This window comes from Bacillus sp. BSL6, from assembly GCF_052928345.1.
In genome coordinates, this window is sequence record NZ_JAVGCW010000002.1 from 173,014 (window position 1) to 403,699 (window position 230,686).

Annotated in this window: 258 protein-coding genes, 1 other RNA gene, 4 pseudogenes, 6 riboswitches and 3 other annotated features (2 of these 272 running past the window's edge); of the genes and pseudogenes, 60 read left to right on the plus strand and 203 right to left on the minus strand. The window is 35.5% G+C overall.

The window, feature by feature from the left end; translation table 11 throughout:
• The 8 genes from RCJ96_RS07015 to RCJ96_RS07050 all read right to left on the minus strand — a co-directional run.
• A protein-coding gene (locus tag RCJ96_RS07015) for an ATP-dependent DNA helicase (RefSeq protein ID WP_074610168.1) crosses the window boundary here: on the minus strand, positions 1 to 976 show its 5' portion. It extends 962 nt beyond the left edge of the window; 976 of the gene's 1,938 nt are visible here — the first part of the coding sequence; its start codon is at positions 974 to 976; the stop codon falls past the left edge of the window.
• Positions 977 to 1,113: 137 nt separating this feature from the next.
• Positions 1,114 to 1,296 (minus strand): DUF3921 domain-containing protein, encoded by a 183-nt coding sequence (locus RCJ96_RS07020; protein WP_000376895.1) that lies wholly within the window; start codon positions 1,294 to 1,296, stop codon positions 1,114 to 1,116.
• A gap of 61 nt (positions 1,297 to 1,357) precedes the next feature.
• A complete protein-coding gene (locus tag RCJ96_RS07025; protein WP_000521234.1) occupies positions 1,358 to 2,497 on the minus strand; it encodes a THUMP domain-containing class I SAM-dependent RNA methyltransferase in 1,140 nt (379 codons plus the stop codon).
• A 180-nt stretch (positions 2,498 to 2,677) separates the two neighbouring features.
• Positions 2,678 to 3,068: RNase P RNA component class B (rnpB, locus tag RCJ96_RS07030), an RNA gene on the minus strand.
• A gap of 87 nt (positions 3,069 to 3,155) precedes the next feature.
• On the minus strand, positions 3,156 to 3,494 hold the full coding sequence (gpsB, locus tag RCJ96_RS07035) for a cell division regulator GpsB (RefSeq protein WP_000622430.1): 339 nt from the start codon (positions 3,492 to 3,494) through the stop codon (positions 3,156 to 3,158).
• Between the two features lie 97 nt (positions 3,495 to 3,591).
• Positions 3,592 to 4,146, minus strand: coding sequence for a DUF1273 domain-containing protein (locus tag RCJ96_RS07040; RefSeq protein WP_000862921.1), 555 nt, complete (start codon positions 4,144 to 4,146; stop codon positions 3,592 to 3,594).
• 56 nt (positions 4,147 to 4,202) lie between these two features.
• The gene (locus RCJ96_RS07045; protein WP_000546265.1) at positions 4,203 to 4,628 is read right to left on the minus strand and encodes a CotD family spore coat protein; all 426 of its coding nucleotides are present in this window, start codon (positions 4,626 to 4,628) and stop codon (positions 4,203 to 4,205) included.
• A gap of 155 nt (positions 4,629 to 4,783) precedes the next feature.
• A complete protein-coding gene (locus RCJ96_RS07050; protein ID WP_000487704.1) occupies positions 4,784 to 5,263 on the minus strand; it encodes a YppG family protein in 480 nt (159 codons plus the stop codon).
• Positions 5,264 to 5,440: 177 nt separating this feature from the next.
• Here RCJ96_RS07050 and RCJ96_RS07055 point away from each other — a divergent pair, with 177 nt between their 5' ends.
• Entirely contained in the window at positions 5,441 to 5,632 is a 192-nt protein-coding gene (locus RCJ96_RS07055) for a YppF family protein (RefSeq protein WP_000242664.1), read from the plus strand.
• 25 nt (positions 5,633 to 5,657) lie between these two features.
• Here the strand turns inward: RCJ96_RS07055 and RCJ96_RS07060 are convergent, their stop codons facing one another.
• A complete protein-coding gene (locus RCJ96_RS07060) occupies positions 5,658 to 6,002 on the minus strand; it encodes a YppE family protein (protein WP_000872959.1) in 345 nt (114 codons plus the stop codon).
• A gap of 15 nt (positions 6,003 to 6,017) precedes the next feature.
• A complete protein-coding gene (locus tag RCJ96_RS07065) occupies positions 6,018 to 6,260 on the minus strand; it encodes a hypothetical protein (protein ID WP_001252039.1) in 243 nt (80 codons plus the stop codon).
• A gap of 85 nt (positions 6,261 to 6,345) precedes the next feature.
• Here RCJ96_RS07065 and RCJ96_RS07070 point away from each other — a divergent pair, with 85 nt between their 5' ends.
• A complete protein-coding gene (locus RCJ96_RS07070; RefSeq protein ID WP_001982922.1) occupies positions 6,346 to 6,522 on the plus strand; it encodes a hypothetical protein in 177 nt (58 codons plus the stop codon).
• A gap of 123 nt (positions 6,523 to 6,645) precedes the next feature.
• On the opposite strand, the gene RCJ96_RS07075 is transcribed toward RCJ96_RS07070, so the two are convergent.
• Entirely contained in the window at positions 6,646 to 7,671 is a 1,026-nt protein-coding gene (locus RCJ96_RS07075; RefSeq protein ID WP_416504184.1) for a DUF2515 domain-containing protein, read from the minus strand.
• 103 nt (positions 7,672 to 7,774) lie between these two features.
• On the opposite strand from RCJ96_RS07075, the gene recU reads away from it, so the two are divergent.
• The gene (gene recU / locus RCJ96_RS07080; protein ID WP_000155592.1) at positions 7,775 to 8,377 is read left to right on the plus strand and encodes a Holliday junction resolvase RecU; all 603 of its coding nucleotides are present in this window, start codon (positions 7,775 to 7,777) and stop codon (positions 8,375 to 8,377) included.
• A gap of 65 nt (positions 8,378 to 8,442) precedes the next feature.
• Positions 8,443 to 11,148: a PBP1A family penicillin-binding protein gene (locus tag RCJ96_RS07085; RefSeq protein WP_416504185.1), complete on the plus strand. Its 2,706-nt coding sequence runs from the start codon at positions 8,443 to 8,445 to the stop codon at positions 11,146 to 11,148.
• Positions 11,149 to 11,171: 23 nt separating this feature from the next.
• Here the strand turns inward: RCJ96_RS07085 and RCJ96_RS07090 are convergent, their stop codons facing one another.
• The 10 genes from RCJ96_RS07090 to panB all read right to left on the minus strand — a co-directional run bounded on the left by RCJ96_RS07090 (position 11,172) and on the right by panB (position 20,338).
• Entirely contained in the window at positions 11,172 to 11,690 is a 519-nt protein-coding gene (locus RCJ96_RS07090; RefSeq protein ID WP_416504186.1) for a YpoC family protein, read from the minus strand.
• Positions 11,691 to 11,693: 3 nt separating this feature from the next.
• The gene (gene nth, locus RCJ96_RS07095; RefSeq protein WP_000933025.1) at positions 11,694 to 12,341 is read right to left on the minus strand and encodes an endonuclease III; all 648 of its coding nucleotides are present in this window, start codon (positions 12,339 to 12,341) and stop codon (positions 11,694 to 11,696) included.
• A gap of 15 nt (positions 12,342 to 12,356) precedes the next feature.
• The gene (dnaD, locus tag RCJ96_RS07100; protein WP_000728540.1) at positions 12,357 to 13,064 is read right to left on the minus strand and encodes a DNA replication protein DnaD; all 708 of its coding nucleotides are present in this window, start codon (positions 13,062 to 13,064) and stop codon (positions 12,357 to 12,359) included.
• A gap of 120 nt (positions 13,065 to 13,184) precedes the next feature.
• The gene (aspB, locus tag RCJ96_RS07105; RefSeq protein ID WP_000761548.1) at positions 13,185 to 14,372 is read right to left on the minus strand and encodes an aspartate transaminase AspB; all 1,188 of its coding nucleotides are present in this window, start codon (positions 14,370 to 14,372) and stop codon (positions 13,185 to 13,187) included.
• A gap of 18 nt (positions 14,373 to 14,390) precedes the next feature.
• Positions 14,391 to 14,894, minus strand: a complete 504-nt coding sequence (locus tag RCJ96_RS07110) for a cell wall elongation regulator TseB-like domain-containing protein (protein ID WP_000758749.1) — start codon at positions 14,892 to 14,894, stop codon at positions 14,391 to 14,393.
• 7 nt (positions 14,895 to 14,901) lie between these two features.
• The gene (locus RCJ96_RS07115) at positions 14,902 to 15,072 is read right to left on the minus strand and encodes a YpmA family protein (RefSeq protein ID WP_074610157.1); all 171 of its coding nucleotides are present in this window, start codon (positions 15,070 to 15,072) and stop codon (positions 14,902 to 14,904) included.
• Positions 15,073 to 15,323: 251 nt separating this feature from the next.
• Entirely contained in the window at positions 15,324 to 18,128 is a 2,805-nt protein-coding gene (dinG, locus tag RCJ96_RS07120; protein WP_000044928.1) for an ATP-dependent DNA helicase DinG, read from the minus strand.
• A gap of 129 nt (positions 18,129 to 18,257) precedes the next feature.
• The gene (gene panD / locus RCJ96_RS07125) at positions 18,258 to 18,641 is read right to left on the minus strand and encodes an aspartate 1-decarboxylase (RefSeq protein WP_000490176.1); all 384 of its coding nucleotides are present in this window, start codon (positions 18,639 to 18,641) and stop codon (positions 18,258 to 18,260) included.
• A 12-nt stretch (positions 18,642 to 18,653) separates the two neighbouring features.
• Complete coding sequence (gene panC / locus RCJ96_RS07130) at positions 18,654 to 19,502, minus strand: pantoate--beta-alanine ligase (protein ID WP_074610156.1); 849 nt, start codon at positions 19,500 to 19,502, stop codon at positions 18,654 to 18,656.
• Complete coding sequence (panB, locus tag RCJ96_RS07135) at positions 19,502 to 20,338, minus strand: 3-methyl-2-oxobutanoate hydroxymethyltransferase (RefSeq protein ID WP_416504187.1); 837 nt, start codon at positions 20,336 to 20,338, stop codon at positions 19,502 to 19,504. Before panB ends, panC begins: the two co-directional genes overlap by 1 nt.
• A gap of 406 nt (positions 20,339 to 20,744) precedes the next feature.
• Between panB and RCJ96_RS07140 the strand changes: the two genes are divergently transcribed.
• Positions 20,745 to 21,134: a cupredoxin domain-containing protein gene (locus RCJ96_RS07140; protein WP_000026410.1), complete on the plus strand. Its 390-nt coding sequence runs from the start codon at positions 20,745 to 20,747 to the stop codon at positions 21,132 to 21,134.
• A 100-nt stretch (positions 21,135 to 21,234) separates the two neighbouring features.
• Here RCJ96_RS07140 and RCJ96_RS07145 read toward each other — a convergent pair whose 3' ends face one another.
• From RCJ96_RS07145 to RCJ96_RS07175, 7 genes are read right to left on the minus strand one after another with little or no spacing between them, the layout of a single operon-like run.
• Positions 21,235 to 22,215, minus strand: coding sequence for a biotin--[acetyl-CoA-carboxylase] ligase (locus RCJ96_RS07145; protein WP_070805626.1), 981 nt, complete (start codon positions 22,213 to 22,215; stop codon positions 21,235 to 21,237).
• A complete protein-coding gene (locus tag RCJ96_RS07150; protein WP_070805625.1) occupies positions 22,200 to 23,393 on the minus strand; it encodes a CCA tRNA nucleotidyltransferase in 1,194 nt (397 codons plus the stop codon). Before RCJ96_RS07150 ends, RCJ96_RS07145 begins: the two co-directional genes overlap by 16 nt.
• Entirely contained in the window at positions 23,380 to 24,525 is a 1,146-nt protein-coding gene (gene bshA / locus RCJ96_RS07155) for an N-acetyl-alpha-D-glucosaminyl L-malate synthase BshA (protein WP_000768296.1), read from the minus strand. The genes RCJ96_RS07150 and bshA overlap by 14 nt, the downstream gene beginning before the upstream one ends.
• Positions 24,522 to 25,226 (minus strand): bacillithiol biosynthesis deacetylase BshB1, encoded by a 705-nt coding sequence (bshB1, locus tag RCJ96_RS07160; protein WP_000015664.1) that lies wholly within the window; start codon positions 25,224 to 25,226, stop codon positions 24,522 to 24,524. The genes bshA and bshB1 overlap by 4 nt, the downstream gene beginning before the upstream one ends.
• 11 nt (positions 25,227 to 25,237) lie before the next feature.
• Positions 25,238 to 25,633, minus strand: a complete 396-nt coding sequence (mgsA, locus tag RCJ96_RS07165) for a methylglyoxal synthase (RefSeq protein ID WP_000684765.1) — start codon at positions 25,631 to 25,633, stop codon at positions 25,238 to 25,240.
• A gap of 14 nt (positions 25,634 to 25,647) precedes the next feature.
• Complete coding sequence (gene dapB / locus RCJ96_RS07170; RefSeq protein WP_074610152.1) at positions 25,648 to 26,448, minus strand: dihydrodipicolinate reductase; 801 nt, start codon at positions 26,446 to 26,448, stop codon at positions 25,648 to 25,650.
• A gap of 8 nt (positions 26,449 to 26,456) precedes the next feature.
• Positions 26,457 to 26,798 (minus strand): nucleotide pyrophosphohydrolase, encoded by a 342-nt coding sequence (locus tag RCJ96_RS07175; protein ID WP_002108639.1) that lies wholly within the window; start codon positions 26,796 to 26,798, stop codon positions 26,457 to 26,459.
• A 269-nt stretch (positions 26,799 to 27,067) separates the two neighbouring features.
• Between RCJ96_RS07175 and RCJ96_RS07180 the strand changes: the two genes are divergently transcribed.
• A complete protein-coding gene (locus RCJ96_RS07180) occupies positions 27,068 to 27,949 on the plus strand; it encodes a YitT family protein (RefSeq protein WP_000203305.1) in 882 nt (293 codons plus the stop codon).
• A gap of 28 nt (positions 27,950 to 27,977) precedes the next feature.
• Here RCJ96_RS07180 and RCJ96_RS07185 read toward each other — a convergent pair whose 3' ends face one another.
• The 29 genes from RCJ96_RS07185 to RCJ96_RS07325 form a co-directional block, all read right to left on the minus strand.
• Entirely contained in the window at positions 27,978 to 28,619 is a 642-nt protein-coding gene (locus RCJ96_RS07185) for a uracil-DNA glycosylase (protein WP_074610150.1), read from the minus strand.
• A gap of 100 nt (positions 28,620 to 28,719) precedes the next feature.
• Positions 28,720 to 29,400 carry a zinc metallopeptidase gene (locus tag RCJ96_RS07190; RefSeq protein WP_000499536.1) on the minus strand — a complete coding sequence of 227 codons (681 nt, stop codon included), beginning with the start codon at positions 29,398 to 29,400 and terminating at the stop codon, positions 28,720 to 28,722.
• Between the two features lie 104 nt (positions 29,401 to 29,504).
• On the minus strand, positions 29,505 to 30,293 hold the full coding sequence (ypjB, locus tag RCJ96_RS07195; protein WP_446699749.1) for a sporulation protein YpjB: 789 nt from the start codon (positions 30,291 to 30,293) through the stop codon (positions 29,505 to 29,507).
• Positions 30,294 to 30,400: 107 nt separating this feature from the next.
• Positions 30,401 to 31,087 carry a lipoprotein intramolecular transacylase Lit gene (gene lit, locus RCJ96_RS07200; RefSeq protein WP_000742534.1) on the minus strand — a complete coding sequence of 229 codons (687 nt, stop codon included), beginning with the start codon at positions 31,085 to 31,087 and terminating at the stop codon, positions 30,401 to 30,403.
• A 24-nt stretch (positions 31,088 to 31,111) separates the two neighbouring features.
• Entirely contained in the window at positions 31,112 to 31,702 is a 591-nt protein-coding gene (locus tag RCJ96_RS07205; protein ID WP_416504188.1) for a DUF1405 domain-containing protein, read from the minus strand.
• 112 nt (positions 31,703 to 31,814) lie between these two features.
• On the minus strand, positions 31,815 to 32,582 hold the full coding sequence (gene qcrC, locus RCJ96_RS07210) for a menaquinol-cytochrome c reductase cytochrome b/c subunit (protein ID WP_000554606.1): 768 nt from the start codon (positions 32,580 to 32,582) through the stop codon (positions 31,815 to 31,817).
• Positions 32,583 to 32,625: 43 nt separating this feature from the next.
• Positions 32,626 to 33,300: a menaquinol-cytochrome c reductase cytochrome b subunit gene (gene qcrB, locus RCJ96_RS07215; RefSeq protein WP_000932700.1), complete on the minus strand. Its 675-nt coding sequence runs from the start codon at positions 33,298 to 33,300 to the stop codon at positions 32,626 to 32,628.
• Entirely contained in the window at positions 33,301 to 33,813 is a 513-nt protein-coding gene (qcrA, locus tag RCJ96_RS07220; RefSeq protein WP_001290418.1) for a menaquinol-cytochrome c reductase iron-sulfur subunit, read from the minus strand.
• Between the two features lie 140 nt (positions 33,814 to 33,953).
• Positions 33,954 to 34,412, minus strand: a complete 459-nt coding sequence (locus RCJ96_RS07225) for a YpiF family protein (protein ID WP_416504189.1) — start codon at positions 34,410 to 34,412, stop codon at positions 33,954 to 33,956.
• 153 nt (positions 34,413 to 34,565) lie between these two features.
• Positions 34,566 to 35,102 carry a ReoY family proteolytic degradation factor gene (locus RCJ96_RS07230; protein ID WP_001095923.1) on the minus strand — a complete coding sequence of 179 codons (537 nt, stop codon included), beginning with the start codon at positions 35,100 to 35,102 and terminating at the stop codon, positions 34,566 to 34,568.
• A gap of 73 nt (positions 35,103 to 35,175) precedes the next feature.
• Complete coding sequence (locus tag RCJ96_RS07235) at positions 35,176 to 36,438, minus strand: tetratricopeptide repeat protein (protein WP_001168676.1); 1,263 nt, start codon at positions 36,436 to 36,438, stop codon at positions 35,176 to 35,178.
• Positions 36,439 to 36,900: 462 nt separating this feature from the next.
• Positions 36,901 to 38,013 carry a histidinol-phosphate transaminase gene (hisC, locus tag RCJ96_RS07240; protein ID WP_416504190.1) on the minus strand — a complete coding sequence of 371 codons (1,113 nt, stop codon included), beginning with the start codon at positions 38,011 to 38,013 and terminating at the stop codon, positions 36,901 to 36,903.
• Between the two features lie 120 nt (positions 38,014 to 38,133).
• Positions 38,134 to 39,219, minus strand: a complete 1,086-nt coding sequence (aroB, locus tag RCJ96_RS07245) for a 3-dehydroquinate synthase (protein WP_076867515.1) — start codon at positions 39,217 to 39,219, stop codon at positions 38,134 to 38,136.
• On the minus strand, positions 39,219 to 40,391 hold the full coding sequence (gene aroC / locus RCJ96_RS07250) for a chorismate synthase (RefSeq protein WP_446699750.1): 1,173 nt from the start codon (positions 40,389 to 40,391) through the stop codon (positions 39,219 to 39,221). The genes aroB and aroC overlap by 1 nt, the downstream gene beginning before the upstream one ends.
• 270 nt (positions 40,392 to 40,661) lie before the next feature.
• Complete coding sequence (ndk, locus tag RCJ96_RS07255; protein WP_000415885.1) at positions 40,662 to 41,108, minus strand: nucleoside-diphosphate kinase; 447 nt, start codon at positions 41,106 to 41,108, stop codon at positions 40,662 to 40,664.
• Between the two features lie 124 nt (positions 41,109 to 41,232).
• Positions 41,233 to 42,195 carry a heptaprenyl diphosphate synthase component II gene (gene hepT, locus RCJ96_RS07260; protein ID WP_270794553.1) on the minus strand — a complete coding sequence of 321 codons (963 nt, stop codon included), beginning with the start codon at positions 42,193 to 42,195 and terminating at the stop codon, positions 41,233 to 41,235.
• 31 nt (positions 42,196 to 42,226) lie between these two features.
• A complete protein-coding gene (gene menG, locus RCJ96_RS07265) occupies positions 42,227 to 42,940 on the minus strand; it encodes a 2-heptaprenyl-1,4-naphthoquinone methyltransferase (RefSeq protein WP_001187667.1) in 714 nt (237 codons plus the stop codon).
• Positions 42,941 to 42,969: 29 nt separating this feature from the next.
• Positions 42,970 to 43,719: a heptaprenyl diphosphate synthase component 1 gene (locus tag RCJ96_RS07270; RefSeq protein ID WP_446699751.1), complete on the minus strand. Its 750-nt coding sequence runs from the start codon at positions 43,717 to 43,719 to the stop codon at positions 42,970 to 42,972.
• Between the two features lie 214 nt (positions 43,720 to 43,933).
• Positions 43,934 to 44,503: a GTP cyclohydrolase I FolE gene (folE, locus tag RCJ96_RS07275; protein WP_001151482.1), complete on the minus strand. Its 570-nt coding sequence runs from the start codon at positions 44,501 to 44,503 to the stop codon at positions 43,934 to 43,936.
• Between the two features lie 120 nt (positions 44,504 to 44,623).
• Positions 44,624 to 44,896: an HU family DNA-binding protein gene (locus RCJ96_RS07280; RefSeq protein ID WP_001043860.1), complete on the minus strand. Its 273-nt coding sequence runs from the start codon at positions 44,894 to 44,896 to the stop codon at positions 44,624 to 44,626.
• A 297-nt stretch (positions 44,897 to 45,193) separates the two neighbouring features.
• Entirely contained in the window at positions 45,194 to 46,672 is a 1,479-nt protein-coding gene (gene spoIVA, locus RCJ96_RS07285; protein ID WP_000416519.1) for a stage IV sporulation protein A, read from the minus strand.
• A gap of 242 nt (positions 46,673 to 46,914) precedes the next feature.
• Positions 46,915 to 47,628, minus strand: coding sequence for a hypothetical protein (locus RCJ96_RS07290; RefSeq protein WP_000755473.1), 714 nt, complete (start codon positions 47,626 to 47,628; stop codon positions 46,915 to 46,917).
• A 48-nt stretch (positions 47,629 to 47,676) separates the two neighbouring features.
• Positions 47,677 to 47,880: a DUF2768 domain-containing protein gene (locus RCJ96_RS07295; RefSeq protein ID WP_001288998.1), complete on the minus strand. Its 204-nt coding sequence runs from the start codon at positions 47,878 to 47,880 to the stop codon at positions 47,677 to 47,679.
• Positions 47,881 to 48,147: 267 nt separating this feature from the next.
• Positions 48,148 to 48,399, minus strand: coding sequence for a stage VI sporulation protein F (locus RCJ96_RS07300; protein WP_000369754.1), 252 nt, complete (start codon positions 48,397 to 48,399; stop codon positions 48,148 to 48,150).
• A gap of 115 nt (positions 48,400 to 48,514) precedes the next feature.
• Positions 48,515 to 49,537: an NAD(P)H-dependent glycerol-3-phosphate dehydrogenase gene (locus RCJ96_RS07305; RefSeq protein ID WP_000161776.1), complete on the minus strand. Its 1,023-nt coding sequence runs from the start codon at positions 49,535 to 49,537 to the stop codon at positions 48,515 to 48,517.
• Between the two features lie 18 nt (positions 49,538 to 49,555).
• Positions 49,556 to 50,866, minus strand: a complete 1,311-nt coding sequence (gene der / locus RCJ96_RS07310) for a ribosome biogenesis GTPase Der (protein ID WP_074609535.1) — start codon at positions 50,864 to 50,866, stop codon at positions 49,556 to 49,558.
• Between the two features lie 124 nt (positions 50,867 to 50,990).
• Entirely contained in the window at positions 50,991 to 51,176 is a 186-nt protein-coding gene (locus RCJ96_RS07315; RefSeq protein ID WP_000979054.1) for a capping complex subunit for YIEGIA, read from the minus strand.
• Entirely contained in the window at positions 51,173 to 52,066 is an 894-nt protein-coding gene (locus RCJ96_RS07320; protein WP_074609537.1) for a YIEGIA family protein, read from the minus strand. The genes RCJ96_RS07315 and RCJ96_RS07320 overlap by 4 nt, the downstream gene beginning before the upstream one ends.
• Complete coding sequence (locus tag RCJ96_RS07325) at positions 52,059 to 52,670, minus strand: YphA family membrane protein (RefSeq protein ID WP_074609539.1); 612 nt, start codon at positions 52,668 to 52,670, stop codon at positions 52,059 to 52,061. The genes RCJ96_RS07320 and RCJ96_RS07325 overlap by 8 nt, the downstream gene beginning before the upstream one ends.
• A 116-nt stretch (positions 52,671 to 52,786) precedes the next feature.
• Between RCJ96_RS07325 and RCJ96_RS07330 the strand changes: the two genes are divergently transcribed.
• Positions 52,787 to 52,921 (plus strand): YpzI family protein, encoded by a 135-nt coding sequence (locus RCJ96_RS07330; protein WP_000513900.1) that lies wholly within the window; start codon positions 52,787 to 52,789, stop codon positions 52,919 to 52,921.
• A 64-nt stretch (positions 52,922 to 52,985) separates the two neighbouring features.
• On the opposite strand, the gene RCJ96_RS07335 is transcribed toward RCJ96_RS07330, so the two are convergent.
• The 5 genes from RCJ96_RS07335 to RCJ96_RS07355 form a co-directional block, all read right to left on the minus strand.
• Positions 52,986 to 54,302 (minus strand): hypothetical protein, encoded by a 1,317-nt coding sequence (locus RCJ96_RS07335; RefSeq protein WP_416504191.1) that lies wholly within the window; start codon positions 54,300 to 54,302, stop codon positions 52,986 to 52,988.
• 178 nt (positions 54,303 to 54,480) lie between these two features.
• A complete protein-coding gene (locus tag RCJ96_RS07340; RefSeq protein ID WP_270794547.1) occupies positions 54,481 to 55,530 on the minus strand; it encodes a type 2 isopentenyl-diphosphate Delta-isomerase in 1,050 nt (349 codons plus the stop codon).
• Between the two features lie 12 nt (positions 55,531 to 55,542).
• A complete protein-coding gene (gene rpsA / locus RCJ96_RS07345; RefSeq protein ID WP_000229574.1) occupies positions 55,543 to 56,691 on the minus strand; it encodes a 30S ribosomal protein S1 in 1,149 nt (382 codons plus the stop codon).
• A gap of 333 nt (positions 56,692 to 57,024) precedes the next feature.
• Positions 57,025 to 57,702 carry a (d)CMP kinase gene (cmk, locus tag RCJ96_RS07350; RefSeq protein ID WP_000361264.1) on the minus strand — a complete coding sequence of 226 codons (678 nt, stop codon included), beginning with the start codon at positions 57,700 to 57,702 and terminating at the stop codon, positions 57,025 to 57,027.
• 128 nt (positions 57,703 to 57,830) lie between these two features.
• Positions 57,831 to 58,004, minus strand: a complete 174-nt coding sequence (locus RCJ96_RS07355) for a YpfB family protein (protein WP_000738053.1) — start codon at positions 58,002 to 58,004, stop codon at positions 57,831 to 57,833.
• Positions 58,005 to 58,183: 179 nt separating this feature from the next.
• Between RCJ96_RS07355 and ansA the strand changes: the two genes are divergently transcribed.
• Positions 58,184 to 59,158, plus strand: coding sequence for an asparaginase (ansA, locus tag RCJ96_RS07360; RefSeq protein ID WP_000822018.1), 975 nt, complete (start codon positions 58,184 to 58,186; stop codon positions 59,156 to 59,158).
• Positions 59,159 to 59,196: 38 nt separating this feature from the next.
• Here the strand turns inward: ansA and RCJ96_RS07365 are convergent, their stop codons facing one another.
• The 12 genes from RCJ96_RS07365 to RCJ96_RS07420 form a co-directional block, all read right to left on the minus strand.
• Positions 59,197 to 60,177 carry a YpdA family putative bacillithiol disulfide reductase gene (locus RCJ96_RS07365; protein ID WP_001168490.1) on the minus strand — a complete coding sequence of 327 codons (981 nt, stop codon included), beginning with the start codon at positions 60,175 to 60,177 and terminating at the stop codon, positions 59,197 to 59,199.
• Positions 60,178 to 60,286: 109 nt separating this feature from the next.
• Positions 60,287 to 60,817 (minus strand): peptidoglycan recognition protein family protein, encoded by a 531-nt coding sequence (locus RCJ96_RS07370; protein ID WP_001240643.1) that lies wholly within the window; start codon positions 60,815 to 60,817, stop codon positions 60,287 to 60,289.
• Positions 60,818 to 60,896: 79 nt separating this feature from the next.
• A complete protein-coding gene (locus RCJ96_RS07375; protein WP_001983018.1) occupies positions 60,897 to 61,133 on the minus strand; it encodes a DUF3961 domain-containing protein in 237 nt (78 codons plus the stop codon).
• Between the two features lie 92 nt (positions 61,134 to 61,225).
• A complete protein-coding gene (locus tag RCJ96_RS07380; RefSeq protein ID WP_000428478.1) occupies positions 61,226 to 61,435 on the minus strand; it encodes a hypothetical protein in 210 nt (69 codons plus the stop codon).
• A gap of 78 nt (positions 61,436 to 61,513) precedes the next feature.
• Positions 61,514 to 62,800, minus strand: coding sequence for an NAD-specific glutamate dehydrogenase (gene gudB, locus RCJ96_RS07385; protein WP_000225170.1), 1,287 nt, complete (start codon positions 62,798 to 62,800; stop codon positions 61,514 to 61,516).
• Positions 62,801 to 63,067: 267 nt separating this feature from the next.
• Positions 63,068 to 63,676 (minus strand): genetic competence negative regulator, encoded by a 609-nt coding sequence (locus RCJ96_RS07390; protein WP_001235392.1) that lies wholly within the window; start codon positions 63,674 to 63,676, stop codon positions 63,068 to 63,070.
• 77 nt (positions 63,677 to 63,753) lie between these two features.
• Positions 63,754 to 64,629: a MerR family transcriptional regulator gene (locus RCJ96_RS07395; RefSeq protein ID WP_139302866.1), complete on the minus strand. Its 876-nt coding sequence runs from the start codon at positions 64,627 to 64,629 to the stop codon at positions 63,754 to 63,756.
• The gene (locus RCJ96_RS07400; RefSeq protein ID WP_000637818.1) at positions 64,629 to 65,405 is read right to left on the minus strand and encodes a metallophosphoesterase; all 777 of its coding nucleotides are present in this window, start codon (positions 65,403 to 65,405) and stop codon (positions 64,629 to 64,631) included. Before RCJ96_RS07400 ends, RCJ96_RS07395 begins: the two co-directional genes overlap by 1 nt.
• Positions 65,406 to 65,462: 57 nt before the next feature.
• Entirely contained in the window at positions 65,463 to 65,942 is a 480-nt protein-coding gene (locus RCJ96_RS07405; RefSeq protein WP_074609545.1) for a LysM peptidoglycan-binding domain-containing protein, read from the minus strand.
• A gap of 22 nt (positions 65,943 to 65,964) precedes the next feature.
• Positions 65,965 to 66,528: a CPBP family intramembrane glutamic endopeptidase gene (locus RCJ96_RS07410; RefSeq protein WP_001025765.1), complete on the minus strand. Its 564-nt coding sequence runs from the start codon at positions 66,526 to 66,528 to the stop codon at positions 65,965 to 65,967.
• Positions 66,528 to 68,057: a RecQ family ATP-dependent DNA helicase gene (locus RCJ96_RS07415; protein ID WP_071730640.1), complete on the minus strand. Its 1,530-nt coding sequence runs from the start codon at positions 68,055 to 68,057 to the stop codon at positions 66,528 to 66,530. The genes RCJ96_RS07410 and RCJ96_RS07415 overlap by 1 nt, the downstream gene beginning before the upstream one ends.
• Positions 68,047 to 69,108 carry a helix-turn-helix domain-containing protein gene (locus RCJ96_RS07420; RefSeq protein WP_001176993.1) on the minus strand — a complete coding sequence of 354 codons (1,062 nt, stop codon included), beginning with the start codon at positions 69,106 to 69,108 and terminating at the stop codon, positions 68,047 to 68,049. The genes RCJ96_RS07415 and RCJ96_RS07420 overlap by 11 nt, the downstream gene beginning before the upstream one ends.
• 267 nt (positions 69,109 to 69,375) lie before the next feature.
• Here RCJ96_RS07420 and RCJ96_RS07425 point away from each other — a divergent pair, with 267 nt between their 5' ends.
• Positions 69,376 to 69,624 (plus strand): ferredoxin, encoded by a 249-nt coding sequence (locus tag RCJ96_RS07425; protein WP_001151996.1) that lies wholly within the window; start codon positions 69,376 to 69,378, stop codon positions 69,622 to 69,624.
• A 123-nt stretch (positions 69,625 to 69,747) separates the two neighbouring features.
• On the opposite strand, the gene RCJ96_RS07430 is transcribed toward RCJ96_RS07425, so the two are convergent.
• The gene (locus RCJ96_RS07430) at positions 69,748 to 70,326 is read right to left on the minus strand and encodes an ECF transporter S component (protein ID WP_000810850.1); all 579 of its coding nucleotides are present in this window, start codon (positions 70,324 to 70,326) and stop codon (positions 69,748 to 69,750) included.
• A 162-nt stretch (positions 70,327 to 70,488) separates the two neighbouring features.
• A riboswitch (FMN riboswitch) is annotated at positions 70,489 to 70,628 on the minus strand.
• A 245-nt stretch (positions 70,629 to 70,873) separates the two neighbouring features.
• On the opposite strand from RCJ96_RS07430, the gene RCJ96_RS07435 reads away from it, so the two are divergent.
• Positions 70,874 to 71,560, plus strand: a complete 687-nt coding sequence (locus tag RCJ96_RS07435; protein WP_074609547.1) for a hypothetical protein — start codon at positions 70,874 to 70,876, stop codon at positions 71,558 to 71,560.
• A gap of 26 nt (positions 71,561 to 71,586) precedes the next feature.
• On the opposite strand, the gene RCJ96_RS07440 is transcribed toward RCJ96_RS07435, so the two are convergent.
• From RCJ96_RS07440 to RCJ96_RS07505, 14 genes are all read right to left on the minus strand, one after another.
• Positions 71,587 to 72,201, minus strand: a complete 615-nt coding sequence (locus RCJ96_RS07440) for a peptidoglycan DD-metalloendopeptidase family protein (protein WP_000645701.1) — start codon at positions 72,199 to 72,201, stop codon at positions 71,587 to 71,589.
• 84 nt (positions 72,202 to 72,285) lie between these two features.
• Positions 72,286 to 72,867: a cob(I)yrinic acid a,c-diamide adenosyltransferase gene (locus RCJ96_RS07445; protein ID WP_074609549.1), complete on the minus strand. Its 582-nt coding sequence runs from the start codon at positions 72,865 to 72,867 to the stop codon at positions 72,286 to 72,288.
• 137 nt (positions 72,868 to 73,004) lie between these two features.
• Positions 73,005 to 74,780 carry a sensor histidine kinase ResE gene (gene resE / locus RCJ96_RS07450; protein ID WP_074609551.1) on the minus strand — a complete coding sequence of 592 codons (1,776 nt, stop codon included), beginning with the start codon at positions 74,778 to 74,780 and terminating at the stop codon, positions 73,005 to 73,007.
• Complete coding sequence (gene resD, locus RCJ96_RS07455) at positions 74,780 to 75,496, minus strand: DNA-binding response regulator ResD (RefSeq protein WP_000426862.1); 717 nt, start codon at positions 75,494 to 75,496, stop codon at positions 74,780 to 74,782. The genes resE and resD overlap by 1 nt, the downstream gene beginning before the upstream one ends.
• A gap of 302 nt (positions 75,497 to 75,798) precedes the next feature.
• On the minus strand, positions 75,799 to 76,956 hold the full coding sequence (gene resC / locus RCJ96_RS07460; protein ID WP_074609553.1) for a cytochrome c biogenesis protein ResC: 1,158 nt from the start codon (positions 76,954 to 76,956) through the stop codon (positions 75,799 to 75,801).
• A 14-nt stretch (positions 76,957 to 76,970) separates the two neighbouring features.
• Entirely contained in the window at positions 76,971 to 78,596 is a 1,626-nt protein-coding gene (gene resB / locus RCJ96_RS07465; protein WP_416504193.1) for a cytochrome c biogenesis protein ResB, read from the minus strand.
• A 121-nt stretch (positions 78,597 to 78,717) separates the two neighbouring features.
• Positions 78,718 to 79,239, minus strand: a complete 522-nt coding sequence (gene resA, locus RCJ96_RS07470; protein ID WP_000742206.1) for a thiol-disulfide oxidoreductase ResA — start codon at positions 79,237 to 79,239, stop codon at positions 78,718 to 78,720.
• A gap of 94 nt (positions 79,240 to 79,333) precedes the next feature.
• Positions 79,334 to 80,062, minus strand: a complete 729-nt coding sequence (rluB, locus tag RCJ96_RS07475) for a 23S rRNA pseudouridine(2605) synthase RluB (RefSeq protein WP_000440556.1) — start codon at positions 80,060 to 80,062, stop codon at positions 79,334 to 79,336.
• A 289-nt stretch (positions 80,063 to 80,351) separates the two neighbouring features.
• Complete coding sequence (gene spmB / locus RCJ96_RS07480; protein WP_000029511.1) at positions 80,352 to 80,882, minus strand: spore maturation protein SpmB; 531 nt, start codon at positions 80,880 to 80,882, stop codon at positions 80,352 to 80,354.
• Entirely contained in the window at positions 80,879 to 81,475 is a 597-nt protein-coding gene (gene spmA, locus RCJ96_RS07485; RefSeq protein ID WP_000247805.1) for a spore maturation protein SpmA, read from the minus strand. The genes spmB and spmA overlap by 4 nt, the downstream gene beginning before the upstream one ends.
• A complete protein-coding gene (dacB, locus tag RCJ96_RS07490; RefSeq protein ID WP_074609555.1) occupies positions 81,468 to 82,592 on the minus strand; it encodes a D-alanyl-D-alanine carboxypeptidase DacB in 1,125 nt (374 codons plus the stop codon). Before dacB ends, spmA begins: the two co-directional genes overlap by 8 nt.
• Before the next feature lie 111 nt (positions 82,593 to 82,703).
• Positions 82,704 to 83,618, minus strand: a complete 915-nt coding sequence (locus RCJ96_RS07495; RefSeq protein ID WP_000082669.1) for a superoxide dismutase — start codon at positions 83,616 to 83,618, stop codon at positions 82,704 to 82,706.
• 105 nt (positions 83,619 to 83,723) lie between these two features.
• A complete protein-coding gene (locus RCJ96_RS07500; protein ID WP_000067567.1) occupies positions 83,724 to 84,215 on the minus strand; it encodes a YpuI family protein in 492 nt (163 codons plus the stop codon).
• A gap of 21 nt (positions 84,216 to 84,236) precedes the next feature.
• On the minus strand, positions 84,237 to 84,626 hold the full coding sequence (locus RCJ96_RS07505) for a hypothetical protein (protein WP_000583785.1): 390 nt from the start codon (positions 84,624 to 84,626) through the stop codon (positions 84,237 to 84,239).
• 186 nt (positions 84,627 to 84,812) lie between these two features.
• Here RCJ96_RS07505 and mprF point away from each other — a divergent pair, with 186 nt between their 5' ends.
• Positions 84,813 to 87,398, plus strand: coding sequence for a bifunctional lysylphosphatidylglycerol flippase/synthetase MprF (gene mprF / locus RCJ96_RS07510; RefSeq protein WP_270794541.1), 2,586 nt, complete (start codon positions 84,813 to 84,815; stop codon positions 87,396 to 87,398).
• Between the two features lie 4 nt (positions 87,399 to 87,402).
• Here mprF and RCJ96_RS07515 read toward each other — a convergent pair whose 3' ends face one another.
• Positions 87,403 to 88,191 carry a hypothetical protein gene (locus RCJ96_RS07515; protein WP_074609559.1) on the minus strand — a complete coding sequence of 263 codons (789 nt, stop codon included), beginning with the start codon at positions 88,189 to 88,191 and terminating at the stop codon, positions 87,403 to 87,405.
• Positions 88,192 to 88,367: 176 nt separating this feature from the next.
• Between RCJ96_RS07515 and deoD the strand changes: the two genes are divergently transcribed.
• The 4 genes from deoD to RCJ96_RS07535 all read left to right on the plus strand — a co-directional run bounded on the left by deoD (position 88,368) and on the right by RCJ96_RS07535 (position 91,994).
• Complete coding sequence (deoD, locus tag RCJ96_RS07520) at positions 88,368 to 89,075, plus strand: purine-nucleoside phosphorylase (protein WP_000110707.1); 708 nt, start codon at positions 88,368 to 88,370, stop codon at positions 89,073 to 89,075.
• A 156-nt stretch (positions 89,076 to 89,231) separates the two neighbouring features.
• Entirely contained in the window at positions 89,232 to 91,043 is a 1,812-nt protein-coding gene (locus RCJ96_RS07525) for a sensor histidine kinase (protein WP_074609560.1), read from the plus strand.
• Between the two features lie 106 nt (positions 91,044 to 91,149).
• Positions 91,150 to 91,680, plus strand: coding sequence for a tyrosine-type recombinase/integrase (locus tag RCJ96_RS07530; protein WP_000806236.1), 531 nt, complete (start codon positions 91,150 to 91,152; stop codon positions 91,678 to 91,680).
• 119 nt (positions 91,681 to 91,799) lie between these two features.
• The gene (locus RCJ96_RS07535; RefSeq protein WP_001094859.1) at positions 91,800 to 91,994 is read left to right on the plus strand and encodes a DUF3924 family protein; all 195 of its coding nucleotides are present in this window, start codon (positions 91,800 to 91,802) and stop codon (positions 91,992 to 91,994) included.
• A 446-nt stretch (positions 91,995 to 92,440) separates the two neighbouring features.
• Here RCJ96_RS07535 and RCJ96_RS07540 read toward each other — a convergent pair whose 3' ends face one another.
• A complete protein-coding gene (locus RCJ96_RS07540) occupies positions 92,441 to 93,286 on the minus strand; it encodes a DUF72 domain-containing protein (RefSeq protein ID WP_000897342.1) in 846 nt (281 codons plus the stop codon).
• A 160-nt stretch (positions 93,287 to 93,446) separates the two neighbouring features.
• On the opposite strand from RCJ96_RS07540, the gene RCJ96_RS07545 reads away from it, so the two are divergent.
• The 3 genes from RCJ96_RS07545 (at position 93,447) to RCJ96_RS07555 (ending at position 97,787) form a co-directional block, all read left to right on the plus strand.
• Positions 93,447 to 94,718 (plus strand): ATP-binding protein, encoded by a 1,272-nt coding sequence (locus RCJ96_RS07545; protein ID WP_416504194.1) that lies wholly within the window; start codon positions 93,447 to 93,449, stop codon positions 94,716 to 94,718.
• 243 nt (positions 94,719 to 94,961) lie between these two features.
• Complete coding sequence (locus RCJ96_RS07550) at positions 94,962 to 97,163, plus strand: Gly-Xaa-Xaa repeat protein (RefSeq protein WP_446699752.1); 2,202 nt, start codon at positions 94,962 to 94,964, stop codon at positions 97,161 to 97,163.
• Positions 97,164 to 97,358: 195 nt separating this feature from the next.
• Positions 97,359 to 97,787 (plus strand): hypothetical protein, encoded by a 429-nt coding sequence (locus RCJ96_RS07555; protein ID WP_001265566.1) that lies wholly within the window; start codon positions 97,359 to 97,361, stop codon positions 97,785 to 97,787.
• A 95-nt stretch (positions 97,788 to 97,882) separates the two neighbouring features.
• Here the strand turns inward: RCJ96_RS07555 and RCJ96_RS07560 are convergent, their stop codons facing one another.
• On the minus strand, positions 97,883 to 99,925 hold the full coding sequence (locus tag RCJ96_RS07560; protein WP_000769281.1) for a transglycosylase domain-containing protein: 2,043 nt from the start codon (positions 99,923 to 99,925) through the stop codon (positions 97,883 to 97,885).
• Between the two features lie 312 nt (positions 99,926 to 100,237).
• Between RCJ96_RS07560 and RCJ96_RS07565 the strand changes: the two genes are divergently transcribed.
• The 3 genes from RCJ96_RS07565 (at position 100,238) to RCJ96_RS07575 (ending at position 102,786) form a co-directional block, all read left to right on the plus strand.
• The gene (locus RCJ96_RS07565; protein WP_000231448.1) at positions 100,238 to 100,858 is read left to right on the plus strand and encodes a DUF47 domain-containing protein; all 621 of its coding nucleotides are present in this window, start codon (positions 100,238 to 100,240) and stop codon (positions 100,856 to 100,858) included.
• Positions 100,859 to 100,869: 11 nt separating this feature from the next.
• Positions 100,870 to 101,868, plus strand: a complete 999-nt coding sequence (locus RCJ96_RS07570; protein ID WP_000380271.1) for an inorganic phosphate transporter — start codon at positions 100,870 to 100,872, stop codon at positions 101,866 to 101,868.
• 117 nt (positions 101,869 to 101,985) lie between these two features.
• On the plus strand, positions 101,986 to 102,786 hold the full coding sequence (locus RCJ96_RS07575; protein ID WP_000455758.1) for a sulfite exporter TauE/SafE family protein: 801 nt from the start codon (positions 101,986 to 101,988) through the stop codon (positions 102,784 to 102,786).
• Positions 102,787 to 103,080: 294 nt separating this feature from the next.
• On the opposite strand, the gene RCJ96_RS07580 is transcribed toward RCJ96_RS07575, so the two are convergent.
• Positions 103,081 to 103,308, minus strand: a complete 228-nt coding sequence (locus tag RCJ96_RS07580; protein WP_000882907.1) for a hypothetical protein — start codon at positions 103,306 to 103,308, stop codon at positions 103,081 to 103,083.
• Between the two features lie 169 nt (positions 103,309 to 103,477).
• Between RCJ96_RS07580 and RCJ96_RS07585 the strand changes: the two genes are divergently transcribed.
• Entirely contained in the window at positions 103,478 to 103,990 is a 513-nt protein-coding gene (locus RCJ96_RS07585) for a Crp/Fnr family transcriptional regulator (protein ID WP_000600590.1), read from the plus strand.
• 31 nt (positions 103,991 to 104,021) lie between these two features.
• On the opposite strand, the gene hmpA is transcribed toward RCJ96_RS07585, so the two are convergent.
• From hmpA to RCJ96_RS07600, 3 genes are all read right to left on the minus strand, one after another.
• Positions 104,022 to 105,230 carry an NO-inducible flavohemoprotein gene (hmpA, locus tag RCJ96_RS07590; protein ID WP_074609415.1) on the minus strand — a complete coding sequence of 403 codons (1,209 nt, stop codon included), beginning with the start codon at positions 105,228 to 105,230 and terminating at the stop codon, positions 104,022 to 104,024.
• A gap of 159 nt (positions 105,231 to 105,389) precedes the next feature.
• A complete protein-coding gene (locus RCJ96_RS07595) occupies positions 105,390 to 105,908 on the minus strand; it encodes a hypothetical protein (protein WP_080493755.1) in 519 nt (172 codons plus the stop codon).
• Between the two features lie 114 nt (positions 105,909 to 106,022).
• Complete coding sequence (locus tag RCJ96_RS07600; protein ID WP_071741634.1) at positions 106,023 to 107,120, minus strand: site-2 protease family protein; 1,098 nt, start codon at positions 107,118 to 107,120, stop codon at positions 106,023 to 106,025.
• A 151-nt stretch (positions 107,121 to 107,271) separates the two neighbouring features.
• Between RCJ96_RS07600 and RCJ96_RS07605 the strand changes: the two genes are divergently transcribed.
• Positions 107,272 to 107,469 carry a hypothetical protein gene (locus RCJ96_RS07605; RefSeq protein WP_001053353.1) on the plus strand — a complete coding sequence of 66 codons (198 nt, stop codon included), beginning with the start codon at positions 107,272 to 107,274 and terminating at the stop codon, positions 107,467 to 107,469.
• 104 nt (positions 107,470 to 107,573) lie between these two features.
• Here the strand turns inward: RCJ96_RS07605 and RCJ96_RS07610 are convergent, their stop codons facing one another.
• Positions 107,574 to 108,425, minus strand: coding sequence for a hypothetical protein (locus tag RCJ96_RS07610; RefSeq protein WP_139302858.1), 852 nt, complete (start codon positions 108,423 to 108,425; stop codon positions 107,574 to 107,576).
• A 108-nt stretch (positions 108,426 to 108,533) separates the two neighbouring features.
• Between RCJ96_RS07610 and RCJ96_RS07615 the strand changes: the two genes are divergently transcribed.
• Positions 108,534 to 109,310, plus strand: coding sequence for a class I SAM-dependent methyltransferase (locus RCJ96_RS07615; protein ID WP_074609411.1), 777 nt, complete (start codon positions 108,534 to 108,536; stop codon positions 109,308 to 109,310).
• A gap of 39 nt (positions 109,311 to 109,349) precedes the next feature.
• On the opposite strand, the gene RCJ96_RS07620 is transcribed toward RCJ96_RS07615, so the two are convergent.
• Entirely contained in the window at positions 109,350 to 109,559 is a 210-nt protein-coding gene (locus RCJ96_RS07620) for a hypothetical protein (RefSeq protein WP_000880630.1), read from the minus strand.
• A gap of 270 nt (positions 109,560 to 109,829) precedes the next feature.
• Positions 109,830 to 110,088, plus strand: a binding site (T-box leader).
• Positions 110,089 to 110,145: 57 nt separating this feature from the next.
• Between RCJ96_RS07620 and brnQ3 the strand changes: the two genes are divergently transcribed.
• Positions 110,146 to 111,501 carry a branched-chain amino acid transport system II carrier protein BrnQ3 gene (brnQ3, locus tag RCJ96_RS07625; RefSeq protein ID WP_416504403.1) on the plus strand — a complete coding sequence of 452 codons (1,356 nt, stop codon included), beginning with the start codon at positions 110,146 to 110,148 and terminating at the stop codon, positions 111,499 to 111,501.
• A gap of 23 nt (positions 111,502 to 111,524) precedes the next feature.
• Here the strand turns inward: brnQ3 and RCJ96_RS07630 are convergent, their stop codons facing one another.
• The 9 genes from RCJ96_RS07630 to gltP form a co-directional block, all read right to left on the minus strand.
• Complete coding sequence (locus RCJ96_RS07630) at positions 111,525 to 111,863, minus strand: DUF3922 domain-containing protein (RefSeq protein ID WP_139302860.1); 339 nt, start codon at positions 111,861 to 111,863, stop codon at positions 111,525 to 111,527.
• 57 nt (positions 111,864 to 111,920) lie between these two features.
• Complete coding sequence (locus RCJ96_RS07635) at positions 111,921 to 112,553, minus strand: response regulator (RefSeq protein ID WP_000598709.1); 633 nt, start codon at positions 112,551 to 112,553, stop codon at positions 111,921 to 111,923.
• A complete protein-coding gene (locus tag RCJ96_RS07640; RefSeq protein ID WP_074609405.1) occupies positions 112,550 to 113,605 on the minus strand; it encodes a sensor histidine kinase in 1,056 nt (351 codons plus the stop codon). The genes RCJ96_RS07635 and RCJ96_RS07640 overlap by 4 nt, the downstream gene beginning before the upstream one ends.
• The gene (liaF, locus tag RCJ96_RS07645; RefSeq protein WP_000716089.1) at positions 113,605 to 114,345 is read right to left on the minus strand and encodes a cell wall-active antibiotics response protein LiaF; all 741 of its coding nucleotides are present in this window, start codon (positions 114,343 to 114,345) and stop codon (positions 113,605 to 113,607) included. Before liaF ends, RCJ96_RS07640 begins: the two co-directional genes overlap by 1 nt.
• 106 nt (positions 114,346 to 114,451) lie before the next feature.
• On the minus strand, positions 114,452 to 115,114 hold the full coding sequence (locus RCJ96_RS07650; protein ID WP_000814145.1) for a PspA/IM30 family protein: 663 nt from the start codon (positions 115,112 to 115,114) through the stop codon (positions 114,452 to 114,454).
• 50 nt (positions 115,115 to 115,164) lie between these two features.
• Positions 115,165 to 115,521, minus strand: a complete 357-nt coding sequence (locus tag RCJ96_RS07655; protein ID WP_000808632.1) for a lmo0954 family membrane protein — start codon at positions 115,519 to 115,521, stop codon at positions 115,165 to 115,167.
• 228 nt (positions 115,522 to 115,749) lie between these two features.
• Positions 115,750 to 117,066, minus strand: coding sequence for a Na+/H+ antiporter NhaC family protein (locus RCJ96_RS07660; protein WP_416504404.1), 1,317 nt, complete (start codon positions 117,064 to 117,066; stop codon positions 115,750 to 115,752).
• Positions 117,067 to 117,161: 95 nt separating this feature from the next.
• Positions 117,162 to 117,267: riboswitch (SAM riboswitch) on the minus strand.
• 120 nt (positions 117,268 to 117,387) lie between these two features.
• On the minus strand, positions 117,388 to 117,906 hold the full coding sequence (locus tag RCJ96_RS07665) for a DUF402 domain-containing protein (RefSeq protein WP_074609400.1): 519 nt from the start codon (positions 117,904 to 117,906) through the stop codon (positions 117,388 to 117,390).
• A 67-nt stretch (positions 117,907 to 117,973) separates the two neighbouring features.
• Complete coding sequence (gltP, locus tag RCJ96_RS07670) at positions 117,974 to 119,245, minus strand: glutamate/aspartate:proton symporter GltP (protein ID WP_000821149.1); 1,272 nt, start codon at positions 119,243 to 119,245, stop codon at positions 117,974 to 117,976.
• A 494-nt stretch (positions 119,246 to 119,739) separates the two neighbouring features.
• Here gltP and RCJ96_RS07675 point away from each other — a divergent pair, with 494 nt between their 5' ends.
• Both RCJ96_RS07675 and RCJ96_RS07680 read left to right on the plus strand, forming a co-directional pair.
• Positions 119,740 to 121,011, plus strand: a complete 1,272-nt coding sequence (locus RCJ96_RS07675) for a murein hydrolase activator EnvC family protein (RefSeq protein ID WP_000726432.1) — start codon at positions 119,740 to 119,742, stop codon at positions 121,009 to 121,011.
• A 101-nt stretch (positions 121,012 to 121,112) separates the two neighbouring features.
• Positions 121,113 to 121,274: a hypothetical protein gene (locus RCJ96_RS07680; RefSeq protein WP_001095993.1), complete on the plus strand. Its 162-nt coding sequence runs from the start codon at positions 121,113 to 121,115 to the stop codon at positions 121,272 to 121,274.
• 30 nt (positions 121,275 to 121,304) lie between these two features.
• Here RCJ96_RS07680 and RCJ96_RS07685 read toward each other — a convergent pair whose 3' ends face one another.
• The 12 genes from RCJ96_RS07685 to RCJ96_RS07740 all read right to left on the minus strand — a co-directional run bounded on the left by RCJ96_RS07685 (position 121,305) and on the right by RCJ96_RS07740 (position 132,316).
• Positions 121,305 to 122,660, minus strand: coding sequence for a sodium-dependent transporter (locus RCJ96_RS07685; RefSeq protein ID WP_000665448.1), 1,356 nt, complete (start codon positions 122,658 to 122,660; stop codon positions 121,305 to 121,307).
• A 111-nt stretch (positions 122,661 to 122,771) separates the two neighbouring features.
• Positions 122,772 to 123,020: a binding site (T-box leader), on the minus strand.
• 61 nt (positions 123,021 to 123,081) lie between these two features.
• Entirely contained in the window at positions 123,082 to 123,699 is a 618-nt protein-coding gene (locus RCJ96_RS07690) for an NAD(P)-binding protein (RefSeq protein ID WP_000283344.1), read from the minus strand.
• Positions 123,674 to 124,429, minus strand: a complete 756-nt coding sequence (locus RCJ96_RS07695; protein ID WP_416504406.1) for a sirohydrochlorin chelatase — start codon at positions 124,427 to 124,429, stop codon at positions 123,674 to 123,676. Before RCJ96_RS07695 ends, RCJ96_RS07690 begins: the two co-directional genes overlap by 26 nt.
• Before the next feature lies 1 nt (position 124,430).
• A complete protein-coding gene (cobA, locus tag RCJ96_RS07700; protein ID WP_416504407.1) occupies positions 124,431 to 125,207 on the minus strand; it encodes a uroporphyrinogen-III C-methyltransferase in 777 nt (258 codons plus the stop codon).
• Positions 125,208 to 125,293: 86 nt separating this feature from the next.
• Complete coding sequence (locus tag RCJ96_RS07705) at positions 125,294 to 125,494, minus strand: DUF3906 family protein (protein WP_000366909.1); 201 nt, start codon at positions 125,492 to 125,494, stop codon at positions 125,294 to 125,296.
• A 10-nt stretch (positions 125,495 to 125,504) separates the two neighbouring features.
• A complete protein-coding gene (locus RCJ96_RS07710) occupies positions 125,505 to 127,127 on the minus strand; it encodes a nitrite/sulfite reductase (RefSeq protein ID WP_074609393.1) in 1,623 nt (540 codons plus the stop codon).
• An 11-nt stretch (positions 127,128 to 127,138) separates the two neighbouring features.
• Complete coding sequence (gene cysC, locus RCJ96_RS07715) at positions 127,139 to 127,732, minus strand: adenylyl-sulfate kinase (protein ID WP_074564891.1); 594 nt, start codon at positions 127,730 to 127,732, stop codon at positions 127,139 to 127,141.
• A 12-nt stretch (positions 127,733 to 127,744) separates the two neighbouring features.
• Positions 127,745 to 128,881: a sulfate adenylyltransferase gene (gene sat / locus RCJ96_RS07720; protein ID WP_000108788.1), complete on the minus strand. Its 1,137-nt coding sequence runs from the start codon at positions 128,879 to 128,881 to the stop codon at positions 127,745 to 127,747.
• 38 nt (positions 128,882 to 128,919) lie between these two features.
• Positions 128,920 to 129,624 (minus strand): phosphoadenylyl-sulfate reductase, encoded by a 705-nt coding sequence (gene cysH, locus RCJ96_RS07725; protein WP_000958980.1) that lies wholly within the window; start codon positions 129,622 to 129,624, stop codon positions 128,920 to 128,922.
• 86 nt (positions 129,625 to 129,710) lie between these two features.
• The gene (locus tag RCJ96_RS07730; RefSeq protein ID WP_000116161.1) at positions 129,711 to 129,854 is read right to left on the minus strand and encodes a YezD family protein; all 144 of its coding nucleotides are present in this window, start codon (positions 129,852 to 129,854) and stop codon (positions 129,711 to 129,713) included.
• A 72-nt stretch (positions 129,855 to 129,926) separates the two neighbouring features.
• A riboswitch (SAM riboswitch) is annotated at positions 129,927 to 130,035 on the minus strand.
• Between the two features lie 117 nt (positions 130,036 to 130,152).
• Positions 130,153 to 131,469, minus strand: a complete 1,317-nt coding sequence (gene lysA, locus RCJ96_RS07735) for a diaminopimelate decarboxylase (protein WP_000280639.1) — start codon at positions 131,467 to 131,469, stop codon at positions 130,153 to 130,155.
• A gap of 180 nt (positions 131,470 to 131,649) precedes the next feature.
• Positions 131,650 to 131,831, minus strand: a riboswitch (Lysine riboswitch).
• Between the two features lie 89 nt (positions 131,832 to 131,920).
• Positions 131,921 to 132,316, minus strand: a complete 396-nt coding sequence (locus tag RCJ96_RS07740; protein ID WP_001228829.1) for a DUF3888 domain-containing protein — start codon at positions 132,314 to 132,316, stop codon at positions 131,921 to 131,923.
• 254 nt (positions 132,317 to 132,570) lie between these two features.
• On the opposite strand from RCJ96_RS07740, the gene RCJ96_RS07745 reads away from it, so the two are divergent.
• Positions 132,571 to 134,457 carry an LTA synthase family protein gene (locus tag RCJ96_RS07745; RefSeq protein ID WP_416504408.1) on the plus strand — a complete coding sequence of 629 codons (1,887 nt, stop codon included), beginning with the start codon at positions 132,571 to 132,573 and terminating at the stop codon, positions 134,455 to 134,457.
• A gap of 294 nt (positions 134,458 to 134,751) precedes the next feature.
• Positions 134,752 to 135,453: a CDP-diacylglycerol--serine O-phosphatidyltransferase gene (gene pssA, locus RCJ96_RS07750; protein ID WP_000285422.1), complete on the plus strand. Its 702-nt coding sequence runs from the start codon at positions 134,752 to 134,754 to the stop codon at positions 135,451 to 135,453.
• 32 nt (positions 135,454 to 135,485) lie between these two features.
• Here the strand turns inward: pssA and RCJ96_RS07755 are convergent, their stop codons facing one another.
• From RCJ96_RS07755 to RCJ96_RS07855, 21 genes and pseudogenes are all read right to left on the minus strand, one after another.
• The gene (locus RCJ96_RS07755) at positions 135,486 to 136,457 is read right to left on the minus strand and encodes an NAD(P)-dependent oxidoreductase (protein ID WP_416504409.1); all 972 of its coding nucleotides are present in this window, start codon (positions 136,455 to 136,457) and stop codon (positions 135,486 to 135,488) included.
• Between the two features lie 147 nt (positions 136,458 to 136,604).
• Positions 136,605 to 136,772, minus strand: coding sequence for a YozQ family protein (locus RCJ96_RS07760; protein ID WP_000043572.1), 168 nt, complete (start codon positions 136,770 to 136,772; stop codon positions 136,605 to 136,607).
• A 67-nt stretch (positions 136,773 to 136,839) separates the two neighbouring features.
• On the minus strand, positions 136,840 to 137,856 hold the full coding sequence (locus RCJ96_RS07765) for a histidinol phosphate phosphatase domain-containing protein (protein ID WP_074609384.1): 1,017 nt from the start codon (positions 137,854 to 137,856) through the stop codon (positions 136,840 to 136,842).
• 11 nt (positions 137,857 to 137,867) lie between these two features.
• Positions 137,868 to 138,191 carry a phosphoribosyl-ATP diphosphatase gene (hisE, locus tag RCJ96_RS07770; protein ID WP_074609382.1) on the minus strand — a complete coding sequence of 108 codons (324 nt, stop codon included), beginning with the start codon at positions 138,189 to 138,191 and terminating at the stop codon, positions 137,868 to 137,870.
• Between the two features lie 10 nt (positions 138,192 to 138,201).
• Positions 138,202 to 138,507: a phosphoribosyl-AMP cyclohydrolase gene (gene hisI, locus RCJ96_RS07775; RefSeq protein WP_000803969.1), complete on the minus strand. Its 306-nt coding sequence runs from the start codon at positions 138,505 to 138,507 to the stop codon at positions 138,202 to 138,204.
• Positions 138,504 to 139,262, minus strand: coding sequence for an imidazoleglycerol phosphate synthase cyclase subunit (hisF, locus tag RCJ96_RS07780; protein ID WP_416504410.1), 759 nt, complete (start codon positions 139,260 to 139,262; stop codon positions 138,504 to 138,506). Before hisF ends, hisI begins: the two co-directional genes overlap by 4 nt.
• On the minus strand, positions 139,256 to 139,975 hold the full coding sequence (gene hisA / locus RCJ96_RS07785; RefSeq protein ID WP_416504411.1) for a 1-(5-phosphoribosyl)-5-[(5-phosphoribosylamino)methylideneamino]imidazole-4-carboxamide isomerase: 720 nt from the start codon (positions 139,973 to 139,975) through the stop codon (positions 139,256 to 139,258). The genes hisF and hisA overlap by 7 nt, the downstream gene beginning before the upstream one ends.
• Positions 139,948 to 140,577, minus strand: coding sequence for an imidazole glycerol phosphate synthase subunit HisH (hisH, locus tag RCJ96_RS07790; RefSeq protein ID WP_416504412.1), 630 nt, complete (start codon positions 140,575 to 140,577; stop codon positions 139,948 to 139,950). The genes hisA and hisH overlap by 28 nt, the downstream gene beginning before the upstream one ends.
• Positions 140,578 to 141,162 (minus strand): imidazoleglycerol-phosphate dehydratase HisB, encoded by a 585-nt coding sequence (gene hisB / locus RCJ96_RS07795; RefSeq protein ID WP_001209290.1) that lies wholly within the window; start codon positions 141,160 to 141,162, stop codon positions 140,578 to 140,580.
• Entirely contained in the window at positions 141,162 to 142,451 is a 1,290-nt protein-coding gene (gene hisD / locus RCJ96_RS07800; RefSeq protein WP_416504413.1) for a histidinol dehydrogenase, read from the minus strand. The genes hisB and hisD overlap by 1 nt, the downstream gene beginning before the upstream one ends.
• Before the next feature lie 11 nt (positions 142,452 to 142,462).
• Positions 142,463 to 143,098: an ATP phosphoribosyltransferase gene (gene hisG / locus RCJ96_RS07805; RefSeq protein WP_001244470.1), complete on the minus strand. Its 636-nt coding sequence runs from the start codon at positions 143,096 to 143,098 to the stop codon at positions 142,463 to 142,465.
• On the minus strand, positions 143,074 to 144,336 hold the full coding sequence (gene hisZ / locus RCJ96_RS07810) for an ATP phosphoribosyltransferase regulatory subunit (protein WP_000170316.1): 1,263 nt from the start codon (positions 144,334 to 144,336) through the stop codon (positions 143,074 to 143,076). Before hisZ ends, hisG begins: the two co-directional genes overlap by 25 nt.
• 310 nt (positions 144,337 to 144,646) lie before the next feature.
• On the minus strand, positions 144,647 to 145,228 hold the full coding sequence (gene leuD / locus RCJ96_RS07815) for a 3-isopropylmalate dehydratase small subunit (RefSeq protein ID WP_074609371.1): 582 nt from the start codon (positions 145,226 to 145,228) through the stop codon (positions 144,647 to 144,649).
• Positions 145,206 to 146,600, minus strand: a complete 1,395-nt coding sequence (gene leuC, locus RCJ96_RS07820) for a 3-isopropylmalate dehydratase large subunit (RefSeq protein WP_074609369.1) — start codon at positions 146,598 to 146,600, stop codon at positions 145,206 to 145,208. Before leuC ends, leuD begins: the two co-directional genes overlap by 23 nt.
• Positions 146,600 to 147,664 (minus strand): 3-isopropylmalate dehydrogenase, encoded by a 1,065-nt coding sequence (leuB, locus tag RCJ96_RS07825; RefSeq protein ID WP_074609368.1) that lies wholly within the window; start codon positions 147,662 to 147,664, stop codon positions 146,600 to 146,602. The genes leuC and leuB overlap by 1 nt, the downstream gene beginning before the upstream one ends.
• Before the next feature lie 77 nt (positions 147,665 to 147,741).
• Positions 147,742 to 149,262, minus strand: a complete 1,521-nt coding sequence (gene leuA, locus RCJ96_RS07830) for a 2-isopropylmalate synthase (protein WP_074609366.1) — start codon at positions 149,260 to 149,262, stop codon at positions 147,742 to 147,744.
• A gap of 1 nt (position 149,263) precedes the next feature.
• Entirely contained in the window at positions 149,264 to 150,274 is a 1,011-nt protein-coding gene (gene ilvC / locus RCJ96_RS07835; protein WP_074609364.1) for a ketol-acid reductoisomerase, read from the minus strand.
• Between the two features lie 26 nt (positions 150,275 to 150,300).
• On the minus strand, positions 150,301 to 150,810 hold the full coding sequence (gene ilvN, locus RCJ96_RS07840) for an acetolactate synthase small subunit (protein WP_000822948.1): 510 nt from the start codon (positions 150,808 to 150,810) through the stop codon (positions 150,301 to 150,303).
• Complete coding sequence (ilvB, locus tag RCJ96_RS07845) at positions 150,807 to 152,507, minus strand: acetolactate synthase large subunit (protein ID WP_074609362.1); 1,701 nt, start codon at positions 152,505 to 152,507, stop codon at positions 150,807 to 150,809. The genes ilvN and ilvB overlap by 4 nt, the downstream gene beginning before the upstream one ends.
• 72 nt (positions 152,508 to 152,579) lie before the next feature.
• Positions 152,580 to 152,807 (minus strand) — a binding site (T-box leader).
• Between the two features lie 16 nt (positions 152,808 to 152,823).
• On the minus strand, positions 152,824 to 153,720 hold the full coding sequence (ilvE, locus tag RCJ96_RS07850) for a branched-chain-amino-acid transaminase (protein ID WP_074609361.1): 897 nt from the start codon (positions 153,718 to 153,720) through the stop codon (positions 152,824 to 152,826).
• A gap of 141 nt (positions 153,721 to 153,861) precedes the next feature.
• Positions 153,862 to 154,076 (minus strand): annotated as a pseudogene (locus RCJ96_RS07855) (hypothetical protein).
• Positions 154,077 to 154,135: 59 nt separating this feature from the next.
• On the opposite strand from RCJ96_RS07855, the gene RCJ96_RS07860 reads away from it, so the two are divergent.
• Positions 154,136 to 154,375, plus strand: a complete 240-nt coding sequence (locus tag RCJ96_RS07860) for a DUF3911 family protein (protein ID WP_000752504.1) — start codon at positions 154,136 to 154,138, stop codon at positions 154,373 to 154,375.
• A 126-nt stretch (positions 154,376 to 154,501) separates the two neighbouring features.
• Positions 154,502 to 154,741 (plus strand): YkuS family protein, encoded by a 240-nt coding sequence (locus RCJ96_RS07865; RefSeq protein WP_001062581.1) that lies wholly within the window; start codon positions 154,502 to 154,504, stop codon positions 154,739 to 154,741.
• Between the two features lie 362 nt (positions 154,742 to 155,103).
• Here RCJ96_RS07865 and RCJ96_RS07870 read toward each other — a convergent pair whose 3' ends face one another.
• Together RCJ96_RS07870 and ytfJ are read right to left on the minus strand one after the other, a co-directional pair.
• Positions 155,104 to 155,193 (minus strand): hypothetical protein, encoded by a 90-nt coding sequence (locus RCJ96_RS07870; RefSeq protein WP_000608225.1) that lies wholly within the window; start codon positions 155,191 to 155,193, stop codon positions 155,104 to 155,106.
• 114 nt (positions 155,194 to 155,307) lie between these two features.
• Positions 155,308 to 155,769: a GerW family sporulation protein gene (gene ytfJ, locus RCJ96_RS07875; RefSeq protein ID WP_001997038.1), complete on the minus strand. Its 462-nt coding sequence runs from the start codon at positions 155,767 to 155,769 to the stop codon at positions 155,308 to 155,310.
• Between the two features lie 130 nt (positions 155,770 to 155,899).
• Here ytfJ and RCJ96_RS07880 point away from each other — a divergent pair, with 130 nt between their 5' ends.
• A complete protein-coding gene (locus tag RCJ96_RS07880; protein ID WP_416504415.1) occupies positions 155,900 to 156,268 on the plus strand; it encodes an imidazole glycerol phosphate synthase in 369 nt (122 codons plus the stop codon).
• A gap of 33 nt (positions 156,269 to 156,301) precedes the next feature.
• On the opposite strand, the gene RCJ96_RS07885 is transcribed toward RCJ96_RS07880, so the two are convergent.
• Positions 156,302 to 157,645, minus strand: a complete 1,344-nt coding sequence (locus tag RCJ96_RS07885; RefSeq protein WP_416504416.1) for a TrkH family potassium uptake protein — start codon at positions 157,643 to 157,645, stop codon at positions 156,302 to 156,304.
• A 1,329-nt stretch (positions 157,646 to 158,974) separates the two neighbouring features.
• On the opposite strand from RCJ96_RS07885, the gene RCJ96_RS07890 reads away from it, so the two are divergent.
• Positions 158,975 to 160,210 carry a dicarboxylate/amino acid:cation symporter gene (locus tag RCJ96_RS07890; RefSeq protein ID WP_000814817.1) on the plus strand — a complete coding sequence of 412 codons (1,236 nt, stop codon included), beginning with the start codon at positions 158,975 to 158,977 and terminating at the stop codon, positions 160,208 to 160,210.
• A 22-nt stretch (positions 160,211 to 160,232) separates the two neighbouring features.
• On the opposite strand, the gene RCJ96_RS07895 is transcribed toward RCJ96_RS07890, so the two are convergent.
• Both RCJ96_RS07895 and RCJ96_RS07900 read right to left on the minus strand, forming a co-directional pair.
• The gene (locus RCJ96_RS07895) at positions 160,233 to 160,388 is read right to left on the minus strand and encodes a hypothetical protein (protein WP_000184934.1); all 156 of its coding nucleotides are present in this window, start codon (positions 160,386 to 160,388) and stop codon (positions 160,233 to 160,235) included.
• Between the two features lie 137 nt (positions 160,389 to 160,525).
• On the minus strand, positions 160,526 to 160,945 hold the full coding sequence (locus RCJ96_RS07900) for a MarR family winged helix-turn-helix transcriptional regulator (protein ID WP_139302918.1): 420 nt from the start codon (positions 160,943 to 160,945) through the stop codon (positions 160,526 to 160,528).
• A 162-nt stretch (positions 160,946 to 161,107) separates the two neighbouring features.
• Between RCJ96_RS07900 and RCJ96_RS07905 the strand changes: the two genes are divergently transcribed.
• Positions 161,108 to 161,539 (plus strand): YrvL family regulatory protein, encoded by a 432-nt coding sequence (locus RCJ96_RS07905; RefSeq protein ID WP_416504417.1) that lies wholly within the window; start codon positions 161,108 to 161,110, stop codon positions 161,537 to 161,539.
• 33 nt (positions 161,540 to 161,572) lie between these two features.
• Positions 161,573 to 162,160, plus strand: coding sequence for a thioredoxin family protein (locus RCJ96_RS07910; RefSeq protein ID WP_125902873.1), 588 nt, complete (start codon positions 161,573 to 161,575; stop codon positions 162,158 to 162,160).
• Between the two features lie 29 nt (positions 162,161 to 162,189).
• Here the strand turns inward: RCJ96_RS07910 and uppP are convergent, their stop codons facing one another.
• Positions 162,190 to 162,981 carry a bacitracin resistance undecaprenyl-diphosphatase gene (gene uppP / locus RCJ96_RS07915; RefSeq protein ID WP_000796243.1) on the minus strand — a complete coding sequence of 264 codons (792 nt, stop codon included), beginning with the start codon at positions 162,979 to 162,981 and terminating at the stop codon, positions 162,190 to 162,192.
• Positions 162,982 to 163,161: 180 nt separating this feature from the next.
• On the opposite strand from uppP, the gene RCJ96_RS07920 reads away from it, so the two are divergent.
• The 3 genes from RCJ96_RS07920 to RCJ96_RS07930 all read left to right on the plus strand — a co-directional run bounded on the left by RCJ96_RS07920 (position 163,162) and on the right by RCJ96_RS07930 (position 164,937).
• A complete protein-coding gene (locus RCJ96_RS07920; RefSeq protein ID WP_270796291.1) occupies positions 163,162 to 164,526 on the plus strand; it encodes an MATE family efflux transporter in 1,365 nt (454 codons plus the stop codon).
• A gap of 69 nt (positions 164,527 to 164,595) precedes the next feature.
• A complete protein-coding gene (locus RCJ96_RS07925; RefSeq protein WP_000343560.1) occupies positions 164,596 to 164,769 on the plus strand; it encodes a hypothetical protein in 174 nt (57 codons plus the stop codon).
• An 18-nt stretch (positions 164,770 to 164,787) separates the two neighbouring features.
• The gene (locus tag RCJ96_RS07930; protein ID WP_000743739.1) at positions 164,788 to 164,937 is read left to right on the plus strand and encodes a hypothetical protein; all 150 of its coding nucleotides are present in this window, start codon (positions 164,788 to 164,790) and stop codon (positions 164,935 to 164,937) included.
• A 63-nt stretch (positions 164,938 to 165,000) separates the two neighbouring features.
• Here the strand turns inward: RCJ96_RS07930 and RCJ96_RS07935 are convergent, their stop codons facing one another.
• The gene (locus RCJ96_RS07935) at positions 165,001 to 165,519 is read right to left on the minus strand and encodes a biotin transporter BioY (RefSeq protein WP_270796289.1); all 519 of its coding nucleotides are present in this window, start codon (positions 165,517 to 165,519) and stop codon (positions 165,001 to 165,003) included.
• Positions 165,520 to 165,602: 83 nt separating this feature from the next.
• Between RCJ96_RS07935 and RCJ96_RS07940 the strand changes: the two genes are divergently transcribed.
• Positions 165,603 to 166,505: an aminoglycoside phosphotransferase family protein gene (locus RCJ96_RS07940; protein WP_270796287.1), complete on the plus strand. Its 903-nt coding sequence runs from the start codon at positions 165,603 to 165,605 to the stop codon at positions 166,503 to 166,505.
• Between the two features lie 2 nt (positions 166,506 to 166,507).
• Here the strand turns inward: RCJ96_RS07940 and RCJ96_RS07945 are convergent, their stop codons facing one another.
• The 5 genes from RCJ96_RS07945 to RCJ96_RS07965 all read right to left on the minus strand — a co-directional run bounded on the left by RCJ96_RS07945 (position 166,508) and on the right by RCJ96_RS07965 (position 169,626).
• Positions 166,508 to 166,669 carry a hypothetical protein gene (locus RCJ96_RS07945; protein WP_000651089.1) on the minus strand — a complete coding sequence of 54 codons (162 nt, stop codon included), beginning with the start codon at positions 166,667 to 166,669 and terminating at the stop codon, positions 166,508 to 166,510.
• A 98-nt stretch (positions 166,670 to 166,767) separates the two neighbouring features.
• On the minus strand, positions 166,768 to 167,541 hold the full coding sequence (locus tag RCJ96_RS07950; RefSeq protein WP_000544556.1) for a hypothetical protein: 774 nt from the start codon (positions 167,539 to 167,541) through the stop codon (positions 166,768 to 166,770).
• Between the two features lie 24 nt (positions 167,542 to 167,565).
• Entirely contained in the window at positions 167,566 to 168,012 is a 447-nt protein-coding gene (locus RCJ96_RS07955; RefSeq protein WP_000041150.1) for a flavodoxin, read from the minus strand.
• Positions 168,005 to 168,181: a hypothetical protein gene (locus RCJ96_RS07960; protein ID WP_000929012.1), complete on the minus strand. Its 177-nt coding sequence runs from the start codon at positions 168,179 to 168,181 to the stop codon at positions 168,005 to 168,007. The genes RCJ96_RS07955 and RCJ96_RS07960 overlap by 8 nt, the downstream gene beginning before the upstream one ends.
• Before the next feature lie 275 nt (positions 168,182 to 168,456).
• A complete protein-coding gene (locus RCJ96_RS07965) occupies positions 168,457 to 169,626 on the minus strand; it encodes an amidohydrolase (RefSeq protein ID WP_074610765.1) in 1,170 nt (389 codons plus the stop codon).
• Positions 169,627 to 169,962: 336 nt separating this feature from the next.
• Here RCJ96_RS07965 and RCJ96_RS07970 point away from each other — a divergent pair, with 336 nt between their 5' ends.
• From RCJ96_RS07970 to dltD, 5 genes are all read left to right on the plus strand, one after another.
• Positions 169,963 to 170,109 (plus strand): teichoic acid D-Ala incorporation-associated protein DltX, encoded by a 147-nt coding sequence (locus RCJ96_RS07970; protein ID WP_000440293.1) that lies wholly within the window; start codon positions 169,963 to 169,965, stop codon positions 170,107 to 170,109.
• A 12-nt stretch (positions 170,110 to 170,121) separates the two neighbouring features.
• Positions 170,122 to 171,636 carry a D-alanine--poly(phosphoribitol) ligase subunit DltA gene (dltA, locus tag RCJ96_RS07975; RefSeq protein ID WP_000770523.1) on the plus strand — a complete coding sequence of 505 codons (1,515 nt, stop codon included), beginning with the start codon at positions 170,122 to 170,124 and terminating at the stop codon, positions 171,634 to 171,636.
• Positions 171,633 to 172,799 carry a D-alanyl-lipoteichoic acid biosynthesis protein DltB gene (gene dltB / locus RCJ96_RS07980; RefSeq protein WP_270796285.1) on the plus strand — a complete coding sequence of 389 codons (1,167 nt, stop codon included), beginning with the start codon at positions 171,633 to 171,635 and terminating at the stop codon, positions 172,797 to 172,799. The genes dltA and dltB overlap by 4 nt, the downstream gene beginning before the upstream one ends.
• A gap of 68 nt (positions 172,800 to 172,867) precedes the next feature.
• The gene (gene dltC, locus RCJ96_RS07985; protein WP_270796282.1) at positions 172,868 to 173,107 is read left to right on the plus strand and encodes a D-alanine--poly(phosphoribitol) ligase subunit DltC; all 240 of its coding nucleotides are present in this window, start codon (positions 172,868 to 172,870) and stop codon (positions 173,105 to 173,107) included.
• Entirely contained in the window at positions 173,104 to 174,279 is a 1,176-nt protein-coding gene (gene dltD, locus RCJ96_RS07990; RefSeq protein WP_270796279.1) for a D-alanyl-lipoteichoic acid biosynthesis protein DltD, read from the plus strand. Before dltC ends, dltD begins: the two co-directional genes overlap by 4 nt.
• Before the next feature lie 17 nt (positions 174,280 to 174,296).
• On the opposite strand, the gene RCJ96_RS07995 is transcribed toward dltD, so the two are convergent.
• The gene (locus tag RCJ96_RS07995; RefSeq protein WP_416504420.1) at positions 174,297 to 175,391 is read right to left on the minus strand and encodes an NAD(P)H-dependent flavin oxidoreductase; all 1,095 of its coding nucleotides are present in this window, start codon (positions 175,389 to 175,391) and stop codon (positions 174,297 to 174,299) included.
• Positions 175,392 to 175,506: 115 nt separating this feature from the next.
• Between RCJ96_RS07995 and RCJ96_RS08000 the strand changes: the two genes are divergently transcribed.
• On the plus strand, positions 175,507 to 176,427 hold the full coding sequence (locus RCJ96_RS08000) for a S66 peptidase family protein (RefSeq protein ID WP_416504421.1): 921 nt from the start codon (positions 175,507 to 175,509) through the stop codon (positions 176,425 to 176,427).
• Between the two features lie 27 nt (positions 176,428 to 176,454).
• Here RCJ96_RS08000 and RCJ96_RS08005 read toward each other — a convergent pair whose 3' ends face one another.
• From RCJ96_RS08005 to RCJ96_RS08015, 3 genes are all read right to left on the minus strand, one after another.
• Positions 176,455 to 176,853, minus strand: coding sequence for an SseB family protein (locus tag RCJ96_RS08005; protein ID WP_000435209.1), 399 nt, complete (start codon positions 176,851 to 176,853; stop codon positions 176,455 to 176,457).
• Between the two features lie 86 nt (positions 176,854 to 176,939).
• Positions 176,940 to 177,494: a cysteine hydrolase family protein gene (locus RCJ96_RS08010; protein ID WP_270796271.1), complete on the minus strand. Its 555-nt coding sequence runs from the start codon at positions 177,492 to 177,494 to the stop codon at positions 176,940 to 176,942.
• Positions 177,487 to 177,978, minus strand: coding sequence for a carboxymuconolactone decarboxylase family protein (locus tag RCJ96_RS08015; RefSeq protein ID WP_139302917.1), 492 nt, complete (start codon positions 177,976 to 177,978; stop codon positions 177,487 to 177,489). The genes RCJ96_RS08010 and RCJ96_RS08015 overlap by 8 nt, the downstream gene beginning before the upstream one ends.
• A gap of 63 nt (positions 177,979 to 178,041) precedes the next feature.
• Here RCJ96_RS08015 and RCJ96_RS08020 point away from each other — a divergent pair, with 63 nt between their 5' ends.
• Both RCJ96_RS08020 and RCJ96_RS08025 read left to right on the plus strand, forming a co-directional pair.
• Complete coding sequence (locus RCJ96_RS08020) at positions 178,042 to 178,494, plus strand: Lrp/AsnC family transcriptional regulator (protein ID WP_001175495.1); 453 nt, start codon at positions 178,042 to 178,044, stop codon at positions 178,492 to 178,494.
• Positions 178,495 to 178,594: 100 nt separating this feature from the next.
• On the plus strand, positions 178,595 to 178,777 hold the full coding sequence (locus RCJ96_RS08025) for a DUF3913 family protein (RefSeq protein ID WP_074610755.1): 183 nt from the start codon (positions 178,595 to 178,597) through the stop codon (positions 178,775 to 178,777).
• 29 nt (positions 178,778 to 178,806) lie between these two features.
• Here the strand turns inward: RCJ96_RS08025 and RCJ96_RS08030 are convergent, their stop codons facing one another.
• The 14 genes and pseudogenes from RCJ96_RS08030 to RCJ96_RS08095 form a co-directional block, all read right to left on the minus strand.
• Positions 178,807 to 179,820: a CPBP family intramembrane glutamic endopeptidase gene (locus RCJ96_RS08030; RefSeq protein ID WP_270796270.1), complete on the minus strand. Its 1,014-nt coding sequence runs from the start codon at positions 179,818 to 179,820 to the stop codon at positions 178,807 to 178,809.
• A gap of 201 nt (positions 179,821 to 180,021) precedes the next feature.
• Entirely contained in the window at positions 180,022 to 180,798 is a 777-nt protein-coding gene (locus RCJ96_RS08035) for an ABC transporter permease (RefSeq protein WP_270796268.1), read from the minus strand.
• Positions 180,798 to 181,700, minus strand: coding sequence for an ABC transporter ATP-binding protein (locus tag RCJ96_RS08040; RefSeq protein ID WP_270796266.1), 903 nt, complete (start codon positions 181,698 to 181,700; stop codon positions 180,798 to 180,800). Before RCJ96_RS08040 ends, RCJ96_RS08035 begins: the two co-directional genes overlap by 1 nt.
• A gap of 14 nt (positions 181,701 to 181,714) precedes the next feature.
• Positions 181,715 to 182,497 (minus strand): hypothetical protein, encoded by a 783-nt coding sequence (locus RCJ96_RS08045; protein WP_046197215.1) that lies wholly within the window; start codon positions 182,495 to 182,497, stop codon positions 181,715 to 181,717.
• Complete coding sequence (locus RCJ96_RS08050) at positions 182,494 to 183,192, minus strand: ABC transporter ATP-binding protein (RefSeq protein WP_046197214.1); 699 nt, start codon at positions 183,190 to 183,192, stop codon at positions 182,494 to 182,496. The genes RCJ96_RS08045 and RCJ96_RS08050 overlap by 4 nt, the downstream gene beginning before the upstream one ends.
• Entirely contained in the window at positions 183,189 to 183,569 is a 381-nt protein-coding gene (locus tag RCJ96_RS08055; protein ID WP_000687513.1) for a GntR family transcriptional regulator, read from the minus strand. Before RCJ96_RS08055 ends, RCJ96_RS08050 begins: the two co-directional genes overlap by 4 nt.
• Positions 183,570 to 183,785: 216 nt before the next feature.
• A pseudogene (locus tag RCJ96_RS08060) lies at positions 183,786 to 184,181 on the minus strand (ribonucleotide-diphosphate reductase subunit beta); the annotation flags it as partial.
• A 135-nt stretch (positions 184,182 to 184,316) separates the two neighbouring features.
• On the minus strand, positions 184,317 to 185,084 hold the full coding sequence (locus tag RCJ96_RS08065) for a nuclease (RefSeq protein WP_001997017.1): 768 nt from the start codon (positions 185,082 to 185,084) through the stop codon (positions 184,317 to 184,319).
• A 189-nt stretch (positions 185,085 to 185,273) separates the two neighbouring features.
• Positions 185,274 to 185,852 (minus strand): annotated as a pseudogene (locus RCJ96_RS08070) (ribonucleotide-diphosphate reductase subunit beta); the annotation flags it as partial.
• 154 nt (positions 185,853 to 186,006) lie between these two features.
• Positions 186,007 to 186,957, minus strand: a complete 951-nt coding sequence (locus RCJ96_RS08075; RefSeq protein WP_074543497.1) for a ribonucleotide reductase — start codon at positions 186,955 to 186,957, stop codon at positions 186,007 to 186,009.
• Positions 186,958 to 187,339: 382 nt separating this feature from the next.
• Positions 187,340 to 188,467: pseudogene (locus RCJ96_RS08080) on the minus strand (ribonucleotide reductase N-terminal alpha domain-containing protein); the annotation flags it as partial.
• Entirely contained in the window at positions 188,454 to 188,813 is a 360-nt protein-coding gene (nrdI, locus tag RCJ96_RS08085) for a class Ib ribonucleoside-diphosphate reductase assembly flavoprotein NrdI (RefSeq protein WP_000959450.1), read from the minus strand. The gene nrdI and the pseudogene RCJ96_RS08080, both read right to left, overlap by 14 nt.
• Before the next feature lie 476 nt (positions 188,814 to 189,289).
• On the minus strand, positions 189,290 to 189,607 hold the full coding sequence (locus RCJ96_RS08090; protein WP_000502216.1) for a hypothetical protein: 318 nt from the start codon (positions 189,605 to 189,607) through the stop codon (positions 189,290 to 189,292).
• Positions 189,608 to 189,633: 26 nt separating this feature from the next.
• Positions 189,634 to 189,828, minus strand: a complete 195-nt coding sequence (locus RCJ96_RS08095; protein ID WP_000356683.1) for a hypothetical protein — start codon at positions 189,826 to 189,828, stop codon at positions 189,634 to 189,636.
• 245 nt (positions 189,829 to 190,073) lie between these two features.
• On the opposite strand from RCJ96_RS08095, the gene RCJ96_RS08100 reads away from it, so the two are divergent.
• On the plus strand, positions 190,074 to 190,652 hold the full coding sequence (locus RCJ96_RS08100) for a GNAT family N-acetyltransferase (RefSeq protein WP_000619531.1): 579 nt from the start codon (positions 190,074 to 190,076) through the stop codon (positions 190,650 to 190,652).
• A 33-nt stretch (positions 190,653 to 190,685) separates the two neighbouring features.
• Here RCJ96_RS08100 and RCJ96_RS08105 read toward each other — a convergent pair whose 3' ends face one another.
• A complete protein-coding gene (locus RCJ96_RS08105) occupies positions 190,686 to 191,288 on the minus strand; it encodes a histidine phosphatase family protein (protein WP_270796262.1) in 603 nt (200 codons plus the stop codon).
• An 88-nt stretch (positions 191,289 to 191,376) separates the two neighbouring features.
• Complete coding sequence (locus tag RCJ96_RS08110) at positions 191,377 to 191,532, minus strand: hypothetical protein (protein ID WP_070807279.1); 156 nt, start codon at positions 191,530 to 191,532, stop codon at positions 191,377 to 191,379.
• 261 nt (positions 191,533 to 191,793) lie between these two features.
• Here RCJ96_RS08110 and RCJ96_RS08115 point away from each other — a divergent pair, with 261 nt between their 5' ends.
• Positions 191,794 to 191,979 carry a YkvS family protein gene (locus RCJ96_RS08115; RefSeq protein ID WP_001165081.1) on the plus strand — a complete coding sequence of 62 codons (186 nt, stop codon included), beginning with the start codon at positions 191,794 to 191,796 and terminating at the stop codon, positions 191,977 to 191,979.
• Positions 191,980 to 192,034: 55 nt separating this feature from the next.
• Here the strand turns inward: RCJ96_RS08115 and queF are convergent, their stop codons facing one another.
• From queF to queC, 4 genes are read right to left on the minus strand one after another with little or no spacing between them, the layout of a single operon-like run.
• Positions 192,035 to 192,532, minus strand: coding sequence for a preQ(1) synthase (gene queF / locus RCJ96_RS08120; protein WP_000918895.1), 498 nt, complete (start codon positions 192,530 to 192,532; stop codon positions 192,035 to 192,037).
• Positions 192,533 to 192,550: 18 nt separating this feature from the next.
• Positions 192,551 to 193,267, minus strand: a complete 717-nt coding sequence (queE, locus tag RCJ96_RS08125; protein WP_098669891.1) for a 7-carboxy-7-deazaguanine synthase QueE — start codon at positions 193,265 to 193,267, stop codon at positions 192,551 to 192,553.
• Positions 193,260 to 193,751 (minus strand): 6-carboxytetrahydropterin synthase QueD, encoded by a 492-nt coding sequence (queD, locus tag RCJ96_RS08130; protein ID WP_000368412.1) that lies wholly within the window; start codon positions 193,749 to 193,751, stop codon positions 193,260 to 193,262. The genes queE and queD overlap by 8 nt, the downstream gene beginning before the upstream one ends.
• On the minus strand, positions 193,751 to 194,413 hold the full coding sequence (gene queC / locus RCJ96_RS08135; RefSeq protein WP_000711607.1) for a 7-cyano-7-deazaguanine synthase QueC: 663 nt from the start codon (positions 194,411 to 194,413) through the stop codon (positions 193,751 to 193,753). The genes queD and queC overlap by 1 nt, the downstream gene beginning before the upstream one ends.
• Positions 194,414 to 194,506: 93 nt before the next feature.
• Positions 194,507 to 194,550: riboswitch (PreQ1 riboswitch) on the minus strand.
• A gap of 207 nt (positions 194,551 to 194,757) precedes the next feature.
• Between queC and kinB the strand changes: the two genes are divergently transcribed.
• Entirely contained in the window at positions 194,758 to 195,966 is a 1,209-nt protein-coding gene (gene kinB, locus RCJ96_RS08140) for a sporulation sensor histidine kinase KinB (RefSeq protein ID WP_001993722.1), read from the plus strand.
• 11 nt (positions 195,967 to 195,977) lie between these two features.
• Here the strand turns inward: kinB and RCJ96_RS08145 are convergent, their stop codons facing one another.
• From RCJ96_RS08145 to RCJ96_RS08160, 4 genes are all read right to left on the minus strand, one after another.
• The gene (locus tag RCJ96_RS08145; RefSeq protein ID WP_000066280.1) at positions 195,978 to 196,094 is read right to left on the minus strand and encodes a DUF6254 family protein; all 117 of its coding nucleotides are present in this window, start codon (positions 196,092 to 196,094) and stop codon (positions 195,978 to 195,980) included.
• A gap of 99 nt (positions 196,095 to 196,193) precedes the next feature.
• Positions 196,194 to 196,727: a DinB family protein gene (locus RCJ96_RS08150; RefSeq protein ID WP_000941973.1), complete on the minus strand. Its 534-nt coding sequence runs from the start codon at positions 196,725 to 196,727 to the stop codon at positions 196,194 to 196,196.
• A 138-nt stretch (positions 196,728 to 196,865) separates the two neighbouring features.
• Positions 196,866 to 198,560, minus strand: a complete 1,695-nt coding sequence (locus RCJ96_RS08155; protein WP_000008563.1) for a M3 family oligoendopeptidase — start codon at positions 198,558 to 198,560, stop codon at positions 196,866 to 196,868.
• A gap of 161 nt (positions 198,561 to 198,721) precedes the next feature.
• Positions 198,722 to 199,168, minus strand: coding sequence for a MarR family winged helix-turn-helix transcriptional regulator (locus tag RCJ96_RS08160; protein WP_000203342.1), 447 nt, complete (start codon positions 199,166 to 199,168; stop codon positions 198,722 to 198,724).
• 190 nt (positions 199,169 to 199,358) lie between these two features.
• Between RCJ96_RS08160 and RCJ96_RS08165 the strand changes: the two genes are divergently transcribed.
• Positions 199,359 to 200,855, plus strand: coding sequence for a DUF3149 domain-containing protein (locus RCJ96_RS08165; RefSeq protein WP_416504424.1), 1,497 nt, complete (start codon positions 199,359 to 199,361; stop codon positions 200,853 to 200,855).
• A 29-nt stretch (positions 200,856 to 200,884) separates the two neighbouring features.
• On the opposite strand, the gene RCJ96_RS08170 is transcribed toward RCJ96_RS08165, so the two are convergent.
• The gene (locus RCJ96_RS08170; protein WP_000495540.1) at positions 200,885 to 201,166 is read right to left on the minus strand and encodes an aspartyl-phosphate phosphatase Spo0E family protein; all 282 of its coding nucleotides are present in this window, start codon (positions 201,164 to 201,166) and stop codon (positions 200,885 to 200,887) included.
• Between the two features lie 336 nt (positions 201,167 to 201,502).
• Between RCJ96_RS08170 and RCJ96_RS08175 the strand changes: the two genes are divergently transcribed.
• The gene (locus tag RCJ96_RS08175; RefSeq protein ID WP_000549803.1) at positions 201,503 to 202,273 is read left to right on the plus strand and encodes a divergent polysaccharide deacetylase family protein; all 771 of its coding nucleotides are present in this window, start codon (positions 201,503 to 201,505) and stop codon (positions 202,271 to 202,273) included.
• A 67-nt stretch (positions 202,274 to 202,340) separates the two neighbouring features.
• Here RCJ96_RS08175 and cbpA read toward each other — a convergent pair whose 3' ends face one another.
• The 11 genes from cbpA to RCJ96_RS08230 all read right to left on the minus strand — a co-directional run bounded on the left by cbpA (position 202,341) and on the right by RCJ96_RS08230 (position 214,852).
• A complete protein-coding gene (cbpA, locus tag RCJ96_RS08180) occupies positions 202,341 to 202,964 on the minus strand; it encodes a cyclic di-AMP binding protein CbpA (protein WP_001264219.1) in 624 nt (207 codons plus the stop codon).
• A 125-nt stretch (positions 202,965 to 203,089) separates the two neighbouring features.
• Positions 203,090 to 203,719 (minus strand): class II aldolase/adducin family protein, encoded by a 630-nt coding sequence (locus tag RCJ96_RS08185; RefSeq protein ID WP_000895995.1) that lies wholly within the window; start codon positions 203,717 to 203,719, stop codon positions 203,090 to 203,092.
• 248 nt (positions 203,720 to 203,967) lie between these two features.
• Entirely contained in the window at positions 203,968 to 206,268 is a 2,301-nt protein-coding gene (locus RCJ96_RS08190) for an NEAT domain-containing leucine-rich repeat protein (protein ID WP_416504427.1), read from the minus strand.
• Positions 206,269 to 206,681: 413 nt separating this feature from the next.
• Positions 206,682 to 207,464, minus strand: a complete 783-nt coding sequence (locus tag RCJ96_RS08195; protein WP_000117662.1) for a DeoR/GlpR family DNA-binding transcription regulator — start codon at positions 207,462 to 207,464, stop codon at positions 206,682 to 206,684.
• A gap of 40 nt (positions 207,465 to 207,504) precedes the next feature.
• Positions 207,505 to 208,689 carry a saccharopine dehydrogenase family protein gene (locus RCJ96_RS08200; protein ID WP_074607946.1) on the minus strand — a complete coding sequence of 395 codons (1,185 nt, stop codon included), beginning with the start codon at positions 208,687 to 208,689 and terminating at the stop codon, positions 207,505 to 207,507.
• On the minus strand, positions 208,686 to 209,783 hold the full coding sequence (gene phnW / locus RCJ96_RS08205; protein ID WP_270796250.1) for a 2-aminoethylphosphonate--pyruvate transaminase: 1,098 nt from the start codon (positions 209,781 to 209,783) through the stop codon (positions 208,686 to 208,688). The genes RCJ96_RS08200 and phnW overlap by 4 nt, the downstream gene beginning before the upstream one ends.
• A 15-nt stretch (positions 209,784 to 209,798) precedes the next feature.
• Complete coding sequence (gene phnX, locus RCJ96_RS08210) at positions 209,799 to 210,593, minus strand: phosphonoacetaldehyde hydrolase (RefSeq protein WP_416504431.1); 795 nt, start codon at positions 210,591 to 210,593, stop codon at positions 209,799 to 209,801.
• A gap of 21 nt (positions 210,594 to 210,614) precedes the next feature.
• A complete protein-coding gene (locus tag RCJ96_RS08215) occupies positions 210,615 to 212,372 on the minus strand; it encodes a putative 2-aminoethylphosphonate ABC transporter permease subunit (RefSeq protein ID WP_139302781.1) in 1,758 nt (585 codons plus the stop codon).
• Complete coding sequence (locus RCJ96_RS08220; protein ID WP_000006186.1) at positions 212,373 to 213,374, minus strand: putative 2-aminoethylphosphonate ABC transporter ATP-binding protein; 1,002 nt, start codon at positions 213,372 to 213,374, stop codon at positions 212,373 to 212,375. It abuts the gene before it with no gap.
• A gap of 20 nt (positions 213,375 to 213,394) precedes the next feature.
• The gene (locus RCJ96_RS08225; RefSeq protein WP_074607950.1) at positions 213,395 to 214,471 is read right to left on the minus strand and encodes a putative 2-aminoethylphosphonate ABC transporter substrate-binding protein; all 1,077 of its coding nucleotides are present in this window, start codon (positions 214,469 to 214,471) and stop codon (positions 213,395 to 213,397) included.
• Positions 214,472 to 214,699: 228 nt separating this feature from the next.
• Entirely contained in the window at positions 214,700 to 214,852 is a 153-nt protein-coding gene (locus tag RCJ96_RS08230; RefSeq protein WP_000240799.1) for a hypothetical protein, read from the minus strand.
• 148 nt (positions 214,853 to 215,000) lie between these two features.
• Here RCJ96_RS08230 and RCJ96_RS08235 point away from each other — a divergent pair, with 148 nt between their 5' ends.
• Complete coding sequence (locus tag RCJ96_RS08235; RefSeq protein ID WP_000725962.1) at positions 215,001 to 215,336, plus strand: DUF3905 domain-containing protein; 336 nt, start codon at positions 215,001 to 215,003, stop codon at positions 215,334 to 215,336.
• A gap of 38 nt (positions 215,337 to 215,374) precedes the next feature.
• Here the strand turns inward: RCJ96_RS08235 and RCJ96_RS08240 are convergent, their stop codons facing one another.
• The 5 genes from RCJ96_RS08240 to phaR all read right to left on the minus strand — a co-directional run bounded on the left by RCJ96_RS08240 (position 215,375) and on the right by phaR (position 220,581).
• Entirely contained in the window at positions 215,375 to 216,724 is a 1,350-nt protein-coding gene (locus RCJ96_RS08240) for a TrkH family potassium uptake protein (protein ID WP_074607952.1), read from the minus strand.
• 23 nt (positions 216,725 to 216,747) lie between these two features.
• Positions 216,748 to 217,941: an NAD(P)/FAD-dependent oxidoreductase gene (locus RCJ96_RS08245; protein WP_074607953.1), complete on the minus strand. Its 1,194-nt coding sequence runs from the start codon at positions 217,939 to 217,941 to the stop codon at positions 216,748 to 216,750.
• Between the two features lie 94 nt (positions 217,942 to 218,035).
• Complete coding sequence (phaC, locus tag RCJ96_RS08250; protein ID WP_000206334.1) at positions 218,036 to 219,121, minus strand: class III poly(R)-hydroxyalkanoic acid synthase subunit PhaC; 1,086 nt, start codon at positions 219,119 to 219,121, stop codon at positions 218,036 to 218,038.
• Between the two features lie 82 nt (positions 219,122 to 219,203).
• Positions 219,204 to 219,947, minus strand: a complete 744-nt coding sequence (locus RCJ96_RS08255) for an acetoacetyl-CoA reductase (RefSeq protein WP_000250412.1) — start codon at positions 219,945 to 219,947, stop codon at positions 219,204 to 219,206.
• A gap of 151 nt (positions 219,948 to 220,098) precedes the next feature.
• Positions 220,099 to 220,581, minus strand: a complete 483-nt coding sequence (gene phaR / locus RCJ96_RS08260; protein WP_000566940.1) for a polyhydroxyalkanoic acid synthase subunit PhaR — start codon at positions 220,579 to 220,581, stop codon at positions 220,099 to 220,101.
• A gap of 198 nt (positions 220,582 to 220,779) precedes the next feature.
• Here phaR and phaQ point away from each other — a divergent pair, with 198 nt between their 5' ends.
• The 7 genes from phaQ to RCJ96_RS08295 all read left to right on the plus strand — a co-directional run bounded on the left by phaQ (position 220,780) and on the right by RCJ96_RS08295 (position 226,256).
• Positions 220,780 to 221,232, plus strand: coding sequence for a poly-beta-hydroxybutyrate-responsive repressor (gene phaQ / locus RCJ96_RS08265; RefSeq protein WP_000903020.1), 453 nt, complete (start codon positions 220,780 to 220,782; stop codon positions 221,230 to 221,232).
• A gap of 42 nt (positions 221,233 to 221,274) precedes the next feature.
• Positions 221,275 to 221,799, plus strand: a complete 525-nt coding sequence (phaP, locus tag RCJ96_RS08270; protein ID WP_000448589.1) for a polyhydroxyalkanoic acid inclusion protein PhaP — start codon at positions 221,275 to 221,277, stop codon at positions 221,797 to 221,799.
• A gap of 101 nt (positions 221,800 to 221,900) precedes the next feature.
• The gene (locus RCJ96_RS08275) at positions 221,901 to 222,344 is read left to right on the plus strand and encodes a MaoC family dehydratase (RefSeq protein WP_001067916.1); all 444 of its coding nucleotides are present in this window, start codon (positions 221,901 to 221,903) and stop codon (positions 222,342 to 222,344) included.
• A gap of 148 nt (positions 222,345 to 222,492) precedes the next feature.
• Positions 222,493 to 222,678, plus strand: a complete 186-nt coding sequence (locus RCJ96_RS08280; RefSeq protein WP_001140707.1) for an alpha/beta-type small acid-soluble spore protein — start codon at positions 222,493 to 222,495, stop codon at positions 222,676 to 222,678.
• Positions 222,679 to 222,792: 114 nt separating this feature from the next.
• Positions 222,793 to 224,112, plus strand: a complete 1,320-nt coding sequence (locus RCJ96_RS08285) for a TrkH family potassium uptake protein (protein WP_270796240.1) — start codon at positions 222,793 to 222,795, stop codon at positions 224,110 to 224,112.
• Between the two features lie 38 nt (positions 224,113 to 224,150).
• A riboswitch (yybP-ykoY riboswitch) is annotated at positions 224,151 to 224,316 on the plus strand.
• A gap of 90 nt (positions 224,317 to 224,406) precedes the next feature.
• A complete protein-coding gene (locus RCJ96_RS08290) occupies positions 224,407 to 225,201 on the plus strand; it encodes a TerC family protein (RefSeq protein ID WP_416504437.1) in 795 nt (264 codons plus the stop codon).
• A 203-nt stretch (positions 225,202 to 225,404) separates the two neighbouring features.
• The gene (locus tag RCJ96_RS08295) at positions 225,405 to 226,256 is read left to right on the plus strand and encodes a formate/nitrite transporter family protein (protein WP_416504438.1); all 852 of its coding nucleotides are present in this window, start codon (positions 225,405 to 225,407) and stop codon (positions 226,254 to 226,256) included.
• A 27-nt stretch (positions 226,257 to 226,283) separates the two neighbouring features.
• Here RCJ96_RS08295 and RCJ96_RS08300 read toward each other — a convergent pair whose 3' ends face one another.
• From RCJ96_RS08300 to RCJ96_RS08325, 6 genes are all read right to left on the minus strand, one after another.
• Positions 226,284 to 226,595: a cyclic-phosphate processing receiver domain-containing protein gene (locus tag RCJ96_RS08300; protein WP_001103780.1), complete on the minus strand. Its 312-nt coding sequence runs from the start codon at positions 226,593 to 226,595 to the stop codon at positions 226,284 to 226,286.
• A gap of 14 nt (positions 226,596 to 226,609) precedes the next feature.
• On the minus strand, positions 226,610 to 227,332 hold the full coding sequence (locus tag RCJ96_RS08305) for a prepilin peptidase (protein ID WP_000495748.1): 723 nt from the start codon (positions 227,330 to 227,332) through the stop codon (positions 226,610 to 226,612).
• 112 nt (positions 227,333 to 227,444) lie between these two features.
• Entirely contained in the window at positions 227,445 to 228,155 is a 711-nt protein-coding gene (locus tag RCJ96_RS08310) for a LutC/YkgG family protein (RefSeq protein WP_044792797.1), read from the minus strand.
• Complete coding sequence (locus RCJ96_RS08315; RefSeq protein ID WP_000061914.1) at positions 228,155 to 229,576, minus strand: LutB/LldF family L-lactate oxidation iron-sulfur protein; 1,422 nt, start codon at positions 229,574 to 229,576, stop codon at positions 228,155 to 228,157. Before RCJ96_RS08315 ends, RCJ96_RS08310 begins: the two co-directional genes overlap by 1 nt.
• Positions 229,577 to 229,592: 16 nt before the next feature.
• Positions 229,593 to 230,312, minus strand: a complete 720-nt coding sequence (locus tag RCJ96_RS08320) for a (Fe-S)-binding protein (RefSeq protein WP_000869149.1) — start codon at positions 230,310 to 230,312, stop codon at positions 229,593 to 229,595.
• A 168-nt stretch (positions 230,313 to 230,480) separates the two neighbouring features.
• Positions 230,481 to 230,686, minus strand: the end of a protein-coding gene (locus RCJ96_RS08325) for a FadR/GntR family transcriptional regulator (RefSeq protein ID WP_255254326.1). It continues 484 nt past the right edge of the window; only the last 206 of its 690 coding nucleotides appear in the window; its start codon lies beyond the right edge, outside the window; its stop codon occupies positions 230,481 to 230,483.

Consider the following 230,686-nt stretch of genomic DNA (forward strand, 5'->3'; position numbering starts at 1 on the left):
GATCAGAACCAGCAATTTCTTTTTTATTCTCTTGTAACACATCAAAGAATCGCTCTGTTTGCCAAATTGTTTCTTCTACTAAATGCGCAAATTCCTCGCGAATATCATTTTGTAATAATCTCGTTAAAAGTTGCTCCATCATCGTTTGCTTTAAACGATATGTTAAAGCTTTTTGAGCTGCATATTCTACAAGATGTCCTTCATCAAATACAACACAACTACTTTCTGGTAATAATGGAATTTGTCCTTCACGCTTACGAGCATCGTACGTCCAAATATGATCCATATAGAAATCTTGAGAACAAATAATTAAATCTGCTGCTTTACGATAATGTTCACGTGATAGAGTTTGCCCGCAACGATGTCGAGAATCACAAGTGAAGCAATCTTGGAAGTAATCCCAATTTACTTTTGACCATTCCTCGTCATTTAAAAGCGGAAATTCTTTTCGGTCACCATAGTGAGTAAAGTTTTGCATCGTACCATGGTCAAATACAAACTGCGGTAATTCGTAGTACACATCTTCAATTACTTCTGGAGCTCGTCCACTCATAACATCTTCAAGTTTACGTAAACATAAATAATTATCCATTGATTTCGCAAGTCTTACATCTACCGCTAAGCCTAATGCCTCAGATAATTTAGCAATGTCCCCTTCTTCTTTCACAAGCTGCTCAATTAACGTTTCATCTGCACAAGCGATAATCGCTGGCTTTCCAGTATAACGTGCATAACAAATTGCATATAGAAGATATACAATTGTTTTCCCGGTTCCTACACCAGCTTCTGCGAACATAACTTTCTTTTCTTGAAAAGCACGCTCTAATTGAAACGCCATAAAAATTTGTTCATCACGCTCTTCAAAGCCTTTTTCCGGAAGGATGTCGTAAAACACATCTCCAATCCACTCATTCAACTTATCATAAAAATTGTCTTGTTTCCCTACTTCAAATGGTAATCTCTTCTCAGTAAACATCCTTAGCCTCCAACCAAAAAGTTTTTCTATAAAAGATATAGCAACTGCTACTCATATGTGTGCAGCCACTTTCCCCTGTTGCAATACATAGAAATACACGAAAAAAAATTTTCCTTTCGAAAAAGGAAAATTTTCTTCTATATTAATGACTTTAAATACCGTTTATCAATCGCTGTTTCATGTGAAAGAGCTGACAAATATTCTTCTTGTGCTTTTTGTATTTCATCTACAATCGCACCTTGGCTATCCACTTCTTTTCCGAGCTCATCATACGTACGGTGAATAGCTTTTTGAATCATTGATAATTGGAAACTATCCATATTAGTTCCTCCTTTACGCATTACATAATAGCCAGTATATGCGCGCTGGAGGAGTTTTATACTATGAATTACGAGGTGGACGTTTTCCAAAGTATTGGTAGTAATCTGTACGAATAAATCCGTTAAACAGTTTACGTTTCTTCGATGCATCTTTTCCGTAGCACTTCTCAAATGCTTCGTAACTTGTTAATACATATGCCGACCATGTGTCTAATGGACGGAATACTTGTCCCATTTCTTTATATAGTTGTTCAACAAGTGCTTTTTCACTTAAACGTTCTCCGTATGGAGGATTCGTTACAACATAGCCATAATCCTCTTTTGTTGTGAAATCTTTTACTTGCATTTGTTTAAATGTAATTAAATCGCCTAAACCGACTTCTTCTGCATTATCTTGAGCAACACGGATCATACGATGATCAATATCTGATCCAATGATTTGCAATGGTTGATCATAGTTCGCTAAATCTTCTGCTTCTTGACGAGCTTCACGCCAGTTTTGTTTACCAACCCAGCCCCACTCATCCGATGCAAAACCACGGTTAAAACCTGGTGCGATATTTTGTCCAATTAATGCTGCTTCAATCGGAATTGTACCTGATCCACAGAAAGGATCCACGAAAGGACGATCTGGCTTCCAGTTTGTTAATTTAATTAAAGACGCAGCTAATGTTTCTTTTAAAGGAGCTTCCCCTTGATCCACACGATATCCACGTTTATGAAGCCCAACACCGCTTGCATCAATTGTTAATGTTGCGATATCTTTTAACATTGCAATCTCAATACGGAATAACGGGCCATCTTCTTCAAACCAAGTTGTACGTTTATATGTTGTTTTTAATTTTTCAACAACAGCCTTTTTAACGATACGCTGGCAATCCGAAACACTGAATAACTCAGATTTTAAAGATTTACCGATAACAGGGAACTCACCGTTCTCTGGAATATAATCTCCCCAGTTTAATGCTTTCGTTTTCTCAAACAGCTCATCAAATGTTGTCGCTTTAAATTCGCCAACTTTAATTTTCACACGGTCCGCAGTACGTAACCATAAATTCGTGCGACAAATCGCCTTTTCATCTGCTTCAAATGTTACTTTGCTGTTTTCTACTTGGCATTCATAACCTAGATCACGAACTTCTCGGGCAACTAAAGCTTCAATACCCATTGCCGCTGTTGCGATTAAAGTAACTTTTCCCATTTGCATTCACCTCTTATGTATATTCAAACAATAATTAATAGCCATTTATCCTATTAATTATTACATTTTACGAAGAATTTTCTCATTAACCATTTTAACTCATAATTTATAACTTCATACAAATAAAAAGCCCTCCTCTAACAAAGGAGAGCTGAGTTATTTCATAGTTGGTTCATAACGTTCTGTAAGCCATGTTCTGTTCCTTTGTACTGCAAACGGCCCACGCCTCGTACTCCGGTGGCAATCATCTATCTACAGGTTATACAACCTGTCCTTTCCCATCGTTCATTTCCTTGGAAAAGATTCCCCTACCATTATTTGGGTTTCTCGCTCGTGGGGTTTACCTCGTTCCACTCCTATCATTTCTTCAAGGACTTCGTCACTGTGGCACTTTAAAGGTAGTCAAACCATATCCGAAAGGACTTAGGTTTTTTCCCTGCCGTTAAACCAGCCTTACAGCCAGAATACCCTAGCTTATGAATTGGCTAGGCACGAACACTACAGCCATCTCAGGCCGTGCGAGCATGGACTTTCCTCTACAACGTTGGCGTTGCAGCGATTACCCAAACGTTATGACATCCATTAGTATAGTGGAAACAAAAAGATTTTGCAATGTTTTTTTCTATGTAAAATGCTTTAACCTTTTTATCACCAGAAATTATTCGTATAACTTACTTCCAAATACAGCTTTTTCTAAATTCGATAGACGTTTTAAAATGTCCGTATTCGTGTTGTTATATACTGGTTGTGCAACTGGTGTTTGTACAACTGGTTGTTGTGGAACTTGCGTTGCTGCTAGCTTTTGTTCTTCTAGTTCACGCTTTAAACGAGCATTTTGTTGCTTTAATTGCTCAAATTCCTTGTGAAAAGCTTCGTAATCTTTAATGATCATATCAAGAAACTTGTCTACTTCTTCTTGTTGATAACCTCTCATACCTGTTTTAAATTCTTTTTCTAAAATATCTTTTGCCGTTAATTTAATTTTATCCGAAATCATTTTCTTCACCTCAAATTTTTGCCAAAACTTTCATTAACTAAATTTTTTCAGAAACAATGTTTTTTGTCAATCATATATACGAGTACTATATTACATATTACTCAGCATTATTCCACTGTTCCTCTTCTATTATATCTTGTAAATCGGAAAAAAGAATGAAATAACTGTGATAATTTTCTATTTCTCCTTTTTTCTTTGCCGCTTCTACAATATATTTAGGACTCCCTGGTTTTTCTTCATCATATACAGCTAAAAGTGCATCACTTTTTTCAATAAAAAATTGATTTTTTAATTTAAATTGCTCTGGGCTTTCGTACTTCCGTTTTGTGATACTATCAACATGGTCTGCTTGAGAGAGAATAAATTCGTAATATTCACGGTTATCTTCCTTCCAACCTTCTTCTTGTTCTAAAAATGGAGTAAATACCGCTAATTTTAAATCTGGATATTCTACTTGTATTTCAAAAACAACTTCAGCAGCCCATAATTCTACACCTAACTGGCCACTTATTATAACCCACTCTAAACCATCTTCTACAAAAGCAGTTAATTTACGACGCAGCGCCTTTTTTATACATTCTACTCCTGGATGATCATTTTTAAATATTCCAAGTTCAAATGGCTTATAGCCTGTTACTGCAATAACTTTCATATCAACACTCCAATTACAAAAAAAGAACTAGCATTTCGCTAGTTCTAACATATCATTTACTTTTTAAATATTCCACCAACGTTTGGTCCAATATTCGGACCTACTGGTGATACATTATTTGGTAAAAACGGTGATACATTTGGTCCTGGTCCAAACGGTGATACATTCGGTCCTGGTCCGAATGGAGATATTTGATGACCGTGGTGGTGATGATGATGACCATGGCCACATGGTCCACATCCGCCGAATCCTGGGTCGATTGGGTCCACAACATTTACATTTGAATTTGTTTGCGGGAAGAAGTTTTGGTTTTTAATTTGTTGATGATGTACATGTGTTGTATGTGTCGGGAAAATGTGTGGCACCACCGTTGTTGAAAAAGAGTGTGTTACGCATTGTTTCGTCGGATGAATGACAGGAGCAGTTGTACAAATAGGTCCTGTAGGCTTATGCCCTCCAAAGCAAGGATGACAATGATGCATAGTTTTTCTCTCCTCTCTCATAAAAAAAATCTGATTACACTTTACAGTATGAGAAAAGAGGGGAAGCCGCTTGTTATATATACCCATTTATTCTAAGGAAATTTGTCTAGTCCTTGATTTTCTATCCAATGCTTTTTATAGACAAACCTTCTACATTACTTACCAAAAAAGCCTCCCACTTGCTTTACAATACCTGTCACTTGATTCATCGCATTCATCATTTGTCCAGCTGTATTCATCATTTTATTTACATCATAGTTACCATCTGAATTTTTAAATTGGGAAACAAAACTAGAAAATTGACTTGGTTGCTGCTGTTGCTTTTGTTTATTTTGTGTCGGATACGGTTGTTTTGGTGGATAAAACATCGCTTGTTGATTGCCATAGGGAGATGGTGGTGGCATATAGTATTGTGAATTCATATAAGGTTGCGGTTGTTGATTCATATACGGTTGCTGTGGTTGTTGCGGTTGATTCATAAACGACACTTCAAATGGCTGGTAATAATTTTGATTTCCATAATGAGGTTCGAAAGGATACATATTATAACGTAAATATGTATCCGTATTATATTGGTACATATTTTGCTGTGCATATGGATTAGATTGCTGATATACGTTAGATTGTTGAAACATGCATTCTCTCCTCCTTCACATAAGTTTCTACATATATAATATGTACTTGTAAAATAATTTGTGTGACGGAGTATCTGTCTATTTTTGTCGGAAGTTTAAATTTTTAAAAAATTATAAAAGAAAACCCTTCCATGCTATGATAAAAAAGAAGAAGATTCTCATGGGGGAGGAATCAACATGGTATTAGGGGATTTAAAACAAGCGTTTTCTCAAAAAAAGGGGTATTACACAGAGAATGTAAATGAATTGTTAGACTTTGCGAGACATTGGTATCTCGAAGGGAAAATATGTATTTCAGATTACCGAACAGTAATAAAAGAACTAGAAATAAACGGGGCAACAAAACCTACAACAGTGACAGAAGCATAAAAAAACAAGAGGGTTTCCCCTCTTGTTACTTACATTGCTCAATTATATTTTGCAAAGTATACGAAATGGCTTGATGCGTTTCAAAGAATCGCTTACCTTTACCTTTATTTACAAAGCATTGCAACACATTTGTTTGTAAATTATCGTACACTTGATCAATTTGCTGTACATGTATATACTTCGGTTTTTCTTCCTTAATCCATTCATAAGCTAATTCTTTCCACACTTTTAATTCCTCATCTACCATATCTACAAACGGTTTCATATCCTTATAAAAATCGTATTCAATCATTTCTCTTTTTTTCACATTTGCTTCATTATTATGTTGCATAAGTTTTTCCGAAGACTGTATTAATGCTTCATACTTCATTTTATTCCCACCTTATTATGCACTCACTACGACGTTTTGAAATGCCTTCACCCAATTCCCTTTTTCTTCGTGATGCACTAATTTATTTTCCATATGCTCAATATGCATTTCTGTTATTTCTATCTTGTTGCATATTTTTTCACTCTTATCCTTTAATGCATGATTCATTCTAATCCCTATATTCATTTCCAGCAAATCGAGAGAACTTAACATTTGATCCATTGTTTTCATTACATCTTCCTTCTGAACCATCGCCATATACAAAACGCCTCCTTCTTTGCTTTTCCTTTGTCATGTAATTTCGCCGAATGATTCTTCACTCCTGCCCACATGACAAAACTAGTTGTTATTCGTCAAAGAAATCATTTTGTATGTCATTTATAGAAATGGTAACAATACAAAAAGGAGGTGCATGAAAATGGCAAAGAACAAAAACGAAAAAAAGAAAAAACAAAATAAACAAAATAAACCCGAAACTGGCAATCCAAAATTAGATGGTCCAAACTTCCCTGCTACATAAAGTGAAACTTCTTTAATCTCTTATATTCATTACGTTTTGAGATTAAATGTTTAACACGCATAGTAGGATTACTTCACATTAAGAAGTCCCGTCTTCATAAATGAAGACGGGACTTCTTTTTTATTATATCACGAACTCATCTATCCTTTTAACAAAACGATTTACGGTGGAAGCAATATAGATTTGCTCCCTCTTTCTTTTATACCATTCTGTTATATCAACTTCACCCTTATACTCTTCTCGTAAAAATAGCTCATTTATTTCCGTATCTCTACAAAACCAATCTCTCATACTTATTTCATCATGTGCAACAGCAGGATAAACTTCTCTAAGAGCTGGTGTACAAGATTTTCTAGCTTCACTTACATAACATTCATAATCTGCTCTTGATCCTGTGTGTATCGTTTGCGATGCAAATCTATGGAATAAACTTTTGTAATTCGGATGGAACAGTAACGCTGCTAACTTCTTTCCTAGTTCTATACGCTTCTGTAACGTTTCAAATTGATAAACTGAAAAACCATACACCTTCCCTTCAACGGTTGGGAATATAACGGCACTAATATGAAGCATTTCTTGTAATTTAAAAAGGGCTGTATGGAATACATGTTTTTTAAAGTATGCATTCTCAATAACTGGTTTTTGAATTTTATTTTGTTCATTTATAATAAGCGCTGTCATAAGTCTATTTATATCTTTTTTCTCCCAAAAATATATCCATTCTTTTTCCATAAAAATGGATACGTTAAAATATTGTAACAAATGGAATAGTGGGATCTGCCTCCTCTTACTTTCTTCGTATAACAACAGCTGAGGAAATGCATCTAAAAAAATAATCCAATTCGCTTCTTCATAAGTCAAAAACAAATGTTTTTTTACTGTTTGAGGTAAAACAGTAGCATAATACCTCCCTTGTAAATCAGTCATATTCCACCCCGCATTTCTCGAGACCATACTCGCTAAAAAAGCCCACCTAATTTCACTATTTCTTACATAATATTCTTGATAACACTGCGTTCGAGAAATGTTGTCCATATTAGCTATTTCTATTTCCCTCTTCATGTTGTAAACCATTGTTTTTTCTTTCTCTGTACAGACCGTATTTTTACGATGTTGTTTAATTTTTTCATAATCATTCCATGTAAACATGAATAAGTCATCATACCTTTCTTCAAAAAGGTCACATCTTTTTTCATTTTTTGTTATAATCACCTTTGTAAGTAATTCTTAGCAAGTTGGGAGTGGACACACTATGACCATTCGTTACCCAAATGGAAAACGGTACAATCAAGCTTCACAACCTCATAAAACACCAATTAAAAAACATACTTATAGTAACAGAGGTATGTCCCTTGAAGAGGAATTGAATGAAACGAATGAATATTACTTAACCCATAATATTGCATGCGTACATAAAAAACCTACACCTCTTCAAATTGTAAAAGTAGATTACCCCGCTCGAAGTGCTGCAGTGGTAAAAGAAGCGTATTTTAAACAACCTTCTACAACAGATTACAACGGTGTATATAAAGGGAAATACATCGATTTTGAAGCGAAAGAAACAAAAAATAAAACGAGTTTTCCACTTCAAAACTTCCACCTTCATCAAATTGAGCATATGAAGCAAGTAATCGCTCATAATGGAATTGCATTTGTTATTATTAAATTTACACTTTTTGATGAACTTTATTTATTAGATGCAAAACATATTATTGCATTTTGGAATCGTCAAAATACAGGTGGAAGAAAATCGATTACGAAAGAAGAAATAGAAGAGCATGGATCTTTATTATCATGCGGTTATCACCCTCGGATTGATTATATCCGTGTACTAGACACGGTTTATTTTTCGTGATAGAGTCATCACTAAGGCTCTTTTTTCGACTTTTGGGGAGAGAATGAAAGGTAGGAGAAAGTATAATGTCAGATAATTATCGTTCTCGTACAGAACGAAATCATGTAAAAAATCAAAAGCAAGAAACAAATACAGAGAAAAAACCAAAGAAAAAAGGCTCCTTTTTTAAAAAATTCCTTATAGGTTGTCTACTTCTTGGTATCGTTGGTCTTGTAGCTGGCGTTTCCGCTTTCTTTGTTATGGTGAAGGATGCTCCAAAATTAGACAAATCAAAACTCGTCAATCCTTTATCAACAAAGTTTCTTGATAAAGATGGGAACTTTTTCTATGAATACGGTGCTGAAAAACGAACCCACGTTACGTATGATCAAATTCCAAAAGTAGTTGAAAATGCATTCCTTGCAACTGAGGACTCACGTTTCTATGATCATAATGGTATTGATTTTAAACGAACTACAAAAGCAGTTATGGAAAATGTCACTGGAGGTTTCGGATCTCAAGGTGGTAGTACGATTACACAACAAGTAGTCAAAAACTATTTTCTAACGATGGACAAAACTGCAAAGAGAAAAGTACAAGAATGGTACCTATCTTACAAATTAGAGCAACAATACTCTAAACATGAGATTTTAGAAATGTACTTAAATAAGATTAATTTAGGTAACCGTTCATATGGTATTGCGACAGCAGCGCAAAAATATTATGGTAAAGATTTAAAAGACTTACAGTTACATGAAGCTGCTATGCTCGCTGGTTTACCCCAAGGTCCAAACATTTATGATCCAACCAAAAAGGAAAATGTTGAACGAGCAACAAATCGTCGTAATGTCGTATTGTCATTAATGAATCGACATGGTTATATAACAAAAGAAGAAATGAATAATGCAGTTAAGATTCCAGTAACAGAGGGTCTTCAACCGTCTTCAGAAATAACTGAGATGAAGTATCAAGCATTTTTAGATGCGGTTGTAAAAGAAGTTGAAAAAGAATATCCTGATGTAAATATTGGTTCAGATGGTTTAACGATTCATACAACACTTGATCAAGATGCTCAAGATTATGCTGATAAAATTATGGATGGCAATCTTATTAAGTATCCGAACGATCAATTCCAAGGATCATTCGTATTTATGGATACACAATCTGGAGAAGTTCGAGCAATTGGAGCTGGGCGTAAAGAAAGTAAGTCTACTTTCAAAGGTCATAATATGGCCACTGATTTAAAACGCCAAGTTGGTTCAACAATGAAACCAATTTTCGACTACGGTCCAGCAATTGAGAATTTACAATGGTCTACATACCATCAATTAAATGACTCAGAATATACGTATTCCGATGGTAAAAAAATACGAAATGCAACAAATAGTTACAAAGGTGACGTTTCACTACGTGAAGCTTTGAAAAAATCATTAAACATTCCCGCTTTAAAGACAGCTCAAGCGGTTGGTCTTCCTAAGTCACAAGCGTTTGCTGAAGGTTTAGGTATGACATTTAAAGACGGCAAAACATATGAATCAACAGCAATTGGTAGTAACGATAGTTCTCCATTACAATTAGCGGGGGCATATGCAGCCTTTGGTAACGGTGGGAACTACAATAAACCGCACTTCGTAAAAGAAGTTACCTTCCCAGATGGGAAAAAGAAAAGTTTTAAACCGAAAGAACAACGTGCGATGCAAGACTACACAGCTTACATGGTGACTGACGTTCTTCGTGACGTAGTAAAACCTGGTTCTGGTGGTACGGGTCCAACAGCATACGTTCCAGGTATAGATGTAGCAGGTAAAACAGGAACTCAAAACTTTGATGCAGACGTGATTAAAAAATATGGTATTCCAGCTGATGCAAACAGAGATAGCTGGTTCGCTGGATATTCACCGCAATATACAATGGCTGTTTGGACTGGTTACGAAAAAGATGGTCCAGAAAATTACATTGGCGATCGCTCTACTAGAATTGCGCAACAAATGTTCCAAGTAATGATGAGCAAATTCGCTACAAATAAATCACGCTTCGAACGTCCTTCTTCCGTACAAGAATTAAATGGTGAATTGTACGTAAAAGGTGCTAAGAAAGATGCGGTTAAACAAATTAAAGTAGATGCACCTAGTGGTCTTAATGTCACTTTCGATGGCGCTAGCACAGTTACACTAAACTGGTCTGGACCAGCAGAAGTTGATGCGTATGCCGCAAGCTATAAAGCGACTGACGGTTCAAGCGGTAGTTTATCAATAAAAGGTACGACAGCTACTCTTGGTGGTATTAAACCAGGTGTTACTTATAGCTTCTCTGTAGTAGCGAAAAAAGGTACTGGAACAAGCCCGGCCGTTGGTGCATCCTTCACTGCGCCTGGAGGAACTCCAGACGCGAAGAAAGCTGAAGATGAGGCTGCTAAGAAGAAGGCTGAAGAAGAAGCTAAGAAAAAAGCCGATGAGGAAGCTCAGAAAAAGGCTAATGAAGATAAACTAAAACAAGAAGAAGCTAAGAAAAAAGCTGAAGAAGAAACTAAGAAACAACAAGAGCAGCAGCTTAAACAGCAAGAAGAAGCTCAAAAGAAAGCTGAAGAGGAAGCTAGAAAAAAAGCTGAAGAAGAAGCTAAGAAACAACAAGAACAACAACGTAAACAGCAAGAAGAGGCTCAAAAGAAAGCTGAAGAGGAAGCTAGAAAAAAAGCTGAAGAAGAAGCTAAGAAACAACAAGAACAACAACAACAAAATACCGGCGAAGATACACCACACGCAGACGGAAATGTTGTTACAACAGAGTCTTAATACAAAAAAAGAAGTCCTTTCTCTTAACGAGAATAGGACTTCTTTTTTGTTATTATTTTCTTTACATATAGCTTTTCTATTTCAATGTACAACTGCGCTAACTGAATATAAGAATGATAATTATTCGGTTTCTTTATAATGAACGAATATCGCTCTATAAAATTAACTGGTTGTACTTCCAACTTACTCGTGTAATCTGCCATTTTGTTCAAACAATGAACAGGTTGCTCGTTTAGCCAATATACAATTGATAACAAATGCGCTGCAAAAAGAATCATTGGGCCTTCAGCTTCTTGTTTCTTTCTGTTTCGAAATAAAGTAGCAATGTCCTCATGCTTATTTTTCCATACATTCAACATTACCGGAATACTGTTTTCAATTTCATTCCACGGCTCATATTGTCTTTCCATATCATATATAAAATAAGTCTTTTGTATTGTTTCTTCAAATGACTGTTCTGTATAATACGCAATCGAATTTATACTTTCTTTAAAAAATGGTAAGCACCGAAATTCTCTCGGTATTTCTATCACTCGCTCCATCCTTTATTTCCCCTTCATTCGCTTCTTTCCTTCTCGGCATACTTCTAGTAAAGGGCACTCTTCACATTGTGGTCGCTGCGCTTTACAGTGATAACGTCCAAAGAAAATCATACGGTGATGTGTAACGCTCCATTCATCCATCGGAATTTTCTTCATTAATGTCTTTTCTACTTCTAACACCGAATCTTTCCATCTACAAATCGCTAACCGTTTACTCACTCTCTCTACATGCGTATCAACAGCAATTGCCGGAATACCAAACGCTACCGAAACAACTACGTTTGCTGTTTTCCGACCTACACCTGGTAACTTCGTAAGCTCATCTCGATCTTTCGGCACTTCCCCATTGTAATCATCTAATAACATTCTGCACAATTTTTGAATGTTTTTTGCTTTATTTCTATACAAACCAATAGAACGTATATCTTGTTGTAATTCTTCTAGCGAAACACTTAAATAATCTTCTGGTGTTTTATATTTTTGAAATAAATTTTTCGTCACTTTATTTACAAGTGCATCTGTACATTGTGCAGATAACGCTACCGCTATTACTAGTTCAAACGGATTATCATGAATTAATTCACAATGTGCTTCTGGATACATATCCGCCATTGTGTCTAAACAATAGCGAATTTGCGTTTTATTTAACATATACTTCCTCCTACATTACTGCTCCAACCAATTATAAAAAGGCACTTTTCCAGTAAATTTCGTCTCTTGTTTTGTCGTTTGCTGCGTTCGTTGTTGATTTGCTCTAAATTTCCGTCCTTGGTTTTGGGCTTGATCTACTGTTTTAATACCATTCTTTTTCCATTCAAATAAAATACGATCAATATATCGGAAATTAAGCTTACCACTCATTACAGCTTCCCTGAGGGCCGCTTGAATTAAATTCGGATGATGTTGATCTTGATCTTCCCACATTCCCAACGTTTCACATTCAAATGGAGAAAGTGGTCTTCCAAATTCTTTTTCAAATACTGTATATAAATTTACTTGCAATTGCTTTATTTCTTTTTGTTCTTCCTCTATCGATTCATTCATTAAGAAATGCAATATTTTTTCCCATAGCGGTTGTAAAGAATAACTTTCACACATCATCGCTTCTGATTTTTGTCCACCTTCTAGTGATAAAAAACCTTTTTGAATCAATGCCTGAATTACTTCCATACATTTCATTTCGGTAATCGTCATCCGTTCTGAAATCTCTGACGGAGTCGGAAACGAATTGCCCGATTCTAAAAATGTATGTACATGAAGTACAACCATAAATTCCGTTTCATTTAACCCTAATTTTTTATAATGCATCATAAGTAATTTTGGAATTGCAATGCTTCCCTGCTCAAACCACTGTAACATCATTTTCTTTTTCATCACCAAACACCTCGCTCTCTAGTATAACACACCTTTCGCTATTTCTTTTTGCCACAATTCGTCAAAAAAACCTCCCTATTATGTAGGAAGGTTTTTGTATTACATTAATAAAATATACAATTAAGCTTGCACTTTACTTTTCATAAACGTGTGAATACGTTCTAATGCTTTCTCCACTTGTTCAAGAGATGTCGCATATGATAAACGAACGTTATTTGGAGCACCAAATCCTGTACCTGGTACAAGAGCTACTTTTTCCTCTTCTAATAGAGCTTTTGCCCAATCATCAACAGTTTCGTATCCTGATAAAGCTACTGCTTCTTTTACATTAGGGAATAAGTAAAATGCACCTTGTGGTTTAATGCAAGTAAAACCAGGGATTTGAATTAATTTATCATAAATAATGTTTAATCTCTCTTCAAATGCTTGACGCATTGTTTCCACAGGTTCTTGTGAGCCTGCATATGCCGCGATTGCGCCGTATTGAGCGATTGAAGTAGGGTTTGACGTACTATGACTCGCTAAGTTCGTCATCGCTTTAATAAGCTGCTTATTTCCTGCTGCATATCCAATACGCCATCCTGTCATAGAATGAGATTTAGATACACCATTAATAATAAGTGTTTGTTCTTTTAATGCATTAGAAAGCTGGGCAACCGAAGTATATTCTGCTCCACCATAAATTAATTTCTCATAAATTTCATCTGAAACGATTAAAATATTGTGTTCTAAACATACTTCTCCAAGCTGTTGTAATTCTTCTTTGCTGTAAATCATTCCTGTTGGATTGCTCGGTGAATTAATAATAACTGCTTTCGTTTTCTCTGTAATTGCCTCACGCAGCTGCTTCGCTGTAATTTTGTATTCATTATCTTCAAGGCCTTCTACATAAACTGGCTTACCACCAGCAAGCTTTACTTGTTCCGGATAACTTACCCAGTATGGCGTAGGGATGATAACTTCATCACCTTCATCAAGTAGCACTTGGAATAATGTATATAATGCATGCTTTGCGCCGTTACATACAATAATTTCAGACGGATCATACGCAATTCCTTGATCGCGAGTAAACTTCTTCACAATTTCTTGTTTTAACGCTTGTAACCCACCTGTTGGTGTATACTTCGTATGTCCTTCTAACATCGCTTTATGTGCAGCATCCATAATATGTTCTGGCGTATTAAAGTCAGGTTCTCCTGCCCCTAATCCAATTACATCATGACCTTCTGCTTTTAATGCTTGTGCCTTTGCTGTAATTTCTAAAGTTGCAGATGGTGTTAAAGCAGCTACTCGCTTTGCTAATTTCATTTGTAGTTCCCCCTACATCTATTTTTCAATGCTGTATCGTCGTAAAAATTGCCCATCTTTAAATGCAAGATAGTAATAACTATAACGATTTTCATCATCAATATATGTAACTTCCCATAATGGTATATTGTTTTCAAAGCCTAATTTTATTTTTAAAATTTCTTTAGGCTTACTTTTGTGCTCTTTACTGTCATCTCCGACTTGTTCAATCGTTCTTTGTAAAGCCTCTTTTTCAGAAATACCTTCACTCTTTTTCCTTACTATAGTTTCCCCTTTTTTCTCAGGCACCCAAACGATAAGTTGTTCTCCTTTTTCATCTGTACCTTGTACGACAGTATATGAAGATTCTCCGTTATAATAATCCACAGATTTTACTTTTACAAGCTTTGCTTTTTCTTTTGCAATTTCTACAGATTTTGCCTCTTTAGGGATTTTCTTTTCCATTGCTTTATTATAAACATACGCCCCATATATTCCGCTAGCAACGATTACGATAACGATTGCAAAGATCCACTTTTTCATTGTATCACTACGTTCTGTAAATCGTAAATACAGCTGTTTCTTTATCTTTTTCGTCTAATGCTAATCCGAACATGAGGTCCTGCTCTTTTAACGTACGATTCAAACTATCAACGATTTTATACAAGTCAGACGAATATTGAATACGCGTCGTTGATAGGACTTCGATTTTCTTATCCATGAAAAAACTCCTCCGTTACACAAAAATTTCTAATTATAGAAGAACGCAATGCGGTTACAATAAGAGTACATTCTTTACAACCCCTGCTTCATCACCCATCTATTATAGCAGGACATGTACAGCAAAAAAAGGTTTCAAGTCGAAAACCAATACATTTTGTATACAAGAAGTAAGAAAAATAAAATTCCTCCTACCCACATTTTTTACGCCTGAAGTTTACATGCACTTCAGGCGTGTTTTTCCTTCCAATTTTATTCAATTGGCCGTTCCTTTAATTGTTCTAACAATTCTTCTAGAGGGCCTTCATAAAGCGGAACAGTTGGAATTGATTGTAAAAAACGTTTTCCATAGGAAGCGCTTGTCAAACGACGATCTAATACAAACACCGTTCCGGTATCTGTACTTGTTCTAATAAGACGACCAAATCCTTGTTTGAAACGCAGTATTGCTTGCGGGAGTGCTAACTTAGCGAATACGTCCTCTCCTTGATTTTTTAACCACTCTCCTTTTGCTTCCATCATCGGTTGATGAGGAGGCGTAAAGGGAAGGCGGACAATAACAAGACAACTAAGGGCATCTCCAGGTATATCTATCCCTTCCCAAAAACTACTTGTTCCTAATAAAATTGATTTATCGAACTCTTGAAACTTACGAATGAGACGACTTCTGCTCTTATTATTCACACTTTGCGTTAATAATAAATAGCCTTCTAATTCCTCATCATTTTTCAAATTCGTATACGCTTCTTTCAACATTTCATACGAAGTGAACAAAACAAGCATTCTACCTTCTGTAGCTTTCGCTATTTTTGCAATATGAGCCGACACAGATTCAATATATTCTTCATTACTCGCTTGCTTAATAAAGGGCACATCCGTTGAAACCATTAATTTCATCTGTTCTTCAAAATGGAATGGTGATGGGACCTGTAATGTATTTGGAGCAAAATCATGTAAGCCTAGCTCTTCTTTTATATAGTCAAATGAATCGTTTACTGTTAGCGTTGCTGATGTGAAAATAACACTCTTTTTCTCTGTTAAAAATTCATCAGCAAATCTTTCACCAATATGAACAGGTTGCCCATATAAAACAGTTGAATGAATGGTTCCCTTCGTTTCAGTTTCCATCCATGTCACATATGAATTTTTTTCTAAAATGAGTACTTGTAAAGATTGCGCCATCTTTCTCAACAACTCAATTAAATGCATAAATTCACCTGTAACAACATGCATTTCCCATTCTAATTTACTTTGCAATATATCAACTTGCTTCTCAAGTGTAGAGAGTAATTTTCTTACATCATATACAAAGCGATTTGTTAACTCGGTAATACTATCCCATAACTTACCTTTCTCTACTTCCGTGTTATATCGATAAATGAGTGGCATATTGCTAATCCCTTGTTCCTGCTTTGTTTGTTTAAAGATGAATGCACGTAACATTTGGAATAGCTCATCCGCATCAAATTTCAATTCCTTCAAACTATGACTTACCATGCGGAAAGTAGAACGGGAGGCTTGCTCTGATTTTTTCATCATCTTATATACTTTAGAAAGTACATCATCTGTTTCTAGCGTACCAAGACGAGATAAAACTAGCTGGAAATACATACAGGAGAACTGTTCACCTAGTGTTCTACTCGCTGCTTCCTCGATATGATGAGCCTCATCAAAAATAATATGTTCACATGAAGCAAACAGTGGTTCTTCACTTGAAAAATCTTGAAATAATAACGCATGATTTGTAATAACGATATCTGCAAATAATGCTCTATTCTTTGCTCGTTGATAAAAACAACGACTAAACCAGTTGCTTTGCATCCCACCCGGACTATGTACATCACTACAAATCCGGTTCCAAAGTAACTTTCCGCCCTCAGGAATATTTAATTCATCACGATCGCCCGTTTCCGTTTGCAATAACCACACTAAAATTTTTGCCTTCGTGAGCGCCATATCATAATTCTTCTCTTCTTCTTGCAAAGCATATTCAAATTTATGTAGACAAAGATAATGCTTTCTTCCTTTCAGAAGAGCTACTTCAAATGAAAATGGCATTATTTTCTGTAATAATGGAATTTCTTTTTCTAGTATTTGTTGCTGCAGTTGTACAGTTTGGGTACTTATGATGACAGGTTCTTCTTTTTTCTTTGCAAAATAAATACTTGGAAGCAAATATGCAAGAGTCTTTCCTGTTCCTGTTCCTGCTTCAATTAGTGAAAACCTAGAATCTCTTAGCGCTGTATATATTTCCTTCATCATACTCTGTTGGCTTTCTCTTTTTTCAAACTTTGGCATATTCGACTCAAGTTTATCAATTGTCTTATGCAAGAAAGCATCAAATTTAAATGCACATGTTTCACTTAAGTTTAAAGAATAATTCCGTTTTCGAAGTGCAATATTTCGATACACTTCATATCCCTCTGCTCCTTTTTTACCATGCATCATTTTCTTTAAAATATTTTCAGAAAGCACATCCGCTATATCACTTTGAAACACATCACTCAATTCATAAAGCGATTGCAAGGTGACAAGGGGTAACTTCTCAATTTCATTTAAAAATTGTAAAAACAATTCCGCTGTTGCAAGAGCATCACTATCCGCACGATGCGGTTGATCATGCTCTAATTCGTGTTGTTTAGCTAAATCACGTAATTTATAACTATCAGCCGTTGGCAAAAGAATTTGCGCCAACTCAACTGTATCAACTTTTGGACAATGTATTTCTGTATATCCAGCCTGCCTTAATTCTTCCGTTAAAAAATTCCAATCAAAGTGAACGTTATGTGCAACGAAAGCTGCACCTTGTAATAGCTCAACAACCATCGGGGCTACATCTTCAAATAACGGGGCTTGCTTAACCATACTCTCATCAATCCCTGTTAACTCTGTAATAAATGGCGGAATCTCTCTCTTCGGATTAATAAAAGATGAAAAAATCTCTAATATCTCTCCATCTTCCACTACAACAGCTGCAATTTGGGTAATTTTATCTTTCCCATCCTTCCAGGAGTTCCCTGTCGTCTCTAAATCCACAACGACATAACGCTTACTCATATATGTAACACCTCAATTTCTTACCTATCAAACAGAAAATTATATAATGTTACTATACCACGTTTTATCTCATCTTAATGAAAAGATGCACAAAAAAGGCTATCTCCATAATAGAGATAGCCTTCTTACTTATAATATCGTACCCGCTTTTTCAGCACCTAACATTTCAATAATTTGATTATCATCGTCTAATACTGCAATTTTCGGCTCTTGTTTATGAATATTTTCTTCTGCCACTAGACCGTAGCAAATAATAATAACTTTATCTCCTGGCTGTACAAGCCTTGCAGCTGCACCATTCAAACAAACAACACCGCTACCACGTTCTCCTTTAATAACATATGTCTCTAAGCGAGCACCATTATTATTATTTACAATTTGGACTTTTTCGTTTTCTACAATATTTACTGCATCCATTAAATCTTCATCAATTGTAATACTACCTACATAATTTAAATTTGCTTCTGTTACTGTTGCGCGATGTAACTTCGCTCTCATCATTGTGCGAAACATAGTTGCTCCCCCTTATTTAACCGTTACTGTTATATTATCAATTAATCGTACATTCTCAAATTTAACTGCAATTGCTAAAATGATTCGTCCTTCAATTTTATCCACTACTTGTAGTGAAGGATACGCATATAAATCAGCATAATCTACAGTGCCTTTCGTATACGTCTCAATATACTCTTTCACAAGAGTTGTAATGATTTCTGCATTACGTTCTCCTGTCTCAATTCTTTCTTTCGCTATACATAGACTGCGGTATAAATGAGGAGCCTCTTCACGCTCTTCTTGTGATAAATACACGTTACGAGAACTTTTGGCTAATCCATCTTCTTCCCTTACAATATCCACCGGTACGATTGTAACCGGAATATTAAAATCAGCGACAAATCCTTCAATGACAGCAACTTGCTGTGCATCTTTCATACCGAAATAAGCACGTGTTGGCAATGTAATATTAAATAGTTTCATTAGTACAATCGCAACACCAGCGAAATGACCAGGTCTTTGTTTTCCGCATAACACATCGGTACGCTTCACAACTTCTACTGTTGTCGTTTGTTCTGCTGGATACATTTCTTCTACGCTCGGATAAAATAAATAATCTACACCGTTTTCTTTTGCTACATTTTCATCTCTATCAATATCACGAGGGTATCGATCTAAATCTTCATTTGGTCCAAACTGTAGCGGATTAACAAACACGCTTAAAACTACAATTTCATTTTCTTCTCTTGCCTTACGCAATAAAGTCGCATGACCTTCATGTAAATAACCCATCGTTGGGACAAAACCAATACTTTTTCCACTTGTACGTAGTTCGTTTGTAATTTGCTGCATCTCTTGCACTGTATTTATGATTTTCATTATTGTTTTCCTCCGTATAACGCTAAACATTCTTCCTCTTTCATTATGAATGAATGTTTTTCTTCCGGAAATTGACCTGTCTTTACTTCAGTTACGTATTGTGAAATCCCTCGCACAATCTCCTCTTGAACAGACGTATATTGCTTCACAAATTTCGGAACACGATTTACGCCATATGAGATAAGATCATGATAAACGAGTACTTGCCCATCCACTTTTTGTCCTGCTCCAATTCCAATCGTTGGAATTGTTAGTTGCTTCGAAATAAATTCTGCTAGCTGCATTGGCACACATTCTAATACAAGTGCTATCGCACCAGCTTCCTCACATCTCTTCGCATCTTCTATTAATTTTTTTGCACTTTCAGCATCTTTTCCTTGTACTTTATAGCCACCTAACACTCCTACAGATTGAGGAGTTAATCCTAAGTGTGCCACGACAGGAATTCCCGCACTCGTCAAGTAATGAATAGTTGATATCACTTCTCCTGCACCTTCTACCTTCAGTGCATGAGCACCACTCTCTTGAACGATGCGGCGTGCATTCACCATCGTATCTTGAGGCGACACATGATACGACATAAATGGCATATCAGTTACAATAAACGTCTCTTTCGCTCCTCGGCGTACAGCTTTCGTATGATGAATCATATCCTCTACTGTTACAGGTACTGTTGAATCATAGCCGAGCACAACCATCCCAAGGGAATCTCCAACTAAAATCATATCAACTTCCGCTTCTTCTGCTAACTTAGCAGATGGATAATCATACGCCGTTAGCATTGTAATCGGCTCACCTTGCTCTTTCATTTTCAAAAAATCTGTTTTTGTTTTCAAAAACTACTCCTCCTTTATACAGGAGAGAGGAGATGGCCGAAATCATATAAAAAACCCCTCTGGCCATAAAAGGGCAGAAGGGTTGTGTGTTAGTCGGCATTATTCATCCCTCTGTCCCAGTCCGTTATTGGATCAAGGCAGAATCCAAGTTATTATTTTTTGTATTGCATCGAATCATGGTGCAGTTCGCTCTGATACTGCCCATATTCGAACTAATTATAGCAAACTCTAAAAAGGAATTACTACATTTTTTTGAAAAAATAATTTTTATTCTTATTACGGTATGTGAAATTTATAAGTAAACGATTCAATCATAGAAAGATAAACTTTTTAAATACATGGTATAACTCATAAAATAATGATGCAGGTTAATTGAGGAGATATACTTACAAAAGGAGAATTGCGAATGTCTATAAACAAATGGTTATTTCGATTCATCGGTTTTCTTGTGATGCTTGTGGTAATAACAACTTTAAATTCCCTCAATGTATTTGCCTCAGTTAACGACTTGGCACAACCTATTGCGTCAGCGAAAGTGATTGAAGTTGAGCTAAACGATGATTACTTTAATCCAAACGTCATCACGATTCCAATTAACGAATCAACAACATTACTGTTGAAAAATAAAGGTAAGAGTGAGCATACCTTTACAATCAAAAAACTCGGTATTGACGTCGTCGTCGAGTCAGGAAAAGAAAAAAACATTACCGTGAAACCTAACAGTGCCGGTACATATGAATTAATATGTCGATACCATCTCCTCAAAGGAATGGAAGGTAAAGTAATCGTCAAATAAGAAGCAAACTCAACTGGACGATCTTTTAAAATAAAACTTAAATATTAAAAGATTTTATTAATATTGAAATAAAAAAGAAGTTCCAAAAGAGGAACTTCTTTTACTTAATTTCGATATCCGCAGAATGAATGTGATGTACTTTTCCTTCATGGTCTTCTAGGAGCAATACACCATCCTCTGTAATTCCTTTTGCTACACCCGTAATCGTCTCTCTCATCGTTCGAGCGTTAATTTCTTTCCCGATACTCACAGCGTAACTTTCCCAAAGAATTTTAATGACAGAGAAACCATTTTGTAAATACTCTTCATATAATTTTTCTAGTTGTAAAAAGATTTGTTGCATAAGCTCCGCACGAACAATTGGCTTACCAGATTCAATCGCTAAAGAAGTAGCAATATGCTGAATTTCCTCATCAAAATGTTCTTGCTTTTGATTCGCATTAATACCAATACCCATAATGACAGCATTAATTTTATCAGGATCAGCTTGCATTTCTGTTAATATTCCTACAGCCTTTTTCCCTTGAATTAAAATATCATTCGGCCATTTTATTCCTACGTTTACACCTGTGCACTTTTCAATTGCTTGCGCAACGCTAACAGCGGCTAACAAAGTAAGTTGTGGTGCATGTTGAACCGGGATTGATGGACGTAAAATAATACTCATCCAAATTCCTGTTCCTTTTGGTGAATGCCATTTTCTGCTTAAACGACCTCTCCCCGCTGTTTGTTCTTCTGCCACAACAATTGTTCCTTCTTCTGCACCTTCATAAGCAAGCTTTGCTGCAATATGTTGCGTCGATTCAACGGACTCTTCAAAATACACTGTTCTACCAATATGTTTCGTTTGTAACCCTAACTGTATTTCATTCGCAGTCACTTTGTCTGGCTTACTTGCAATTCGATAACCTAATCGACGCACAGCTTCAAGTTCATATCCCTCATTCCGAAGGTCCTCCATATGTTTCCACACAGCAGTTCTTGAGCAACCAAGTTTATCACTAATCGTTTGACCAGATACAAACTCGCCATCCGCTTCCGAAAAAACTTGCAATAACTGCTTTCTTATAGTAGATTGCATTCTTGCAGCCACTCCCTTATACACTCTTTCTCATTTACTACGTTTCCTTGTACAATTGCTTCTTCAATTTTTTGAATCATTTCAGCAACCCACGGACCTGGCTTTTTACTTGCCCAGTTTAACAAATCATTCCCAGTCACATTCATCTCTTGTCGACTCTTAATTGGCAATGCTTGAAACAACGTTTGTACCCGGTTAACAGCTGTATGATCATAGCTTTCAATCATCGCTTCATATACTCTTTCTGCCATTTCAGCTATATGAATTCCCGTTTTATAAAGAAGAACTGTATCCCAATCCTTCTCCTTTCTCTTACGGATTGTTAATAAAACTGCGACGATATCTTTTATTTTTTTATTCGAAAACTTCCATTGACGTAAAAAGACAGCTGGATGTTCTTCCCCGATACAATATAAGAAAAACGCCCACGCCTCAATGTCTGCTTCAAAAGAATCCCATTTATACTGCGTAGCTTTTAACAATTTCTCTTCTGACATCTGTAAATATGGTAGATGAGAAAATAGTTTCGTTTCTACTAATTGTTTGAGAGCCTTCACACAATATGTGCCAGTTAAAAGTTTTTCAAACTCCACTGTAATTCTCTCAATTGCTATATGTTCCAGCAAATGTCCATATGTTTCAATTGCTTGCTTCGTTTTCGTCTCTAAAGAAAAACCTAACGTACTTACGAACCGAATACCACGCATCATTCGCAGGGCATCTTCTTGAAACCGATCCGCAGCATTTCCCACTGTCACAATTTCTCTCTTTTGAATCGCTTCCTGTCCAGCAAATAAATCGACCATTTTTCCTTCTTCTGTCATTGCAATTGCATTCATTGTGAAATCACGACGTTTTAAATCCTCTTCTAATGAACGAACAAATTGAACACTACTAGGTCTTCGAAAGTCTTCATATTCACTCTCTGTTCGAAAAGTGGTTACCTCATAAGGCTCACCATTTTCTACTACAATTACAGTTCCATGTTCAAGACCAACAGGAACATGTCTTGGAAATATAGCCATCACTTCTTCTGGTAAAGCAGATGTCGCAATATCAATATCTCCAATCGGCCTATCGATAATAAGGTCTCTTACGCTTCCACCGACAAAGTAAGCCTCATGCCCTTGTTGCTTTAAAGTCTCAATAATAGAACTAGCTTTTTTAAATCTTTCCATTTTTGTCATCCCTTAGTACATCATAGTAAATCGTTTCATATTGTGAGACGATTTTTTCAGAGCGAAACTGCTCGTAAACACTTTCTCTTGCTCGCTCTCCCATATTACGGTGAAGTTCTTCATCCTTTAATAGCTGAATGGCTTGATCTGCCACTCCTGTTGTATCGCCAACTTCACATAAATATCCTGTATCACCATGTTGAATGACTTCTGGAATACCTCCAACCCTTGTTCCGATACAAGGTACACCACACGCCATCGCTTCTAATAAAACAAGACCAAAACTCTCCTTCTCTGATAAAAGCAACATTAAATCACTCATCGCAAGTAGTTCTGCAACATTATCTTGCTTCCCTAAGAATAAGACGCGATCTTCAATATGTAAATTTTTCACCAACTGTAAAATCGTGCAAAATTCTGGTCCATCTCCAACAAGAAGCAACTTCGCATCTACTTCTGTAACAATTTTAGCAAATGCCTGCACAACATCTTGCACACGTTTCACTTTACGGAAGTTTGAAATGTGAATGAGTATCTTTTCACTCTCACTTATACCGTATTCTTTCTTTAATTGGGTCATATCACGTTTGAAATATACACGTTCGTCTATAAAGTTATATACCGTTTGAATGTCTTTATTTGGTTTTACAAGCTCATGCGTTTCGTTAATTAATGAATGCGAGACAGCCGTCACAACATCAGATTGCTCAATACCAAAACGAATTAAATTATTTAGCGAAGGGTCGGATCCTAACACAGTAATATCTGTTCCATGCAAGGTTGTAACAATTTTAATACGCTCTCCAATCATTTGTTTTGCTAAATAAGCACAAATGGCATGCGGTATTGCGTAATGCACATGTAAAATGTCTAGGTTTTCTCTTTGTGCAACCTCTGCCATTTTACTCGCTAACGCTAAATCGTATGGTGGATATTGAAATACAGAGTATTGATTTACTGTCACTTCATGAAAATAAATGTTTGGATACACTTTATTTAACCGGAATGGTAAACCCGATGTAATAAAATGAATTTCATGCCCGCGTTCCGCTAATTGCTTTCCTAATTCTGTTCCAACAACTCCAGAACCACCTACAGAAGGATAACATGTAATACCTATTTTTAATTTCATTTACATCCCCCTATTAAATCAGCATGTAATAAAACCGGTTTCTTACTCATAAACCCTTCGGCATATAAAACTCCAACTTCTTTTCCAAACATTTTCTCACGGGCGACTACAGTTTCAACGTAACCTTCTGTTAACGGCGTTTTCACACCATCACTCCCTGTTGAAAACTGACTTTCATACGCTTCTAATGCTTCCACTTTTTTCGATACGTATTCACTAATATCTATACAAAAATTCGGTTTATGAAAACCATTAATCATATAATGATAAAAAGACTCCACACGATGTGGTGGAACCTCTGGCATATATTTGCGAATTCCCGCTGAAAAAATAGCTTCTTCCACAAGTTTTGCACAATTTGCGTGATCTGGATGACGATCTTCATAATACGGCGCAAAAACTAGTTTTGGTTTATATGTACGAATTACCTTTACAATTTCACGTATATACTCTTCTTTCATATACAAACCACGGTCTGGCATCGCTAAATTTAGTCTCGTTTTTACTCCCATTATACGAGCTGCCGCCTTTGCTTCTTCTTTTCTTAACTCTATCGTTCCGTTAGAAGAAAGATCAGCTTCTGTTAAATCACAAATACCTACTTCATACCCTTGCTTCGTATATTTAGCAATGGTACCCGCCATGCCGATTTCAACATCATCGGCATGGGCACCAAACGCTAATATATGTAATCCACTCATAATTGTTCCCCTCATTTTCTTAACTTGCGGTAATCTAAATCTCCTCGCTCTAATGCGTGCATTAACATTTCAGCACTTGCCATATTCGTTGCAAGTGGAATTGCATATACATCACATAAACGAAGCAATGCATTCACATCCGGTTCATGCGGCTGTGCTGTTAATGGATCGCGGAAGAAAATTACCATGTCTAAATCATTTTTCGCAATCATTGCACCAATTTCTTGATCGCCACCAAGAGGACCAGATTGATATCTTGTTACAACTAAACCGGTCGCTTCCATAATACGAAGCCCTGTCGTTCCTGTTGCAAATAATTCATGTTGTTCAAAAATTGGTTTATATGCGTATGCAAACGAAACCATGTCATTTTTCTTTTTGTCATGTGCGATTAAGGCAATTTTCATCCGTTGTCTCCCCTTTAGTCGATAATATTTTCTAAACCGTACACAAGATGATCTAGATTCATTACTGTCTCAATTGATAGTTTTACACCAGACATAAATGATGCACGATTGAATGAATCATGACGAACTGTTAACATTTGTCCGTCTCCACCAAACATTACTTCTTGGTGTGCAATAAGTCCTGGTAAACGTACACTATGAATGTGAATGCCGTCTACGTTTGCACCACGAGCCCCTTCTAGTTGCTCTACTTCATTTGGATGACCTTGCTGCTTTGATTCACGATTTTGACGAATCAATTCTACTGTTTTTACCGCTGTACCAGATGGTGCATCTAGTTTTTGATCATGATGCAATTCAATTACTTCAACATCTTGGAAGTATTTCGCTGCCATTTGTGAGAATTTCATCATAAGAACCGCACCAATTGCAAAGTTTGGAGCGATAATTGTTCCTACTGCTTTTTCTTTCGCAGTCTCGGTTAATTGTTTTAGCTCTTCTTCTGTAAATCCAGTTGTACCAATAACAGAACGAAGTCCACGCTCAACTGCTAGTGTAACGTGTTGTTTCCCAACTTCTGGCGTTGTTAAATCTAACAACACATCTGCTTCTACTTCCTCTAAACAAGTATGTAAATCTGCGTAAATAGGTGTATCTAGCGCTGGCATTCCCGGTAAATCAGAGATTTTCTCTCCACCATGCTTATAATCCACTGCTGCTACTAAATTAAAATGTTCCGTTCTTTCCATAAGAAGAACTGCTTCATGTCCCATACGTCCTCTTGGTCCAGCGATAATTACTTTAATTTCTTTAATTTCTTTCATTATTCTTTCTCTCCCTCATCAATACGTGTCCAGCGATCTTTATCGCGAGTATTAAATTTATTCATTACAATGTTATGTGCTGTTTCTAAATCAATATTTAAACTATTTGCCATACAAATCATAACAAATAATACATCTCCAAGCTCTTCTTCAATACTACGTTCTTTTTCAGTTGTTTTCTTCGGTTTCTCACCATAATAATGATTCACCTCTCTTGCAAGCTCCCCCATTTCTTCCGTTAAACGAGCCATCATTGCAAGTGGACTGAAATAACCTTCTTTAAACTGACCAATATATGCATCAACTTCTTTCTGCATATCCTTCATCGTTTTCGCTTCCATACAATTCACCTCTAATCCTTCCTCTTTCATGTTAGCCAATTCATCGCGATTTGACAAATATTATTCCCCGCCAAACACCTATTTGCGACCCTTTTTGGGAAAGATTATAATAAAGTGAAACTTTCTTTTGCGTTTTTGGCAAAAAATCAACCAGAACCAATCGATTTTTATAGCCTTCACTATTTTCACTAGCAATTAGAAATTACTTATCATTATGTTTTACCGTTTCAGCGGAGCAATGCCATTTACATAATTAGGGGGATTTCTATATGACATCAAATTTGAAGATTCGAAATATCATTTTCATTTTAATCGGTTCCGCTATTTTTTCTTTCGGTATTGTGAATATCAATATTGAAAATCACCTTGCAGAAGGTGGATTTACTGGTATTACACTATTATTGTATTTTCTATTTAAGTTTGACCCTTCTTATTCAAACTTAATTTTAAATATCCCTATATTTTTTATTGGTTGGAAGTTACTTGGAAGAACGACATTTATATATACACTAATCGGCACATTTAGCGTATCTTTATTTCTATGGATTTTTCAGCGTTACGAAGTTCTCAACTTACATTTAAACTTACAAAATGATATGACACTCGCAGCTTTATTTGCTGGGGCATTTATTGGTATCGGTCTCGGGATCATATTTAAATACGGCGGAACTACTGGCGGTGTAGATATTATTGCGAGACTCGCTCATAAATATGTTGGCTGGAGTATGGGGAAAACGATGTTTATGTTTGATGCTATCGTCATTATCGTCTCTATCCTTACCTATTTATCATATCGCGAGGGTATGTATACGTTAGTTGCTGTTTTTATCGGGGCGAAAGTCATTGATTTTATGCAAGAAGGAGCCTATGCAGCAAAAGGAGCAACTATTATCTCCGATAAAAACGATGAAATTGCTGCTAAAATTTTATCTGAGATGGAGCGCGGAGCGACCTTTTTAAAAGCTGTTGGATCGTATACAAAAGTAGAACGGAACGTATTGTATTGCGTTGTGGCTAAAAATGAAATCGTGAAATTAAAAAATATTATTACTTCTGTAGATCCTCATGCATTTGTTGCAGTAAGTGACGTACATGATGTAGTTGGTGAAGGTTTTACGTTGGATGAAAATAAAAACCCATTACATACATAAACACAACTAGAAAAGCTAAAAAGCTTTTCTAGTTTTTTATTACGTATTGCTTAAGTTTCTCTAAATCCTCATAAATAAGCTCCAATAAGCCCCGATTATAAAAAATGGAAGCAGGATGGAAGGTCGGAAAAATATGATATTCTTTCTCTGACCATGTAAATTCTGCACTTTGCATATCCTTTAATTTTTGAATGGGCTGTTTTAATAATTGCCCGTGTACATCTGTGATTTTTTTACCTTTTCCTGTTAAACGCTGAAGACCGATATTGCCAAGCGTGACAATTAGCTTCGGATTTAGTTTCTCTAATTCATAATCTAACAAAGGTGCATGGGCAACTATTTCTCCTTGATTTGGCGTTCTATTATACTTTTTTTGTATAATAGAACCATTTCGTTCTTTTTTCTCTCGCCACTTATAAGGTCTACTCCGAACAGCACTCGTAATATATACTTCTTCCCTTGTAACGTGAATACGTTCTAAAAAACCCATTAATTGTTTTCCCGCTCTCCCGCTAAACGGAATCCCATTATGAATTTCTGTTTCACCAGGCGCTTCTCCTAACAACATAAATTTCGGATTTTCAGGGCCTTGTCCACTTAAAAAACCTTCTAATTGATAAGGAGCACTACGCTCTTTCACCTGTTTTACTAAATGGCCTGGATATTGCATTTCCCCCACCGCCTTTCCGCATTACTTCTATTATTTCTATTTGCAATACATTATATAATTCAATCCACAAAACAAAAAAGACTATCAAAATTGATAGTCTTTAGTCATCGCTACGCTGCATACCAGTATAAATTAATACGAGACGTAATAATTCAAATACCGCTACGGCTGCAGCTGCTACATATGTTAATGCTGCCGCATTTAATACTTTACGAGCTTGCCCATATTCATCTGTTGATACGATACCTAACGCTTCAATTTGTTGCATAGCACGCTTTGATGCATCAAACTCAACTGGTAATGTAACAAGTTGGAACACAACACCTGCTGCCATTAAAATGATACCTAAAAATATCATGTTGGCCATCGATGCAAAAATACCGATCATAATAAATATCCAAGAAATATTCGATCCAAAGTTCGCAACTGGCACTAACGAATGACGAATACGCATAAAGTTATAATCTTTTGCATCTTGAATTGCGTGTCCTACTTCGTGTGCTGCAACTGCTGTACCAGCAACTGAATGACCGTAATAGTTATCTGTTGATAATCGAACTGTTTTGGCAGTTGGATCATAATGGTCTGATAAATGACCTGGTGTTTCTTCTACAGCTACGTTGTATAATCCATTTTCATCTAAGATTTTCCGAGCCACTTCTGCTCCTGTCATACCTGATGTTGAATAAACTTGTGAATACTTGCTATAGGCACTACGTACTTTTGACTGTGCATACAACGGTATGATCAAAATGATCGCGAAGTAAATTAAATAAAACATCATGAACCTCCATTGAAGTTTTAATTATAGTACTTCTCATTCTATTTTCTTCTGCCACCATTGTCAATGAATAAACCTTACAATCCGAATCTTTATTTATTACATTATCTATTCTTAGAATGTACATTACTTTTTCTTTTTTCTCTCTCTCCTTTATACTTTCTCCACCCAACATAAGTTAATGTGAATAAAATAAGACCTCCAGTAATTGTCATAAACCAAATGAGAGAGGGTGCAATTTCATCTTTTTTTACTGTGTGAAATATTTTTTGCAAATCCCCTTTAATGATTCCTAATTGCATTTGCCCACCTTTTGTTTTTAACATAACGTTACGAAATTCATCCAAATAAGATAAATGGGCATTTACACGCTGCACTTCATTTTCTGGCAATGCAATCATTAAGCTTGGATAAATAATATTAAATTCATGTAAAAATGTGTTTAACGTTTGTTGAAACTGTCCCGTATCTTCTTTTTTCATCGCTTTTTCCATTTGAGAAAAGGCATACATTACTTTTCCTTCTCTTTCCATCCAAAGTGGTTGATATTTCGATACTTGCGCATCGACAGCGAGCTGCAGGGCTAACACATTATCAATTTTAACTTGTTTCCTTACATCTTCTTCCGCGAGAGATTGTTTCGCCTTGTCGTAAGCTAAAGAAATAACTCTAACTTGATCTGGCGTTACTTCCTGCTTCTTTTCATTCCCCTTTATTACAAACTGCTCCGAGAAATGTTGCAGTACTTGTACTGCTTTTTCATCTTCATTACGCTTCACTAATTGTAATGAGTCATCTAACAACCCTGTTAGTTCACTCCACTCCTCAGCATATATACGTAACGGAAACATGATAATTAGAAATGCAATCAGTCCAATTAATGTTCTCTTCATCACGGTCCCCCCTATAACTACTAGTACAAAATATGTTAATGTGGACAAGAATAGAACAGAACTGGACCGAAAAATATATTATCGTTTTACAAACAAAAAAATTCTCTTTAAACAGAGAATTTTTCTTTTGAAATCCTTTTCTTTTTTACGAAATATTTATACAAGCTATAACAAATTATGCTACCACATAAAATAAATAATAAAATAGCACACGCTGCATGCATAAAAAACTCTTCTGGTAACATTAATATAATCGGATCCGTTTCAATATCAAACATCCAATAATCATTACTGAATAAAAGCTTATGGAATAATACAAAACTCTTTTCAAAATTAATAGCAATTGGTAACACAAGCGCAATCGGAAAGATAATTGTTACAATCGATCCATGCAGTAAAAACTTTTCATTTTTCTTTTTTAATAAATACATGCCGCCTACTATTGCAATTATAATTGTCGCATACATTACATATTGTATCTTTACTAAAATATTTTTAACATCTACAAAATGAATACGGCCATTTGTAGACATATCTAATGTGGGCAACTGTAATGCACCGTCATAAAACGGAGATAAATATGTGATAAGCACATCATAATTTCTTTTAATATCATCCTTCGTCATATCTGCTAAATCTGGAATGTTTAAAAAATCAATTTCAAAATAATATAGCCATTTTCCATATACAACCGCCGTTGTTGCGAGTGCAAATATAGAAAATGCTATGCTATATGAAACAATTATCGTAATCAATCGATCCAATATTTTTGTACCACTCGTATTTTTCTTCATTTTCTCCCCCTAATGTTCTAACGATTATAAAGAAAACTGTTTTCGATTCTCACGTAAGCAATAATAATATGTCATACAAAGCACAGCAATGCTTAACCAGAACGTAAAATAACCAATTTCTCCTACAAACAAATGCATAATTCCGTATCTCGGCATTTGCCAGAACAAATAATCAATTGCATCATTATGTAATGTCCATATAGCGGCTACCGCAAAATGCCATTTTTTTATACGGTAAAACGGTGCATATAGCACTGCTTGTACTGCCATCGCAAAATGCGAAAGCATTAACATATACCCGATAAGGCCAATAGGACCTTTTACATAGATCATAACCCCATTTACAACAACAGCCCATATACCATATTTTATTAAAGTAACAATCGCTAGCGCCTCTATTAATCCCCAATTTCTCTTTATTAAAAAAGCGATTAAAACAAAGACAAAAAAGAGACTTGCCATAGGACTATCGGGTACAAACGGCCAAAATATAGGTAAAGTTTCTTTTAATTGATTTCCATACCATATAAATCCGTATATTGTACCTAATATGTTAACAACTAATAAAAATAATAATACAGAGCGTTGCCTTAACATTGCATGAAAGTAAACCAAGCTGTATGTCCAACACCTTTCATTCTTTCATCAAACTCTACTCTATTATATAGTAAACTTTCTTTCATCAAAATAAAAAGCTGACTACAATTTTTTTGTAGTCAGCTTTTTATTATTTTTTATTATACTTTGCAACGAATTCCGAAAGCTTCTTCAGTTCCTCATCTGTACCTTTAAATACACCTTTAGGCATGGAACCTTTTCCCTCTTTCGCAATTTTAGCAATTTCTTCTGGCTTCAAAGTTAAATTTTGCAGTGCTGGTGCTGCTGCGCCGCCCTGTAAATTGTCACCGTGACATGTTAAACAAGTATTTTTTTGCATTAATTTATAACCGTCATCATTTTTATCAACTGGTGCTGTTTTTACAATTGCTCCTTGTTTTTTTGCAGCTTCCCAGTCGTGGTGTGCTACAGATTCCCAAGTTAAAAAGATAATCGATGCAACTGCTAAAAGCATAAATCCCGTTGCTACAGGACGCTTCAATGGGCGTCTTTCTGGGCCTCGATCAAGAAATGGAGCTAACAGTAATGCGCCAAACGCAATCCCTGGCATAATGAACGCTCCAATTACAGTAAATGAGCCAGAAGCATAAGAATACTTTAATAACTGATACAAGAATAAGAAATACCAATCTGGAAGTGGTATATACCCAGCATCAGTTGGATCCGCCATTCTTTCAAGCGGTGACGGATGCGCCACTGTTAAACATAAATAACCGATTAAAAAAACTGCACCAACCATCCATTCTTTTAACAAGAAGTTCGGCCAAAATGCTTCTGTTTTCCCTGGGTATTCCGAATAGTCTTTTGGAATATTTGGTTTCCGAGCTACTGGTACCCGAGAATCTCCTACAAACTTCATCCCTTTGCCGCGATGCATAATCTCCCTCCTTTAGTTCTTTCCCCTTTAATTTAGCAATCTCTTATAGCGGACCGGAAATACCTTGTTTGCGAATCATGATGAAGTGGAAGGCCATTAAACCTAGAAGTGCTGCTGGTAAGAAGAAGACGTGAATAGCAAAGAAGCGAGTTAATGTTTGAGCGCCAACAATTTCGGAATGACCAGCGAGTAATGTTTTAATGTAAGGACCAATGAGCGGCGTTTGCTCTGCAATTTGAATCCCTACTTTCGTAGCAAATAACGCTTTCATATCCCACGGTAATAAATATCCGGTAAAACCAAGACCTAACATGACAAAGAAAATAAGAACACCAACAATCCAGTTTAGCTCACGAGGCTTTTTATACGCACCCTGGAAGAAAACTCTAAGTGTATGTAAAAACATCATTACAATTACGAGACTAGCACCCCAGTGGTGCATACCACGAACAATTTGCCCATATGCAACTTCATTTTGCAAATAATAAACCGATTCCCAAGCATTTTTAATATCAGGCACATAATACATCGTCAAAAACATTCCAGATAAAATTTGAATTACAGTAACGAAAAAAGTAAGTCCGCCAAAGCAATAAACGAATGCAGAAAAGTGATGTGCCGGGTTTACATGTTCAGGTACTTCATGATCAGCGATATCACGCCATATTGGTGTAATATCTAACCTTTCATCTACCCAATCATAAATTTTATTTAGCATCTACTTTGCACCCCCTCTTGGCTTCGCTTTTCCTAGGTACAGCGTTCCATCTTTCACTTTAGATTCGTATACATCAAGTGGAGCAAGGGGCGGCGTGCCTTTAATGTTTATCCCGTCTTTTGTGTAACGGCCCCCGTGACATGGACAAAAGAATTGATTCGGATGTGCTTTGTCCGAATTCCAGTTCACTGTACATCCTAAATGTTTACATACTGGAGAGAACGCAACAATGTCTCCGCTTTCATCTTTATGAACCCAAGCTGATTTTGGCTCTTCGGACTTGTACCAACCATCAACCTGCTTCACCTTAAAATCGAAACGTTTCGGCTCTGTTGTAATATCCTTTACTTGTGCAACAGCAACCATATCCGTTCCCGCTTCTTTTCTTAACACCGGATCAAGCGCAAATCGCGTCATCGGCATTAAAATACCCGCTGCCATAAAGCCTCCTACCCCTGTAAGAGTGTAATTTAAAAACTGTCTTCTTGACACACGATGTTCTTTCTCGCTCACGAAAATTTCCCCCCTCTATCAGAAATTGTCCCCTCGTGATAAATTATATAAAAAATAAAAACTAGGACACTATCATGATATAATACGCTCATGCACAGGTCAATATCATACTACTCATAATAATAAGAACTTTCTGTTTATTATTGTTTTCCCCATTTTTCTTCTAACATTACCATTATATTTTTTATATGTGCATGAATCACTTCTCTTTTCGCTTGATCACTAAATTGTTCTAACGCTAATGAAGGAAACCAAAATAAATCTCCCTGCAATTCTTGCATATCTTCTTTCCATGAAAAATCACTTGTAACATAAGTAATATGCTTAAAACCTTGCTTTTTCAAATGATTTGTCCATTCTTGCAAACGACCTTTTTCGTTTTTTTGACTTTCTACTAAATACGTAAATGCAGGTAGTAAAAGCACTCTTCCTTTATATTCTCTTTCTAGCTCCATACTCAACAATTCGATAAATTCCCCTTGTTCTACTACCGTTTTCATTTCTTTTGCTGCTGAAATTGATAAAAGTGGTATAACACCCGTATCTACATATTCTCTTGCTTGCTCAAACTGCTCCACATCTTTTACAATCCATTTCAAATGTCTTCCCTCCCCCACCTATAAATGACAGAACTTTCACTTTATATATATTAAACCATACTAAAAGAGGTAAAAAAAGAAAAACTACCTATATTAAGGTAGTTTTTCTTAAAAAGTCTGAAATTTGTAAAATTTTATGAATCCAAATGAATTCTATAACATCTTTAACTCCGCTGTTAACCTATGAAACGCTTCCTTATCTTGCTTATCCAGCGCTTCATCAATTTGCTTTAGAAGACGTTCTCTTCTAAAAGAAAATACACTTTCTTCTAAAAATCTTTCTGCAAGTAAACGATCTTTTTCATTTACTTCAATGTGCTTTGGTAAATACGGGTTTTCTTCTAATACAGCTACATAGTTGGCATTTTGAAACGATGATTTAAAATTGAGTTGAATATAAATATCCTCATCTCGATTTAAACGAATATCATGAAACGATTTTTCAGCATCTGTTGTCATAACATTTTGTTTAAAAAAGTGAAACGGTGTATCTTTTACACAATTCGCGGACATTACTAAGCCACGCGGACAATATTTTGCATGCTCTACGAAGTGGACTTTATGCATCAATTGGTCGTGACTCATTAAATAATTCAAAATCCATACACATTCACGCTGTTTCAGTTGGTAATTATTTAAAAACCATTTTACAAAATCCTTCTTCTCGTTTACAGAAACAGGGGTATTCATAGCAATTAAGTCCCTCCTCTGTCTTTCTCTTTTCTTTTTAGATTCAAGAAGCGGCATTCAGTTTCCTTCCAACTTATGAAAAATCCTCTAAATTATATAACAATTCTTCAATATGAATTTGTGTCGGGTCTAGTTGTATTAACTGAGTAAATACTTCTTTCGCCTCTTTTCGCATACCTTCTTCCAATAAGAAATAACCGTACTCTTCCAAGAAGTCTGGATGATTCTTAAAAGAAGTATATGCACTTTCATAGTGTTTTAATGCATCCGAATACATTTCTAATTGTTTTTTTGCAAATGCAAGATCCCAAAGTAGTTGTGTATCTGGTTCTCCGCTATCGATAGCACGCTCTACAACAGCAATTAGCTCTTCATACTTTTCTTGTTCCTTTAAGATATATGCATATTTTAATGTTGCACCTAAATGTCCTGGATCTAACTCAAGCGCTTTTTGAAGTACTTCCTCTGCTTCCGCAATTTTCCCTAATTTCGCCGCAATGTTCGCTAATTCTACATAAAATGGTACAGAAAGCTCATCTACTTTAATTCCTTCATGAAGTGTTTCATAGCTTTCTTGAAGCATCCCTTCTTTTTCATAGCTTTTCGCTAAATACATGTAAAGCGATGCATACTCAGGATCTAATTCTTTCAGTTCTTGCCAAGCACCAATTGCTCTTTGGTATTCTTCACCTTGGTATAACGTGAATGCATATCCAAATAATGAGTGAATATCTTTTTGTTCCTCTAAACCTGCTTCGTAGTAAGAAATCGCCTCTTCCCAATTTCCAATGGCACTTAACGTTTCTCCAAGGCGTAAGGCAATGACAACACCACCCATTACTTTATGCTCCGCTAATAGCGACTCATAATAAGTAATTGCCTTTTGTTCTTCACCTTTACTACTATATAACTCTGCTAATCCAAACGTAATAACAGGCTCGTCAGGCATCATTTCTTTCGCCTTTAATAGTTTTTGTTCTGCTACATCATCAAAACCTTGCATTTGGAATAAATCCGCAACTAGTAATAATGATTGAACATATAAATCATCATTTTCTGGAATATCATGAAGCACTTCAATCGCTTCATCTTCTTTGTCTAGATCAATATATAATTCTGCTAAAAATACAGTGAATTCACTTTCCTCTGGATACAATAAACGTAAGTCTTCTGTAATAGCTAACGCTTCATCCGTAAATCCAAGTGTATGATAATAGCGAGCGATATCATACTTCTCTTCATCATTCGCAATTTTTAATTGTTCTTTTAATAATTGTAATCCTTTTTCCGCTTCACCATTTTCAATATATGAAACAGCTTGTTCAAACTTTTGCATAAACGTCTCCTTTAATTCTAAAAAATATTCTTTTCTGTTCATTTACCCCGCTATTAACGGGCAGTAAGACCCCACCTCAAAATTCAGCTAGGGCAAAGAAGTTAGTTTTGGGGGCAACTGCCCGTAAAAGCCCGATTGGTTCAACTAATAATCAGCGGGGGATAAACATCCCCCCACTGATTAAAGTTTCACTTTATCATAAGCAACTCATTGTTAGAACGCAACCTTTAGAATGAGCATGCTTCTTCTTACAGAGTAGTTAATTGTTCAAAGGTTCGGATATGATACCGATACCTTCTTATCTTCTTCTATTGTACCGCTTTCTTTTATGACCGTGCAAATAACTTCTCCCACTAATTATCGAGCCATACAAATCGTGATTTACAGAACAACTTAATTACTAAACTTCAATTTTTTTAATGCGATAAAAAAGACTCCTCTAATAGGAGCCTTCACAATCTCTTAAGAATATGTTTCCTCTTTCTGTACTTGCTCATTTACAAGTTCTTTCAGTAACTCTATAATTTCATCATTTTCTTCTTTCAAACCGACAGTAATACGAATGCCATCATCGATACCAAATGCAGCACCAGAACGAACAATATATCCTTTTTTCATTAATCGTTCGAAAGCTTCATTACCAGTAATACCGAGTTTTAAGAAAATGAAATTTGTTTGAGATGGATAATAGAATACGTTATATTCCTTACAAAATGCGTAATATTGATGTAATCCTTCTTCATTCTTTTTCACACATTCTTGTAAAAATGCTTGATCTTCTAATGCAGCAAGTGCTACAGATTGCGCTACAGTCGATGTATTAAATGGTAACCTCGCTACTTCTAACTGCCCGATTAACTCCGTATTACTAACTGCATATCCGATACGGAAAGCAGCTAGACCATATGCTTTTGAAAACGTACGTAATACCATAAGATTTTCATACTTTTCAAGAAGTGGTAATGTTTGCGGATAGTCTTCTGCTCCCGCATATTCATAATATGCTTCGTCCATAATAACGAGCGCTGACTTAGGAACTGATTCTAAAAATGAAAGTAATTTTTGTTTTTCTACATATGTACCTGTCGGATTATTCGGATTACAAATCCATACGATCTTCGTTTTATCATCTACTTGCTCTAGCATCGCATCTAAATCATGAATGCCATCTTTAAGTGGTACTTCACGAACTTCTGCTCCTTCAATAACAGCATGGTGATGGTATTGCGAGAATGTCGGATTCGCCATTACAACATTTGTTCCTTCGTGTAGTAATGCACGGCTAATCATTTGAATGACTTCATCTAATCCACTACCAAATAGTAGTTGTTCTGCTTTTACACCTAAATGTTCCGCTACTTTTTTCCGAAGTTCAAAGGCATATCCATCTGGATAAAGGGCATATTGGCTCGCTAAAGAAGTTAATGCTTCTGTTACACGCGCTGAGCAACCGAATGGATTTTCGTTCGATGCTAATTTCACAATTTTTGATAATCCATATTCCCTTTTTACTTCTTCAATATTTTTCCCAGGCACATACGCTCTCAAAGTTAACAATTGTTCTTTTACTCTCATTTTTCTTCCCCCAGTCGTTTTATTCAATTCGATTACAATGAGGTTATAATCTCTCACTGCAATCGTTTATCTTAACCGTCACTATTACGAGGACACCTTGAAACAAGCACTCCTTAGCTCTTAAACCATATCCTTTTGAAATGCCTCTAACGCAATATGAACAGTCTCATCTGGAATAGATACGACATTCACTACCCCATATTCCTGCATAAGTACCATATGAATTGCTCCAGCATTCGCTTTCTTATCTTGTTTCATCAACCCGACGAGGCGTTCCACATTCAAATCACGTGGCATTTTTGGATAACCGTAATTTAAAAACCACTGCTTCATCTCTTCATAAGCAAGATTAACCTTGTACACTTGCTCACTTAAGAATATAGCAAATAACATTCCAACCGCCACTCCGTCACCGTGAGTAATATTTCCATATCCTAGTTCTTTTTCTAGAGCATGGCCTAACGTATGTCCAAAGTTTAAATGTGCACGTACGCCTTTTTCTGTTTCATCTTGCGCTACAATGTTTGCCTTTACAGGAATCGCCTTCGTTAATATGTGGATTAATTTCTCATCACGAAGATCTGCTAATGTTTGCACTTCTTCTTTTAGCCAATGATATAGCTTTACATCACCAATTAGAGCATGTTTTATCACTTCTGCATAACCTGAGCGCCACTCTTTTTCAGGAAGAGACTGTAAAAACGGCGTATGATATACAACTGCTTCTGGTTGATGGAATGCACCTATCATATTTTTACCTAACGGATGATTGATTGCTACTTTCCCACCTACTGCGCTATCGTGAGCTAATAAAGTCGTCGGAACTTGAACAAAGCGAATTCCACGCATAAATGACGCAGCAACAAAACCAGCTAAGTCTCCAATCATCCCGCCTCCAAGTGCGATAATTAAAGAATTTCTATCTAATTTATTTTCAAGAGCTGACGTATGAGCCGCATAGAAATTTTCAAAGGACTTCTCTTTTTCACCACTCGGTACAACGAATGAAAATACTTTTTGATCTATTTGCAACGCATCTACAACTGTCTGTAAATGTAAAGGTGCAACAGCCTCATCTGAAATAATCATAATGTTTGATACAGATGGCTGCATGTTTTGAACGATTGTTGTCAAATGTGACAACGATTCTTTTCCTACATGTACATCATATTCTTTTGATTTCGTTTGAATATGTATGTTTTCCATTAAAATCCCCTCGCATATTCATTATGTTTCTCAATATTTTCACGAATAAGGTCCATACGATCTAATCCGAATTGTTCTATTAAAGCTGTCGCTAATTCCCAAGCTACAACCGCTTCCGCAACGACACTAGCTGCTGGAACAGCACAACTATCTGAACGTTCAATACTTGCTGTAAAAGGCTCTTTCGTATCAATATCGACACTTTGAAGAGGTTTATATAGTGTAGGTATCGGTTTCATCACTCCGCGCACAACAATTGGCATTCCAGTCGTCATACCGCCTTCTAAACCACCCGCGTTATTTGTTCTTCTTGTATATCCATGCTCTTCATCCCACAAAATTTCATCATGAACTTCGCTACCCGGTCTATGTGCTGCTTCAAAACCAATTCCAATCTCGACCCCTTTAAAGGCATTAATGCTCATTATTGCGGATGCTAATTTTGCATCTAGTTTTCGATCAGAATGCACATAGCTGCCTACTCCAATTGGCATTCCTTCCACAATTACTTCCACGATGCCACCGATTGAATCACCATTTGATTTCGCATCATCAATTGCTTTTATCATTTGATTACCAGCTTCTTCATCTAAACAGCGTACAGGTGATGCTTCTGTAATACTTTTTAATTCTTCAATTGAACGATACGTAGTCTCTTTAGCCTGTACACCGCCAATTTCAATTACATGGCCTGCTACTGCAATACCAAGTTCCGCTAACACTTTTTTTGCAACCGCACCAGCAGCAACACGTACTGTCGTTTCGCGTGCCGAAGAGCGTTCCAGTACATTTCTCATATCTCTATGACCATATTTAATCGCACCATTTAAATCAGCATGTCCAGGTCTTGGTTTTGTTACTTTCCTTTTCATTTCTTTTTCTTCTTGTTCCGTTAACGGCTCTGCACCCATAATTTTTGTCCAATGTGCAAAATCACGGTTTTCAACAACAAGTGCAATTGGAGAACCTAATGTCTCTCCATGTCTAACACCACTTACAATTTGCACTTGATCTGTTTCAATTTGCATGCGTCTACCACGCCCATATCCCTTTTGCCTTCTAGCTAACTCTTCATTTATATCATCCGCTACTAATGGTAGTCCGGCTGGAACACCTTCTATAATCGTTGTAAGTTGTGGACCATGAGATTCACCAGCTGTAATATATCGCATACGTTATTCCTCTTTTCGTATATGTATTTATCTCGCTATATTAAGCAATAATTTTATCTTTCATTACTCTAAAAATATGAAAGAGTTATTCATACATCAGCCATTCGCTTATTCTCCGATAGGCCTTTACTTTACATATCAATATATCATAACAGCTCTAACTTCGTAACTAATAGAAATAAAAAAAGTGCAAGAAGAATACCCCTATTCTCCTTGCACTTTCTACTATTATCACAGTGATTAAAGCGTTTACAAATTATTTCAAAATAATTAGTAAATCCATTCATTCATTAATTTTGAGTAGTCAACTAATTCTTCTTCCTTAAAGAAAATAGCAATCTCGCGCTCTGCACTTTCTAACGAATCAGAACCATGGATAATATTTTTGGCAACAGTTACACCGAAATCTCCACGAATTGTTCCAGGAGCTGCTTCATGTGGTCTTGTTTTACCCATCATGTTACGAGCTGTATCTACTACACCTTCACCTTGCCATACCATTGCGAATACAGGACCAGATGTAATAAAGTCTACTAATTCACCAAAGAAAGGTTTTTCTGTGTGCTCAGCATAGTGTTGTCCAGCGATTTCTGGAGTGACTTGCATTAATTTTGCACCAACTAATTGAAAGCCCTTCTTCTCAAAACGAGCTACAATTTCCCCAATGAAGGCACGTTGTACACCGTCTGGTTTAACCATTAGAAATGTTTTTTCCATAAAAAATCTCTCCACTTCTGAATTATGTATGTAATTGTATATCCCCACACACATATTAACACCCTTATCACAATTGTGCAATAGTTTTGAAATAGAGAGATTATTTTATTTTTTAGAAAAAACACTAAAATTTTCGTTTTCCAATATACTTTGCTACATTTTGTAATGCATACTTTGCTTGTCCACGTGGGAGTGGTTTTATCATTTCTAATGCTTTATGTAAATAACGTTCACTAAACGCAAATGCTTTATCAATAGCAGCACTATTCTTTATAGCTTCAATAATTTCTTTCATTTCGTCCGCTGTTGTATTTTCATGTACAGATCTGATTTTCTTACAAAGGATTGGATCTTCCATAGCATATAAGGCAGGAAGCGTAATGTTTCCTTGCAATAAATCGCCCCCAGCAGGTTTTCCAAGTTTCTCTTCTGTAGAAACGAAGTCTAAAATGTCATCAATAATTTGATACGACATCCCTACGAAATAGCCATACCAAAACAGACGGCTTACCGTATCACGATTAGCGCCAGCAGCAATCGCTCCTAGTTGGCAACTTGCAGCAATTAATAAAGCGGTTTTTCGCTTTATTCTTCTTAAATATGTTCTTAAATTTTGGTCATAGTTATACTTATCTTTAATTTGTTCGATTTCACCTTTACAAACTTCTAAAATGGTATGCGATAGCGCCTGATGCGCCTCTGGAATTTCAATATTCGTTATACATTCAAGAGACTTAGCGAATAAATAGTCCCCTGTATACATTGCAATACGATCTCCCCATTTCGCATTCACAGTTGCACTACCACGTCGTAAAAACGCAGCATCAATAACATCATCGTGAACAAGAGAAGCCATATGAATAAGTTCTAACGCAACAGCTACATGCTTAATTGCATCTAACTTATAATCTCCAAATTTCCCCGCAAGCAACACAAATACAGGACGAATTCGCTTCCCACCAGCTTCAATAAGTTGTAATGCCGCCTCTTCTACTAATGGCTGTTCAGAAGCAACTGTCTTTTTTAATTCTTTTTCTATCACATTAATATCCGATCGTAAAAAAGAGTACATAAGTTGTAACTTCATATTGTTCACCTTAACCTAAAACTTCTTTTTTCTATTTTGATTCTGGTTTCATGCCTAAATGCATCGCTGCTACTCCAAAAGTAAATGGCTTCACTTGCACACGTTCAAGTCCAGCTTTTTCGAACATATTAGCCAATTCTTTCATACCTGGGAATGTACTAGCAGATTCTTGTAGCCATGAATATTCTTTATAACTTTTCGCAAATAACTTTCCAAATAACGGCATGATATATTTAAAGTATAAAATATAACCTTGTCGAAAACCAATCATTGTTGGTTGAGATGTTTCTAAACAAATTACTTTTCCACCTGGCTTTACTACACGCGTCATTTCTTTTAATACGTGCATATAATCCGGTACATTACGTAAACCAAATCCAATCGTTACATAATCAAACGTGTTATCTTCAAATGGAAGTTCCATTGCATTCCCGTGCAGAAGTTCTACTTGTTTTAATTGTAACGCCTCTACCTTTTGCTTACCAACAGATAACATATTTTCGCTGAAGTCTAAACCAACAACCTTGCCCTGTTCACCCACCGCTCCAGCTAGCGCAATTGTCCAGTCCGCTGTTCCGCAACATACATCAAGCGCTTTACTACCTGGTTTTACATCCATAATGCGCATCGTCTCTTTGCGCCACGCTTTATGTCTTTGAAAACTAATTACAGAATTCATCACATCGTATTTATCAGAGATTTTCTCAAATACATCATGTACTCTTTCTTCTTTTGATTGTTGCATGCTCGTACCTTCTTCCAATGTAAAATTGCTTATGTCTTCGATGTATCTCTTAACACAGAGTTTATTTCGCTTATATCTGTGTGATTTTCTAAAAATTGATTTTCTTTCTTCCTAAGTTTCATCATCCATCCATTCATAACTGTTTCTGCATCTGCTTTATCGTTCACAATCCCTTGAACAGCTTGAAAAACAGGTGAATGTTGTTTATTAACATGTAGTTCACATTCTTTTTGGAGACGATTTTTCCCTAGTACATATGTTATAAACGGCTTCCAATGCGCTAAATGAAAATGATCACATGTTTTTTGCAACAGTGCAGACTCAATCATTACTACACTCTCCATTATGTCATCCACCGTTTTATGCGCTTTTTGATATAACATTATTTTGTGTTCATTAATTTCTTTAATTCCTTCAGCAAGCGCACGAATTAAAACAATATCACGATTCATAGACAATAAGTAATAATATAACCCGCTATAGTAATCACCAGCAAGCACTGTTAACTGGCGACGCTTATGCGATTCATTCGCTTCTTCCCCTGCTTTATTTGATACTCTTTCATGTGTATCAAGCGCAATTTGCACAAGCATAATCGTCACTACATAATGCTCAATTTGTTCTATATGTAAATTTGCACCTTTTAAAGCACCATATAACAATGCGATTTTCTCTTCATCAATAAATGGTTCTTCAATATAGTTTATAAAATAAGGATGGCGTAATTTCACCATCAATTTCTCTCTTATACTCGCATACCCTCCGTAGATGTCACACACAAAAATCACCCTTGTTTTCTAATTCATAAAACTTATTATAACACATACACTCTATTTTCTATAACCAAAACTTGGCTACTCTTTCCAAACTTCTACCGAACTACATAACATCTTCTATTCTTTTAAGTAATCTTTCTATTCTCTCTCTGCCTCGCTAAAACTATATCATTTATTTACAAAAAAAAAAAAAAGAAAAGCAGTTTCCCACTTTTCTTTACTTCGTTTTAATAAAAGATAAAATTTCACTACGTGCTGCAGCATCATTTTCTAGCACACCACGTACTGCTGTTGTTACTGTTTTTGCACCTGGCTTTTTCACACCGCGCATCGTCATACACATATGTTCCGCTTCTACTACTACCATTACACCATGCGGCTCTAGTACTTCCATAATAGAGTTCGCTACTGTTGATGTAATACGTTCTTGCAGTTGTGGACGACGTGCAATTGTATCTACAGTACGAGCTAATTTACTTAACCCTGTCACTTTTCCGCCTTGCGGAATATATGCAACGTGAGCAACTCCATAGAATGGAACTAAATGATGCTCACACATCGAATAAAACGGTATATCTTTTACTAGTACAAGCTCCTCATGATCTTCTCCGAACACTTTGTGTAAATGTTCTTTCGGATCTTCATGCATACCTGAGAACACTTCTGCGTACATTTTTGCAACACGCTTTGGTGTATCAAGTACTCCCTCTCGATTAGGATCATCTCCAATTGCCTCTAAAATAAGGCGTACTGCATGTTCAATTTGTTCTAAATTAACTTTTGCCATCCGCTAGCCCTCCCGAAAACCTAAAAGTGATACGAACACATTCTAGCATATTTATGTTTTTAAAAGCAAAAAGAAGAGTTTCCAAAAAGGAAACTCTTCTTCCCTGTTAATATGTAAGGATTATTTAACCGCATCTTTTAACGCTTTACCAGGTTTGAATGCAGGTACTTTACTTGCAGCGATTTCAATCTCCTCACCTGTTTGTGGGTTACGACCTTTACGAGCCGCACGCTCACGAACTTCGAAGTTACCGAATCCGATCAGTTGTACTTTATCACCTTGTTTTAAAGCTTCTAAGATAGAATCAAAAACAGCGTCTACTGCTTTTGTTGCGTCCTTTTTAGAAAGGGAACTTGCTTCTGCAACAGCATTGATTAAATCTGTCTTGTTCATGCCATTCACCTCCTCCCAAAGATAAGACTGTATAATGATCATAAAATGAGTCTTACTTTCATTTGTAGGCAATTTTTGCAAATTCTATACTACAAAGATGTAGATAAATCATTATCAACGCCTATATTATACGATTCTCCTTTATAATTCAATATTTTTAAGGAAATTGTTACTCTTAAAATGTGAAAATCTGATGAAACTTGACAATTTACAACAATATATTAGATAATAGCTGTTTATTTTCCTATTCTATATGCGAAAATTAAAAAATCCCTCTACGATGAGAGGGATTTTTTCTTATAATATAATCGCAATTAATCCGCCAGATCCTTCATTAATAATTCTTTCTAGCGTTTCTTTTAATTTATATCTCGCATTTTCTGGCATTAAAGATAGTTTCGCTTGAATGCCTTCCCGAACAATAGAACTCAGTGAACGTCCAAATATATCAGAATTCCAAATTGATAATGGATCATCTTCAAAATCTTGCATTAAGTAACGAACTAGTTCTTCACTTTGTTTTTCCGTACCAATGATTGGCTCAAACGTAGACTCCACATCTACTTTAATCATATGAATAGATGGAGCTACAGCTTTTAATTTCACACCAAATCTTGAACCGTGACGAATAATTTCTGGTTCATCTAAGCTCATGTCAGCTAACGCAGGCGCCGCTACACCATATCCTGTTTGTTTGACCATACGCAGAGCATCCGCCACTTGATCGTATTCTATTTTCGCATGAGATAAATCGAGCATAAGCTTCAATAAATGATCTTTCCCTCGAATTTCTACTCCTACTACTTCTTTTAAAATTTGATCATATAATTCATCTGGTGCATATAAATCAATCTCTGCTACGCCTTGCCCCATATCAATGCCAGCTAGGCTCGCTCGATCAATAAATTCATACTGACTAAACTGCCATACGACACGGTCTACATCACGAAGACGTTTTATATCCTTGACAGTCTCTTGAACGGCTTCTTGATAACTTTGGCGTAACCAATGCCCTTCATTTAGCACCATTACCCAGCTCGGAAGGTTCACATTCACTTCTAAAACAGGGAACTCAAATAACGCCTCTCGAAGTACATTGTATACATCTGTTTCTCTTAAACTTTCAACACTCATCGCAATGACTGGGATATCATATTCTTCAGATAAGCTTTGGCGCAATTGCTCTGTATCTGGATGATACGGCTGTACAGTGTTAATGATCATAATGAAAGGTTTTCCGACTTCTTTTAGCTCATTTACGACGCGTTCTTCTGCCTCTATATAATCTCTTCTTGGAATTTCACCAATCGTTCCATCTGTTGTAATTACAACACCAATTGTTGAATGTTCTTGAATTACTTTGCGTGTTCCAATTTCTGCAGCTTCATGGAATGGAATAGGCTCTTCATACCAAGGAGTATTAATCATGCGTGGGCCATTCTCATCTTCATAGCCTTTTGCTCCTGGAACCGTATATCCGACGCAATCTACTAATCGAATATTCACTTCAAGACCTTCATCTACTTCAATAGAAACCGCTTGGTTTGGAACAAATTTCGGTTCCGTCGTCATAATTGTACGGCCAGCAGCACTTTGAGGTAGTTCATCCTGCGCCCTTTGACGGTCAGACTCATTTTCAATATTAGGAATAACTACAAGTTCCATAAATTTTTTAATGAATGTTGATTTCCCTGTTCGAACAGCTCCTACAACTCCAAAATAAATATCACCGCCTGTGCGTTCCGCAATATCTTTAAAAATATCTACCTTTTCCAAGTGATTCCCTCCCTCAATATTTTTGGGAATAATTCCACGTTTATAGTCAACTAATACCTTCTCTAACGTTGCCTATAATATCTGATATAATATAATGGTATTCTAGAAGTTCGGACAATATATCATATAATTTTGTCCAATTTCATATGACTATTAAAAAATACCTTTTGTTTGCATCGCAAGTTGTGTAACATAAAAAACCTTTCTTCTAGAACTTATTCACTAAAAGAAAGGTTCATGACTTATGATTTTAAAAAAATTGGTTCTCCATTCTTTACCGTATACGGTAAAGAATACGCAGGTACAAACGGAGAATCTTTCGAAAGTATATTTCGAATATCTTCCCCCTCCTTAAATTGCCCTTCATTTTTTTTCAACGCTTCATATAAGTCGATTCTATAATCAACATAAATTTCTCCCTTCTCATTAATTACAAAAGGAAGGCCTTTACCAGAATACGGACTTGTCACTTGCGGTACATCTTTATATCCAAGTTTTTTGAAATCTAATTCATACACACCATCTGAAATTACCTTTTTAAAAGGTGGATATTGATGTTCATCTCGATACATCCGAAGCTTTAATGATAATTCCTGAATTTGTTCAGCCATCCTAACATCAATTAACTTTACTGTTGGGTTTGTTTCAACGTCTATTAATACGTATTGATATACTCCTCCGCTTTCATAGGCATTCCCTGGTGCTTCTTGTATGTAACGCGGAGAAACCTTTTGAAAATCGATTGGATATTTTTGATAAATAGGCGTATTCATATCCCGCGTCTTAATTGGCAATATCCCATCATTTTGCTCCTTAAATGTCACAACAGCTTTTTGAACGACTTGTAGCTGATCTTCATAAGGAACAGCATTTTGTTTCATATTTTCTTTTGGATACAGACACCCTGTTAAAATGCTCATACAACAAAATATTAAAATAATATGGACTTTTTTCACTAGTAATCACCTTTTCATACTAATATAACTTACTCCGTACCATGCCCTTTACTGCTGTACAGGACCACTAAATACAACAAGAAAAATAACAATTCCTGACACAATCATGAGGGTGTACGCTACCAATGCTGTAATCCCTTTCAAAACTTTATTCTTTATTTTATATCTGCTTAGTAAAATAAAACTTACTGCAAAAAACATAAATCCAATTGCTCCTAAAGCAAACCACATTTTTATAAGCCCTTCCGACATATACACACCCCTTTTTATTAATCTATTTTTATACTATTTTAACAAATTAAAATCTTTAAACAAATACAAAAAAGAACATTTTACTACAAATCGAGAATATGTAGTTTTAATCAATAGGTTTTTCAGCATTTTCCACCAGTCTAGATAAAAATAAAACCGAAGCGAGCATATCTCTCGCTTCGGTTGACCAAATATGCCCAAAACAGCTCTATTCCCATACTTTCATGGCTATCATATGCACTCTACAAACTCTTTGTTTCTCATATTTTATTTTTTAAACATTTTGCTTAACGAGCCAAAATCTGTCGGCATATTATTGTTAATAATTGCTTTAACAATTTGATCCTCTTGTTCTTTCGGCACTTCACGTCCTGCCATAAGAGCCACTTGATGAATCAATTGACGAAGTACAGTCTCATCACGTAAATTCGCATTTTGTACCGATGATGCTAATTTAAAAATATCTTCTTTATTCACTTTCGCTTCTTTTTCAATGTTATTAAAAATGTTGTTATCCATTCTTTTCACCCTCTCCTCAAGTTACTCTTCATCCTATGCAAAAATAAAAAAATGGTGAAAAGACCCAAAAAAATAAAAAGCGACAGAAGTACAAATGTACTTCTGTCGCTTTTCTTTAAAGTAAGTCAGGTATAGCTTCCACTTCGTGTTTTCGAACACGCCCCATTAATGAGCCTACTGCATCTTTTACATTATTCCCATTGAATAGCACATCATATAAAGCAGCTGTAATCGGCATTTCTACTTCCATTTTTTCTGCCAATTCATGAGCAGCTTTCGTTGTTCTTACACCTTCGACAACCATACCCATACTTTCTAACACTTCTTCTAAAGAGTGTCCTTTTCCAAGCATATTTCCAGCACGCCAATTTCGGCTATGAACACTTGTACAAGTTACAATTAAGTCACCCATACCAGTTAGTCCAGCAAACGTTAACGGATTTCCGCCCATTTTTCTTCCTAAACGAGCAATCTCCGTTAAACCACGTGTCATTAATGCCGCTTTCGCATTATCACCTAATCCAAGGCCATCAGTTATCCCAGCAGCTAATGCGATAATATTTTTTAACGCACCACCAAGTTCAACTCCAACGATATCTGGATTTGTGTATACACGGAAGTAACTATTCATAAACAAATCTTGTACTTCCTCAGCCGCTTCCATACGCTTTGCTGCAGACGTAACAGTTGTCGCTTGACGCAACCCTACTTCTTCAGCATGACTCGGTCCAGACAGTACAACAACATCTTTAATCAAGTCCTCTGGAATTTCTTCCTCAATCACTTCCGAAATACGTTTTGACGTACCAGGTTCAATTCCTTTACTTGCATGAATCCAAGTAGTCGGACCTGCCACATATTTCTTCATATCTTGCAGTACTTCTCTATACGCTTTCGTTGGTACTACAAGAAGTACTACATTTACATCTACTAATGCTTCTTCTAAAGAAGAGTAGGCTACGATTGTGCTTGGCAATGTAATTCCTGGGAGATATCGACTATTCTCATGTTTTGTATTAATCTCATCCATAAGTTCAGAACGATTTCCCCAAATACGTACATCATGCCCATTGTCAGCTAATACCATCGCTAACGCTGTTCCCCAGCTACCTGCTCCAACTACTGTGATTTTTGTCATAAAATCACATCCTCTCCATTAGTCTCTTGCTCTAGCGATAATGTGAATCGGTGTTCCTACAAAGCCGAATGATTCACGTAAACGATTCTTTAAGAAGCGCTCATATGAGAAGTGCAATAGTTCTGGATCGTTTACAAACACAACAAATGTTGGTGGTTTTACCGCAACTTGTGTTGCATAGAAAATCTTCAGACGACTACCATTATGCGTTGGCGTTGGATTCATCGCTACCGCATCCATAATTACATCATTTAATACGTTCGTTTGAATACGGATACTATGGCTTTCATTTACCTGATCGATAACCGGTATTAGCGTTTGTGTACGTTTTCTCGTTTTTGCAGATAAGAATACAATCGGTGCGTACTCTAAAAATTGGAAATGAGCACGGATGTTTTCTTCAAATGCTTTCATTGTTTTCTCGTCTTTTTTCACTGCGTCCCATTTGTTTACAACGATCACGACAGCTCGCCCTGAATCATGAGCGTATCCAGCGATTTTTTTATCTTGTTCAATAATTCCTTCTTCACCGTCTAAAACGACTAAAACAACGTCAGAACGTTCAATCGCTCTTAGTGCACGAAGTACACTATACTTTTCTGTACTTTCATACACTTTCCCTTTTTTACGCATACCAGCTGTATCGATAATTACATAATCTTTCCCATCTTTACTATATGGTGTATCGACCGCATCACGAGTTGTTCCTGCTACATTACTAACAATTACACGCTCTTGACCAAGAAGAGCATTTACAAGTGATGATTTCCCTACGTTTGGACGTCCAATTAAAGAGAAACGAATTGTATCTTCATCATATCCGTCTTCTTCAATCTTTGGAAAATGCTGTGCAGCTTCGTCTAATAAGTCACCTAATCCTAATCCGTGTGTACCTGAAATTGGGAATGGCTCACCAAATCCTAATGCATAGAAATCATAAATGTCACTGCGCATTTCCGGATTGTCCACTTTATTTACTGCAAGTACAACTGGTTTATTTGAACGATATAATATTTTCGCAACTTCTTCATCAGCTGCTGTTACACCGTCACGACCATTTGTCATAAAAATGATAACATCCGCTTCATCAATCGCTACTTCAGCTTGTTGACGAATTTGTGTCAAAAATGGCTCGTCTCCAATATCAATTCCACCTGTATCAATAATGTTAAATTCATGATTTAACCATTCTCCAGCGCTGTAAATACGATCGCGCGTTACACCTGGAATATCTTCTACAATTGAAACTCTCTCTCCAACAATTCTATTGAAAATAGTAGATTTCCCTACGTTCGGGCGGCCTACTATTGCTATTACTGGTTTCGGCATATACTTTCATCCTTTCAACTTGCTTCTGTTTATTATGTAAAAAACCCTTCTTTGTGCAAGAAGGGATTTGCATTCCAGAATATTTCTCAGCGTATCAAAACACCTCACATTATAACACACGTTGCTAATGTTTCACAATAATATATACATTCTCTTGTAAGCGATGCGCAATGCCATCTAGAATTGCCTCTAAATTATTTGCAACAAATTCTAACTCCTCTGTCGATTCACAAGTAAACAGAGGGGCACCACCAGCAAATTTCTCCGGAGTCGTTGTAATAACTGCAAGAATTACACTTTCTAACATCATCTCTTATCTCCCCTTCCTTTCGGGGCTTCCGATGACATATGAACAGCACTTTCTAACGTCGGCACGTTCCCTATGACACCTATCGCTTTCTCCACATCTTGATCTTGTGGTAAGACAAAGATTCCAACCCTGCCATCCTCTAAATCACGCTTTGCTAGCGGCGCAAGTGCCGGCGTACCAGAATCTCTATAAATCCCTAAAGCAACAGAAACATCATGTAAAATAGCCTGGCGTTGCCCTAAGTTTGAGATTGTCACCATCGCATCAATTGATTTTGGCCTTAAAATAAAACCCATTCCATACTTCATAATTTCCTCTTGTCTTGCTGGCAATCCAATATTCATAATGTAAATATTATCAATATATAGCCCCGCTCCTTCAAAACGAAGTGGAACATGCTCGATATCAACAAGATCATGTAACCTCTTACCAGACATTAATGTTTTCGCGATAAAAAATGCGATTATGGCCATAATTACTCCGGCAATCCATGAACGAAATCCTATATACGCAAACGTCGTTGCAAACGACGTTAACATCGCCAAATAGTTGCGACTTTCAAAAACTAATGCAATTCCTTCAATATATGTATTCCCACGCGGTACAAGCTCATATCCATCTAATTGTTGAAGTGTATTCCTTTCCATGTTACGCACATCACGAAACTGTGTCGCTGCTAACGTAAGAAACGTAATGGCAGAAAAATCTTTTTTCAAAATGGATGGAATCGCGATTGCTCCTAAAGCCGCTGCAATTAATCCCATCGCAATGTGAATAATTTTCCCATGGAGCCTCGTCGGATATTGCCGCGTATCTGTCCGAAGCATGAGCACTCTCGTTACTGTCCCTGCTATTACGCCGCATAAAATGGCCGGTGTATATTCAATCATGTATTACCCTCGCCTTTCTTTTACGTGTTTTCCTCTTAAACTGTTCCATGTGTACGGAGACTTTCGCAATCCAAAATAAAATTGCCATGAATAATGTAGAAACAGCAACGATATCAAAAAACGCTAAACTACCGTAATCGTAAGGAAAATGCAGTTTCCGAAAAATAATTGTCACAAACAATTCTCCCTGTAACATTCCTATATAAAGAGAACATAGTCGTAATATGCGATCCTCATGTAATAAAACGGATGCATATACAAGAGCACTACTTAACAAAAACAACCTGTCCACCACAATCCAAATTGGATCATATACTTCTAACAAATGAAAACTTGTATATAACATTGCAATAATAAGTGCCGAAAGTAAGCTATATATTTTTTTCCAAATAGAATAGAGCGTGAGTCCTATAAAAGCTATACCAGAAAGTAAAAGTGCATTTACTGATACCGTGAATGAAGCAATCGTTACATGTAACGGAGAGCAAATAATAAAAATCAATATACAGGCGCTTATCTTCCACCGAATAGAGTCCTTTTTCATAAAGAAAGTTACAACAATCCACCCTATCCAAGCTACAAAATAAAAAGTACTCCCTTCCATGATTTCACCTCCTATGTTTTCCATTATGGGAACTTTTTATGAAAGTTAATCCACTTTCTTCACGCATAGTTTTTTCCGATAACAGCAACACTTTTAATAAGGAGGTGCTATTCATTATGGGTAAAGATCGTCAAGAACGAAAACTAAGAGAATCTCGCCGCGTTGAATCTGATCGTGACCAATCACTACAATATCCGGGTGCAACTGGACTTGATACACCTGAGCAAGCTCGAAAACAGAATCAGCACTAATGAATACAAAAAGACGGTTTCGATATTGTACGAAACCGTCTTTTACATAATTCTTTCATATTTTCTACTCATAATATAATTCTTTTGTTTTAGCATTATAGATCCGATCACTTGACGTGGCATCAATCGTAACTATACCTGTTGGTTTTTTAGAATATGTAATAACATAATACGTTTGAAGAGAAGAATCTTTACTATTTACTTCTACACGTACATAATTCGTCTCCCCTAATTCTTTTAACCTTCGCTCCACTTCCTTCTTCACATCAGCAATATTTTCTCGTTCCTTTTTAACTTTTCTGCTTCCTATGATGTTTCCTTGATCAGAAAGTAAGACTACTTCAGCTGTACTTAAATCCACATCATTTGGTATATCGAAATAATAATTTACATATGAATCTTCTGATGGATTATTCTTGTCTTGTCCTAATTCCCTTGGCAATATTAACGCTTCCATCCCACTTCCTGCATTTACTATCGGATTCCTATACAATTTATTCCCAATTGAGATTGCAATATTCTCCGTTTTAATTGTCAATTGTGCTGTCGTTGAACTAGAACCCCCATCTCGCACATTTGAAGTTAATGAAATTTCTACTTTTTGATTATATCCAGAAATCGCCGTATCTTCTCTTATATTCCGCGCATGGATATTAACATCATCACTATTATACGTAATACGTCCTATTGTATTTTTACTATCTGAAGATACATTTTCTCCTTTTTTATTAACATCCGTATTCCCTAAATTATCGTAAGTTTTTTCTTGCTTCTTTTGACTCTTAAATTGCAATCTATTATTTTGTTTGATCATCAACCACTTATATTGAAACGTTTGCACGCGTTCTGGTTTTCCATTCGTATAATTCGTTTTATATGTCATTGAATAAGTTAATTCATTTTGTTCATCGTTATCCTTTTTCATAGCATCTATCTTAACGTCTAGTGCTACTGATTTAAAATCTTTTCTCTCTTTACACAATTTTATATAAGCGATTACATCTTTATACGCTTCATCTTGATTCGCATCCACGAAGTACGTCTTTAATCCCTCAGCAACACTTTCCTTTTCATTTGCACCACTTTCAATAAGTTTAGCATACGTGATCAAATCTTCCTTTACCGTATTCTCCGAAATAGTAACCTTTTCATTTTTGATTTCTTCATTATTCGGTTTTACATTTCTTTTTTCAGCAGATGTAACCTTCTTATTAGAATAACTATTATAGTACCAATAACTACCTATGCTAATTGTCCCAATAGCAATGAGACTTATAATAGAGATTAATATTTTCTTACTTTTGCCATATTTCTCTCCACAAACATGGCAAAAACTAGCCTCTTCCAATAATTCAGTAGTACACTTTCTACATTTCCTCATTTTTATAACCCCTTCTTCAAAAGAAACTTCTACAAAAACATCTGTATATCGTTAAATTATAATATAAAACGTCTATTTTTTCCATTTTTAGGATTATACGTAACAATAGCTCCCTTCCCGCGCTATAATTTTAAAAAAAGAAAAGAATACAAAAAAAACCAACCAAACGGTTGATTTTTTATCTTCTACTATAATGCGTCGTATCAATGCCACGCTGCGTTAACCAATGATACGTTTCGCCCTTTATAACAAGAGGTACGGACTGTAACTCTTCTATCGTCTTTGCACCGAGAGCTGTCATAATAAATTTCAAGTCTGCATGTAATAGATCAATTTCATCCACTAACTTCTCGATACCATCTTGCATTAAAATGCGTAAAAAATAGCCAGCGAATGCAGTTGTATTCGCCCCTAATGCGATTGCTTTCGCTACGTCAAGCGCTGTTTGTATACCCCCAGATGCAATAAAAGAGAGGTTATTATTTGTAGAGGTTGCTTCAATAATCGAGGTAGCTGTTTGTATGCCCCAGTTATTAAAATAAGAAAGCATTCGCTGTCTTCTTTCATTTTCAACAGCAGCAAAATTCGTACCACCTTGTCCGCCAATATCAATTGCCGTTACACCTATGCTCGCTAACTGTTGCATTGTTTCCTTACTCATCCCAAATCCAACTTCTTTTACAATGACAGGAACTTTACTATTTAAAACAATTTTCTCAATACGCTGAAGTACACCAGTAAAGTCACGGTCTCCTTCTGGCATCGTTAACTCTTGTATGACATTTAAATGAATTTGCAATGCATTCGCTTCAACCATATCAACAGCACGCTCTGCCTGTTCAACAGTTGCCTCACTACCTAAATTAGCAAAGAAAATACCATTTGGATTTACCTTTCTAATAATCTTATAAGAAGCTGCCTCACTTTCATCTTTTAACGCCGCCATTTGCGAACCTACAGCCATAGCAAGGTTATGATGTTTCGCTACATATGCTAATTGCTCATTAATATGTAACGTTTTCTCTCCTCCACCACCAGTCATCGCATTGATAAAAATCGGCGAACTTAGTGAAAGTTCGCCGATTTTTGTTTCACATGTTATTGTGTCATAATTTGAATTTGGCAAGCTTTGATGCACAAAATCAATATCATGAAAGCCATGCGTACGAGACTGACCAGTAGAAAGAGCGTATTCAATATGATCTAATTTACGTTTTGCCCTTACCACTTGTACCCCTCTTTATTTTTTTAATTTTTTCAGTTGTTCACCAATAATGTCACTTAATTGGAAAGTAGCAGAATCAGCATTCGGTTCATACTGACTATAATCTTCAGTTACATTATTTTCCTCAAGCGCTTCTTTTATACTTAAAGAAATACGTTTCTCTGCTACATGCACTTCAAGCACTTTCACTTTTACTTCTTGTCCCATTTCCAATACTTCATTTGGATTCTTCACATGACGATTTGCAATTTGAGATACATGCACAAGACCTTCAACGCCCGGTAAAATTTCAACGAATGCACCGAATGTAACAAGACGCTTTACTACTCCTTCACGAATATCTCCAGCTTTTACTTCGCCACCAACATTTTCCCAAGGTCCCGGTTGAGCTGCTTTAATTGATAAAGAAATACGTTGTGTGTCAGCATCAACAGATAATACCTTTACTTTTACCTTTTGACCTTGCTCTAATACTTCAGAAGGTTGCTCTACACGTTCGTGCGAAATTTGTGAAATATGAACTAAACCGTCCACGCCCCCAACGTTAACGAAAGCGCCGAAGTCAGTTAGTCGTTGCACTGTTCCTTCAACAACGTCTCCTTCTTTTAATGAAGAAATCGCTTCTTTCTTCTTAGAATCTAGTTCTAATTCTACTACCGCTTTATGTGAAAGGATTACACGATTTTTTTCACGGTCTAATTCAACAATTTTCACGGCTAACGTTTTGCCTTTATAGTCAGTAAAATCTTCTACATAATGTACTTCTACAAGTGAAGCCGGGATAAAACCACGAACACCAAGGTCCACAACTAATCCACCATTCACGATATCTTTTACGGTAACATCAAATACATGACCAGAATTAAATTTCTCTTGTAATTCTACCCATGCTTTTTCTGCATCAACAGCACGTTTAGATAATACAAGATCATTCTCTTCTAATTTAATAACCTTTAATTCTAGTGTTTGATCTAATTCTACAACATCGCTTGCTTTTTCAATATGAACGTTAGCTAATTCACTAATTGGAATTACGCCATCTGTTTTGTATCCAACATTTACAAGCACTTGTTTCTCTTCAACTTTCGTTACAGAACCTGTAACAACGTCACCAACTTGTAATTCTTTTGAATCCATAACTTCTTCATTCATTTTCTCTACCATGGAAATACCTCCCTACAGAATTGACAAAGCATTTTTTATGTATATACGAAATGAAAACAATTGTTTTCATTTGCATGTTTAAGAATTTATCATCACATACGTAAGCTTCATACATTTCACTAGAAAATATATTAAACCTATATAAATAGTATACAGCAAAATCATGTTGAAGAAAGTATGTTTTGAAATATAATAGCGAATATATTCTGACAGTTTTATTCCTCTTTAACTAACTTCTTATAAATCCGGTCATTTGTCAAGGAAAGAGACTCACAATTCACGTATCCTTTACATTTTTATATAAACAAAAAAGAAAGAGGCTACCCCCTTTCTTTATTTCGCAAACACTCCCGAAACAATACCCATAATTTTTTGGACAACTTCTTCAATTGATAAAGAAGTTGTATCTAATTCCAATGCATCATCAGCTTTTTTTAGAGGAGAAACTTCGCGTTCTGAATCTAATTTATCACGCTGAGCAATTTCTTCTTTTAACTGCTCTAAATTAGAATCGAAACCTTTATTCATATTTTCTAAATGTCTTCTTTCTGCTCTTTCTTCAACAGAAGCAAGCATAAAGATCTTCACTTCAGCATCTGGTAACACATGTGTACCAATATCACGACCATCCATTACAACGCCGCCTTTTTCCGCTAACTCTTGTTGACGACGTACCATTTCTTCACGAACAAGGCGATGTTTTGCCACAATCGATACTCGATTCGTCACCTCAGGTGTACGAATGACTTCCGAAACATCTTGTCCATTTAAAAATACAAGTTGTGTATTTTCTCCTTGCTGAAACTCGATTTTCACATTCTTTACAACTTCCATTAGCTGCTCTTCATTTTCAATATCCACTTTTTGCTCAAGGGCTGCGTATGTAATCGTACGATACATTGCGCCTGTATCAATATAAACGTAAGAAAGCTTCTTCGCTACAACTTTCGCAACTGTACTTTTTCCAGCAGCTGCTGGACCATCTATAGCAATTGAAATTCTTTTATCCATCGTAACACCTCATTTTTTCGCTTATAAAACAAAACGAAAAGCAGGTATTCTCCTGCTTCTTCTCATTTGCTTCACGTCATTAAATCCTCAATTATTGTAGCATAATCCTTCATAGAAGAAAATGAAAACTACCTATTCACCTGTAAGATTTTCGTTTTGTTTTTTACCATAACACCTTCATAATAAACAATTTTAGATAAATATTTCACCGATGATTTATGTATAAATAATAATTGTACAACACAAAGACAAATAAATTGTATTATTAATATACGAATAAAAATTCTCTCCATCTTTTTCACCGTAATTGCTCCCTCTTATACTATATTTTTACATTTCATTTTGTTATTTTATACATCGTACATATAGCAGTTCATTTTATTGTCATTTTCGAGGCATACTTTTATACATTTCCATTGTCGAATTTACTCAAAACATGTTATGTTCTAAATGTATTTTTTACTTGAAAGGGGTATAAGCATTGAAAAGAATCCTAGTTTTACACACAGGTGGAACAATTGCAATGGAGGAAGATAAAGAAACTGGGGTCGTACAACCAGGTGAAAAAAATCCTCTTTTAAAATTCATTCCTGATTTAGAAGGCGATGTTGATTTAATCGTTGAAGATGTGTTCCATCTACCATCTCCTCATATGACACCAAGCGAAATGTTACAATTACAAGTCATCATTGATGAAAGAGTAAAACAAGACAACATTCATGGCGTAGTCATTACGCATGGTACGGATACATTAGAAGAAACAGCCTATTTCTTAGATTTAACAGTACAAGCAACTATTCCGATCGTTGTAACAGGTGCAATGCGATCTAGCAATGAATTAGGTGCTGATGGTCTATATAACTTCTTATCAGCTGTAAAAGTCGCTAGCAGTAGTGAAGCCGCAGAAAAAGGTGTTTTAGTCGTATTAAACGACGAAATTCATTGCGCTACAAACGTAACGAAAACACATACAAGCAATGTAGCAACATTCCAAAGTCCACAGTATGGACCAATTGGTATGGTAACAAAGCGCGGCGTTGTATTCCACCATGCTTTAGTACATCACGAAACATATTCAGTAAATAAAATTTCTAAAAATGTAGTCGTTCTAAAAGCGTACGCTGGTATGGACGATACATTGTTAGCAGCAATTGAAAATCTTCCAGTAGACGGGATTGTTATTGAAGCACTTGGACAAGGTAATTTACCTCCAAGAACACTTCCTAGTCTAGAACGATTAATAAACAAAGGAATTCCCGTCGTATTAGTTTCTCGCTGTTTCAACGGCATCGTTCAAGATGTATATTCATATGAAGGTGGCGGCAAGCAATTAAAAGATATGGGTATTGTATTCACATACGGTTTAAACGCTCAAAAAGCACGTATTAAATTATTAGTTGCATTAGAGAATACAACTTCTCATGAAACAATCCAAAACATGTTTATGCATGATTAAAAAAAGAAGCTGTCGAAGTTTATTTCGACAGCTTCTTTTTACATTTCTCTTGTTGCGATGGTTTGCGCAATTGCATCTCCATGAAATCGACCGTTCTCAATAAATATTTCATTTGCATTATTTCCAGCGGCAATTACACCTGCAATGAAAATATTTGCAGCGTTCGTTTCCATCGTATCCTCTGCATAAATTGGACGTCCTGTCGCTTCATCAATCCGAACACCCATCTTTGTTAAGAAGCTATGATCTGGATGATAACCAGTCATCGCAAATACAAAATCATTTTGGATTGTAGTTGTCTCGCCATCAACCGTATACGTTAATGTATGTTCAGTAATTTCTTTCACATGAGCCCCGAAATGCATGTGAATTGTACCATTTCGGACTAACGCCTCAAACTCTGGCAAAATCCACGGTTTTATGCTTGGTGAATACTCACTTCCGCGATATAATACCGTTACACGCGCACCAGCTTTAACAAGCTCTAACGCGGCATCTACACTCGAGTTTTTCCCACCTATAACTACTACATCTCGATCAAAATAAGGATGTCCTTCTTTAAAATAGTGAGCTACCTTCTTCAATTCTTCACCTGGAACGTTCATATAATTTGGATTGTCATAATATCCAGTTGCTACAACAATATATTTCGCTATATATATTTCTTTACTTCCATCACGCTTTGTCGTTTCAACCTGAAAAACTTCTCCATCTTTTTGAACTTTCTCCACTCGTTCAAAAGCATTTACACGTACAGATTTACGCTTTACTACTTCACGATAATACGCAAGCGCTTGATTTCGAACAGGCTTACGATTTTCTGTAATAAAAGCTACATCACCAATTTCTAATTTTTCACTAGAGGAGAAAAATGTTTGATGAGTTGGATAATTATAAATCGCATTTACAATGTTTCCTTTTTCAATTACTAACGGATTTATCCCTACCTTTTGCAACGAAATTGCTGCTGCTAATCCGCACGGACCGCCTCCAATTATAATAGCTGTTTCTTTCTGCATACTCGGTTCACTCCTAGTCTTCTACCAATACACTATTTATAAAAACAAGAAAAAACCTACTTACAGCAGTAGGCACCTATCTTTATTGTATTCATTTTTCATATATTTGTCATCTAAACGAAACGTACATCCGATAGACATCTGCTAAAAACTGCTGAAATTTAATACCTTGTTTCCCTAATACATTTTCAGGATCAATCTTTCTAGCTGGGTCAAGTGTTTTATGTGATACGATATCTTTTTTCGGATTCAAGCCGAAGTTTTGACATAAATACGCATGATACCACGTAAAACGGGTATATGCTTCCCAAAAGTTAACATCACCACCATAACAAAGCTCCACTCCAATGGCAGCCTTATTAGCATCATACCCATATAAGTCATTATCTGTCGGCACACCATATCGAACATGGTAGGCAACTTCATTTATAGGAATAATTTCCAATATTGTTTTATCATCTATAAATGTATGTGCCGAAGCTTTCGGCTGTATTTCATTAAAATAATCCCGATTCCCAATCGCATTGCTACCAGGATTCCCCGTATCATGGCTTACAATAAACCTTACTTTAGAAAGAGGAATACCCGGTCGTGAACTTCCATATCCAATATAGTTACGCTCTATAGGAAACATCGCCATTACTACCAACTCCCGCTTCAGAAGATTACCTTACTTCTTTATATATGTATTCGGTAGCAATGTCCTTATAGCATATTTCTTACGCGAAGAGAAAATCGAAAATATTTGATGTGAACACCATAAATAATAAAATACTTACAGCAACTCCATAAAAACCGTAAAACCAAACACAATCTTCTTTCGTATCTAAACCGAAAAATTTATTTACTGATTGTAATAATGTGCCGCGCTTACTTTGTTTGTTTCTTAACACTTCCACTCGTTCTACAACATCCGCTGGCATCATAAATCTTTGGTCTACTGTCATTTTCATCATTTATCTCTCCTTAAAATCATTTCCGTTTTGTTTATCTAAGGAGATTATAGCACGTTTGTTCGTATAGAACAAGCGTTCTTTTTGTTTTTATTTTATTTTTCGGCAAATCCAGTAAGAATCGTGATTACAAAGGCGATAATTGGCCCTACTACAACCGCACCAAATATTAAAAACAGTAGCCCTTCCCCGAACACCCGAACAATACTTGTCTTTTTGGCTTTCGTCGTTCTTGCAAGTTCTCCCTCTAACCTCTTAACCTTTTCTTCTAATTGTTCTACTCGTTCCATCATTTTATTTTCCATACACAACACCTCACTCTAATACTTCAACAAAAAAACGTGATCCCCTCGAAAGGAATCACGTTTTCTCACAATATAATATTATACCCAACCTCTAAAGCGACTTGCTTCAGCCATTTTACGAACACCGACCATATACGCCGCTAAACGCATGTTCACTTTACGAACTTGTGCTGTTTCATAAATAGAATCAAACGATCTTACCATTACTTTTTCTAAACGTTGTTCTACTTCTTCTTCAGTCCAGTAGTAACCTTGGTTATTTTGTACCCACTCAAAGTAAGATACTGTTACCCCACCAGCACTTGCTAATACGTCTGGAACAAGTAAAATTCCGCGATCTGTTAAAATTTTAGTTGCTTCTAATGTTGTTGGACCATTTGCAGCTTCAACAACGATTTTTGCTTTAATATCATTAGCATTTTCTTCTGTAATTTGGTTCTCAATTGCAGCTGGAACTAAAATGTCGCAATCAAGTTCTAACAATTCTTTGTTTGAAATTGTATTATTAAATAGTTTTGTTACTGTACCGAAGCTATCACGACGGTCTAATAAATAATCAATATCTAATCCGTTTGGATCATGTAATGCGCCGTAAGCATCTGAGATCGCAATAACTTTCGCACCTGCATCATGCATAAATTTAGCTAAGAAGCTACCAGCATTACCGAATCCTTGAACAACAACGCGTGCACCTTTAATATCAATGTCGCGTTTTTTTGCAGCTTCGCGAATACAAATTGTAACACCTTTCGCTGTTGCTGTTTCACGTCCATGTGATCCACCTAATACAAGTGGCTTACCTGTAATAAATCCTGGTGAATTAAATTCGTCAATACGGCTATACTCATCCATCATCCATGCCATAATTTGAGAGTTTGTGAATACATCTGGAGCTGGAATATCTTTCGTCGGTCCTACGATTTGGCTAATTGCTCGTACATAACCGCGGCTTAATCTTTCTAACTCACGGAATGACATTTCACGCGGGTCACAGATAATTCCACCTTTACCTCCGCCATATGGTAAATCAACAATACCACATTTTAAACTCATCCAAATTGAAAGTGCTTTCACTTCATTTTCTGTTACATTCGGATGGAAGCGAATTCCACCTTTCGTTGGACCAACAGCATCATTATGTTGCGCACGATATCCTGTAAATATTTTAACAGTCCCGTCATCCATACGAACTGGTATTTTCACTGTCATCATACGAATTGGCTCTTTTAATAATTCATATACTTCGTTTGGATAACCCAATTTTTCTAACGCTTCACTAATAACAATTTGTGTTGAATTCAATAGTTCAAAATGTTGTTCCCTTTGTTGTTGTGTTTTTGTTTGAGTTCCCTTTTCGGCTACCATAGTAAGTAAACCCCCTGTAATTTCACTTGTTTAGTAAACCTTCATTGCCTAGTATACACCGTTAAATTTGGAATGCAATAGAAAACGCTAACAAATATATACAAAGTATTTTGTTTTGCAAGCGTTTTCACTATCATTATAGTCCTTTTATTGCTTTTAGAAAAGTAAAATACTTAAATATTTAAATATTTTTTATTTCACTTAAACACAGCACTTTAAAAAGATACATTTAAGTAAAATAAAAAACAAAACCTTAGCTATGTTATATTAGCTAAGGTTTTGTTTTTTCACAAAGTAATTGTGTATTTGTTCAATTGCTTGAGAAGCCATTAATTCTTTACCATACTCCATTAGACGATAAATAGTTGCTGTAGACGGATTACCATATTCCGCTAAAATAGCTATAAAATCTGCCTTCAGTAATTGTATTTGCTCCTCTTCTTCCATCCAAAGATAGAAACGCCCATCCCACGTATATAATTTTCCGCCAGTTACATCAAGGTTATATAAACGATTCGACAGGTTAATTACGTCATCTAGTGTAGCAAACTCATAAAGGATATGCTCGCTTTCATCTAGAGTCACTTGCATTTCAATAAATTCGTCACGGAACTCATCATCTGTATCCGCTTCTTGATGTTCTTTCGTTACAATTACGACCATTCCTTGCGCTTGTAGAGAAAATACTTCAACTGCAATCGGGCCATCCGCTTCAAATCCCAATTCTTTATTTGCTTCTTGCATCATATCACGAAATAATTGCTGTACTTTCGGTGCATTTCTCCACAAATCTTCTTTCGTTAATCCTCGTTCAGATAAATCATCAAATGTTAAGAAAATTTTTATCTTATTGTAATTTAATCGTTCCAGCCTCATCTCATACCCTCCCTACGCAACCAATGAATATAATTTTTATTATATGAAATAGAAAATAGATGGTTCTTTTCGAACAACTATTCTAACATTTTTAACCAATCATCCCATTCTTCTTTCGTATCACCAATTAGGCTTGTTTGAATGTTCAACTGATCTCCAGCACCTATTTCTCCTATAACCCCAACAGAAAGGTTTTCACTTTTTTCTTGCAACAAACTCAAGTAGCTCGTTGCGTTCTTCAGTTCTCGTCCGTCATCAAAAGAGATTACTACATATTTAGGTCTTATTTGCTCAACAGCTAACGTAATACTATCTTCCGCTAAGCTTGCCCTAATATATATCACCTCATATCCTTTTAATCGTAAATACGTTGAGAAAACAAACCCTTTCAACATATTACTTTCTAACACAACAACTTTGTGTATAGAAGAAAACGATGATGCATTATGATATACCATCCCTAGACGCGTTTGTAAAAATGATACGACATATTGGAATTGCACCATTGTAACTTCATTATTATTTTTTAACGTTAACAATTTATTTGACACTTGAAGAACAATACTTGCGATAACTTTTTCTGTTGCATAAATACTAAAAGCCTCGTTTAACAATGCAGAAGTTGTAATTTCATCAAATTTTAACAAAGCTTGTAGTAAATCGTCCACTAAAACAACTTCTCTATCGTAATGTATTTCATTTTGAACACTATTCTGCAAACGATTCCCTTCTAATAATTGAACTGCTTGTCCAATCATCATGCCGGAAGAAACCTTGTCCATTAACCATTTCAAAATTTGAATATGCTCTTCTGTATATAATCGATGCCCCGCATGATTCCGCTTTGGGGCAATCATTTGATATCTTCTTTCCCATGCACGAAGCGTACTTGGTTGAACTCCAATTATTTTTGAAACAGCTTTTATGTTATATTTTCCGTTTAGAGTTGGCATCATTTCCCTCCGCATAACGTAATAATATGTGTTTGAGCAGGTGCTCGGAAGCGAAGTGGAATCAACGTTGTTCCATACCCATTACTAACAAAAAGAGTTATATTTGAATGCTTATATACGCCACCTTTTAAATATTTTTTAGATGGGAATAATCGAATCTGCCCTCCATGTGTATGTCCACTTAGCACAAGTGAAATTTGTTCTTTTCCAGACATTTTATTTATTATATCAGGGTTGTGGCTAATTAATATACGAAAACCATCTTCTTTACAATCAGCCAACGCTAAATCTAAACGATCACGTTCCAAACCAACATCATCTACACCGAGCAAACAAATTTTCTCTCCTAATTCAGACTCAAATACAACTCTTGTATTATCTAAAACTTTCACATTATTTTCTAATAACAAAGCATCTAATTCATGATATTCAATTTCATAATCATTATTTCCCCATACAAAATATACAGGAGCTATCGCTCTTAGCTTTTGTATATTTGCAGAGATTTTCGATAAAGGGACACCTTTTTCCGCTAAATCACCACCAATAATTACAAGATCAACTCTTCCTTTTACTTGTTCAATTAACGAATTCGAAATGACCCTTCTATGAATATCAGATATAAAAAATACATTTACTTTTTGAAAACTTTTCGGAAATTCTTCAAATATTAAAGTATGTTCTAGCACCGTATTACGCATTGCTTCTGTATACATTACAAGAAGCATTATAATACCAATACAAACGAGAGTACTTAATAAGATAATCCATATCATATATTTTTACTCCCCTCCTCATAAAGATAATCCTCAGTTTTTATAGTAAGTATTTTACTAACTTTCTCGCTTTGTGGACTTATCTTTTATCGGAATTTTTAATTCTTGACCTACATTCACTTCATCTTTTTTTAAATCATTATACTTTTTAATCACTTCGATCCCAGTTTCATCTGAAAAATATTGCTTCGCTATACTTTCTAAAGTTTCTCCCTCTTTCACCGTATGCGTGACGACTTTCTCAGATGATGCCTCGGACCCAGATTTAGCTGAATCAAAAAAAATAACCTCAAATGCACTTTTTCCAGCGTTATTACTATCACTTTTCACCTGAATATATTTATCTGTATACCATAAGATGCTAATTGGTAGTAATATGAATAGAAATGTTAAAACTCGAACGAAAATATGATTCATTTTAAACTTTTGTTTTTTTTCTTTATTTCTATGAATTTCACTACGCGGCGGTAAACCTTCTTTTTCTTCCACTCGCTCAACTTCTAATTCCTCTTCAAAATCAGGAATTCGTTTCCTCATGTTGTTCACCACCACCTTCCATTTATTTTCTTAATTGGAGTCCCATTATAAAATCAACAAGAAAGTGTGCAAAGATTGTTATAAACAAATTTCCTGTCCATTCAAATACGTAACCAAAGACAAAACTAATGAAACAGACGAAACAAAACAAAAATGGCTTTTTTATATACCGAATATGTAACACTGCAAATACAAAACTCGCTATTACAATTCCAAAGTGCGTCTGCACTACACCTCTAAATAAAAATTCTTCTGCAAAGCCGATAATGAACGTAATAACGAGTAGATGCATAACTGACATCCCTTGAAACATCCTATCGTTAATACCACCATCATCAAACCAAGACTCTGGAAACACCCGCATTGCAACATAATCTAATAACACAATACCAATTGCTAACAAGCCACCTATTATAAGTATAGACACCGGTTCCCATTTCCACAGACTATACACCGATTTGATATCTCGGAATAGTATATATGCTAGTAAACAACCGATACCAATAATAATGAACTGTGTGATATACAGATTCAGCCTTATTTCTTTCGGACTCATATCTTCAATATTATGCCTTTGAATGTTCATCATTCCCCCATCTTTTCTAGACCGAAAAGCTTTTGTAACTCTGTTTCCCAATTATAGTCGAAATCCGATTGTTGCGCTTGTCTTTTTTTATAATCTGTTTTTGTAATATGACAATAGTCGCAGCAATTCTTTAACTCGCCCTCTTTTCTGTAACCGAACTGTTGCAATAAATATTCACGTCTACATCCTTTCACTTGTATCCATGATTTCATGTTTTCTAGCTCACTATATTTATTACGTAACCTGATTTCTACTTCAGCTATTAATCTGTTCATAATTTCATCTGACAAGCTCTCTAATATTAGTTTTCGTTGTTGTATGATTCCAAGCTGTTCAAGATGATAGCGGATGAAACGCCAATATTGTTCATTAAATCTTGCTGCATTATAACAAATTTCTTCTACCTCTTCTATTGGTAATTCTTTCGTTTGAAACATTCTTTCCTGTAGTAAAGAAAATAAAAATTGTATTTGCGACTGGCTTGGCAATTCATCTTCAATTATTGAAATTGGTAAATCGTGATCTAACGGACTGCATAGTAAAATAGCTATACTTGGTTCACCATCTCTTCCAGCTCTTCCGATTTCTTGTAAATAAGAAGCTATATTAGTCGGATAGTGAAAATGAATAATATATCTCGTGTTCGATTTATTTACTCCCATACCAAAAGCACTTGTACATATTACAAGCTGCAATTGGTCATTCATAAACTGCTGTTGAATTAACATACGCTCTTCATGTTCCATACCACCATGATAGAAAGCGACACCAGTAACGCCTTTTCCTCTTAAATATTCCGTTAAACGTTCTGTCCACGCTCTGCTTGAACAATATACAATCCCCGGCCCTTGTAAATACATCACCTGGTCCAAAAGCGCCTCTTTCTTCTCTTCTATCGTCTCTACAAATTGTACTTCCATTGCTATATTTGGACGATCAATAGAGTATACATGCTGCGTCACATTCTCCAAATTCAAACTCTCTGCTATATCTCGGAGTACATCTTTCGTCGCTGTTGCAGTTAATGCTAGCACCGTAGGAGACCCGATATTCTTAATAACTACATTTAGTTTTTTATAATCTGGTCTAAAATCATAACCCCATTGCGAAATACAATGAGCTTCATCCACAACAAATAATGAAATATGAACTTTCTTCAATTCTCTTATTAACAATTCCGACTGCAACATCTCTGGTGATACAAAAATAAATTTATAAGAAGCTAATCTTTTCATCGCTTCTCTTTTTTCCTGTAATGTCCGAAAACTATTAAATGCTATCACTCGGTTTTTCACAACATATTTTAATTGTGTAACCTGATCTTCCATCAAAGATAATAATGGTGATACAACAAGTACTGTCCCTTCTTGCATAAGCCCTGGAAGTTGATAGCACATAGACTTCCCTCTTCCGGTCGGAAGCATCGCTATAACATCTTTTCCTTCCAATAAATCTGTAATGACTCCTTTTTGACCTGGACGAAATTCAGAATATCCAAACCACCTATATAAATATTCCTCAAGTTTCATTTATACCCTCCATCCGCGCCAATACAAGACGAACTTCAAAATAAGAGATATCCTCTCCAACCGCTTGTTTCAACTCACGCAGCTTACGTGTTTGTAATGCATCAATTACTTCTGTTACTTTATCTATTTTGTCTTTTTCCATAAACATTTCAATTGAAAAATCTCTTTCTCGCAAAGCAATTTCAACAAAATGATCTTCTATCGTTGCAACCTTTAGATTTCTAATTGTCGCTATTTCTTCTAATGAGCGCCCTTGCCTCCAAAAATTATATGTTTTTTTCGTTGATAAACTAAATAATTCAGCTCTCTCATTTGGATAAGAGATAATCTCAGATAATAACGGAAATTCATTTTCATAATCGCGAACTTCTTGTATAAGGAAATGAATTGTACCCCAAAATAAAAAGTACACCCTGAAAACATCTCGTCTCGTAATTTCTGCTAACTGCTGCAATGTACAACCGATACGTTCATATCCTGTTAATCTATATGTTACAATCGTTGCTTCTACCACATCACATTTCCTTAAAAGAGTATATATTTCTTTCCATAATCCTTTTGCCAATTCACTACGCCTATACGGCATACCTGTTAAAAAGCGTTTCACCCAAACCATTATTTCTGTATCTTGTTGAATAGGAATAAACTTCGTATTATTCTGTTGTAAATTAGATATAGTTTGAATAATTAAGGATAATCTTTTCCAAAATGTTTCACCTAATTCACCATAGTGCAAACCATGTAAATGCGCTGGAAAAGCATACCCTTCCTCCCATGTATGTAACTGCATTTTACCTTTAGGTGTTAACAAATATGTATTTTCATGTATCTCTTGAATCAAATCTGCTTGCAACAACTTTGCAACTTCACGATCATATTCAGCTCTATTTAGCGATTTATATATTCCAAACAAAAAAGAAATTCGGAACATATTTCCATCTTGTAACGTTTGCGAAGAACGTTTTCCCTTTAATAAATAATAAATAGAAGAAACGGTCCTTTCACCATTCAATTGTTTTAAACAATACAATACAGTATATTGTAGTTGCATTACCGCTTCCACCTTTCAATCTAACTTAGTTACTCATTAAACTTATCATATTGGCAATATGTACTTGTATATATTCTATTGTACCAAACGAAATAACATTTACGTATTTTGAAAATCTTATGACATAATGCAGAAATTAGTTGACACTCTAATTGATAAGGATTATCATTATAATTTTATGTTGAAAAGTTTTAAAAACCGTTTTACAATAAGGTTATAATTTTTATGGCGAGCTTTTCACATACATATTATCAGGAGGGAAAAAAGATGGCAAAATATACAATCGTTGATAAAGATACTTGTATCGCATGTGGTGCTTGTGGCGCTGCTGCACCAGACATTTATGACTATGATGATGAAGGTATTGCATTCGTAACATTAGACGATAACCAAGGTATCGTTGAAATTCCAGATGTATTACTTGAAGATATGATGGATGCATTCGAAGGTTGTCCAACTGACTCAATTAAAGTTGCTGACGAATCATTCGACGGCGATGCTTTAAAATTCGAATAGTCTTTTATTAACTTCAAAAAATACCCCTCATTCCTTTGAGGGGTATTTTTTGTTTTCTATTTTCATTCTCCTTATTAAAAAACCATTAGTAGTTACATACTACTAATGGTTTTATTTTATATTTTATGCATTTTTCATTTTTGCAAACACCCATACTTTCAGGCGTGAGAATAACGCTACAAATACAATTGTCACAACAATTCCTTTAATCAAATTAAATGGTAAGATTGCCGTTACAACCGTTGTTTTTATCGCTTCGCTAGACATAGCTGGTGAATTTAAAAACCAAGTGTAAGCTGGGAATATGATGATGTAATTTAATACGCTCATAATAAGAGCCATTGTAATTGTCCCTAGCATTAATCCTGTCGTTAAACTCTTAACAGTACGATACTTCCTAAATAAGAAAGCTGCTGGTCCAATAAATAAACATCCTGCAATAAAGTTAGCAATTTCTCCAACTGGTACTCCCGTTAAACTCCCTTGAATCCCGTAATGTAAAATATTCTTTATCGCTTCTACAATTATCCCTGCAACTGGTCCGAAAATAATTGCAGCAATTAGAGCTGGTACATCACTAAAATCAATTTTTAAAAATGGCGGAAGCCCTGGGAATGGGAAATCCAACATCATCAGTAAATATGCAATACTACTTAGCATCGCTACACTCACCATCTGCACTACACTGTTTTTTTGTTTCATCTTTCTCTCTCCTTTTCCATCGATCATCTCATGGAAAGTGGAAAGGTTCTGCTATGCCTACTTTTTCATAGAACGAAAAAACCCTTTGTGTTTTACACAAAGGGAGAATTTAAGGCACATCAAACAGACGTTCAAATACTTATCTTTTTTGAACGCTTGAACCTCCATCTTCTCCCATCCAGACTGTACTGTCGGCTTTGGAATCACACCAAATCCTGCCTTAACGGCTCGCGGGCTTAGAACAAAATCACATATAGTTCATCACCGCCGGTCGGGATTTTCACCCTGCCCCGAAGATAGACCGATATTCTATTTTCCACTTCATTATACAACAACATGATCGTATTGTGAACAAAAAAAGTGTAACTTATTAAAAATAAGTTATTAATTTTACATAACCAAAATCATACATTATATTTTACAATACACCCCATATTTTTTAGTATTCGGCATTTCTCCTATGAATCCCCTAGTCATATATAATTAAAAGTGATAAGATGTTGAATTGTTAAGATAAGAACATTTTCTGGATTATGGAGGAAATGTCATGAAGAAAGAAAAGAGACACTCTATTCGAGAAACAATGAAAAAAAACTTAAGGAAAGAATACTTTTACTTAAAAAAAGAATTACTTTTCTACTGTCCAATTGATTTAGGCACATTCTCAAGTGAGACATACTATGCTGCTTTCGATGAAGATGGCATCAGTATTTATCAGTATGATAAAAAGACAGAAAGTAAATTAAAATTATGTGAGCGCCATCCATGGAAGAATTGGAATAAAGTGAAGGTTGATCATTATTTGACAACTTCACAATTTATTTTCCAAGGTGAGCGAAACTGGATATTATCCCTTTTCCAAAAAGGAAAAGAAGCTCAAAAAATAATCGAAGAGCATACATCTTTACAAACTGAAGTTGTTTCCCGCTCTTTCTTAAAAAAGCTTCCTGGTTTCCGTTCTAATGCACCATTGAATAAATACATCGGCAGCATTTGCTATACTGCACTCATTGCATTTTTATTAAAATGGATGATTCCATTTCAAGGACCACAAATCGCCCTGTACTCTATTTCAATCGGTTGTATGCTTCTTGGTTTACTTTGTTTGACAATTGGTTTAATTGAACCGACTATTGTACTATTTCGAACAAACGAAAAAACAAGAGCGAAAGTATTTTACTTATATAGCTACTTAGCTATTTCTGGATTTATATGTGTCTTTATTTTTTGGTAAAAAAGAGCTAGTAACTAGCTCTTTTTTTACTTTACATATAATTGTTGATTTGGATAAATGAGCTCTTGTTGCAACCCATTTTTTTCTTGAATTTCCTTAACGGACATTCTAAATTTCCGTGCAATGCTAACTAGAGTATCACCTTTTTGGACAACGTATAACGATGAAGAAACTGTTTCATTTCTTTGTTCATGTAAAACAAGCAATGGATTCATCGCATTCTTTTTTGCCATCGTCCATTTTCCTTGATGAACTTCTAAATGTAAGTGTGCACCTCGGGATTCTCCTGTATTTCCTACTTCTCCAATTATTTCTCCCTTTGAAATATAATCCCCTTGAACTACATATCTCTTATTTAAATGTGCATACACAGCCTCATATTCTCCATGTTTAATAAATATAACGTTTCCATAACTACTTGAATAATAAGACTTTGTTACCTTCCCTTCTTGAATAGCTGACACAGGCGTGCCGATCGGTGCCGCTATATCTATACCGTAGTGTTTTCCGTGCCTTGTCCCAAAATAATCACTTATCTGTCCTTCAACAGGCCATGCCCATTGATTTCCCTCTGCGTACACATGTAATTGAGATAAAAACAGTACTGTCAATAACATGACGCCGTATTTTAAAGCTTTCATATACATCCTCCGTTTTCTAATTACGACCATACCTTCTCTATTTTGGTATATTACAGAAAAAAGTATACAAAAAAAGAAAGTGAATCACTCCACTTCCTTCTCTTTCTTATCACGAAAAACGATTGCACTGCGATTATACTCTACATCTTTTACTTGTAATCGAGCGTTTATTACTCTAGCTACTGCAAATAAATAGTCAGATAATCTATTGACATACTTTAGAACAACTTCATTTATTTCTCCTTCTTTTTGCAGGGACACGATACATCGTTCTGCTCGCCTTACAACTGTACGTGCAATATGAATAGCAGCTGCCGACTCGCTTCCACCTGGTAAAATAAAACGTTCTAGCGGCGGTGCTTCTTCTATATACGAATCAATCCTACTTTCTAAGTTTTCGACCATTTCAATTTTTACTTTATAAGGAATTTTCTCACCTACTATCGCCAAGTCTCCCCCGCAATCAAATAGTTCATGTTGAATCGTTTCAAGTTCATTGTAAATATCTCCGAAAACCCCGCCTTGTAGTTTCGTCATCGCATATCCAATATGAGAATTCGCCTCATCTATCGTGCCATATGCTTCCACTCGGATATTATCTTTATCCACTCTGCCACCTATTACACTTGTTGTTCCTTTATCTCCTGTTTTTGTATATAATTTCATCGCTTTACGACACCCCTCTCATTATTCTTCATTCGACTAAGTTAGAAAAAAAGTTCTACTATTATTTATTTAATTGATTTTACAAAAAAATAAAAAACAGTAGAACTTTATTCATTATCAACTTTAAAAACAAATATCTAAATTATACGATTCGGTAAATAGACAGAGAATGTAGTTCCCTCTCCAACAACACTTGAAACAGCAATTTTCCCATCATGGCCTTGCACAATATTTTTTGCAATCGCAAGCCCGAGTCCTGTTCCACCTTTTTTTCCACGTGTTCTTGCTTTATCAGCTTTATAGAAACGATCAAATAAAAATGGAATATCTTCTTCTGGAATACCGGCGCCTGAATCTTGCACTTCAAAAATAAGACCATTATTTTTCGTATCAATTACAAGCGTTACATGTCCGCCTGCGTTCGTATGACGTATTGCGTTATCAATTAAATTCGTCAATACTTGTTCCATACGATCTGCATCAAACGGGTACTGCTCAATTTGATCTTTGAAATCAACTGTTAACGCGACTTCTTTATCCTTCGCAATCCCTTGGAATTTACGACCTATTTTTTCAACAAAAGGATGAATATCAACTTCACCTATATGTAACTCTACATTACCACTTTCCATGCGCGCTAAATCTAATAATTCATTTACAAGTTTACCTAAACGAACGGATTCATCATAAATGATTTGAACAAACTCATTAATTTCTTCTTTCGTTTGTACAATATCATCTAAAATTGCTTCACTATACCCTTGAAGCATGACCATCGGTGTACGAAGTTCATGTGATACGTTCGCAATAAAGTCTTGACGCATCTTCTCAAGACGGCGTTCTTCCGTCATATCACGCAATACAGCTACAGCCCCGCGAATTTTCGTTTGATTGTAAAGCGGCGTCATAAGAACTACATAGTTACCTTTTTGTAAATTAATTTCAACCACTTGTTGTTGTTCGCTTTCTACAACGAGATGGAATAGTTCAACAAGTTCAGAAGGTAGTTTTTTACTGAGCTCTATCTCTTTTTCTTCTTGCCAAACTTGTAAGAAATGTTCAGCCGGCGGATTGATTACAACGACTTCACCCTCTTGATTTAATGTAATAACCCCATCTGCCATACTACTTAAAATACTAGCTAACTGCTCTTTCTCTTGCTGCAGGGCATTCATATTAAACTTCAACTGTTTCCCCATTTGATTTAAGGCTGTTGCAAGCTCACCAATCTCGTCCTGAGATACCATAGGAGCTTTCGCATCAAACTTCCCACGCGACACCTCAAAAGCAACCTCACGCATTTTACGAAGTGGCGCTGTAATTCGAGTAGATAAGAAGAATGCAAAGAAAGTTGTTAATATAATCGCAATCCCTGCTGATAAGAATATAAAATCAGTCGTTCTTTCCATACCTTGTATCGGTACTTGTAAAGATTCGTATACAAACACTGCACTTTCATTTTTTGACTGCACTGGTTTTCCGACAATCATAATATCATTTTCAGTATTTTTATTCTTTCTACTATTAGAGGCTTTTCTAATGTTATTTTTAATTTCTTTTTTGTCTGTAAAAACAGCCGCTAATTCTTTATCTTCTTTCAAATCATCCATTGTAAGAGTGACTAATCCTTCTTGTTTCGGTGAAGAAGATATTTCTTTACCATCTTCTACAATAATGATCCTTGAAAGTGGGTCAGAGAATTTGTACGCGATATTCTCAATCGTTTTTACATCGGCACCTTCTTCAATTAACTCTGAAACACTTGTTGCAACTTTTTGAAGCCTAGCTTCACTCATATCTACATAATATGTTCTAAAAAACTGTGAAAGTAAAATCGCAACAAATCCAAGCACGAACGAAACGAGAAGTAATATGGTCATCCATAACTTCCCTACTACACTTCTCCAAAGCATCAGTCGTTCACAACCTCAAACTTGTAACCTACGCCCCAAACGGTAACAATCATCTTCGCAGCATCTGGTGATTTTTTGCTTAACTTCTCACGTAAACGCTTTACATGCGTATCAACTGTACGTAAATCTCCGAAGAATTCATATTGCCATACTTCTTTTAACAATTGCTCACGATCAAATACCTTATCAGGCGCTTTCGCTAAGAATAATAGTAATTCGTACTCTTTCGGGGTTAAATTCACTTCATTCCCATCTGCTGTAACACGGTGTGCATCATTATCAATTGTTAAATGAGGGAACACAGTAACATCTTTTGTCGTTGTATCTTGTGTAAAGAATGTTGTTGGTACAGAACGGCGTAAGACCGCTTTCACTCGAAGCACTACTTCACGTGGGCTAAATGGTTTCACAATATAATCATCAGTTCCTACCTCAAATCCTTGTACTCGATTTACTTCTTCACCTTTTGCTGTCAACATAATAATTGGCGTTGCTTTCTTCTCACGAACCCCTTTACATACTTCAATACCATCTTTACCAGGCATCATAAGATCTAATAGGATTAAATCATAATCATTTTGCAACGCCATTTCTAAAGCTGTATCACCATTGTCTGCTTCTTCAATTGTGTATTGTTCTCTTTCTAAATACATTTTCAACAAACGACGAATACGATCCTCATCGTCTACAATTAAAATTCTTGATTCATTTTCCATTTCTACCCGTTGCGTACTTTTACCACAACGGTTCACACCTACCCTTCTATACTATTATGTTGCGCTATTCTCGTTTATTTAAGCAATCCTCTAAATGTTTCACTTTCCATACTATGCTTCACAAGAATAATAAAGTTTGTTCAATTTTTTTCCAAAACTATGTATTTTTTTTGAACAGTATATAATGTCCTCGACATCATTTTACAAAATCAACTGCTACTTTGTCATGTTTTTCTCAAAAAAGAAGAAAAGTTGACAAAAATAAAATAGGAAAGTGACATACACTCTCCTATTTTATTTCTCTATGCGTATGAATGTAAACCCGCGATAATTAAGTTTACTACAATAAAGTTAAACATAATGATTGCAAAACCAATTACCGCTAACCACGCTGACTTCTCTCCGTGCCATCCTTTTGATAAACGTAAATGTAATACCGCAGCATAAAAGAGCCAAGTAATAAGCGCCCAAACCTCTTTCGGATCCCATCCCCAAAAGCGTGTCCATGCTATTTGAGCCCAAATCATGGCGAAAATTAATGCACCTAACGTGAAAACTGGGAATCCAATTGCAATAGAACGATATCCAATTTCATCTAACAAATCGCTGTTCGTATTTTTCACTAACGGCTGAAGTGCCGCTGATACTCTTTTACGTAAAATTAGCCTTAATACGATATACAGTAACGTTCCAACTAACACTGACCAAATAACAGTATTTAATTTTTTCGCATTTACAATCGCTGGAACTTCAACTGTCGGCTCTAATTTATTTTCTGTCAGCAACTTCCCTTCATGCGGCGCTACTAAAGCCGGAAGATTGTACTTCATTTCCACTTGTTGTTCATTTTTATCAACCCATTGAAACTTCGCTTCATATTTCATACTAGAAAATACCGTTGTCACTCCAATAAACCCAACTGTACAAACAAGCGTGAACACGACCGTTTCTAACCAAAATGTACGTTTGCTTCTCGTTGATTGATCTACATTTTTCAATAGATACATAACGCCCGTAATAAAACTAATCGCTAAGATTGCTTGTCCTGCTGCTGCAGTCGTCACGTGAATATGTAACCAATTACTTTTTAAAGATGGAATAAGCGGTGATATTTCCCTCGGAAACATACTCGCGTAGGCAATTAATAAAAGCGCAACTGGTAATGCAAAGAGCCCAATTATACTTACGCGGTACATAAAATACATAACAATAAATGCTCCTACAAGCATCATACCGAAAAACGTACCAAATTCAAAAAAGTTACTTACTGGCGCATGACCTGATGCGATCCACCTTGTTACAAAATAAACTGTTTGTGCAATAAACCCTAAAATTGTAATCGTTATTCCTACATTTGCCCATTTATGACCCTTTTCTTTAATTGCTCCCCCGAAAAATAGAGTTGCAATTAAATATAAAATAAATGCGGTAAAGAGAAAGTTACTACTTATTTGCACCATATCATTTCCCCACCTTAACTAATTTTTTTATCGACTACTTTATCATTTGGTTGCGGAATTGCTGTACCTTCTAGTACTCTTTCAATATCTTTCTTTAAACCGAACCAATTTTTATTCGTATGTCCTGCAATCCACCATTCATCATTAACGCGTTGTATCCAAATACGGCGATGATTCCAATACATACCTTGAATCACACCAACCATAAATATAAATCCTCCAATACCGAGAATCCAAAGCGTTAAATCTTTCCTTACAGTAAGTGCTGTTGCATTTTGCATTTCCACACCTGCAAAGGACATTTTATATTTGTTATTCCCATCAGCTTCTATATTTTGCTGTATACCAACAAAACTCACTTCACCATCTGGTGTTTCAGGTGTAAACATTTTAAATACGAATGCTGGATTGTTTGGTAATTTCGTTTTTGTATTTGGTCTTCCATTCTCATCAAAATAAAAATCTGGGAAATAGTTTAATAGTTCTAAAGAATAACCATTTCCTAAATCATATTTTTCTATAGGATTCGTTAAATTGACTTTAATCGGTCCCCATTTTTGATTATTTTCTTTATTTTGCAAGTTAAAGGACATACTTTTAAATTCACTTTCTTTGTAATCCACTTGATACACTGCAAATTGATCAAATTTCAACGGTTCATTCACTCGAATTTCCGCTTCTTTTACTTTTTCTAATTTCGGTTTTTCTCCTGCTATATTTTCACCTATTGCTTTATACAATATGGCATTCGTTTGGAAGTTTTTCGCAATCATTTTATCGCCTACACGGTCAATTGCTTCATCAAAAACTTCTTTATCCTTACTTTTATCATAAACTTCCTTTATAAACTTCTCATTTTTTAAATAGTATTGCCCATCCGTTCCTGGTATTTCTTTCGTTTCACCATCACGTAACCAAAGCGCTTCGTCTACGTACATACTTGGTAAAAAACGAAGCATCGCACCGAATAAAAAGATGATAAGACCGATATGATTTACATATGGACCCCAACGTGAGAAACGTCCCTTTTCCGCTAAAATGTTTCCGTCTTCCACTTTCACATTATAGTTCACTTTCTTTAAATTCTTTTGCACTCTTTCCAGGTCACCATCTTGCGGTGCACCAGTGCCGTATAATCTTTGTCTCTTTAAAAAGCTAGGATGTCTTTTAACCCCTTGTTTTTTTAAAGCTTTATAAAGTGGAATAACGCGGTCTAAACTACATATCACAAGTGAAATACCGATAGAAGCAATCAAAATCATATACCACCATGAACCGTATAAATTATTAAATCCTAATTGATAGTATAATTGTCCTAAAAACCCATATTCTTGTTTATAATATTCAGCTGGTGCAATTCCTGGAGTTATGTACATTTCTTGCGGAAAAATAGTTCCTATCGCCGATGCCGCTAAAGTGATTACAATTAGCCATACACCCACTTTTACAGAAGAAAAAAAGCTCCAAATTTTATCGACTATCGTTTTTGTTTGCGTGAGAGATCTCCGAGCACTCCCCTCATAGCGCATATCCAATAGTTTTATATTTTCATTGCTTTCAAATGGTTTCCCACAAGCTTCACAAAAAACGGTTCCTATCGGATTCACATGTCCACATTCACATTTAATTTCTTTCAACACTCTCACCGCCCCTGTATCTATATGTACTATTGTATATTCTAACCTCAAGTTACCGCAATACTCAGAATTTTTAAACCAGAGGCACTATAGACACGCACCTCTTATGTAAAGGCTTTCTTTATTACGGAGTAATTTTCTTTAAATATCCTTCTAACTGTTCTTTCGTTTGTTCACCTATAATTTGCTCCACTACTTTTCCATCTTTATCAATCAAGAAGCTTGTTGGTAGTGGTCCTACTCCGTATGTTCCTATAATTTTTTGTCCTTTATCAATGGCAACTGGGAATTTCAAACCGTATTGGTTCACAAAATTCTTTACTGCGATGTCCGTCTCATCTGCATCTAACGCAATAATTTCAACGCCTTTTTCTTTATACTTTGGGTATAGTTCATTCATATAAGGCATTTCTTTCTCACAAGGTTTACACCACGTACCCCAAAAATTTAAAAATACACCTTTTCCCTTTAAATCTTTTAGTTCAATTTTCTTTCCTTCTAAATCCGTCACAACAAAGTTAGGCGCTTCTTTTCCAATTTGCATTTTCTCTTTATCAGCAAAGAATCCTTGATAAAGTGTAAATCCTACAGCACCGCTTAAAATGAGCAGAATGATAACGCGAAATAATAAGCGATTTTTCTTCATATTGTTTCCCCTCTCTTCGACGAGTGATGAATATATGTATTTTTTAATAAATCACCAGCGGAACATTCCACTGGTGAAAGTTTCACAATATCGATTAGCGAGGCTTTGTGGAAGCCAATGCACGTAATTGTTTCACCTCATGTGGTGTCAATTCTCTTGCATCACCAGGTCGCAAGCTACCCACTTCTAAAAAGGCGTAGCGTTCACGCTTTAGTTTCACTACTTTACAGTCTAAAGCTTCAAACATACGACGTACTTGACGGTTACGTCCTTCATGAATTGTTAGTTGTACAATCGCCATTTCTTTACGCTTGTCCCAAGAAATAATCTTCACACGCGCTGGTGCTGTTTTTCCGTCTTCTAACGTCACACCACGTTCTAACATGCGGATTTTTTCACCTGTTAGAGGCCCTTTTATTTTTGCAACATATGTTTTTTCAACTTTATATCTAGGGTGCATTAATACGTTTGCGAAGTCCCCATCGTTTGTCATTAATAATACGCCAGACGTATCATAATCTAAACGTCCGATTGGGAATAAACGTTGTGTAATTTCTGGGAAAAAGTCTGTTACAACACTTCTTCCTTTATCATCTGATACACTTGAAATTACGCCAGTTGGTTTATATAGTAAAAAATAAACAGGTTCTTCTTTTTCAAGAGGGATGTTATTTACTTCTACTTTATCTTGAGGAGTTACTTTCGTTCCTAACTCCTTCACTATTTTTCCGTTAACTTTCACTTTTCCTTGCTGAATTAATTCCTCAGCCTTTCTTCTCGATGCAATACCTGCTTGCGCAATCACTTTTTGTAATCGTTCCATTTCTTTTTTTCACCTCGAATTTATCTTACCTTACATTAGAAAGACTTGGCAACCGCATACACTTGACGGCTTTTCGCTCCATCTTACTTAAACAACATAGCGATGATAATAAACATATAAAGGTCAAACCATGTTTTTACCTTTTATTATTGTCCATATTTTTCATATTGCTCACAATAAAAGTTCATTATTTTGTCAAAAATACCGCATAAAAAAACCACTATTAAGCAACACCTTAATAGTGGTCGTATACGTATTATAAGCGAAATAGCATAAAAAATGAATAGTATTACTTAAACATTAAAGAAACAAACACAATCGAACAAATAATTCCGATTAAATCGGCAAAAAGTCCTACTTTTAATGCATCTCCCATTTTTCTAATTCCAACAGCTCCGAAGTATACTGTTAAAATATAAAAAGTCGTATCTGTACTCCCTTGCATCGTAGAAGCCAATCGCCCAATGAACGAGTCTGGTCCATACGTCGCAATTAAATCGGTCGTAATACTTAAACCAGCAGAGCCCGAAATAGGACGTATAAGTGCTAGTGGAACAATTTCTGCTGGGACATGAATTAAATCTAACATCGGCTTCATCACTGATATCATTGCATCTAATGCACCTGAAGCTCGAAATATAGAAATAGATACGAGCATTCCAACCATAAACGGTAAAATGGAAATTGCAATTTGAATCCCTTCTTTTCCTCCCTCAACGAACGATTCATACGTCGGAACTTTCTTTATCGTTCCATATAAAAGGATAAAACCAATGACACAAGGAATTACCCATAATGATATCGTATTGACAATGCTCATTTTTTCCGCCCCTTCCTACTCCTTCTTCGGTAAAAATAGCGGTCAATCCAAATCGCTCCGATCATAGAGAGTACTTGTGCAATGAATGTTACCCCAACGATTTCGGTGGGATTTGCTGATTCATACGTCATTCGAATCGAAATGACGGTCGTAGGAATTAAAGTAATCGCTGATGTATTTAATGCTAAAAACGTTACCATAGAACGACTCGCCGAATCCTTCCCTCCATTTAACTCTTTCAATTGTTCCATCGCTTTAATGCCAAGAGGGGTCGCTGCATTACCTAATCCAAAAAAATTTGCCATCATATTTGATAAAATAAATCCCATTGACGGATGATCCTTCGGTATTTCTGGAAACAACCTTTTTACTATCGGCATAAAAAGTGCCACTAACTTTTTTAACAACCCAGCTTCCTCTGCAATTTTCATTAAGCCGAGCCAAAATACTAAAACACTAATCAGTCCTATACAAATTGTTACTGCGTCTTTTGCTCCATCAAATACAGCTTTATTTATTGCTTCCATCGTTCCATTTATCATCGCATACACAATCCCAATGACAGCCATCGCTACCCATACGAGATTAACCATCGTTCCCAACACCTATCATGTAAGAAAAAATTTCTTTCACATTATTCCAGTACATTCCCGTTGTAGCTACTAACTTTCGTTTACTATAAAATAAATTCCGTTCTCCAACTTTCTCATTGCCAACATAAATGTCTGTCTTTCCAACCTTTACTCCATCCACAAGCTTTGCACTTTTATCTAGTTCAACTTTTAATACTACGCTCTTTTTTTCCTCTTCAGTTAAAGGTACTGAAAAACTATTTTTCGTGTAAACATGATTGGCGTATTTCTTTTCGGTTATTTCAGCAAGTGCTCCTTGTCCTAAAACTTTTGTTTGTTCGAAACGGTCAAAACCTTTATCAAATAAATTCATATGATCATCCCAATCGCTAGAAGCGCTCAAAGTTACGACAATTAGATCTAGTCCATCTTTTGATGCTGTTGTAACAAGCGTTCTTCCTGCTTTCTTCGTAAAACCTGTTTTTCCCCCTGTTGCAAATTCATAATACGACGTCACAAGTTTATGTTTGTTTTTCCACGGATAATCCCACGAATCTGATTTATACGTTTTTGTTCCAAAAATTTTCTTAAAAGTCTCGTTCCCCATTGCATATCTCGTTAAAAGTGCCATGTCATAGGCCGACGAATAATGAGATCCATCTCCATCCAAACCATGTGGGTTTGAAAAGTGAGTATCTTTCATTCCAATCTGTTTCGCCTTTTCATTCATTAAATATACGAACCCTTCTATACTCCCTCCTACATTTTCAGCAATTACTTGTGCTGCGTCATTACCAGATCTAAGCATAAGTCCGTATACTAAATCCTCTAGCTTCACTTTTTGCCCAGGCTTTAAATAAATTGCAGATCCTTCGACCCTGACCGCTTCATTACTTACTAATACCCTTTCTTTCATCTTTCCTGATTCAGCAGCTAATAAGGCTGTCATAATTTTTGTTATACTAGCAATTTTTTGCGGCTCATGTTCTGCTTTTCCGTATAATACACGTCCAGAATGTTGTTCCATTAATACAGCATTACGAGCACTGACATTGCTGTTCATCTTTGCATATGTAGGAATTGGTATAACGCTTGCGTACATAATAAGAAGCGTAATGATTACACAAATTCGTCTCATATTTCCCCCCACGTCCTTTTGGCACTTTTTGTACAAGTGTATGCTTGGCCTTTTAAAATATGAACGAAATCTCCCTCTCCTTCCAATAAAAAAGACGCAGAGAACCTGCGTCTAATAAGGTGTCCATTCTATTTGTTTTGCACTTTCAAATCTTTTTTCTACATCCGGCCAATTTACAACATTCCACCAATTTTTAATATATTCATCTTTTCGATTTTGGTATTGTAAATAATACGCATGTTCCCACACGTCTAGTACAAGGAGCGGTATCGTATCCCATTGTGTAAATAATTGATGAAGTGTACTCTGTAAAATTTCTAATCTTCCCGATCGGGGAACCCAAACGAGAATTGCCCATCCTGAACCTTCCACTTTAGAGGCTGCTTCTGTAAAATGTTTTTGAAAACGCAAGAAACTTCCAAAATCTTGTTCAATCCGGTGTGAAAGAGCCCCTCTTGGACTTCCGCCGCCACCTTTTTTCATGTTATTCCAAAATATTGTGTGCAAGTAATGACCTGATCCATGAAAAGCAGCTTCTCTTTCCCAATGCTTAATTAAATCAAATTGATTTGTTTTTCTCGCTTCTTCCATCATCTTCTCTGCCTTATTTAATCCTTCCACGTAACTACGATGATGTTTATCATGGTGTAACATCATAATTTCTCTAGAAATATACGGTTCTAACGCATTATATGGATAAGGTAGTGGTGGGAGTGTATGCCCTCCAATTGGAACAGCTCGTTCACTATCCCCTCTTTCACATAGTTCATATTCCTCTTCCCCCTGCACGAATACTTCCTGCAAATGATGCTGAATATGTTCTACATCATCACTTATTTCATACATAAACTCTGCATCTGTATCATACTCATGCTCTTTCATACGGTCTAATAACGTTTGAATTTTATAAGCAAGCATATGGACATCATACACTTCCATTGCACGGCTATCTAATACGTGAAGAACACTTTCACACCAGCTTTCTACTTCATGAAAGTAATCTGTGAATACACCTTGCTGACTCATGTTACACCTCCTTAATGCTATCCCCTTAAATATATTCAAAGGAAATCTCTTATATAACTGTACAAAAGGAAAAGAAGCTAAGTCCCCTCAGCTTCTTTTTCGCAGTTAATATTTGTGTAACATCTTTGTTTGATAATCCGTCTCATAATATTCTAATTCTTCACGCATCAATTGGAATTTCCCCTCTAAGCTCTTCATTACTTCCTCTACAGATGCAGGTGGTGTTTGTTGAAAAACGATGGAGTTTTTCCCTGTATAAGCAGACCGACTATTTTCATACCAATGATCACTCTTTGGTGAAAAAAACTCTGCAATTACTTGATGATAAATTTTATATAAAATCTTTTCAGCTGCTGTCTTTCGAAATGGCTGGCTATTTAACAAAACAAAACATGCATCATGCCCTTCTTCACAAAAAACGAGAAGACGTCTTATTGACGCTAATAACCCTTTATAATATTGTTCGTTTCCTGCCGGTGTCTCTTCTAATAAAGAAGGCAACGTATGATAATTTACATAATTGGTTATCAAATGAATAACATCTTCTAAAAACATAGAAACTTGTTCTGTTTGATTTTCCACCATTAGATTAGACATTTTTCCCTCTCCTTTGCCATTTCACGCTATTTCTACTCTTTTATTTTTATGTAATTCAGCCAATATTTCTTGTACTTTCACCACTATTTCCTCATCAAAATATTGTTGGAATTCTTCTATATTATTTAAATACAAACGTTTTTGCATACGAAGCTCATTCTCTTTCAGTAAACAACATATCGCTACAATATCCCGCAAATATATGTCTTGATTTTCTACTTTACATACTGGATTTCCTTCAAAAGGAGTAATTTCTTGTAAAACTTCTTCAAAATACCGAACATATAAAACAGAAAAGGTTCTTTCTTTATCATTTAATATATATGTCACTTCAGATCTATTAAAAAAATCTTCTGACGTATTAGGTTTTGCTTTCTCTAGCTCATACCCTGCATAACCTATTATAATCATCTAATTCCCCTCTCTTCCTTCTTTCAACTTATTTTAACTTAATTTTCTGACAAACGAAATACTCTTTTAAATATAACCCTTATAAAAAATAGCTTCCTTATACAGGAATTTACCTTTTTATTTTTCTTGAAGTTTGTCATAATAATATTATTGTCTCAGTTTTCTTATACAAGGAGAGTTGTATTTATGTCGTTTTCATGGAAACGTTTCTTACAAATCGGGAAAATTATCTTCCCATTTGTTGTATTAACAATTGTATTCTTTCAAGCAAAAAAAGAATTAGCAGGCATTTCTTTTTTAGAAGCAATTAATACAATTAAAAACATTCCAACCGGAGGAGTCTTTTTAGCAATTACACTTGGTGCATTTGCCGTATCAACAATGTTCTTTTATGACTATGTTATGCTTCGTTATTTAAAAGCTGATATACCTGTCCAAAAGATTTTTCGTATCTCATGGATTGCTAATACTTTAAATGGATTTATTGGATTTGGTGGTCTCGTTGGAGCAGGTGTACGAACAATGCTTTATCGTCCATACATAAAAGAAAATGGCAAACTTATTAAAAGTATCGCCTGGATGACAACCGCTTTTATTAACGGACTCGCTATTCTTTCGTTCCTCGGTCTTATTGGAATATTAGACACAAGTTTTATTTTGCATGAAAAACCGTGGCTATGGCCTGTTCTTATCTTCTTCGCCCTTTTCGTCCCTATATACATTGGCTTTTCTAAACTAAAAAATAGAAAACCAAAGCAAACCGAAGGACAAGATGAAGGAGAAGAAGAGAAAAATCCAACTGTTTTATACTCATTAGTTTCATTAGTTGAGTGGGTATCTGCTGGTATCGTTATGTATGTCATACTAATATTATTTGGCATTGATATCGAATTTCAAAAGTTTTTAGGTGTGTATGTAATTGCTGCATTAGCTGGTGTTGTTAGTCTTGTACCTGGTGGACTTGGTTCATTTGATCTTGTCTTTTTAACTGGGCTCGGACAGTATGGCATTGATACAGGTGTATTACTACCTGCTATGTTATTATATCGCCTCGTCTATTACATTTTACCATTCTGCCTTGGTCTTATTTTTGCAGCTTTTGAAATGACAGGCGTGGCCATTAAAAAGTTTGAAGACAAACCTTTTATTGCGCCTGCATTAGAAACAACTGGTGTTATATGGACTTTGCAGCGTGATTTTCTAGGAAAACTAGGTTCGTGGGCCTCTGCTGCTTTAACAGTATTTGCTGGATTAATGGTTATTTTATCGACCATTCTACCGACAAGTATAAACAGAGCACACGCCTTACATATTCTAGCTCCAAAACATCTTATTCAATTTTCTTTTAGCTTATCACTAACATTCGGTATTCTCCTCCTGATCCTTTCACGAGGCATATATTATGGAACAAAGCGTTCTTACTATATGACGATTATTTCTTTAATCGGAGCAGCTATCTTTAATACGCTAAAAGGGATTGATATTGAAGAAACGTTTATTTTATTAATTGTACTCGCTGTATTATATATGCTTCGTAAAAGATTTGTACGCGAGAAAATGGAAGTCTCACTTTCTGATATCGTAAAAGTTTTTATATTCTTACTTATAACTTTATATTTATATAAAAACTTAGGTATTTTATTTGCAGGTGCAAAAGAAGCTTTTAAACCTGATTTTGTCGTTCGTAATATTACGCAAGTAAAACGAAGTGCATTAGCAGCTGCCTTTTTCGTTCCTACATTTTTACTGATTGGCTCACTCATTGCTAATCGTTATAGAAATGAATTTCCCGGGCAACCAGCTAATGATAAAAGATTACAAAACTTTTTAGATGAACATGGTGGAAATGTACTTAGTCATTTAGGTTTCTTAGGCGATAAACAATTCTTCTTTAGTAGTGATGGGAAAGCGCTCCTTCTCTTCTCTATAACTGGAAAACGTCTTGTTGTGCTAGGTGATCCAATTGGAGATCCTTCCTCCTACCGTACTGTGTTACAAGAGTTTTTAGCTGAAGCTGACCGATTTGGATACATTTGTGTATTCTACCAAATCGAAAGTAAATGGATGAGTTTATATCATGATTTTGGTTACAACTTCTTTAAGCTTGGTGAAGAAGCTGTCGTTGATTTGAATACATTTACAATAACAGGAAAAAAACGTGCCGGTATGCGAGCGACTTTCAACCGTTTTGAACGAGAAGGCTATACATTCTCTATTCACCAGCCGCCGTTCTCAGATGAACTATTTGAAGAATTAAAAAAAGTTTCAGATGCGTGGCTCGGTGGAAAAAAAGAGAAAAGTTTCTCACTCGGATACTTTGATCGTGAATATATTAGCCGTGCTCCTATCGCTACATTATCTGATGCAGATGGAAAAATCATTGCATTCACGACATTTATGCCCGTATATCAAAACGGATCATTGTCTGTTGATTTAATGCGCTATTATCCAGATGCGCCTAGCGGCATTATGGATGCAATTTTCATCCACCTATTCCAGTGGGCAAAAGAAAATGAATACCACTCCTTTAATATTGGTATGGCACCACTTTCAAATGTAGGTTTATCGACACAATCTTTCTGGTCTGAACGGGTTGCTGCTGCCATCTTTAATAATGTTCGTTACACATATAGTTTCAGCGGGTTACGACATTTTAAAGAAAAATATAAACCAACATGGAGCGGTAAATATTTAGCATTTAGAAAGAATCATTCTTTACCAATTACAATGCTCTCTGTAACAAAATTAATAGGAAAAAGAAAAAACAGCTAAATAGTTAGCTGTTTTTTCTTTTTTGAACTTGTACAATAAATTCTTTTTCATATTTCTTACCATTTATATAGAAATCTCCCCATATTTTGTACGTTCCTTCAGCAGGAAATGTAATGCGATATTGTAATTGCTCATCTGTATCAACAGGAATTGCATATAAAAAGTTTTCTCTCGTTTCGTCCACGATATAGAGCGCCTCCACTTCTCCTCTCTCTGCATGTAATTTCAATTTCTCACCCTTTTTCGCTTGAAATTGAAATGTTAACGTCACTGGTTCATTCGGATGCAGTGCACCAAATAAAAGAGAAACTTCATACTCCCCTATTTTTTTTGTAAGTACACTATCGATTGGAAACTTTACTTTTTTCTTATTTTTCTCCTCTATTTCCTTCCCAAAATCTTTCTTCGCAAATGATTGCACAGACTTATTTTTGTCTTCATATAAAAATATTGTATAGCCTTCATCTTTCGCTATTTTAGAAGATACCTTATATGATCCATTTCCTACGAATGCAGGTTTCATTTGTTGTACATGTTTTAATTGTCCGTCTACAATAACTGCCCGAATTTGATCATTCACACCACGTACTTCGCTATTTTTATTATTTAATAATTGAAACACAATATCTGCTTTCTCATTTCCTTTTCCATTTGACACATCCCATTTTACTTCCTGAACATCACCTACAGTCTCTGTAGTTTCCTGATACTTTTTTATGTAAAATCCGCCTACTACAACAAATAACAAAGCAACAAGTCCAATGACAAGATTTTTCAAAACATCACCTACCATTTTTATAGTCTCTATTCATACAAAACTTCTTTCATATATATTCTAGATTATGATTTATGAAATCCTTCTGTTTTGCACATATTACAAAGGATAAAAAAGATTTTAATTGAAAGGATTCATAGTGTATAATGCAAATGATATTGATTTCTATCAATACATTATAAGGAGGACTTTTCATGAGTGTACATATTGAAGCAAAACAAGGCGAAATCGCTGAATCTATTCTATTACCTGGTGATCCATTGCGTGCAAAATATATTGCTGAAACATTTCTAGAGGACGTTACTTGCTATAATAACGTTCGTGGAATGTTAGGATTCACTGGAACTTATAAAGGAAAACGTGTATCTGTGCAAGGTACAGGTATGGGTGTTCCTTCTATTTCTATTTATGTAAACGAATTAATCCAAAGCTACGGAGTTAAAAATTTAATTCGCGTTGGAACTTGCGGTGCTATTCAAAAAGACGTAAAAGTACGTGACGTTATTATTGCAATGACAGCTTGTACGGATTCTAATATGAACCGTTTAACATTCCCAGGATTTGATTTTGCACCAGCTGCAAACTTCGACCTTCTAAAGAAAGCTTACGATGCTGGAACTGAAAAAGGCCTACACGTTCGTGTTGGTAACGTTTTAACAGCAGATGTATTTTACCGTGAGAGCATGGACATGGTGAAAAAGCTTGGAGATTACGGTGTACTAGCAGTAGAAATGGAAACAACTGCGCTTTACACATTAGCAGCGAAATACGGTGTAAATGCATTATCTGTCTTAACAGTAAGTGATCACATCTTCACTGGTGAAGAAACAACATCTGAAGAGCGTCAAACTACATTTAACGAAATGATTGAAATCGCTTTAGATGCAGCAATTCAACAATAATACATTAAAGAACTCGTCATACGTCTGTCGAGTTCTTTTTATGTGACTTTTTATTAAAAACTACTTTCAGAAGAGACAGATTTTCTCCTCTACTTTTTTGTAACGTTTGTTATAATTAAGAAATCATTTACAGTATTTCTCACAAGAGGTGACGCAGTGAAAAACAGAAGTATCGTCTTTAAACTATTCTTATTAACATCGACATTATTTACAATCATATTCCTCCTTTTTTTCTTAGGACAATCTCTATTTTTAGAGAAATTTTATATTAATAAAAAAGTAAAAACCGTCCAAACAGCTTTTGAAAAATTCGTAGCTAATTATGAAAAAAGTGATAAAGATCCTGAGGAAATTAGAAAACTAAAACAAGAATTTCATGATAAAACAAATGCTGATATGCAATTTTTAAATTCTGAGGGCATTATTAAAAGTGATAACAATTACTACATTGATGTCATTAATCCTAAAAATAATGAAACATATTTCATTCCACTCAATAATCTTTTAACGCCCGAAGAATATAAGAAATTTGAAAACTTAGGATTGAAAAAAGATGGCATGATAAACGTCGTCGGTTTGCTACGAGGGAAAACAATAACCCCACTAGAATTGACAACAAATTATAATCGATGGCAAAACGAACGTTTCAATTCAGATTTTCAATCCATTAATGGCAATTCTACTAAAAATAGACTTACAAGCCGATCCAAAACTGTGACTCAAATTGAGTTTACTGGTATTGTATCTAAATTACAGCTTCCGTCAAAAGCCGAGGTTCGCCTTGCAAATGATTTTGAAACATTACAAGCCGTTCAATATTTTGCAGACATTATTAGAAATGGCACTGCTAACCCGCACCAATTGAACACTTATATAATAGATGGTGGAGAGAATATAAAAAATAGCATCTTTGTAAAACCTATTGTGGAAAATGAAAAAATTACAGAATACGCTTTTGCGATAGCATCTTTACAACCTGTTAATGAAGCGATGCTCGTTTTAAAGGATTATTATGTCTATGCCTTAATCATCGTATTTCTCGTAATTATTTTATTATCCTTCTACTACTCAAAAATCATTGTGAAGCCATTAATTAAAATGAATCGCGTTACAAAGAAAATGGCCAATTTTGATTTTAGCGAGAAGTTACCTGTAACAGCAGACGATGAGATTGGCGGGCTTTCCGGTAGTATTAATACGTTATCTGTAAACTTAAAAGACCGAATCGATCGATTAAATGTTGCCAATACAAAATTACAACAAGATATTGAACGTGAACGTCAATTAGAGAAAACGCGAAAAGAATTCATTTCTGGTGTATCGCACGAATTAAAAACACCACTTAGTGTAATTAGAAGTTTCGCAGAAGGAATTAAAGATGGCGTTAGTAAAGATACGACGTATTACACAGATGTTATTTTAGAAGAAACCGAAAACATGAACAGACTTATTGTTGAAATGTTAGAATTAGCAAAATTAGAGTCAGGTACGTACAAACTAGATATGACGACATTCTCGATCGGTGAATTAATTCAACAAGTCTATACAAAGTTATTATTTAGCATGGAAGAAAAGCATTTACAAGTGAACATAGATGGAGACTCTTCTATATTTGTTCAAGCGAACCGTAGTCGTATTGAGCAAGTCGTTGTGAACTTACTTAGCAATGCAATTCGCTATACGCCAGATGGAGAAAAAATACAAGTCTCCGTTATAGAAATGGAAGATACAGTAAAAGTTGAAATAGAAAACACAGGAAACCCTATTCCAGAAGACAGTCTTGAAAAAATTTGGGATCGTTTCTACCGTTTAGATGCATCGCGTAGCCGTCATACTGGTGGTACTGGTCTTGGATTATCTATTGTTAAAAATATTTTAGACCTACACCATGCCGAGTACGGTGTATATAATACGACTAATAGTGTTGTATTCTACTTTAATTTACAAAAAGTAAAAGAAGTCAAATAATTTGTCTTAATTTCACTAGGAGTTCACATGAAATTCACACTCTCCCTTTATAGTAAGAACAAGTTAATCCTTTCCTTTACACATATAAAAGAGGAGAGTGCGTGAAATGAAACAAGCAGGACAACCTATTCAAAACGAAAAACAATTAGAAACTATCAAAAATATACTTTTACAATCTTCGAAACGTGATGGCTTATTATTCGTATTAGCTGTAAATTCTGGCTTAAAAGTAAGTGAAATCTTACAATTAAAAGTTAGTGATGTAATCGATGAAAACGAAAATGTTCGCCATTCCATTTTATTTTACAATGAAAAAGTAAAGAAACATAAATGGTTTGCTGTAAATGAAGACTTACAGCACGCGATCGAAGACTACATGAAAGAACGTAAAACTTGGAAACGTAATGAACCATTGTTAAAGTCTCAAAAAGGAACAAAATCTATTACGAGACAACATGCGTGGTACATTTTAAACAAAGCTGCAAAAGAAGTTGGATTAGAAGGGATTAGCTCACATACACTTCGAAAAACTTGGGGATATTGCGCATACAAATCAGGTGTTGATATCGCATTTTTACAACACTTCTTTGATCATAGTACTCCATCAAAAACTTTAAAGTATATCGGTATTGCTTAATAACTCTTATACATAAAAAAGGTTACCATTTATAAATGGTAACCTTTTTTATGTTTCACATTCTCTTTTCTTGTCTCTCCTATATTGTAGTGGTACTCTAATAGTAAGGGGGAGAAATTATGAACACTTTAACAATTGAATTACCGAAAGAAACGGCTGAAAAACTTGATTTATTGAAACAAGCTTATGAAAAGAAAACAGGTGCTTCTATTTCTGAGAGTACTCTTGTTCAAACACTTATCTCAAAAGAATTTATCCAAGCGATAACTCCTTTTGATTTACAACAATTCATCACTAGCAAAGAACAGCATTAATTGCTGTTCTTTTTTTATACTTTATCCCGCATTAACGGGCAGTAAGACCCCCACCTCAAAATTCAGCGGAAGCAAAGAAGTTAGATGGAGGTCGGGCTGCCCGTAAAAGCCCGATTGGTGAGGGCTGATAATCAGTGGGGGGATGAACAACCCCCCCCTGATTAAAGTTTCACTTTATCAGGGGTTTGCAGGAAATCTACCTCGAAACAATTCTTTACTTTAGCCAAACTCCTATTAGGGATCTCCCTATCGTTACTATCCCATAAAAAATTTTTTATTTATTTTCAGGAAAACCATTGACAATGATAATGATAACCATTATCATTTATTACGAAGCCAACAATTGATGAATCAACCAAACGCTCAGTAACATTGTTACCCCTCTTTTTCATATAGAAAGGCACTGTACATTCCCCCTGTTTGTACAGTGCCTTTCTTGTTTATTATCACTCAAACAAATTTAATTGCTCAGGCTTTGGCTCACCATATGTAATGTTCATCATTTTCATAAGCTGTTTCGCATTATCAGCTGCATCTCCGCCTGAATTATTGTTAAATAATACGTATATGTCCTTTGTCTTCTTTTTTAATTGTTCTAGTCTTTCTACCCATTCTTCTAATTCTTTATTGTTGTAGCGATATAAGCAACGAACCGCTCTCCAATTTTCCCCTTTATCAAGCCAGCCATGAACATTTCGGCCATGAAAACGTATTAACACCATCTCTGCATTCGTTACTTCTAATACGAGTGGTACTGAACCCATCCCTGCCTGTGGCTCATCACAAATTGTATGAATCCATTTTTCTTGCTCTAGAAACTGTAATGTCTTATCTCTCATTTCTGGATAAAACCATGTTTGATTTCGAAATTCTATTGCACACGGCAAACCTTCCATTTTTTCTTTCGTATATCGAAGAAAATCTACATTTTTCTTTTTACAATCAAACCATGGTGGATATTGAAATAAAATCGTTTTTAATTTACCAGCTTCAATTAAAGGAAGAATAGATTGTTTATATACATCAAACATCTCATCGAACGTAGAAAAAGGAACTTCACCTTTCATATGTCCTGTCATTCCTTGATATGCTTTGACGATAAAAGAAAAATCTTTCGGTGTTTCCATTGCCCATTTTGTATAGTTTCGTGCAGGTTGCATCGCATAAAATGAACTATCCACTTCTACTATAGGGAAATACTCACTATATGTTCGTAATTTATTTCTATTTTCATAGGGGTCTATATATAAAGAATCATGATCTCCCCACCCTGTTACTCCAATGAAAAGCAAATATATTCCTCCCTTTTTAACTTCACCTACTATCCATTCTACTCACTTCCTGAACACTTCGACCAATCAATTTCATTAAGTAGTCCCTTCTTTAAGAGTATCCGTATAAAAATATGATATACTAGATGGAAGAATTTTTAAATTGAGGGGTTATTTATTTATGCTTCCAAAAGATGATATTGTGTCTCATGAAAAACGAATAGAAGAATTAGAAAATAAAGTACGTTTTTATGAAGAACTTGTGAATCAATTACCACATCATTTCACATATAAAAATCCACAGATTGGTTTACAAATAAAGAAAACGAGATCAACTCATTCTATTCAAAACATACAAAAAGAGAATAAAGAGGCTGATTTTCAGCTTACTTGCGATTCATTATTTTTATTTAAACAACTTGAAACATACTTTGTTCATATTTTTGATGCTTTTTCACATCATGTAACCTTTGTTGATAATAAAGGAAATATAACTTTATGTAATCAGGCTGCGGCAGATGATTTTGGTGTAGTACGAAATGATATAATCGGAAAGCCAATTCAACAATTACTAAAATTACCTGAAGAAAAAATTAAAGCTCTTGAAACATTAAAAACAGGCACAGAAATATATAATGAAGAAGTTTTAGACAAAAACTATGGTATTTTAAATAACCGAATTATTCGTGATTATAACGGAGAAATTTTTAGAGTTATTAGTGTCTTTCATTATTTAAACACAGAACGTGATGCAGAAAAATTTTCGTTAGCAGGGCGAATCGCAGCTGGTATTGCACATGAAGTCCGTAATCCTCTTACAACCGTACGAGGTTATTTACAATTTTTACAAGAAACTGTTTCTCCATCTAATAAAGAACTATTTAAAAACTTACTTATTCCTGAATTAGATCGCGCAAATAGTATCATTACAAAATTTTTATCTATTTCAAAAACACGTGAATTTACAAGAGAACCCTTTCCAATTAATACATTTTTACGTGAGTATATTCAACAGTTACTAGCTAGCGAAGTCTTTTTACATAACATTTCAATTAATTATAATTTTTCTACCGAATTAGATGATATTTTAGTTCATATTGATCGTCATGAACTTGTGCAAGTTTTTTTAAACTTATTCCAGAACGCTGTCGATGCTCAAGGGGAAAAAAAACTTTCTATCCAAATTACTAGTTACCGCCTAGATAATTTTGTTCGTATTACTTTCACTGATAATGGGACTGGTATTCCATCAGCGATTCAAGAATATATCTTTGATCCATTCTTCTCAACAAAAGATTCCGGTACAGGACTCGGCTTGGCAGTAACGAAAAAAATTATTCAAAATCATAACGGTACATTAAAAATGACTAGTAATGAAGATGGTACTACTTTTACTATTTCAATTCCAATCTTACCTAAAACAGCCCTTGAAAGATTAAATCAAGACAAATAAAATCCAATCCACGAACTGCATGTCAATTGTTAAATCCCTTAACAATCGACATGCAGTTTTTTATGTTGAACTTTTCTTCTTTACATTATATGAAACCTTCTCTATATCTTACTTATTTGTTTGCCAAGCGGGCCAATTTCTTATTTTTTTAGAAATGGTAGTTTGTCCATCACGGATTTAGTATAAATTTCATTTTAATATATAGTAATGACTATTGATTCTATGAAAGAAAGGAATGAAAAGATGAACAATAAAAATAAAGGAAAAGTATTTTATGGTAATGACTGTTGCGAAGTCAGAGCTTGTAGTCATATTAACATCTCTAAGTCCGAACTTACAGAATTTGTTAGACTTCTTCAAGCTCTTGGCCAAGCTATTCAAGCTGTTTTTCAAAACCCTTCTCAAAATAATATCGATAACTTAATCGCTGCCCTAAATAACTTACAAAAATTTCTCAATTGCTTAGATTTATCTCCAGCACAAAAACAAATTGGAAATTCTATCATTGCTAATCTATTAACTATTTTAAGAACAACACCTTTCTCATGCGGAGCGTTGTACGTTGAACTACAAAGCCTGCTTAATTATTTATTATATATCGCTAAGTTATTCAAAGTAGATTGTTGTACGACCGACAAACTAGTTAAACTCATAACAGAGATCCAAGCTATCCTAGTTCAATACGGATCAGGTTGTCTTGGAGGTGGAGGCGCTACTGGTGCTACTGGTGCTACCGGTGCTACCGGCGCTACCGGCGCTACTGGACCTCAAGGACCTCAAGGCGCTCAAGGACCGGCAGGTGTTCAAGGCGCTACTGGACCTCAAGGGCCTCAAGGTATTCAAGGGCCAGCAGGGGCTACGGGGGCTACTGGGCCTCAAGGTGTTCAAGGACCAGCAGGGGCTACCGGCGCTACTGGTGCTCAAGGACCTCAAGGCGTTCAAGGACCTGCAGGCGCTACCGGCGCTACTGGTGCTCAAGGACCTCAAGGCATTCAAGGACCAGCAGGCGCTACTGGTGCTACTGGTGCTACTGGTGCTCAAGGACCGGCAGGCGCTACTGGTGCTACTGGACCTCAAGGACCTCAAGGCGCAACAGGCGCTACTGGTGCTCAAGGACCTCAAGGTATTCAAGGGCCAGCAGGGGCTACGGGGGCTACTGGGCCTCAAGGTGTTCAAGGACCAGCAGGGGCTACCGGCGCTACGGGGGCTCAAGGACCTCAAGGCGTTCAAGGACCAGCAGGCGCTACCGGCGCTACTGGTGCTACTGGACCTCAAGGACCTCAAGGCGCAACAGGCGCTACTGGTGCTCAAGGACCTCAAGGTGTTCAAGGGCCAGCAGGCGCTACCGGCGCTACTGGTGCTCAAGGACCTCAAGGTGTTCAAGGACCTGCAGGCGCTACTGGTGCTCAAGGACCTCAAGGTGTTCAAGGACCTGCAGGCGCTACTGGTGCTCAAGGACCTCAAGGTGTTCAGGGGCCAGCAGGGGCTACTGGACCTCAAGGCGTTCAAGGACCTGCAGGCGCTACTGGCGCTACGGGGGCTCAAGGACCTCAAGGTGTTCAAGGGCCAGCAGGCGCTACTGGCGCTACGGGGGCTACTGGACCTCAAGGCGTTCAAGGACCTGCAGGCGCTACTGGTGCTCAAGGGCCTCAAGGTGTTCAAGGACCTGCGGGGGCTACTGGCGCTACTGGTGCTCAAGGACCTCAAGGTGTTCAAGGACCTGCAGGGGCTACCGGCGCTACGGGGGCTCAAGGACCTCAAGGTGTTCAAGGACCTGCGGGGGCTACTGGCGCTACGGGGGCTCAAGGACCTCAAGGTGTTCAAGGGCCAGCAGGCGCTACGGGTGCTCAAGGACCTCAAGGTATTCAAGGGCCAGCAGGCGCTACTGGCGCTACGGGGGCTCAAGGACCTCAAGGTGTTCAAGGACCAGCAGGGGCTACTGGCGCTACGGGGGCTCAAGGACCTCAAGGTGTTCAAGGACCAGCAGGCGCAACAGGTGCTACTGGTGCTCAAGGTGCTACTGGTGCAACCGGACCAGCGGGTACACCAATTCCTGTAACGATCGCGGCAATCGGAAACTCAAATCCACAAACTATATCACCTGGAACAAACCTTCAATTCAATCAAGTGTTTGAATTAACTAATATCTCTTTCAATGATACTTCAGATACTTTAACGATTTTAGAAACAGGCGTATATGATATTAGTTTCTCAGCGTCTACAACTTTCCCAGGGTCTTCACCATTTGGATTCGGTATTTCATTCAATGGTCAACCACCTACTCGTAATTTCTCAACTAACGTTATCGGTAGTGCTGTTTCTTTCTCTACAATTGTTACTTTACAAGCTGGTACAACGATTGCTATACAGCCTACAGCAAACACTATTTCTATTCCAAACACAGGCGATACAACAGCAACACTATCTGTATTCCGAATTTACTAATTTTCGCTTAAGAAGTATATTTATAATAATATGTATCGTTTAACCATGCATTAAATCTCTCTTTATATAGAAAGGAGCACTTATTTGGGAGGATAAGTGCTCCTTCTTTACGTTTCTTTACCTCAAATTTACTCTATCTTAATCCTTATTTTGTATGATAAATAGTGAAGTCAAAGATATGAAAGAGGGATGAAAATGAGAGTTATGTCACTAATACGCATTTGGTTTGCACTTATGGTATGCATTATTTTATGTGTAGGATTTTTTTTAACTCTAAAATATTCCACTATATCAAAAGCAGAGAGAAAAACTGCTCCATACAAACTTTTGTATACAAAACAAAGCAACATCCCTTATTCCAATTCCACAAATAATGAAAAAAGGGTTATAAAAGGAATGCTTATTACGAAAGCTTCTAGTTCCGAGGCGTTACTCCAAATTGCTGAAACGATTAAAAATCAGTATACAAATAAAAAAATCGATGAAATCACACTTTCTATCCACAATGAGAATAACGGTAATTACGAAGAAGAATTACCTTATGAACCTATAAGCAAAGGTAGAATAAGTGTCACATACGATTCCGAATCCTATGGCAGTACGAACATTATACTTAACGAATAATAGCTAATAAGGATAGATGAAAATCTCTACCATTTAAAGTTTCATTTTGTTTTTCATACAAAAAAGAGGCGAATTTCGTTATTCGCCTCTTTCTTTTACCAAAATGAAGGAATCCATTCTTTCACTTTATCAAGCCACTCTTGTTGCTCTTGTTTTCGTTGTTGTTCCTCTTCTTTCCTTCTCTTCTCTTCTTCTTTTCTTCGTTTTTCCTCTTCTATTGTAGTCAATTGTTTTTTATAATCAGCCTCAGATATGAGCGATAACTGAAATGCTTTTTGAGCTGGATTTGCGTTCGCTTTTTTCATAATATCCCGGAACATTGTCGTCGTAATTTGACTACCACCCGGAACATAATGATCGCTATCGGTTTTATCATATCCTACCCAAATCGCACCTACTAAATCTGGTGTGTATCCAACAAACCATGAATCCTTTGCACCGGTGCTCGGGCCATTTACAATTTGAGTAGTTCCTGTCTTACCTGCCGTATCAACATTATTAACTTTTGCCTTTTCGCCCGTTCCCTTTTCGACAACACCTTTTAATAAATATGTCATTTTTTGAGAAACTTTCTCACTCGTCACTCGTGTCTCTTTCTTATACCACTTTCCAAGCGTTTCACCTTCAGCATTTTGTATCTCCCTAATTGCATGAGCTTCCACTTGGACTCCGTCATTTGCAAATGTACTGTATGCTTGAGCCATTACAAATGGAGATGTCCCCACATGCATACCGCCTAAAGCAATCGGATACGTACGATCTTCTGGCACTAATGGAATACCAAATCGCTCTAAAGATTTCAATCCTTTATCTAATCCAATTTGTTCTAATAGCCACACAGCTGAAACATTATACGACTTTGCTACGGCTTCATACATTGTCACATCACCGTGAAAAGTATGATCGCTATTTTGTGGTTTATATTCTTTAATGTTAAATGGTTCATCTTTTAATATATCGTATACTTCATATCCTTGTTCTAACGCTGGTACATATACAGCCAAAGGTTTTAACGTTGAGCCCGGTTGTCTTTTTAATTGGGTTGCATGGTTAAACTGTAAAAACTGATACGGCCCTCTGCCTCCAACTAAAGCTGGTATACCACCTGTTTTGGGATTCATAAGAACTACACCCGTTTGCATGAGTTGGTCTGAGCCACTATCTTTGAAATAACTATCATTATTCACAACGTCTTCTACGGCCTGTTGTTTTTTCGGGTCAAGCTCTGTATAAATACGATAACCACCTGCTAAAATTTCATTTTGTGTTAATTCGTACTTGTCCATCGCCTCTCTAACAATATAATCTACATATTGAGAGTATTTTCCCTTGTATTTATCATCAACGCCACGTTTTAACACAAGTCCACTCTCTTTTTCTTTATTATACTGTTCGTCCGAAATATACCCTTGCTCTTTCATTAAACTTAATACGACATTACGTCTTTCAATTGACTTGTTAAAGTTTTTATAAGGTGAATACGCAGATGGTGCTTTAATCAAGCCCGCAATCGTTGCTGCTTCTGAAATTGTTAAATCTTTTACATCTTTATCAAAATAAGATTTAGCTGCTCTTTTTATACCCCAAGCACCTTCACCAAAATAAATTTGGTTCATATACATTTCAATGATTTCATCTTTCGTATACGTACGCTCTATTTTTTTTGTTAAAAAATATTCCTTAATTTTTCGAGAGTATGTGCGGTCTTGTGTCAGAAATACATTTTTCGCAAGTTGTTGTGTAATTGTACTTCCCCCTGCTACAACTTCTCCTGCTGTAATATTTTTAAAAACTGCACTTATAATTCCACTATAGTAAATCCCGTGATGGTTAAAAAATTCCTTATCTTCTACTGCAACAATGGCCTGAACCATAATATCAGGAATATCTTTCTTTTTTACGCCTTCTGTTTTAGAAGAAGCTAATTTAGTCGCAACTTCATTATTTGCATCATAAATTAAGGTCGGCTGCGGAACAGCTTGCTTTAATTCAGATATGTCTTGAATAGAAATTATTATATTTATAGCAATAAATAGAGTAGCGAGCAAACTTCCTAATACAATTAATGAATTACGAAGCTTCTTCCTCTTGTTGAACCACTCCTGCATTTTTTTTAAGTGAGTGTTCTTCAATTTCATTCGTTCACTTCCTTCGTTTGTTTACACTCTTCTTTTCAAAAGGAAGAATATACCTCCTTTTAAATTTATTATAATAACGTAGTCTTTCCTGTAGTGTAAAGCTTTTCTTTCACATTCATACTTTTTGCAAGAAAAGGACATTCTACAAGTAAGATATTCAATATTGATTATTAATATTATTAATACAACAATAAGAGTTATGTTAAGTTTTTGTAAACTTTTCGATAAAATGTTTTAAAAAACGACAGTTTTTTGTTAGAATTGACTAGCCAATATATTTTACATATATTACTTTTGTGGGGGTAACTAATAATGGTCTTTAAATCAAAAAAAGATAAATTTTCTGAAATGTTAATGAATGTTTCCGAAAATTTAAAAGAAGGCGCGCAGTTTTTCGTGGAGTATAAAATTAAAAATGCTAGCGATTTAAAAGAGTTTTCTATGCGCATGAAAGAGTATGAGTCAAAAGGTGACTCATTTATTCACGAAATCATTATGGAGCTAAACAAAGCGTTTATTACTCCTATTGAACGTGAGGACATCCTACAGCTTGCAATGAGTATGGATGATGTATTAGACGGATTAGATCATAGTGCTGGTCTATTCGAAATGTATTCTATTACAGAAGCTGATGAATACATGATTAAATTCGTAGAAGCAATTAATCAATGTGCGATTGAAATTGCAAACTCTGTTGAATTAATGTCTAACAAAAAATTAGTCGACATTCGTACAAATGCGATTAAGATTAAAGATTATGAATCACAATGTGATGATATTCGCCGTCACGCGATTAAGCACTTATTCTCTCGTGAAAAAGATCCAATTAAGATCATTCAATACAAAGAGATTTACGAAGAGCTTGAAGAAGTAGCGGATAGCTGCCAAAGCGTTGCAAACGTATTAGAAACAATTATTATGAAGAACGCGTAAGGAGTTTGATCATGGATACACTCTTGATACTGACCGTTTTAGTAGTCATTTGCGCTTTAGCTTTTGACTTTATTAATGGATTTCACGATACAGCAAACGCTATTGCAACGGCTGTTTCAACGAAAGCTCTAAAGCCTAGACATGCAATTATTATGGCAGCTATTATGAACTTTTTAGGTGCGATGACATTTACAGGTGTAGCAAAAACGATTACGAAAGATATCGTTGATCCGTTCGCTTTACAAAATGGTTCTCTTGTAATTTTAGCTGCTTTACTTGCGGCAATAGCATGGAATTTGATTACTTGGTACTACGGTATTCCAAGTAGTTCTTCGCATGCAATCATTGGCTCCATCGCAGGTGCAGCGATAGCTGCTGCTGGTTTTAGTTCATTAAACTTTAAAGGATTCATAAAAATTATTGAAGCTTTAATCATTTCACCAATTATCGCATTTGTTATTGGTTATATCGTATACAGTATTTTTAAAGTCGTCTTTAAAAACTTTAATTTAACGAAGACAAACAAAAACTTCCGTATATTCCAGATTTTCACTGCTGCATTACAAGCTTATACACATGGTACGAATGATGCGCAAAAAGCAATGGGAATTATTACAATGGCTCTTATGGCGAATAGTTATCATACTTCTAGCGACATCCCGTTCTGGGTACAATTATCTTGTGCCATTGCAATGGGTCTTGGTACTTCTGTCGGCGGATGGAAAATTATTAAAACTGTCGGTGGACAAATTATGAAAATTCGTCCTGTAAATGGTGTAGCTGCTGATTTATCATCATCTCTTGTTATTTTCGGGGCAACATTCATTCACTTACCAGTTAGTACGACGCACGTTATCTCCTCTTCTATTTTAGGGGTTGGTGCTTCTCATCGTGTAAAAGGTGTAAAATGGGGAACTGCAAAACGTATGTTAATTACTTGGGTTATCACACTTCCTATTTCAGCTTCATTAGCTGCTTTATTTTATTCTTTATTACACTTAATCTTTTAATTAAAAGTCGTCTTCCTTATTTTTCTAGGAAGACGACTTTTTTGTGAACAAAGCTTTTTCTCATGAAAAAGCGTGTATAATAATTGGTGGATAAGTTATATAGAGGAGTTGGCAATTTTGGAATACATCATGTTACTTTTCATCGGGCTAATCGCCGGGACAGTCGGGAGTCTAGTCGGACTTGGCGGCGGAATTATTATTGTTCCGTTATTAATCGGATTACATAGCCTGTCACCACAACTTGCAGTAGGAACTTCAATGGTAACAGTCGTTTTTACGGGACTATCTTCCACCCTTACTTATATGAAGCATAAACGAGTAGATTACAAAAGTGGACTTATTTTATTTATCGGGAGTGGCCCTGGTGGTATCATCGGCTCGTGGGCGAATAAATTTTTAAACCAAGATACATTTTCTTTATATTTTGGGATTTTTCTTATTTTTGTCTCCATTCTTCTTATGTTACGAGACAAATTAAAACCCCTTTCTTTATCAAATATGACTGTAATCAAGCGCTCTTTTACAGATAACGAAGGAAACACTGTACACTATCAATTCCCACCGCTTCTCGCTATCTTTATCGCCTTTATAGTTGGTTTTATATCTGGATTATTTGGAATTGGTGGCGGTGCTTTACTTGTTCCAGCAATGATGCTACTTTTTGCATTCCCAGCACATATTGCTGTAGCAACTTCGATGTTTATCGTATTTCTATCAGCAATTGTAAGTTCTGCAACTCACATCTCCCTTGGAAATGTTAGCTGGATTTACGCATTAATTCTTATTCCTGGTGCATGGATTGGTGGAAAAATCGGGGCATATATTAATACAAAATTAAGCGGTAACGCCGTAATTAATTTATTGCGTATCACATTAATTATTCTTGGGACTAGATTAATCATTACTTCTTTTTTATAACGCGTTCTTTTTAGAATGCGTTTTTTCTTATACACATGAATATAAAAATCCTCCTAAGAGAACAAATAAAATTAGACAAACACATAATAACATGTAATTGGAAATATGTACTTTCTTCACGTTGACCACTCCTATGACTGCGACTGTTATCTTTATGATAGCGAAAAAATAATTCAGTTGCAGTTACAAAGTGCTAACAATGCAAAATCATTTATTACAAATTTTATCCTTATATTTCATTTCTTTGTATATTCTATCGGTTTAATAAAAAAAGATGTCATATTGACATCTTTTTTAATGAAGAAGTGACCATCCCATAAAATCTTCATGTACTTGGCACGCCCTCTTATCGTTTCGATCATATAATTCAGCATAACTATCTGTTTCTTCATCATAAGCCATCGTATAAATAATTTGGCCGTCTACTTCAACGGATAACACGACTCCACCTTTCATCTCTTCTACATGAATGATGGCATTCGCTGGAATTCTCATATCCGTCATTTTTATCGCATCTAACAATATACTAAACCCCCTACAGCGTATTCATTGCTAGTACTATTACACACTAAATAGTATACTACTGTAATAGCATATATTTCGTCAATGAAATTGCTGTTGTAAAGTATATTATCTTTATACATATACGCTAAAATAAAAGAAATAGAAATGTTTAAATGGGGGGCTAACATTGATTTTACACAAAGGAGATGTACTATTCCGTCAAGGTGAGGACGGTCCTTTATATTTTATAAAAACAGGTTTATTAAAAGTAGTAAGGTTAGAAGAAAATGGAACACCATTTCTATTCAATATTATCGTTCCAGGAGAAACGATACCTCACCATTCTTTAATTTCACCGAAGGAATATCACGGTACAGCAATCGCTTTAATGAAAACAGAAGTTGAACCTATAATGAGTAATGAATGGTATGATCAACTTCAAGCGGATCCTGCATCATATGCAAATATCGCTATGCAATTACAGTCAAAATTAAGAATGATGCAGCAACGTATCGACCAATTGACGACCGTCTCTCCGAAAGAACGCCTTCATCGCTTACAAGAATGGTTCACACTATATTTAGGTGACATTCCTATATATGAAATATTAACGCAAACTGAAATTGGTCAACTGATCGGTATACGCCGTGAAACAGTAAATCGACTATTACGAGAACAAATAAAAAACGAGGTAAAATAACACCTCGTTTTTTTGCTTCTTAAAGCTCAATTTATTGTAAACTTGCTGCTGGACCGAAAAATTCATAATGAATATGTTCTTGTTTCACACCTAAATCAGTTAGTACAGCATTTATATGTTTCATAAATGGTATTGGACCACAGAAATAAAACTCTGCTTCAGTTGTCGGAATAATAGTTTGTAACCATTCTCTTTCAACAAAACCTTCTTTATCAAAGTTCTTCATTTCTAAATCTTTTTCAGTTGGTGCAGAATAACAAGTATATGCTTTAACTTGTTCATATTCATTATCTACTGCCTCAACGTGTTCTTTCATTGCATGTGTATTACTATTTAGTGCTGCATGAACAAAACATACATTACGTTTTGAATCTTGTTCAATTAACGTATTTAGCATACTCATCATTGGTGTAATACCTACTCCACCACTAATTAGGACAACTGGTAATGTTGAATCCATATTTAATACGAAATCTCCCGCTGGTGCACTTACTGGTAACATATCGCCTTCTTTTACATGATCATGTAAGTAATTAGATACTTTACCGTCCGGTGTATCTACACCTTTTTCTTTCTTGACACTAATACGATAATATTCTTTTCCAGGAGCATCTGATAAGCTATATTGACGATTATGTGTATATGTTTCACCTTCGATATTGATTTGAACCGTTACATATTGTCCTGGAATGAATGAAGAAACTTTCCCTCCATCTTCAGGTTTTAAATAAAATGACGTAATAACATCGCTTTCCTTCACTTTTTTAACAACTACAAAGTTACGGAAATCTTTCCATCCACCTTCTTTATGTGCCGCTTCTTCATACATCTCTGCTTCAATGCTAATGAATGCATCAGCAATGACACCATACGCTTCTCCCCATGCCTTTAATACTTCATCAGGTGCACCTGCGACCTCTTTAATTGCACGTAATAAACATGTACCTACAATCGGATAATGCTCTGCTTTAATACCTAAACTTCTATGCTTATGACCAATTTGTTTTACAACTGGAATAATAGCTTCTAAATTATCAATGTACGTTGCAGCTGCATAAACAGCATTCGCTAACGCTTGTTGTTGTCTTCCCTTTTTCTGATTTGTATGGTTGAAAATATTCAATAACTCCGGATGTTCCGAAAATAAAATTTCATAAAATCTCGTTGTAATTTCAACGCCTTTTTCCTGTAATAATGGTACTGTTGACTTTACGATTTCAATTGTTTTTTCACTTAACATTGTATCCCACTCCTCTATTTCCTTAACTGTTTTTAGTTTAACTGAATTGTATAATACAGATTGTGATTTTAATCACTATTAACACGGTGTTTTTGTGAAAAATATATGAACATTGAACTTACAAAATAAAATAAGCCAACTAGAATGCTAGCTCGCTTATTATTTAGACTGTATCGCTTGTTCAATTACCTTTATATCTTTCCCATCTCCAAATTCTGTATACCCCCAGATGTTCGTTTCACCTCTATATTTATTTACAATAATATCTAAGTCATGGTATACGCGATGTGCATACACTACATACTCAATATTTTGGAGCTCCACACCTTTTTTTACAATTTCATAGCTTCTATTTACATCACGTTTTATTTTTTCATTCTTTATGTCTGTATGTATATTTTTTAACGATGATTCTTGTTGTTGAAACCATTGTTTAAATTGGTTCCAGTCCCCTTCTGTATAATTCTCTGCTTTACCATAATTTAAGAAATTATTATAACTTTCATGTGTCATACGAATAAAATCTAGTACTTTTGTCTCTTCTTGCACATCTTCTATTTCAGCTGTTGTACTTACCTCAGCGGGCTTATTCGCATAATGTAATAATACTTTCATAAGACTATAGCTCGCAATGATCATTACGATAATAATCACGAATACATTTAACAATTTCTTCATATACAGAACTCCTTCTCTACTAAAGATATTACAATGTATGACTATACTTGTAACATTCTCTCGTAGAAATATAATTCCTGTATAAATTCTTCCTATCATTTCGACAATATTCTTTTATACATTTCTCGTTGGCAAATGTTCTTGTAAAACAATATATCCTTCATAAGCTGCGTAGCCAAGTATAGCCATTAATCCGATATAACAAGCAAATACCGTCCATTTCGTTTTTGTATCCACTTTATAGTAGTTTTCCTGTTGTCTCTTTTCCGCATCCCATTCCTCTAATTTTCTTTCTGACATTTCAAATGCTTCTCTTATATGAATGGTATGTGTTTCTTTTTCATCTTCATACGGGACGTAATCCAGTGGCTCAAACTTCGGTAACAAATACTCTAACACTTCAATCTTTTGAAATTCTCCTGTTTTTAATTCTTTCTCTCTTTCTTTTTGCCTTAATACATTTATTTCATGTTGCATCATATATATATTTCGATGCACAGCACCAGTTTCTTTTAACTCCTCTTCAAGCCTTGCAACATATTCTTTCATTCCATCAATTTTATATCCTAATTCCTTAATTGGCTCATCTCTTTTTATTACTCTATACAATTCCATACAGCCGATAATAACAATAAATCCTCCCAAAATACTTTTAAAATAAATTGAATACCCAAGTAGTAAAACAAGCCCCGCTCCCCAAATTTTCGTACTTACAACTGAAATAATCCGTCCCCCGTCTAACGGAGAAACCGGAATTAAATTAAAGAAATTAATCATACTTCCGAGTAAAATAATGAGCGCCCAAAACGGCTCTTTCGTTATCATATAAAGTGGAATAGCCGGTAAAAATGAAAGTAATCCGAAAAGAGGTCCCATATAGGCAATATATGCTTCATCTTTTGCATTTTTAGGCATCTCTTTCATCCCAATAAGAGCGCCCATAAATGGAATAAATATTGCTGGCGATGTTGGTATACCTTTTCTTTTCGCAGCCCATAAATGGCCCATTTCATGAATAAACAACAAATAAATGAGCGCTACCCCAAATTTCCAACCATATATAACCGCGTACGCACCAAGTGATAGAAACATACTAAATACCGTTGAAAACTTTGCTAATTTAAAAATTGCAAATACCCACTTTAACTTAGAAAGTAAAAATAGCCCTATTGCAACAAGAATTCCCCATAATCCTTTTTTATTATTTTTCATATTCCTCTCCTTTATCTTTCATTAATGAATCATATACATTCATCAAAGCTTGTTCTTTTCTCTATTATGACATATTTTTTTCTATTGTTAGAAATAATGTTTATATAATCCATTTTTAGCCAAAAATATAAATAAAAGGAGGTGCACACAATTGAATTTACAATCTCTCATAATAGGCGCTCTATCATTTTTAGCTTCAACTCTTATTTTTTATACCGTTAGTTACGTATTATTATTAGATTTGTTGCCCAATCACGTATTTATTGCCCTTATCATCCTTTCCGCTCTTATGATTTCTTTCCTTATTACACGAAAATCAATGAATGAGCCATCTGCAAAAGCAAAGTAATAGAGAGGGGCGTCCCCTCTCTATTATCATTTCCTAGGAAAGTACATATAAAATTGAAAAATTTTTATTCCCCCCAATCCGTAAGGACTAAATAAAGATTCACTTTACCTTTGTAAATTCATTTTTTCACCATACTCTTTAACAATTTGAATAATATTTTGAAAAACACCTATTTTTTCTTGTTTACTATTTAATATTTTTAAATCATAATTTTCATAATATGTTTCTAATGACTTTAATTGTGATTCTGAAGCACCTTGTACCGGAACAGTAGCATGCAATTCATACTGTTTATATCCTTCCTTTACCTTTTCTCCTAAGATTTTTTCACTCTCTTTTGCTCCAATTAATTTTTGAACTTTTTCTGGAAAAATAACCTGCAAATAGTATTTTTGTTCCTTCTCTAACTTGTTGTATAGTGATTGTGAAATCGTATACCGTACTGTATAATTCACTTTTTGATCGCCGGCTTTAATATGAAACGCGGTAATCTGCAAATCTTTTTTCGTTACTTCCGTTAAAGGACCTACTTGTATCTCATCTTCTTTTTGTTCTGATACATTTGGAAATATAGCCAAAAGCTTTTCTGTATCTTTTTTATTCAGCATATACATAGCTTTCTTATGTTGTATCCATCCTCGTCTATCCTCTCCTCTTAGCCATGCATAATATGTTTCCTTTTTCCCATCTCTACTAATTTGTATTTCATATTCAGGTTCACCGAAGCTACCTGTTATTTCTTGTTTTTCAGCTTTATCTATAATGTCTATTACTACATTAGCTTCAGATTCCTGTAACTTTTTCTCTTTATCTTTTTTTTGTATAACGGTTACCTCTATTGTTTCTTTCACTTCATTCACCGTCTCTTCCACTTTTTTTGTTTCTTTTTTTTGCTCAACTTGACTACAAGATGCTAGTAACATAGCAAATAACAGCACTACATATTTCCTTCTCACCTTAATCCTCCTTTTACAATAAAAAACTCTTATAATCTTCATATAAAAAACAAAAACGTGACACACTATAAAATACGCTATACTAAGCATTGAAAGGAGGTCTTTTTCATGCCCATTAATTTTCACGATGCAAATAATAAATACACATACGCACAGCGAAACGCTCATATTTCTTGGAGAGAAATGATAAAAAATATTACAGACATACAAAACAAACGAATAATTGATATCGGCTGTGGTGGCGGGATTTATACGAAAGAACTTGCTCTTATGGGAGCAAAAAGTGTTGTTGGGCTTGATTTTTCAAAAGAAATATTACAAGCTGCAAAAGAAAACTGTAGTGGATTTTCAAATATTTCATTCATTCACGGTGATGCACATAGTACTCCATATCCTAACGATACATTCGACATTGTTATTTCGCGTGCGGTTATTCATCATTTGCAAGACATTCCTACATTTCTACGTGAAGCTTCTCGTATATTAAAGAAAAACGGTGTACTTATTGTACAAGACCGAACCATTGAAGATTGTACAATTCCTGGAAGCCCTGAACACATTCGTGGATATTTTTTCTCTATATTTCCGAAACTTATCGAAATAGAATCAAAAAGACGACCAAAAACCACCACGATACAACAAGAATTACAAAAATATTTTCTTCACGTGTTCCCCACTCAAACACAATGGGAAGTACGAAAAATACATGATTCTGTAGAAGCATTATTGCAAGATTTATCTCCCCGAACAGGTCGATCCATTCTATACGAATTAACAGATTATGAACTTTCTCAACTTCTACAACAAGTACAGACTGCCTTACAAAACGTCGCTCCTATTATCGAAAGGGATCGGTGGACCATTTGGAGCGCCATGAAGTTGTAAGGAAGGAAGCCTCACAAAATAATGTGAGGCTTCCTTCTTTCATAATCTAATTTTGCAACACTCTTGATACCCTCCACTTCTGGCCTGTGCACTTCCACACTTCGGACATACTAAATATCTAGACTGATTTGTCAACAAACTACCTTTTTGAAAGAGTAAAACTTCTGCTTGTTTAAACGAACGCGAATAATATAACCACATAAAACCAATTATAGCAATAATGCCAAATAATACTCCCATCGCAAGCATTCCAGTCACCTCTTTTGGTTTGTTCTTTCCAGCAAGTGGATTGTTGTATTATTCTCTGTAAATTCAAATAATCCCTTCTTTACTCCTATAAATATCAACTTTCTCTATAATTTTTACAATTCTCCGCAAATTTTTACTTCTGTTTTACAAGTCAATTTACATCAACTATTCATTTCAAAACAAATAACATTTCCGCATATATATATTTTATTAAAAAATATATTGACTTTCTAAAAAAAAAATGTGACAATACTTTCAGAATACTTGAATAAAAATTCATTGACGAGAACGAGTACGTTATAGAACTGTTCCCCAGAGAGTTGGCGATTTGCTGAAAGCCAACGTTCAGTGCGTAGCCGAAAATCATCTCCGAGAAGTAGAACCGAATGTTATAGTAAGTTCTTACCGGCTGTCCCCCGTTACAAGGAACACGTATCATGTTGTACGTTGCAAAGCCGTATACATATAGAATTATTTCTACATGTATAAATTAGGGTGGTATCGCGGGTAAATATAACTCGTCCCTTTCTTTAGGGACGAGTTTTTTGTGTTCTTACAAATGAATTTTAAAAAAGGAGGAAAAACAATGAACACTGTATCAAAAAAACATATTTTTTTCACGGGTCTTATGCTATTTTCTTTATTTTTTGGGGCAGGTAATTTAATTTTCCCTCCCATGCTTGGACAAAATGCAGGTGAAAACTTTTGGCCAGCAATGATTGGATTTTTACTAACAGGAGTCGGTTTACCACTACTAACTGTTATCGCAATTTCTTTATCAGGAAATGGTATGCAACAACTTGCAAGTCATGTTCACCCATTATTCGGAATATTCTTTACGGTAGTTGTATACATTGCCATTGGTCCTTCTATGGGTATTCCACGCGTTGCAAATGTCGCTTATGAAATGGGCGTAAGTTCTTTCTTACCAGAAACAATCCGTTCTAGCAGCCTAGTGCTATTTGTATATACAATCATATTCTTTGCTATCGTATTTTGGCTGAGCTTGAATCCATCTAAACTTGTAGATCGCATTGGAAATATATTAACACCTATTTTATTACTCTCTATTTTCTTATTGTTTGTTAAAAGTGTATTTACACCACTTGGGCAATCAGGACCAGCGATGCAAGAGTATCAAACTTCCCCGATCTTCAAAGGATTTATGGAAGGATACTTAACGATGGATACCATTTCAGCACTTGCATTTGGAATTATCGTTGTAAATGCTATTCGCTCTAAAGGTGTGAATGATCCTAAATCCATTGCCATCGCAACAGCAAAAGCAGGACTTATTGCCGCTACTGGTCTCGTACTTGTATATGGTGCGCTTGGCTGGCTCGGTACAACTAGCGTCTCGCTCGGATATGCAAAAAATGGCGGACAGTTACTTACTGTCATCGTACAACAATTATTCGGTCCATACGGCTTACTTCTACTAGCTCTAATCGTTACACTCGCTTGCTTAACGACATGTGTTGGACTCGTATCTGCATGTAGTCAATATTTCTCAACATTATTGACTAAATTTTCATACAAAACATTTGCAAGTATCATTTGTGCTTTAGGGTTACTAGTTGCTAACTTAGGTTTAACAAAAATCATTGCCATCTCTGTTCCAATTCTACTTGTTGTATATCCAATTGCAATTGTACTTGTTCTAATATCGTTACTGCATAAATATTTTGGGGGATATCGTTCTGTTTATGTAGGTGCTTTAATTGGAGCAGCTATAGTGAGCGTATTTGATGGATTAAAACAAGGGGGTATTTCAGTTTCATTTATCACATCATATTTTGAATTTATCCCTTTATATAATGAAGGAATAGGCTGGCTAGTACCTGCATTAGCCGGAGCTCTTATTGGCCTTGCAATCGCTAAGCTAAGTGGCGCGAAAAAAGTTCCCTTACTAACCGAATCTCGTGAAGTAAAAGCATCCTAAAAAAACTCCCAAAAGGGAGTTTTTTACTTTTGATAAGCAGTATGATTAAAACTGCTTATTTTATACGCTTTCGTATAATAGTCGATATTTGTATCCACTGTTTCTACTTTGACGACATCATAGCAATCTTCTTGCTTTATTAAAAATAAATAGTACTCTTCTGTCGCCTCAACAATTGCAATTTTATCTGTTTCAACATTATATTGTTCACAAAGCGCTTGTAATGCGTTCACATAATCCCCTAATTTTTTTGATTTATCCATGCCAAATATCGTTTGAACTAACATATACATTCTCCCCTTTATATGTACTGTTAACAACTTAATGATAACGCTTACATATATTAGCGTCAATAAAAAGATTCGGTGCAAACTAATAATCAGTGGGAATAGCTCCCCACTGATTAAAGTTTCACTGTATCATTTCGTCAATTGATGTCGAAACGCATAAATAACCGCCTGTGTCCGGTCACTTACATTTAGCTTATTTAATATATTGCTCACATGTGTCTTTACTGTTTTGAGGGCAATAAACAACTCATCTGCAATCTCTTGATTACTTTTTCCCTCTGCAATTAATAACAAAATTTCAGACTCTCTTTCTGTTAACTCCTCATGCAAAGGTTGTTCTTTCTTCTGACGCATACGAGACATCATTTTACCAGTAACTTTTGGCTCTAATACCGTTTCTCCATCATAAGTAGCTCGTACAGCGTCTGCTATATCACTCGCTCTTGATGTTTTTAATAAATAACTTGTCGCTCCGGCCTCAATAACAGGGTACAATTTCTCATCATCTAAAAAGCTCGTTACAACTACAATTTTCGCTTCTGGCCACTCTTGAATAATAGCACGTGTTGCTTCAACACCATCCATCTCGTCCATGACAAGATCCATTAAAATAATATCTGGTCTTAATTGCAGTGCTAACTCTGAACCTTTTCTTCCATTTTCAGCTTCTCCAACTACTTCAATATCTGGCTGCGTTGATAAATATGCTGATACACCCATTCGAACCATTTCATGATCATCCACTAGTAATACTTTTATCATGATTCTCCCCCTCTCTCAATCATAATCGGTACTTTTACTTCTATTTGTGTACCTTTATTTGGAAAACTAAGCACTTTTAATGTACCACCAATTTCATGAACTCGCTCTTGCATTGATCTTAATCCGTAAGAACCTGCCTTATTCACTCCTACTTTAAAACCTACACCATCATCAATAATTTTCAATATTGCATATTGATCAATTTTTCGAAGACGCACTTCCGTTTTCTTTGCCTTCGCATGACGTAAAGTGTTAGATAGCGCCTCTTGTACAATGCGGAATAAGTGATCTTCTACACCTTTTTTTAATTGAATCGGTTCAATTAACCATTCAATTTTCATATGTTGCTTTCTAGATAGTTCTGTTAATAATTCTTCTATACCTTCTGTTAGTTTCTTACCTTCTAACTGTACTGGGCGTAAATGAAGAAGCAATGCTCTCATCTCTGATTGTGCATTTACAACCATATTTTCAACAAGTTGCAACTGCTTTTTCGTCGTTTCTGGAAATTCAGCTACTTGTTCATTAATAGCCGACATCATCATCGACATTGCAAAAAGCTGCTGACTTACAGAATCATGCAGCTCCCTCGCCAATCGATGCCTTTCTTGGGAAATCGCTTCTTGTCTCATCTCTTCATTCCAATGAGCTCGTTCATTCGTTACTTTTTGAAAGAGTCCAGCTTGCTCCTCTAATCGACGAGCCAGACCGATTACTTTTCGTTCCACTTCATGAAATTCATCATCTGCAGTAAACGAAACATCGCTTGGAAAATTCCCTCGCTCCACTTCAAATAGAAATGTATTTAACCCTTGTATACGCTGCTCTATATAGTAACCGATTGCATATCCTACAATTCCCCCGATAAGTAAACTTGTAGTCATAATAAACAAGCCAATTGGAACAGAAGCGATGGATTCCTTCCATAATAAATCATATACTTGTTGCTCACTTTTCCATACATATACAATTGTACAAATGAGTGCGATACTAACTGAGGACAACATAGAATAACGAATATACATCCACGAAATATTTTTTTGTTTCTTCATTATACTTTCCTCACTTCCGTATCGCCTACGACAAGCGAAGAAATAATTTTAATACGACGAGGAGCCTCTTTATACTGCTCTGTTCTAAATGTAACATTGCGGTTAAACCCTGTCTCCTCATGACCTGGCAAGAGCACACGTCCGACAATAACAGAATGATTTAAAGACAGTTCAATATCATATGGCACATATAAACGAATATTACCAACGACACCCCGAATAACAATTACCGTCTCCCCTTCAGGAATCATAGCAGTTGTTAAATCTATTTCCACATCACAAGCACCATATTGAACATTAATATCCTCAAGTTCATAAATATGATCCATCATTCGTACATTACCTACAAACATGTTTTTTAAATATGGTTCTGTACGATATATTTGTTTCTCTTCGTCTATAATCCCTTTTTCTTTAATTTCAACCTTCATTGCCTTTTGCTTATGTCCTTGTTGAATCAATTGATAACCAATTAAAGCTAAACAAGCAAATACGACAAGAACAAATGCTGCTGATGAAAATAAGAAGAATAAAAATACGATACCACCAACAAATAAAAATACATTTCCCCGTACATAACGATTCTTTTTACGATAATGTCTTCCAAACATAAGCATAATAAATGCAAAAATAAGACCACCTGGTTCAAAATGTCCAAGTATCATATCAAGAAAAAGACCGAATCCAAATATGATGAGGAGCATCCCCATTAATTGTGTTTTTGAAAAATGCTTCTTCATTTCAGCTCCCCCCTTCTTGTCACATATACATAGAAGAAAAGGCATTGCTTTCCAACACCTTTTCTCCTATCACTATATCATAAGCCTGTTTTATAATATACTACTATTATTTTGTTAACTCTTTCGTTAACGATACATCATTCTTTTCTTTCATTTCACGCTCAAGTTTTGCAATTTTCATATCAAATGTGTCACGTTCATGCTCATCATTCATACGAGTTTCTAAGTCACGAATATGCTCTTCAATTTCTTCAAAGCGTAAGAATGGATTATTTTCATCCATTTTATGCATCGCAGTATTCATACGACGATTTGCATGTGCCATATTTTCACGTGCCATTAATTCCATACGTTTTGCGTGCATTTCTTTTAATTTATTTTTCATTTCAGAAAGACGACGCTCTAACTCATCAATTTGCTCTACAACACCTGCATACATTTCTTCTAATCGAGTTACTTGCCCTTCATAGTAAGCTACTTCTTCTAATGCACGCTCATGTAGTTGTAATTCGCCTGCTTCTTGAGCGATAAGCGCTTGCTTTGATCTTTTATTTACGAAATAACGAGCTTGCTCAAGCTCACGAGCAAAGTTAGATTTTAATGTTTTATGACGCTGAATTAACTTCTCAATTTTTGTTATTTCACGCTCACTATCGCGTAAATATTGGTTTAACATAGCAATTGGGTTTTTTCTTTCTTTCTCATCTAATACATTATGAAAATCTGCTAAAATTGCATCGCGTACACGTCCGAATAAAGATTGTTTCATTATAATCTTCCTCTCTTCTACTTTATAAATTTGATTTGATTTATTTTTTATTAGTTTTTCATTAACTTGTTCCACTCATCTTCAAAGTTGCTATATGGTTTAGAACTTTCTGGAGCAGAATCAACAACTACATCTTTTTCTTTTTTCCACTCACGGTATCCGTAGTATAAAACTACTAATGCGGCAATACCGATTAATGCTGGGGAATGAGAAAGGGCGATGGACAAGCCGATTAAACCAACAATACCCCAAGCTAACTTTCCAAAAAATGATTGTGCTCGCACAAATGATTTATAGCTCCAGTACACAACTCCTGCTCCAATTGCGAATCCTATAATACCAGCAAGACTGCCAAGAGCAATTAAAGCTAAAATACCAGCCGCGATAAACGCTAGAAATTGTTTCATCTTGTGCTTGCCTCCCTTCGATTTGATACTCTTATCTTAACTATTTTTTCTTTTTTCCATAACGAGCTTAAGAACCGTTTTCAACTCAGACTTAAGACCGAGTTGCATTCAGCCTTTTGTAAAAACATAAGGTAGCATGAGATTATTCACTCTTTTATCGCACAAAAAAAGCCGCACAGAGAACATTCTCTGTACGGCTTTCGTTACTTTTCATACACTTCATTTTCATTATGCTGTTTTATGATATTCTTTCTTTTCTGCTACTTTAGAAAACCTCGGGAAACCAATTAATATAGAAATGATCCCACATACTCCAACTAAGATTGGATAAAACGCATATGGTAACAATTCAATCGGAGATAATGCTGCAAATCCTGCTGCCGTTAACATTTGCCCACCATACGGAATTAATCCTTGCACACAACATGAGAAAAGATCTAATACACTCGCTGATTTACGAGGATCAATTTCATATTGATCTGCAATGTTTTTTGCAAGTGGACCTGTAAAGATAATAGAAATTGTATTATTTGCTGTACACATATTCGTCATCCCTACTAAACCAGCGATACCGAACTCTGCTCCTTTTTTAGAACGAATGTTACGCGTTAAAAGATTCATTAAATATTGAATACCACCATTATATTGGATCAATTCAACCATACCGCCAATTAAAATAGCGAGTAATACTAACTCCATCATGCCACCCATTCCAGTCGTTACACTTTTAAAGAAGCTCTCTAACGTGTAACTTCCATCTAAAAGACCGATAACCCCAGATAGTACAGTTCCACCAGTTAATACAATAAGTACATTCCAACCAAGTAGCGCTGTAATAAGTACTCCTGCATACGGTAAAATCTTTATCCAGTCAAAGCTATGCGCTTTAACTTGCGTGTCGCTTCCTAAAGTAAGAATTACTAATAGTACAATTGTAATAATAGCCGCTGGTAATACAATTAAAAAGTTCGTTTTAAACTTATCTTTCATTTCTGTTCCTTGTGAACGTACAGCTGCGATTGTTGTATCTGAAATAAATGATAAATTATCACCAAACATCGCCCCGCCAACAACGGTAGCCATTGCAAGCGCAATGGAGATATCAGTTTGCCCACTAATACCTACCGCAATCGGTGCTAATGCGGCAATTGTTCCCATTGAAGTTCCCATTGCTAATGAAATAAATGCCCCTATAACAAAAATTCCAGCTATAATAAATCCTTGCGGTAAAATTGATAACGCTAAGTTAACTGTAGAATCAACGCCGCCCATCCCTTTTGCCGTTTCAGAAAATGCTCCTGCAAGTACAAAGATTAGAACCATAATCATAATATCTGGGTTTCCTGCACCTTTAGCAAATCTTTCTACTTTTACATGAAAGCTTTCTTTACGATTCATCGCTAAAGCGACTCCTACAGCAATTGAAATTGCTACAAGTATCGGCAATTTATAGAAATCACCTGTAATAATTCCAGAACCTATAAATAGCGCCAAAAATATCCCAAGTGGTAATAAAGCTAAACCATTTCCTCTCGTTTCTTTCAAAGTACCATCTCTCCCTAGTTTCAACCTTTTTTCTAATGAATAACAAAAGACCTCTTCCAACGAGAAGAGGTCTTATACATCTATAAGAAACGCTCTTCTCATCTTTCAAGCACATGCTTGCTGGATTTGGCACAGCACTCTAAAATCGAGTCCGCTGCCGAGGCATCGTAGGGCCAGTCCCTCCGCCTCTCTTTATAAGAAGGTTTCATATTTATTTTTTAATAATAATTTCTTCCCTAACTTTACTCGCTTACAAAACAAAAGTCAATTATTTTTTGTATAGATTTTTTTGGTAATTATACAAAAATTTGAATACAATAATCATTTTAACTTTTTGATTTCTTCTTCCAATATTGAAATCCAATAAAATTCATTATTTTTTATTGCAGCTATAATCCACTTTGTAGTGTACCAAGCTAACTCATACTCTTCTTTTGTAACATCGCCACTTTTATAAGCATCCTCTAACTCATCTTCATCCAATACATACATTTTACCATTCGGTAATAATACCACATCTAAATATAAATCATCAAAATACGGTAAACCACGCTCGTCTATTTCATAGTCTTTCGCCACATCGATATAATATTGCACTAATTCCTTTTGATCATCTAACATAGCAGTAATCGCAAAGTTTTTCCCGTCTATGAAATATTGAATCCACGTATACTGATTGCCAGCAATACATAGCTCTTTCCCGTCATATTCTTTACAACTAGGTTCTCTCACCTTTTTTATTTCCAGTATTCCTAGCATTCCCTCTTCTATTTGCTTAACCGTATAATTCCTTTCTATTAGTCGCTTCCACGAAGAACCGTCACCATATTTACGTTTCATTACGTCCGCTTCCCTTCTATATAGAAAAGCCCTCACATATTATGTGAGAGCTTTTTTCAAATTATAATTAAGCTGCTTGCTTATTAGAAATTTCTTTCAAATAGGCTTGTCCTTTTTCAGCGTCATATTGACCTTCCCATTTAGACATAACTACAGCTGCTAAAGAGTTTCCTACAACGTTAACTGCTGTACGAGCCATATCTAAAATACGGTCAATACCGGCGATGAATGCTAAACCTTCAGGTGGAATACCTACTGTACCAAGTGTCGCTAATAATACAACGAATGATACGCCCGGTACACCTGCGATACCTTTTGATGTAACCATTAATACAAGTAATAATGTAATTTGTTGTGTAATAGATAAATCAATACCGTACATTTGCGCTAAGAAAATAGCTGCAATTGCTTGATATAAAGTTGATCCATCTAAGTTAAATGAATAACCTGTCGGAATAACGAAAGATGTAATTGCTTTCGGACAACCGAACTTCTCCATTTTCTCCATAATTTTCGGTAAAACTGTTTCTGAACTCGCTGTAGAATATGCTAAGATCAGCTCGTCTTTTAAAATCTTAAAGAATTGGAAAATGTTAATTCCAAATATTTTCGCTGTAAGTCCTAAGACAACTACAACGAAGAAAATCATTGCCCCGTATACTACAATTAATAATTTCCCTAATGGAATTAACGAAGCAAGACCAAATGTAGAAACTGTAACTCCAATTAGTGCAAACACACCAAATGGTGCAAATTTCATAACTTGATTTGTTACGTAAAACATCGCATCAGCTACACCTTGGAAAAATTGAAGAACCGGTCTTCCTCTTTCACCAATTGCTGCTACACCTAAACCAAATAATACAGAGAAGAAGATAATAGCAAGCATATCTCCGTCAGCTAATGACTTTACAATGTTTGTTGGAACAATATTTACAAATGTATCTGCAAACGAATGACTTTGTACTTGCTCTGTCGTATGTGTATATTTCGAAATATCTGTCTTTGTTAACTGCTCCATATTTACGCCTTTTCCTGGTTGGAAAATATTCGCAATTAATAGACCGACAATAATTGCAATTGTTGTAATAATTTCAAAGTAAATAATTGTTTTTCCGCCTAGTCGACCTAATTTTTTAACATCGCCAACACCAGCAACCCCAACAACAATACTTGCTACAACAATCGGTACTACAATCATTTTAATTAGTCGGATGAAAATATCACCAATTGGTTGTAAGTAACTCACCACTGCTGGATTGCCAAAGAAAATCGCACCAACCGCAATACCAAGCACAAGTCCTATTAATATTTGCCATGCAAGTCCTATTCTTTTCATATTTGTTGTAACCCCCTCTTCGATGTGTCACTCTACCTCTCATTCTATATCTATAAAACTTGAAATTAAGAGTATTACATATTATTCGACAATTCACTACATTTTGTCCCTGTTAAAAATCATAAATCAAAATTTAAAATCTGACAACAAAATAACTTTGCCCGAACGCAAATAATTTTCTTGACAAAAATAAAACCCATGTCAGAAAACCTAACATGAGAACGATTCCTTACTAGTATTTTATTGAGTTTCCAAATTAAATTTCACTACATAAAATAGACCTATTTATTCCTTTATTTAACAAAACGTAATCCAGAACACACCTTTGTTACACAAATTAAGAAAGAGAATCACCATTACAATTACCGTAAAAAAATGATAAATTCCGACAAAACTTAGTAATTTTATAAAATTTTCTTTACATTATGGTTACAACGATAGACACTCTTCTTCTTATGATATATAACATTCATAGGGAAAGGAGCCAGACAACCATGAAAAAGAAATTTGTAGCGTTCAGCGTTTTAGCAGCAGGAACGATTTTTGCTTCCCCGTTACTTTCACCCGCATACGCTGAAACGAATCAAGATAAATTATCTAATATTCAATCTGAATTAGAAGGAAAACAAAATGACTTACAAAATAAATCAGCCGAGAAAGAACAAATAGAAAAAGAAATTCAAGAATTACAAAAGAAAATCGACGATTTAACTACTTCTATTAATAAAAACGAAGCTGAATTAAACGATACAAAAAAAGAAATTAGTAAGACACAACAAGTAATTACTGAAAAAAAGAAACATATAGAGCAATTACAAACAAACATAGATACGCGTCAGGAAGTTATTAAGCAACGACTGCAATCTATGCAAGAAAAACCTCGCACAAATATCATTACGGAAGTATTAACAAATTCTGCAAACATTGCTGATCTTGTTGATAATATGTACTCTGTCAGTTTAATTTTAAATAATGATACTGATATTGTGAAAAAACAAACAAATGACCAAGATGCTGTGACGAAAGAAAAAGAGGCTGTTGAGAAAAAAGAGCAACAACTGAAAGAATCCGAGCAAAAATTAGAACAAAAACAACAAGAATTACAAAACAACCAACAACAGCAACAAACTCTTATTAGCGATCTACATACGAAAGTAGCAAAAGTAGATTCAGAGATTGAAGGATTAGAAGAATCTAAAGGCATTTTAGAAAATCAGCGTCAAGCTGTTCAAAAGGCAATTGAAGAAGAAAAACGCGCAGAAGAAGCTCGTAAAGCTGAGGAAGCTCGCAAGGCGGAAGAAGCTCGTAAACAAGCTGCTACATCTGCTCAAACAGCTCAAGCGGTCCCAACACCACACGATACAAACATCGGAGGATTTATTAAACCAGCAGCTGGATCAAAAACTTCTGGTTTTGGCGTACGCTCTATAGATAACCATAAAGGAATCGATATCGCTGCTTCAGGAACTGTTCCAATTATTGCCGCTGCAGATGGCGTTGTTATTCGCTCAGAATTATCATCTAGTTACGGAAATGTTGTGTACTTATCTCACCGTATTAACGGAAAAACATATACAACAGTATATGCTCATATGAGTAGCCGTTCTGTATCAAATGGACAAACTGTAAAACAAGGAACTCAACTTGGATTTATGGGGAATACTGGCCAATCATACGGACAACATTTACACTTCGAACTTCATCTTGGAGAATGGAATGTCGGCAAGACAAACGCAGTTGATCCATCTCCTTATATAGGATTATAAAAAAACTCGGTGCATACCGAGTTCTTTTATTTCCACTTCACACACTATAGGCATTCTACATAGACTATAACTAAATGCCTATAGTTTACGGGGTGAATTATATGAATACACAATTACAGCAAGAAATACAAGAAGCTAGAGAGACTTTTATTGGCCGGATATTTACATTTGGTGGCTCAGTTTTATTTTTAATCGGATCATTCCTCGCAGTCATCACAGCCTACAAAGCATATAATCGCTTACTAAATACACCTACAACATAATAAAAAGACGGAGATTTCTCCGTCTTTTTATTATGCAAACATTTTAAATACACCTATCACATTTAAAAACACAATAATTACAGTTACTGGAATAACATAACGAAGTAAGAAGAACCAAATATTAAATAATGTTTTCCCTTTCGTTTCCGTAACTTCTAATTCTTTCATTAACATTTCTTTACTCATTTTATTTGGTACGAATAGCGAAATAGCTAGTACCCCTAACGGCAGCAATACGTTACTTACTGAGAAGTCGACTAAGTCAAAGAATGTTTTCCCAAATATTTTCACATCACTCATAATACCAAACGATAACGCTGACGGAATTCCAACCGCAAAAATTAGAATACCAATTAATAATGATGCTGACGGACGCTTTTTCTCATTATCTTTCGCAACAGATGCTACTACAATTTCAAGCATGGAAATCGCAGATGTTAGCGTTGCAAAGAAGAATAACACCAAAAACATAATGAAGAAAAATTGTCCAAATGGTATTTTCGCAAATACCGCTGGAAGGACGATAAATAGTAACCCCGGTCCTTCAGTCGGCTTAACACCTAATGCGAAAATCGCTGGAAAAATCGCTAATCCTGCAAGTACTGTAATAAAAACAGTTAAACTTACAATAGATGTTGCTGATTTTGCTAAATGTTCTTCTTTCTTCAAATAAGAACTATACGTGACCATTACCGAGGCCCCAACTGTTAGCGAGAAGAATGATTGTCCCATCGCGTATAAAATCGTATCTGCTGTCAGCTTTGAAAAATCTGGTTTTAAGAAGAACTCTACCCCAGCAAAAGCACCATCCAGTGTTAACGCACGAACAATAATTGCAATAAACAAAATAAATAATAGCGGCATCATATACTTACTTGCTTTTTCTATCCCTTTCTCTACACCTTTACTTACAACAAAAATCGTACAAAGCATAAAGACAAATTGCGCTCCAATCGCGCTTACTGGATTTGAAATCGTCTCACCGAATAATTGCCCATAATCAGTCACTCCATTCCAGAAACTTCCTGTCACACTATAGTATAAGTAAAGTAAAATCCATCCACCTACAACACTATAAAAAGATAGTACACTAAAACAAGTAACAACTCCCATACGACCAATCCAAGGATATAACTTGCTATTTGGCACCAATACTTTATACGCTGTAACTGCCTCTTTTTGCGTACTACGTCCAATAACAAATTCAGCTAAAAGGAGTGGCATACCTATAAATAAAGTTAATAGTAAAAATACAAGGAAGAATGCGCCTCCCCCGCCATTACCTGCAACATATGGAAATTTCCATATTGCACCAAGACCTACTGCGGCTCCGGCTGCTGCGAGTACAAAGCCTATTTTCGACGTCCATTGCTGTGTTTCTTTCATCATAAATTCTCCTTTTCTGAATATTTAAACTTTTATTAATTATACACTTTCATTTCATACTCGCACACCTCCTTTAGAAAATAAAAAAGTCCCCTACACGCAAATATGCATGTAGAGGACGATATATGTAATGTTAATACCGTGGTACCACCTCAATTGGATTGACAAATCCCACTTGTTCAAGTACAGGAAAAACTCCGATACTCTATCCTTTTAACGGCGGAACCCGGGTTGCCTACTACAATGTTCAACATACCTCTCGCAAGCCCATTCTGTATATTTTATCGTACCGGGCTCACACCTTACCCCAGCTCTCTGAACGTATCAAATATACATACTCTTCTTGCTCATCGATTTCATCTATTGAAGTTACTTGTGATTATAAATTATATTTTTATAGTTGTAAAGTACAATTTACTCATTATCCTATATGAACTCTTCTCTCTAATTCTTGTAAAAACAATTCTCTTTTTTGTTCATTTTGAACATATATCGACTTCAATACCTCTTGCAACAATATATTTCTCTCTCTTTTCTCTATTTGTAATTCTTTCACCTTTATTCTAACTTCGTATAAAAAATCAAGATACGATTCATACGTCTCATCATATTTATTTGCGATATCATCTCGAATTTTTTTTGCAAGTTTTGGGCTCGCTCCACCAGTAGAAACAGCCACATTCAGTAATCCACGATGAATCGCTGCCGGAAAATGAACATTACCACTTTCCGGATTCGTAATAACATTTACTAATTGATTCTCTGCGACATCTTCAGCAATTTGTTCATTCAATACAGCATCACTACTCGCTGCAACAACTAAAAAGGCGTCTTTAATATCACTTTTTTCATACTCCCTTTGATACCAACGAATTTTCTTTTCTTCTACAAGTTTCACTAAATTTGCATCCAATTCAGGACTTACCACGACTATATCTGCACCTTGTTTGAGTAAAGGAATAATTTTGAATCCCGCGACTTTCCCTCCACCAATGACAACAACACGTTTCTTCTCAACTCGCACTGTAAGTGGATACATATTGATCTCCCTTCAATAATTTCTTCGTTTTCTGAATTAACATATACTGAAACGCTTCATTCTTCCCTAAATATGGACTTATTTTTATCTCATCTAGCTCATATTGGCGTACTTCTTTTTCAATATGCTTCATAAGCAAACCTGTAAATAACAAGTAAGGCAGTACAACGATATTCTTTTCTTTTCGTTCTACAACTTCCTTTAACTTCTCCTCAAATTTCGGCTCGGCAGCTGCTAAATAACAAACTTCTACTTTTTTAATTTTCTCTTCCGTTTGAAATAAAGAAGCGATCCAGTTTATATCTTTTAGTACTTCAGGATCACTGCTCCCTCTTGCAACGAGAAGTAACGTCACTTCATTCTTATCTTCCTGTTCAATGCCACTTCCGCTATACACCGATTTAACAAGTGTTTCTGATACACCAAACGGATTACCATAGGTCACTTTAACATTCAAAAATTGATTAGTTAACTTTTCCAATTCAAACGGGATATCTTTTTTCACATGACCTGCCGCTAATAAAAAAACTGGAATAACAATAATCTCTGTAGCACCACGCTTCACACATGTACGGAACCCTTCATCAATAGTTGGACTCGCTAACTCTAAAAAACAAATTTCTTGAATATTTGCCTCTACACGGTTCATACATGACGTAATAAATGCAACCGCTTCTTCTTTCGCTTCTTTCAAGCGACTTCCATGACATATATATAAGATGGCTTTCATTTTATAACACTCCACTTACTTGATACGTACTTTCTGCCTGTTTCTCAAACCAATGAATTTTTTCTCTAAAACGGACGACTTCTCCAATTACAATCATGCTTGGATTTTGAATTTGTTCTTTTTTCGCAACATCTACAATTGTTCCTAACGTCCCAACAACTGTGCGCTGCATAGATGTCGTTCCCCGCTCAATAATAGCAGCAGGCGTACTTTTATCTTTTCCATGCTTTATCAGTTGTTCACATATGTAGGGTAAATTGCTAACCCCCATATATACAGCTAAAGTCTCTACACCTTTCGCTAAATTTTCCCACTTCACTTCCTCTTCAGCATCTTCTTTTCTATGCCCTGTCACAATAGCAAAACTTGCACTTGCATCACGATGTGTCACTGGAATACCAGCATAAGCAGGAGCAGCTATTCCAGCTGAAATACCAGGAACGATTTCAAACGGTACACCTTGCTTTGCTAACGCTTCAGCTTCTTCTCCTCCTCTACCAAATACAAATGGATCCCCACCTTTTAGCCTCGTTACAACTTTTCCTTTTTTCGCATATTTAATAAGAAACGTGTTAATTGTCTCTTGCTTCATCGTGTGATAATTTGGTAGTTTTCCGCAATAAATTAAATCCGCTTCAGGCTTTGCATAAGAAAGCAATTCTTTATTCACGAGACGGTCGTATAAAATAACATCTGCTTTCTCAATGCATTTCAATCCTTTTACAGTAATTAAATCTGGATCACCAGGGCCCGCTCCAACGATATATACTTTTCCCATCATCTCTCCTCATTTCTACTATTAAAGTGAAACTTCCATCCTTATATAGGAATGGAAGTTTTCATTTCTTCATATTTCAATGTTCCTTACTCATGAATAACAAAGGCTGCGCTTTTTCGAATCTTCTTTTTTTCAAATAAAGCAATCTCCTTTACTTCTGGTAACGGTAAAAAATGTTTTTCAAGCTCAATCTCCGCCATCTTAAATGCCTTTTCTTCACTTTCAGCAACAACAACAATTGGAACAATACTATTCTCTAATACCGCTTCAAATCGATATAAATCCATATTGCCCCTCCTAAGACGCTATTACTTCTTCTAACACGTTATTTAACGCTGTTTGTAATGTCTCTACACCAACACGGCCTACGAAATCATAAAACGTTTCAGCTGGTAATTTATTTTCTTTGAAATAACTTATAAATGATGCGAGTACATCAGGTAGATCCTCGCCATCTATTTTTCCTTTTAACTTTTGATTATAAGCACCACCATCTAACAGCGTTCCACCTACATATATTTCAAAGGCTTCAACAATTCCTTTTTCCTTCGTTTTCATTTTTACACCTTGTAATCCAATGTCAGCAATTTGACGTTGACCACATGAATTCGGGCATCCTACCATATGAATACGAACCGGAACATCGAGTGCAATTTGTGTATCTAAGTATTCGGCAATTTTTCGTAATCTTTCTTTCGTTTCTACTAATGCAAGATTGCAATATTCAATACCAGTACAAGAAACCGCGTGACCAATAAACGATTTCGGATTTGCTGATATCGCTTCAAACAACGGCTCATTTAGTAAGCCAGTTACATTTTCTGGCGGAACATTCGGAATAATGAAGTTTTGTGAATTACATGTACGAATTTGTCCATTTCCATATTGTTTAGCAATTCTTGCAATCTCAAACATTTCTTCTGCATGTAGGCGTCCTACCGGCACATTAAAACCTACATATTTTAGTCCCTCTTGTTTTTGGTCTTGGACACCATAAAAGTATCCCGCATTCCAGCCTTTAAGAGCACTTTCTCCTTTACTTTGTAATGGTCCTGTATATTCTATTAGTTTCTCTTTAAACTTCTCTGCTCCCCAGTCTGCAACAAGAAATTTCAAACGAGCTAAATGACGTTTTTCACGATATCCAAAATCACGGAATATCGTAGCAATTGCAATCGCTACCGCCTTCACTTCTTCTGGCAAAACGAATACATCTAATTCATCAGCTAAATATGGACGAGCCGATAACCCACCGCCTACTTTTATATGAAAACCAACTTTTTTCTCACCATCTATTTCTTTCGTAGCAGGTGTAAATGCAACACAGTTAATCTCTGCGTTTGCTGCGTTATAAATGTTAGAACTAATAGACATTTTAAATTTACGTGGTAAGTTAGAAAACTCTTCATTATGTTGGAAGTAGTCATATACCTCTTTCACAATATGCGTTGTATCAAATAATTCATTTGCATCAATGCCAGCAAGTGGATTTCCCGTAATATTACGCGTTATATCACCACACGCCCCAGCTGAAGATAACCCAACTCTTGCTAATCTTTTAAAAATATCTGGAATTTGATGAATTTCTAACCAATGAAACTGAATCGCCTGTCTTGTCGTAATATCGATTACGTCACGTCCATAATCCTCAGCGATAGAAGCAAGCACTTCTGCCTGTGCATTCGTAATAATGCCAGAAGGAATATTTACGCGCATCATAAAATAACCCGCTTCTTTCGGTCTTTGTAAATACAACCCTGCCCATTTGAATGCGTCCCACTCTTCTTTCGGAATAGATTCGAAGCCATTCTCTGCATAGTAAGGAATATCATTAAAGATTTCCAATCCATCTTTTTTTAATTTATTTTTCTCAGTTTGATTTAATTTTTCATTGTTAGCCCATACTTTTTCATAACTCATTTTTTATCCCCCTATATAAAACTACGCTCTTGTAAGTATTTCACGATTTGTTCTGCACATTCTTCAATAGAATACTTATTCGTTTCTACAATTAATTCCGCTTTTTCTGGTTCCTCATACGGTGAATCGATACCTGTAAAGTCTTTAATATCACCTTTTCTTGCTTTTTTATAAAGCCCTTTCGGATCACGTTTCTCACACTCTTCAATTGGACATTTTACAAACACTTCTATAAATTCATCTGTAGCCAATAGATCTCTAACTTGTTTTCGATCTACTCGAAACGGTGAAATAAACGCTGTAAGAACAACAGTACCTTGATCTACAAATAGCTTCGCCACTTCGCCAATCCGTCTTATATTTTCCATACGATCACTTTCAGAAAAGCCTAAGTCTTTATTTAAACCGTGGCGTATATTATCTCCATCAAGTACATAGTTTCCAATATTCTTTTCAAATAGTTTACGAGCAACCGCGTTCGCTACTGTAGATTTACCCGAAGCTGATAAACCAGTAAACCAAATTACAAAACTATGATGCCCATTCTTCACTCTTCTCTCATCTTTTGAAACAGAAGCTGTATGCCAAGTAATATTCGTATCCATCTCATTCTCTCCCTATTCTGTTACTACTTCTTTTTTCAAACCTTTAATTAGTACCTCTACTACCTCTTTACGACTAAATGTACTTGGCGGAATCTCACCGTTTCTTAATAGTTCTCTTACTTTCGTACCCGATAAAATAACATGATCTTCTTTTCCGTGCGGGCATGTTTTTGTCGAAGCCATCGCTTCACATTTCGTACAGTAAAAACTATGTTCAAAAAATAACGGTGTAATCCCTAACTCTTCCACTGTAAAGTTTGTAAAAATTTCTTGTGCTTCATAAGTTCCGTAATAATCTCCTACCCCAGCATGATCGCGCCCTACGATAAAGTGGGTACATCCAAAATTTTTTCTAACTAATGCATGGAATATTGCTTCCCTCGGTCCTGCGTAACGCATTGCCGCAGGAAATACACTTAAAAAGACACGATCTTTCGGATAATAGTTTTGAAGTAATACTTCATAGCTTTCCATCCGTACATCAGCTGGAATATCGTCCGATTTTGTTTCCCCAACGAGCGGATTTAAAAAGAGTCCATCTACAATTTCAAGAGCAGATTTTTGAATGTATTCATGGGCACGATGCACCGGGTTCCTCGTTTGAAATCCTACTACTGTTTTCCAACCACGTTTTTTAAATTCTTCTCTCGTTTCAATTGGGTCTAAATGATAAGAAGGAAACGGATTATTTTCAAAGCGTTTCGTAAGAACAATAGCCCCACCGACATAAACGTTCGGTCGTTCATATAATTTTTTCACTCCCGGATGAGCCTCATCCGTCGTTTTATATACTAGTAACGCTTCTTTTTCCTTATCAGGCACAAAAATATCTTCTATTTGAATGACACCATATACATTTCCACCGTTAACAAGTTTTACTTCCTCTCCAACTTTTAGCGTCTCTGCTACTTCTTCTGTTACTGGTAATGTAATTGGTATACTCCAAACACTCCCATTAGCTAAACGAAGCGTTTCTACAACCGAATCATAATCTTTCTTTCCTAAAAAACCAGTAAGCGGGCTATATCCCCCTGTCGCTAATAGTTCTAAATCACTTAACGCAATATTATCTAGCCCAATTTCTTTTTCAATTTGTAATACGTCATATGTCTCGTCTACACGGTTTACTAATTCGTTTACTGTACTCATGTTCTATATCCCCTCTTAGTTTTATTTCAAGATTCATCTTATTGATAATGAAGACCACATTCAGTTTTCACTTTCCCAGCCCATCTACCATCTCTTGAATCGCCACCCTCTCCTACAGGCAACGTACACTTCTCACACCCAATACTTGGATATCCAATATCATGTAATGGGTTATACGGCAAGCTATGCTTGTATACATATCGCCATACCTCTTTCCACGTCCAATGAATGAGCGGACAAACTTTAATAGATTGAAAGCGATGATCTTGATTTATAAACTTTGTATGCTTACGCGTTTCTGATTGTTCCCTCCTCAACCCCGATATCCACGCTTTTTCATTCGCTAATGATTCTTCTAGCGGTAAAATTTTCCTAATCTTACAACAAAGATTAGGATTGCTTTCCCATAGCTTGTTACCATGCAATTTGGCTTGTTCATCAAGTGTAAGTTTTGGCTGTTTTTCTATAATATTTAATGAAGGAAATCGTTCTCGTACTTTTTGAATTAATTCATACGTTTCTTGAAAATGAACATTTGTATCCAAAAATACAACTTTAGCAGATGGATTTACTTGGTTAATAAGATGCAGTAGTACCATCCCTTCCACTCCGAAGCTACATGCGTATACAATTTCATTTTCATATTCTTTATACGCCCAACTTAATACTGATAGCGCGCCTTTCGTTTCATCTTCTTCTGAAAATGAAATATCATTTTCTTCCCACGTTTCATACGTCAACATGTTTTTTCCCCCTGTAAAAGCAAAAAGACGGTTTTAACCTAATAAAATAGGTTAAAACCGCCTCTAGTTTTTCTAGTCAGCGCTTTTTACTTTAAACGTACTTTTTCACTTTTCTCTAATTGAATGACTTTTCCATCTTGCACAACAATTGTAATTGAACCATATTTCATATCAGCAAGCATCGCTTCAATTTTCTCAGATACTTCCTCAAAATGTTCCCGTACGCTCACGCGAACAGCCCCCCTTTTTATTCATAAAAAAAATCTTTCCCATTTCGAAAAGACTGTTCGGTAATATATTTTACCTTATCTTTCAAAATGGATTCCATTTTGCTGGATTTAGCACCTTGCTTTCTATAAGCAGGTTGCCGAGCTTCGCCGGGCCAGTTCCCTCCGCTTCTCTTGATAAGCTTTGTATTTGTATTTTATCACAATTCTGATTTTTTTCAATCCTAGTTTTCCGATATATTTTAATTATTTTATTTTACAAAAAAGGAATTGCCCATCCGAACAACTCCTTTTTCCTCATTTAAACAAGTTCTTTAATACGTATGCGATCGTTCCCAATAATATTTTCATATGTTTCGCGCTCTACAACAATTTGTGATGTACCGCCTTTCACGAAGACGACAGCTGGTCTACGAATCCGATTATAATTATTCGCCATCGAGTACCCATATGCCCCTGTACAAGAAATCGCTAGTAAATCGGCAGAGGCAACTTTCGGTAAAGTAATATCCCAAATTAACATATCTCCACTCTCACAGCATTTCCCTGCAATCGAAACAACTTCCTCGTTCTCATCATTCCCTCGATTCGCTAACATCGCTTCATAACGAGCGTTATATAAAGCAGGTCTTAAGTTATCAGTCATCCCACCATCCACTGATACATATTTCCGAATACCAGGAATGTCTTTCACAGATCCGACTGTATAAAGTGTCGTTCCGGCATCACCTACAATACTACGGCCTGGTTCAACCCATATTTCTGGCAATGGATAATTACATAACGTAAATTGTTCTCTCACCGCACTTGTTACAGCTCGCACATACGTCTCAAGAGTTAATGGTGTATCGGACTCTGTGTAGCGTATTCCGAATCCTCCCCCTACATTTAGCACTTTTACTACATAATTTGTTCGCTCTCTCACTGCTTCTAAAAATTGACGAAGAACTTCAATCGCTCGCACAAAGCCAGCCGTTTCAAATATTTGTGATCCGATATGTGAATGAATTCCTAACACGTTATAATTTGATTTTTGTAAAGCAAGCTCAATTGCCTGCATCGCTTGACCATTTGACACGCCAAATCCAAATTTTGAATCATCTTGACCTGTTGTAATATATTCATGTGTATGCGCCTCTACTCCGGGCGTTACACGAATTAATATGTTCACAAATTTCCCATGTTGCACTGCTAAATCATGCAAAATTTCTAATTCTAAGAAGTTATCTACGACAAAACAACCAATATTCGCCTGAAGAGCCATCACAATTTCTTCATCTGTTTTGTTATTGCCATGAAAATGAATGCGCGATGCAGGAAATCCTGCTTGTAGTGCAGTATATAATTCTCCTCCAGAAACAACATCTAATGACATATTCTCTTCACGAGCTACTCGGCACATCTCCATGCACAAGAACGCCTTGCTTGCATATGCTACTTGATAAGAGAACCCACTTTCTTTAAAAGCACGATGAAACGCGCGGCACTTTCCTCGAATTGACTCTTCATCGTATACATAAAGTGGTGTTCCATATTGTTTTGCTAGCTGCGTCGTGTCGCACCCTCCAATTTCTAAGTGTCCTTGCCCATTAATTCGGCTTGTGCCGTGTAAATACATTTGAATTCCTCCCTTATTTCCTCTAAAACTCATAACCCCAATCTTCTATTCATTGCAGCACGCTTTTAGATAGACAAAAAACGCGCGGAACAATGTTCACACGCGTTTCTTATTAGGAAAAATATATATTGAAAAAATAAACGAGTTGTTATCTCCTCAAAATAAGAAACCGCATCAACATCTCCAAATAGCTCTCCATAAAATAAATCTTATGACAGTACTACATTTATTCAATGCAGTCCCAATATATGAATAAGATGGTTATTCTTATATTTCGGCAATAGTCCCTTTCAACCTATGATCACAGATTCCATTAAATCTCCCATAGCTTACTCTTTCCTATCGCGGCCTCTACCTTTGAGAGTAGATGAGGTAAGTCTATTTAATTTTCAAACATCTAATTGTTGCTATTAACAATACCAAAGGACCATTTTATTTGTCAAACAATTTTTTATATTGCTTTTTGACAGTTTAGTTTCGTATCGTTTGGTAAGCGCTTTACTGAAACCTTTGTCACTTCCCATTCACCTTCTTCGTTATTAAATGTAATCGTTACCTTCTCAAATGGTGGCGCAATTTTCCCTGCAACACGTTCATACTTAGTCACTTCAATACTCGCTTGAAATAAATATGTACCGCTATACACTTTTTTTAAACTAATAATTTTCGGGCATTGATAAGGCTTCAAGCTCCCATATTGTTTTTCGATTGCTTTATTTATTTTCGGAAATAACACAGAATAAAGGGCATCTTCCATAAGAGGTGCATCATACTCTGCTACCGACACACTTGGTGAAGCAAAAAGTATAACACTACTGCATACTATAAAATATAATAATTTTCGCATTATAACCTCCATATTGTTACACGATTCTTTCCGCGCACGATAATAATCATACATAGAAACTCCATTTTATTGTCTCCTACTGCCCTTTTTCTACTCAATTGTTATAAAAAAGTCCACAACTCTCTTTTATTTTCGTATAATGATACTCATAGTATAATAAACATAATAATAAAGGACTGTTCGTATATATAAAATGAGGCGCTAATCAAATAGGCCCACAAGAACCGTCATGCTTTTTAGGAGAGGAGTATATTATGCTACAACGTCTGTTTCCAAAACTGCGATTCGCACTCGTTGCAGTCGTTTTATTATGGATAAAAACATATATTGTGTACAAGCTAGCGTTTGATATTAAAATTGATAATTTCTTTGAAGAATTTATGCTTTTTATGAATCCACTAGCTGCGTTACTTTTATTTTTCGGTTTTGCATTATTTGCATCTAAACACCGAAATCGCATTATAGTTGGAATTAGTTTTATACTGTCATTCATTTTATTTGGAAATGCAATGTTTTATGGGTTTTATAACGATTTCGTTACGTTCCCAGTATTATTTCAAACAAATAATATGGCTGATTTAGGGACGAGTATAAAAGAACTCTTTACGTATAAAACATTACTGTTATTCGCAGATGCGATCATCTTAATGTTTCTTTCGCGTAAATTCCCATCATTTTGCGACAAAACGCCGCTTTCTCGCTCTGAGAAGAGAACTTTCTTTAGCGGTGTAACAGCTCTATTAGCACTACAAATTGTTGTTTCTGTTATTTATAAACCACAAATGTTCTCACGCTCATTCGATCGTCAAACTGTCGTGAAAAATTTAGGTTTATACACATATCATCTATTTGATATTACACTGCAATCAAAATCTTCAGCTGAACGTGTATTTGCAAGTGGGGACGGGTTCTCTGAAATTAAAAACTATACAGACTCAAAAGATAAGCAAGTTGATAAGAACTTATTTGGATCTGCAAAAGGTAAAAATGTCATTTTGATTTCAATGGAATCTACACAAAGTTTTGTTATTAATAAAAAAATAAATGGAAAAGAAATTACTCCATTTTTAAACGAATTTATTAAAGATAGTTTTTATTTCGATAACTTTTATCATCAAACAGGACAAGGTAAAACTTCTGATGCTGAATTTATCGTTGAAAATTCACTTTATCCGTTAGACCGCGGTTCTGTATTCTTTACTCACGCAACAAATGAATATACAGCTACACCAGAACAATTAAAGAAATACGGATATTCTTCTGCTGTCTTCCATTCAAATGATAAAGCGTTTTGGAATCGGGATGTAATGTATCCTGCACTTGGATATGATCGTTACTTTAATTTAAATGATTACGTAGGCACAGAACAAATGTCAGTCGGTTGGGGATTAAAAGATAAGGAGTTCTTTGAACAATCTATTCCAAAGTTAAAATCCTTACCACAGCCGTTCTATACAAAATTCATTACTTTAACAAATCATTTTCCATTTCTTCTAAATCCAGAAGATCAATATGTTGATGAGTTTAATTCGGAAAGTGGCGTTGTAAACCGTTACTTCCCAACCGTTCGTTATACGGATGAAGCTCTTAAACAATTTATTAAACAATTAAAAACAGAAGGACTGTATGACAACTCTGTTATTGTCATTTACGGAGATCATTACGGTATTTCTGAAAACCATAACGCAGCTATGGCTCAGTTCCTTGGGAAAGACGCTATTACACCATTTGATTCTATGCAATTACAACGCGTCCCTCTCATTATTCATGTACCTGGTCAAGAAGGAAAAGTCATTTCTAAAGTGTCTGGTCAAATTGATATTAAACCAACGCTACTTCATTTACTTGGTATTAAAACAAATAAATCAGTTGAATTTGGAACTGACTTATTTATTAAAGAAGAAGATCCACTTATGGTAATGCGTGATGGTAGCTTCGTTTCGGAAGATTATGTGTATACAAAAAACATGTGCTATAAACGAAACACAGGTGAAGAAGCAGACATCTCATTATGTCAACCGAATATTGAAAAAGCAAAAACAGAATTGAAACTTTCCGACAAACTCATTTATGGAGATTTGTTACGTTTCGATCCTAACAATCAGTATAAAACTGGAACTATGATAACGAACTTTGAATAATACAAGAAGAGGCTGTCCCAAAAAGTGCTTTTTAGCCAAAATCGAATAAAAAGTGAAGGGCAGAAATGTTAATTTTATAACGTTTCTGCCTTTTCAATTTCATGTGATCTTACTTCGAAAGAGGCTTATGAGACAGCCCCTTCTTTTTTCACTTATTTTTCAAATCATTCTGATATGAAATCTTTCACAAATTGGGAATTTCTTTCGTGTGAAGAAGAAATTTATGGTATGATAAAATAAGTAAACTTTCATACACTAATTAAGAATTTATTACAGAAAGCAAGGGATCAGATTTTGTATAGAGCAGCTATTCCAAACTTATTTACGCTCGGAAATTTATATAGTGGATTCTTGTCAATCGGCTATGCATCTTTAGGATATTATAAATCAGCTGCTATTTTAGTACTTATCGGGATGATGTTAGATAGTCTTGATGGGCGTGTTGCTCGTTTATTACGTGTTGATTCACAAATGGGAAAAGAGCTTGACTCGCTTGCGGATGTCGTAACATTTGGTGCAGCACCTGCTGTTCTCATGTATTACACATCTTTCTCTAATTATGGAATCATCGGACTATACATAGCGGGGCTATTCCCTCTTTTCGGAGCATATCGTTTAGCACGATTTAATGTAACACCATCTTCTACTTCAATGAAATATTTCACTGGGGTACCGATTACAGCAGCGGGAGGGCTTGTTGCTTTCTTAACATTATTTTCACATACCATTCCAAAAATCGTTCTTATTACAGTATTTGTAACGTTCGCATTTTTAATGGTGAGCCGCATTCGTATCCCAAGTTTAAAAGATGTACCAATTCCACGATATAGCATCATTATTACACTATTTTTAGTGGGCATCATTATCACAATGTACCAAACAGGGTTCGGTAATTTTTCTGTTTTCTTATTCATTGCTATTCCACTATATATTTTGTACATGCTATCTCAATTCCTTAGACAAAGACCATCAAAAAGAGCAAATAAAGAAAAATAAAAAGAAACCTTCCGATTCCGGAAGGTTTCTTTTTATTTTGTAACGAATACTTTTTGATTGACAGGCGTTATAGCTTCTTCGCCATTTAATACAGCTAAAATATTTCTTACCGCCATTTCAGCCATCGCATCACGCGTTTCGAATGTTGCATTTCCTACGTGAGGAGCAAGTACCACATTCTTTAATCCTTTTAGCTCTTCAGTAATTTTCGGCTCAAATTCAAACACGTCAAGAGCTGCCCCTTCAATTTCATTTGTTTTTAAAGCATGAGCAAGTGCCGCTTCATGCATAATTGGTCCACGTGAAGCATTTATAATATACGCTGTTTTCTTCATCATTTTAAACTGTTCTTCATCAATCATATGGTGCAATTTCGGATTATACGCACAGTTAATTGTAATAAAGTCTGCTGTTTGTAATAATTCTTCCAATGTTACATATGTTGCTTCCAGTTCACTTTCAGCTTCAGGCTTTCGATTTGGTCCTGTATATAAAACATTCATTCCAAACGCTTTCGCACGCTTTGCAACTGCCTTTCCGATTTCTCCAAGGCCGATAATTCCAATTGTCTTACCATGTACTTCGCGGCCTAAGAAAAATAACGGTGCCCATCCGTTAAATCCAGTTGTACGACATAACGTATCACCTTCAGGAATTCTACGTGCAGCTGCCAAAAGAAGTGCGAATGTTAATTCTGCTGTCGCTTCCGTTGATACTTTCGGTGTATTCGTTACCGCAATCCCTTTTTCTCCAGCATACAAGTAATCAATATTATCGTAACCAGCACCGTAGTTTGCAACAATCTTCAAATTAGATGCCGCATCAATCACTTCTTTTGTCACCTTTGTAGAAAGTAGGCTTAACAATGCATCTTTGTCTTTTACACGCTCTGTTAATTCATCTAAAGAAATTAACTCCTCTTTATCATACATTTCTACATCATGATCTTTTAATAGTTCTAATCCGATTTCGGGAATTTTTCCTGCTACTAATATTTTGGCCACTATACTAACACCTCTTCTATACAAAATAGGATATCTCTTATCTTTCATTGTAAGAAATCCACATATAAAAACCAAGGAATTTGATTATAGTTTTGAAAATCGACACTTTTCCATGAAAAAAGAGGAGATGCAAGTCTCCCCCTCTTCTTATGCTTTTTCTTGCGATTGTTTTCCAAGCTTCACATCGATCGTTCCTTCTGCAACTGTATCACTAATTTGTTCCTCAATAACGGATTGAGATGTAGCATTCGTTTCAGAAGTATACGCTTGTTGCTGTGCACCTTGTACATTTTGTTTATTTTGCTGTTTCGACATTTCTTACCCTCCTTTTTATTCTTTCTTATTTTGAACAAAAAGGAAGGTTTTCATCAAAAAATCGTGATCATTTTGAAATTGTTACTTCTTCTAGTAATCTCATCGTTCGGACTCGTTTCGTAAATGTAGCTAAGTGAGCAATATCATGATTACGTAACGTCTTTATATTCTCTTCCACATATTTTCCTAAATCATTCGGATAATGAGCATCTGAAGAGAGTGTAATCGGAACTTCGTGTTTAGCTAATACTTGTAAATATAGCGGACTCGGACACATTTCGCGCACAGGATAGCGATAGTACAATCCCGCATTTATTTCCGTTGCTGTATTTGTTTCTACTAATGCACGCGCAATTTTCTTATAATAAGAAAGTTGTTCATTCTCATCTAATCGATAATTAAATACTTTTATGTTGTCAAGATGAGCAATAATATCAAATAACTCAGAACGAACTGCGCACTCAACCGTTTTGAAAAACGTATCATATAAAGCATATAAGTCATGTTCCTTAAAATATTCTTTCGTATCTGGATTATCAAATCCCCAGCCATTTAAAAAATGAACAGAACCAATTACATAATCAAAATCTCCTAATGCGAGCAAAGATTGTAATTGTTGTTCACCACCAATAAAATAATCTGCTTCAATTCCAAGTTTAAGCGTAACACCTCTTTTACTCCACCGTTCTTTCGCCCCTTCAATTGCCTTTGTAAAATCATGTAGTGAAGCTACCCTTACTTGGTCTAACCATTCCTTTTGTAAACGTCCAAGCTCCGAATCACTAATATCAACATATGCTTCATAGTATTCTTTCGCTTCATAAAAACGATATAAATGATCGACAATACCAACTTCTTTTATCCCTTTTCGCAAAGCTTCTTCTAAATATAAATCAATCCATTTCGTTGTAAATGGCCCTTCATTCACACGTCTTTGCAGGCGTTCTTGTGTTTTCACAAGCCATTCCATAGAATGTTTTTCTTCTTTTAGCGGTTCATAATGTTGTAATGATTCATTTATTTTAGCTAGCCATCCTATTGAATATGGCCCTTCTTCTAAATGAATGTGATAATCCACCTTCATACATATTCCTCCTATAATGTATCTATTTCTCTTCTGTCCCCTACTCTCGAAAGCTTCCCATTTCTTTCTGTCACTTCCTCCATAATATCTTCTAATGATATATTTTTTTCGGCTAATAAAACGAAGCAGTGATACATTACATCCACCATTTCTTTCACTAGCTCTTCGTTATCATTATTTTTGGATGCAACAATTACTTCCGTACATTCCTCACCAATTTTCTTTAAAATTTTATCTTCTCCTTTTGAAAACAAGTAATTTGTATATGATTCAGAAAGTGGATTTCTCTTTCGTTCTTTAATTGTTTCGAATAGTAATGTAAAGGCGTTTTTCATATGTATCCCCCTATATAATTTTGTAATGAAAACATGTTTTTTCTCCCGTATGACATGCAGGCCCTACTTGCTTTACGACAACAACGATTGAATCTTGATCACAATCTAAATAAAGAGATTGCACATGTTGGACATTACCTGATGTTTCTCCTTTATTCCATAACGACCTTCTTGAACGAGAATAAAACCATGTTCTTTTCGTTTCTATTGTTTTTTCATATGCCTCTTCATTCATATAAGCTAGCATTAAAACTTCTTTTGTATCTTCTTCAATTACAACTGCTGGTAATAGTCCTTTTGAAAAGTTAGGTTTCATAGCCGCACCTCGACGTTTGCATTTCTTAATTTTCTCTTTACGCCCCCTATTGTCGCCTCACCGTAATGAAAGATTGATGCCGCTAATGCTGCATCAACTGTTGTCTTTTGAAACACTTCTATAACGTGATCAGCATGACCGCATCCACCTGACGCGATGACAGGTACGGAAACACTTTTTGAAATTTCTTCTGTTAAACGAAGGTCATATCCGTTTTTCGTTCCGTCTGCATCCATACTCGTTAATAAAATTTCGCCTGCGCCTAGCTCTGTAACGCGCTTTGCCCACCCGATTGCATCCATTCCCGTATCAACTCTTCCGCCGTTCACATATACATTCCACTTATCCTCCGCTACTTTTCTAGCATCAATTGCGACGACAATACATTGTGAACCAAAGTGCTGTGCCCCTTCTTTGATTAATTTTGGATTTCGCAATGCTGCTGAGTTAATTGAAACTTTATCTGCTCCCGCTCTTAGTAAATTGTACATATCTTTCACACTTGAAATTCCTCCGCCAACTGTAAGAGGAATAAATACTTTTGAAGCCGTTTTTTCTACAACATCTATAATTGTTTTTCGTCCTTCATGCGTTGCCGTAATATCTAAAAATACTATTTCATCTGCTCCCGCATCATTATATAAAGCTGCTATTTCAACAGGATCCCCGACATCTTGTAGTCCTATAAAATTTACACCCTTTACGACTCGCCCTTCTTTCACATCTAGACATGGAATAATGCGTTTCGCTAACATAACTTTGTTACCTCTAGCACTTCTTCTAAATCAATCGTTTTCTCGTAAAGGGCCTTACCAATTATGACGCCGTATATGTTCATATCATTTAACTTTTTCACATCTTGTATAGATGCAATTCCTCCAGAAGCAATAAGTCGAGTAGCAACGTTCTTTTGTAGTAACTCCAATTGTTCTATATTCGGTCCTGCAAGTGTTCCGTCTTTCGAAATGTCTGTAAACACAATCGTTTGAACACCTATCTTCTCCATTTGTTTTGCTAAATCAATGTAAGAAATTTCAGACACATCAAGCCAGCCTCTCGTTGCTACGAAACCATTTTTCGCATCAATTCCGACGATGATTTTTTCTTTATATAGACGAACTGTCTCTTCTAAAAATGGCTTATCATAAAGAGCGGCTGTTCCTAAAATCACTTTATCTACCCCTACTGAAAATAATTTCTCTACGGATACAAGTGATCGAATTCCTCCGCCAACTTGCACTGGAATACGTACTGCCTTGCAAATTCTTTCAATGACGGACAAGTTTAATGACTCGCCAGCAACTGCTCCATCTAAATCAACAATGTGCAACCTTTTCGCCCCAAATGTTTCAAATATAATCGCTTGCGCAACCGGGTCTTCATTCATTACTGTTTCTTTACTAAACTCGCCTTGATACAGTCTAACGCATCGCCCTTCTTTTAAATCGATAGCTGGGAAGATTTCCATGTTTCTACCACTCCTTTAAAATTTTTCAATATTTGCATGCCAATGTCACCACTTTTTTCAGGATGAAACTGCGCACCATATATATTTCCTTTTGCTACAAAACCAGGTACTTTCACTCCATATTCACTTATTCCATATACAATTTCATTTGGACAATCTGCGTAATAAGAGTGGACATAATATACGAAAGAACCGTCCTCTACTCCATTCCAAAGCGCTATTTCTCCTTCTTTCTTTAACTCATTCCATCCCATATGAGGAATTTTATAAGGAACCTTTAACTTTCGAATAACGCCTGGCAATAAACTTAACCCGTTACAGTCTTGTAGTTCCTCACTTTTTTCAAATAAAAGCTGCATTCCTAGGCAAATACCTAGAAGTGGTTTTCTGGAACGCCCAATTTCTTGTAACACACGTACTAAATCTTTTTCTTCCAATACATCCATTGCTTTTGGAAATGCACCTACTCCTGGTAAAATCACTCCATCACTTCTAAAAATCTCTTCTTTATCACTCGTTACGATATACGCTGCTCCAATATGCTTTAATGCTTGTTCTACACTACGAATGTTTCCCATTCCATAATCTATAATGGCAATCAATTACAACATCCCTTTCGTTGAATTTACACCAGTAATGTTGGCATTTCTTTCGACTGCTTCTCTAAGCGCTCTACCAAACGCTTTAAATAACGCTTCAATTTTGTGATGTGTATTGCTTCCGTATAAAATACGAGCATGTAATGTAATATTGGCAGCATGAGCAACTGCTCTAAAAAATTCTTCCGTTAGTTCTGTATCAAAATCCCCAAGCTTCGGATTCGTTAATTCTCCTTGAAATACAATATATGAGCGTCCACTTATATCAATTGCAACAAAGCCTAAAGACTCATCCATCGGTACATATGCTGAGCCGTACCTGTTAATCCCCTCTTTACTGTGCAATGCTTCTTTCAAACAATTTCCGAGTACAATCCCAACATCCTCAACTGTATGATGTGCATCAACGAATACATCCCCTTCTGCCTCCACTTGCAAACCGAATCTTCCATGCCTTGCAAATAAAGTTAGCATATGATCAAAAAAACCAACTCCCGTTCGTACAGAAACGTTCTTCCCATCATCAAGCTGTAAACTTAATTTTATTTTTGTCTCTGTCGTCTCACGTATTTGACTAGACTCACGCATTATTCTTCCTCCTCAAATCTTATTTGAATTGCTCTCGCATGCGCATGTAACCCTTCTTTATTGGCAAGCTCTACAATATGATGTTTTACATCTCTTAATGCTTCCTCTGTATAAGACAGAAAGCTTGATTTTTTCACAAAATCATCGACTGATAACGGTGAGAAAAACCTTGCCGTTCCACTTGTCGGTAACACGTGATTCGGTCCTGCTAAATAATCCCCGAGCGGTTCTGGTGCATATGGTCCAAGAAAGATAGATCCTGCATGTTTCACATAAGCTAGAGCATTCATCGGTTCTTTTATATGTAACTCTAAATGTTCCGGGGCAATTTCATTCGATAAATTTAGCGCCTCCTCTAAAGAAGGAACGATAAAAATGGCCCCATTTCTCTTTATTGATTCACGTGCAATTTCGCTTCTTGGTAATGTTTCTAACTGCCTTTCTATCTCTTTTTCTACTTCTTTTGCTAACTCTATATTTGTTGTAATACAAATTGCTGTCGCTCTCTCGTCATGTTCTGCTTGTGATAATAAATCAGCAGCAATATATTTTGCATTGCCGGTTTCATCTGCAATAACTACAATTTCTGACGGTCCAGCAATCATATCAATATTTACTATTCCATATACTTCTCGTTTCGCTAGAGCGACGTACAAATTTCCTGGTCCAACTATTTTATCCACTTTCGGAATCGATTCCGTCCCGTATGCTAAAGCAGCAATTGCTTGCGCACCACCTATCGTATAAATTTCATCTACTCCTGCAAGACTTGCAGCAACTAAAATATGTGGATCAATTCCTCCTTCTCTTGGCGGTGTTGCCATTACAATCTTTTTCACACCAGCGAGTTTTGCTGGCAATACATTCATTAATACTGACGAAGGATACGAAGCAGTTCCGCCTGGCACATATACGCCTACATTCTCTAATGGCCGAATGATTTGTCCTCTCATGATGCCTTTACTCGCGCAATCGAACATCGATTGTCTTTTTTGCTTTTCATGGTACGAAATAATGTTTTTCTTCGCCTCTTGTAACGCTTCTAAAAATGAATTCTCTACAAACATACTCGCTCGTTTTATTTCTTCTTCACTTACACGAAACTCTTTCATCTTTACACCATCAAACTTTTTTGTATAAAAAGATAAGGCCTCATCCCTACTCTCCCTTACATTTTGAACGATTTCACTTACATTTCTTTGAACAGTTTCTTCTATTATATTAGCGTTTTCTCGTAGCAATTTTATTTTCGATAACGCCTTTTGAAAATCTTCAAAAACGATCTCCATTACAAGTCCCCCTATTTTCCTGACAAAATTTCTTGCTCCATCATATTTATAATACTGAATATTTCGTCTTTTTTAGTTTTTAATGCAGCCTTATTTACAATCATTCGAGCAGATATAGAATACATTTCCTCAAATACAATGAGTCCATTTTCTTGTAATGTTTTTCCTGTTTCAACAATATCAACAATCGCATCTGCCAATCCAAGAATAGGAGCAATTTCTACAGAACCTTCTATTTTAATAATTTCTACATCCTCTCCTTTATCATGAAAATAGTTAGAAGTAATATGTGGATATTTCGTCGCAATGCATTTCTTCCGGTAGCTCTTCGGATTATACGTAGGAATAGAAGCGACACAAAACTTACACACGCCTACTCCTAAATCTAACATTTCATAAATATCTTTCTCGTTTTCCATTAAAATATCTTTTCCAACGACTCCGATATCCGCTACTCCATGTTCTACATAAGTAGCAACATCTACTGCTTTCACTAAAATAAATGAGATATCCGTATTTTTACTTTGAAAGACAAGTTTTCTTCCTTTATTTTTGAGCTCTGAACAATCAATTCCAATCTGCTCAAAGAGCGGAATTACATGTTTTTCTAATCTCCCTTTCGTTAACGCAATTTGAATGTTACGCATGAAGTTTCTCCTTCTTTCTGGACGACCCATTTCTCTTTCCATACATATTCCACTAATGATTCGTTCTTTGCCTCAACGACCGTTACAATTTGATTTTTTCTAGCAAATTGAAAAGTATCATTTAAATTAGAGAATAAAGATAGCGCTACTTTTTTCCCGTCCTTTTGAAGTAAATTTCGTAATCGTTCCGCTTCTGCTAATCTATTTAACTCGTAATGAATCATAATATCTATTCTCTTTCGTTCATATGGCTCTTGCTGCTCTTGCAGCGCCTTTACAATTTGATTAACTTGCACCGCGAGTCCAACAGCCGGTAACATTTCTCCAAAATTTCCAATTAACTCATCATATCTTCCTCCACTAACAATTTCTTCTCCAATTTCATATATATACCCTTTGAAAATAACACCTGTATAATAGTCCAAATGTTGAATCATTCCTAAATCAATTGATATGTAAGATCCATAGCCTAGTTTTTCAATTGCTTCATATATTTCTTTCACTCTTGTAATAGCCATTTTCATTTCATTACTTGAGGCGAGTTTTTCTGCTTCCTCAATCACTTCTAAATTCCCAAATAACCTCGGTAATTTCTCCAGTAACTTTACTGTTTCATCACATCGATCTAATTTCTTATCTCTAATAAAATTGGATAAAGCGGCATAATTTTTACTTTCAATATATGTTCTAAGAACTTTCTCTTCTTCCTCATGAATGGAGAGCTTTTTGACAATACATTTATATAACTGTACTTGCCCAATCTCTATTGTAAAAGATTGCACCTTCAACTTTTGAAGTGATTGAATGACACTTATAACACATTCAATTTCAGCTCTTACATTATCAATACCGATAATTTCAATACCACTTTGCACGATCTCATTATATTTTCCAGTAAGGGACTCATTCGCTCGAAATACATTTCCGCTATACGTCACTTTAAGTGGTGTATCACACCTCTGCGTTCCGATCACTCTCGCTAAAGGAATTGTCATATCTGGACGCAATACGATAATCCTTCCCTTTTCATCAAAAAATTTATACATCTTTTCTTCATCTATCGGCCTGCTTTGAAAGGCGAACACATCATAAAATTCAATTGTTGGTGTCCTTATTTCTTCATAACCTCTCTCTAAAAAAGTACGCCTTAATTTTTGCTCCACTTCTTCAATTAACGTACATTCTTCGAATAAATAATCTCTCGTTCCATTTGGATTTGCCCGTTTCCATTTTGTCATCTAAATTCTCACACCTTTCCCTTTCTAATGTATGCTTATTTCATGCACCTAAACCGAAAATAAAAAGAGCCTTGTAGATAAAATATACCTACAAGGCTCTTTAGTAACGTGTAGGTACAACGGGAATAACCCTTGCACCTACACGTTTTCACGTTAGGTTCAAGGGCTTTACGTATGATGATGTAGTTGTGTAAGCATTTCAATAGATTGCATTGTTTTCATAATACTTACTCCCTTTCTCCTCTAATTTTTACATAGTATATAACACATAATTCTGAATGTAAATACATTTTAAACATTCCGTTATTTCTTAATATACAGCTACCTTTCTTTCATACTCTCTTATTTCTTGTTCATATTGCATTGTAATACTAATTTCATCTAAACCATTTAATAATTTCTCTTTCCACATTTTCTCGATTGTAAAATGAAACCTGTACGTACTTGTTGTAATTACTTCATTCTCTAAATCTACTTCTATTTGTTCTCTTGCATCCGTTTTGGCAAGCTTTTCTCGCATGTCTTTATCCATTACAATTGGTAACATACCATTCTTCATACAATTCATATAAAAAATATCTGCAAACCCTCCCGCGATAATTACGCGGAAACCATAATCAGCAAGTGCCCAAGGTGCGTGTTCTCTTGAAGAACCACATCCAAAATTATCACCTGTAATTAATATACTTGCTCCTTTTCTATCCGGTGCATTTAGTGGGAAATTAGGGTTTTCGTGTCGCTCATTATCATATCGCCACTCATCAAATAAAAACTTTCCAAACCCAGTTCTTTCAATTCTCTTTAAATATTGCTTCGGAATAATTTGATCTGTATCAATGTTATCATTCATTAGTACTGCGGCAGTACCTTTATGAATACGAAATGGCTCCATCATAACTCTCCTTTCTAATATCAACAAAATGACCATATAACGCAGCTGCTGCCGCCATTGCTGGGCTAACTAAATGCGTTCGTGCTCCTTTTCCTTGTCTTCCTTCAAAATTACGATTTGAAGTTGAAGCACAATGCTCTCCTTCAGGTACTTGATCTGGATTCATTCCAAGACACATGGAACATCCAGGTTCTCTCCATTCAAATCCAGCTTCTTCAAATATGTGATGTAGTCCTTTTTGCATCGCCGCATCCCTTACTCTTTTCGATCCAGGTACAACGAGTGCTCGCACACCTTCTTTTACCTTTCTCCCTTTCACAACAGCTGCAGCAATTTCTAAATCAGATAATCTAGAATTTGTACAAGATCCAATGAAGACATGCTGAACTGGAATGTCATACGTACTTTGTCCAGGGATTAATCCCATATAAGAGAATGCTCTTTCGTCATTTACATCATGCTTTTCTGGCAATTTCTCATCAATACGAACTCCCATACTCGGGTTCGTTCCCCACGTAACGTACGGCGCTAAATCCGTAACATCTATCGAAATATGTAAATCATAAATTGCATCTGCATCTGTATACAGTTCAAACCATTTCTTCTCGAAAGTTTCATAGTCTCTCGGTGCATATTTACGTCCTTTTACATAAGCAAATGTTTTTTCATCTGGTGCGATAATACCCGCTTTTGCTCCTCCTTCAATCGCCATATTACAAAGCGTCATTCTCTCTTCCATCTCCATGGTCCCAATCGTCTCTCCGTAAAATTCCATTACGTATCCAGTTCCAACTGCTACACCGTATTTTGAAAGGAGATGCAAAATAATATCTTTTGCGTAAACGCCTTTCTGTAATTTTCCTTTTAACTCAATGCCCATCGCTTTCGGTTTTCTTTGCCACAACGTTTGCGTTGCCAATACATGTTCCACTTCACTCGTACCAATGCCAAATGCTAGCGCGCCAAACGCACCGTGCGTCGCTGTATGACTATCACCACAAACAATTGTTTTTCCTGGCTGCGTGAGCCCAAGTTCTGGTCCGATAACATGAACGATCCCTTGCTCTTCATCTCCGATATCCGCTAACGGTACCTGAAATTGTTTACAATTTTCCCGAAGTGTATCTAGTTGCTGCTTCGCAATGCGATCGGTAATATTCCAAACATCTTTCGTTGGAATATTATGATCCATCGTTGCGAATGTTAAATCTGGTCTGCGTACCGTTCGATTTGTAAGCCGCAAGCCTTCAAAGGCTTGCGGTGATGTTACTTCATGAACAAGGTGCAGATCGATATATAATAAATCTAATCCATTTTCATTTGTCGCAACTACGTGTCTTTCCCAAAGTTTATCTAGCAACCTTTTCCCCATTATCTTCCTCTCCCTACTAGTGCTTGCTCTTCCATTTCTTGCATTACTGCCTTCGTAAATGAAGTTGTCGTTTCAGTCCCCCCGATATCTGCTGTACATTTTCCTAATTTAAGGACTGCTGAAATCGCTTCTTCAATTGCACACCCTTCTCTAGTTAATCCGAACGATTGCCCAAGCATCATGGCAACAGAGCGCATCATCGCAATTGGATTCGCCTTATTTTTCCCGGCAATATCCGGTGCTGATCCGTGAATAGGCTCGTATAGCGAAGGGCCCTTTTCCGCGTGACTTGCTGACGGAAGCATTCCTAATGATCCAGCTAATACGGAAGCTTCGTCACTTAAAATATCCCCAAATAAATTTTCTGTTACAATTACATCAAACCGTCCTGGATTCCGAATTAACTCCATAGCAGCTGCATCTACTAAAATATGTTCTAGTTCAACATCTGGATAACGAAGTGCTACTTCTTCTGTTACAGTTCTCCATAGTTTACTAGATTCTAAAACATTCGCCTTATCAATAGATGTTACTTTTTTCTTCCGTTTACTCGCTAATTGAAAAGCATAAGAAACGATACGTTCAATTTCATGGCGATGATACGTAAGTGTATCCGTTGCTACTTCGTCGGTTCGTTCTTTCGGATAAGAAAAATAAATTCCACCTGTTAATTCACGAACGACAACGAAATCAATTTCATCAGCCTTTTTTAATGGCGATAAATGTGCCGTTGCACTTTCTACCGTTACAGGGCGAACGTTCGCAAATACACCGAGCCCTTTTCTTAAAGCTAATAATCCTTTCTCTGGTCTTTCTTTCGCACTATCCCACCTTGGTCCACCAACTGCTCCTAGTAAAACCGCATCACTCGCTAAACAAGCTGCAAGTGTTCGTTGTGGTAATGGTTGCCCCGTTAAATCGATAGCAACACCACCAAAATGCTCATCTTGCAAATGAAAATGATGACCATATAACCTTTCTACCATATGCAATACTTCCTTCGCACTTTCCATAACTTCCGGTCCAACCCCATCACCAGCTAAACAAACGATACGTTTTTCCAATTTCAACACCCCTTTTAACTGAATTTTCAGAGCTTTAATTTGATAGGTGAGAATATCCCCTCTCACCTATCAAACACTTATTTCACAAGCTGGATAAAAGATTTCAATTTCCCCGCTGCGTGGACATATGCTCTCGCCGACGCTTCCAATACGTCTTGCGCAACACCAAAACCTGATACTTGATGTGTTCCTTCTTTTAATTCAACATGAACATGAGCCAGTGCATCTTGACCTTGTGTAATAGATTGTATGCGATAATCCGCCAATTCACATTCTAATCCTAAAATTCTTTGGATTGCATTATAAATTGCTTCAATACTACCAGAGCCAGTAGCTGCATCTTCGAATACATTTCCTTCCTCATCTTTTAGTACAACTGTCGCACATTGTGTACTATTTGATACGAAATGTACTTGCAGTTGCGTAATATTATATTGCTGAGCCGCAAATGCTGCTTCACCAAGCATAAGTGCTCGTAAATCTTCCTCCGTAATTTCCTTCTTACGATCAGCTAATTTTTTAAATGCTTCAAATACTGCATCCCGCTCGTCGTTTGTAAATTCATAGCCAAGTTCTTTCATTTTTTCTGTAAACGCGTGACGCCCAGAATGTTTTCCAAGTACAAATAGATTTTGAGATTCCCCTACTAGCGCTGGTTCAATAATTTCATATGTTGTCACTTCTTTTAATACACCATCTTGATGAATGCCTGATTCATGAGCGAATGCATTCGCTCCAACAATCGCTTTATTTTTCGGTACAACCATACCTGTTAATCTGCTTACTAATGTACTTGTCGCTTTAATTTCTTTTAGCGTCATAGAAGGCTCTGCTTTATAGAAATCTTTTCTAATATGAAGAGCAACTGCAACTTCTTCTAATGCCGCATTCCCTGCTCTTTCTCCAATTCCATTAATTGTTCCTTCTACTTGTAATGCCCCGCCTTCAACCGCAGCTAAAGAATTTGCTACCGCCATCCCAAGATCATCGTGACAATGACAAGAGAAAATTGCTTTTTCATATGAAGGAACAGATTCTTGTAAGTACTTAAAAAGAGAATAATATTCTTCTGGATTCGTATATCCAACTGTATCTGGAATGTTAATTACATTCGCTCCTGCACGAATCGCAACCTCTACTGCCTCAGCTAAAAAATCTCTTGCTGTTCTTGTTGCATCTTCTGCTGAAAATTGTACTGTCGGAAATAACGATTTCCCAAGTGTAACCGATCGATAAATACTATCTAATACATCTTCTTTTGACATACAAAGTTTATATTTCATATGAATATCACTCGTAGCTAAAAATACGTGTAAACGAGGAGATACCGCATCTTTCACAGCTTCATATGCTCTTCGAATATCACTTTCTTTCGCTCTTGCTAAACTCATAACTGTAGCATTTTGAATTGTATTTGCGATGCGCTTTACCGATTGAAAATCCCCTTCGGAAGCTGCTGCAAAGCCAGCTTCCATGACATGAATCCCTAGTCTCTCTAATTGCCTTGCAATTTGCAATTTCTCTTGTTCATTTAAATTTACTCCTGGTGATTGTTCGCCATCACGTAGCGTCGTATCCATGAACAAAATTTTCTTCATATTATTTGACCCCTGCCTTTACTCGCGGCTGTACGAAAGGCATCATTTCACGTAATTTACGTCCAACTACTTCGATTTCATGTTCATTTTCTTTCTCATTTGTCGCATGAAAATTCGGTCTTCCTGCTTTATGTTCTGCAATCCAACCTCTTGCAAATGTACCATCTTGAATTTCTGCTAACACTGCACCCATCGCTTTCTTCGTATCTTCTGTTACAACACGTGGTCCTGATACGAAGTCGCCCCACTGCGCTGTATCTGAAACTGAATATCTCATATTTTCAAGTCCACCTTCATACATAAGGTCAACAATAAGTTTCAGTTCATGTAAACATTCAAAATATGCAAGTTCCGGCTGATATCCGGCATCAACTAACGTTTCAAATCCAGCTTTGACTAGCGCAGTTACTCCGCCGCAAAGTACAGCTTGCTCTCCAAATAAATCTGTTTCCGTTTCTTCTTTAAATGTCGTTTCTAATACACCAGCTCTCGTCGCTCCAATTCCATCGGCATAAGAAAGTGCCTTTTCAGTCGCAACTCCTGTTGCATCTTGGTATACTGCAAATAGTGCCGGAACAGCTCCTCCTTCAGCAAACGTACGACGAACTAAATGTCCCGGCCCTTTTGGTGCTACTAGAAATACATCTACATTCGCTGGTGGTTTCACTTGATCAAAGTGAACATTAAATCCGTGTGCAAAAACGAGAGAATTTCCTGCCTGTAAATTTGGTGCAATTTCTGCTTCATATACCTCTGGTTGCAGTTCATCTGGCAGCAAAATCATTACTACATCAGCCTGCTTTGCTGCTTCTGCTACTGTATATACAGAAAATCCATCTTCTTTCGCTTTATCCCAAGACTTACCTTTTCTTAAACCTACTACTACATCAAATCCGTTATCACGTAAATTTTGCGCATGTGCATGACCTTGCGAGCCATATCCAATGATTGCTACTTTCTTTTCCTTTAATACATTTACCGTTACATCTTTTTCATAATAAACTTTTGCCATTTTCATTTCCCCCTATATTTAAATGATTATTGAATTAACATAACTTGCTTATCTTGTTTTTTCATACTACGCGTAAAGGCTGTTACCCCTGTTCTTGCAATTTCTTTCAAACCGTATGGACGAAGTAATTCAATTAATGCTTCTACTTTTTCCTGCGTACCTGTCACTTGCACAACTATGGAATCCTTCCCAACATCTATTACAGCGGCTCGAAACGGTTCAATTAAACTGTATAATTCCGCTCTTGCGACTGATGTTGCTACTTTAATAAGTGCAAGTTCTCTTGCAATCATCGCTTCTTCTGTAATATCTGATACTTTCAAAACATCAATTTGCTTATGAAGTTGTTTAATTAACTGCTCAACTTGCTGTTCATTTTCAACGTGTACAACAATCGTCATCCGCGATATGTCCGATGATTCCGTATGACCTACTGAAATACTTTCAATATTAAAATGTCTTCGTGTCATAACACCTGTAATTCGGTTTAACACACCACTTTGATTTCGAACTGTTGCTGTAACAATTCTCTTCACCTTTTTTCCACTCCCTCCATTTGGTGAACACCTTTCCCTGGCGCAACCATCGGCATTACCTTTTCTGATTGAAGTACACGGCAATCAATTACAACTGGCTCTTGTAATTGAATTGCATGCTGCAATTGTTTCTTTGCAAGAAGTGGATCATCTATGCGAACTCCTTTTATACCATACGCATTCGCAAGAGTAACGAAATCTGGTTGACACGCTAGTAAAGAGTGCGAATATCTTTTGTTATAAAATTCATCTTGCCATTGTCTTACCATTCCTAAAGCTTCATTATTTAAAATAAATACTTTAACAGGTAAAGAGTGTTCTTTTAACACACTTAATTCTTGCAGAGTCATTTGAAATCCAGCATCACCAACAATTGCAATAACTAGTTCATCAGGCTTTGCAATTTGTGCACCAATTGCTGCCGGAAATCCAAAGCCCATCGTTCCTAGTCCTCCTGAAGTTACCCATTTATCTGGAGTTTTGAGCGGATAATATTGGGCTGCCCACATTTGATGTTGCCCCACATCTGTCGTTACAATCGCTTCTCCTTTCGTAATTTCATATAACATATCAATTGCATATTGAGGCTTAATACTTTCAGAATTTCGTTTATAAGAGAATGGATACTTTTCTTTTCTATTCTTTAATAAAGAGATCCACTCATGATGATTTTCTTTCCTTCCTTCTGGTTGAAGCAATACTTGGAGCGCTTGCTTAGCACTTGCAACAATAGGAATTTCAGTCGGTACATTTTTTCCGATTTCTGCTGGATCAATATCGATATGCGCGACAGTCGCCTCTTTCGCAAAATAAGCTAAATTTCCAGTAAGACGATCATCGAATCTAGCGCCTATATTAATGAGTAAGTCGCATTCATATAACGCCATATTAGCTGTGTAAGAACCATGCATTCCTCCCATCCCTAGAAATAGTTCATCATCTGGTGGAAACCCACCAAGACCAAGTAATGTATGCACAACAGGAATTTCATATTTACGAGCAAAACTTGTTAATTCCTTTGAAGCTTTCGCATGCAATACACCTGCTCCAGCTAAAATTAATGGCTTGTTTGCAATCTGAATTGCTTGTAATAATTTGTTTATTTGCAGTAGATTCGGTTCATAATTAGGGTTGTATCCTGGTAAATCCATTTGCACATCACTACATCGTTCGCCTTGCTCTACTACCATATCTTTCGGAAGGTCAATAACGACTGGGCCTGGTCTTCCTGTTCTAGCAATATGAAATGCCTCTTTAATAATTCGAGGTAAATCTGAAGCCTTTCGCACTTGATAGTTATGTTTTGTCACTGGCATCGTAAGCCCCATAATATCCGCTTCTTGGAAAGCATCGCTTCCAATTAACGTTGTTGCTACTTGCCCTGTAAATACAACAAGTGGCAATGAATCAATCATCGCATCTGCTAGACCAGTAATCACATTCGTAGCACCAGGTCCACTCGTTGCAATTACAACCCCTGGATTGCCAGTAATTCTGGCATACCCTTCCGCAGCGTGAATCGCTCCTTGTTCATGCCTTGTTAAAATATGCGGAATTTCACAGTCATAGAGCGCATCATAAAGAGGTAAAACTGCACCACCAGGATAACCAAAAATCACTTCTACTCCTTCCTTTTCTAGCGCTTCTAACAATAGCTGTGCACCGGTTGCCAGTTTCTCTTCCGTTTTTGAAGACATTGTTCTTATAAGCCCCCTTTTAAAAACTTTTATCAATAAAAAAAATCCTACGTCCACACTCCAGCTATGTGCTGAAGGGACGAAAGATTTCGCGGTACCACCCTTCTTTGCAAGAATACTCTTGCCTCAGTGACCCATAAATGAGTCTAGCTAATAACGGAGCTACCGTCTAAGCCTAGACAAATGCTTCAGCTTAGCACTCAAGGGCGATGTTCGTCGACGTGAACCATCGGTTTCCAGCAACCACCGACTCTCTGTGAGGCTTCACAATCAACTACTCCTCCCTATCAACGCTTTCTTATGTTATAAAGAGTTGTTATCCAACTTTATTTTCTTCGTAAATTTTCTCTCCATCTTCTATAACTAACTTTCGGAATTCTTCTAGTAAACGATTCGTATGTGGACCCGTTTGCCCTAAACCAATCGTTCTACCATCTACTGTCGTAACAGCAATTACTTCCGCAGCCGTTCCTGTTAAAAATACTTCATCAGCTACATATACATCATGTCTTGTAAATAACTCTTCTCTAACGTCATATCCAAGTTTTTCACCAATTTCTAAAATAGCGTTTCGTGTAATGCCTTCTAACGCTCCAGCAGAACTTGGTGGTGTAATTAATTTATTTCCTTTTACAATAAATACGTTATCCCCTGAGCCTTCAGCTACGTACCCTTGATCATTTAACATAAGCGCTTCTTGTACTCCAGCCAATTTCGCTTCGATGCGAACTAAAATATTATTTAAGTAATTTAAAGATTTTACTTGAGGCGACAATACATCTGGACGGTTTCGGCGCGTTGCAACTGTTACAACTGGAATCCCTTTTTCATAATATTCTTGCGGGAATAAAGATAGTTGCTCTGCAATTACTACTACATTCGGTTTCGTACAAGAATCAGGATCTAACCCAAGATTTCCTGCTCCTCTCGATACAACTAGGCGAATGTATCCATTAGATAATTTATTTTGTCGAATCGTCTCAACAACAATATTCGTTACTTCATCTAAAGAATATGGAATTTCTAACATGATGGATTTTGCTGATTCATATAACCGGACAAGATGCTCTCTCAAACGGAAAACATTACCGCTATAAACTCTAATTCCTTCAAATACTCCATCGCCATATAAATAACCATGATCATATACTGATACTTTTGCCTCGTCTTTTGGAACAAATTCTCCATTTAAGAAAATCCATTGCTCGTTCACTGGAAAGCGCCTCCTATGTTCTATGAATTTTTTATTGTTTCTTAGTTTACTCTCCTTTCTAAATAAATCAAGTTAATTTTTAGAAAATTTATAATTTTTATTCGTACGTACATCTTTAATTATATTGATTTAATAACATTGTTAACGTTTACAAAAAGTCAAAAAATTTTTTTCACCAATTTCCGCTAAAAAAATATTTGTTTAAAAGAAGGATTTTCATCAATTGATACGAATCTATTGTATTCAATAAACTGACGTCCGTTTTATAAATTCGGGAATATACAACGACTTTTGCTGAAAAAGGGGGAAAATAATAAAAAATAAAGCTGTCTAAAAATAACATTCATATTTTTCATTTCGGAATCATAATCCTATTTTTAAAAAACAATTTGTCAAAATGAAGGAGGAAATCAATATGGCGTGTGTACAAATTAAAGGAACGAGACAAGAGGTAGTAGAGATGCTTCAACTATTTGATCTAATGGATACGAAAGGTTTTTGTAAATTTGATAATTATGTAGAGGTAGAACCAAATAATAAAGAACATAACAATTTCATTGCTTCCATCGACATTCATTCAAATACTTCTTCCGCCCAAGATACTCTAAACGATCAATTCGTAAGTCAAATGCTTACTGGTGTATATAACGACTAAATAAAGTGAAACTTTAATCAACCTATCCATAAATAGCAAGAGAAATATATGCTTCCTATCTTCTTTGCATAAATATATGTGATGTACTTGAGCATACTAGCAAATAGATGGTAGGAGGTGAGAATTATGGCTAAAATTGGTGTTGAAAATTCGTTAACAGATGTCCAACAAGCTCTTCAGCAACAGGGGCATGAAGTCGTTACAATTAACTCGGAACATGACGCACAAGGATGCGACTGTTGCGTTGTAACTGGGCAAGATTCTAATATGATGGGTATTGCAGATACATCAATAAAAGGATCGGTAATTAACGCCCACGGTTTAACAACAGATGAAATTTGCCAGCAAGTTGAGAGCCGCATTTAAATTCAATACAAAAAAGAAAGAGGACCCCTTTTGAAAAGGAGTCCTCTTTTTTATATTCACCTAACGGGAAAGTAACATATACTGGATGAAAGCCCTACCTCTCTCTCATCATTACGGTTCCACTGACCGCTCCTTGATTCACTAGTATACCTATAAAGCCTATAATTATAATTTATAGGGTTTGTTCACAAAAGTTGTTGGTAAAACTACCCGATCTTTCGCAAACTTTTCGTATTATATTTATAAGATTTATTTACTTTACACTAGCTGTAACCGAGACACGAATTAAAATTTTAACATCAATATAACAACTTGTCAACATTTTTCACAAATTTAAAACAGACAATAACGGTTTGTCTGTTTTAGAATGGAGCTTTTTCTTTTATTACATATACAACAAAACCGCTTACTAACATACATAAGCCAACTACTAAGTTTTTGATATTAATCATAAATTCCTCTCCCTTATTCCACACATCATATATATTTACAATTCAATTATTCCGATCATCCTAAAGCGCACTTTTTCTAATATATCATAATTCCTAAAAAATGCAAGTTCACCTTTAGCGACCATTTACAAATTTATCTACAGTGCTTGGTACGGTATTTAAAGCTTTTTCAATTAAATGTGTACTACTATTGAGATGCAATACTTGCACACCGTTAGAACCAACTACTAAAAAAGCAACCGGGCTAATAGAAACCCCAGCCCCACTTCCGCCTCCAAATGGATGACTTTGCTTATTCTCTTTATGCTGCCCTTGTCCATTATTATGTTTTTCGGAAATAAATTCACCTTTAAAGTCACTTCCTCCAGCTCCAAAACCAAAGGCCACTTGAGATACTGTTAATACTACATTTCCATCAGCTGTTGAAACTGGACTTCCAACAATCGTATTTACATCTACCATCTCTTTTAAATTTGTCATTGCTGTTTTCATTAAATTTTCAATTGGATGTTCCATTATGTATTGCACCCTTTCCTCATTATTCTTTTTTATACTTTCCAAAATAGAGGAAGTCATACTAACTTTTCCTATTTCAAAAAAACAATCTTCACCTTTTAAATGGATATTACTCCCTGTACATACTCGGATAAAAAGGAAAAAGAGATACATACTACTATTGAACCTTGTTATGAAAGGAGTCATGACTTTGACTGAGAAATTTGATGAGTATAAAAAAAGAGATAGAATAGATAGTGATTATAGTGACTATAAAGAAGAATATGCAGCTGAGGTTGCACCACAGCGCATTGATTACGATGAGAAGGAACATAAAAATGATGTAAGATCGTCCGCTGCTGGATCAACGGCTGGCTTTATCGCTCTTGCCTTATCTATCTTATCACTTTTCACCTTCCCAACATTATTCGGTCTTGTTTCTGTACTACTAGGTATTTACGCTTATAACCGCGGAGCTACTGTAACTGGTGGTATCGCTGCCATTGTCGGCGGAATTGCAGCACTCATTGCAATTTTATTCCGAGTAGCGCTTATCGGCTTATTGTTCTCCCTCTTTTAAAAAGAAAAAGGTATCTCGCTTATGCGGGATACCTTATCCTGTAAATACATCTTCTGACGGATATTTAATTTTTTGTTTTGCTGGTCGCGCTAAAGAAAATACAAGTGTTAACGGTCCGATTAATCCACAAAACATAACAAACATAATCATACATTTTCCAAACGCTGATAACTTTGCAGTAATTCCCATCGTTAATCCTACCGTTCCAAACGCTGAAATTGTTTCAAATAGTAACTGAATAAAACTGAAGTCTTCTGTAAGCATTAACATAAATACTGCTGCAAAAATAAGGATTTGACTAGCAACGGCAATTGCTAATGCTCTCGTTACTGTCGACATTTTAATTGTGCGCTGAAATAATACGATTTCCTCTTTCTTTCTAAAGAAAGAAAGAACAGATGTAACTAAAATAACAAACGTTGTTAATTTAATCCCTCCACCTGTTGATACACTTCCTGCACCAATAAACATTAAAACCATCGTAAATAATATAGATGATTCTTCCATTCCCCCGTAGTCAACTGTATTAAATCCAGCCGTACGAGGAGTAATCCCTTGAAAAAAAGAAGCCCATAACTTTTCATTTAACGGTAAATTCCCTAACGTCTTCACATTATTATATTCCAATAAAAAAATCACAATCATCGCTATCACATTTAGCGCTACCGTTCCAATAATCATGATTTTGGAATGAAGCGATAGTTTTCGAAAACTCCGGCTATACCATATATCAATTAGTACGGTAAATCCGAGACCACCTATTACGATTAAAGAGCAAATCCCAATATTAATAATCGGATCGCCTACATACCTTGTTAAATTATCCGGCCATAGAGCAAATCCAGCATTATTATAAGATGCGATCACGTGAAAAATACTATAGTATACACCTTTTCCAAAGCCAAACTCTGGAATAAAACGAAATGATAAAAAGATAACTCCAATAAACTCAATACAAATTGAAAATATAAAGACACGTTTTACTAATTTTACGAGACCACCTATATTTGTCTGATTAAACGCCTCTCCAATTAATAAGCGGTGACGTAATCCGATTTTTTTACCTAATACCCAAACAATTAAAATGGCAATCGTCATAAGACCTAAACCGCCCGTTTGAATTAAAAACATAATTACAATTTCGCCAAACATCGTAAACGTACTTGCAGTATCTACTACTCCCAACCCCGTTACAGTTGCTGCTGATGTTGCCGTAAAGAAAGCATCTACCCAACTAATATGTACTTTCGTTGCGAATGGTAACTTTAATAACAAACCGCCAACCACAATTAAGCAGAAAAAACCTAATGCTAATATTTGTGGTGGATTTAATCGTATAATACGATTATACAGCCTTTGTCTTTTTGTTACTTCCATATTCACTAGCTCCCTTTTTCCCCTCATAACTAAAGGCTTATAAAAAACCTTAAATAGCAGGATAAACCTTATATTCTTATAATATAGTTGAGCATAATCCTTTTTTTCATAGTTTTCAACTTTTATTTATACTCGAACTTCACTTCATTTATGAAAAGACTCTTTCTATTATAAGTACCCTTACTCTATAACTCTCACAACAATCATTTTATATGTATCATTGCTTAAATCCTCATACCTTTCACTCTATATTCACATAGGGGTCACATCTATCTTTTATAGTATATGTATCGGAGCTGTTCCTCCCTAATTTATAAGACATTCCCCAGTGTCTTGAACAGCTTTCCATCCCTAATTAAATTGACATAAATTGTCCCCTTCCTTTGGCCATCATATGTGATGGTCTTATTTTTTGTCTTTCTATCTTCTATTTAAAACTCCCTCTCTCTTTCACTCTATGTTCACACCCCGGTCACATCCACATTTTATAGTATGTGTATCGAAGTTGTTCCTCCCTAATTTATAAGACATTCCCCAGTGTCTTGAACAACTTCCATCCCTAATTAAATTGACATAAATTGTCCCCTTCCTTTGGCCATCCTGCGTGATGGTCTTATTTTTTGTCTTTCTATCTTCTATTTAAAACTCCCTCTCTCTTTCACTCTATGTTCACACCCCGGTCACATCTATCTTTTATAGTATATGTATCGAAGTTGTTCCTCCCTAATTTATAAGACATTCCCCAGTGTCTTGAACAACTTCCATCCCTAATTAAATTGACATAAATTGTCCCCTTCCTTTGGCCATCATATGTGATGGTCTTATTTTTTGTCTTTCTATCTTCTATTTAAAACTCCCTCTCTCTTTCACTCTATGTTCACATCAAGGTCACACTCACCTTTTATAGTATATGTATCGAAGTTGTTCCTCCCTAATTTATAAGACATTCCCCAGTGTCTTGAACAACTTCCATCCCTAATTAAATTGACATAAATTGTCCCCTTCCCTAGGTCATCCGATGTGATGGCCTATTTTGTTTTTCAAATACAAAATGTAATCCTCTCTACATTAAAATAAAGTGAAACTTTAATCAGTGGGAGGTTCTTCATCCCCCACTGATTATTAGTTGAACCAATCGGACTTTAATGGGCAGCCCGACCCCCACCTAACTTCTTTGCTTTCGCTGAATTTTGAGGTGGGGGTCTTACTGCCCATTAAAGCGGGATAAATATTTTTATACAAAATATTCAGAAAATATTGTCAAAATAGGTATTTTTTCGGTACAATTAATGTAGAAAGCTATTTTACAAAAAATAAGGGGGGATTTTATTGAAACAAACAAAAGCAATCTTAATTGCATTATTTCTCGGTTTAGTTGTCGGACTCACTTTAAATTTAGCTGCACCATCCATTTTTGAACCATTAAATCAATATGTGTTCAATCCACTTGGTCAATTGTTTATTCGCCTCATTAAAATGCTAGTTGTCCCTGTTGTATTCATTTCTATCGTACTTGGAGCTGCTGGTCTTGGGGACCCGAAGCAACTTGGAAGAATTGGTTTAAAATCAATTTCATTTTTTCTTGTAACTACAGCCGTTGCCATCTCTATTGCAGTTACATTTGCACTGATTATACAACCAGGATCTGGTGGTAATTTTAAAACCGAAGGGCTTAAATATGAAGGTGCAAAAACCGAAACATCTTTCGTCGATACATTGCTAAATATCGTACCAGATAATCCAGCAAAAGCGATGGCTGATGGAAACATGTTACAAATTATTGCCTTTGCCGTATTAATTGGACTTGGTATAGCTATTTTAGGAAAACGTGTCCAAGGTATTCATTCATTACTTGAACAGGGCAACGAATTAATGATGTACCTCGTTAATCTCGTTATGAAATTAGCTCCAATCGGAACATTTGGGTTGCTTGCTTCATCCGTCGGTAAAATGGGTCTTGCAGGCGTCGCTGCGATGTTCAAGTATATGATTGTCGTTATGCTAGTACTTATCATTCACGGTGTCTTCGTATATGGTGGCTTATTAAAAGTATTGGCAAAAGAAAGCATTGTCCGTTTCTTTAAACATTTCGGACCAGTAATGGCGATTGGATTTAGTACATCTAGCTCTAATGCATCTCTTCCATTTGCAATGAAAACCGCACAAGAGAAGCTTGGAGTTCCAAAAGCAATCAGCTCTTTTGTACAACCATTAGGTGCAACGATTAATATGGACGGTACTGCCATTATGCAAGGTGTAGCAACTGTATTTATCGCTCAAGTATACGGCGTTGAACTTACTATCTCCCAGTTAGCTGTAGTCGTATTAACTGCTGTACTAGCAAGTATCGGTACTGCTGGTGTACCAGGTGTTGGGCTTGTAATGCTGACGATGGTTTTAAATCAAGTAAATCTACCAGTAGAAGGTATTGCCTTAATTATCGGTATTGACCGCATTCTAGATATGTCAAGAACAGCTGTAAATATTTCTGGTGATGCAATTTGCGCAATGATTGTCGCAAAATCAGAAGAAAAATATAATACGGATCAATCTGCCGCATCTTAAATCAAAAAAGGAGTGAAATGATTCACTCCTTTTTTGATTTACTTCCTTTTTTCGAACGATATTCTTTTCCTTTGTTATCATTACCAGTCTCAAATTCAGCACTAAACTCTTGCTGAAATTGTCCTGATCTCGGTGAGCCTTGATTTCCGCTCCCTTTACTACCATTTCGATTTGTCATATTTTTGCCCCCTTTCCTTTACTAGTAGTATGTTACATATTTTCTTTTTTATAATCTTTTACATACGAAAGAAGACCTCCCTCATATAAGGAAAGTCTTCTCCATCACTACGTAAGCGTTTTCTCACTTGTAATAACTTAAATAAGTTTTTTAGAAATAGATATCATTATATTCATTTCTTCTTCTGAAAGCGTAGAAAATCTTTCTTGTAAATATTGTTTTTTCGCATCTTCCATTTTCGTAACTAAATTTTTTCCTTGCTCTGTAATCTCCAAATATACAACTCGGCGATCTGACGTAGAACGCGAACGAGTTACAAAACCTTTATTAATTAATTTTTCTGTAACAGCTGTAATATGACTATTCGACACATTTAACTCATTCGCTACACGTGATACCATTTCTTTATTCGTACGATTCAATATTCTAAGGACGATGAACTCATTCCACGGTATGTAACCACCAAATATTTTTCCAATATCATTACGCAACGTGCGGAACATAGCAAAAACATTTGTCGATAGTTCTTCCATTAATTGCTCTCGATTTTGAGACAACTTTGACAGCCCCTTTTATTTCATTTAGTTAAATAAAAACCTTATTAATAATTCTACATGAAATCTTACTTTTTGTCACCTTATTTTCCCATAATTCGTAGTTTTTTAATATACATTTCATGATACAATAAAGTTGAATTTCCAAAAAAAGGAGTTGGAGTAGTGAGCGAAGAAGACAAATTTTCTAATCTTAATCTAAAAGATAAGACTATTATTATTAGTGTTGTTATTCTTATTCTCATTATATTCTTTGCATTTATATTCTTTGTATTTATAGGAATCTTTCAAATTACAGGTATAGAATATTCATCAAGAACAGCTCTACTACTCTTTTTTTTACTTATTCTTTTATTAGATGGTATTACATATTTTATATTCATTTTCTTTAAAGTAATCCTACATCCAATGATGACAAGTATGCCCAATTGGCTCTCAATCGTCCTGCTCTCCATCATTGAAATTACGCTAGATTGGTTCGTCATTCATACCGCTGACGATTGGATAGAGAGCGTACAACTGTCCAACATAGCTGAATTATGTGTCGTACTATTCCTTTTCCTATTAAATAAATTATTAAGTGACAAGAAAGAGTAAGAATACAAGCTTTTCTATATAAAAATTGGTACAATGAAAACAAATCATACTAAAGAGGTGTTACTTATGAACTTACAACAATGGGCTGATAAAGGTATGTCCTTTGATACATATGTGAATGAAATGAAAGTAAATCAATACGAGCTACTGCACATTTACAATAACTTTTTAATTCCAAATGAATTACTTCCTGTATTAGAAGAACGTCAAAATGATGGCTGGCGTGTTATCGTATTAACAGCTGATTGGTGTGGCGATGCTCTTTTATGCGTGCCTGTTATGAAACGAATTTCTGAAGTTGCAAATATTGATATGTCATTATTAATTCGCGATGAAAACTTAGAATTAATGGATCAATATTTAACAAACGGAACAGCACGTGCGATTCCAATCTTTATTTTCATTGATAAAGATGGAAACGAACAAGCCGTTTGGGGACCACGTGCTCCAAAAGTACAAGAGTTAGTAACTTCGATGCGCGCTACATTACCTGAAAAAGAAGATCCAACATTCGAAGAGAAACAAAAAGAAATGTACGCTAATTTCCGTGCTACATTAGCTGATGATACTTCTCTTTGGGAACATGTAATGGAAAGTATGATGGAAAAAGTAGTAAAATAAAAAAACTGCCGAACTCGGCAGTTTTTTTATTACATAATGAAGAAATAGAATACCGCAGCTAAAATGAAACGGTAGTAAGCAAACGGTGTTAGTTTTACGCGAGATAATAATTTTAAGAATGAAACAATTGCAAGCATTGCAACAACGAACGCTGTAATAAATCCTGTTGCAAATAACGGTATATCAGCCGCACTTAATATATCCCAGCTTTTAATTAAATCTAAGCCACTTGCTGCTACCATCATTGGTACTGCTAAGATGAATGTATATTCAGCTGCCGCTGTATGTGACACGCGAGCTAATAAACCACCACTTATTGTAGAACCAGAACGAGAAAATCCTGGCCAAAGCGCTAAACATTGGAACATTCCGATTGTAAATGCTTGCTTATATGTGATTTCATCTAATGTTCTTGCTGTACTTGGTTTCGAAAACTTCTCAGCAACAATCATTAAAATACCACCGGCTACTAAACTAATGACAACTGGTCCTGGACCAAATAAAACCTTTTTAATTGCACTATGGAATAATACACCTAATATGCCAGCAGGAATCATTCCGATAATAATATGTAATAAATTTAACGATGGTCCATCTGTTACTTTTCCTATACCTACTAAAGACCATAGACGCTTCCAAAATATAACTACAACTGCTAAAATCGATCCCAATTGGATAACAACTTCGAAAACTTTCGCTCTCTCGTCGTCGAATCCAAGTAAATGACCTGTTAAAATCATATGTCCTGTTGATGAAACTGGTAAAAACTCTGTTAAACCTTCAACAGCACCCATGATTATTCCAATTAACCAATCAGCCACGAGTAGTGCCTCCTTAATAACAAATATGTAATTTTTCACACCTTATCATAATACCTTATCCCCTTTTAAAGTGCATCCTTTTTTTATTGATTGTACATATTGTATACGCGTATTTCTTTTCTATTTTTTGATTAAATTGTATGATAGTTAGAGTTTGTTTTTTAGCGGAAAGGGGATTTTATGAAAGAAACTAATTCATTATCACAAAAATTAAAACAATTTGTATTACTATTTTTCCCGATTTTCGTTACGCAAATGTCATTATTTGCAATGAGTTTTTTCGATACGACAATGTCAGGACATGCAAGCCCTATTGATTTAGCAGGTGTTGCTATCGGAACAAGTATATGGATTCCAGTTAGTACGGGATTAACAGGAATTTTGATGGCTACGACTCCAATTGTTGCACAACTCGTTGGATCTAAGAAAAAAGAGGATGTTCCTCACGTTGTCATACAGGCAGTATATTTAGCCATTTTCGCTAGCCTCGTTGTTATCCTTATCGGTTTCTTTACTGTTACACCTATTTTAAATGGCATGCGATTAGAAGAACCTGTAGAACGTATTGCAGCACAATTTTTAAGTATTATCGCAATTGGAATTATCCCTTTATTTACTTACACAGTTTTACGCGGATTTATTGATGCATTAGGAAAAACTCGTACAACGATGATCATTACATTACTATCATTACCAATTAATGTAGTATTAAATTATGTATTAATTTTCGGTAACTTCGGTTTTCCAAAACTCGGTGGTGTCGGAGCAGCAATTGCTTCTGCAGCAACCTATTGGTGCATTTTAATTATTACCGTTATGATTATTCGTACGAAAGAGCCTTTTGCATCTTTCCATATCTTTAAACAATTATATCGCCCTTCTCTTTCGAGTTGGAAAGAATTCTTAAAACTTGGCGTCCCTATCGGATTTGCTATCTTTTTTGAAACGAGTATTTTCGCTGCGGTAACACTTATGATGAGTAATTTTAGTACGACAACAATCGCAGCTCATCAAGCAGCTATGAACTTCGCTTCCTTGCTATATATGACTCCTTTAAGTTTAGCAATGGCCATGACCATCTCTGTTGGATTTGAAGTTGGAGCGAAACGATATAATAACGCAAAACAATATGGATTTATCGGGATTGGCTTAGCACTTGCATTCGCCCTATTATATTCCATTCTTCTTTACTTCTTTGATGATGAAATTGCTTCTATTTATACGACAGATATACAAGTTCATCATTTAGCAAAAGAATTCCTTATATTTGCGATTTTATTTCAAATTTCAGATGCAATTGCAACTCCTGTACAAGGGGCACTACGTGGTTATAAAGATGTAAATGTCGCCTTAATTATGACATTAATCGCCTATTGGGTAATTGGTCTCCCTCTCGGTTACATATTAGCAACCTATACTGATTGGGCAGCAAAAGGATATTGGATTGGTCTTATTATCGGTTTAGCATTTGGCGCCACCTTCCTTCTTATCCGTCTCTTTCAAGTTCAAAGAAAATATACAATAGAAAACCGCCGCTCACGATAGAGGGCGGTTTTCTTTATGCATATTTTTTCTTTAAACGTATAACATAATGAAAAAGAAAGGTGGATACATATGGACGAAAAAGAAAAAAAGCAATCATTCGACGAAGAATTCGCCCCTGAAATTTCACCTGGATATCGGCAAGATGTACATAAACAACCTAAATATAAAAACACTTCGTTTTTAATGGGGATTACCATTTTTGCCGCTGTATTGCTTGTGCTTATCATTTTCGTTTATTTTTGATGGAAGGTGATTTATTATATGAAGAAACAAGATTCCAATCGTTCAAAAAGAACTGTAAAAACAGAAAAAGGGTATGCAGGTGATTCGGTTCTTACTCAGAAACAAGTTGAGCAAGGAAATTTATATATTGCTCAAAAAGAACTTGGTCAACAAAATGAAAATCTTTAGAATCCCTCAAAGAACTGGGGGATTTTTTATTCCACTATTTATAGCACTGATTTATGTTTCACTTTATTGTACGTACTGTTTTTGTTCTAACACCTTTAATGCATGATTAACCTTTACAATTTTCATTTCATAATTCAATTTCATTTCGCTTCTCTTACCATTTTCAGTACCCGCCACGTACGCTACAGTTTTATAGAGAAAACTTTCATCCGTTACTTCACGTATCTCTCCGTTTATAAATTTATACTCTAAATCCTGAAAACGATTTGGATAATAGTTTTTCATTAATTGTTCATACCCACTATTTAAAAATAGTTCTTCACCTTTTCGTTTTACATCTTCTTTATTATGAAATCCAAACACTGATAGTTGCTCGGTCACAAAATGTTCTCCTACCTTTTTCATTTCATTATGAGTTAAAGTTTCTATACTTTTGTTCTTTAATTCCTTATTTAATCCGTACTGATCAATCTGTTTATAGCTCGCAAAAACCTCTTCTTTATATGACCAAAACAATCCAAAAGTAATACATAGAGACGTTATTAATAGTCTTTTCTTCATAACACTCCCGCCCCTCTTCATAATGATAATTATATTTTAACATATAGAAAGAAAATTCTGATATCATGAAATAGAATAACTTAACTTAGAAATGAGGAACAATTATGGACTCTTACAAACAATATATTAAAGAAGCTCTACCTAATCTTTCTATACATTCCTATAAACAAAATGAAGAAGGATGGGATAATGTAGCAATTATAGTAAATGATGAGCTACTGTTTCGTTTCCCGCGAAAACAAGAATATGCAATTCGAATTCCGTTAGAAAAAGAACTGTGCACACTTCTCTCTTATTCACTACATGAAATTGAGGTTCCAAAGTATCACCTATTCTATAAAAAGGAGACTGATGCTATTCCGCTTTGTAGTTACTATACTCTCATTCATGGTGAACCATTAAAAACAGAAATAGTTGCGAACTTAGATGAAAAAGAACGAAAAATAATTATTACACAATTAGCTACTTTCCTTGCGGCTCTACATAGCATTCCTCTAAAAAGTGTTACAGCGTTAGGGTTCCCTACCGAAAAAACACTTACCTACTGGAAAGAGCTACAAACTAAATTAAATGAGTATGTTACTAACAGTCTAACTTCGTTCCAGAAATCAACCTTAAACCGTTTATTCGAGAATTTTTTTGCCTGTATAGCTACATCGGTATTTCCAAATACAATCATTCACGCTGACTTTACACATCATCACATTTTATTTGATAACCAAAATAAAACCATTTCAGGAATCATTGATTTTGGTGATGCTCAAATTGGAGATCCTGCCTTTGACTTTGCTGGGCTATATGATGATTTCGGACATGAATTTACTACATCAGTATATGAACAATACTGTACACTTACTTCACGCCATGATCCATTACTCATTCACCGTATCACAAGTTTTTATCAATACAGTCCTTTACTACATAATATAATTTATAACTTTGAAACAAAGAATGAACTTGAGTTTTTAGCTGGTATAGAACAACTGAAAGCAATACTGCAGGGATGAGATTACATTCTCTCCCTATATTCTCTCTCCTCATATAACATTAACTTTTTATCCATTTCAACAATGACTTTATACAGTTGAAATGCCTGTAAAATTTGCAGTTGAATTCCAAAAGGGGCATTCTGTTCTTTTAACCATTGAAATACTTTCGTTTCATCTTTCATTGATTATTCCTCCCTTTATTAAAATCTGCTACAAATATACGGTACATGATGAAAAGCTTTTCATGTCAACAACATTAAAGGATGCAAATTTGCATCCTTTAATGTACGATATTTTTCTTCTGTTTCGCTTCTTTCTTTACTTCTTCCCCTTGGCATTCACTACGAAATGCACAACTTATACACTCAGAACGAAAATGACGCTCTGTATAATGCTCAGGTTGCTGTAACATTTCTTTCATTCTAGATAAATGAGCCATTCCAGTTATAATATCTTCCTGTTTCGGAGTGTAGTCATACTTAGTTCCTTCTATTAAATTAATAACTTCAATTTTCCCTGGAAGAATGCCGAAAGCTTTATAACTAAATACTGTCATTAGCTTTTGACAAAGAGCAAGCATTTCCTCATCCGCATCGACAACATACTTTTTAATTACAAACGACTCAGTACTCCACTCACCAACTTCTAATGTCAATGACATGTGGACACCTAACTCTTCCATATATGTTTGAAATTTTTCATATAAAAATAACGGTGGTGTCTGACTATCATCTCTTTCAACAAACTGTAATAAGTGATCCGTTAGCTTCGCTAACACAATGTAATACTCCATCTTCGAAGCAAACATATTAACCCTTACTTTTTTCCAATACTTTTCTATTAATATTAAAAGTACAATTTTCGTTTGTTGGCCTGCCGGTAATGTGTAATATTCGTTAATAATTCGATTCACAATCATTTGTGCGATTTGTTGCCATTCAAACGAAGAAGGTTCTCTTCTTTTGATATGACGAAAATAAAATTTATGTGGACAACGCATAAAATCATACAAATGATAATCTGTCATCGTTTTAATTGCGATTTTCTCATGCACTTGCTCTTCATCTCCCTTCTGCCATTAAGAAAGGTGTTTTACAAATTCAGCTCCAAACTGTAAACATTTTTCTACATCTTCATCTTCTGGCGTTAATTCTACTTTTAATCCTTCTAACACAACTTCTGCCCCGCGTTCTTTTAGCTTTTCTATTAAAATGTCAACTGCCACGCCATATTTTGGATAAGCCGAATCACATGATCCGAATACTGCCGCTTTTTTCCCAGTTAAATCAATAGAATCCATTGCGTCATAAAAATCTAAGAAATCATCCGGAAGGTCACCATCTCCCCAAGTGTATGCACCTAAAATAATTCCATCATACTGTTCTAATATAGAAGCTTCTGGTGAATCCATAATATCAATCACTTCAATTTCATTTTCAGTTTCACGAATCACGCCGGCAATATGATCAGCCATTTCCTCTGTATTTCCACTCATACTTGCAAAAATCATTACTAACTTACTCAACTGAACCTCTCCCCTTACTTTGTATCTCTTTTTCTGTTTGAATGCTCTTCTTCTCATCTACATATTCAGAACGAATTACATTTCGTTGCCATTCCATATGCTGATCAACTTCTTTATTTTTATCTTTTAATCCCCTCCGTAGAAGGTGAAATTTTTTTCTCATTAACATGTCGCATCCATCCTATTGATAATAATTATCAATTTCAACTATATTTAGATTAATTGAAATTGATTATCAATGTCAACAACTATTTTTAAAAAAATGATTAAAATGTACAAGCTTGTCCGTTAGCTATTCATATACTATAAATGAGCATAGTTCTTTCTCAGCCCTCTCTGACGGAAAGAAATAAAAGCAACTGCGATAAAGCGCAGTTGCCTTTTTTTATCCCACTTTAATGGGCAGTAAAACCCCCACTGATTAAAGTTGCACTTTATACTTTTCTATGATTTCAATAATCTCATTGTTGTTTCTAAAAATAATTCCACTCCATAAATGAGAGCTGATTCATCTACATCAAATTTTGGATGATGATGCGGGTAGCAAGTATCTATCTTTTTATTACCAGTCCCTAATTTAATAAAACAACCAGGTGCTTTTCTTAAATATGCCGAAAAATCTTCTCCTCCCATAGAAGGTTCAAGCTTCACAACACGCTCATTTCCAAACAAATGTAGTGCACTTTCTTCTACTACTTTCGTAATATATTCATCATTAATAACCGGATCATATCCATATCGATACGAATATGTATACGACCCTCCATGTGCTTCGGTAATTCCTTTCACGATTTTCTCAATTTTCTCTTCTGCTTCTATCCTTAATGCTTGATTAAATGAACGAACAGTTCCCATTAAAGTTGCTGCACTAGGAATAATATTATCAGCCATTCCCCCATGAAACTGCGTAACCGAAATGACTCTTTGCATAAAAGCACTTGTATTTCTTGATACGATATGTTGTAAATTTGTAATAATCTGTGCTCCGATAGCAATAGGATCTATCGTTTCTTCTGGCCTCGCCGCGTGCCCTCCTTTCCCTTGAATTTCAACTGTAAATACGTCTGGTGCAGCCATCATCGGCCCATACGCAATGCCTATCTTCCCGCTCTCAAGTCCTGACATAACATGTAAACCTATTACATAATCAACACCATCCATTACGCCTGCTTCAACCATTTCTTGTCCCCCGCCAGGATACACCTCTTCTGCATGCTGAAAGAATAGACGAATCTCACCTGCAAAATTTTCCTTTATATTTGCTAGCACTTCTGCTGTCCCCAACAAAATAGCCGCGTGAGCATCATGCCCACATGCATGCATTACACCTTTATTCACAGACGTATAAGATTTACTTGTCTCCTCTTGAATTGGCAACGCATCTATATCAGCTCGAATCGCAATCACTTTCCCTTGTTCCGTTCCTCTTTTAATTGCTAGTACACTATACTTCGTCGGTCTCGTTACTTCAAAAGAAGAAAATGAGCATACTGTATCATATATAAATTGCGAAGTTTCTTTTTCATGAAACGATAATTCTGGATACTTATGGAAATACCTTCTCCATTTCACGATATTTTCTTCCGAAATTAGATTCTTCCACACTCTATCCATGATAATTTCCTCCTTTTTAAAAGGGCTAGAAATGTAAAAGTTTACTTTGTCTCGAATGACTCATAAGCACAAATACTATATTTTACGTATTCTTCTAGTCCACTTTTATGTATTCACACAATCCACTTCCTATTTACATATCAAATCCATTACAAATTGATGCTGAATGTAATATAATTGCTAAGTTAGGGATTTTCTTTTTTAGTATTTAGTGCTAATATCAGAAAAGAGCCTTTTGACTTATTTTTACCTAAAATGTGGAATTTTGTTTTTTTCACAATAATGTAGGACATGATACCTACAAAGAGCTATTATTTCATTAAGAGAGGGAAAGACATGGAAAGATTAAAAGAGATATGGTCTCGACCACTCACACAATGGGTTGCAAAGACGGTTTATTACCTTGCAATTTTATTTGCATTACTTTGGTTGTATGGATTCCATGATACAAACACAAGTACATTTATTTACAATGAATTCTAGGGTGGGAACGTTATGAAGTTATTAGAACAAATTGAAAAGTGGGCTATTGAAACGCCTGATCAAACTGCTTTTGTTTGGCGAGATGCGAAAATTACGTACAAACAATTAAAGGAAGATTCTGATGCGTTAGCACATTGGATTTCTTCTGAGTATCCAGATGATCGTTCACCAATTATGGTGTATGGCCATATGCAACCTGAAATGATTATTAACTTTTTAGGATGTGTAAAAGCTGGACACGCTTATATTCCTGTAGATTTATCTATCCCAGCTGATCGTGTACAACGTATCGCTGAAAATTCTGGTGCGAAACTACTTTTATCAGGAACTGAAGTAACTGTAACTGATTTACCAGTTCGCATTGTAAGTGAGGACAACTTAAAAGATATTTTCTTTACTCATAAAGGGAAAACTCCAAATCCTGAACATGCGGTAAAAGGTGATGAAAACTTCTACATTATTTACACATCAGGAAGCACAGGTAATCCGAAAGGGGTTCAGATTACTTATAACTGCCTTGTAAGTTTTACAAAATGGGCTGTAGAAGATTTCAACTTACAAACGGGGCAAGTATTCTTAAACCAAGCACCTTTCTCATTTGATTTATCTGTCATGGATATTTACCCATCATTAGTAACAGGTGGTACACTTTGGGCAATTGATAAAGATATGATTGCACGTCCAAAAGACTTGTTTGCTTCTTTAGAGCAATCGGATATACAAGTATGGACTTCCACACCATCTTTCGCAGAGATGTGTTTAATGGAAGCATCTTTCTCTGAGAGTATGCTACCAAACATGAAAACATTCTTATTCTGCGGTGAAGTGTTACCAAATGAAGTAGCTAGAAAATTAATTGAGCGTTTCCCAAAAGCAACAATTATGAATACGTACGGTCCAACTGAAGCTACTGTCGCTGTAACAGGTATTCACGTTACAGAAGAAGTGCTTGATCAATACAAATCACTTCCAGTTGGCTACTGTAAATCAGACTGCCGCCTTCTTATTATGAAAGAAGATGGTACGATTGCGCCTGATGGTGAAAAAGGTGAAATCGTAATTGTTGGTCCAAGCGTAAGCGTTGGATATTTAGGAAGCCCTGAATTAACAGAAAAAGCATTTACTATGATTGACGGTGAGCGCGCCTATAAAACAGGCGATGCTGGCTATGTTGAAAATGGTCTTCTATTCTATAATGGTCGTCTTGATTTCCAAATTAAGCTGCATGGTTATCGAATGGAATTAGAAGAAATTGAGCATCACCTTCGTGCGTGTTCTTACGTAGAAGGAGCAGTTATCGTTCCAATTAAAAAAGGTGAGAAATACGATTATTTATTAGCGGTTGTTGTTCCTGGAGAACATTCATTTGAAAAAGAATTCAAATTAACATCTGCAATCAAAAAAGAACTCAATGAGCGATTACCAAACTACATGATTCCACGTAAATTCATGTATCAATCTTCTATTCCAATGACACCAAATGGAAAGGTAGATCGCAAAAAATTATTGAGTGAGGTTACAGCATGACCGCATATGGATCATTTTATTTTTTCGCTATAGTGGGCATTTTATTAATACCTACTATCATAGCTGGATTAAAAGGTAAAATGTTGCGCAAATATAATGCAGTTCTAACATTAGTTATGCTTGCTATTATCTTCTCGGATAAACCAAAGCAAGCGATTATGTTAGCCGTATTTATTATTTGGCAATATGCCCTAATTAAAGGCTATTTACTTTTAAGAAAACAAAATAATAGCACATTCACATTCTGTATAGCTGTTATTTTATCAATTTTGCCACTTATTTTGGCAAAAATCGCACCGTTTGCACCCGAACTAAAGTTTATTGTATTTTTAGGGATGTCTTATGTAACATTTAGAGCAGTGCAAATGGTATTTGAAGTTCGCGATGGATTAATTAAGGAACTTTCCTTCTTTAATTTTTGGGAATTCGTTTTATTCTTCCCAGCAATTTCAACAGGACCTATCGATCGTTATCGTAGATTCCAAAAAGATATTCAAAAGCCTCCTAGCGCTGAAGAATATCAAAATTTACTATATACAGGATTAAACCGCATTTTCCAAGGTTTCTTGTATAAATTTATTATCGCTTACTTAATAAAGCAATATTTTATGGATCCGGCATTTGCTCAGCAAGATACAGTCTTATCGAATATGATTTACATGTATAGCTATAGCTTATATTTATTCTTCGACTTTGCTGGTTATAGCTCATTTGTAATTGGTGTAAGTTATATGATGGGTATTAAAACGCCTGAAAACTTTAATAAACCGTTCATTAGTCGTAACATTAAAGACTTCTGGAACCGTTGGCACATGAGTTTATCATTCTGGTTCCGTGATTTTATTTACATGCGTTTCGTCTTTTTTGCAACGAAGAAAAAGTTAATTAAAAACCGTTACACAATTTCGTATATCGGTGCATTTTTAAACTTTTTCATCATGGGAATTTGGCATATTACTGGTGAGCATGTGTATCAATACATTATTTATGGTCTTTATCATGCCGCACTGTTTATTTTATTCGATATTTTCGAACGAAAAAACAAGAAGCATAAGTTTTGGCCAAACAATAAATTTACACACGTCCTTGCGATTGTAATTACGTTCCACGTTGTATGTTTCGGTTTCCTAATTTTCTCTGGACACCTTAACAGATACTTTTAATGCACCCTTCTTATACCATTAAGAAGTTGCACATATAATATATTTCGGATATAAAGGAGATTTTAAAAATGGCAGAATTTAAAGAGCAAGTATTAGATATTTTAGAAGAAGTATGTGAAAACGATATTGTGAAAGAAAACTTAGATGTTCAATTATTTGAAGAAGGTATTCTTGATTCTTTCGCTGTAGTATCTTTATTAGTTGAATTCCAAGAGCGTTTAGATATTGAAGTTTCTATTTCTGATTTTGACCGTGATGAGTGGGCTACTCCAAGCATGGTTATTAAGAAGTTGGAAGAAATCCGATGAACAAAGCAAAATTTGGTCCGATGCTTTTAGCATTGGCCCTTTTTGCTGTATTCCTACTTATTCCGACGCGCTTTCTACTCCCGCTTTTAAGTGACGAAAAAGTAGAACAAGCTGCAACTTCTTTAAAAGAAGAAAAGATTCAAAGTATGATTTTACAGCAAAAGATGTTAGCAGACTCGAAATACCTTCCGATGTATGGTTCATCGGAATTCGCACGTATGGATGCTTACCATCCATCAAATTATTTCAAAGTAAAGCCTGAAGGATTCACACCATTCCTACTTGGACGTGGCGGAACACAAGACCTTGTACATGTATTAAACTTTGCATCTACAATGGATCAATTGAAAGATAAGAAAATGGTATTCGTTCTTTCTCCGCAATGGTTTGTACCACAAGGTATTGATGAAACGCACTTTGCACCTAACTTTTCAAAACAACAAGGTTACCACTTCATTTTCAACGATGATGTAAAACCTGAAATGAAAAAGCAAATTGCAAAACGTTTATTAAACTTTGAGATCGTTAAGAAAGAAACTTTATTAAAAATTTCGCTTGAAGGTATCGTTTACGATGATACAAAGCATAAAGTAAAAGCACTTGCTGCTAAACCTTTCGCTTATATTTACCGTAACATTTTAGATCGTAAAGATTTATTTACAGCAATGTTTAATATTAAACCGCATAAAGAAAAACTTGATCCTTCATTAAAACAAATGAACTGGGATGAAGCTCGTAAACATGCAGATCAAACAGGTGCAGCAGAATCTGGATCTAACAATTACGGTATTGAAGATGGTTACTTTAATAGCAAAATTAAAAAGAAATTAAAGCAACGTGAAGGCTACTTAAAAAATGATGCTTATGATCAATCGCCAGAATATGAAGATTTACAAATTGTACTTGATCTATTAAAACAATCTGGTGCAAAACCACTCTTCATTTCTGTTCCTGTAAAAGGGCCTTGGTACGATTACGCTGGCTTCCCGAAAGAACGTCGAGAATTGTACTATAAGAAAGTTCATGAGCAAATTGAGAAAGCTGGCTATCCAATTGCCGACTTCTCAAATCATGAGTATGATAAATACTTCTTAAAAGATCATATGCACTTAGGTTGGAAAGGCTGGGTTTATATCGATGAGGCCATCCAACAATTTTATAAAGCAAACTAATGAAAAGACCGCTTGAATTATTCAAGTGGTCTTTTTCTATATACATTTTGCAATTGTTCAATTGCGTTATCTGCTTCTTTCATCACTCTCTCCACTACATGCTGAGCTGATTCTATTCGTGCTAATGATGACGCTTGTCCCGCCCAAAGTGACATATATTCTCCATTATTTTGCTTTGCTGCTTGTTGGCGTATTTTAGAGGTTAATACATTTTGCACCGGATACATCGGAAGGTCTTCTTCTTTCCCTTCATGCTTCTCTATAAATTCATTACGAATACCTCGTGCATATTTCCCGGAAAACGCACGAGTTACAGTTGTGCTCGTATCTGTACTACGTAAAACCGCTTTTTTATACACGTCATGCGTAATACTCTCTTCACTCGTTAAAAAGGCTGATCCCATTTGAACAGCTTCTGCTCCCAGTGTAAATGCCGCAACAAGCCCTTGCCCGTTCATTACACCACCTGCTGCAACAATCGGGATATGCGGAACTGCTGCTACTAGCTGCGGAATTAATGCAAACGTACCAATCATAGCGTCCTGTTCTTTCCCGATAAACGTTCCTCTATGCCCTCCTGCCTCGCTACCTTGACCGACAATAATGTCTACTCCTAATTCAGCAAGCACTTTCGCCTCTGCCACATGAGTAGCTGTGCCGATGAGTTTTATTCCACTTCTTTTCAAATCATTTATCTCTTCTTTTTCTAACGTTTGAAACGCAAAGCTAACGACTGGTACTTTTTCTTCTACTAACACTTGTAATTGTTCTTTATAACTTTTTGGAAGCTTTACCTGCTCTTCTTCCTCTATACCGAATTCTCTATTCACTCCGCTAAGTAATCCCTTTGCCAAGTTTATCTTCTCTTCTTCTATCTGTATCTCTTTTGTTAAAAGTAAATTAACACCGAAGGGCTTATCTGTTAGCTCCCTTATTGTATAAATTGCTTCACGAATTTGTTCTGGGCTCATATAGCCTGCTCCAAGAGTACCTAATCCTCCGCTATTACTTACAGCTGCAACAAGTTTTGGCGTCGTAATCGTACCCGCCATACCTGCTTGAATAATGGGATACTTAATTTGTAATGTATCTATGACTCGACTTGTAAACATCATTTCTCCTCCTATTCTCTTTATATCTTCTTTATTTGACAAACTTTTCCCTTCTTTTACAAGGATTGAACTTCCTATGAAGCGAATATATTGAAAGTGAAGGAGGCTGAAAACAATGATATATCCAAATGCATTACAACAAGGTGATACAGTAATGATTATTGCACCGTCCGGCCCACCAACAATTGAAAATGTATTAAAAGGTGTAAAGGTATTACAAGAAATGGGTTTATCTGTAGTAATCGGGAAGAGTGTTTCTGAGAAATATGGATATTTAGCTGGAAGGGATCAAGTCCGGCTTGATGATATACATGAAGCATTTTCAAATCATGAGGTAAAGGCCGTTTTCTGTGCACGAGGTGGTTACGGTAGCGCTCGTCTCCTCCCTCACATTCAATATGAAATCATTCGGCAAAATCCAAAAATCTTTTGGGGATATAGCGATATTACAGCTTTACATACTGCCTTTTCACGTTATGCAAAGCTTATTACTTTTCATGGCCCAATGGTTGAAGAATTAGGGAAAGGTGTAGATTCTCTTTCTTTATCTTCTTTCAACCAACTATTTCATCCGTATTCAACCATCTTATCTGCTTCAGAATGTATCGTACCTAGCTCTTCCCGTACAGTTACAGGTCAGTTAGTTGGAGGCAATTTAGCGGTGTTAACGAGTATCATTGGCTCCTCCTACGAGATAAATACAGCCAATAAACTTTTATTGCTTGAAGACATTGGGGAAGAACCGTATCGCGTTGATCGTATGTTAAATCAGCTACTTTTATCTGGAAAGTTTCATGAATGTAGTGGTGTTATTTTTACAAGTTGTCATGACTGTACTCCTTCTAAACCATCTCAATCATTGCAAACGATACTATATGAATATTTCACTCCATATGCTATACCTGTCCTATTCGGTTTACCGATTGGACATATAAGCCCAAACATCGGAATCCCTCTTGGAGCTACAGCGACAATAAATACAAATAATAAAACACTCTCTATTTCTTCTGGCATAGCTACTCCGTGTTCAAATTAAAAAGGAAAAGCGATTACGCTTTTCCTTTTATTTATAATAGTTAAAAATTCGTCCAGATGCGATATCTGCAATTTCTTCTGGAATAAATGTTTTACTTATATCAGTACCGACATTTAATACTGCTGTAGCATCTTTCTCAATGCTACTAAATAATTCTTTCCCACGTATCGTAATAAGGGGTGTTCCTTCTGGCAATACATCTTTCACAAATTCCATTTGTGTAAAGAACGGAACGATCCATCTACCCTCTCCTTGGAAATGACGCAAACGAAGTATCCCTTCTGTTGCACCTTCCTCTGCTTCTAGTGAGCCAGCAACATAAAACTCAGTAGATAAGAGCAATTCATAAAATTCCTTTTGCTTTTGTTTGTCATCCCCTGCTACAACAAGTACTTCTTCTATTCTCTTTACCGGAATTTGCTCCATACGATGCCACCCCTATTTTTTAAATGATTGTACTTAGATTATACGAAATATTCTTATTTTTTTCTACATAATTCGCAATTATTTTCTTAAAATAATTTTAATACTTCTTTTGTCGTCACAATCGTAGCAAACTCTTCATGTAAATTTACAAGTGTCATATTGTGAATATCTTCTGCACTATACTCTTTACCATCTAGACCTTTACGATTAAAAGTAGCCGTCGCATCACGCACTAAATACGTTGTAAATCCTAAATTACCTGCCATTCGTGTCGTAGTCTCCACACAGTGATTTGTCGTTAATCCTACAATCACTACTGCATTACATTTGTTTTCTCTTAATTGCTCTTCTAAATTTGTTCCAATGAACGCGCTGTTAACGGTTTTCTGAATAACCACTTCACCTGACAATGGTTTCACTTCTTCTTTAAAGTTAACCGTTTCTGCTCCCTCATAAAACATTGACTGATCATTTTCTTTATTTACATGTTGAATATGAAAAACTGGTCGTTTCCTTTTTCTCCATTCTGCTAACAAAATTCTCATATTTTCTTCAGCAAAAAGATTATTTCTCTCACCCCAGTATGGTAATTGAAACGCCTTTTGTACATCAATTATAATAATTGCTATTTGATTATTCATCATTTCCTCCTTCATTCGGCTGCAATTGAAATAGAAAACCAAGTTGTTGTGACGCAGTAATAAAACAAATATACGCGCAAAGCTCTACAATTTCTTTTTCTGTCCAATATTGTTTCAATACATGAAACATAGTATCATCTATCGCCTTTTTGTCATGAATAAATGTATGCGCAAAAGTAACTGCTACACCAATTTCTTCTACCTTTTGCATATCATCAGGCCTTCCCTTTGCCATACAGTACGGGCATTCATTCCCATACGCTAATGTTCTTCTCACTTGCTCCTTTAACTCTGCTGAAAGAGTTCCTTTATTGTATAATGTATTTTCTAATGTACTCCACGAATGTAATATTTCCGGATTATGACCTAATAACCTTTGAAACTTTGTATCTCCTACATTTGATAATGAAATTCTCTCCATTATTTTTCCTCCTATTCCCTTCAGTTTTATTGTAAAATAAATAAAGTTCTCTTTACATTTCATATGAATCTTAATTTATATTTTTCCTTTACAAAAATTATCATTTTACTGGAGGTATATTTACAAATGCAACTAGACCGTGTTGATCGAAAAATTTTAAATGAATTATATAATGATAGTCGCCTTTCTATGCGCGAATTGGCAAAACGAGTAAACTTATCTGCTCCGTCTACTGCAGAACGTGTTCGTAAACTCGAAAGTGAAGGCGTGATTCAAAAGTACACAATCGATATCGATTATAAAAAAGCAGGACTTGTTTTAGATTGTATTTTAGAAATCACTTTAAAAAACGGTGATACAACACGTATGCAACAGTTCATTCAGTCCTATCCATCTGCAAGTTTTTGTTACCGCGTAACAGGAAGTTTATGCTACATTGTAAAAATCTCTGTTCCTTCACTTGTTGAACTTGAAGAATTTATTAATGATGTTTCTTCATACGCGACGACTGTTTCTCATATCGTATTATCAGAAATATCTCTTACTCCTGATATTGAACATATCTTTCCAGAAGATTAATTAATTTTTATTCATAAAATATATAAAAACCCCTTACAATAAGAATAAAAATAATATATTATGTATTAAAATACATAAAGTTCGAGAAAGGGGTTTTACATTGAAAATCTGGTTTTATGAAAAAACGGCACACTTAGATGACTTGCTTGGCATTTGGGATAATGTTCCGACTATCCCTCGAATTGGTGAAAAAGTTGAGATTTTAAAAGCAGTGCGCACTGTTACAGATATTAAATATGTAAAGAACGGCAATAATTTTCGTGTGGAAATTATTACAAAGTAAAAAGTAGCTCACAAGGAGCTACTTTTTACTTATCTATCATGCGCTTTCTTTATAACGATTTTATCGTCTTCTACAGATACTGTTACATAATCATTTTCTTCTAACCCGAGCTTATTTACAGCCTCATCTGGTAGCTCTACAGCCATCAATCTATCTGTTACAATCACTTGACTATACACTTCATTTTCTTGTGATGCACTCACTACTTTTTCCTCATTTATGAAGCGCACTGGTGGCACACCCACTTCTTTTACCTTACGCCATTGTTTCCAAACATAAGGAATTAACCAAAGTAATCCAACAACTGTAAGACCGATACCGATCCATAAATTACTTTGCGCTTGTAATTCAGGAATTGAAATTGCGCTACTCTCTTCTCCGCCAACAAATTGCATACTTGTTGCAATTAAATTATTTAGAGCGTGTACAGCGATATTCGTCCATATATTTTGTGTCTTTATGTATAAAAGACACATCACAACACCAAACATGAACGCACCAATAACATCAAAATGTCCTAAGCCAAAAATAATGGAAGATATAATGACAGCTTTTTTAATCCCCCATTTATAAGCCATTCGCTGTAAAAAGAAGCCCCTAAAAATAACCTCTTCCATAATTGGTGCTAATACACATGCTGAAACGAAAGTAAATATCGTCATATATATGTTACTCGTATTAATAACATTTCCGTCTTCTAACATAGTAACTAAGAAATTCGGTAACGTATGTGCTAATATGTAAAATTGAATATGAGATATACCGACTGAAAAAATCATTCCCATTATCGTTGCTAATACAATTAATCCCCACGGTAAACGTCCTGGCTTATCAAAAAAACTATTAAATACAACATTATTTTTATTTGTTTTTACGTATAACCAAAATAACGGAAATACAAAAAACAAAGTTATTTGTGAAATAACCTCCGTTGTATTCTCAGAAACATTTGATAGACCTAATGGGATCATCGTAAGGAACAGCCCTATGATCATCCATCCAAAAAAGCTACGTAGCCTTATACGTGAAAATGCATAGTGCATATAGAACACCTCCAAAGTTAGTAAAAGTAAATGGGCGGATAACTACATTATAATATGAATATAGTTGAACTCTTCCTATTTTTCTCAATTACTTTCAAACAACATATCTATTAAAATACTATATTACTGCTCTTCAAGTTGCACTACCTGAGCAAGTTATGTAATAAAAATCCCCGTTTTTACAAGCGGGGATTTCTTTTATTATAATACGTCACGTTTTTGGAATAATGCACTTGATGCTACAAGCAATACAACAAAGTATGCAGCTACAAGTAATAATGAAGTTGTAAACGTAAATTCTGTGAATGTAGGTTCTACTCCGCCACTAATGAATTTATTGCCATCGTAAGCTCTTAAATCCAAATGGAAGAATACTATAAACTTCGCTACGCCTTTTGCAAACATCATTAATACCATATTAATTGCTCCTTGTAAGAAGAACAGGAACATCGTAATAATTAATGGTAATACAGATTTTCTAAATACGTTTGCTAAGAAAAATGCAAGCGTCGCAAAGAAGAGCGGTGAAAGTACTTGATATAAGGTAGATTTCATTACGATTCCTAACGTTAATTCTGTTTTACTACCATCCATTACAATTAATCCAATAATCATAGCAATTAACGTACTAGCAAATATGATAAATACTATAGTAAGTAACACTGTAATATATTTAGAGAATAAAACTGTCATTCGTTTTCTTGGACGGATTAATAACTGCTTAATTGTACCTTTTTGGAACTCATCCGTAATCATACGAGAAGCAATCGTAATGCCAAAAATTGTTGCAAACAAAGTAATTAAACCAATCTCTGAACTTGCAAAATCTAAATAGGATCCTTTAAATTCACTTCCATCTCCCCATTTCAGCATCGCTAAAACTCCCAAAATCTCCAATACTGCAATAACACCAATTAAAATATACATTCCTTTTTTCGCATGCAGCTTTAAAAATTCATTTTGAATTAATTTAAACATTACGCTTTCACTCCCCCTGTAATCGCTAAGAACTCATCCTCTAACGTTTTATTTTGAACAGTAACTCCGTATACAAGCACATCGTCATTCACAAGTTTCTTTACAAGTTGCGGAATTTCTTCTTTCGTTACAGATACTACAATGACATTTCCTTGCGCCTTACCTTGAACGATTTCATTTGCTTTCTGTACTTGATCTACTTCAAACGCTACAACTACTGTCTCATCATGTTTTGCTTGTTCATGTAAGTTGTACTCTTGTACAAACTCACCTTGCTTAATAATAACGACGCGATCACACATGAGTTCAATTTCACTTAATAAGTGACTTGATACGATTACAGCAATATTCTCTTCTTTCGCTAAACGTTGTAAATAATCACGAATTTGACGAATACCAGCTGGATCTAATCCATTTGTCGGTTCATCTAAAATTAAAATTTTCGGCTGATGAAGTAATGCCTGTGCAATTCCTAAACGCTGTTTCATACCAAGTGAATATGTTTTCACCTTTTTATGAATCGCATGCTCTAATTCAACCAGTTTTACAATTTCAGCAATGCGCTCTTTACTAATTGGTGTAATTGCCATGTTCGCAAAATGCTTTAAGTTTTGCATTCCTGTCATATAATCATATAGTTCAGGATTTTCTACAATCGCTCCAATTTTCTCTAGCGCCTTTTCACGCTCCGTGCGAATACTATGACCGCAAATTGTAATATCACCCTCTGTCATTGAAATAAGACCTGTCATCATACGGATCGTCGTTGTCTTACCGCTACCGTTTGGTCCAAGGAACCCGTATACTTCCCCTTCACGAACTTCAAATGATAAACCACGAATAATTTCCGTTCCACCAATTTTTTTTCGAACCTTCTCTAATTTTACTACTACGTTTCCCAATGCTGATTCCTCCTTTAGACTTCTAGTTTTTTATCGATTATATAAGCAATTACATATACGATTAGAGCACTAACAATCACCATAAAACTTATATTAAAAATGTTTAATCCATTTTCTTGAAACATATCAATAAATAGACCTTTACTTTCACTACGATATTCTTCTCTTCGCAATCCTTGGAAAGCTGGGGCTAATTTCCCTAGCAATGTTGTCACTAAAGTAATCGCTATACTTACAATTAGAGAAATAATAACAATTAATATTTTTTGTATCTTTTTCTTCTTAGTAAGCAATTTAACCAGAGTAACTACTAAGAAAATTTGTAACACCGCAAATAAAAATTCAAACAAATCACTCATTGTATATATTAAATTCTTTACTATACCTACTTGCATAATTTCTTGTGCATCTATATATACATACGTCGTAGGAAATGCTAATACATAACCTACATAGAAAAGAATTCCACATATGCCATACCATATAGCCATTACAATAAAAAAGAAGATGAGGATAGAAAAAACATATTGTTTCCCAGATATCGCCGCAACCCGTAACAATGGATTTGTTAGTAAACGTGAACATGACTTCATCGTTTGTAAAAACATATACAACACATAAAACATGAAGATCATAATAATAAATCCGAATATCGCTTCTTGTTTCACAACAGCTGTCTCACTCTTTTTTACAATCATTTGTGAAAATAAAATCGCTTCAATTAACACAAAAATTAAAAAAGTAACAATATATTTTTTCTTATTCACATTCCATAAATAAGAAAGTAACGACTTCACTTACTAAACACCTCCTTAAACAATTCATGAACTGCTTTTCCTCTCTGAAAACGAAGGTCTTCTACATTCTCATATAGTACAATTTCTCCATCTTTTAAAAAGATCACTTCATCAAAGATATTTTCAATTTCATTTATTAGATGAGTGGAAATTAACATTGTACAATCTTCTCTATAAAATTGTAATATTAAATCTAATACATGTTCTCTAGAAACGAGGTCAATCCCTCCAAGCGGCTCATCTAGTACATATAATTTCGCCCTCCGAGAAAACGTTAAAATGATTTGAAGTTTTTCAACCATCCCTTTTGATAATGCTGTAATTCTCTCTTCCAGTGGTATTTTAAATTCTACTATCGTATCTACCGCTTTTTGAATATCAAAGTCTTTATAAAAGTCTCGGTAGAAAAACAAAGAATCTTTTACAGTCATCCACTCATCAAATACTGACTTATCAGACATAAAAGAAACAATTTCTTTCGTTTCTAATCCTACCTTTTTACCAGCTACTGTAATACTACCTTGCGATGGATGCTGCAGACCAGCAATCATTTTCAATAACGTCGTTTTCCCGCTCCCGTTATCTCCAACAAGTCCAACAATTTTTCCTTCGGTAATCTCTATGTTTAATTCACGAATCACTGCTTTTAATCCGTATCTCTTCCATAAGTTTTCTATTTTTAATAGCTCTGTCATTCGCTCTCCTCCCTTTTCTCATGTAATGAAGAACGAAGAATTGTAAGAATTTCTTCTTCTGAAAAACCTAAATTGTCCATTCCATCTATAAAAGAGTGAAGTAATTCTTTCGCCATCTCTTTTCGCAGCTCCATAATTTTCTCCCCTTCATTCGTTACATATCGTCCCATTCCCCTACGTGTTACAACAACCCCATCTCGTTCTAGCTCTTGAAATGTACGCTGGATCGTATTTGGATTTACTTGTAATTCACTCGCTAATTCACGTACAGAGGGAATTTTATCACCAGGCAATAAATGTCCTGTTACGATTTCTTTTTTTATGTATTCCATTACCTGAATGTAAATTGGTGTATTTGGAGAAAACTCTATTTTCATTTCTTCCCTCCTTTTGTATCGGTGTATTAGTTAAATAATACACCGATACAAAAGGATTGTAAATACCCATTTACTTACAAAAAGATTCTATCCGTTAGCTGGATAGAATTTTTCAAACAGAAATCGTTATATGAAAATAATAGTGTTATGTAAACAAAATCATAAAGAAAAGCTGTCTTATCAATGAATAAGACAGCTTTTCTTTATGATCATATATTAAAAATTAAACACGAAGTCATCATCAGATAACTTTTCAACGTTCGTTGCTTTTACGTAACCATTTCCTTTTACAGAGAAGAAATCATGGTTTTTCGTATCTGTACGCAAACCATTTAAAACGATTGGGTTAATTTCTTCTTCTTCAAACTTCGGCTCAAGTCCTAAGTTCATAAGTCCTTTATTCGCATTGTAACGAACGAAACGATTTACATCCTCTACAAGGCCAATAGAAGTGTAAATTTCTTCTGTGTATGCCATTTCAATTTCATATAGTTCCATTAATAACTCTTGCGTTTCTTTTTGCACTTCTTGTTGATCTTCTGCAGAAAGTTCCGCGAAGATTTGTTGTGCTAAAATACCGACGAATACGCCGTGAATTGACTCATCCTTTACCTTCACATAGATTCGCTACTCCTATGCCGTTTATACAGCTTACAGTTTCCTGTAAGAAGAGACTATATCATCTACCTTCTCAGGTAGCCCTCCATTTCGATTTAAGGGATTCTCACCCACCGCTTGGCCCTACTCCTATTGCGGAATTTCACCGCCATTGGGATAGTCGTTGAACGTTCCTTTATCTACGTATCGCACCCACCACTGTTTATACAGTTTTCGGTGTCTGATACGGCTTCCTGTGCCGCTCGATAACCCATGTTTTCTTTCAATGGATGCATTTGATTCACCGGCTTGTAACATCTGAACAATGTCCAAAAACATTTCAAGAGTAACACGTCCCCTTGTTTTCAGTTGGTGCTCAGATTTTACCGGAATATAATTTCGCACTTTTTCCCAAAGATGTTTAAAACGTTTCTTATGTCGAATTAAAGACACATAATTAGGATGAAGATTATATATTTCAGCAATTTCTGGGTTTGTCTTGCCGTCCTTTAATAATTCTACAATCTCAAAAAATTGCGCATCTGTAATTTTGGATTGTGGATTTTTTTCACCTATAACACGTTGTCTTTTCTTTTCTAATTGTTCTTCAGTGAATTTAATTCCACCCAATCCTTCTCCACCTAAAGTTAAATTATAGCCATTATTATAAGAATCATACTGCCAAATATACTGTTGTTCAATCTCACTCAATTCTTCCAATGAACATTCTATCTCCTCTAGAACTCCATATTCTAAGGTGAATTCATATTTACAGTATGCTGCTTGTAAATACCTATTATAATGTGTGCCACTCTTTAACATCCACATATGTTCCTTAATTCGTTTTAAATTCGAAACTTGCACATCTTTACCAATATAATACTTCCCATTGATTTTCAAATAGTAAATTCCGTACATGTTATCGCTAGATAAAGGCTTCGCTGCTGATTGCCCTATCAGCTATTCTCCTTTCCATCCATTGATAGTTAGAGAATAACCTGAATGTATGTATTCATCAATAATATAACAGATAAATTTACAATAGGGGTTCCCAGCAATTAAAAGGGTTTTTCAATTGGTATCTCTACCAAAAGCCGCTATTAGTTAACGGATAATAAGGTTAATAATCTCACCACTTGCTGTTAGTTTTCCTTGACCAGCTAAGTAAAGTGGATAGAAGAATCCACTATAGAATAGGTAACTTTCTAAGAACACACTTGCTACCATTGCCATGTATAACTCTTTTTTCGTTACTTCAGGCTTTAATAAACGACGATAGTAACTTGTAATAATACCAGCCTTTTTCTCAAGTAACGGATGGTTGTCTACCCATTCGAAAATATCATCGATTTCTTCTTCAGTAGCTAACGTTGTGAAAATATGACTGTAACTCTTCGCATGTACTTCTTCCATAGCACCCATGAAAGCTAATACACTTTTTGCTTGTAAATTTTCAAGATGAACAAGTACAAGAGGCATTCCTTCGCCACCTTGTTTCGTATCTAAAAGTGTTAAACCACCTAATACACGCTTATAAGCAATTTGCTCTTCTTTCGATAATTGCACCCAAGTATTTTTGTCAGACGAAACCGCAATTTCTTCTTCTGTCCAAAACTGAGCGATGTTTTGCTTCCAAAACATTAAACTGAAATCGTCTTCTTTTTTATTCCAGTTAACAGCGCGCATTGAATCACCCCTATATCTATTATTGTTCTACTGAACGGTTAAATTTCCATCTAATAATGAAAAGCTAACCGTTTAGTAGAACAAACCAAGTATGAGCAGGGTTCATAACCCTGCTCATACTTTTGGGTTATTCATTTAGTATGGCAATATGCCATTAAACGGTACAAGCCACACACTCTTCCACGCTTAATTTACGTGTTCTCGTATAATACAGACTCTTTAAGCCTTTTTTATGTGCATAGATGTAGTAACGTGCTAATTCACGTGTTGAAATATCACTATTAACGTAAAGAATTGTACTAATACCTTGATCAATATGTTCTTGAATTTCTGCGATTAAATCAATTAATTTAAACTGATTCATATCGTAAGAAGATTTATAGTACCAGAACGTATCTTTTGATAAATACGGCATTGGATAATATGTTGTCGCATTCGCATACGTTCTTGATTCGATTTGACTTACGATCGGCATTACGCTTGAAGTTGCATTTTGAACGTAACTGATCGATTGTGTCGGAGCGATAGCAAGACGATATGAGTTATATAAACCATTCTTCTGCACTTGCTCTTTTAAACTTGTCCAATCTTCTTTTGTTGGAATATGAATTCCTTCAAATAATTGCTGAACTTTTTCAGTTACTGGGCTGTAATCTGTCGTTTCATACTTTTCAAAGTATGTCCCATTCGCATAATCAGATTTATCGAAGTCTTTAAATGTTTCGCCTTTTTCTTTAGCGATTTCCATACTTTTCTCAATAGAGTAGTAATTTAACATCATAAAGAATGTACGAGCGAACTCTTTCGCTTCTGCACTTTCATAAGCGATTTTATTTTTTGCTAAATATCCGTGTAAGTTCATTGCGCCAAGCCCCACTGAATGAAGCTCATCATTTGCTTTTTTCACAGTTGGTGCATTCGGAATGATCGTCATATCAGAAACAGCTGTTAAAGCTTCCATTCCCGCATGAACTGCTTCACGAATTTCTTTATTTTCCATTACATTTACGATATTTAACGATCCTAAGTTACAGTTAATATCACGACGGATAATGTCATCTGTACCATAATCGTTAATTTCAGAAGTTTCTTGAAGCTGGAAGATTTCTGTCTCGAATGTTCAACCGAGTTCGCTACTCCTCAGTCCGTTGCTCATGCAACTGCTGTATGTCACCATACAGGACAGACTATATCATCACCTACAGCATTACCTGATTAGGTGCTCCGCTTTTCGAACGCCAATCGCTTGCGCTCTACTCCCATAAGGGATAGTCGTTAGGCTTTTACTTATCTTAATCTTTCAGAAAGTCTCTTATTACTTTATGTTGTCCCATAACTCTGCTATACAAAATAATAAGATACATTCTGAACTTTTATATTTTCATTCTAAGATAAGATTTAGCACGGTAGGTTACCTCAAATTTGAGGCTTTCCCCGTTTAACGGAGTTTTCGACTAGCATTTCTACTAGAAGGTGCTACATATTTAACACAAGTTCGACATCTTCACAGTTCCAATATCCTTCAGTGGATGTTGATTATTTGCATTTGATTTAAACATTAAATACGGATAACCAGACTCCAGCTGAATCATAGCAATTTTAATAAGCATATCACGTGCACTAATATCTAGCGGCTTCTTCTTCACTTTCGGATTGCTCATTAATTCATCGTACATTTCATCAATATCAATGTCATCTAAATGTTTTCCGTATTCTTTATACACCGTATAAGGCGCGAAAACATGGAAAGGTTCGTTTTTCTCAGCAAGCTCAAAGAACTTACTTGGAACGATAATTCCGATTGATAGAGACTGAATACGGCTCTTCTCATCGGCATTTATTTTTTTCGTATCAAGGAATTCAATAATATCCCAATGGAAAATGTTCAAGTATACTGCGCCAGCACCTTTTCGTTGGCCAAGCTGATTCGCATATGAAAACGAATCTTCAAGTAACTTCATAACAGGTACTACACCACTTGCAGCGTTGTCGATACCTTTAATTTGCTCACCACGTGCGCGTAGCTTAGATAAGTTTAAAGCTACTCCTCCGCCGATTTTTGATAATTGCATTGCAGTATTAATGTTAAAGCCGATTGAATTTAAGCTATCATCCATCTCTAACAAGAAACAAGACACCATTTCTCCTCTTCTGCTTCTTCCCGCATTTAAAAAGGTTGGTGTCGCTGGTTGGTAGTTTTGTTTGACAATCATGCTTGCGAATTGTTTTGCCTTCGCAACATCACCGCGTCCTAAGTATAATGACACAATTGCTACACGATCTTCATAGCTTTCTAAGTATTGTTTTTGATCATTTGTTTTTAACGCATAATCTTTGTAGAACTTAGATGCTGCCATATAAGATTGGAACTCGAAGTTTTCACCATAAGCGATGTTATATACCTCTTCTACTTCCTCCAAGTTATACTCGTCCAGAACGTTGTAATAGTAATCATGTTCTTTCATATACTCCATTCGCTCTGCCACGCTATTAAAATGAACGGTATTCTCTCTAGCTTCTTCCATAAAGACTTCTAATGCCTCTTTATCTTTATGAAGCTGATAAAAACCGTCCTGCATTTGCGTGATTTCATTATTCAGTTCAATGTGTCGCAATCTCCCGCACCCTTTCCTTAAAATATTCTACATCGTTATTTGTTCCTGATAACTCAAATTTTGATACAATAGGCACTTCATATTTAGCAGAAATTTTGTCAGCACTTGCACCGAACATGTCTCCCCAGTTACGATTGCCGCTTGCAGATACGCCTTTTAATTTTTCATTATTGCGCTCTAAAAATTCTAAAACACGTTCTGGTACATTGCCAAAACCTGTTGTATACGTAATTAAAATAAAGTCTTCATCTATTACTAGATCTTCACCAATTTGAACGGCCGGCATATTTAATTTGTGGATGAAACGCTTTACGTTTCCTGTCATAGAATCATATGCAACTAACATTTCCGACCCTCCCTTTTCAATCTATACTCTCTGTATGTTATTTCTTGATTTCTCTATATATTGTATTACGTTTCAAAATAAGACACAAGATATATGTATAAATTCTTTCTTTTTTTAACTTTTACTTTTCGACAAGACCGTCAATTTTTTTCAATACAATGACTATGAAACAACATTCTAAAACTCATGTCAATAAAGTGCTTTTCAAAAAAGTTGTCAACGAATTTAACCTTATTTTTAAAAAAGTTACCAATATATTTTGTCATAAAACGGCAAATGCTGGAGGAATATATTTCTCCAGCATCACGCAAAAAAGAACAGACATGAAACGATAATCTGTTCTAAAAAACGATTACATTTATCAATTTTACTTTATTAAATATTATACATATAGTTTCGGTTCGCGTTACATACTAAAAGATAGCTATTATAGAAAAAGATTATTATTATGGAAATTCAACTTATTTATGAAAAGATTATTCAGAGTGCTCAATACGCAAAATATCTTTTACAAATATATGATGCGGATTTTCATCTTTATCAATCATTGTACATACCGGAGCTTCTTCATCAAAGTATACAATCATTCCTTCTATGTACTGATACGTATGTTGAACTTGTACCGTTACTTTAATTTCTACAGCCTCTTCATATGCTCTTTTTATTTTCTGAAGCATTTTTGTGGAACACTTTCTTTTCTCTGGATACATGACCATCCCCATAAATCGGTTGCCAGCTCTATCTTTCCACATATAATCCCAATGCGGTAATATGCTTTGTTTAAAATCGCCCATAAGTCTCCTCCCCTATATTCTTCTAGTTACGAACGTGGCGTTTCTGAATATGTATAAATGACCTGTCCGCCGCGCTGTGCGTTACCAATGAAATGTTTAAAGTCTTCTCGATTTACTAAAACTTCTCTGAACGTATAAAATACATCTTTCGTAACAACATACTCCTTTATTTCACCATTTTTCAGCTGATCCAAAATTGTATTTGCTAATTCTTTATCCATGTATTTCACCTCTATGCAATATTTTATTTTATCTTATATTCTATAGGTCAACAACTGTAAAATTATCCAGATGCTATACCTTCATTTCATTTTCATTATTTTTCAAAAGATATCTCTTTAGTATATGTCCACTAAATATCATATACTAACATAGCTACTTCTCTATATCAAACATTTCGACATTCAATTATGCAAAGTTTCACACCGCTATGCTACAATATATGAATAGAACTAGGAGGGATACTATGATTCGGAAAGCAAAAAAGACAGATGCGAAACTGGTAGCACCTTTATTGTATAACGCTCTGCACGAAATTGCTGAAAAAATCACAGGTAGCACAGTTGAGACAGAAGTATTACTAGGACTTGAAACATGGTTCTCAAAAGAGAAAAATCGACTGAGCTATGAAAACTGTTTTGTATATGAGCAAGACGGGGATGCAGTTGGAGTTATTGTCGCTTATCACGGTAGTGAAGCAACAATGCTTGATGCACCAATCGTACATCACTTAAGAGAATTACATAAAGATGAATCGATTACGTTAGAAAAAGAAGCTGAACTTGATGAATATTACATTGATACTTTATCCGTTTCAAGTGTATATGGCGGAAAAGGAATTGGTTCTAAATTAATTGAAGCTGCTGAAATTTATGCAACTGAAAAGGATCATGAAAAGATCGCATTACTTGTTAATTTAGAAAACAAACGTGCCTATTCACTATACGAAAAACTAGGTTATAAAAAAGATCAAATCGTTATGCTTGTAGGCGAACCTTATGCACATCTCGTAAAACGATTGAACATCAAAATTTCTATATCTTAAAAAAAGCACACGATTTATATAAATCGTGTGCTTTTATGTTAAATTCGTATTTAATACATTTCCATTCATCGCCTCATGAAACGTATATGTTGTACATCCCCATGGCTCTCTGTGCAAAATAGGAGAACCAGACCATCCCATCGCTCTCAGTTCGGCACCAATCATTACATTCACATAATTATGACCTACAAGAGCAATACTTCCATGTACGAGAGCGTAACGATGTAATAAGTAAGCCGCTTGTCTCGCCCTCTCTCTTACTTCCTTATAAGACTCAACATCTTTATGGTAACCAAGTATCCATAATGTTCGTCCGATAAACATCCATACGTTAGGTTTACACTTCAACCATTTTGGAGCATAAAAGCTCGTCGGAACTGCAGCTTCTCTAAAGAGAGGATTTTGTATAAACGATAAAGAATCCATTAATTCAGCTGCTGACTGTACAGCACACTTTTGATCACTCGTTACAATCAATTTTGCCGCTTCAACCGCTTCCCTTGTTTCCGTAGGTACTGGTACTTTTTTTGTTATAGTATGTAAGTCATATCCTTTCATCCATTCATGAAAGGATGTAACCGTCATTGGTTCTATAGTACGATTTAAGCGACCATGACGAATAAAAGAAATCTTCATTCTTTCCACTCTCCATTCATCACTTACGAACTCTATTATGTACTATTTTTACATATCATACCACGCAAAAAAAGAAAGTTATACAACTTTACATATCCCCCCCACTCTCATGTGTGACCCCAGCATGTATCCCATCCATCCCATCAAAATATGTAGTCGTTTCATGATGACGAATCTTTTTTAAATTTATATAAGAAAATACAAATAAAGTTAATACTATAACACTCCCCACAAATTCAAACATCATTTTACCGCCTCTAATTTCTCCCACTTTAGTAGGTTATTGTATGTTTTTATTATACCCCTATATAAAGATGTCTGCATTTAAACCTTTCTTTTTTTCTAATAACATGACATTTTTGCATATTTTCTTACAAAAAGTGAATATTTTTCGAATTTTTACTTTGGAAACATTTACAAAGTGGACAATATGGTTCAAAATAAGAGGAAATAAAAAAACCAAAATTATTCTTTTTTGGGAAAACTGTAACAAGGAGAGTTGCTTATGCAGATCGCAGAAACTGGAGATATCATTGAATTTAAAGGTGGAATGCAAGGCCGTGTTCAAAAAGTAAATCAAAACTCCGTTATTGTAGATATAACAATTATGGAGAATTTTAGAGAACTAGATATGGAACCTCTTACAGTTGTAAGTCATAAAAACTATACTGTCATTAATCAAAATGCATAATATAATAGAAAGAAAGGATCTGTATGTTATACAGATCCTTTCTTTCTATTATATATTAACGATTATCAATTGTTTCTGGATATAAATCATGGTTCATCATGCGGTAGTCAGCCATTTGTTCATACTTCGTTCCTGGGCGACCGTAGTTACAGTAAGGATCAATTGAAATCCCTCCACGTGGTGTGAATTTACCCCATACCTCGATGTAACGTGGATCCATTAATTTAATTAAGTCATTCATAATAACGTTCATACAATCTTCGTGGAAGTCACCATGATTGCGGAAACTAAATAAATATAGTTTTAAAGATTTACTCTCTACCATTCTTTGTTCTGGAATGTAGCTAATATAAATTGTTGCAAAATCCGGTTGGCCTGTTTTCGGACATAAGCTTGTAAATTCAGGACAATTGAATTTTACAAAATAATCACGGTTTGGATGATTATTATCAAAAACCTCTAAAATTTCTGGGCTATATTCAAATAAATATTTTGTATTTTGATTTCCTAATAATGTTACATCTTTTAAATCTTCATCTAATCTTCCTGCCATTTTAAACATCCCTTCTCATTATACTCCGCGTTTATTTCCCCATACTAACGCATGAAGCTGCGGCAATACTTTTGCATTATTCATTTCTTTGCAGTTAACCGCTTTTTCAATAAGCCACTCATACTTATCTAATAGCTTTTTAATCAACATCGCATCATCCACAGTTTTTGTATCATCATTTCCTACTTGTAAGAAAAATGGCACATCTGGATAACGTTCGTGCATCTTAACTGCATACTCAAAATCATAATCGTCAAATACTACTACCTTTAAGCTAATATCTTTTCCTGCTAGCTTCTGAATTACATCATCTAACTTCTGAAAATCAGTATTCATCGTCGAACTCGGTGGTTTTGGAGAAATCGTTATTTCATCAATTTCAAGTAACCAATCTTGCCATTTGCTCCCTTGCGTTTCGATTGCCGTTCGCATTCCATTCTCTTTTAATATAGAAAGAAGAAACTCAATATTTTTCAGCAATGCCGGATTTCCACCTGAAATCGTAACATGAGAAAAATTTTCGCCGCCAATTTCTACAAGCTCATTCCAAACGTCTTCTGCTGTCATCTGTCTAATTTGATCTTTAGCCGATCCATCCCACGTAAAAGCAGAATCACACCAAGCACAGCTATAATCACAGCCAGCTGTACGGATAAACATCGTCTTTTGTCCTACAACCATTCCTTCACCTTGAATAGTCGGACCAAATATTTCTAAGACCGGAATTTTACTCATCGAGCATCCACTCCCGTCTTACTTCCGCATAACTAGTTGGCGTCTCAAACAGACGAACAAATTCAACACGAGCTCCTTTATATTCGTTCGCACGATTATCTTTTGTTAACGCCTCTGCCATCTTTTCATAAATCCAAACGACCATATTTTCAGCAGTTGTATTCATCGCTGGTAACGTTTCGTTTAAATAACGATGATCTAAATAAATTTCTATTTCATTCTTCCAAATTTCTTTTATATCTCCAAAGTCAATTGCAAGACCGATTTCATTTACATATCCACTAATCCCAAATACAACTTTATATGTGTGACCATGTAAGTTTTTACATTTCCCTTCATAACAGTGTAAATGGTGTGCTGCATCAAATGTAAATTCCTTGCTGACCATTACTCTTTTATTATGATATTTGAGCTGTTTACGCTGAATATCCTTGTCCATTTTTTGCAAATTTTCTACGATGCGAAATCCAAAGAAATTATCCATTAGTTGCTCGCTCCTTCGCGTTCTTGTAGGTACGTATCTAATCCTGCTTTACGAAGTTGACATGCTGGACATTCACCGCAACCATCACCAATGATTCCGTTATAACATGTTAATGTTTTTTCTCGAACAAACTCGAATGCTCCAAGTTCATCTGATAATTTCCATGTTTCCGCTTTATCAATCCACATAAGTGGTGTATGAATCACAAACGGATAATCCATGGATAAATTTAAAGTAACGTTTAACGATTTCACAAACACGTCACGGCAATCTGGATAACCACTAAAATCAGTTTCACATACACCCGTTACAATATGACGTGCTCCAACTTGTTTTGCTAATACAGCAGCAAATGATAAGAATAGTAAATTTCGTCCATCTACAAACGTCGATGGTAATTCCCCTTCTTCATGTGTAATCTCCATATCCGTTCTCGTTAACGCATTTGGAGCAAGTTGATTTAATAGACTCATATCTAGTACCGTATGTTTAATTCCTAGCTCTTTTGCAATTTCCGCTGCACAATCAATTTCTAACTTATGACGTTGATTGTAATTAAACGTTACAGCCTCTACTTCTGCAAACTGCTCCATTGCCCAAAATAAACATGTCGTACTATCTTGTCCTCCACTAAAAACAACAACTGCCTTTTCTTTTTTCATTTCACTCATTCTCCTTCTCTACTACGAATAAGAAGAAAGAACGTTCTTGAACTGTCACAATAAAAAAACAAAACAATACCTAAAGATATTGTTGTTTCCATAGTTTTTTATAGAGGGAGTTCGCGAACCTCTCCCGTGCATTGCACGGAATTCCTTCTTTCATTGACAAAGCTTATTGTAACATATTGTATACTACCAGAAAAAATTTCTGATTTTTCCGCTATTTCTCATTTCATTTCTTTCATTTTATAGTATGATTAATTTACTATAAGAAGAGAGGAGGCATCCCACTGAAATCCTTTATTATTTATCTCTTTCTAAATATATTATTCATCCTTGTTACAATGCTCGTATACCATTTATTTTGGAATCAAAAAGGGAAACGCTCTCCTAAATTAAATTCAGCTATATTTATTGTATTATGCTGCCTCGTTACTATACTATGTATCACTTTCGCAGCAAAAACAAATTATGGATTTCAATTTGATATGCGTCATATCGTATTAGTTGTCGGTACATTAACCGGAGGTCCTATTGCTGGTGGATCAATATTAGTTGTATTAAATATATATCGCTTCTTATTAGGAGGAATAGGTGTTTTCCCATCGCTTATCGGTTCTATCCTTCTATTTATTGTTCTACTATTTACATACAAATTTTTCAATCGAACTTCTAATCGTATAAAAATAATACTCGCTATTATATATAGTCTCACATACGGATTGAGTTGGATACCTTTCTTCCTTTCAAAGGTTACAAATAAGACTGATTATATACCACATATTATTGTGTATGAGTTATGTACGATACTTGGTACGATTCTTATTTTATATTTACTACACATATTACAAACTCAAGTTCGTCTCCAAAACGAACTTATGAATGCTGAAAAATTTCATTTAATTGGCGAAATGGCAGCGTCCATCTCTCATGAGATTCGCAATCCGTTAACTTCAACAAAAGGATTTTTACAACTTTTGCAGTCAGGTACATGCACTGAGCAAGAGCGAAAATTATATATTGACATAGCCATCAACGGAATCGAACAAGCAAATCACGTTCTTACAGATTATTTAACCTTTGCAAAACCAAGTATTGAAAAAGAACAAACATTACAGTTAGAAGAAGAACTACTGCATGCATTATCGTTAATTACACCGCTTGCTAATTTAACAAATGTGCGTACACATTATATAAAGCAAAGTACTTCTTTTTTTATCGCGGGAGAAAAACAAAAACTAAATCAATGTTTGTTAAATATTTTAAAAAACTGCATTGAGGCCATGCCAAAAGGCGGTGATCTTTATTTCACATTAGTTCCTGATCATAAACATATTCAATTATATATAAAAGATACAGGAGTTGGTATGGATCAAGAACAAGTAAAACGTCTTGGATCCCCTTTCTATTCAACAAAAGAAAAAGGTACTGGTCTTGGAATGATGGTCGTATTCAGTGTTGTGCAAGCTATGAACGGAAAAATTGATATTATAAGTGAAAAAGGTACAGGTACAACTTTCTTATTAACTTTTCCACTCATACAAAAAACGTGATGAAATACTCATCACGTTTTTTCTGTTCCTTCAACTAATTCAGCAAAAGCTTTCACTTTTCCATGTGGTTTTTGATTTTCTTTACGTGCTTTCCAAGCGCGCTCTTCTTCTTTCTTTTTATTGGACATACTTTTCAACTCCTTCTTTTCTTTCTCTCTGTAGTATTCCAAAATAAGAAGAAAAACTATGCACATATGAAAAAGAAGTGGTCTCCCACTTCTTCCTAATTATCGCTGTAAAATTGCGTGTTTCGCTTCTTTTAACTGCGTAAGATGTCTTTGTTCATGCAAATCAAGAAATTGAACCCACTGATATAAATTCAGATCATTAAAAACAGGATGCTTTAACCCATTTTCAAATAGGTCTTTTTCATCTATAACGCTATGAAGCGCATGTAATAGTTCTTGTCGTGAATGTTCTAGTAATTGGATTCCTTGCTGTTTTTTCATTAGCGTTTCTGTTGGTTTCATTTGCTGAGGAGCTTCTCGTTTATGTGTGCGATCCAGCGTAAGTTGGAGGTCTTTAAATGGAGTCGTGTTTCTTTCATTTTTTTGTAAGGCATATACAAGGGCAGACGTGACAGATTGTTCAACTAAATGCAAGTGATGCAAAATTTGAATAATACTCCATTTATCACGACGTGGCTTTACATTCACTTCTGTATCATTTAACATTTCAATTTCTGACAATAGCGTGCTTCGGGTAGACTGTAATGAGTTCACTAAACTTTCTAAACTCACATCCATATTAGATTGAAGCATACTTCTTTCCCCCCTTTTGTTGGTGAAAAGAGGCGCTCCTTATTAGAAACACCTCTTTAGTATTCTGAATTTTCTTTTATTATCTCATCATTTTCTCATTATGTCGATGTTAAACATGTGAAAAAAAGCGCATGTTTTTTACAATTTTGTGTCGTCAATTGCTTGTAGCCATGCTTCAATTTCTGTAATAACACTTTTCACACAGCCTTCAGTAAATGGTGATGTTAAATTGGCAACTTCTACTAATTCCAAGAATGATTTACTTCCACCTTGTTGGCACAGATTCACATAATCTTCCCACGCCTCTTGTCTATTATCTCTTGCACGTTTCCAAAATTGCAGTGCACAAATTTGTGCTAACGTGTAGTCAATATAGTAGAACGGCGAGCTATAAATATGTCCTTGACGTTGCCAGAATCCACCGCGCTCTAAATAATCATTATCTTCATAATCACGATGCGGTAAATACTTTTTCTCTATATTACGCCATGCTGTCTTACGATCTTCTGGTGATGCTTCAGGGTTTTCATATACATAATGTTGATATTCATCAACAGATACACCATACGGTAAAAACAGAAGTGCTGAACTTAAGTGAGAGAAGTAATATTTATCTGCATCTTCTTCAAAGAATAACTTCATCCATGGCCATGTGAAGAATTCCATACTCATAGAGTGAATTTCACACGCTTCATATGTTGGCCAATTATATTCTGGAATTTCAAATTTACGACTTTCGTATACTTGGAAAGCATGGCCTGCTTCATGTGTTAATACGTCAATATCACCAGACGTTCCGTTAAAATTCGAGAAGATAAACGGCGCTTTATAATTCTCAATATATGTACAATATCCACCGCCAGCTTTTCCTTTTTTCGCAACTAAATCTAATAAATCATTATCTAACATGAAATTGAAAAATTCATCTGTTTCAGCTGATAACTCTTTATACATCGTTTTTCCATGATTAACAATCCAATCCGCATCTCCTTTTGGAGTTGGGTTACCTGTAGGGAATTCAAAGTTTTCGTCGTAATATGCTAACTTCTCTACACCGATACGTGCTTGTTGACGTTTTCTTAATTCCGTTGTAACGGGAACGATATAATCTAGCACTTGCTGACGATAATTTGCTACCATTTCCGCATTATAATCTGTACGGTACATTCTTGCATATCCAAGTTCAACAAAGTTTTTGAAACCTAAAGATTTGGCGATTTTCGTTCTCACTTTAACAAGCTCGTCATAAATACGATCTAACTCTTCTTCATTCTCAGCTAAAAATCCGTAATACGCCTCACTTGCTGCTTTACGTTCACTTCTCTCTTTCCCTTGCATAAATGGAATAAGCTGTGATAAAGTTCTTTCTTCTCCTGCAAAATCAATTTTTGCAGATGCTAATAATTGTGTATATTGTGAAGACAATTTATTCTCTAATTGTAAATCCTTCACGACTTCATCAGAATATGTTTTTAAATCACACTCCGCAAGAGCAAATAATTGCTTCCCATAATACGCTTCTAATTCTTCACGGAATGGAGAATGAATTAACGCATTATAATATTTTGTACCATATCCTTGTACAACTGGAGAGAATTCATCAAAGAAATCTTGCTCTTTCTTATAAAAAGCATCTGTTGTATCAACAGAATGACGAATGTAACAAAGATTCCCCATTGTACCAAAATCGTTACGAATTTCGTTAATTGAATGAATGACTTGTTTTTGTTCCTCTACAGTTTTTGCGTTATCAAACCTCTCTAAAGCAGCTGTAAACTTCTCTTTTAATTCTTCAATATTTGGCCTTTTATATTCATAGTCTTTAAATGACATGAACGAGCCTCCTCTCCATTAAATGCATCCTTTACTATAATTCAATACTTACTTCCAAATCTCCTCTTATTCTTCAACAAAATACGGCATATCCTGCCATCATTACATGTAAACAAAAAAGCTTTGGATTTCTTTATCCAAAGCTCCTTTGGAACATATTATTACTTTTCATACTTTCCAATCTTTTTTAATAGATCCAGTAATTCTTCCTTTTCCTCTTTCGTTAACATTTCAAAAGACTGATGAATAACTTGCTCATGCCCTGGAAAAATAGAAGAAATAAAGTTCTCTCCAGATTCAGTTAATTGTGCATAAATAACACGTCGGTCATTCGGGCATGGAATTCTCTTTACTAGTCCCTTTTTCTCTAACTTATCTACAACATATGTAATGCTGCCACTAGCTATTAAAATACGCTCACCAATTTGCTGAAGTGGTTGACCGCCTTTATGATATAGCAGTTCTAATACAGCAAACTCAGTTGGATTTAAACCGTTACTTTGTATAGACTTATTTGTCGTATCCATAACAGAACGATGTACACGAGATAATGCAATAAATACTTTTAAAGATTGAGAAATATCTTCTCGTTCATTATTTGATGTCATACAACTTTCAACCCTTCACTTAAATTCTCAATAATAAAAAGAACAAAATAGTACTTCATATAAATTCCGAATGAGTATTCACTCATTCATTATCTCTCCCCAAATATATTATGAATGATTCTTGAATAAAAACATGACAATTTTAACATAGTTTATATATAATGATAATAAAAAAGAAGGAGTACCAAATTTGAAATTCAAATTCCACAGCATAGTTTTATATATATTGCTTGTTATCCTACCAACAACAGGGATTGGTGCTACATTTTATTCATATCATTCGTATAAAATGAAACAAGAAAATAAACAAGTTGCCCATACGGTTCTCTTTTTATATAGAGACTATTTAGATCACCACCTTGGCGAAGCAATTTCTGCCCTAGAAATGCTCGCAAAGGTCGTAGGAACCGAGACTGGAAATATTAATGGGATGAAAGAAATTGTACATGATACAGATGGAAACGATGCACGTTTTTCTGGTCTATATTACGCTACACCAGAAGGTATCATTACAATCGCATCGGAAGGTGACCAACCACCTGTTGATGTCTCAGATCGTAAATATATTCAAAACGCATTACAAACTAAGAAAACAACTGTATCATCCGTCATTACAGATCGTGTTCTTGGCCATCAAGCTATTATGATTGCTTCCCCCATTTTTAATAAACAGAAGGAGCTCTCAGGCTTATTGTTAGCAAGTTTACGCTTTGACTACATTTCATCATCTTTAAATGCCATTAAGCCACAATACCATTTTGAAGTAACTGATAAGTATGATGTAGTTTTTCTAACCGATGATAATAACGAAACAAGTGATGCACATTCTAATATGCTTACTACTCCACTCCAAAGATTAGATTGGAAGGTCTCTGTTTCTCCGTTACCTATTCATCAAAAAACTTTAAATCAGTGGGTTGCCGTAGAATGTATAGCTACTTTATTTTTAATGTCAATTTTATTTTTACTCGCTCAATATGTGTTGTTAAAACGACAAACAAAACTAGAAAGACAACAAAATGAACTACAAAAAATTGAATTAGTTGGAACTTTTGCAGCTAGTACCGCCCACGAAATCCGTAATCCACTTACCGGAATTAAAGGGCTCGTCGCTCTATTAAAAGAGAAATATAAAGATGAACAAGATCAGTTCTATTTTTCCATCATCGAACAAGAAATAGAACGAATTAATGAAATTGTAAGTGAATTTCTTATTCTTGGAAAGCCAACTGCAATCATTGAACAAACATATGATGTGAGAACCATTCTAAATGAGGTAGCATTAATTATTCAATCTGAGGCGAATCTACATAATATTGTATTCCATTTACATTTGCCAGACCGTCCTGTTCATATCCGGTGCTCAAAAGACCATATGAAACAAGTGGTTTTAAACATTACAAAAAATGCAATTGAAGCTATGACTTCTGGCGATACACTAACTATTTTCGTAACAAACAATGAAACACACGCACAATTGCAAATTATAGATACTGGAAAAGGGATTCCAAAACATATTCAAAAACACCTCTTTCATCCGTTCTTTACTAATAAAGATACTGGAACAGGTCTTGGACTTGTCATATGTAAACGAATTATAGAGATGTACAACGGGCATATTTTTATTAACAGTATAGAAAACGAAGGAACGACAGTTCATATCGAAATTCCGTTACACATAGTATAATTATCCTTATCCCTAAAGGGTAATTATACTTATTTCATAAAACCAGCCACAAGCATTCGCCAAAAATTACTTGATTTCCCTTCATACCCAATTTGAAAAATAGGTACCTTTATAATTGATAACCATTTTGGTGTTTGTTTTTCTTTATAACACTGGTACTGTAAAATAAGCTTGTCCAATTCTTGACTAACTTGAATCGTCTCCGTACTATTTAACCCACTCGTTAAACCTAATTGAATCATCTCTTCACGTTTCATATGAATATCACGTGAAAGCTTTTCTAATGTGTACTTCCTTTTTACAGTAAACATTCATATCCCCCTTATTATACTTCCATGCTCTCTACTTCACTTCTCCATTGAACTTTTAACTGCTTATCATATTTGAATTTGAAGAATCAGAAAATTTAACATTTTCTCCCTGTAATTTACAAATCTTTACCCTCACTTTGAGAATTATTACAAATTATTCTATCTTTGTAAATACATTCGCAATAATAGACAATTTTTTTATCTCCTTTTTTTACAAACACCAATTAAATAGCGGATTCCCTATTTTCCATATACTTTTCTTCGACATTTTTTGTTTAATTTATATAAAAACGCAAACCATAATGGTGATTGATAATATAGAAAGGAAATAGTTATATGCACAAATATACGATTGCATTGCTTATTTTGACTATGTTTTTACCATCCTTCTTGTTTCCTGTTGAGGCCAAGGCCCATACAAATAAAGTAGCTATTGTCATTGATGACTTCGGCAATAATATGAAAGGAACTGATAAAATGTTATCACTTCCTATTCCACTAACTGTTGCTGTTATGCCTTTTCTTCCTTCCACAAAAGAAGATGCGATAGCGGCTCATAAGAAAGGACACGAAGTTATTATACATATGCCAATGGAACCGATTAAAGGTAAAAAAGAATGGCTTGGACCAAAAGCAATTACAACTGATTTAAGCGACGAAGAAATAAATAATCGACTCGAACAAGCGATTCAAGAAGTACCACATGCAATTGGGATGAATAATCATATGGGATCAAAGGTGACTGCAGACGAAAGAATTGTACGACTTATACTCGCAGCTTGTAAAAAACACGGTTTATTTTATTTAGATAGCAAAACAAATCCTAAGAGTGTCGTCCCAAAAATCGGGAAAGAATTAGGAGTACCAATTATTGAAAATCAATTATTTTTTGATGACGTGTACACAGCGGCTCATATTTCAAAACAAGCCCAATTACTCATTAAAAAACTTCAAGAAAAACCGATTATGGTAGCTATCGGACATGTTGGGCCTCCAGGTGAAATTACATCACGTGTTATAGAAACCTCTATTCCTAAAATTCGTGAACATGCAGATTTTATTTTTTTATCCGATTTAGCATTATCTCCGCCTCCTGTTTCAAAATAAGATTCATGACTCAAACTAAAAAAGAGAGCAATCTGCATATAGCAAATTGCTCCCTTTCCTTTTCATCTTAAATATAATCTACATGACTCACCCTGAATCCTTTTTTCTCTATTTTTTCGATTAATTGCTTTAATCTTTTTTCATTTAACTCATCTGTTATATTGACAATAACGCGGCGAATATATTGATCGCCGTTATCTAGCGTAAATAGTCCACCGATATGAAATGCTTTCAACAATGTCCCAAGTTCTTTAATCGTTCCCTTACAATCTTGTGTTGCAATCGTTAATATATAACCACCCGTCCGCATACCAAATGAATCCTCAATAACATCAAATATATTGGAATGCGTTAAGATGCCAACAAATTCATTATAATCATTTAGTACAGCTAAAAACGGCAAACGACGAATAACATAAAATGCTCTGAAAAAAGAGTCCTTTTCAAAAATAAATGCAGTGGAATCTTCCAGCATATGTTCCGTACTTAATTCCTCTAATCCACCATTACACTTCTTTTCTAAAAGATCCACTTTATAAATAATCCCCATGAATTTCTTTTCATCTTCTGCTAATACAGGGATTGCTCGAAATCCCGTTTCATTCATAATTTGCAGAGCCTTCTTACCTGAATCGTTCATTTTGCAAAATGTTACTTGCTGTTTTGGCAGAAAATGATATTTAACTCGCAAAATATGTTCCTCCTTACATGTCAACATGTAATCTATATATAATAAGGAGACCTATATTTTATGAGTAAAATTATTTTTAAAACGCTTTCATTTACCTATTGACTTGTAACGACATCACAAACATTTCATATAACAGAGCTCTTTGCACCTTTTATCATTAACAATTTTACATGGTAGTTCATTAAATATTCTATACCCTCCAACCATTTTTTCGCGTATTCTGGAGTTTTTCCCCACACAATCATGCCATAATTATGAACGAGAACTACTCCTCCACCTTCAATAAAATTCGGCACATTATTCTCTAATAAATCTGCGAATTTTTTCTCATCTTCTACAATGGGAATTGTCATTTCTGTTATACCTTCTTTTCCAAAAACACGTTCCACGCTACGTTTATCGAATGTTACTTCCCCTTTTTCTCCATACAACTCTGATATTAAATGACTATCTACAGTCTGTACTTGTAAAATACATTCTGCACTACTTTTTTTATAAATATCTGCATGCATAAATGATTCCGCAGCTGGTTTTTCTTCATTTTCAAATACTGGTTCACACATACAGTTTACAACAATAAAATCTTCTTCTGAAAATAACCCTTTATCTCTTCCTTCAACGTTTACTAAAAAAGTTAACGGCTCTTTTGACGTACAAAGTGATAAGCTAATTTTTGTACCATAAAACCAATCACGAAGTGCTAGTTCAGATTTCACATCTTTTAATTCATTCCATTTCTTTAGAAAAAATAACATTTCGTCACCCCCGGCGTAATATTCATATAATGTTCGAATCCTTTCTATGTAAAAGGAGTATTTTTTGATTATTCTAAAAATTTAATTGAATTATCACATGAGAACGCCTTTTTGTCAATATAGTTTCACGTCTCTTCTTTAAAAAGGGCTATTCATATGTCTATACTCCTGTATATTGACTATTTCATTTTATACATAAAAAATACGTTATTCTTTTTCAATCAAAGAATAACGTATTTTCTCATCTTTTATTTCATTATTGCGTTATATAAGAACTGTGCATATTGTTCACGTGTTACAAAATCATCACCTAAAAAGTTTCCTTTTCCATCACCTTTTGATATGTTATTGTCCGCTAACGCTTTCACATATTCTTCTGCCCAATGACCAGTTGGTACATCATTAAAGTTCACTTTATTATTTTCATCTTCTTTTAGCTGAAATACTTTATATAATACTACAGACATTTCGTATCGAGTTAATACTCCATCTGGACGAAACTCCCCAGTACCATCTCCTTGCATAATTCCAGCTTGCGCAACTGTAGCAATATCTTGCTCAAACATATGTCCCTTCGTATCTGTAAATCTCTCTTTCTGCTCTACTTTATGTTCTAATTTCAAATACCTTTGTACTAAAGACGCAACTTGTCCACGAGTAATACGATCCCCAAATCCAAATTGTCCATTTCCATATCCCTTAAAAATATTTTCTTTCGCTAAATAATGAATTGCTTCCTCTGACCAATGTCCTTTTGGTACATCTTTAAATTCTACTACTCCTACTTTTTCATCTTCTTTAGAAGTGTTATCTTCTTTACTTTCTACCACATTTTGAATCACAGATCCTGTGAAGAAGATTCCTGTATCCGCAAATGGATCTTTTACACCAAATTCATATACTTTCTCACCCGGTGTACTCCACTTAACTGCATCATTACTATACGTACCGCCTTCGCTCTTTAAACGAATTTTTGTAGAGATTTTACCATCTTTCTCGTATATAGGTACTTTTACTTCTTTATTTACTTCTGTTTCCTCTAAAAATACTTTTTGATTTTGAACATTGATATAGGCTGTTTTACTTAGTTCTATAACTGGTCGAACATCACGAATTTCATTTGCAACAAAACTTAAGAATACTAACTTTTTCAAATTGCTAGCTGGTGTTAAGTCTGAAATATAATTCGCTTCTAAATCAAGCTTTTGTAAGTTTACTAGACTTGATAATGGAGTAATATCCTTTAACTCATTGTTAGGTAAGTGTAATTGTTTTAACTGTGTCATCTTACTTAGAGGAGTAACATCTTTTATTTCATTTTTCCCGATCCACAATTCTTCTAATTGCTTCATTTGCTCAATACCGGATAAATCTTTTACTTTATTACGTGTTAATACTAAGTCTTTTAAAGGTAATGAATATAACGGTTTAATATCTTCAATTTGATTACCTGCTAAAGTTAAATATGTTACATTTTTCAACGCGCTTAATGGCGCAACATTCGTAATTTTATTATTTGCTAAATTCAAGTAATCTAGTTGTTCCATTTTCGCTAATGCTGTTACATCTTCTATTTGGTTGCCTGATAAATATAAACTTTTTACATTTTTCATTTCAATTAATGGTGCAACGTTCGTAATTTTATTATTACTTAAATCAAGAGAATCTAAATGATCCATCTTAACAAGTGGTGTTACATCTGAAAATTCATTACCACGTAAAGCTAAATGTTTCAATTGTTTTAAGCTCGTAAAGAATGATGGATCTTTTATCTTCGCATTCGCAACTGTTAAAGATTTTAAATTTGGCATATATTTTAATGCACTATAATCCAGTATCTCATTCGTATTTAAAAACAAGTCCTTTACTTGTAATAACTCTTCTTTCGTGATTGGTGTATTTAAATCTTTTCTATTAAATACCTTTTTATTAACAAGCTCTCTTAATTTATTATCTGTTATCATATTTTGATTATCAACTGGATGATCCGTCTCCGTATTGCCTGAATTAGAGTTATCATCTCGTTTCTCTGTTTCTTTGTCACCTACAGTTGGATCTTTAATTTCAAATTGAACTTGATATTTGTGATCATATCCAATAGCCGGAATAAGTATATGCATTTGCATATTGTGCTTCTTCTCAAACTCGCCAATTTCAAATTGAACCACTTTCGTTCCATTCTTCCTCTTATCTTCTGACAAAACTTTCACATCATGAAATACGCCAGGTTGGTTTTTATCCTCTATTCTAAGGTATTGAAAATAATCGCTATCTTGCATTGTTACAGTTACAATTTTTTTCCCATCCGCAATCGTTACCTTAGGATCTTTTATATATTGAGAAACCATAGATGGCTCGTCTTTTTGATCCTTATATATTTTAATCTCAGTATCGTATGTACGTTCACTAGCTGCCGCTACCGATTGGTTTGCTTCAATTTTTATTGCTGCTAACGCTGAAGTAGAGTATGCAGCAAATGGAATTGCTAATGTTGTCGCTACTACTAGCGCCTTCATATAATTTTTTTTCAAAATAATATCCCCTATCATATATAATCTTTATAATTGATAAACATTATCAATTACTCATAAATAAATGATAATGAATATCATTATCGATGTCAACGAGAATATTACATTAAATTTATATTTTTAAAGGTAAAAAATATAAAAGCCCTTTATTCAAAGAGCTTTTTTACCTATCGTATGAAGAATTTCATTTTTCTCCTTCTCATTGATGACACCAATTTTTCGCAAAATATTTGCATACAATACAAGTTTATTATATATCCGTTCTGACATACTTCCCCTTCTTTCCTTCGACCAACTTTTTTTGTATTGGTAAATTATATGAAAGAGATGGGAAAATGTGTCCACTTTTTTTGCATAAATACAAATCTTTTATCCCGCTATTTGCAGGCAGTAAAACTCCCACCTCACAATCAGGTGGGAGTTCTACGTATTTAACAAATTGTCCATTGAATATTATGCCTTTTAACTTCCTCTTCAAAACTATAGGGCATTTTCTTATCACAAATTACATGTTGAATGCGCGAAAACGCTGCTATTCGGTAATTTCCTTTTACGCCTACCTTTGTATGATCACATAAAATATATGTTTTCTCTGCTAATTTCATCATCGCTTCTGACAGTTTCGCCTTTTCTAATTCAAAACTAGAAACTCCAAAACCAGGTAATAATCCATCAATCGAAACAAATGCTTTATGAAAATGAAATTGCTGGATAACTTGCTGCGAAATAGATCCTGATACACGTGAATGTTTTGGAGATACCTTTCCACCAATAAATAAAACTTCACCGTGAAACATCTTTTTATTAATAGAAGAAATTAATTGTGTCGCTACTGGAAATGAACTTGTTACAATCGTTAAATTTTTGCGATGTACAAGATATGGTACCATTTGAAGTGGTGTACTTCCGTCATCAATCGCAATAACATCTCCATCTTCTACAAATGTTGCTGCTTTATACCCAATTCGCTTCTTCTCTTCTATATGTAGCATCTCTCGTTCTAACATTGGTGCCTCTATTCCAGCTCCCGGAAGTTGGACGGCTCCACCATACACTTTCTTCAACTTCTTTTCACGATCCAATTCTTCTAAATAACGACGAATCGTCTCTGTTGATACAGCAAACTCTCTCGCTAATTCTGAAACTTTTACCTTCCCTTTAAACTCTACCTTCTCAAGAATGGTTCGCTTTCTTTCTTCACCTACTACAGACATAACCTCACCCCATTGATTTCTACCTCATACACTGCCTTACTTATACAAAGTTATAACTTTCCTTTTCAACGAAAACTTCCTCGTGAATATGAATACCACGCTTTTTTAGTTCATCAAAAATAATTTGTGGTTTGACAAAAGCTTCCTCGGGTGTCACAACACCAACTTTATTTACATTCCCATTTGCGATTAGCTCTGTAGCAATCCCAAATGGAATACCGACGTTTCTCGTATAAGCTCTTAATTTTTCCCATCCTACAACAGATCCATCAGATAACGGGTGTGTATGATATAATACACGTCTTTGTTTCTCATTATTTTTCATACCTATTACTTCTACATGAAGTGCATAACCGTAAATCTCTGTTTCTTGTCCTTCTTTCGATTGCAATAAATACTTCGCAATACAATCCATTATGCCGATTTCTTTTCCATTTATTTCAACTGAATCATTACGCAATATACCATAATCATACAATGCACGTACGAGCTGCATATTTTGCTTTGGCCAAGTTCCTCTCGTCTCTATTAGTTTAACGCCTTTATTTTCTAATGCTTTTGCTAACGTAATCGTTTCAGAATGCGGTATGATATACTGCGTTGTCTTACCATAAGGCGCCGGTAATTCAATTTCTCTTGGACGCGCAAACGGAAGCACTTGCTTAAACTCACCATCTTCATACACTGTACGCGATGGCAAATGTGGATCATATTCATATGTCGTTGTTTCTGTAATGGATGCAGAAAAAGCAATGGGACGATACGAACCATGACTTACACGAACTGACTCTACAGTATGTAACTGATTTGCTGCATACATCGCCATCATTTGCGTTACACCTGGCGTCATACCAAACCCAGGTAAACATGTTTTTCCGTTTTGAACAAATATAGAATGCGAATCATTTTCTTCACCAAATCCATTTAAATTCACACCGTGACAACCTGCTTCTGCAATACATCGAGTAGATAATCCATTTAACTTAATTGTTGTACCATCCATTACAATGTCATAGCCCTTCATTTTTGCAACCGTATCCTCATGATTCGTTACATCTACTTTCACAAAATCAACGCGAGGATCGTTGAGCCATTCTACTACTTTAAGCCCCTCTTCTTCGTTAAAATCTGCTACTGTAATCGTCTCAAAAGATGAAAATTGCACTAAATCTAAAATTGCTTCACGACAAATTTTACCTGCTCCACCTAAGCAAAATACTTTCAACCTATAACAACTCCTTTAGCGATACTATCAACTAAGCGATGAATATCTGCCTCATGTACATCACCAATATTTCCAATGCGGAATGTATCTACTTTTGAAATTTTACCTGGATATATAACAAATCCATCACGCTTTAATTCATTGTATAATTGCTCAAAATCAAACCATTCTTCTGGATAAATGAAAGATGTAATAATAGGCGATTGATATTTTTCATCTACTAGTGGCTTAAATCCGATTTCTCTCATTCGATTCACCAATAGTTTTTGATTGTTATCATATCGATTGTAACGTGCTTTTACTCCGCCCTCTTTTTCTAATTCAAGTAGTGCTTGATAAAAAGCGTGTACAACATGTGTAGGTGATGTAAAACGCCATTTTCCATTTTGATTTTCCATCGTTTCCCATTGATCGTATAAATCTAAAGATAATGAACGTGCCTGCCCTTTACATTTCAACAATTCATCGCGCTTTGCAATAACAAATCCGAACCCTGGAACCCCTTGAATACATTTATTCGCACTACTAATTAGAAAGTCAATTTGCAACTCAGCGATATCTATTTCAATACCACCAAAACTACTCATTGCATCAACTAGTGTTACTTTTCCGTATTGCTTCCCTAAATTACATACATCTACAATTGGATTGATAATACCTGTTGTTGTTTCACAATGAACAACTGCAATATGTGTAATCTCTTTATCTTGTTGTAATATCTTTTCTACTTCTACAATATTAGTAGGCTCCCACTCTTCTGTTTGACTGACCACCACATCTATATGTAACATCTCTGCCATTTGTACAATTCGCTTACCATACGCACCATTTGTACAAACAAGCAGCTTTCCGTTTTTTGGAATGACAGAACCGATTACTGCTTCAACTGAAAACGTACCGCTTCCTTGCATTAATACTGTTGTATATCTCTCTTCTTCCTTCGTTGCTAACGATACAAGTTTAGCTCTTACCTGTTGCACCATCATGTTATATTCAACATCCCACGTACACCAATCGTATAGCATAACTTCTTTTACTGTTTTTGTTGTCGTTAATGGTCCTGGCGTTAATAATAAGTAGTGATTTTCAGTCATGATCCTATTCCCCTTTTATGAAATAATAAATTCTTGTTTCTCGATCTGTTCAATTACGTTTTCGAGTCCCTGCATCGTTTCAATCGTAAAGTGCGCTCCATTTTCAACAAAGCGATTACGAACTACTTCTATTTTTTCACGAAGTTCTACTGGATCCATGTTCTCCACTTCCTCTTCACTTAAGCCGAGTTCGCTACTACCAAGAATTACACCAACCGTCCACATACCAGCATTTCTTCCCTCTTTCATATCTGATACCGTGTCTCCAATTTTTATCATATGATTCATCGGGTATACACCAAGTTCCATCGCATTTTTATAGCACATCCAAGGGTACGGACGGCCTGCTGAAACATCATCTGGCGTCACAAGAACATCAGGTTTATATCCTTGTATTTCTGCTTCTTTTGTAACGATGTCCATCATTTCTCTCGTATAACCAGTTGTTGAGCCAATTTTAAGGCCTCTTTTACGTAATGAAGCAACCACTTCTTTCACCCCATCAATTGGCGTGGCATAGTGTGGCAAAATAGTAAAGAGTATTTCTTCAAACTCTTCATACATCTCGTGAATGTCTGCTTCTGTTGGTAGATGTCCGAAAATACGCTCCCACTCATTCGCAATACGAGGCATTTCTGTTAGTGCCCTTACATGATCGATCTTTAATAATCCCATCGGTTTACGGGCTTCTTCATCTGTAATTTTAACACCACGTTTACGAAAAATTTTTATGAATACTTCCAGTGGTGCAAAACATCCGTAATCAACTGTCGTACCTGCCCAATCAAAAATAACTGCTTCTATTTTCATTCAATCCATCACCCTTCTCACTTATCTTTTTTGCCATTGTGAAGTTCGGTTACGAAGTGCTTTCGTTCCCCATTCATATACAACTCTCACTACAATATTTGTAACAACAATAAGTACACTCATTGCAGCTGCTGGCGCTACATTTCCTGCATCATCCATATTTACGATTGATACGGCAGCTAGTTTAAAATCAGCTGCGTATAAGAATACAACCGCTGACACAGTTACCATCGAATTGACGAAATAGTACATCACCATTTCTAAAATTGCTGGTAAACACATCGGTACTGTTACTCTAAAGAATGTTTTATAAAACGGAATGCCCATCGACTGCGAAACAAGCTCAAACTCTCGGTCTAATTTCTTTAAAGCAGTCGTTGCGGTAACGAATGTTACCGAATAAAAATGAATGATATTGACTAGTACTAGCACAGCAATTGTTCCGTATAAAGAATGAAACGGATTCGTTACTGAAAGTCCAAGTATTTGAATCGTTGGTTGACTAAAGAAAAAGACGTATCCCAATCCAAGTACTAAACCTGGGATTGCTAAAGGGACAATCGAGAAAAAGTAGCCTGTTTTTCGGAAAAACTTTAGCTGATCTATTTTCTCAATCGCATATGCGAACATAAATGTTAAAATTGCCCCAATAACTGCTGTAACTGCTGAGACAATCACACTATTTTTAAATGCTTCAAGTCCATCTCCTGTTAAACTCGAAAAATTAAAATGCTCAAATGTAAAACTCATATTATATGGCCATACTTTCACACTTGCAGCAATACCAACCGCCACAAATAAAAGAATAATCATAAGTGTAATCACACTACAATATATGAATGAGACTACATCTCTTTTCTTATTAGCCGTTATTCTATATGGCACTGCTTTGGAAGATAAGAAATTCGCCTGCTTTCTTTGCGTAATGCGATCAACTGCAAATGCAAATATAGCTGGGATTAATAAAATCATTCCTACAGTTGCACCCATCGGCATATTTTGTTGTCCAATTACTTGTTTGTATACATCAGTAGCAAGTACATTATATTGCCCACCAACAATTTTTGGTGCGCCAAAATCAGTAAAACTAAGTGTAAACACAACAAACATCGCACTAATTAATCCATACTTTACACTAGGTAAAGTAACAGTGAGAAATTGCTTTGTTTTACTCGCTCCCAACATATTAGAAGCTTCGTATAAACGATAATCAGAACCTTGGAAAGCAATTAATAATATAAGAAATGCTTGCGGAAATGTATACATGACTTCAGCCATTACAATTCCTACTGGTCCATATAAAGGGATTTGTATACCTTCAAATAAACCAAACATCCCTTTCGTTACTAATCCTTGATTACCAAATAAATATGTAAGTGCGATACCATGCATCATCGTTGGTGCGAATAATGGTAACAACGCGACATATTGAAATACACGCTTTCCAAATACATTCGTACGAGCGATCGCATAGGCGTAAGCGAAAGCGAGTGTTACTGCAATAATTGTTGTTGCACCCGAAACCCATACCGTATTTTGTAATGATTGAACTAGCGTTGGTGTTGTGAAATATTTACTGAAATTCGCAACACCAATGAAAGCTCCATCTTTATCATAAAAAGCTTGTGTAAATAATTGTAATAGCGGCAATACAAGCATAATCAAAAAGGCAAGGATCATACCAATAATTAATAGTCTTTGTACCCACTCTTCTTTACCGATACGTCTCTTAATCTTTTTTTTCGTATTTTCTACCTTTAAATCTTCTAACATCTCCATCTATACAACAACCTTCTTTCCATATGACAACATATGATTTTCTGAGAAAGAGATTTGAATTGGCTTTCCTTTCCTAATGGCTGTTTTTTCTACTTCTGATGCCAATATATCTACAACGATTTTCTCATTATATAGATGCGTTTTCTCATCTATAACGCGCACTTCTGTCCGGTATACAGATCCGCGAAACTCCATGCTTTCTACAATTGTTTTCATACCATTATTTTGTACGACTGTTACATGTTCTGGACGAATTGCATGTTCTTCGTTATTTTTCGAAAAGAAATTAATAGAACCAATAAAATCTGCCACAAACGGATTGGCTGGTCTTTGGTAAATCTCCTCTGGTGTGCCAATCTGCATAATTTCCGCATGATTCATTACAACAATTTTATCAGCCATCGTTAATGCCTCTTCTTGATCATGCGTGACCATAATAGTTGTCACTCCTACTTTTTCTTGCAAATCACGCATTTCTCTACGTAACTTTTCACGTACTTTTGCATCTAAAGCAGATAACGGCTCATCGAGTAACAAAATATCTGGAGACAGAGCGAGTGCACGTGCAAGTGCTACTCGCTGCTGTTGTCCACCAGACATTTGAGCAGGATATTTATCTTTTACATTCAGTAAATCAACTAGTTCTAACGCCGATAGCGCCTTCTCTTTTACTTCTGCTTTTCCATACTTTTTTGTCTTTAAGCCGTATTCAATGTTTTCAAGTGCTGTTAAATTCGGAAATAACGCATAGGATTGAAACACCATTCCGAAATTCCTCTTTCCAGGAGGTAATGCTGTAATATCTTTTCCATTCACAGCTATACTACCTGTTGTCGCCTCTTCTAGCCCTGCTAAAATTCGAAGCAATGTTGTTTTCCCACAACCACTTGGGCCTAATAAACATACAAACTCATTTTTTTTCACAGTAAAAGAAATATCTTTTAACGCTGTAAATGCATCAAACTGTTTTTGAATGTGTTGAATTGATAAATATTCGCTCATTTTTTCTCTCTCCCACTCACTTACTTTTTCGGTTCTGCTTTTTGGCCAAACTCTTTTTCCCATTTTTCTAAAATTTTGTCACGATTTTCTGCTGCCCACTTAAAGTCGTTCTTTTTGTATAACTTTTCCGTCACATCTTTAGGGAATCCGTCTGGAAGTTTATAATCATTTTTAATTGTCGCAAATCCATTTTTCTCGAAGTATAACTTCATTACATCATCAGTAATTGCCCAATCTAAAAATGCTTGCGCTAATTTTTCATTTTTTTCATTATCTTTTTTAATAAGTGCGTTCGCTTCTACTTCCCAACCTAATCCTTCTTTTGGCAATACAACTTCAACTGGTGCACCTTTTTGTTTCTCTTTCAAAGCACTATAAACCATCGATACACCAACTGGATATTCACCCGCACCCGCTAATTTCGCTGGTTTTGAACCTGAATGAGTATAAGTTGCCATATTATCATGAAGTTTCTTCATGTAATCCCAGCCTTTATCTTCACCCATAATTTGTAACCATGCAGAAACTGTTAAAAATCCTGTTCCAGAAGATGCTGGATGTGGCATAACAAGCGTTCCTTTATACTCTGGTTTCGTTAAGTCTTCGTATGATTCTGGCATCGGTAAATTTTTCTTCTTTAATTCTTCTTTATTTATAGCAATCCCCGTCATAAATGCAGTATTTCCTACCCATTTTTCTGGTTGTTTATCATCTTTAAATTGCGGTAAAACGCGATCCGCTCCTTTTGGAGAGTATCCTTTTAACATATCTTTTTTATCTAACGCTAATAGACTTGAAGCTGCAGTTCCCCATACAACATCTGCTTGTGTATTTTTTCCTTCAGCTAGCAATTTTGCTGTAATAACTCCAGTTGAATCACGAACAATATTCAGCTTCACATCTGGATATTTCTTTTTAAAAGAATCAAGATAAATTGGTACAAGTTCTTCTTCAATTGCTGTGTAAACAGTTAATGATCCAGATAATTTATCATCTTTTACTTTTGCCCCAGCACTTTCTTCTTTCTTTGCACCACACCCCATTAATAACGAAAATGCCATTCCAGTTGCTACAGCTTTAAAGATTGTTTTTTTCACTGTCTCTCTCTCCTTTTACAAATCTTATGTACAACTCAAATATAAACAACTAGTGTAAAAGCAGTATTAAACCAACATTAATCTTTTGTTTGTTGTTTGTTTTTGTGTAATACGTTGCTACTTCTATGTTTTTTCGCATTTTTCTGCTAATAATGAACACTAAATTTACAAATAATTAAAAAAACCTTTATAATCCCACAAAAAAATGAGGCGTTTGTAAAAAACGCCTCACTTTTGTTTACCTTTTTTTGAATTACGATTTGCATACTTCGCGCTATTTTCTCCTTCATACTCTAATGCAAATTCTGCATCTGGTAAGCTTTCTTTCGGAGTTTTATTATTGTTGATTGCCGCATTTTGTTTCACTTTTCTTTTTACCAATACATTCACCTGCTCTCAAAAATTCACTTTCTACTCTAGTTTGAAGCAAGCTAAAATAATTATTACTGGCAAGTGTTAACAAGTACATAAGAACTGCTAGATGGAAATACTACATATGAAGAAATCATAATAAAAAGGAGCTCTTATTTTGAAGAAGAAAGATAAAATCCAGTCACCCATTTTAGATGAAACGCTCCCGCATCAAATGAATTTCCCATCTTTTAAAGGAACAGGAAAGAAGATGCAACAACCTTTCATAAATCAATATGACGTCGTAATCGGAGACAGTAAATATGATTCCGAGAACAGTCCACTTCACAATTGGAGTGATGATGTAGATCCTGCCATTATGGCTGGAGAAGAATGGATCCATCCTACAAATGATATTGGGTGGATTTCAGAAGAAAATCAAGAGTTACTAAAAAAAGAAGGAGATAATAAGAAGGATACTTTTATGCATCCACAATTTGGCATTAATGACTAAAAAACCATTCTACCTAACATAGGTAGAATGGTTTCATACTATCCAATAATAATTCTCTCTTTCGGATATTTATAGCGAGGTGGCTGTTCTCTTCCGCCACTAGCTAGTATAAATGTTAAAATACCGACACGCCCGATAAACATAAGTACAATGAGTACAAGTTTACCAACAGTTGTTAAATCTGGCGTAATACCTGTCGATAGTCCTGTCGTCCCGAAAGCAGAACAGACTTCAACAATTAAACTCATAAGCGGTACATTTTCCGTAATAGATAAAATAAATAGTGCTGTGGCACATAATAAAATCCCCATTGTCATAACGACAGATGCTTTCAGCACGTCCTCTTCATGTAGCTGACGTTTGAAGACTCTAACCGTTCTCCCGCCTCTTGCAAAAGTGTATAGTGACAATATACTAACAGCAAATGTTGTTGTACGTATCCCGCCCCCAACCGAACTTGGAGATGCTCCTATAAACATTAATATACTCATAAATAAAAGCGTCGGTTGTGACAATTCAAGTATATCCATTGTAGCAAGTCCCCCGCTTCGCGTCGTCACAGATTGGAATAGTGTATAGAAAACTGTTTCATGCCATGACTTTCCTGCTAAAAAATGATTTCGTTCTAGTAAAAAAATCATAATCGTTCCAACGACCACGAGCGCAAAAAATGTTGTTGTCGTCAATTTTGTAAATAGCGAAAAACGAAATAGTTGCTGTCTCCTTTTACTAAGGAATTGTTTCACTTCCATTAATACAGGGAAGCCGATTGCTCCTAAAATAATAAGTAACATATGAATCATTTGAACAATGTAATCTTTTTTATACGGAATTAGCGATTGTCCTGTTAAATCAAATCCACCGTTCGTAGTTGCACTAACAGCCGCAAAGAAACCGTGAAAATAAGCTTCTTGCCAAGTTGGAAAATAAAGTAGGAATCTCGTGCCTAATAATATTGCTCCAATAAGTTCTATCGAAATAATTACAATTAAAATAGAACGCATCAATTCTACAAGGCCTGATAAGTTCCCTTGATTATGGTCTGCCATAATGAGTCTTCTTCTCTGCAAACCAATCTTTTTCCCCGTTATGATCCAAACAAATGTACCAAGCGCCATAATTCCTAAGCCGCCTAATTGCAAAATAAGGGCTAAAATAATAATTCCTGCCGTAGTAAATGTATCTGAAATTGTAACAACAGACAGACCCGTAACACTTACCGCACTCACAGATGTAAATAGAGCATCAATAAATGTCCATTTCACACCTGCCTTCGTAACAAACGGTAAACTAAGTAATATTACCGATACAACTACTGCTAATAAATAAAATAAAACAATAAGTTGTACGGGACGTAATTTTTGTAAAAACTTTTTTATATCTCTCATTCCATCACTTCGCTACCTTTTTTCTATCGATTAAATAAAGAAAAATCTTCCCTTTCTTTATTTGTAAGTAACTGCTCAAATATTTTTGCAAATACCATTCCATACACAGTTCCATTACCTCCATGCGGTAATGCGTAAAATAAATTATGTATCTTTTTGTCTTCTTTTAAAATAGGAAGACCATCATGACTACTGCCAAATGCTGCTGCCCAATAGTAGTCTGCCTGTATAGTTTTATACTGCGGGAACATCTCTTTTACAATGTTAATAAGGATGTCACGCTTATGCAATAATTTCGTATCACCGATTGTTTGAATTTGCATTGCTTCATCTAATCCGCCTACAATAATACGGTTTTTATACGTTCGAAAATATAAATACGGCCGTGCTGTTTCCCAAATTAATGATCGCTCATACCAACCTTCAAACTGATCTATTTCATTTGTTACAATTGCATAAGAAGTTTCTACTATTGCATTTTTTTCTTTCTTTCCAAAAAGTGCTTCATAACCCGTCGCCATAATAATATTCTTTGCTACAATTTGATTTCCTGTTTTCGTATAACAAATTAAATCATTTTGACGTTTTTTTATATGTATGGCCTCTGTATGTTCATATATAGTAGCACCCATTTGATTTGCTTTATGCAAAAGGCTATGCGCTAATAAATACGGATTTACCTCAGCATCACCGTGTGTATATAATGCCGCTTGTTTTGTAAAAGGATACCGTTCCTTAATATCAGATGCTGTAAAATACTCAACTGGAAACTCATAATTCTGTAACGTTTTGTATTCCTCTTGTAAAAATAAGACGTCTTCACTTTTACTTGCATAATATAAACTATTTCGCGGAATAAACTGGGGATCGATATCGAGAGTCGGTACAACTTTCTCCATTGTTCGTAACGCTTCGTAACAAAGCTTATATGCTCGTACCCCTTTTTCTTCACCAAATGTATGGATAAGTGAGGTTAACGATTTATCATGAAGAAATTGTAATAACCCTGTATTCGCAGCTGTGCTACCACACGAAATCATATTTTTTTCAATAAGTATAACGCGCATTCCAATTTTCGCTAACGAATACGCTATTTGAGCACCTGCTTCACCGCTTCCAACTACGAGCACATCACATATCATATCATTTTCTAACGATGGATAACAAGGTATAGAAGCTCCCGTATCCCAAAACAACTTACCAGTCATAAGCTTCATAATTATACTCCTACAATATAAATTTCTCCTTTCTATGTTTTGTTATTTTCCATAAAAAAATCCAACTAACATAGGCTAGTTGGATTTTTTATTTTTACTTCGAACGCTCGTCAAGCCAATCTCCAATCGTCGGATACGTTTGTTTTATAGCTGTTCCGCCATAAACGATTGACATATGTCCCGTTGGTAAACATACATATTGTTTATCTGTGCTAGAAATATGATCCAGCAAAGCTTCTACTTGGCATGGCAGGGCGATATGATCACGTTTCCCTGAAATATTTAAGACATTCGCCTTAATATTTGCAAGGTCTACCTTTTGTCCACGAATAACGAGTTCACCCTTAACCAATTTATTGTTTTGATAAAAATCACGAATCCACTGTCTGTATGATTCACCTGGGAACGGAATACCATCGCCAACCCACTTTTGAACTAACCTCCAGCTTTCAACGAAGCGCTCATTCTCTGAACGATCTACTAAAGCAACATATGGACCAACAAAGTTCGTAATTGGTTTTAACATTTTGTTTCCGAAATCAATCATTTCTGGCGGAATATTTCCAAATGTATCAACCGCTTTATCTAGATTGAAGTATTTCTCATCTAATAAAGGACCATATAATCCTGTTTCAGAGAAATCAAAAGGACTTGTCATAAAGATTAGGTTACGAATTGGCATGTGCGGATGAAGTGCCGCATAAATAGAAGTTAACGTTCCCCCCATGCAATAACCAAGTAAAGAAATCTCGTCCGATTTTGCAGTTCGCATTACTTTTTTCACTGCTTTTGCAATATAATCAAACACAAAATCATCAAATTTCAAATGACTATCTTCTAAACCAAATGTGCCCCAATCAAGCATATACACATCAAAACCACGGTCCACTAGATATTCCACTAAACTATTTCCAGGAGTTAAATCCATAATATATGGTTTATTAATAAGAGCATATATTAATAGAATTGGAACTCTTTGTGTTTTTTCTTGTTTTGGAATGTAGCGATAAAGCTTCGTCTTATTCTTCGTCCAAATAACCTCTTTCGGCGTTAATCCTACTTGTGGCTCTGGTTCACGTAATAAAATTTCACTCGCCCTTTTCACTCGGCGGTATGCTTTTCGGTATTCTTCTGGGTATAGCTCTAATTGCTTTTCCCATTCTGTTGCGAATGTAGTCATTTTTCTATCTCCTTTTTGGTCAATTTCCTTCTAAAAAAAGAAGTGCATTCCTGCTATGGATATGCACTTTTTTCTTACTTCATTACATATATAATCCGCCGTTAATGTTTAATTGCTGACCTGTGATATAAGCACCGTCACGGCATAGGTATACTACACCTTTTGCAATTTCATCAGCTTGACCAAAACGTTTTTTCGGGATTTTCGCAACGATTTTTTGGCGTACTTCTTCTGGTACTTCTGCTACCATTTCAGTATCAATAAATCCTGGGCAAATAGCGTTTACAGTTACATTTGTTTTTGCAAGCTCTAATGCTAATGATTTTGTAAATCCTAGCATACCTGCTTTCGCTGCTGAGTAGTTTGTTTGTCCAAATCCACCGGCTTGACCAATAATAGAAGAAATGCTAATAATTCTACCTTCTTCTGCTTCCGTTATGTATGGAAGTACCGCGCTTGTCGTATTAAACACACTGCTTAAGTTCACGTCAATTACGCGTTCCCAATCTTCACGATTTAACTTTTTGAATGTACGATCTCTTGTAATACCAGCATTATTAACAAGAATATCAACTTTACCAAAATGATTCACTGCTTCTTCTACAAGTCGGTTTGCGTCTTCTACTTTAGAAACATCTGCTTGAACTGCATAAACGTCATGTCCTTCTTTTCCTAGTTCATTTACCAAGTTTTCAGCTGCTTCTTTGCTGCTGTTATAGTTAATAACAACTTTTGCGCCCTCTTGTGCTAACGCTACTGTGATCGCTTTTCCAATCCCTTTTGCCCCACCTGTTACGATTGCTACTTTTCCATTTAATTGAACCATTTCTTTTCCCCCTTAAATGAATTTGTGAACGACTATTATGAATCATTTTGGTACTCATACTATGGAGTCCCTATATAATTATGTTTCGCTGTTTATACATAGAAAAGAGATTCTCCCTTTCTCTTTCATATGTTATAAACAAGCGCTATTATCACTTTTTATTTTCTGGCTTATTCGTAGGTTTTACTTCTTCTTTTACAGGTTCTTGTAGTTTTGCTAGTACTGCATTTTGCTTTTCTAGCAATTCTAAAATTTGATCAACTTTCGTTTCTAATGTGCGAATATCTTGTTTTACTTTCGTAACATCGCGCTTTAATGTAGGAGCTTGTCCTACTGACTCTACCTTATCTTCTAGAAACTCCTCAATGTTATCCACTTTATTTTCTAAGTTAATAACAAGCGTAGCCACTCTAGCGATATCCTCTTTCGTAGGCACATTCACCTGCTCTAAATAATTTTTTGTCGTATCATTTAATGCTTTTTGATAAAACAAATTCAAATCTAGAACGCTGCCCATCCAAGCAGAATATTCTTCTGTTTTAATTGTTTCATTGAGCGCTTTTCCCCAAAATGTTTCGGTTTGTTCATAAGCATTTTTCCATGCTTGTAGTGGATCGAATTTTTGATCAATCACTTTACCTACACTCCCTTTTTTGTTTTTGAAACAATTCAACCTATTCATTATTTTCTAATATTCTGAATAAAACTTCAAGTCTATATTTTATTTTTTTCTATTTTCTAACAAATGTATTGACTTTAAAAACAGATAGGTGTAAATTGCACTTATAAGCAAAAAATTCCATCTAACTGATTCATGAGGTGATGCACAATCATGCTACATAATGAACCAGAACAACGCGAAAGTTTGGAGAACAACCAAGCAAAACAACCAAACTCCATGCCAAAAAACTTCTTAGTTCCCTTCTTACTTCTCTGTCTTAAAGACTGGAGTCTTCATGGTTACAAACTTATTCAAATGCTAATGGATATCGGCTTTTCTTCTGTTGACCAAGGTAATGTGTACAGAACACTACGCAAATTAGAAAAAGAAAACCTTATTTCTTCTACTTGGGATACAAGCGACGGAGGGCCAGCAAAAAGAATTTATTCTTTAACTGAATATGGAGAGCAATATTTAACAACATGTGCGACTTCTTTTGAGCATTATCAAAATATGTTGCGGACGTTTTTCACGTTATACACCAATGCATTCTTTCCATTTTCTACTTCTCCAGAAAAGGATGAAAAAGATTCTTCATCTTCACCTGGTGATACAGCAGAGTAATCTGCGTTCACAATATGTAAAAAAACATTTGGGGGTCAAACAATGGAAACTAAACCATACGAATTAGTCGATGCATTTTGGAAAAACTGGTCTCAATCACTTTCCCTTTTCTCTTCAGCTGGGAAACAATTAGAGCAACTTACTTTAGAAACATTAAAACAACAACAAGATGCTTTGCATAAATTAACATCAGGAGTAGATGAACTAGAAAAAGAACTGCAACAATTTACTACTCAATTCAATAATCAGTATACAGATTACGTGAAGCAATTAACTGGAAACTCCTTAAATGATCAAATTAATGAGTGGCAAGACAAATGGAAAGAGCTTTCTGCTCATATGCAACAGCTAACTGTTTCTCCTACAAAAACATCTTTATCTATCCTTACTCAAACAAGCGGTCAATTTGAAGAAACAACGAAGCAATTTATTGAACAACAACAATTACAACGTGAAGAGGCTCAAAAACAGTTAGAAGGTTTTTTGGAAGATTTCAAAACAAAACAGTTGGAACTCGCAAAAAAGTTCGAGGAAAACTCAAAAAATCTATTTACTTCCATCAAGTAAGAAAAATGTGGGAGCTAACTGCAGCACAAACAAAACTCTTTCTTCCTCCTACTACATCAAGATGGCTAGCATTTTTCGATATGGAAAAGAAGGAGGACAAAATGAATCCATTTCAAGAAGCACAAACCGTCCCGGAGCTTCGTTATGATGAGATTCAAGTCGGTGATCAAGCATCACTTACAAAAACAATTACGGATGAGGACGTTATCAATTTTGCAAAATTGACTGGAGATGTGAATCCTATTCATATTTTAGACTCTTTTGCAAAAACGACAATGTTTAAAGAACGTATTGCTCATGGTATGCTCGTTTCAAGTTTTATTTCTACCATCCTTGGAACGAAACTCCCGGGTAAAAATACGATTTATTTATCTCAAAACGTTTCATTCCGCGCTCCTGTCAAAATCGGCGATACACTTCGCGTTGTAGCAGAGGTCATCAAAAAACGTGACGATAAAAAAATCATTACGTTGCAAACAAATATATATAATCAATCGGATGATATTGTCGTGGAAGGTACAGCGACAATACTAAAAAAAGAGTAGCAAAAATTGCTACTCTTTTTTCTATCCAATAACTTCTAATCACACCGATTACTTCCGCGTATGAGCACGCCGGTTCCACATAAAATAACGGTACCAGTTCAGATACATACTTAGCTGAACTGGATTACTCATAAGGATGTGTATCATCATGGCAAAAACAAACAAATTACTAGTTCCAGGTGCTGAACAAGCACTTGATCAATTTAAATATGAAATTGCACAAGAATTCGGCGTAAGCTTAGGGTCTAATACTGCATCACGTTCTAACGGATCAGTTGGCGGTGAAGTAACAAAACGTCTTGTTTCTTTAGCTCAACAACAATTACGTGGATAACAATATAACATATGGCTTAGAGGCAGATATTCTCTGCCTCTTTCTATTTTTAACATACATAATGGTGCTTTTTCACATACTAGTAAAAGCAAACTGAAAGGAACGATATGTAACATGAAACGGATTAACATTCACATGAGTCCTCCCCGTGTTCTTACTTTGTCTTTTATTATGTTATCAATTATCGGTACATGCTTATTAAAATTGCCAATTGCTACAACGACGTCTATTTCATGGCTCGATGCTTTATTTACAACCGTTTCTGCTTGTACGGTTACAGGTCTTGGTGTTGTGGACACTGGGAAAGTATTTACCTTATTTGGCCAATGTGTCATTTTAACACTTATACAAGTGGGTGGACTTGGCATTATGAGCTTTGCCGTTTTAATTGCGATTATGCTAGGTAGAAAAATTGGTCTTCAAAACCGAATTTTACTGCAACAAGCGTTAAATCAAACGAATATAGGCGGTGTCATTCGTCTTGCCAAAGCATTATTTTTATTCTCTTTTACAGTCGAATGTATCGCTGCTTTCATTCTTTCTTTTGAATGGATACCGAAATATGGGATTGCTAAAGGGCTCTATTATAGCTTTTTTCATTCCATCTCTGCTTTTAACAATGCTGGTTTTTCTGTATGGAGCGATAATTTAATGTCCCATTCTCACAGCATTCTTGTCAATCTCGTTATTTCCTCCCTCATTATTTTAGGCGGGATTGGTTTTACAGTAATCGTAGATATAAAGAAAAAGAAAAATTTTAAAAACCTTACATTACACTCAAAACTTATGCTCTCTTCTACTCTAATCGTCAATATTATTGCGACTGTTTTTATTTTTATATTCGAGTTCCACAATTCCCTTTCTATGAGAGGATTTACCCCCTTTGAAGAGGGAATGGCTGCTTATTTCCAGGCAGTTTCAACTCGCACTGCCGGGTTTAATACAGTTGATATTTCTGCCTTATCAAAGCCTTCCCTACTATTAATGATGCTCCTTATGTTTATTGGCGCTGGTAGTGCTTCAACTGGCGGTGGGATTAAGTTGACAACATTTTTAATCATGTTTTTTGGGGTATTTAAATTTTTACAAGAACAAGATGATATTGTCGTGTTTAAAAAATCCATTAAAGATACTCTCATTGTCAAATCATTGACCATCGCTATTATTTCTATTTCATTTATTTTTTTTGCTATTTTAATTTTAAGTATTACTGAGCGTGTTCCTCTATTGATGAGTGCTTTCGAAGTATTTTCAGCATTTGGGACTGTCGGTCTCAGTATGAATTTCACACCACACTTAACGATGATCGGAAAAGCTATTATTATCTTTATGATGTTCTTTGGGAAGATGGGACCTTTAACATTGGCTTTTTCATTTGCACGTAAAAAGAACCGAAAAATAAAATATCCGAATGAAGACATTTTAACAGGTTGACAACCGTATAAATTATCCATATAATGAGAGTACAATAGCATATCTCCAAAGGGGAGTAGCGTCCAAGAATATTTCTTGGAAACAAAGTCGTCATTACGTAGAACTTAGTTCTTCCGGCTTTGTTGGCATTTTCATTACATATGTCTAGCAAGACCTTTGCCTATTAACGGCAGAGGTCTTTTTTGCATTCATTACCAAATTCTTCCAAAGTTAATAGGCAGGAGTATGGGGAAACTAAATAGTGGGGAAATTCTTCACTTATTTAGTACTTATAGAAATGAGAGGAGAATGTACATGGATGTATCATTATTATTGGAGTATGGTTGGGTATTACTCATCCTAATTGCACTAGAGGGGATTTTAGCTGCTGATAACGCGCTTGTTCTTGCAATTATGGTAAAACATTTACCAGAAGAAAAACGTAAAAAAGCATTATTTTACGGATTAGCGGGAGCATTTGTTTTCCGATTCGGATCGTTATTTATGATTTCGTTCCTAGTCGATGTATGGCAAGTGCAAGCAATCGGTGCCATTTACCTTATGTTTATCGCTAGTAATCACTTATTTAAAACGTATGTTAAAAAGAATACAGATGAAGAAACAGAAGAAAAAGAAGCAAAGAAAAAACAAGAGAACTTTTGGTGGACTGTATTTAAAGTTGAAGTTGCAGATATCGCCTTCGCAGTTGATTCTATTTTAGCTGCTGTTGCATTAGCAATGACTTTACCAAAAACAGGATTAGGTACAATTGGTAGTCTTGATACTGGACAATTCGTTGTTATCTTTGTAGGTGGACTTATCGGATTAATCATTATGCGATTTGCAGCAACTGCTTTCGTACAAATCTTAAAACGTAAACCAGGACTTGAAACTGCAGCATTCTTAATTGTAGGTTGGGTTGGTGTGAAACTAGCAGTTTATACGTTGGCACACCCTGCATTAAATGTAATTCCACATTCATTCCCAGAATCTACACCATGGAAGCTTACATTCTGGATTGTATTAGTTGGAATCGCAGCTGGTGGTTGGTTCTTCTCGAAAGAAGTAGAAACAAAAGTCGAAAAGAATTTAGACGAAAAAGCGCTGTAATTACAGCGCTTTTTCTTTTTTCCTTGTCCCCTCTCTATGTCCAGAAAAAATTCTATTATACTATTTTTTGTAAGCGTTTTCTCGGTGTATGTATGTCCTTTTTGTGAAACATTGCACAAACTTATTGAAACTATGACAGAATCCATGTACTTTATTCATATAAGAAGTATTTATAGATGATGTACTAAAGGAGCGTATTACTCATGCTAGAACAAGGATTGAATTATGTTGTCAAACTGGCTAAGAGCAAAAAACAAATGTTAGATACAAACCCGATGCAATATTTCATTCGTGCCGCACTTGCGGGTATTTATATCGGTTTTATTATTGTACTATGTTTTAAATTAGGTAACTTTTTTCACATTGCAGATTCACCAGCAACTTATTTAGCTGCTTCTATGTTTTTCGGAATTGCTCTCGTACTTATTATATATGGTGGTGCTGAATTGTTTACTGGAAACACAATGTACTTCACTGTAGCAACTTTAAGAAAAGAAACAACAATTGCTGATACACTTCGTAACTGGTTTGCTTGTTATGCAGGCAATTTAGCTGGCGCTTTATTCTTTGCCTTACTATTTTATGCCACTGGAATTTTCGAAACAATTGATCACGGTCATTTCATGAATAAAGTCGTTGAGGGAAAAATGAATACACCTACAATGCAACTATTCTTTAAAGCAATTTTATGTAACTGGCTTGTATGTCTTGCTTGTTTCTTACCTTCTCAAGTTAAAGGTGATACAGCAAAAATTATGATGATGATGATGCTCGTTTTCACATTCTTCTTATCTGGTTACGAGCATAGCATCGCAAACTTATCACTGTTTGCTTTATCTTTGGTTTCACCGCATCCTGAGACAATTTCTTTTGCAGGTGCTATTCATAACTTAATTCCAGTTACAATCGGTAACATTATTGGTGGGTCTGTATTTGTCGGTATGGTATACCATTACTTAACAAAGAAAGTACCTGACGTGAAACAAGAAGAAACTGAATTAGGAGCAGCTCAACAAGAAGAAATCATTCCGTTGCAAGCGCATATGAAACATTAAAAACTCCAAAGTTTTACTTTGGAGTTTTTAGCTCCCCACATATTTAACAACAAGATTAGGGTTAATCTCTCCTTCTTCCTTTCCCTTATTCATTCTCTGTTTCATCTTATGCATACCGATGACATCATTCGTATGAAAGTGTATTTCATTGACGTATAAACCCTCTTTACAAAAAGCCTCTACAAAATCTAATCCACTTTTTTCTCCCCATCCCATATTGAAATCAAGGGAAAGAACATTCACCTCATAATCTCGTACCATTTGCAAAGCACATTCTACTGTAGTTGCGAGCACGTAACCATACGGACAACTTCTTTGATCATCCATATATACATTCATTTTCTATCCCCTCTCTATTTTGCATACGTGACCAACATGTAACATATTGCCCCAAGACTAATAAAAGGACCAAACGGTATTTGAGTCCTCATTTTCATACGTTTTAATACGAGGCCAGCTCCAAAGAAACAGAGACTAAAGCAAGATGCTAAAAATAAAACGATAAAAATCCCTTTCAGTCCCACTATAAATCCAAGTAACGAAAGTAATTTTATATCCCCTCCCCCAAGCCCTTCTGGATATATCTTTTGCATGCAGTATAACAAAATGAATATAACGCAACTACCAACTATACTATCTATCCAAGTGACTAACGGTATAAAAGCACATTCTAAAATGAGTAAACAAGCAAACCAAGCTAAAATACGATTTGGAATTAACATATATATGTAATCTGTAACTGAAATAATAAGAAGTAACGAAAAAAGTGATAAAACGATAATAAGCTCTCGTTCCACCCCAATCATATATACAGTAAGAAGACATATCATTCCAGTTACAAGTTCAAATACTACGTACAAAATTGAAATTTTCCTCTTACAATTCGTACAACGCCCTCTTTGCATACAAAAAGAAATGATTGGAATCAATTCTTTTGGCTTTAGCACATACTTACAATAATGACAATATGAACGCGGGGTTATGATAGACTCCCCTAGCGGAACTCTCATCGCAATTACCATAAAAAAAGAACCAAACACCATCCCTGCTAACAATGCATATACATAAGTGAACATCCCTTCCTCTCCTTTCCAGAAGAACATAGCAAAAAAAGGAGAGAACTTCTACTTCATATTATCTCTATTCTATTAAAAAAGCAGGCCATTTTCTGGCCTGCTTTCCCCTATTTTATACGATGAAATATACTGCTTTTAATGGTCCATGTACTCCGACAACAAGATTCATTTCTATATCTGCCGAGTTACTAGGTCCTGTAATAAAGTTAATACAAGATGCCACTGTCTCGCCATTTTCTACACGCTTGTTCATATCCTCAACTGCTTGTGTAATACGAGGTACAAGTGTTTCACGTGGAATAATAGCAAAGTATACAGTCGGTAAAAAGTGTAAAGAACGGCCTTGGCCTTTATGACTTTGTACAACGATCGTACCAGATTCGGCTAAAGTATAATCACTAAATGCAATTCCAATATTCGCTCTTTCCGCGATACGCATATTCTCTTCTTTTTTCTCAGGATCCCATACGTTCACTTCAACATTTTGCTTTGGAAGTTCTTCTTTAAATAAAGAAGTCAACCCATAAGAATCAAAACGTTCATCTGCCGATAACATAATAGGTCCCCCGCCGTTTTCAACGATTACTTTTTGAATATCTTCACGTAAACGGTCATTTGTCGTTTCTACAACAGTTGTATGAATGTTTGTACATTGATTTTTAAATACTTCTAACAATTCTTCTTGTGAATAATTTTTTAACGTTTCTTTATTCACATTGTTTTTCCATACTGGACGTTTTACACCATCCGTTTTACGCGCGCGTCCAAGTTCTTTTGCAATATTTTCTAGAAAGGACTCACGGTTTTGAATTAATCCTGTCATTATTTGTCCCCGCCTTTCTTATGATCTTTATACCAATCACGGAATCGTTCTTTACTTGGAGCCGGGAATTCACGAATATCTGTCCAGTTTTTAAGTGGCCCAACACCTTTTGATACACGGTTACCAGATGTAAATGGACTCATTGCTGCTGGCGCCATCTTTGATCCCATTTTATATAAAGCTGCTGAAGATGCGCCCATACTAAACATTTTCATTGCTAATTTTTCTGCAAGTGGAGCACGCCCTTCTTGCTCAACGATAACTTGACGATGTTTTAATAATAAATCATGCAATGGAATTTTTACTGGACAAGCTTCTGTACACGCTCCGCATAAACTAGAAGCATAAGGAAGCTCTTTGTAATCATCATATCCACCTAAAAGTGGTGTTAATACCGCCCCAATTGGTCCTGAGTATATAGAGCCATATGAATGTCCACCAACATGTCGATATACAGGGCATACGTTCACACAAGCAGCACAACGAATACATTGCAACACTTGACGGAATTCAGATCCGAGAATTTGAGAACGACCATTATCAACCACAACTAAGTGGAATTCTTCTGGGCCATCTACTTCCTCTTCTTGAATTGGTCCCGCTACCGTTACATAACTTGTTAACTTTTGACCTACTGCACTACGACATAGTAAACCAACTAAAACATCTAATTCTTCCATTGTCGGAACCATACGTTCCATACCCATAACCGCAATTTGTGTTTTTGGAATCGACATAACAAGGTCGGCATTACCTTCATTTGTTACTAAACAAAGAGAGCCAGTATTTGCAACAGCGAAGTTACAACCTGTCACACCAATTTCAGCATCCATAAATTTTTCACGAAGTTGTTTACGAACAAACTTTGTCATTTCGTATGGATCATCAGAATTTTCATAGCCAAGCTTTTCTTTAAATACGTCACGAATTTGCGTTCTATTTTTATGAAGAGCAGGCGCAATAATATGTGAAGGTGGATCGTTATCTACTTGCAGAATATACTCTCCTAGATCACTTTCTAACACTTCACAACCGATTTCTTCAAGCGCATGGTTCATACTAATTTCTTCTGTTACCATTGACTTTGATTTTACTACCTTTTTTGCCTGCTTCTTTTTTGCAACGTCTTGAATATACTTTGCTGCTTCCTCTTTCGTTTTCGCAAAGTACACATGTCCGCCTCTTTTGGATACATTTTCACTTAACTGCATTAAGTAATAATCAAGATTTTCTAACGTATGTTGACGAATTTCTTCACCGAGTTCACGCCATTCTTCCCAGTTTCCTAATTCATCCGCTGCTTTTAAACGATTCGTATATAAGCGTGTTTGTGCAGAAGATACTGCTCCGCGCATAAACGAATCTTGAATTCCATCGCCAACGCGATCATTAAATTTTTTCTCACTGATTTTCATAGACATAGCTTATGTTCCCCCTTCATGAGCGACTATTCAGTACCTCAGCAATATGCATTACTTTTATTTCTTTTCCTAAACGCTCAATACGTCCGCCAATGTTTAACAAACACCCACAATCTGCACCGATTAAATAATCAGCGCCTGTTTCCATTGCACTATCTACCTTTTCATCTACCATTTGCTCAGAAATTGGAGTCATCTTCACTGAAAACGTTCCCCCAAACCCGCAACAATTTTGCACATTTGGTAACTCTCTCACAGTTAACCCTTTTACATTTGATAATAAAATTCCTGGTGCCTCTGTTACTCCAAGCATACGTGTCATATGACATGATTTATGAATAGTAGCAATCCCTGGTAAACTTGCACCAACATCAGTAACCTTTAAAACGTCTACAATAAATTGTGTAAATTCATATGTTTTATCAGCAACTTTTTGTGCACGTTTAGCCCACTTCGGATCATCTTTAAAAACATGCGGATACTCATGAAACATTGTCGCACAAGAACCAGATGGCGTAACGATATATTCTGCATCTTCAAAAGTTTCAATCATATGTTTCATCGCTTCTTTTGCAGCTTCTACATGGCCGCTATTATAAGCAGGCTGACCGCAACAAACTTGTGCTTCTGGAAATTCAATTTCACAACCTAAACGCTCCAACACCTCAACTGTTGCTTTGCCGACATTTGTTTCAAACATATCGACTAAACAAGTAACAAATAAAGTAACTTTCATAATTATTACTCCCCCTTTTTACAACTCCACCAACAAACATATGGTCATCAGATGACTAAGGAGAGAAGAAATAGGCTCAACCATGGCCTATCCTCTCCCTCTTCTAAAGAAAACGCTTACTTAATCTCTCTCTATTTTATCAGAAAATTAGATTTTTAAAAGATTAAATTAAGAATTTATATCGTTGCTACCTGTGACAATATGTTCTACATTTGTTAAATGATCTAGCATTGCTTGCTGCGCTAATTCTACATCTTGCTTTAACACTGCATCATATATAACTTGATGCTCTTCTATAAGTCGTTCTGATGTTGTTTGTTCACCATATAAAATAATGCGTCTTGATTCACCAATCGTTTCAGCAATCATCTCTG

Excerpts from the sequence above, each read along its gene's own strand:
- RCJ96_RS07020 (WP_000376895.1), bottom strand. The coding sequence starts at position 1,296 with ATGGATAGTTTCCAATTATCAATGATTCAAAAAGCTATTCACCGTACG.
- RCJ96_RS07025 (WP_000521234.1), bottom strand. The coding sequence starts at position 2,497 with ATGGGAAAAGTTACTTTAATCGCAACAGCGGCAATGGGTATTGAAGCT.
- gpsB (WP_000622430.1), bottom strand. The coding sequence starts at position 3,494 with ATGATTTCGGATAAAATTAAATTAACGGCAAAAGATATTTTAGAAAAA.
- RCJ96_RS07040 (WP_000862921.1), bottom strand. The coding sequence starts at position 4,146 with ATGAAAGTTATTGCAGTAACAGGCTATAAGCCATTTGAACTTGGAATA.
- RCJ96_RS07045 (WP_000546265.1), bottom strand. The coding sequence starts at position 4,628 with ATGCATCATTGTCATCCTTGCTTTGGAGGGCATAAGCCTACAGGACCT.
- RCJ96_RS07050 (WP_000487704.1), bottom strand. The coding sequence starts at position 5,263 with ATGTTTCAACAATCTAACGTATATCAGCAATCTAATCCATATGCACAG.
- RCJ96_RS07055 (WP_000242664.1), top strand. The coding sequence starts at position 5,441 with ATGGTATTAGGGGATTTAAAACAAGCGTTTTCTCAAAAAAAGGGGTAT.
- RCJ96_RS07060 (WP_000872959.1), bottom strand. The coding sequence starts at position 6,002 with ATGAAGTATGAAGCATTAATACAGTCTTCGGAAAAACTTATGCAACAT.
- RCJ96_RS07065 (WP_001252039.1), bottom strand. The coding sequence starts at position 6,260 with ATGGCGATGGTTCAGAAGGAAGATGTAATGAAAACAATGGATCAAATG.
- RCJ96_RS07075 (WP_416504184.1), bottom strand. The coding sequence starts at position 7,671 with ATGTTTACATGGAATGATTATGAAAAAATTAAACAACATCGTAAAAAT.
- recU (WP_000155592.1), top strand. The coding sequence starts at position 7,775 with ATGACCATTCGTTACCCAAATGGAAAACGGTACAATCAAGCTTCACAA.
- RCJ96_RS07085 (WP_416504185.1), top strand. The coding sequence starts at position 8,443 with ATGTCAGATAATTATCGTTCTCGTACAGAACGAAATCATGTAAAAAAT.
- RCJ96_RS07090 (WP_416504186.1), bottom strand. The coding sequence starts at position 11,690 with ATGGAGCGAGTGATAGAAATACCGAGAGAATTTCGGTGCTTACCATTT.
- nth (WP_000933025.1), bottom strand. The coding sequence starts at position 12,341 with ATGTTAAATAAAACGCAAATTCGCTATTGTTTAGACACAATGGCGGAT.
- dnaD (WP_000728540.1), bottom strand. The coding sequence starts at position 13,064 with ATGAAAAAGAAAATGATGTTACAGTGGTTTGAGCAGGGAAGCATTGCA.
- aspB (WP_000761548.1), bottom strand. The coding sequence starts at position 14,372 with ATGAAATTAGCAAAGCGAGTAGCTGCTTTAACACCATCTGCAACTTTA.
- RCJ96_RS07110 (WP_000758749.1), bottom strand. The coding sequence starts at position 14,894 with ATGAAAAAGTGGATCTTTGCAATCGTTATCGTAATCGTTGCTAGCGGA.
- RCJ96_RS07115 (WP_074610157.1), bottom strand. The coding sequence starts at position 15,072 with ATGGATAAGAAAATCGAAGTCCTATCAACGACGCGTATTCAATATTCG.
- dinG (WP_000044928.1), bottom strand. The coding sequence starts at position 18,128 with ATGAGTAAGCGTTATGTCGTTGTGGATTTAGAGACGACAGGGAACTCC.
- panD (WP_000490176.1), bottom strand. The coding sequence starts at position 18,641 with ATGTTTCGCACAATGATGAGAGCGAAGTTACATCGCGCAACAGTAACA.
- panC (WP_074610156.1), bottom strand. The coding sequence starts at position 19,502 with ATGAAAATCATAAATACAGTGCAAGAGATGCAGCAAATTACAAACGAA.
- RCJ96_RS07140 (WP_000026410.1), top strand. The coding sequence starts at position 20,745 with ATGTCTATAAACAAATGGTTATTTCGATTCATCGGTTTTCTTGTGATG.
- RCJ96_RS07145 (WP_070805626.1), bottom strand. The coding sequence starts at position 22,215 with ATGCAATCTACTATAAGAAAGCAGTTATTGCAAGTTTTTTCGGAAGCG.
- RCJ96_RS07150 (WP_070805625.1), bottom strand. The coding sequence starts at position 23,393 with ATGGAAAGATTTAAAAAAGCTAGTTCTATTATTGAGACTTTAAAGCAA.
- bshA (WP_000768296.1), bottom strand. The coding sequence starts at position 24,525 with ATGAAATTAAAAATAGGTATTACATGTTATCCTTCTGTAGGTGGTTCT.
- bshB1 (WP_000015664.1), bottom strand. The coding sequence starts at position 25,226 with ATGAGTGGATTACATATATTAGCGTTTGGTGCCCATGCCGATGATGTT.
- mgsA (WP_000684765.1), bottom strand. The coding sequence starts at position 25,633 with ATGAAAATTGCCTTAATCGCACATGACAAAAAGAAAAATGACATGGTT.
- RCJ96_RS07175 (WP_002108639.1), bottom strand. The coding sequence starts at position 26,798 with ATGGAAGCGAAAACGATGAAGGATATGCAGAAAGAAGTTGATGCATAT.
- RCJ96_RS07180 (WP_000203305.1), top strand. The coding sequence starts at position 27,068 with ATGACATCAAATTTGAAGATTCGAAATATCATTTTCATTTTAATCGGT.
- RCJ96_RS07185 (WP_074610150.1), bottom strand. The coding sequence starts at position 28,619 with ATGCAATATCCAGGCCATTTAGTAAAACAGGTGAAAGAGCGTAGTGCT.
- RCJ96_RS07190 (WP_000499536.1), bottom strand. The coding sequence starts at position 29,400 with ATGTTTTATTTAATTTACTTCGCGATCATTTTGATCATACCGTTGTAT.
- ypjB (WP_446699749.1), bottom strand. The coding sequence starts at position 30,293 with ATGAAGAGAACATTAATTGGACTGATTGCATTTCTAATTATCATGTTT.
- lit (WP_000742534.1), bottom strand. The coding sequence starts at position 31,087 with ATGAAGAAAAATACGAGTGGTACAAAAATATTGGATCGATTGATTACG.
- qcrC (WP_000554606.1), bottom strand. The coding sequence starts at position 32,582 with ATGCATCGCGGCAAAGGGATGAAGTTTGTAGGAGATTCTCGGGTACCA.
- qcrB (WP_000932700.1), bottom strand. The coding sequence starts at position 33,300 with ATGCTAAATAAAATTTATGATTGGGTAGATGAAAGGTTAGATATTACA.
- RCJ96_RS07230 (WP_001095923.1), bottom strand. The coding sequence starts at position 35,102 with ATGAATACCCCTGTTTCTGTAAACGAGAAGAAGGATTTTGTAAAATGG.
- RCJ96_RS07235 (WP_001168676.1), bottom strand. The coding sequence starts at position 36,438 with ATGCAAAAGTTTGAACAAGCTGTTTCATATATTGAAAATGGTGAAGCG.
- hisC (WP_416504190.1), bottom strand. The coding sequence starts at position 38,013 with ATGAGAGTAAAAGAACAATTGTTAACTTTGAGAGCGTATGTGCCTGGG.
- aroB (WP_076867515.1), bottom strand. The coding sequence starts at position 39,219 with ATGGAAAACATACATATTCAAACGAAATCAAAAGAATATGATGTACAT.
- aroC (WP_446699750.1), bottom strand. The coding sequence starts at position 40,391 with ATGCGATATATTACAGCTGGTGAATCTCATGGTCCACAACTTACAACG.
- ndk (WP_000415885.1), bottom strand. The coding sequence starts at position 41,108 with ATGGAAAAAACATTTCTAATGGTTAAACCAGACGGTGTACAACGTGCC.
- hepT (WP_270794553.1), bottom strand. The coding sequence starts at position 42,195 with ATGAAGTTACAACTTATGTACTCTTTTTTACGATCGGATATTAATGTG.
- menG (WP_001187667.1), bottom strand. The coding sequence starts at position 42,940 with ATGCAACAATCAAAAGAAGAAAGAGTACATGATGTATTTGAGAAAATC.
- folE (WP_001151482.1), bottom strand. The coding sequence starts at position 44,503 with ATGGCAAAAGTTAATTTAGAACAAATTGAACATGCAGTACGCCTTATT.
- RCJ96_RS07280 (WP_001043860.1), bottom strand. The coding sequence starts at position 44,896 with ATGAACAAGACAGATTTAATCAATGCTGTTGCAGAAGCAAGTTCCCTT.
- RCJ96_RS07295 (WP_001288998.1), bottom strand. The coding sequence starts at position 47,880 with ATGTCGGAAGGGCTTATAAAAATGTGGTTTGCTTTAGGAGCAATTGGA.
- RCJ96_RS07300 (WP_000369754.1), bottom strand. The coding sequence starts at position 48,399 with ATGGATAACAACATTTTTAATAACATTGAAAAAGAAGCGAAAGTGAAT.
- RCJ96_RS07305 (WP_000161776.1), bottom strand. The coding sequence starts at position 49,537 with ATGACAAAAATCACAGTAGTTGGAGCAGGTAGCTGGGGAACAGCGTTA.
- der (WP_074609535.1), bottom strand. The coding sequence starts at position 50,866 with ATGCCGAAACCAGTAATAGCAATAGTAGGCCGCCCGAACGTAGGGAAA.
- RCJ96_RS07315 (WP_000979054.1), bottom strand. The coding sequence starts at position 51,176 with ATGATGTTAGAAAGTGTAATTCTTGCAGTTATTACAACGACTCCGGAG.
- RCJ96_RS07320 (WP_074609537.1), bottom strand. The coding sequence starts at position 52,066 with ATGATTGAATATACACCGGCCATTTTATGCGGCGTAATAGCAGGGACA.
- RCJ96_RS07325 (WP_074609539.1), bottom strand. The coding sequence starts at position 52,670 with ATGGAAGGGAGTACTTTTTATTTTGTAGCTTGGATAGGGTGGATTGTT.
- RCJ96_RS07330 (WP_000513900.1), top strand. The coding sequence starts at position 52,787 with ATGGGTAAAGATCGTCAAGAACGAAAACTAAGAGAATCTCGCCGCGTT.
- RCJ96_RS07335 (WP_416504191.1), bottom strand. The coding sequence starts at position 54,302 with ATGAGGAAATGTAGAAAGTGTACTACTGAATTATTGGAAGAGGCTAGT.
- rpsA (WP_000229574.1), bottom strand. The coding sequence starts at position 56,691 with ATGGTAGAGAAAATGAATGAAGAAGTTATGGATTCAAAAGAATTACAA.
- cmk (WP_000361264.1), bottom strand. The coding sequence starts at position 57,702 with ATGGATAAAAGAATTTCAATTGCTATAGATGGTCCAGCAGCTGCTGGA.
- RCJ96_RS07365 (WP_001168490.1), bottom strand. The coding sequence starts at position 60,177 with ATGCAGAAAGAAACAGCTATTATAATTGGAGGCGGTCCGTGCGGATTA.
- RCJ96_RS07370 (WP_001240643.1), bottom strand. The coding sequence starts at position 60,817 with ATGGCGATGTTTCCTATAGAGCGTAACTATATTGGATATGGAAGTTCA.
- RCJ96_RS07375 (WP_001983018.1), bottom strand. The coding sequence starts at position 61,133 with ATGATGAAAATGACAGTAGACCAAAGATTTATGATGCCAGCGGATGTT.
- RCJ96_RS07380 (WP_000428478.1), bottom strand. The coding sequence starts at position 61,435 with ATGGAAAATAAAATGATGGAACGAGTAGAACAATTAGAAGAAAAGGTT.
- gudB (WP_000225170.1), bottom strand. The coding sequence starts at position 62,800 with ATGGTAGCCGAAAAGGGAACTCAAACAAAAACACAACAACAAAGGGAA.
- RCJ96_RS07390 (WP_001235392.1), bottom strand. The coding sequence starts at position 63,676 with ATGAGGCTGGAACGATTAAATTACAATAAGATAAAAATTTTCTTAACA.
- RCJ96_RS07395 (WP_139302866.1), bottom strand. The coding sequence starts at position 64,629 with ATGCCAACTCTAAACGGAAAATATAACATAAAAGCTGTTTCAAAAATA.
- RCJ96_RS07400 (WP_000637818.1), bottom strand. The coding sequence starts at position 65,405 with ATGATATGGATTATCTTATTAAGTACTCTCGTTTGTATTGGTATTATA.
- RCJ96_RS07405 (WP_074609545.1), bottom strand. The coding sequence starts at position 65,942 with ATGAGGAAACGAATTCCTGATTTTGAAGAGGAATTAGAAGTTGAGCGA.
- RCJ96_RS07410 (WP_001025765.1), bottom strand. The coding sequence starts at position 66,528 with ATGAACATTCAAAGGCATAATATTGAAGATATGAGTCCGAAAGAAATA.
- RCJ96_RS07415 (WP_071730640.1), bottom strand. The coding sequence starts at position 68,057 with ATGAAACTTGAGGAATATTTATATAGGTGGTTTGGATATTCTGAATTT.
- RCJ96_RS07420 (WP_001176993.1), bottom strand. The coding sequence starts at position 69,108 with ATGCAACTACAATATACTGTATTGTATTGTTTAAAACAATTGAATGGT.
- RCJ96_RS07425 (WP_001151996.1), top strand. The coding sequence starts at position 69,376 with ATGGCAAAATATACAATCGTTGATAAAGATACTTGTATCGCATGTGGT.
- RCJ96_RS07430 (WP_000810850.1), bottom strand. The coding sequence starts at position 70,326 with ATGAAACAAAAAAACAGTGTAGTGCAGATGGTGAGTGTAGCGATGCTA.
- RCJ96_RS07435 (WP_074609547.1), top strand. The coding sequence starts at position 70,874 with ATGAAGAAAGAAAAGAGACACTCTATTCGAGAAACAATGAAAAAAAAC.
- RCJ96_RS07440 (WP_000645701.1), bottom strand. The coding sequence starts at position 72,201 with ATGAAAGCTTTAAAATACGGCGTCATGTTATTGACAGTACTGTTTTTA.
- RCJ96_RS07445 (WP_074609549.1), bottom strand. The coding sequence starts at position 72,867 with ATGAAATTATATACAAAAACAGGAGATAAAGGAACAACAAGTGTAATA.
- resE (WP_074609551.1), bottom strand. The coding sequence starts at position 74,780 with ATGCTTTGGAGAAGTGTAGTAGGGAAGTTATGGATGACCATATTACTT.
- resD (WP_000426862.1), bottom strand. The coding sequence starts at position 75,496 with ATGGAAAATGAATCAAGAATTTTAATTGTAGACGATGAGGATCGTATT.
- resC (WP_074609553.1), bottom strand. The coding sequence starts at position 76,956 with ATGGTGCAAATAAGTAGTAACTTTCTCTTTACCGCATTTATTTTATAT.
- resA (WP_000742206.1), bottom strand. The coding sequence starts at position 79,239 with ATGAAGAAAAATCGCTTATTATTTCGCGTTATCATTCTGCTCATTTTA.
- rluB (WP_000440556.1), bottom strand. The coding sequence starts at position 80,062 with ATGGAACGATTACAAAAAGTGATTGCGCAAGCAGGTATTGCATCGAGA.
- spmB (WP_000029511.1), bottom strand. The coding sequence starts at position 80,882 with ATGAGCATTGTCAATACGATATCATTATGGGTAATTCCTTGTGTCATT.
- spmA (WP_000247805.1), bottom strand. The coding sequence starts at position 81,475 with ATGGTTAATCTCGTATGGGTAGCGATGGCTGTCATTGGGATTGTGTAT.
- dacB (WP_074609555.1), bottom strand. The coding sequence starts at position 82,592 with ATGAGACGAATTTGTGTAATCATTACGCTTCTTATTATGTACGCAAGC.
- RCJ96_RS07495 (WP_000082669.1), bottom strand. The coding sequence starts at position 83,618 with ATGAGTCAGCAAGGTGTATTCACAGATTACTTTCATGAAGTAGAAAGC.
- RCJ96_RS07500 (WP_000067567.1), bottom strand. The coding sequence starts at position 84,215 with ATGTCTAATCTAATGGTGGAAAATCAAACAGAACAAGTTTCTATGTTT.
- RCJ96_RS07505 (WP_000583785.1), bottom strand. The coding sequence starts at position 84,626 with ATGATTATAATAGGTTATGCAGGGTATGAGCTAGAGAAAGCAAAACCT.
- mprF (WP_270794541.1), top strand. The coding sequence starts at position 84,813 with ATGTCGTTTTCATGGAAACGTTTCTTACAAATCGGGAAAATTATCTTC.
- RCJ96_RS07515 (WP_074609559.1), bottom strand. The coding sequence starts at position 88,191 with ATGGTAGGTGATGTTTTGAAAAATCTTGTCATTGGACTTGTTGCTTTG.
- deoD (WP_000110707.1), top strand. The coding sequence starts at position 88,368 with ATGAGTGTACATATTGAAGCAAAACAAGGCGAAATCGCTGAATCTATT.
- RCJ96_RS07530 (WP_000806236.1), top strand. The coding sequence starts at position 91,150 with ATGAAACAAGCAGGACAACCTATTCAAAACGAAAAACAATTAGAAACT.
- RCJ96_RS07535 (WP_001094859.1), top strand. The coding sequence starts at position 91,800 with ATGAACACTTTAACAATTGAATTACCGAAAGAAACGGCTGAAAAACTT.
- RCJ96_RS07545 (WP_416504194.1), top strand. The coding sequence starts at position 93,447 with ATGCTTCCAAAAGATGATATTGTGTCTCATGAAAAACGAATAGAAGAA.
- RCJ96_RS07550 (WP_446699752.1), top strand. The coding sequence starts at position 94,962 with ATGAACAATAAAAATAAAGGAAAAGTATTTTATGGTAATGACTGTTGC.
- RCJ96_RS07555 (WP_001265566.1), top strand. The coding sequence starts at position 97,359 with ATGAGAGTTATGTCACTAATACGCATTTGGTTTGCACTTATGGTATGC.
- RCJ96_RS07560 (WP_000769281.1), bottom strand. The coding sequence starts at position 99,925 with ATGAAATTGAAGAACACTCACTTAAAAAAAATGCAGGAGTGGTTCAAC.
- RCJ96_RS07565 (WP_000231448.1), top strand. The coding sequence starts at position 100,238 with ATGGTCTTTAAATCAAAAAAAGATAAATTTTCTGAAATGTTAATGAAT.
- RCJ96_RS07570 (WP_000380271.1), top strand. The coding sequence starts at position 100,870 with ATGGATACACTCTTGATACTGACCGTTTTAGTAGTCATTTGCGCTTTA.
- hmpA (WP_074609415.1), bottom strand. The coding sequence starts at position 105,230 with ATGTTAAGTGAAAAAACAATTGAAATCGTAAAGTCAACAGTACCATTA.
- RCJ96_RS07595 (WP_080493755.1), bottom strand. The coding sequence starts at position 105,908 with ATGAAGAAATTGTTAAATGTATTCGTGATTATTATCGTAATGATCATT.
- RCJ96_RS07600 (WP_071741634.1), bottom strand. The coding sequence starts at position 107,120 with ATGAAAAATAATAAAAAAGGATTATGGGGAATTCTTGTTGCAATAGGG.
- RCJ96_RS07615 (WP_074609411.1), top strand. The coding sequence starts at position 108,534 with ATGCCCATTAATTTTCACGATGCAAATAATAAATACACATACGCACAG.
- RCJ96_RS07620 (WP_000880630.1), bottom strand. The coding sequence starts at position 109,559 with ATGCTTGCGATGGGAGTATTATTTGGCATTATTGCTATAATTGGTTTT.
- brnQ3 (WP_416504403.1), top strand. The coding sequence starts at position 110,146 with ATGAACACTGTATCAAAAAAACATATTTTTTTCACGGGTCTTATGCTA.
- RCJ96_RS07635 (WP_000598709.1), bottom strand. The coding sequence starts at position 112,553 with ATGATAAAAGTATTACTAGTGGATGATCATGAAATGGTTCGAATGGGT.
- RCJ96_RS07640 (WP_074609405.1), bottom strand. The coding sequence starts at position 113,605 with ATGAAGAAACAAAAAAATATTTCGTGGATGTATATTCGTTATTCTATG.
- liaF (WP_000716089.1), bottom strand. The coding sequence starts at position 114,345 with ATGAAGAAGCATTTTTCAAAAACACAATTAATGGGGATGCTCCTCATC.
- RCJ96_RS07650 (WP_000814145.1), bottom strand. The coding sequence starts at position 115,114 with ATGAAACAATCTTTATTCGGACGTGTACGCGATGCAATTTTAGCAGAT.
- RCJ96_RS07655 (WP_000808632.1), bottom strand. The coding sequence starts at position 115,521 with ATGAAACAATTTCTAGCGTTTATCGCGGCTGGTATTTTAGCTTTAATT.
- RCJ96_RS07665 (WP_074609400.1), bottom strand. The coding sequence starts at position 117,906 with ATGAAACGTAAATATGGTGACGGTTCTTCGTGGAAGCGACTAATAGAA.
- gltP (WP_000821149.1), bottom strand. The coding sequence starts at position 119,245 with ATGAAAAGAATAGGACTTGCATGGCAAATATTAATAGGACTTGTGCTT.
- RCJ96_RS07675 (WP_000726432.1), top strand. The coding sequence starts at position 119,740 with ATGAAAAAGAAATTTGTAGCGTTCAGCGTTTTAGCAGCAGGAACGATT.
- RCJ96_RS07680 (WP_001095993.1), top strand. The coding sequence starts at position 121,113 with ATGAATACACAATTACAGCAAGAAATACAAGAAGCTAGAGAGACTTTT.
- RCJ96_RS07685 (WP_000665448.1), bottom strand. The coding sequence starts at position 122,660 with ATGAAAGAAACACAGCAATGGACGTCGAAAATAGGCTTTGTACTCGCA.
- RCJ96_RS07690 (WP_000283344.1), bottom strand. The coding sequence starts at position 123,699 with ATGTATCCACTTACAGTGCGAGTTGAGAAGAAACGTGTTGTTGTCATT.
- RCJ96_RS07695 (WP_416504406.1), bottom strand. The coding sequence starts at position 124,429 with ATGAAAGCCATCTTATATATATGTCATGGAAGTCGCTTGAAAGAAGCG.
- cobA (WP_416504407.1), bottom strand. The coding sequence starts at position 125,207 with ATGGGAAAAGTATATATCGTTGGAGCGGGCCCTGGTGATCCAGATTTA.
- RCJ96_RS07705 (WP_000366909.1), bottom strand. The coding sequence starts at position 125,494 with ATGGATTTATATCGATTTGAAGCGGTATTAGAGAATAGTATTGTTCCA.
- RCJ96_RS07710 (WP_074609393.1), bottom strand. The coding sequence starts at position 127,127 with ATGAGTTATGAAAAAGTATGGGCTAACAATGAAAAATTAAATCAAACT.
- cysC (WP_074564891.1), bottom strand. The coding sequence starts at position 127,732 with ATGGATACGAATATTACTTGGCATACAGCTTCTGTTTCAAAAGATGAG.
- sat (WP_000108788.1), bottom strand. The coding sequence starts at position 128,881 with ATGAGTACAGTAAACGAATTAGTAAACCGTGTAGACGAGACATATGAC.
- cysH (WP_000958980.1), bottom strand. The coding sequence starts at position 129,624 with ATGTTGACGTATGAAACGTGGGAAGAAAATGATATTTCATTTTCAGAA.
- lysA (WP_000280639.1), bottom strand. The coding sequence starts at position 131,469 with ATGTATTTACACGGCACAAGCCGAATTAATGGGCAAGGACACTTAGAA.
- RCJ96_RS07740 (WP_001228829.1), bottom strand. The coding sequence starts at position 132,316 with ATGCGAAAATTATTATATTTTATAGTATGCAGTAGTGTTATACTTTTT.
- RCJ96_RS07745 (WP_416504408.1), top strand. The coding sequence starts at position 132,571 with ATGCTACAACGTCTGTTTCCAAAACTGCGATTCGCACTCGTTGCAGTC.
- RCJ96_RS07760 (WP_000043572.1), bottom strand. The coding sequence starts at position 136,772 with ATGTCGAAACAGCAAAATAAACAAAATGTACAAGGTGCACAGCAACAA.
- RCJ96_RS07765 (WP_074609384.1), bottom strand. The coding sequence starts at position 137,856 with ATGAAGGTGGATTATCACATTCATTTAGAAGAAGGGCCATATTCAATA.
- hisE (WP_074609382.1), bottom strand. The coding sequence starts at position 138,191 with ATGAAAAACGCCTTTACATTACTATTCGAAACAATTAAAGAACGAAAG.
- hisI (WP_000803969.1), bottom strand. The coding sequence starts at position 138,507 with ATGAAACCTAACTTTTCAAAAGGACTATTACCAGCAGTTGTAATTGAA.
- hisF (WP_416504410.1), bottom strand. The coding sequence starts at position 139,262 with ATGTTAGCGAAACGCATTATTCCATGTCTAGATGTGAAAGAAGGGCGA.
- hisA (WP_416504411.1), bottom strand. The coding sequence starts at position 139,975 with ATGGAAATCTTCCCAGCTATCGATTTAAAAGAAGGGCGATGCGTTAGA.
- hisB (WP_001209290.1), bottom strand. The coding sequence starts at position 141,162 with ATGCGTGAGTCTAGTCAAATACGTGAGACGACAGAGACAAAAATAAAA.
- hisD (WP_416504413.1), bottom strand. The coding sequence starts at position 142,451 with ATGGAGATCGTTTTTGAAGATTTTCAAAAGGCGTTATCGAAAATAAAA.
- hisG (WP_001244470.1), bottom strand. The coding sequence starts at position 143,098 with ATGCGTAACATTCAAATTGCGTTAACGAAAGGGAGATTAGAAAAACAT.
- hisZ (WP_000170316.1), bottom strand. The coding sequence starts at position 144,336 with ATGACAAAATGGAAACGGGCAAATCCAAATGGAACGAGAGATTATTTA.
- leuD (WP_074609371.1), bottom strand. The coding sequence starts at position 145,228 with ATGGAGCCATTTCGTATTCATAAAGGTACTGCCGCAGTACTAATGAAT.
- leuC (WP_074609369.1), bottom strand. The coding sequence starts at position 146,600 with ATGGGGAAAAGGTTGCTAGATAAACTTTGGGAAAGACACGTAGTTGCG.
- leuA (WP_074609366.1), bottom strand. The coding sequence starts at position 149,262 with ATGAAGAAAATTTTGTTCATGGATACGACGCTACGTGATGGCGAACAA.
- ilvC (WP_074609364.1), bottom strand. The coding sequence starts at position 150,274 with ATGGCAAAAGTTTATTATGAAAAAGATGTAACGGTAAATGTATTAAAG.
- ilvB (WP_074609362.1), bottom strand. The coding sequence starts at position 152,507 with ATGTCTTCAAAAACGGAAGAGAAACTGGCAACCGGTGCACAGCTATTG.
- RCJ96_RS07860 (WP_000752504.1), top strand. The coding sequence starts at position 154,136 with ATGGCGTGTGTACAAATTAAAGGAACGAGACAAGAGGTAGTAGAGATG.
- RCJ96_RS07865 (WP_001062581.1), top strand. The coding sequence starts at position 154,502 with ATGGCTAAAATTGGTGTTGAAAATTCGTTAACAGATGTCCAACAAGCT.
- RCJ96_RS07870 (WP_000608225.1), bottom strand. The coding sequence starts at position 155,193 with ATGATTAATATCAAAAACTTAGTAGTTGGCTTATGTATGTTAGTAAGC.
- ytfJ (WP_001997038.1), bottom strand. The coding sequence starts at position 155,769 with ATGACTTCCTCTATTTTGGAAAGTATAAAAAAGAATAATGAGGAAAGG.
- RCJ96_RS07885 (WP_416504416.1), bottom strand. The coding sequence starts at position 157,645 with ATGGAAGTAACAAAAAGACAAAGGCTGTATAATCGTATTATACGATTA.
- RCJ96_RS07895 (WP_000184934.1), bottom strand. The coding sequence starts at position 160,388 with ATGACAAATCGAAATGGTAGTAAAGGGAGCGGAAATCAAGGCTCACCG.
- RCJ96_RS07910 (WP_125902873.1), top strand. The coding sequence starts at position 161,573 with ATGAAAACAAATCATACTAAAGAGGTGTTACTTATGAACTTACAACAA.
- RCJ96_RS07920 (WP_270796291.1), top strand. The coding sequence starts at position 163,162 with ATGAAAGAAACTAATTCATTATCACAAAAATTAAAACAATTTGTATTA.
- RCJ96_RS07925 (WP_000343560.1), top strand. The coding sequence starts at position 164,596 with ATGGACGAAAAAGAAAAAAAGCAATCATTCGACGAAGAATTCGCCCCT.
- RCJ96_RS07930 (WP_000743739.1), top strand. The coding sequence starts at position 164,788 with ATGAAGAAACAAGATTCCAATCGTTCAAAAAGAACTGTAAAAACAGAA.
- RCJ96_RS07935 (WP_270796289.1), bottom strand. The coding sequence starts at position 165,519 with ATGAAGAGGGGCGGGAGTGTTATGAAGAAAAGACTATTAATAACGTCT.
- RCJ96_RS07940 (WP_270796287.1), top strand. The coding sequence starts at position 165,603 with ATGGACTCTTACAAACAATATATTAAAGAAGCTCTACCTAATCTTTCT.
- RCJ96_RS07945 (WP_000651089.1), bottom strand. The coding sequence starts at position 166,669 with ATGAAAGATGAAACGAAAGTATTTCAATGGTTAAAAGAACAGAATGCC.
- RCJ96_RS07960 (WP_000929012.1), bottom strand. The coding sequence starts at position 168,181 with ATGTTAATGAGAAAAAAATTTCACCTTCTACGGAGGGGATTAAAAGAT.
- RCJ96_RS07965 (WP_074610765.1), bottom strand. The coding sequence starts at position 169,626 with ATGGATAGAGTGTGGAAGAATCTAATTTCGGAAGAAAATATCGTGAAA.
- RCJ96_RS07970 (WP_000440293.1), top strand. The coding sequence starts at position 169,963 with ATGGAAAGATTAAAAGAGATATGGTCTCGACCACTCACACAATGGGTT.
- dltA (WP_000770523.1), top strand. The coding sequence starts at position 170,122 with ATGAAGTTATTAGAACAAATTGAAAAGTGGGCTATTGAAACGCCTGAT.
- dltB (WP_270796285.1), top strand. The coding sequence starts at position 171,633 with ATGACCGCATATGGATCATTTTATTTTTTCGCTATAGTGGGCATTTTA.
- dltC (WP_270796282.1), top strand. The coding sequence starts at position 172,868 with ATGGCAGAATTTAAAGAGCAAGTATTAGATATTTTAGAAGAAGTATGT.
- dltD (WP_270796279.1), top strand. The coding sequence starts at position 173,104 with ATGAACAAAGCAAAATTTGGTCCGATGCTTTTAGCATTGGCCCTTTTT.
- RCJ96_RS07995 (WP_416504420.1), bottom strand. The coding sequence starts at position 175,391 with ATGTTTACAAGTCGAGTCATAGATACATTACAAATTAAGTATCCCATT.
- RCJ96_RS08000 (WP_416504421.1), top strand. The coding sequence starts at position 175,507 with ATGATATATCCAAATGCATTACAACAAGGTGATACAGTAATGATTATT.
- RCJ96_RS08005 (WP_000435209.1), bottom strand. The coding sequence starts at position 176,853 with ATGGAGCAAATTCCGGTAAAGAGAATAGAAGAAGTACTTGTTGTAGCA.
- RCJ96_RS08010 (WP_270796271.1), bottom strand. The coding sequence starts at position 177,494 with ATGAATAATCAAATAGCAATTATTATAATTGATGTACAAAAGGCGTTT.
- RCJ96_RS08015 (WP_139302917.1), bottom strand. The coding sequence starts at position 177,978 with ATGAAATGTAAAGAGAACTTTATTTATTTTACAATAAAACTGAAGGGA.
- RCJ96_RS08020 (WP_001175495.1), top strand. The coding sequence starts at position 178,042 with ATGCAACTAGACCGTGTTGATCGAAAAATTTTAAATGAATTATATAAT.
- RCJ96_RS08030 (WP_270796270.1), bottom strand. The coding sequence starts at position 179,820 with ATGCACTATGCATTTTCACGTATAAGGCTACGTAGCTTTTTTGGATGG.
- RCJ96_RS08035 (WP_270796268.1), bottom strand. The coding sequence starts at position 180,798 with ATGTTTAAATTAATTCAAAATGAATTTTTAAAGCTGCATGCGAAAAAA.
- RCJ96_RS08050 (WP_046197214.1), bottom strand. The coding sequence starts at position 183,192 with ATGACAGAGCTATTAAAAATAGAAAACTTATGGAAGAGATACGGATTA.
- RCJ96_RS08055 (WP_000687513.1), bottom strand. The coding sequence starts at position 183,569 with ATGAAAATAGAGTTTTCTCCAAATACACCAATTTACATTCAGGTAATG.
- RCJ96_RS08065 (WP_001997017.1), bottom strand. The coding sequence starts at position 185,084 with ATGTACGGAATTTACTATTTGAAAATCAATGGGAAGTATTATATTGGT.
- nrdI (WP_000959450.1), bottom strand. The coding sequence starts at position 188,813 with ATGTTAGTTGCATATGATTCTATGACAGGAAACGTAAAGCGTTTCATC.
- RCJ96_RS08090 (WP_000502216.1), bottom strand. The coding sequence starts at position 189,607 with ATGGGCGATTTTAAACAAAGCATATTACCGCATTGGGATTATATGTGG.
- RCJ96_RS08095 (WP_000356683.1), bottom strand. The coding sequence starts at position 189,828 with ATGGATAAAGAATTAGCAAATACAATTTTGGATCAGCTGAAAAATGGT.
- RCJ96_RS08100 (WP_000619531.1), top strand. The coding sequence starts at position 190,074 with ATGATTCGGAAAGCAAAAAAGACAGATGCGAAACTGGTAGCACCTTTA.
- RCJ96_RS08105 (WP_270796262.1), bottom strand. The coding sequence starts at position 191,288 with ATGAAGATTTCTTTTATTCGTCATGGTCGCTTAAATCGTACTATAGAA.
- RCJ96_RS08110 (WP_070807279.1), bottom strand. The coding sequence starts at position 191,532 with ATGTTTGAATTTGTGGGGAGTGTTATAGTATTAACTTTATTTGTATTT.
- RCJ96_RS08115 (WP_001165081.1), top strand. The coding sequence starts at position 191,794 with ATGCAGATCGCAGAAACTGGAGATATCATTGAATTTAAAGGTGGAATG.
- queF (WP_000918895.1), bottom strand. The coding sequence starts at position 192,532 with ATGGCAGGAAGATTAGATGAAGATTTAAAAGATGTAACATTATTAGGA.
- queE (WP_098669891.1), bottom strand. The coding sequence starts at position 193,267 with ATGAGTAAAATTCCGGTCTTAGAAATATTTGGTCCGACTATTCAAGGT.
- queD (WP_000368412.1), bottom strand. The coding sequence starts at position 193,751 with ATGGATAATTTCTTTGGATTTCGCATCGTAGAAAATTTGCAAAAAATG.
- queC (WP_000711607.1), bottom strand. The coding sequence starts at position 194,413 with ATGAAAAAAGAAAAGGCAGTTGTTGTTTTTAGTGGAGGACAAGATAGT.
- kinB (WP_001993722.1), top strand. The coding sequence starts at position 194,758 with ATGCTCGTATACCATTTATTTTGGAATCAAAAAGGGAAACGCTCTCCT.
- RCJ96_RS08145 (WP_000066280.1), bottom strand. The coding sequence starts at position 196,094 with ATGTCCAATAAAAAGAAAGAAGAAGAGCGCGCTTGGAAAGCACGTAAA.
- RCJ96_RS08150 (WP_000941973.1), bottom strand. The coding sequence starts at position 196,727 with ATGCTTCAATCTAATATGGATGTGAGTTTAGAAAGTTTAGTGAACTCA.
- RCJ96_RS08155 (WP_000008563.1), bottom strand. The coding sequence starts at position 198,560 with ATGTCATTTAAAGACTATGAATATAAAAGGCCAAATATTGAAGAATTA.
- RCJ96_RS08160 (WP_000203342.1), bottom strand. The coding sequence starts at position 199,168 with ATGACATCAAATAATGAACGAGAAGATATTTCTCAATCTTTAAAAGTA.
- RCJ96_RS08170 (WP_000495540.1), bottom strand. The coding sequence starts at position 201,166 with ATGTTTACTGTAAAAAGGAAGTACACATTAGAAAAGCTTTCACGTGAT.
- RCJ96_RS08175 (WP_000549803.1), top strand. The coding sequence starts at position 201,503 with ATGCACAAATATACGATTGCATTGCTTATTTTGACTATGTTTTTACCA.
- RCJ96_RS08185 (WP_000895995.1), bottom strand. The coding sequence starts at position 203,719 with ATGTTATTTTTTCTAAAGAAATGGAATGAATTAAAAGATGTGAAATCT.
- RCJ96_RS08190 (WP_416504427.1), bottom strand. The coding sequence starts at position 206,268 with ATGATAGGGGATATTATTTTGAAAAAAAATTATATGAAGGCGCTAGTA.
- RCJ96_RS08195 (WP_000117662.1), bottom strand. The coding sequence starts at position 207,464 with ATGTCTGTAGTAGGTGAAGAAAGAAAGCGAACCATTCTTGAGAAGGTA.
- phnW (WP_270796250.1), bottom strand. The coding sequence starts at position 209,783 with ATGACTGAAAATCACTACTTATTATTAACGCCAGGACCATTAACGACA.
- phnX (WP_416504431.1), bottom strand. The coding sequence starts at position 210,593 with ATGAAAATAGAAGCAGTTATTTTTGATTGGGCAGGTACGACAGTTGAT.
- RCJ96_RS08215 (WP_139302781.1), bottom strand. The coding sequence starts at position 212,372 with ATGGAGATGTTAGAAGATTTAAAGGTAGAAAATACGAAAAAAAAGATT.
- RCJ96_RS08220 (WP_000006186.1), bottom strand. The coding sequence starts at position 213,374 with ATGAGCGAATATTTATCAATTCAACACATTCAAAAACAGTTTGATGCA.
- RCJ96_RS08240 (WP_074607952.1), bottom strand. The coding sequence starts at position 216,724 with ATGAGAGATATAAAAAAGTTTTTACAAAAATTACGTCCCGTACAACTT.
- RCJ96_RS08245 (WP_074607953.1), bottom strand. The coding sequence starts at position 217,941 with ATGAAGCTTATGACTGGTAAGTTGTTTTGGGATACGGGAGCTTCTATA.
- phaC (WP_000206334.1), bottom strand. The coding sequence starts at position 219,121 with ATGACTACATTCGCAACAGAATGGGAAAAGCAATTAGAGCTATACCCA.
- RCJ96_RS08255 (WP_000250412.1), bottom strand. The coding sequence starts at position 219,947 with ATGGTTCAATTAAATGGAAAAGTAGCAATCGTAACAGGTGGGGCAAAA.
- phaQ (WP_000903020.1), top strand. The coding sequence starts at position 220,780 with ATGCTACATAATGAACCAGAACAACGCGAAAGTTTGGAGAACAACCAA.
- phaP (WP_000448589.1), top strand. The coding sequence starts at position 221,275 with ATGGAAACTAAACCATACGAATTAGTCGATGCATTTTGGAAAAACTGG.
- RCJ96_RS08275 (WP_001067916.1), top strand. The coding sequence starts at position 221,901 with ATGAATCCATTTCAAGAAGCACAAACCGTCCCGGAGCTTCGTTATGAT.
- RCJ96_RS08280 (WP_001140707.1), top strand. The coding sequence starts at position 222,493 with ATGGCAAAAACAAACAAATTACTAGTTCCAGGTGCTGAACAAGCACTT.
- RCJ96_RS08285 (WP_270796240.1), top strand. The coding sequence starts at position 222,793 with ATGAAACGGATTAACATTCACATGAGTCCTCCCCGTGTTCTTACTTTG.
- RCJ96_RS08290 (WP_416504437.1), top strand. The coding sequence starts at position 224,407 with ATGGATGTATCATTATTATTGGAGTATGGTTGGGTATTACTCATCCTA.
- RCJ96_RS08295 (WP_416504438.1), top strand. The coding sequence starts at position 225,405 with ATGCTAGAACAAGGATTGAATTATGTTGTCAAACTGGCTAAGAGCAAA.
- RCJ96_RS08300 (WP_001103780.1), bottom strand. The coding sequence starts at position 226,595 with ATGAATGTATATATGGATGATCAAAGAAGTTGTCCGTATGGTTACGTG.
- RCJ96_RS08305 (WP_000495748.1), bottom strand. The coding sequence starts at position 227,332 with ATGTTCACTTATGTATATGCATTGTTAGCAGGGATGGTGTTTGGTTCT.
- RCJ96_RS08310 (WP_044792797.1), bottom strand. The coding sequence starts at position 228,155 with ATGACAGGATTAATTCAAAACCGTGAGTCCTTTCTAGAAAATATTGCA.
- RCJ96_RS08315 (WP_000061914.1), bottom strand. The coding sequence starts at position 229,576 with ATGTCTATGAAAATCAGTGAGAAAAAATTTAATGATCGCGTTGGCGAT.
- RCJ96_RS08320 (WP_000869149.1), bottom strand. The coding sequence starts at position 230,312 with ATGAAAGTTACTTTATTTGTTACTTGTTTAGTCGATATGTTTGAAACA.